Genomic DNA, 171,725 nt, shown 5'->3' with positions numbered 1-171,725 from the left:
AAACTGTCCTCAAAGTCCTGAGACATATCTGTCCTCCAAGTCCTGAGACATGACAGTGTGCCCCGGCACACTTCGCCACTCACATGTGCGGTCAGAGGTTCAGGTCGGGGAGGCCGAGGAGCGAACGGTACTCGAGACCCTCGGCCGCGATCACCTCGTCGGCACCGGTCGCGCGGTCGACGACGGTCGCGACACCGACGACGATCGCCCCGACGTCGCGCAACGCCTTCACCGCAGTGAGCGGAGAGTTGCCCGTGGTCGTGGTGTCCTCGACAACGAGGACACGCTTGCCGACGACGTCCGGCCCCTCGATCTGCCGCTGCATCCCGTGCGCCTTCGCGGCCTTGCGCACCACGAACGAATCGATCGGCCTGCCCGGGGCGTGCATCACGGCCATCGCCACCGGGTCGGCGCCCATCGTCAGTCCGCCGACGGCGTCGAAATCCCAGTCCGCCACCAGTTCACGCAGCAGCTTCCCGATCAGCGGGCCAGCCTCGTGATGCAGCGTGGCGCGGCGAAGGTCCACGTAGTAGTCGGCTTCCTTGCCCGAAGACAACGTCACCTTGCCGTGCACAACAGCCAGCTCACGCACCAACGCGGCCAGATCCTCGCGATCACTCATGCCCGAAACCCTACCCACCTCTATGTGCGGGCACGCCCCCGGCCGAACACGTTGGTCAGCCGCCGGACCAGACTCTTCGGGACGAGTCGACCGGCAGTGGTCAGCACCTTGTACTGGAGGCCGGGAATGCTCACGACCTTGCCGTCCTCGAGGTCGGCCAGCGACGCCGCGACCACCTGGTCGACGCTCAGCCACATCGGCTTCGGAATCGAACTCATCTCGATGCCCGCGCGCTCGTGGAATTCGGTGCGAATGAATCCCGGGCACAGTGCCTGGATCCGCACACCCGTGCCGCCCAGCCCGTTCGCCAGTCCCTCGGAGAACGAGATCACGTACGCCTTGCTCGCCGAATAGGTCGATCCGCGCCCGGACAGCAGGCCGGCGACGCTCGCCACGTTGATGACGGTGCCGTTCGCCGACGCGATCATGGTGGGCAACGCCGCACGGGTCAGCTGCATGACGGCGGTGACGTTCACGTCCAGCTGGGACTGCAACAGCTCCGGCGTCGCCGTCCAGAATTCGCCCGACGTGCCGAATCCGGCGTTGTTGACCAGCACCTCGACACCCTTCCCGAGGCGCTGCGCCACTTCCTCACGCCCGGACGCCGTGGCCAGATCGGCCGGCAGGATCTCGGACTCGGTGTCGAACAACGCCTTCATCTCGTCGGCGAGGGCCTGCAAGCGGGTTTCGTCACGCGCGACGAGCACGAGGTCGTAACCGAGAGACGCGAACTTCCTCGCGAAACCGGCACCGAGCCCCGACGTCGGGCCGGTGACGAGGGCAACGGGTCGGGCGGAACTGGGGGGCGTCGACATACCGGTGACGGTAGCAAGGCGCTGCGCGCCTGTGCGCGGTTAACGAGTCCCAGGACTCGTCAGGCACTCACGGGCGCGGAGCGCCGGGGCCCGGCGGGCGGGGAGCGCCGGGGGCCGGCGGGCGGGGAGCGCCGGGGGCCGGCGGACGGGAAGCGCCGGGGGCCGGCGGACGGGAAGCGCCGGGGGCCTGCTGGCGTGGAGCGCCGGGGGCCGGCGGGCGGGGAGATGTCGGACGCGCGGGACGCGCCTCGGCGGGGGCGTCTTCCCGCACTCGCGGCCTGCTCGGGTCGTGGTGGCCACGGTCGAGTCCCCGCGGTTCGGTGACCGGGGGCAGGACGTGCAGGATGCCGGACAGTCGGGCGACGGCCTCGATGGCCGAATCCCACTCGCGTCCACTGCTGCCGATGGGCAGCGAACCGAGGGTCCATTCGCCCTCGCTCCACAGCATGTTCACGTGCGGCGGCACCGACTCGGTGAACGCCACCATGCGCTGATCGCAGACCCTGCGGGCGATTTCGAGGTCGGTGGCGAACACGACTCGCGGTCCGATGGCACCGAGGAGTTCGAGATCCGAGTCCTTCGGCGGCGGGGTCGACTTGAGGCGCAGGTCGATGTCGACGTCCGAGCCCACCCGGCGGCGCACGGCGACGATGGTCGCGGTCTCCTCGAGGTCGAACAGGATGAACGACTCGCCCCGGCGTTCGCCCTTCACCACGTCGATGGCGCTGAGGTACTCCTGCTTGGCCAGCGCGGCGCGATGGAATTGGCCAGGCAGCTTCTCTTCGACGTTGTCGTACGTGTAGCCCTGGGCCTTGGCCCAGATCTGCCGCACCCGACCTGTCTGATCACGACGCGAGCGATCGAAATAGAGCAGCGCGCACGCGCCTGCGAGTGCGATCAACGCCAGTACGAACCACATTCCCGTCATCGGTGATCAGCCTAGCGAGTCGACGCCGTTACGAGGCGAAGCGGTACCCGGACACCCCGTGTCGGTTTTGCCCGGACCCATCGTCTCAGTTACCGCCGAGCTTCGGCAGCTCGGTGCTGATGATCGTCTCGGCCATCATCGTGCCGTTCTCGACCTTCGTACCCTGCACCATCACGGTGAACCCGGGCTTCAGATCGGCGACCGTGGTGCCGTCGAGTGCGATCACGTTGGTCTGCGCGTTGGTCTGAACCGTCAGCCGGGATCCGCCGAGGGCGTCGAGGGTGAGTGTGGAACCGTCGTTGGCACTGATCGTTCCGAACGCGGCGCCCGCAGCGCCGATGGCCTCGCCGATTCCGCCGGGGAGTTGATCGAGTGGCGACTCCGACGTGGTCGACGGCGGCGGTGTCGTCTTCGGCGGCGCGGTCGTGGCGGGCGGACGGGACGTGGTCGGGCCCGCCGCCGTGGTGCTCGAGGAATTGTTCGGCGCGGACGTGAAGAGGGCGACACCGAAACCGATGACGGCGATCAACAGCAGCGCGGCCGCCGTGGCGGCGATCCACGTGCCGATCCGCCGGGGCTTCTTCTCCTCGGGACTCTCGGTGACCGGCGCCTGGTACTGCGAGCCCGGGTACTGCCCCGGCGGGTACTGGGCGTTCGGGTACTGCCCCGTCGGATACCCGCCCTGGTACTGCTGGGCGTCGTACGGCGGATACGCCTGCGTGGCGTTCGGTGGCGGAGCCTGCGGGTCGTACCGCGGATCGTAGGTCGGGTAGGCCTGGGTGGGATTGGGCTGGTTCTGCCCGTACGCGGCGGTCGGATCGGACGTGTAGAACTGCTCGGTCGGCCTGCCTGCGGGGCCCAGGTGCTCGGTGCGCTGCTCAGCCGATCCGAGGTGCTCGGTCGGCTGGTCCTGCCGCGACCACGCCTGGGTGGGGTCCTCGTCACCGGCCCTCGACGCGGAATCGTCGGTGGTCCACGACTCCGTTCCGTCGTACGCGCGTTCCTGCGGGGTGCGCGGGTCGTCGGGGTTCGTCATGATCGGCCCCTCCCTCGGGTTCGTCCGGCCGGTGTCCTGCGGCTACGGACGGTCCAGGGTAACGGCGAAACTTAAGACGTCGCTGTGAAAACACAGGTGAGTGGCACGGCGTGCGGGAGCACACCGTGCCACTCACGTACGGATCAGCCGAGGACGAGCGCGTCCCCGGTCTCGGACACCTTCACGGGGACGGTGTCACCGTCCTTGACGTCACCGGCGAGCAGCAGCTTCGCGAGCTGGTCGCCGATCGCCTGCTGAATCAGCCGGCGCAGCGGCCGGGCCCCGTACATCGGGTCGTAGCCGCGGACCGCCAGCCAGAAGCGGGCCGAGTCGGACACGTCCAGCGTCAGCCGCCGCGCCGCGAGCCGGCGGGACAGCTGATCGAGCTGGATGTCGACGATGGATTCGAGCTGCTCTTCCGTGAGCGACTCGAAGATCACGACGTCGTCGAGCCGGTTGATGAACTCCGGCTTGAACGCGTGCCGCACCGCATCCATCACCTGCTCCCGCGATCCACCCGCACCGAGGTTGGACGTGAGGATCAGGATGGTGTTGCGGAAGTCGACGGTGCGTCCCTGACCGTCCGTCAGCCGGCCTTCGTCGAGGACGGCGAGCAGGATGTCGAACACGTCGGGGTGCGCCTTCTCCACCTCGTCGAACAGCACCACCGTGTACGGACGCCGTCGCACGGCCTCGGTGAGCTGGCCGCCCGCCTCGTACCCGACGTATCCGGGCGGGGCGCCGACGAGCCGGGCCACCGAATGCTTCTCGCTGTACTCGGACATGTCGATGCGGACCATGGCGCGCTCGTCGTCGAACAGGAAGTCGGCGAGGGACTTCGCGAGCTCCGTCTTGCCGACGCCGGTGGGCCCGAGGAACAGGAACGAACCGGTGGGCCGGTTGGGGTCGGCGACTCCGGCGCGGGCGCGGCGCACCGCATCCGACACGGCGACGACGGCCTCTTCCTGGCCGACGACCCGCTTGCCGAGTTCGGATTCCATCCGCAGCAGCTTGGCGGTCTCGCCCTCCATCATGCGGCCGGCCGGGATGCCGGTCCATGCCGCGACCACGTCTGCGACGTCGTCGGGACCCACTTCCTCCTTGAGCATGACGTCGCCGTCGGCGGCGGCACCGGACTCGCGGGCTGCCTGCTCGAGTTCCTTCTCGAGCTGCGGGATGCGGCCGTACCGCAGCTCCGCGGCCCGGCCGAGGTCGCCGTCGCGTTCGGCGCGTTCCTCCTCGCCGCGCAGCGTCTCGAGCTGCTCCTTGACCCCGCGCACGGAGTCGATGGCCTGCTTCTCGTTCTGCCAGCGGGTGGTCAGCTGGTTGAGCTTCTCCCGTTCGTCGGCGAGTTCCTGCCGCAGCTTCTCGAGCCGGTCCTTCGACGCCGCGTCGGATTCCTTCTGCAGCGCCATCTCCTCGATCTCGAGGCGGCGGACGATGCGTTCGACGGTGTCGATCTCCTCGGGTCGCGAGTCGATCTCCATCCGCAGCCGGGACGCGGCCTCGTCGACGAGGTCGATCGCCTTGTCCGGCAGGAACCGGGACGTGATGTAGCGGTCGCTGAGCGTGGCGGCGGCGACGAGCGCGGAGTCGGTGATGCGCACACCGTGGTGCACCTCGTACCGCTCCTTGAGCCCGCGCAGGATGCCGACGGTGTCCTCGACGGAGGGTTCACCCACCAGCACCTGCTGGAAGCGACGTTCGAGGGCGGCGTCCTTCTCGATGTACTTGCGGTATTCCTCGAGCGTGGTCGCGCCGACGAGCCGCAGCTCACCGCGGGCGAGCATCGGCTTGATCATGTTGCCCGCGTCCATCGCGGACTCACCGGTGGCACCCGCACCGACGATGGTGTGGAGCTCGTCGATGAACGTGATGACCTGACCGGCCGAGTTCTTGATGTCGTCGAGGACGGCCTTGAGCCGCTCCTCGAACTCGCCGCGGTACTTGGCGCCCGCGACCATCGATCCGAGGTCGAGGGAGATCACGGACTTGCCGCGCAGCGATTCGGGAACGTCGCCGGCGACGATGCGCTGGGCGAGTCCCTCGACGATGGCGGTCTTGCCGACACCGGGTTCGCCGATCAGCACCGGGTTGTTCTTGGTCCGGCGGCTGAGTACCTGCACGACGCGGCGGATCTCGTTGTCGCGGCCGATCACCGGGTCGAGCTTGCCGTTGCGGGCCAGGGCGGTGAGGTCGGTGGAGTACTTCTCGAGCGCCTGGTATGTCCCTTCCGGATCCGGGCTGGTGACGCGCGCACTGCCGCGGACGGTGGTGAACGCATCACGCAGCGCCTCGGGGGTGGCGCCGTGCCGCTTCAGCAGTCCGGCCACGTCCGACTCACCCGAGGCGAGACCGACCATCAGGTGTTCCGTCGACACGTACTCGTCGTCGAGTTCGGTGGCGAGGTGCTGTGCTGCGGTGAGTGCGGCGAGGGCCTCGCGGCCGAGCTGCGGTGTGGTTGTGGCGCCCGTCGTCTTGGGCAGCCGGTCGACGAGATCCTGCCCTTCACGATGGACCACGGTGGGATCGACGCCGACCGCCTTGAGCAGCGGGGCGGCGATGCCGTCGGTCTGGTCGAGCAGGGCCACGAGCAGATGCGCGGGCCTGATGTCGGGATTACCGGCCGACGACGCCGACTGGAGCGCAGCGGTCATCGCGGCCTGGGTCTTGGTGGTCGGATTGAACGAGTCCACTGTTCACCTCTTCTGGCGTTGTAGAGCGGTCCGCCGCCCGGGGCCGAGTGGCACGTGGCGACGCTGTCATCTTCTTAACGCGCGAAGGGTTGAGTCTGTTCCGCTCAACTTTAGAAATCTTCCGCTACCCCCATCATCTCGCCCCGCAACGCTTCGCGGGGCGGGATGTCAGGCCCCGATCGCGGTCGCCATAGTCGGCCAGGACGCGGACAGGTCGTCGCGCCAGTACCCCCACGAGTGCGTTCCGACCGGCCGGAGGTCGACCGTGGCCGGAATGTCCAGGGCGCGGAGTTTCTCGGCCAGCCGCATCGTGCAGTCGTTGGTGACGGCCTCGATGACACCACCCACCACGACCTGCGTCGCAAGGTTGCGACGGTCGCCGCCGACGGTCCGGGCGTCGAGGGTGTCGTACGGTCCCGGCAGCCCGCTGCCGTTGGAGATGTAGAGGGTGGTCCCCCGGAGCTTCTCGGCGTTGACGTACGGATCGTTCGCGGCCCACAGCGGATCGTTGGCCGCACCCCACATGTTCTCGGGGTTGCCGCCGAAGTCCGACACCGTGATCTCGACGAACCGGCGCGCCACCGGGTCGCTCGTCATCGCGCACCCGCTGTACGCCCCGACGCTCTGATACAGCCCCGGCTTGGAGATCGCGAGGTTGAGGACGCTGGTGGCCGACATGGACAGCCCGGCGATGGCGTTCTTCCCGGTCGTCTCGAGCGCCGAGTCGACGATGGGCGGTAGTTCCTTCGTCAGGAACGTCTGCCACTTGTTCCGCCCGAGCTCGGGATCGTCCTGCTTCCAGTCCGCGTAGTAACTGGACTGGCCACCGAACGGGATGACTACGTTGACGTCCTTGTCGGAGAAGAACTTCTCGACGTCCGCCTTCTGCTCCCAGCCGAACTGCTCGGAGTTCCCCTCGACGCCGCCGAGCATGTAGACGGTGGGACGCTTCTCCGACGCGGCCCGGATGACCCGGACGGTGATGTCCTTGTCCATGGCGGTCGAGTGGACGGTGAAGTTCATCTGCGATTCGCCCACTGGGGTGACCTCGACCAACCGCGAACCGTCGGGCGCCTCGTCGGCCGAGATCGACTCGATCGTCGTCCGTGGTTCCGCCGAGACGACGCTTCCGCCGCTGATCACCGTCAGCGTCACGGCCGCCACGACCGCGGCGGTCCGACGAATCCGAACCGAACTGGCCATCCCCGGACGAAACCGACCCCGATCCCGCGCACAGCCAACTCTCATGGGCCCCCCTCGGTAACGCCGCCTGTTTACTGGATGCATCGTGCCTTGCCGGTGGTCACAGCTCAATAGCGACCCACCGAAATACCGGGGGCGAACGCCCAGCCGGCCGTTGCCGTAACCCCGGGTCCGCGCGCGGGACGGCTAGAATGCGGGTGTTCGAATCAGCAGGCACGGAGGCAGGGGACGGCTTGACACGAGATTGCCTCGATCCGCTCGTGATTTCGCGTCTGCGCGCCAGCTTTTCGTCGATCGTGTCCACCGAACACGGACGCAACCGGCTCACCACCACGTTCTACGCCACCCTGTTCGCCGAACACCCCGAATTCCGCGCGCTCTTCCCCCCTGCACTGGATCAGCAGGGCCACCGCCTGTTCCAGGCGCTGCAGTTCGTCATCGACAACCTCGACGACGAGGGCCGGGTCCTCGGTTTCCTGAGCCAGCTCGGCCGTGACCACCGCAAGTACGGCGTCGAGGGCAGGCACTACTTCGCGTCGGGCAATGCGCTGCTGGTCGCCGTGCAGAGCTCCTTCACCCAGGCCATCTGGACGCCCTCGCTGACCGCGGCCTGGACGGAACTGCTCGACCTCCTCCTCCACACGATGGCCGACGCCGCGGACACCGACGACCTGCCCGCCGCATGGGGCGCCACCGTGGTCGATCACGAACGCCGCCTCGACGACCTCGCGATCGTCCGTCTCGAGACCGACTCCCCCATCCCCTACGGTGCGGGCCAGTACCTCAGCGTTCAGATCCCGCAACGGCCCCGGATGTGGCGATATCTGTCGGCGGCCATTCCCGCCAACCCGTACGGACAGCTCGAATTCCACGTGCGCCGCGTGTCGGGTGGGTGGGTGAGCCCCGCCATCGTGAACGAGACGCAGGTGGGCGACCGGTGGCTGCTCAGCTCCCCGCTCGGTGGGCTCGAGGTCGACCGCGACAGCGGGCAGGACGTCCTGATGATCGGTTCGGGGACGGGCATCGCGCCGCTGCGCGCGCAGGTGATGGAAATGGCGATGCGGTCGAACAATCCGCGGGTCCACATGTTCGTGGGTGGCAAGTACCCGTGCGATCTGTACGACATCGAGACCCTGTGGCACCTGTCGCTGAGCAATCCGTGGCTGACCGTGGTTCCCGTGTCCGAGGAGGACGAGGACCCGTGGTGGCACACGATTCCCGCCCCGGAGGCGCCGCCGGGGTTGCATCAACGCCTCCAGGGGCAACTCGGCCGCGTCGTCGCCCGGTTCGGCTCGTGGGCGGACCGGCAGATCCAGATCTCCGGTTCGCCGGCGATGATCAAGACCACCGTGTACGCGTTGCAGCGCGGCGGTACGCCGCCCGAACTGATCCGGCACGACCCCCTGATCTAGTTCCGCAGCCCGTCCCCGCCCATCCGCCATCCGGTTCGACCGTCGGGAGAGCATCACGCCATGCAAGCCACGCAGACCACCTGGACCAGCACCGTCGTCGAGCATCACCGTCTGCGGCACGACCTCGCCGTGATCCGCCTCGTCGGTGACTACGTCCCGTTCGTGCCGGGGCAGTACGTGGACGTGAGCGTTCCCCAGAACCCGCGGCTGCTGCGCAGACTCTCCCCCGCCCTGCCGCCGTCGTTGGACGGCAAGCTCGAATTCCACGTCCGGACGGTTCCCGGCGGCTGGGTCAGCGGCGACATCGTCACGGAGACCTCGCCCGGCGACCAGTGGCAGATCCTCGAACCGCGCGGCACGATGTCCGTCGACGAGGACGGGCCGGACGTCATCATGATCGCCGGCGGCACCGGCCTGGCCCCGTTCCGGTCGATCCTGCTGGACCTGTCGCGCAAGCCGAATCCGCCGCGGGTGTTCCTGTTCACGGGCGATCGGACGCCGCGCGATCTGTACGCGTCGGACATGCTCTACCTGCTGCTGCAGGATCTGCCGTGGCTCACCGTCATTCCGGTGGTGGAGAACGTCGTGAATCCGGACTGGACCGACGAATGGTACGAGCGCACCAGAGTGGACGTGGGGTTCACCGAGGACGATCTCATCGAGGGCTCACTGCCCGACGTCGTGACGTCCTACGGCGCGTTCACCGAGCACCAGGTGCTGGTGTGCGGTTCGGCGGCAATGGTGCGTGCCACCCTCGACCGTCTCCGCGACACCGGGACCCCCACGGAGAACATTCAGTTCGACCCGTACTGAGGCGTTCGGGTCAGTAGGACGGGTCGTGCCGGATGTTTTCCGGCGGAGTGCCCGCGGCGTGCAGGCGGAACTTGGTGGTGTTGATCATCGCCTCGGAGCCGACGAGCTGGATGTCGCGCTCGGCCCACGTCCCGAAGTCGGCGACGACCTGCCCCACTTTGCCGGTCAGCCGGCGGTGCATGCCGGGCAACGCGGCGCTGCTCGGCCCGGTGTACCACCAGGGGTCCTCATCCTCCTCGGTGACCGGGACGACGGTCAGCCACGGGTTCTGCTCCGCGAGCGCCCACAGGGTGCCCAGGTCGTAGAGGTCGCAGGGGTACCGGCCGGCGAAGAAGAGGTGGACGCGGCGGTCTTGGCCGCGTTGCGACATCTGCAGGATCTGCGCGCGCAGCGGGGCGATGCCCGTCCCCGATCCGATCATGAGAATGTCGCGACCGTTGTCGTAGCGGACTCCCAGGTCGCCGAGCGGGGATCCGATCACCCACCGCTCGCCCACGAGGGTCTGGCTGACGATGGCGGGGCTGACCCAGCCGCCCGACACCCGGCGGACGTGGAACTCGATGATGCCCTGGTCGTTGGCGGGGTTCGCCGGCGACAGGTACCGCCACATCCGGGGACGCGACGGCACCTGCACGCTCACGTACTGGCCGGCGGTGTAGGCCATCGGCTCGTCGAGTTGCAGGCGGACGATCGACACGTCCTTGCGGACCTGAAGGTGCTCGATCACGGTCGCACCCCACGCCGGCGGGCCGCTCTCGGCGTTGGCCGCATCCATCATGGTGGCGGCGACGACCGAGAGGACGTCGCGCCACGCCTGCTCGAGTTCGTCGGTCCACGGCTCGGTCGAGGGGAACTGTTCGACCGCGGCGATCAGGGAGTTGCCGACGGCGACGTAGTGCGCGTCCTCGATTCCGTACTTGCGGTGGTCCCGGCCGAGCTGGGCGAGGTAGGCGAGGATCTGCCCGGATTCCTCCTCGAGCCGTTCGATCACGTACTGGACGGCGGAGATCAACCGGTCGCGTTGCTCGTCCATGGCCGCGGGGAAGAAGTCCCGGGCGTCGGGATACCGCGCGAACAGCAGGGCATAGAAGGACCGGGACAGAGTCTGAGGCCCGTCCGGCACCGCCGCGATAGCCTTGAAACTCGACCGGACCAGCGATATTGCCTGTGAATCCACCGCGCATCCTCGTCACCGACTGAACGCGGCCCTGCCGCGAAGTACTTGGGCAGACTATAGGCGCGGACGCCACGCCGCAGACCAGGTCCCTTCTTTCCGGCCCTGGTCGTGCTATCCGACCGCTCGGTCTGCACTTTCCCAGTACCGGGAGCGCAGCGCCTTCTTGTCCAGTTTGCCGAGCGGGGTCAGCGGCAGTGCGTCGACGAAGTCGATCGACTTGGGGGCGTGCACCGATCCCTTCGCGGCGCGCACCCGTTCGACGAGTTCGGCGGCGTCGACCGTCTGCCCGGCCCGCAACACCACGCACGCCTTGACGGCCTCGCCCCACTTCTCGTCCGGAACGCCGACCACCGCGACCGAGCCGACGGCGGGATGCGCCGAGATGACGTCCTCGATCTCCCGGGGGAACACGTTGAAGCCGCCGGTGACGATCATGTCCTTCTTGCGGTCGACGATCGTCATGAATCCGTCTTTGTCCTTGCGCGCGACGTCGCCCGTGTGCAGCCAGCCCCCGCGGAACGCCTCGGCGGTCTCGGCGGGCTTCTTCCAGTACCCCTTCATGACCAGCGGGCCGCGGACGCAGATCTCGCCGAGCTCACCCTGCGGCACCTCGTTCAGGTCGTCGTCGAGCAGGGCGACGTTCAACCAGGGCACGGGACGCCCGCACGTCGCGAGCCGGCTGGGATCGTCCGCCAGGTGCTCTTCCTTCCGCAGCACCGCGATGGTCATTCCGCATTCGGTCTGGCCGTAGAACTGGAAGAAGATCTGGCCGAACTTCTCGATGCCCTCCTTCAACCGGGCCGGCGACATCGCCGAGGCGCCGTAGAACAGCGTCTGCAGGCTGGACACGTCCCGCTTCGGCAGGTCGGGGTGATCCATCAGCAGGTAGATCATGGTGGGGACGAGCATCGTGGCCGAGATCTTGTGCTTCTCGATCGTCTCGAGGACGGCACCGGGCTCGAACGCGGGCAGCACGATCAGCGCGCCACCACGCAGCAGGGTCGGGATGAAGAAGGCGGCGCCGGCGTGCGACAGCGGCGTGCAGATGAGGAATCGCGGTTCGTCGGGCCACTGCCATTCGGCCAACTGGATCTGATTGAGCGTCGCGCCGGACTGGTAGGAGCCGACGACGCCCTTCGGCTTGCCGGTGGTGCCGCCGGTGTAGACCATGCTGCTGTTGTCGTCGGCGGCCACGTCCGCCGCCCGCAGGCGTTGCGGGGTGAACGTCTCGGCGAGTGCGAGAATGTCGGTGCCGACTTCGGACGGCCCCAACGACAACACGTTCTCGATCGACGGCGACTGCGCCACCAGTTCGGCGGCGCGCTCCTCGAAGGCGGTGGGATCGAAGATCAACGTCTGGATCTCGGCGTCGCCGACGATGTACAGATGGTCGTCGAGCGAGCCCATCGGGTTCAGCGCGCTGGCGCGGCATCCGGAGATCATGGTGGCGCCCATGCTGATGAGCACTTCGGGCCTGTTCTTGGACAGCATGGCGGTGCTCGTGCCCTTACCGATTCCGAGTGAAGCCAGTGCCTGCGCAAAGCAACTGATCTGATCGCGCATCTCACCGCCGGTGAGGACGACGTCGCCGAGGTAGAGCGCCGGCTTGTCGGAGTTGCGTTCCAGTGCAGTGATGAGGAGGTCTGCAGCGAAGGCGGGTCGATGCAGATCTGCGAACTCGTCGGTCATCTGTAATCCTTCTACTCCCGCGACGCCGAGGCGCGTGGTCCGGCGGCCTGGATTTTCTGTGTCCTGGGTCACCGACACCCTAACCGGAAACCGGAAAAACTGAAACCTGTTCCATCTGGCGCGCGGTGCCGACGGCAACTCCGCGCCGGAACGCGTCCGATAACGTGAGGTCCATGAGTCCGCAGGACCGAATCGCAGAACGGATCTCGACCGCTGCCCAGAGCGCGCACGTATTCCTCGCAACGGCGGAATCGCTCACCGGCGGACAGATCTCGTCCATTCTCGGCGCGGCGCCCGCCTCCTCCGACTGGTATCGGGGCAGCGTGGTCGCGTATTCCAGCGAAGTGAAGCACCGGGTGCTGAAGGTGCCGGACGGTCCCGTCGTCAGTGAGGCCAGTGCCCGCGCGATGGCCGGAGCGGTCGCGGAACTGCTCGGAGCCGACATCGCCGTCGCGGTGACCGGTGCGGGCGGCCCCGACCCTCAGGACGGGCAACCGCCGGGGACCGTCTGGTTCGGACTCTTCACCCACGGCCGTATCGACACCGAGATGCACCGATTCGCCGGTGAACCGCAGGACGTCGTGACCGCAACGACCGACCGTGCCCTGGAACTGCTCGAGCAGGCGTTGGTCTCCGCGCCCGGTCGAGTTCCTCCCCCGCTCGCATAGATCTCCGAGAGTCGGGTAATCCCCCGAACGGGCACCTCTACACCCGAGGAGGATTTCCGTGCCGAAGACCACCGACAGCGGCAAGCCGAAGAAGAGCGAGCTCCCCGAGACGCTGAAGAAGTCGTCCGAGAAGGCGCAGCGCACGTTCGCCAAGGTGTACGACTCCGCAATGGATCAGTACGGGGACGAGGAACGGGCGCATCGCGTCGCGTACGACGCCCTCAAACACAGCTACGAGAAGGTCGGGGACCACTGGGAGGCCAAGGACGAGAAGGGCCCCTCGGACGAGCGCGCGAAGAGCGGCGGCCCGAACGCGTCCGGTGAGTCGGCCGAGGGCGTCGACGCCAACGCGAGCAAGGACCACCTCCTGCACATCGCTCAGCGGCTCGACATACACGGCCGGTCCACCATGACCAAGGACGAACTCGTCGACGCGATCGAGAAGGCGAACCGGAGAGCCCGATGAGAGCCGTGACGTGGCAGGGCAAGCGGAAGGTCAGCGTCGACACCGTCCCCGACCCCGTGATCGAACAGAAGACTGACGCGATCGTCGAGATCACCACCACCAACATCTGCGGCTCCGACCTCCACCTGTACGAAGTGCTCGGCGCGTTCATGAGCGAGGGCGACATCCTCGGCCACGAACCGATGGGCATCGTGCGCGAGGTGGGCTCCGAGGTGACCGAGGTGAAGGTCGGCGACCGGGTGGTGATCCCGTTCCAGATATCCTGCGGCAGTTGCCACATGTGCGATCGGAAGCTGTTCACCCAGTGCGAGATCACCCAGATCCGGGACGAGGGTATGGGTGCGGCGCTGTTCGGGTATTCGAAACTGTACGGGAGCGTTCCCGGCGGCCAGGCCGAGTATCTTCGGGTGCCGCACGTGAAGAACACGCACATCACGGTTCCCGAAGGTCCACCGGATTCGCGCTTCGTGTATCTGTCCGACGTGCTGCCGACGGCGTGGCAGGCCGTCGAGTACGCGGACATCCCCGACGGCGGTTCCGTCGTCGTTCTCGGGCTCGGACCGATAGGCGACATGGCGGCACGCATCGCTGCGCACAAGGGTTTTCGTGTCATCGGCGTGGATCTCGTGCCCGAGCGTCTCGCCCGCGCGCAGGCGCGGCACATCGAGACGGTCGACCTGACCGACACCGAGGGCGAACTCGGCGACGTGATCCGGGAGATGACCGGCGGCCGCGGCCCCGATTCCGTCATCGACGCCGTCGGCATGGAAGCGCACGGCTCCCCCGGCGCGAAACTTTTGCAGCAGGTCACGTCTCTCCTGCCCGACGCCATCGCGGGCCCGCTGATGTCGACGGCGGGAATCGACCGGCTGCACGCGCTGTACGCGGCCATCGACATCGTGCGCCGCGGCGGCACCCTCTCGCTCATCGGGGTGTACGGCGGAATGGCCGACCCGATACCGATGCTCACCCTGTTCGACAAACAGATTCAGCTGCGGATGGGCCAGGCCAACGTGAAGCGGTGGGTCCCGGACATCCTGCCGTTGCTCACCGACGCCGACCCCTTGGGCGTCGACACGTTCGCCACTCACGAACTGCCACTGGACCACGCCCCGCACGCGTACGAGATCTTCCAGAAGAAGGAAGACGGCGCTGTGAAGATTCTCCTGAAGCCGTAATGCCTTCTCTGTGGCTCGATCACGTCGCTGGGCACCGCGGTGCGGTCACCGGGCGGTCGTGGGACGAACGCGGACGGTACGACACCGTGGTGGTGGGCGCGGGGGTGACCGGACTGATCCTCGGGTTGCTGCTCGCCCGCGCGGGACAACACGTCGCCGTCGTGGAAGCGCGGACCATCGGCGCCGTCACGACGGGGAACACCACAGGCAAGGTCAGTGTGCTGCAGGGGACCCGGCTCGCCGAGATCGGCCGACGCCACGCGGTGCACATCCTGCGCTCGTACGTCGAGGGAAATCTGGAGGGCCAGCAGTGGCTGCTCCGGTACTGTCGCGATCGCGAGATTCCCGTGGGCACGGCATCGGATTTCACGTTCGCGCAGACCGAGTCCGGCACCGACGCGGTGCGCGCTCAGTACACGGCCGCCCGATCAGCGGGCCTGCCCGTCCGACTGGTGCCGGAACTCGACATCCCGGTGCCCCACGTCGACGCCGTCACAATCGACGACCAGGCGTTCCTGGACCCGATGCCCGTTCTCCACACGGTGGCCCGCGACGTGATCACGCACGGCGGCGACGTGTTCGAGCACCGTCGTGTGACGGCGGTCCGGACGCTGGTGCGATTCCACGTCCTGTCGACGCCGGACGGCGACATCGAAGCCCGACGCGTGGTTCTCGCGACGGGAACTCCGATCCTCGATCGCGGAGGATTCTTCGCCCGGCTGAAGGCGGAACGATCGTATGCGGCGGCGTTCCGGGTGCCGGGCGGTGCTCCCGGCGGCATGTACCTGACCGCCGATCAGCCCACCCGGTCGTTGCGCCCGGCCGACGACGGTCGTGTTCTGGTCGTCGGCGGCAACGGTCACGACGTGGGCCGAAGCACGTCGCCGCAGGCCGCGGTCGACGATCTGCTGGCCTGGACCGGCCGCCACTTTCCCGGGGCGACGCCGACCCACCGCTGGTCGGCACAGGACTACTCCTCGCTGAACGCGCTTCCCTATGTCGGCCCACTGGTTCCGGGCAGCGACGGCATTCTCGTCGCGACCGGCTACGGAAAGTGGGGACTCTCGAACGGCGTCGCCGCCGCTCTTGCGCTCGCCGGACGCATTCTCGGTGGCCACATGCGGTGGGCGGAGGCCTTCCAGAGCTATTCGCCGACGCAGCTTTTCGACCTTCCCGCGGTAGTGAAGGCGAACGGCGAGGTGGCGAGGGAGATGGCTGCGGGCTGGGGCGACGCACTCGTGGGGCGGCAACGCGGGAAGGGCCGGGCACGCATCGTGCGAGAGGGTCTGCTGCCCGTCGGCGAGTACACCTCGAACGGTCACACCGAGCGCGTCTGCACCGTCTGCCCGCACCTCGGTGGTGTGCTCCGCTGGAACGATGCGGAGGCGTCGTGGGACTGCCCGCTGCACGGGTCCCGATTCACTGCCGGCGGAACACTTCTCGAGGGCCCCGCAACCACCGATCTCCGACGACTCTGATTCCCACCCGATTGGCCGCGGGCCATCTGGGTACCCGTCGCTTGTTCTCACGAAAGGAAGGAAGTGCCCATGACATCGGCAGAGACACTTCGCGGCCGGAAGGTCGCGATCCTGGCCACCCACGGCGTCGAGGAAGTCGAACTCGTCGAACCCCGGAAGGCCGTGGAGGACGCCGGCGCGGAGGTCCGGCTGATCTCGTTGTCCCCCGGCAAGATCCAGGCCATGAACTCGGACGTGAACGCGGCAGGCACCTACGCCGTCGACGCCGTCGTCGGCGACGTGGCGGTCGCCGACTTCGACGCATTGATCCTGCCCGGCGGCACCACGAACCCCGACCACCTCCGGATGGACGCGTCCGCCGTCGCCTTCGTCCGTGACTTCGTCGCTTCGGGCAAACCGGTGGGCGTGATCTGCCACGGACCGTGGACGTTGGTCGAGGCCGACGTCGTCCGCGGCCGCACTCTCACGTCGTATCCCAGCGTGCGCACGGATATCCGCAACGCGGGCGGAACCGTGGTCGACGAGGAAGTGGTGGTCGACAACGGGTTGGTGTCGAGCCGCAACCCCGACGACCTGCCCGCGTTCTGCGCGAAGATCGTCGAGGAATTCGCCGAGGGCCGCCACCCGCAGTGACTAGTCCATCGGCGAGTGAGGGCGGGTCGGGTCCGTTGCGGGCGACGACCCGACCCGCGCCGTGAAGAATCCGAGCGCGACCATTCCGGCGCCGAGTGCGAAGTGCAGCCAATTGTCTGCCGTGTTGACCGGCACGAAGTTCGCCGCACTGGCCTGGTCGATCACCAGTCCGTAAATCCACAGCACGAGATAGACCACACCGCCGACGATCAGGTACAGGCGCGCAGTCTGCACTGTCCTGGCGAATGCGATGCCGGCGACGCCGAAAATCAGGTGAACGACGTTGTGCAGAACCGAAACCTGGAATATCCCCAGCAGTTTCGCGCCCGAATGGTGCCCGGCGCCGCCGAGCAGGTCGTAGTCGGTCGTGATGCCGGGAACGAAACCCAGGATCCCGACCATGAGGAATACCGCACCCACGACGAGCGCGGCGATCTGAACCGGCGACTTCGTCCGGGACGACTCGCGCGTACCCATTGCTCTGCCCTTCCTTCGCGATCGACTGGTCCCCGATTACCCGTCAGCGAACACGTCAACCGCCCAGCGCCGTCAGCGCGAGTCCGGCACCGTCACCACCACGCGGGTGCCCGATCCGGGTGAGGACGTGACGTCGAAGGTGCCGCCGAGGCTTTCGACCCGCACGATGTGCGACGCCAGCCCGATGTGCCCCTGCGCCACCCGTTCCGGGACGACGGCCGGATCGAAACCGGCGCCGTCGTCGGCGACCGTCAGCGTGGTCCGCCCGTCGGCGCGGGTGAGTGCGAATTCGATCGTCGTGGCGCGGGCATGTCTGGTCACGTTGGTGAGCAGTTCCCGCGCCACCCGGTAGAACAGCTCCTGGCAGTCGGGGTGACCGACGTCGTCGAGGCTCACCGACATCTCGAACCCCCGTCGGGCGTAGAGATCCGTGAGCTCGCGCAGCGCCGCGGTGAGGCCCAGCTGCGCGAGGACCTGCGGATGCAGTGTGGTGACCGTGGACCGCAGTTGCGCCGCCGTCTCGCGGAGGGCGGACTCGGCGGCGACGAGCATGTCGTCCGGGTTTCGCTCCAGGGCCTCCTCCACGTCCAGCCGGGCGGCCAGGACATTCTGCAGGGGCCCGTCGTGGAGGTCCTCGGCCAGTTGCCGTCGCTCGCGTTCCTCGGCGCCCATCGATTCGGCGATCAGCTGCCTGCGCACATCCATCAGCGAGATCACCGTCGCAGAGCGCCGGACCAGCACGTACGACAACGCCGTCGTCGCGGCCGCGAGCCACAACAGGAACCCGAAGTAGAGGTACACCTCGTCGGGGAAGCCGACTGCGTCGTCGCGCTTGGAGTAGACGATCCACACCACCTGGTACCCGACGGCGGTGCAGACGCCGACGATCGCCGTCAGACGCGGCCGGTACTGGAACGCCACCGAGATCGGCAACAGGAAGAACACCGGCAGCAGCACCGACGTCGCGCCGCCGGAGACGACGCACAACGCCACTACCGCGGTGACGTCCGCGGCCGTGGACACCCAGCCCGCCCACGGTCCGACGTCCCGCACCAGGACGAAGATCAGCCAGCCGAGAGCGATCGCCGCATACCCGATCAGCAGACCCGCGAAGACGTCGGGTTGCCAGTGCGTCACGCGGATCACCGGCCCGAGCAGCGCCATCAGACCGATCAGCGGTAACCGGAGTATGGCGGTCACCCGGACCGCCTCGGTGCTGTAACGACGAACTACGCGACTCTGGGACGGAAGCGGCACGTCACTCCAGCAAGCCGCGTCGCATCGCCTCGGCCACCGCGGCCGCGCGGTCGCTCACCCCGAGCTTCTCGTAGAGGCGCTGGACATGGGTCTTGACCGTCGACGGCGCCAGATACAGCTCACCGGCGATCGTGGGAATGCTCTGGCCGCGCGCAATGAGCGCCAGCACTTCCTTCTCCCGGCCGCTCAGCGCCGGCCCGACCGGTTCACTGCGACGACGCACCTCGCCGGCCAGTCCGACGGCGAGGGAGGCGGGAAGGACGTCGCGGCCCTGTGCACAGTCCAGGACGGCTTTCACGATCTCCGCCCGAGTCGATTCCTTGGGCAGAAACCCCGCTGCCCCCTCCTGCAGCGCGTGGTAGACGATCGCGGACTCGTCGTGCGCCGACAGCAGCAGCACCCGCGTGGCGAGTTCGGCTCGTCGGACGGCCGCCGCCACCTGGGAACCGTCCAGCTCCGGCATCCGATAGTCGAGCAGTGCGACGTCGGGGGCGAGTTCGCGGATCAGGGCGAGCGCCGCCGCACCGTCGTCCGCCTCGCCGACCACCTCGATGTCGCCACTCGCGAGGAGCGCACGGACGACACCGTCCCGAAAGATCGGGTGGTCGTCGCCCACCACCACACGCACGGCGCTCACGGCGCGGTCCGAGGCGAAGCGACTCCGGCGAAGTCCATTGCTCACTTTCTCACGAGAGCAGGCCCGCGCGGAGCACTTCGCGACCCCGCTGTCCCCCGATCGGTGGACAGCGGATTCATCCCGCCCTCCGTCCTGTCGGTGGACAGACGACGGCGCGCCTTCGCGACATAGTTGATGCACACCGGAAAACGGGGAGATCGGAAACCGAAACCCCCACGGCCCCAGACGTTCCCCCCGAAGCGTCAGACCCCCGAAGTTCCAGAACCCAGGAGAAGCCATCATGCGCACCACCGCCCGCCGCCGCGTCGCATTCTTCATCGCACTGCCCGCCACCGCAGTGGCCGTCACCGGATTCGCCATCGCCGCCGCCGGGGTTGCCACCGCGGGCACGATGCCGACGTCGGGACCCACGATCGCGATGACGATCAGCAACGACACCGATCTGCCGATGGTCCTCGCGGGCTCGTCGAACCCCTACGGGCAGTGGATTCAGGCGCCGTCGGACTACCTCGCCCCGCACAGCAGCCAGATCGTGAAGGCATTCTCCACCGACCCGAACGGCGTCGAGGTGGACGCCACGTACTCGCTCCCCGGCGGTGCCCAGGCTGTGTTCCGCGCCGACAACTACAGCAACACGACCGACGTGGACGGAACTCGCGTCGACGCCAACTACGGCCACGCCTACGGCATCAGCAGCTGGATCGACTCGGGCTACCCGAACATGAACGCCGGCTACCACCTGTACGGGCACCCCTGACAGACGATCCCGACCGTCCACCGAACACTCGACGAAAGCCGGAGAACATGATCATGCACGTCACCGAGACCCCCACCCCCACCGTCTCCCGCACGATGTGGACCACCGAGGAGATCAAGGCACGCCTCGAGGAGATGAACATTCCGCGATCACGCACCCGCCGCGGGCCCCGCTGGGGCAACCGCGACCGATAAGCCGGGGGTTGGGGCCCGATGTCGCACTGGTTCACTCCGACAGGACCAGTGCGACATCGGTTCGGTTCACCCGAGAGATCGCCGGGTCAGCGCTGGTGCCGCGGTTTCCACACGACGAGGGCGTTGCTCCGCGGGATCGGAACGAGGTCACGCCGGTACCCGGCATGAATCTTCGCGATCTCCTCGGCCAGCTCGCGAACCCGGTGCTGCAGAGCCTCCACCTGGTTGGTGAGTTCGATGATCCGCTTGATCCCGGCGAGGTTGACGCCCTCGTCCTGCGAGAGGCGTTGCACCTCGCGGAGCAACGCCACATCCCGCGGCGAGTACCGTCGCCCGCCACCGGACGTGCGGTGCGGGGTGACGAGACCGAGCCGGTCGTAGTTGCGCAACGTCTGCGCATGCATGCCGGCGAGTTCCGCGGCCACCGAGATCACGAAGATCTGGGCGTCCGGATCAACGGCGCTCTCGCGTGGATCCTGGGTCGTATCGCTCATCAAGCACCCGCCCACCCGGCCCTCGGATCGAATCCGCTGGCCTTCTCTGCTTCCAGATAGGTCTTCAATGCTTCGGTGGCCGGGTCGTCGAGCTTCTGCGGAACGGCGACCTTGACCGTGACCAGTAGGTCACCGGCGCCACCGGCACGCTTGGGGACGCCTCGGCCGCGCACCCGCAGAACCCGGCCGTCGGCGGTGCCCGCCGGAATCTTCACACCGACACGCCCCTCCAAGGTGGGGACGGAGACGGTGGTTCCGAGCACGAGCTCACCGTAACTGACGGGGACGACGAGGGTGAGGTCGTCGCCGTTGCGGCCGAACACCTTGTCGGGACGCACCCGGACCGTGACGAACAGGTCGCCGGACGGTGCGCCGCGCAGGCCCGCTTCACCCTGGCCTGCCAGCCGGATCTTCTGTCCGTCACTGACACCCGCGGGGACGCGGACGGTGATGGTGCGGGTCCGGTTGGTGACGCCGTTGCCGTGGCACACCTCGCACGGCGAGTCGATGATGGAGCCGGTGCCGCGGCAGTCGTCGCACGGCTCACTGAACCCGAACGCGCCCTGGTTGCGGCTGACGATTCCGGTCCCGTTGCAGCGCGGGCAGACTCGCGGGCTGGTTCCCGGCTTGGCACCGCTGCCGTGGCAGGTGGTGCACGGCGACGGACTGGTCAGCCGCAGCGGAACCGTGACGCCCAGCGTGGCTTCACGGAATTCGAGGGTCGTCTCCGTCTCGACGTCGCTGCCGCGACGGGGACGGTTGGTCGTGCGGGTCGCGCCGCCGCCACCGGCGCCGCGATTGAACAGGCCACCGAAGATGTCGCCGAGGCCGCCGTCACCGGCCGCCGCGCCGCCGCCACCGAACAGGTCGTTGATGTCGAATCCGCCCTGGCCGAAACCGCCGGCTCCGGGGTTGAATCCGCCGCCGCCCTGTCCGAAACCGCCGCTCGCGAACAGTCGCCGGGCCTCGTCGTATTCCTTGCGCTTGGCAGGGTCCGAGAGCACGGCGTGTGCTTCGCTGACGGACTTGAAACGCTCCTCGGCCTTCGTGTCGCCGGGGTTCGCGTCGGGATGAAGGTCGCGGGCGAGCTTGCGGTACGCCTTCTTGATCTCGTCCGCGGATGCGTGGGACGAGACGCCCAGCTCCTTGTAGAAGTCCTTTTCGATCCACTCCCGTTGGCTCACTGGGCGTCTCCTCCTCTCGCTCTTACTCTTGTTCCGACTCGGCGGGCTTCGCCGCCTCGTCGGAGGTGTTCGCGCCGGCATCGCCTGCGCGATCGATCACAGCTACCATCGCATGCCGCAGGACGCGATCACCGAATTTGTAGCCCTTTCGCATCACTGTGCCGAGAACGGGGTCGTGACCCTCGCCCTCGTGCTGCACTGCCTCGTGCAGCGCCGGATCGAATGCGTCGCCCTCGGCGCCGAACTCGCTCAGGCCGAGCGACGTGAGGGTGCCGGTGAGCTTGTCCGCCACACCCTTCAGCGGCCCCGAGTCGAGGTCGCCGTGGCTGCGTGCACGGTCGAGGTCGTCCAGCACCGCGATGAGCTCACCGACGACGGACGCCTTGGCGTTCGCGATGTCGGCCTGCTTGTCGCGCTGGACGCGGCGGCGGTAGTTGGCGTACTCCGCCTGCAGTCGCTGCAGGTCGGCGGTGCGCTCCGCCAACTCGTCCGTCTCCGGAGCTGCCGTCTCCGGCAGGGCCCCCTCGTCCACCGAGCCGGGCTGCGGTGCGGCAGCGGTGCCCGCGAGGGGCTCCACTACCGGCTCCGCGTCCCGTGTCCGACCGGTCTCGGGGTCGATCTTCCGCTTGTCCACGAAAGTGACCGGTTCCTGCTCGGTGTTGTCGGACGTCACTTCTTCTCCGAGTCGGACGGCTCGTCCACGACCTCGGCGTCGACGACGTCGTCGGCACCATTCGCGCCGGAGCCGTCGGTGTTGGCGGCTTCCTCAGCGGCGCTGGCCTCGTAGATCGCCTGGCCGAGGGCCTGCGACTCGGTGGCCAGCTTCTCGACCGCGGTCTTGACGGCCGCGATGTCGGTGCCTGCGAGAGCGTCGTTGGCTTCCTTGATGGCAGCCTCGACCTTCTCCTTGACGTCGGCGGGCACCTTGTCCTCGTTGTCCTTGATGAACTTCTCGGTCTGGTGCACCAGCGACTCGGCCTGGTTGCGCACCTCGGCCTCCTCGCGGCGGGCCTTGTCTTCCTCGGCGTGAGCCTCGGCGTCCTTGACCATCCGCTCGATCTCTTCCTTGGACAGACCGGAGCCGTCCTGGATCTTGATCGTGTTCTCCTTGCCCGTGCCCTTGTCCTTCGCGGTCACGTGCACGATGCCGTTGGCGTCGATGTCGAAGGTGACCTCGATCTGCGGCACGCCACGCGGGGCGGGCGGCAGGTCGGCCAGCTCGAACGAGCCGAGCAGCTTGTTGTGCGAGGCGATTTCGCGCTCACCCTGGAACACCTGGATCTGCACCGAGGGCTGGTTGTCGTCAGCCGTGGTGAAGGTCTCGGAACGCTTGGTCGGGATGGTGGTGTTGCGCTCGATGAGCTTGGTCATCACGCCACCCTTGGTCTCGATGCCGAGGGACAGCGGGGTGACGTCGAGGAGCAGCACGTCCTTGACCTCGCCCTTGAGGACGCCGGCCTGCAGGGCGGCGCCGACGGCGACGACCTCGTCCGGGTTGACGCCCTTGTTGGGCTCACGGCCACCGGTCAGCTCGCGCACCAGATCGGAGACGGCGGGCATACGGGTGGAACCACCGACGAGCACGACGTGGTCGATGTCCTTGACGGCGATACCGCTGTCCTTGATCACGGCCTGGAACGGCGCGCGGGTGCGGTCGAGGAGATCAGACGTGATCTTCTGGAACTCGCTGCGGGACAACTGCTCGTCGAGGAACAGCGGGTTCTTGTCCGCGTCGACGGTGATGTAGGGCAGGTTGATCGACGTGCTCTGCGAGGAGCTCAGTTCGATCTTGGCCTTCTCGGCAGCCTCGCGGAGACGCTGCAGGGCCATCTTGTCCTTGGTCAGATCGATGCCGTTCTGAGCCTTGAACTTGTCGACGAGCCACGTGACGATGCGCTCGTCCCAGTCGTCACCACCGAGGTGGTTGTCGCCGGACGTGGCGCGAACCTCGACGACGCCGTCGCCGATTTCGAGCAGCGAGACGTCGAAGGTGCCGCCACCGAGGTCGAAGACCAGGATGGTCTGTTCCTTGTCACCCTTGTCCAGGCCGTAGGCCAGTGCGGCCGCGGTGGGCTCGTTGACGATGCGCAGGACGTTGAGACCGGCGATCTGGCCGGCTTCCTTCGTGGCCTGACGCTGGGCGTCCTCGAAGTACGCGGGGACGGTGATCACGGCGTCCGTGATGTCCTCACCCAGGTACGCCTCGGCGTCGCGCTTCAGCTTCATGAGCGTGCGCGCGCTGATCTCCTGGGGCGTGTACTTCTTGCCGTCGATCTCCACGTTCCAGTCGGTGCCGATGTGGCGCTTGACGGAGCGGATGGTGCGGTCGACGTTGGTGACGGCCTGGTTCTTGGCGGGCTGGCCGACCAGCACCTCACCGTTCTTGGCGAAGGCGACGATCGACGGGGTGGTGCGTGAACCTTCGGCGTTGGCGACCACTACGGGCTCGCCGCCTTCCAGCACAGACACGACCGAGTTCGTTGTACCGAGGTCGATACCGACGGCACGAGCCATAGTGTTCCTCACTTTCGTTTTGCAGTCCTGTGGGCAGGTTTTTCATTACTGAACTGCGATGTTGGCGCTTAGTGAGCGCCCTCCGCTCAAGTTTGCACTCCGACACCGTCGGGAGTCAATTCGAACTTGAGTCTTGCACGCTCATGTTGTCGTAAGGCTCAACGGAGGGGTGCGGAGATTTGTTCCCGGATGCCCACATCTTTTTCGGCGCCGTGTTTCGAGGCCTTGCTTCGGGGCCGCCGACGCGGACCCGCGCGTCGGCACGCCACGGTACGGCAGGTCGATAGGATCGCAGCGTGACGACACCCGAACAGCCGCCACGTCGGCCCGAACCGCCGCGACCCGTACCGCCGCGTCCGGAGTTCGCGGTCACCCCGCTGCGCGCCACCCCCACCGATACCACCCCGAAGGCCGTCGCGGTGTCGCTGTCCGCCTGGGTGGGATCGTTCGTCGTTCTCGCCGGAATCGCCGGCGCCATCGCGCTCGACCTCGGCGCGGTCCGCGACGCCCTCGAGGCGTCGGTCGCCGCCGACAATCCCGGCGATTCCGCGACGGACATCACCGACACGGTGAACCTGACGCTGATCGGCAGCGGCGCCATCGCCGTCGTCCTGATCCTCCTCGGACTGCTGGGCATACAACTCCTGCGCGCCCGGAAACCGGCGGGCCAGATCACCCTCGCGGTCGTCGGCGTCCTCAGCGTCGCCGGCGGAGTGGGCCTGTGGACCCTGCTGTCCGACGCCGGTGACGCGACCGCCGGTGTGCTGCAGTGGGCGCCGCTCGCCTACAGCGCCCTCGTCGCGGTGGGAGTGCTCGCCCTGTTCGCTCCCGGTGTGTCTCCGTGGCTGCGCCGGAACCGCTGACCGGACTCACACCTGGCACGGATCGGTACTGCCGTGGAACTCCGGGTCGGGGTCGTATTCGCGGTTGGACGTACCCGAATACTCGGGATCGGGGTCGTACTCGTCGTTGGTCGTCCCCGTGAAGTCGGGGTCCGGGTCGTACTCGTCGTTGGTCGTGCCCTCGTAGGAGGAGTTGCAGGCCGGGTGGGCGGCAGCGGTCTGGGTCACGGACGCGGCGCCGAACACGAGAGCCACGGCTGCCAGTGCGGTCATCGTCGTGCGGATCATGATGATTCCTTTCATCGGTGGGCTGATCATCGGTGGGCTGGGCGGACCCAGACGAGAGAACCGAGCGGGGTCACCCGGGTGCGGGCTGGTGGGGCATCGCGGGTTCGCCCGCGCCGATCCGGCTCGACCCGGCGATATCGGTATGGCGCGTCACCGTGGGGGTACCCAAATCGGGGCCCGCAACACCCGGCGCGAGCGGCGGAATCGTCAGGGCTCGCCGGAATTCCATCTGCCCGCCGGTATCGCTCTCGGCGGCGGTCGAGGCGTACGCGAACGTGCCGACTCCCACCGTGACGGCGACGAGGACGGGCGACACCATGCCCCCGAGAACGCGGGGCCATACGCGTCGGTGCGAAGGCCGGGGCACCGGTCCCGGAGAGTCGAAGTTCATACCGAGAATCCTTCGCGGCGCGCGCTTTCCACACATCCAGGAAGGCACCCAACTTGGACCCCGAGAAAAACCCTGAGAAGGCCTTCCTAATGAGGACTGTTTCTGACCTCAATCGCTTCTATTGTTCTTCTCATGACCACTTCGCAGAAGTCCCCGGCCACCGGTGAGCGCGCCGACCTCCTCCAGATCCTGCAGGAGCAGCGAGCCACCCTGTTGATCACCGTCCGCGACATCGACGACGCACAGGCACGGCAACGTTCGACCGTCAGCGACCTGACGCTCGGCGGACTGATCAAGCACGTGTCCCACACGGAAAAGCACTGGGTCGAAACCATTCTCGAGCCGGACGAGAACGCGGAGTTCGACATGGAGTGGGCGATGGAGAAGTACTACATGCGCGACGACGAAACCCTCGAGGGACTGCTCACCGAGTACGCCGAAGTGGCCCGCGCAACGGAGGCCGCCGTGGCCGGCCTCGACGACCTGGACGTGCTCGTCCCACTGCCCACCGCACCCTGGGCACCCGAGCGGCAGTGGTGGACGATCCGCCGCACCCTGCTCCACATCATCCGGGAGACCGGCCACCATTCCGGTCACGCCGACATCATCCGGGAATCCCTCGACGGCGGAAACACCACCATGCAGATGGGCGCCGACGCGGGCATGGAGTTCTGACCCGCACGGCAGAACAGACGAAAACACCTCACCGGGTTCGGGTTCCGGTGAGGTGTTCTCTTCATGCGGCGTTCGAGTGTTGACTTACCTCCCGCGGTTCAACTTTTTCGCCGACTGGTGAAAACCATGGTGCCCCGCTGCGGGGGCACCGGCCACCTACCCCAGGGTGAATCCTGCCCACCTGGTGCCGCGGCTACGCCTCCGCGGTGACGGAGAGCACGACCACGTCGTCGGAGAAGGACGCGGGTGTCTGCAGTCCGGCGACCGCGAGGGCCCGGCCCGTCATCGAGACGCCGGGAACCTCGCTCCCCGCGGACAGCCCGTCGGCTCGACCACCCTGTGGGTGCACGTCGAACCACGCCGGGGGTTTCAGGCCCTCGTCCGGTGCACCGGCGAAGACGGGACGCACCCGATAGCGCCGGTCGGGGTCGAGCCCGGGCAGCGTGAACCTGCCGCGCGGTGACACCTCGGAGCGCCCCACGTACGCGAGGAAGAACAGCGCCTCCGCCCGGTCCTGCGCGACCGCGCCGTAGACGAGCAGGGTCGGGTCGATCTCGTCGGCGCGCACCATCGTTCCCGTGTGCAGGAGTTCCCGGTGTCGCTTGTACACGTCGATCCATACCGCGAGCTGAACGTTCTCGTCGTCGGTGGCGGTCGCGAGATCCCACTCGATTCCGAGGTGACCGTAGAGCGCCGTCCCCGCCCGGAAGGACAGGCGGTGGTACCGGCCGGTCGTGTGGGAGATGCCGGACGCGATGTGCGAGCCCAGCAGCTCGGGGGGAAGCAGCTGCATCGTCCACCGGTTCATCTGCTGGCGCTCGAGCGGATCGATGCAGTCCGAAACCCAGACGCGGTCGGTGCGCTCGAGGATTCCGAGGTCCACCCGCGCTCCGCCCGACGAGCAGGATTCGATCTCCAGTCCGGGGAAGCGGCGCTTCAGTTCGTCCATCAGCCGGTAGGTCGCGAGGGTCTGGTCATGGACGCCGGCGCGGCCGTGCGGTGCGGTGCCCGCGTCGATCAGGTCGCGGTTGTGGTCCCACTTGATGTAGGCGATGTCGTACTCGCCGAGGATCGCGGACATGCGCTCCAGGATGTGGTCGTACGCCTCGGGGATCCCCAGATTGAGCACCTGCTGGTTCCGGGACGGCACGGGCGTGCGCCCGCCGGTCGCCATGACCCACTCCGGATGCGCCCGCGCGAGGTCGGAATCGAGGTTGATCATCTCCGGTTCGAACCACAGGCCGAACTCCATGCCGAGGGAACGCACGTGATCGACGAGCGGATGCAGACCGTTCGGCCACACCGTCTCGTCGACGTGCCAGTCCCCCAGGCCCGCCAGATCGTTGCGCCGGTACCTGAACCAGCCGTCGTCGAGCACATAGCGTTCGACGCCGAGCTTCGCCGCGCGATCCGCCAGGTCCGTCAACCGGGCCAGGTCGTGGTCGAAATAGACCGCCTCCCACACGTTGATCGTCACCGGGCGCACGCGCCGCGGGTGCGTGGGCCGCGACCGGAGATAGTCGTGGAAGCGATGTGCCTGGGCGTCGAGGCCGTCGCCGTAGGCGCCGTAGACCCAGGGCGTTGCGTAACTCTCGCCGTCCGCGAGCCGTACCTCGCCCGGCAGGAGCAGTTCCCCGCCGCCGACCACCTGGAAACCGGTGAAGAGACGTTCGGCGTAGTGGCGGTGGTTGCCGCTGAACGCGACGTGGGTGCCCCACACTTCGCCGCGGCCGAACCCGAATCCGGGTACGCCGACGGAGAGCACCGTCGCGGCGTCCGGGCCGGTGCGTCCCTTCCGTCCTTCGCGTTCGTGGATGCCGACGGTGAGTTCACGGCGCTGCGGGGTCCGTTCCTTCCCCCACCGGCCCGCGAAGTCGAGGATCTCGCGGGCCTGCGGCGGGACCGGGAAGGCGAGCTGGAGGTCGTCGAGAACGTAGAAGGAGTCGCCCGCGTTCGTGACCTCGGCGCGCGCCCGGAGCAGGCCGCTCGGTAGCAGCTCGATGTCGAGGACCAGACCGAGATCGGCGACCGTGTCGTGCGCGGCGACCCGCACCGCGCCGGCACCGACCGCGACGAGTCCCGACCGGTGCTCGGCTGCGTCGACCGTGAGCGCGGTGGTCGTGAACAGCGGCGACCAGTCGGCGCCGTCCCGGTGCCCCGCGATCCCGGGCTTACCCACCCACCCGGTGTGGTGTTCGGGGAGTATCGACAGCCGCACCGGGAGGTCGACCACGTTGCCCGCCGGGGGCTCGATGTTCGCCTGCGCCAGGGCTTCGACGTCGGCGAGGGTGAGGTCGCCGAGCGCCGCGCCCCAGTGCACGATCGCCGGCAACCGGCCCCCGGTGAGATCGAGAACGACGGACACGCCGCCGGCGGTGAGGTGGACGTATGCGTGCGGTGGAGTCGCAGTCACTTGTTGGCTCCCATCGTCAGTCCGGAAACGAAATGCCGCTGCAGCGCGACGAATACGAGCACCGTAGGCAGTGCGACGAGCACCGATCCGGCGGCGAGCAGGTTGGTGTCGGTGAAGAAGCTGCCCTGCAGATTCTGCAGTGCGGTGGTGACCGGCAGCTTGTCGCCGCTGACCATCAGCGCCAGTGCCCAGAAGAAGTCGTTGTAAATCCAGGTGATCATGAGCGTCGCGAGCGCGGCCAGCGCCGGACGGCACAGCGGGAGCACCACCTGCCAGTACTGACGGAACAGCCCGGCGCCGTCCACCGTCGCCGCCTCGAGCAGTTCCGGCGGGACCGTCTTCATGTAGTTGCTGAGCACGAACACGCAGAACCCGGTCTGGAACGCGACGTGCACCAGGATCAGTCCCCAGTAGCTGTCGTAGAGCGAGCCCGACGAACTCATCCAGTACGGCAGCGGAATCGCGTTGTACAGACGGAACAACGGGGTCAGCAGTGTCTGCTGCGGCAGCAGATTGCCCGCGATGAACACCGCCAGCATGATCACGTTGAACTTCCACGGGAACCGGGCGAGCACGAACGCCGCCATTGACCCGATGAACAGGATCAGCAGCACCGCCGGGATGGTGATGAGCATCGAGTTGAGGAAGTAGTGCGGGATACCGCCGACTTCCCACGACTCGGTGTAATTGCTGAGCGTGAATCCGCCGACCGACAGATAGCCGTGGCTGAGGACGTAGTCGTAGTCGCGGAACGAGTTGTAGAGCGCCCACAGCAGCGGGAAGATCCACAGCAATGCCAGGGCGGTGAGAAGGAGGTAGATCGCGGCGTGCGCGGTACTCAGCCGGCGCCGGTTGGCCACCGCAGCCTTGTTGCGGGGCCAGGTCCGGTCGACGGGCGCACTGTGGTCGGCGAGGGGTGTCGTCATAGTCATCAGTCGTCGCTCCGCATCACGATCCAGAGATAGAGGGCAATGAATACCAGCGAGATCACGAGCATGATCGTCGCCAGGGCAGACCCGAATCCGACCCGGCCCGCTTCGCCCACGACGTTGGCGGTGACGAGGGCGGAGATGAGTTCGAGTCCGTTGCGGCCCTTGTTGATCACCCACACGAGGTCGAAGGCGCGCAGGGCCTCGATGACGGTGATGACGATGATCAGCAGGTTGGTGGGCTTCATCAGGGGGAACACGATCCGGAAGAACGTGCGGATCGGACCCGCACCGTCCATGAGGGCCGCTTCGCGCACCGACGGGTCGATGGCCTTGAGACCGGCCAAGTACAGCAACATGATGTAGCCGGTGTGCCGCCAGCTGGCGGCGACCATGACGGCCCAGATGTTGACGTCGGGGTTGCCTAGCCAGTCGACGTCCGTGCCGAGGATGGTGTTGAGCACGCCGCCGTCGGTGGCGTAGATCAGCTGCCACACGAACCCAACCAGTGCCATCGACAACACCACGGGGATGTAGAAGATGCTCTGGTACAGCCGGCTCCCCTTCAGACCCCGGTCGAGGAGGACCGCGAGGAAGATGCCGAGGATCGTCGGGAAGACGAACAGGAACGCCAGCCAGAGGACGTTGTTGTGGAGGGCCTGCTGGAACGGGGGGTACGCCTGGACGGCGTCGACGTAGTTCTGCGGGCCGATCCACTCGATGGTGGACGTGCCGCCGATGCCGTCCCAGCGTGCGAACGACAGGATCACCGTGAACACGGTGGGAATCCACACCATCCCGATCACGATCGCGGCGGGCAGCCCGAGCATGACGGCGATGGTCCACCGGTCACCCCGGCTGCGCCGGATCTTCGGTGCCCGAACCCTGGGTTCGGTTCCGGCCTGGGGAGGAACTGTGCTGGTCATGAATTCACCTGACCTGTCGGGACCGTGATGGTGGTCGTTGTCTTCTCGTGTGCTCTCATTGCCCGAACACCGCCGCCTTCTGACGCTCGATGCTGCGGACCAGGCCGTCGACGTCGTTCGGGTTGCCCAGGAACTGCTGCATCGCCGGGATCATGACGACGGACGCGAAGTCGGGGCGGGTGTCCCGGTCGAGGAACTGGGTGATGGACCCCGCACCCTGGACGAGGGCGGCCGACTTCTGCACGAGCGGAGAGAAACTCGACAGATCGGCGTCGCGGTGCGCGGGTATCGCCTGGGGGTCCTGCTTCGCATACGCGACTGCGGCGTCGGCGCTGGTGAGGAAGGAGAGGAACTGCTGCGCGCCACCGAGGTTCCGCGGGTCCTTGCGCATCATGAATCCGTCCATCGGCGCCTCGACCGCCGAAGCGCCGACGGCGGAGTCGAGTTCGGGGAACGCGAAGAAGTCCAGATCCTCGCGGTCGGGCCCTGCGGGGAAGCTCTGCGCGACGAACATGCCGGCCACCAGCATGCCGACTTCCTTGTTCAGGAGTGCCTGCTGCGCCTCGGACATCTTGCGGCCCAGCGGTTGCGACTGGTGGAACGGGAGGATCTCGCGCCAGGTGTCGAACACCGACCGGACGCGGTTGTCGGTCCAGCTCACCTCGCCCGCGAGCAGGGAGCGGTGGAAGTCGACGCCGTTGAGGCGCAGGTCGAGATAGTCGAACGTGCCGAACGGGGGCCAGCCGTCGCGGACGCCGAACCCGACCGGGGTGAGTCCGTCGGCCTGCATGCGCTTGGACAGGGCCACCCATTCGTCGAACGTCTTCGGCGGCGCGTAGCCCCGCTGCTGCCAGAGGCTGGGGCGGTAGAACACCGCCCACGGGTAGTAGAAGAACGGGATCAGATACTGCTGGCCGTCGGTTCCGGTGGACGCCTCACGGAAACTGTCACTGAAGCCGCTGCCGTGCGCTTGCCACACCGAGCTGACGTCGTCGACGAGACCCTTGTCGGCGAAGTACTTCATGCGGTACCCCGACATCCAGGTGAAGACGTCATCCGGGGTGCCCTGCAAGTAGTTGTTGACGTTCTCCTGGAACGAGGTGGAGTCGACGGAGTTGATCCGCACGGCGGCGCCGGTCTGCTGCTGGAACATCCCGACGACGTCCTGGACGCCGAGTTTGGCGTTCTTGTCCGACAGCCGCGATCCGAGGGTGATCACGTGGGGGTCGACACCGCTCGTGCACCCGGACAGCAGGCCCGCGGTCGACAGGGCGCCCGCGGCGCCGAGCGCGGCCTTGAGAAAGGTGCGCCGGGAGGGTTGCCACGGGTGCGGCAGCTCGTTTCGGTTCATGGTGCCCTTTTCGGTTGAGTACCGGGTGGGGGCGGAGTCGCTCACCACCTGATCGAAATCGAACAACTTCGATCACATTTCGGTGCTGTCGCCTCACGCCCTTACGTGATGCAGGTTACAAAATCACGCCGCACTGCGCGTTGTCAACCAGTCGCATGCGCGTTCACCTGCACAAGTGCAGAAATGTTCATTAGTGTTGACTTTTGAACAGCGATCCGACAGATTGTGAGCATGCACACAGCGAGCGATTCCGGCGGGCGGCACCTGCGGTGGCCGACCCGGGGCATTTCCTTCGGCGGTGACTACAACCCCGAGCAGTGGCCGGAAGAGATCTGGCAGCGCGACGTCGAACTCATGCGCGAGGCGTGTGTCGACTTCGCGACCGTCGGCGTCTTCTCCTGGGCGCGGCTCCAGCCCACCCCCGACACGTGGGACTTCGGCTGGCTCGATCGCGTCCTCGACCTCCTGCACGACGGCGGCGTCCGCGTCGACCTGGCCACCGCGACCGCGTCCCCACCGCCCTGGCTCACGGCCGCGCATCCCGAGGTCCGGCCCGTGGACGAGCGTGGCTACCGGTACGAGATCGGCAGCAGGCAGACATGGAGCCCGAGTTCCCCGATCTACCGCGACCACTCCCTCGTCCTCGTCGAGAAGATGGCGACCCGATACGGCGGCCACCCCGCACTCGCGCTCTGGCATGTGTCGAACGAACTCGGCTGCCACAACTCACGCTGCTACTCCCCCGACAGTGCGCGGGCGTTCCGGCGGTGGCTGCAGCGTCGCTACGGCGACCTGACCGAACTCAACCGGGCGTGGGGCACGACGTTCTGGAGCCAGCACTACAGCGACTGGAACGAAGTGGTGCCGCCCGCCGCGAGCACGACGTTCGGCAATCCCACGCATCTGCTGGACTGGCGCCGGTTCTGCTCGGACGCCCTCCTCGACCAGTACCTCGCCGAGCGGGAGGTGTTGCGGCGCATCACCCCCGACATCCCGGTCACCACCAACTTCATGGTGGGCATGGGCTCACCGCAGTCGCTCGCCGGCGACATGAACTACACGCAGTGGGCGCCCGAACAGGACCTGGTGTCCACCGACCACTACCTGGTGGGGCCCGCGACGGGCGACGGCGCCGCCCACCACCGGCTGTCGTTCTCGGCCGACCTGACCCGCGGCATCGCCGGCTCACGGCCGTGGTTGCTGATGGAACATTCGACGAGCGCCGTCAACTGGCAGCCGGTCAACCGGGCGAAGGCACCCGGGGAGATGCTGCGCAACTCCCTCGCCCACGTCGCCCGCGGAGCGGACGGCATCGCCTTCTTCCAGTTCCGCGCGTCCGACGCGGGTGCGGAGAAATTCCATTCGGCCCTGGTTCCGCACGCGGGCACCGACTCCGCGCGATGGCGGGAAGTCGTCCAGCTCGGCGCCGTGCTGCGCCGCCTCGAACCGGTGGCAGGCAGTCGCGTCGAGGCGCCGGTGGGTGTGCTGTTCGACTGGGAGTCGCAGTGGGCGTGCGAGCAGGACGGGCACCCGTCCCGGTTGATGCAGCCCATGGCGATCGCCGAACGCGCCCACCACGCCTTCTCCGGCGTCACGTGTGACGTGATCCCCGCGGACGCCGACCTGAGCCGGTACGCCGTGGTGGTCGTTCCGGCCGTGTACCTGTGCAGCGACGAGGACGCCGCGCGCATCGAGGCCGCGACCCGCGCCGGCGCCCAGGTGCTGGTCACCGCATTCTCCGGGATCGCGGACCGCGACGATCACATCCGGCTCGGCGGCTACCCCGGGGCGTTCCGCGACCTGCTGGGTGTCCGCACCGAGGAGTTCTTCCCGCTCGGCGCCGACGAGACCGTCGCCCTCGACGACGGCACCGCGGCCCGCATCTGGACCGAGTACCTGACGGTGTCCGAGGACGTGGACGTTCTCGCCCGCCACACCGAGGGGCATCTGCAGGGCGTGCCCGCCCTCACCCGCAGGCCGGTCGGCGACGGCGCGGCCTGGTACCTCGCCACCGTCCCCGACACGCAGGGCTGGGCGAGGATCGCCGAGACGATCTGCGCCGCAGCAGGTCTCGATCTCCACGCGGGACAGAACTCCGCCGTCGAGATCGTACGCAGGCGGGGCGAGAACGGGTCGTGGCTGTTCGTCCTCAACCACACGCCCGAGAAGGTGACCGTCGAGGTGTCCGGCACCGACCTCGTCACCGAACGAGTGGTCGACGGACCGCTCACGCTGGCACCCGGCAGCTGTGCTGTGATTCGCGAAGACAGCGCCGACACCGGCGCCCGGACCCGAAAGGCGGACGCATGATGCTCGCTCGTCAGCGCCAGCAGGTGATCCTCGACGAGGTCACCTCCCGCGGTGCGGTGAAGGTCGTCGACCTCGGCGCGACGCTCGGGGTCTCCGACATGACCATCCGGCGCGACATCAACGAACTCGTCGAGCAGGGTCTCGTCGAGCGGGTGCACGGCGGGGTCACGCTGCCGCGGTCGGCAAGTGTGCACGAACCGGGGTTCTCGGCGAAGTCCGAACTCGACCGGGAGGCCAAGCGGGCCATCGCCCGCGCCGCCGCCCGGCTGGTGCGGCCAGGCACGTCGGTGGGCATCTCCGGCGGCACCACCACGCACGCCCTCGCCCGCGAACTCCTCGACGTCCCCGACATCACCGTCGTCACCAATTCGCTGCCCGTCGCCGACGCCTTCCACGAGGGCGGCCGCGACGACCAGACCATCCTCCTCACCGGTGGTCAGCGCACCCCGTCGTTCGCGCTGGTCGGGCCGCTCACGGTCGCCGCCCTGCGCGGGATCCACGTGGACATGCTGTTCCTGGGTACGCACGGCATGGGGATCGACTCCGGACTCACCTGCCCCAATTTGATGGAAGCACAGACCAATCAGGCGCTCGTCGCGTCGTCGCGGCGGGTCGTGGTGCTCGCCGACCACACGAAGTGGGGGGTGACCGCGCTGGCGAACACGATCCCACTGTCCGACGTCGACATCCTCATCACCGACGCCGGGCTCGAGCGCACCGCCCAGGAAGCTCTCGCCGACCACGTCGGCGACCTCGTGGTGACACGGGAGAACCGGGAAGGACCCACCGATGACCGTGCGTGACGAACAGGATGCGCCGGAGACCGGGACGCGGCTCCGGATGCGCAAGACCCGGACGACCCTCGCGGACGGCCGCGAACTGATCTACTTCGACGACTCCGAGCCGTACGTGTCGGGCGGAGCCACCCGCGAGCTGGTGGATTCACGTCCGCTGCCGCCGGCGGTGTCGCAGTCGCAGATGCGGTTCGACGTGCTCACCGGGGAATGGGTGGTCATCGCTGCCCAGCGGATGGACCGCACGTTCCTGCCGCCGCCGGACGCGTCGCCGCTCGCCCCGAGCGTGCCGGGCAAGGCACCTACGGAGATTCCGGCCGACGACTACGACGTGGTGGTGTTCGAGAACCGTTTCCCGTCGCTGGCGACGGCCGCCGCCGAGCAGGACCTTCCGGACTGCGTCGACGGAGAAGCGTTGTGGCCGTTGGCACCGGGAGCGGGCAGGTGCGAGGTCGTGTGCTTCACCAGCAACCCCGATGCCGCCTTCGCCACCCTGAGCGTCGACCGGGTCCGCACCGTCGTCGACGTCTGGGCCGACCGCACCGCCGAACTGTCGGCGCTGCCGGGGGTCCGGCAGGTGTTCTGCTTCGAGAACCGGGGCAAGGAAATCGGCGTCACCCTGACCCATCCGCACGGGCAGATCTACGCCTACCCGTACCTGCCGCCCCGCACGGACGCACTGATCCGGCGCTCCCGCGAGCACTTCGAGAGCACCGGGCGGCTGCTGCTCGCCGACGTCCTCGACGCCGAAACACGATCCGGCAGGCGCGTGGTCCTGGCCGCCGAGCACTGGACCGCGTACGTTCCCGCCGCCTCGCGCTGGCCGCTGGAGGTGCATCTCGCACCGCACCGCGACGTCCGTGACCTCACCGAACTGTCCGAAGACGAGCGGGACGAACTCGCCCACGTCTATCTCGAACTGCTGCGGCGGGTCGACCGGTTCTTCGAGGGTGTCGACGCCGTGCCCTACATCGCCGCGTGGCACCAGGCGCCCGTCGGCGAGGACCGTCCGCTCGGACGCCTGCACCTGCAACTGTTCTCGATGATGCGGTCGCCGGGCCGGATGAAGTACCTGGCGGGATCCGAGTCCGGGATGGGGGCGTGGGTCAACGACACCACCCCCGAGCGCATCGCCGACCGGCTGCGGGAGGTGGCGTCGTGAATGGTGCGCAGTGGGTCACCCCCGTCGACGCCGCCTCGGTCGCCGGCCCCGCGGAGGCGCTGTTCCGCAGCACGTTCGGCGGCGCCGCGGACGGCGTCTGGACGGCACCCGGCCGAGTCAACCTCATCGGTGAGCACGTCGACTACGCCGGCGGACTGGTCCTGCCGTTCGCGCTCCCCTACGTGACGGTCGTCGCCGTCCGTGTGCGGGGCGACGGGATCCTGCACGCCGTGTCCACGCACACCGGCGAGTCCTGGCGCGGTCCGCTCGACGACGTCGCCCCGGGCCACCCGGCCGGCTGGGCCGCGTACGTCGCCGGGGTGGTGTGGGCGCTACACCGGTCCGGACACCTCACGGCGGGAACCGGTTTCGACGTCGCAGTGCATTCGACGGTCCCCGTCGGCTCCGGGCTGTCGAGTTCGGCAGCGCTCGAGTGCGCCTTCGCTCTCGCCGCCGCCGACCTCGCCGGACTGTCCACGGACGACGCCGGCCGCCGCCCGCTGATCACCGCGTCCATCCGCGCGGAGAACGAGATCGCCGGCGCGTCCACCGGCGGCATGGACCAGTCGGTCGCGATGCTCGCCCGCCCCGGCCACGCTCTGCTCCTCGACTGCCGGGACGGCGCCACCCGCCACGTTTCGCTCGACTTCGACTCCGCCGACGCCCGGCTGGTGGTCATCGACACCAACGCGCCGCACCGGCTGGTCGACGGCAAGTACGGCAACCGGCGCGCCGCCATCGAGAAGGCCTGCGTCGACCTCGGCGTCGCCACCCTGCGCGACGTCGCCGACCCCGACGCCGCCGTCGCGGGACTGAGTTCCCCGGCAGCGCAGCGGGTCCGGCACGTGCTCGGCGAGATCCGCCGCGTCCGGGAAGTCGCCGACCTGCTCGACCGCGGCCGGATCGCCGACATCGGCGACGCCCTGAACCGCTCGCACGCCTCGTTGCGCGACGACTACGAGGTCAGCTCCGTCGAGCTCGACTCCGCCGTCGACGCCGCCCTCGAGGCCGGCGCCTGGGGTGCGCGGATGACCGGCGGCGGCTTCGGCGGCTCCGCGATCGCCCTCGTACCCGCCGACCGGGTCGACGCCGTCGTCGAGAACGTCGCCCGACGCGCCGAGACCGCCGGCCTGCCGGTCCCCCAGTTCCTGCACGCCGAGCCGTCGGGCTCGGCACACCGACTCTGAGATCCCCTTCCACGACCAGGAGAACACCATGGCACGAGTCACGTACGACGCAGCCACCAAGATGTACCCCGGTTCCGATGTGCCGGCCGTCGATTCGCTGAACCTCGACATCGAGGACGGCGAATTCCTCGTCCTCGTCGGCCCGTCCGGGTGCGGCAAGTCGACGTCGCTGCGGATGCTGGCCGGTCTCGAGGACGTCGACTACGGTGCCATCCGCATCGGCGAACGCGACGTCACCGCCCTCGCACCGAAGGAACGGGACATCGCGATGGTGTTCCAGAACTACGCGCTGTACCCCCACATGACGGTGGCGAAGAACATGGGCTTCGCCCTCGAGATCGCCGGCATGGACAAGAGTGAGATCGGCCGCCGCGTCGAGGAGGCCGCGAAGATTCTCGATCTCGGCGACTACCTGAACCGCAAGCCGAAGGCCCTCTCCGGTGGGCAGCGTCAGCGTGTCGCGATGGGCCGGGCGATCGTCCGCGACCCGCAGGTGTTCCTCATGGACGAGCCGCTGTCGAACCTCGACGCGAAACTCCGGGTGCAGACCCGCACCCAGATCTCACTGCTGCAGCGCCGGCTGGGCACCACCACCGTGTACGTCACCCACGACCAGGTGGAGGCCATGACCATGGGCGACCGCGTGGCCGTCATGAAAGCGGGCATCCTGCAGCAGTGCGCGAGCCCGAAGACGCTGTACGAGAAGCCGGTCAACAGCTTCGTCGCCGGGTTCATCGGGTCACCGGCCATGAACCTGTTCGAGGTCGACGTCGTGAACGGCGACGCCCGGATCGGTTCACTGTCGACGCCGATCGAGCGGTCGGTGGTGGGCGCCCTGGACACCGGCCGGGTGGTCGTCGGTGTCCGCCCCGAGGCGTGGACCGTGTCCGACCGGGGCACCACGGTGAAGGTCGACGTGGTGGAGGAACTCGGCGCGGACGCCTACATCTACGGACGCATCGTCCGCGACGGCGAACTCGGCGGACACGACATCGTCGCGCGCGTCAGCGACTCCGCATCCCCGGCCAAGGGCGAGGTGATCCGGCTGGCACCGGACCCGGCCCGCCTGCACTACTTCTCCCCGACGACGGGGGCGCGACTCGGCGACTGAGCGAACCGACCCCCCACCGCCGAACCGAAGGAGCAACAAGTGAAACTTCTCGTCACCGGCGGCGCCGGTTACGTCGGCAGCGTCTGCGCCCAGCGGCTGCTCGAGTGCGGCCACACGGTCGTGGTCGTGGACGACCTGTCGACCGGCAACGCCGACGCGGTGCCGGCAGGAGCGGAGTTCGTCGAGGAGGACGTCGCGAGTGCGGCCGAGCGGGTTCTCGGCAGCGGGGACTTCGACGGCGTGTTGCATTTCGCCGCCCGCTCCCTCGTCGGGGAGTCGGTGGTGACGCCGGAGACGTACTGGAACGCCAACGTCGTCAAGACCCTGACCCTGCTGGAGGCCATGCGCTCGTCCGGTACCGGCCGGCTGGTGTTCTCCTCCACCGCAGCGACGTACGGATCACCGGACTCCGTGCCGATCACCGAGGACGCACCGACCCGGCCGACCAACCCGTACGGTGCCACCAAACTGGCGATCGACCACGCGATCACGTCGTACGCGGTCGCGCACGGTCTGGCCGCGTGCAGTCTGCGCTACTTCAACGTCGCCGGCGCGTACGCCGGGCTCGGCGAGAACCGTCTCGTGGAAACACACCTGATCCCGCTGGTGCTGCAGGTCGCCGCCGGGCACCGGGACGAGATCTCGGTGTTCGGCACCGACTGGCCCACCCCGGACGGCACTGCCGTCCGCGACTACATCCACATCCACGACCTGGCGGAGGCGCATATCCTCGCGCTCGAGTCGGCCCGGCCCGCAACGCACCGCGTCTACAACCTCGGCACCGGCACCGGGTTCAGTGTGCGGGAGGTGATCTCGTCCTGCGAACGCGTGACGGGCCGAACCATCGCCACCCGGGACGCCCCGCGGCGCGCCGGTGATCCGGCGGTCCTCGTCGCGTCCGGCGCACGTGTGCAGGCCGAACTGGGCTGGCGGCCGAGACACACGGACCTCGATGCGATCGTGGCCGATGCGTGGGCGTATCTGCAGTCGCTGGGCGCGCGGGAACGCTACCGTGGTGCAGTGCGGTCGTGACGAGGCGTGCGGCGCCCCGTGGACCGCGAGAAGGAGGCTGGTGTGGACGTCGCCGATTCCACGAGGCAGGGTCGGATCGTGGAGGTCCTCGTCGAGGCCTTCGCCGATCTGATGGAGGCGGACCCGAGTGCGTTTCGCACGAAGTTCCGGAAGATGGCCGCCGATCCGTTCGCCTTCTACCGGGGCAGCGCCTGCCTGTTCTACGACGATCTGCGTGACTTCGACGATCCGTGGGCCGACGAGCGCACCGGCCGAGTGTGGATCCACGGCGATCTGCACCTGGAGAACTTCGGCACGTACATGAACTCGGAAGGCACCCTCGTCTTCGACGTCAACGATTTCGACGAGGCGTACGTGGGGCACTTCAGCTGGGATCTTCGTCGCTTCGTCGCGAGCCTGGCCCTGATGGGCTGGCAGAAGGCCCTCCCCGAGAAGGACGTCCGCGAACTGGCCGAAACGTATCTGCGCAGCTACGTCGACCATGTCCTGCACTATGCGCGGCAGGAGACGGACGAGGACTTCGCGCTGGGCCTGGACAATTCTCGCGGCGCCATTCACGACCTCCTCCTTCGTGCGCGCCTCGCCACCCGGGTGAGCCTGCTCGAGTCCGTCACGGTGCTCGAGGACTACGATCGGCACTTCCGGCGCGGCCGCGGCGTCCGCGAAGTGGACGAGCAGGAACGCACCACCGTGAGCGAGGCGGTCGAGACGTACGTCGAGAGAATTCCGCGCAGCAAGCGGTCGGCACGGCCGGTGTTCTACCGGATCAAGGACGTGGTCGGGCGGAAGGGCTTCGGGATCGGCAGCGCCGGCCTTCCTGCGTACAACGTGCTCATCGAAGGGGCGACGCAGGCACTCGAGAACGACATCGTGCTGTCGCTCAAGCAGGGCAACGTCGCCGCCCCGAGCCGCATCGTCGACGAAACCGCCGTCCGCGGCTACTTCGAACACGAAGGTCACCGCACCGCGGTGAGTCAGCGGGCCCTGCAGGTACACACCGATCCGCTGCTCGGCTACACGGAGATCGGCGACACCGGTTTCGTGGTCGCCGAACTCTCCCCGTACGAACTGGACCTGGACTGGTCCGATCTCACCGAACCGGAGGACATCGCGCCGGTGCTCGAGGACCTCGGCCGGGCGACGGCGAAGGTGCATTGCGTCTCCGACGAGGACAGCGATCAGACCCTCGTCACGTTCCAGACCGAAAACGCCATCCAGAACGTCGTCGACGGCAGGCTGGACGAGTTCGTCGGCGAGATCGTCGACTTCGGCATCGCGTACGCCGAGGTGAGCCGCAGGGACCACCAGCTGTTCGTCAACGCGTTCCGGGAAGGGGAGATCGCGGGCGTCTCCGCCACCTAGCCGAACTACAGTCGGACGGTGTTCAGTTCCTCCAGAACACCTTCCGCGCTGCGGGCGGCGACGGTGCAGGCCCGCGCGGTGAACTGGTCGAGCAACGGGTGGCGTGCCCGTTCGCGCCACTTCCGCACCGCGGCAAGTGCCCGCATCCGCTGCAACTCCACGGAGTCGTCGCCGTCGGTGCCCAGTCGTTCGGCGATCTGGATCCCGAATCCGCCGATCAGGCGTTGCAACTCGGCCACGTCGTCGGCGGGCAACCCCACCTCGGTAGACCGCAGCCGCCCGAGCAGCCGCAGTTCCTGGAAACCGTGCACATCGGAGAGCAGCCGTTCGGCCGACATCAGGATCTCGCCCGCACCCGGCACCGGATGCGCCGTGAGCACCCGCTTGAGTGCCACGAGCGCCGAATGGGTCTTCAACTGGTCGGCCCGCTGCCCGAACTGGATGTCGATCACCTGACGCAATTCGTCGAGGCCGCTGCGTTCCACCAGTTCCGCCGCCAGCGTCGGCGAGTCCTTGGTGCCCAACCGGATCAGGGTGACGGCCATCCGGATCCCGAAGAGCCCGAAGCGGTCTGCCAGCTGAGCGCGCATCCGTGCGTCCACGGGAAGCGGACTGTCCTCACGCGCGAACCGATCGGCCGACAGCATCGCCAGGTTCAGATCGTCCACCGGGACCTCGGCCAGATGCTGGAACGCGGTGAACTCGGCCTGACGCATCGTGCGGGCACCGAGCGCCAGCAGACCCGCGACGGGGACCACGGCCTGGCACAGCCCGGTGCGCTCGAGTTCACCCGCGAACCGGGACGCCACTTCCTTCGCGGACATCATGGCGTCCAGGCGTCCCGCCCCCACCTCGTCGGCCCGCGACACGACACCGACCACACCGAGCGGTCCCGATTCGTCGCCGACGTGGTCGCCGATCTGGCCGAGGAACTGGACGTCGGTCGCGTTCAGCGTTCGCAGCAGGTAGACCACGGCGTCGGCGCCGGACGCCTCGTTGTCGGGGGTGAGCATCTCGAGGGTGCGGGCCGACACGTCCCGCGACAGCGAGGACGTGCCCGGGGTGTCGATGATCGTCGTGTGAGCCAGGGCGGACGACGGCCACTCCACGTCGAGACGGTCCACCTGGTCGGCGGTGAGGTGGCCGAGGTCGAACGTGAGATGTCCGTCCCGGCGCAGCACCGGGACGTTGGCGGAACGCTGGGCGCCACTACCGTTGTCCGGCTGGTACCAGGCCGTCACGGTGGGCGTCGACCCGCTGCGGTACCAGGTGACGACGCGGGTGCACTCGGTCGCGTCGGTGGGCGCGATGTCCTGTCCCACCAGGGAATTGAGCAGAGTGGACTTGCCTGCCTTCAGCGAACCGGCCAGAGCCACCCGCAGCGGTTGTTCCAGTCGCCGGGCACATTCGGTCAGCTGATCCCGGATCTCGGGTCTGCCCGCGTACAACTGCCGGGCGGACGCGATGAGTGCCCGGGCCTCGTGAAGTGGAGCGGCCGTCATGCCGTGACCGCTCCCGCGTCGCCTGCGACGAGTTGCGCGGCTTGCTGTTTCAATTCGGATGCGACGTGCAGATCCTTCTCGAGCTGCGCGATCCGGCGGGTCCGTTCGGTGGACTCGAGATTCGCCGCCTCCTGCGCGCCTCGCAGCGAGTCGTTGATCGACCGCAACGCCTGCTCGGCGATCGCGCTGAAATGATCGCGCAGCAACCGCTGGATCGACCGGAGCCGATCCTTCGACTCCTTGCCCACCTGGAAGCTGGCGTCGTCGGCGAACCGGCGGATAGCGGCCTTCGCCTCCGCCCGCCGCTTCAGGATCCGGCTCTCCTTGTCTTCCCGGTACGCCTTCGTGCCGAGGAGGACTCCGGCGCCGATCGAGATCGGATTGACCAGGGCCATCCCCATCATCGTGGTGATCAGACCGAACATGAGGACGCCGCCGTACGACCCGCGCATCCCGACGAGAACCTTCTGCGTGATGCCGATGCGTCCGGCCTCGAGGTCCGCGAGCGAGGCCACCGGTTCGAGGACACCGTCGACGTTCGCGACGTCCAGGTGCGGCAGTTCGACGGCACCCGTCTCGGCGAAGTGCTGCGCCACCACCTCGGCCAGCCACAGCGCACGGTCGTGGGCCCACACGAAGTTGTCGCCGATCGCGGTGGCGAATTCCTGCTCGAGCCACTGACCGAGCGCGTCCCAGTCCTTGCCGGGGTCGCCCTCGTCGACGGTCTCCTCGGCTTCCCGGGTGACGCGGCGCAACCGGTCCCGGAGGTCGTGATCGATGTCCGCGGCCAGGTCGGCGATACCGTCGCCCAGCGTCTGCTGCCACAGCGACGTCTTCTTGTGCAGCTCCTCGGCGGCGGCCTTCGCCTTCTGCAGTTCGGCGACCGCGGCCACGCCCTTCGCCGGATCACGCAGGGCGGCAAGCTCACTGCCGATCCCCAGGGTGAGATGCTCGGCCGCGGAGGACACGTCCAGCGACACGGCCCGCCGCGTGTTCGCCTCCGCCCGCGCCACCACCCGCTCGCGCAGGAACGCGTACAGGTCGACGAAACCGGATTCGGTGTTGAGTTCCTCGTCCTGCAGTCGCAGCGCGTGCGAACGCAGCACCGAGGAGATCGGGATCAGGGGAACGTCGAGACCGGCCCGCGCGAGGTGCCCGCGGTCGGCTTCGACGATCTCGCGCCAGTGCGGGTACAGGTCGGTCTTGCTGATCAGGCACGCCACCGACGGGCACAGGCTCGTGACCTGGCGGATGAAGCCGAGCTCCGGTTCGGTGAATTCCTGGCTGGCGTCGGACAGAACGAACACGGCGTCCGACGCCGGGATCAGCCCGAGGGTGCTCGCGGCGTGCGGGTTGCCGGCACCGCCCACGCCGGGCGTGTCGACCAGGACCAGACCGTCGGCGAGCAGCGGGCTCGGGACGTTGACCTCCACCCGCAGCACCTCCCGGCCCTCGGCGCGGGGCGAGGCCGGCGTGATGCCGTTCAGCTCGTCGAGCGGAAGAGGAACCCGGATCGGGTCGGCACCCGGATCGGCGAGGACCAGTTCCGCCGAAGCGGTCTCGGCGTTCTGGACGACGGTGGGGATCGCGGTGGTCTCGTCGTCGCCCACCGAGCACACGGTGAGGTTGAGGAGGGAGTTCACGAACTGGCTCTTGCCCTGCTTGAGCGGTCCGACCACCACGATCCGCATCCGCGGGTCCTGCACCCGGGTCCGGGCCGAGTCGAGGCGCTGCGCCAGATCGCCGCGACCGAACCTCTTCGCCACGTCCAGGGCCTGCTCGAGCAACGCCGTCATCGACTGGGACCCGGCTGGACTCTTCTCGGCGGCTGCACTGTCCATGAGCTTCGTTGACCCGCAATTCTTCCGACCTCTGTGCGGACACCACGTTCAGTGCACCGACACCCGACTGTGAAACAGCCCCGCACGCATAACGCGTCCGGGGCTGATTTCGTTACATCGTACGGCGGTTCCGGCCGCCCCGTCTGGGGGATGCCGGAACCGCCGTCTCATCACGGCTCGAGGTGATCGACCACGTCCGTGACGTCGTGCGTGGTGGCCACCGAGGTGTCGGTGTCACCGAACAGCGAGCCGTCGGTGTCGGCCTGCAGGCCCGAGTCGGCGCCGAACGCGTTGTCGGCGTCGATCGACGACCAGGTGTCGGCGCCGGTGTCGACGGCACCGCCCAGGGTGGACCCCAGTCCGCCTGCGATCGACCCGGTGGTGTCGGCCACGACCCCGCCGACCGCACCGAGGTCGGCCGAACCGTCCGTGGTCGCGTCCGTGTCGGCGGAACCGCCGGCCGACGCTCCACCGTCGACCGAACCGCCGGCGGACGCTCCGCCGTCGACGGCACCGCCCACTGCGGCTCCACCGTCGACCGCTCCGCCGACCGCACCGTCGAGAGCGCCTCCGACCGAGGTGCCGAGCGATCCGAGGCCACCCACGCCGCCGGACAATCCGGCGCCGAGACCGGTGACCGCGTCGGTGGTGGCATCGAGGCCACCGGTCAGACCGGCAGTGGCGTCGACCGCGCTGTCCAGGCCGCCTTCGATTCCACCGGCCACGTCACCGCCGACTCCGGCCGCGGCATCGACCGTGCCACCGAGGCTTCCGCCGACATTCGCGGCCGTGTCCAGGGCGCCACCGACCGTGCCACCCAGATTGGCCGCCGTGTCCAGGGCGCCACCGAGGTTCGCGTCCACGTTCGCACCGGCGTCGGCGACCGCGCCGACCGAGGCGCCTGCCTCGCCCACCGCGTCGACGGCACCGCCGACGCTGCCGGTCAGTGCGGAGCCGAGGCCCGCACCGGTTTCGAAGATTCCACCGAGACCACCGGTGAGACCGCTGGTCAGACCGGCGCCCAGGCCACCGGCCGTGTCCAGTCCGCCGACCAGGTTGGTTCCGAGGCTGCCGCCCAAGTCCGCTCCGGCGTCGGCAACCGCACCGACACCCGCGGCGACACCGGCACCGATGCCTGCCGCGGCGTCCGCGCCGCCTGCGACGCCGCCGCCGACCGCGCCGCCCACGTTGCCCGTGACGTCACTGCCCACGTCGAGCAGTCCACCGAGCGCGCCGTCGATGCCGCCCGTCAGGCCACCCGCGAGATCGGTGCCCGCGTCGAGCGCACCGTCCAGGGCGCCGCCCACGCCTGCTGCGGCGCCGAGTCCGAGGTCGGCGTCCAGAGCGGAGTCCAGATCGAGTCCGCCACCGGCCTCCAGAGCCGTCTCCAGTGCGGAACCGAGGGTCGCGCTGAGATCGCCGTCGGCTCCGAGGACGCCGCCGAGCGCGGTGCCCAGCGTGCTGCCGATGCTGCCCTCCGCGCCGAGAACGCTGTCGAGGTCGAGGGCGCCGCCGGTCTCCAGCGCACCGCCGAGCACGCCGCCGAGCGCCGCGCCGAGGTCGGCGCCCGCGCCGCCACCGACACCGAACGCACCGCCGAGCAGGCCGCCCAGGTCGGTCACGCCGCCGAGGTCGACTCCGCCGTCCGCGCCGAGCACCGCGTCGAGGGCCGCACCCAGACCGGCGGTGGCGTCACCGTCGACTCCGAGCACTCCGCCGAGCGCGCCGCTGATGGTGGTTCCCAGGTCGGCACCGGTGTCGAGGACACCGCCCAGCCCGAGGCCGCTCTCCAGAGCGCCACCCAGGACCGTGCCCAGGTTCGCGCCTGCCTCGCCGCCCAGCCCGAGGGCCCCGCTCAGCGCCGTCGTCAGCTCCGACGTCAGTTCCCCGCCGAGACCGAGGTCGGCGCCCAGCCCGAGGTCCAGTCCGCCGTCCAGCAGACCACCCAGGTCGATGTCCGTCACTCCGCCCGCGCCGAGCACGGCGTCGAGGGTGCTGCCCAGTTCGGCGGCCAGGCCACCGTCCAGACCGAGGGCGCCGCCGAGGACCGTGCCGAGTGCGGCGTCCAGTCCCAGTCCGCTGTCGAGTGCGCCGGACAGGGCGCCACCGAGGCCGCCGTCCAGATCGAGGGCGCCGCCGAGCAGGCCGCCCAGGGCTCCACCGAGATCGCCGCTGACGTCACCGCCCGCGCCGAGGACGCCGCCGAGGATGCCGCTCAGCGCGCCACCGAGGTCGCCGTCGGCACCGAGAACGGCGCCGAGGTCGAGTCCGCCACCGGCACCGAGAACGGCGTCCAGCGCGGTACCCAGACCGGCGGTGAGGTCGCCGCCGACTCCGAGTTCACCGCCGAGCAGTCCGCTCAGCGCACCGCCGAGGCTGCCGCCCGCGCCGAGGATCGCGTCGAGGTCCAGTCCGCCGCCCAGGTCCGCGATCGAACCGAGCGTCGCGCCGAGTGCGCCACCGAGGTCTGCGCTCAGGTCGCCGCCCGCACCGAGGACACCACCGAGAGCGCCACCGAGGACCGCGCCGAGGTCGGTGCCGAGAACTCCGCCGAGCGAGCCGGCGACGTCACCGAGCAGTTCACCGCCGAGCAGGCCTTCGAGGGTGGCGCCCAGTCCGCCGCCTGCGCCGATCGCCGCGTCGAGCGCACCGCCCAGCGCGCCGCCGAGACCGGCGTCGACACCGAGCACGCCGCCGAGGGTCGTTCCGAGCACAGCACCGAGGTCGAGGCCGCCACCGAGTCCGGCGAGGATGTCACCGTCCAGGCTGCCACCGAGGTCGACGACGCTTCCGAGGGCGGCACCGAGAGCCGCACCCAGCTCGGCGCCCAGGTCGCCGCCGATCGACAGTGCGGGGGCGAGGATCCCGGTGAGACCACCGGCCACGTCGACCACCGGCAGGGCCGTGATCGCCGCGGTGAGGGTGGTGGCGAGCTGCGCCGTCAGGTCGGCGCCCAACCCGAGGGCGCCTCCGAGGGCCCCGCTGATCGTTGCGCCGAGGTCGAGGGCACTACCGAGGTCGAGGCCACCGGTGAGGGAGAGTGCTGCGTCGAGGGCCGCACCCAGCGCGGCACCGAGCTCCGCACCGATCTCGCCGCCGATCTCCAGCGCGGCACCGAGTGCGGCACTCAGGCCGGCAGCCAGTTCCGCCGCGAAGTCGAAGTCGCCGCCCAGGCCGGCACCGAGACCGAGGCCTGCGCCGGCACCGATACCGACCGCACCGCCGAGGCCGCCGCCGAGACCGAGGCCGCCGCCCAGGCCGCCACCGACACCTGCGCCGACACCGCCCGCCACGTCACCGGCGACGTCGGCACCGGCGTTGACGATCGCGGCCAGGTCGGCCCCGCCGCCTGCGAACAGTCCCGACTCCGCGACCAGCGGAGCAACGGACACGATGTCCGCGTGGCTCACACCCTGCAGGCCGGCGGCGCACAGCGCCTCGGTCGGGTTGGCGCAGTAGGCAGCCGCAGCCTGCTCGTCGCGAAGAAGGCCGAGGATGAAGTCGAGGACGGCGTTGGTAGCCATGGCAGCTCTCCTGTAGTCGAGGTTCGGGGAGTTCGGGTGGCCACCACAACTGCTGTGACGGCGAGTGAAATACACGTTATGGATCGGCGGCCCCCTTCCCAACGGGGCGGCGCCCCCTACTCGGGGACCCCGGTATCGGGGATCTCCCATCGGGGGTCGGGGCCTCCCCGTTAGGGGATAGGGGGCCATTAGGGGATCGGCCCCGTAACTGCCGTCGACCAGCGGAGTCGGCGTAACGAAACGGCCGCTCCACGCGACAATTCGAGTGACCACGACGGCTTCGGCCGTCACATACGACGGCGGCACCGTCCGCCTGACGCAGGCGGCGTGACGCCCGCCCGGACCACAGGAGTGGAACATGGCTGCAGCGCTCGGCATCGGTGTCGGATCGGTCAATACGGTGGCCGCCGTCGACACGGACGGGGCGAGCGTGACGGATGCCGCCGACCTCACCGTCCTGTCCCGCGCCAGTGTTCTCCACCTCTCCCCCGATCGCGCTCCGGTCCTCGGCGACGACGCGAGCGACCCGGACGCGGTGACGGTGTCCGACTTCGCGAACCGCGTGGGCGACCCGGTCGGGATCCTCACCGACGACGGCTCGACCTACTCCGGTGAAGACCTGGTGGCCACCGCCGTGAGCTGCATCGTGCACGAGGCCGCGTCGGGCCGCCACGGCCTCCCGACCACCGTCGTCGCCCACCCGACCGTCTGGCCGCCGTACACCGTCGGTGTCCTCGCCGACGCGCTCGAGCAGGCCGGCGTCACGGACGCGACCCTGGTGTCGGAGGCGCAGGCGGTGATGACGTGGCTCGAACGGACCCGCGGCACTCTCGGCGACGCGTTGACCGTCATCTACGACCTCGGCGGCACCTCGCTCGACATCACCCTCTTCCGTTCGGACGCACACGGCACGGAGACCGGCGTCCTCGGCAAGCCGGTGCGGTCCGAGGACTTCGGTGGCGCCCACTTCGACCACGCCACCATGCAGTACGTCCTCGGCAACGTCGCCGAGGAGTTCGGCGACATCGACCCGTTCGCCCCCGACACGGTCGCCGCCCTCACCCGGTTGCGGACCCGCTGCACCGCGGCGAAGGAGGCGCTGTCCTCCGACACCGAAGCCACCATCGGCATCGAACTGCCCGGCATCTCCACCGACGTGCGGCTGGTGCGCTCGGAACTCGAAGACCTGATCCGCGCGTCCCTGCAGGAATCGGTGACGCTGGTGCGCGAGAGCATCCACGCCGCCGGCCTCGAATCCAGCGACGTCACCCAGGTGGTGCTCACCGGCGGAAGCGCCGCGATCCCGCTGGTCGCCGAACTCCTGTCGGCGGAACTGCGTGTTCCCGTCGTCGCAGCCGAACGTCCGGGCCACACCGCGGCCCTGGGCGCCGCCCTGCTCGCCGCCGACAACGACGCGGGACGCGCCGCCGCCCCGACCGTCGCGCGGATGCCGGTCGTCGTGCCCACCGCGGCACCTGCAGCGCCCGTCGCCGCCCCGACCGTCGAGCCGGACGCCGAGACCGTCGTCTTCGCCGCCCGCACCCCCGCACCGACCCTCGGCGAGCCCGCCGCCACCGGGATGTCGCGGAAGAAGAAGGCCGGGATCATCACCGCCTCCGCCGCGGCCATCGCCCTGCTCGCCGCGGGTGGGCTGTCGCTCGGCACGGCCCTCGACAGCGCACCGTCGTCGTCCAGCTCGGGTTCCACCACGTCGCAGTCGTCGGGCACGTCGGCGGGCGCGGCATCCACGTCCGGTGTTCCTGCCGAGGCCGCCGCGACGGGCGCCACCACTCCCGGCACCGAGGCGGCAGGCATCGCCGCCGCGACCGGTGTCCCCGGCACCGCGGCCGGCGTCGCCACCCCGATCGCCGCACCCGGCACCGTCCCACCCGGCACCGTCGCACCGGCCGCGGCCGCACCGGTCGCTGCAGCGCCGGGCACCGCACCGGCACCCGCGGCCGAGGTACCCGCACCCGCACCTGCCCCGGCTCCCGCGCCCGCACCTGCCCCCGCTCCGGCCCCGAGCGTTCCCCAGACCGACGGCGGCGCCGCGATCGCCAACACCATCGTCGGCGGTGCCGGCGCGGTGGGTGACACCGTCAACGGAGTGGGCGACACGGTCGGCGGCGTCGTCGGCGGAGTCACCGGCCTGGTGCCCGGCGTCCTCGGCAACGGCGGATAGGGCGCCGGTGTCCACGCTGCCCTCACCGCTTCCTCCCACGGAACTCGCGGAGCTCGACGGCCCGCAACTGTCCGCTCTCGCACTGGTTCTGCTCGGCAGCGACCTCGACGAGACCGTGGTCGCCCGAGTACTCGACGTCGAACCCGACCGTGCCCGCGCCGCTGTCGACGCGCTCCGCGCGGACGGCTGGGTCGACGAACGGGACGCGCTGGTTCTGGCGGACCACACGCATCTCACGACAACGCTCGGCGAAAACCGGCTGACCACGCTCGCTCGCCGCCTGCTCACCCATCACGTCGACGGCGGAACGCTCACGCTTCCCGTCGCCCGCGCGATCGCCGCGACCGGCACACCGAGCGACGATCTGAGCCAATTTCTCTGCGCCCAGGCCGAACTCGCCGAACCGGCCACCGCCGTCGCGTTGTATTCCGAAGCCTGCCGGGTCGGCAGGCTCGGCGACAGTGCCGTCGTCGCATACGCCGAGGCCAGCGCCCTGAACGGCGACCTCGACACCGCGGTTGGCCTGGCCGATTCGGTCCTCGAACGGTCCGGCACCGTCGGCGATGCGGAACTCGCTGCGGCGGTCAGGATTTCGGCCGCCGGCGCCGCGTTCTGCGGCATGATCGATCGCAGCGCCGAACTGTACGCCTGGCTCGGCGCCGACCGGGCGGGCGCCGACGCCTCCCTCGCGGCCGCCGTCCTGGTGGTGGCAGGGCGACTCGACGACGCCGAAGCCGTCCTCGCCACCAGCGCGGGCGCACCCCCCACCGCCGCCACCGCCGGAGCCGCACTCGTAGCGACCGGACTCGTCCAATCGGTGACCGCGTCCGCCAACGCCGCACTGAACTCACTGACGCGTGCGCTGTCGCTGCCCGGTCGCGCGTCCCGGCCACGGGTGCTTCCCGACTCCCCCGCCGCGATCACCGCCCTCGCCGCGCTCCACTGCGGCGAACTCGCCCACGCGGACGCCGTCCTCGCCCGGGCACGGGAAACCGAACGGCCCGGCAGTGTCACCGCGAACCGGCATCAGCTGCTCACCGCCTGGACATCCATGGTCCGCGGCGACCTCGCCGCGGCGCAGTCCCGGCTCGACGGCCTCGACGCCGCGTCGATGCGGCAACGCGATCTGCTGTTCCTCCACGGCCTGCGGGTCGGGCTGGCCCGGCGCACCGGCGACAACGCCGCACTGCTCCAGGCCTGGGCAGGCGCGCAGGGCGTCCTCGCCGAGTACTCGGTGGACCTGCTGAGCCTGCTGCCGCTCGGCGAACTGTGGCTGACATCGATCCGGGTCGGCGAACCCGCCCGGATCACTCACCTCGTCGAGGACGCGCAATCGTTGCTGCGGACGCTCGGCGAGCCGGCGATGTGGGGTTCGGCGCTGCACTGGTACGGCGTGCAGGCCTCGATCCTCGCCGAATGCCCCGCAGATCTGATGCCCCACGCCCGCGCACTCGGCGATGCTGCCAAGGTCAGCACGTACGCGTCCGGGCTCGCCACCGCCGGTCGCGCCTGGCTGCGTGTGCTGCAGGGCGACATCGACGCCGCATCCGTCGAGGACGCGGCCCGCACCCTCGACCGGATCGGCCTGCCGTGGGACGGTGCGCGCCTCGCGGGTGAAGCCGCGCTGCGCGCGTCCGACACGAGGGTCGCGACCACGCTCCTGCAGGTCGCGAGGGCCCTGCGGCAGCCGACGTCCGCGGGCAACGGCACCGACTCCGCGGTCGTGTCGAGTCCGAGCACACCGGGATCGCTCACCGACCGCGAGGCCGAGGTGGCCGAACTGCTCGTCCAGGGGCTGACGTACCGGGAGATCGGGTCGCGCCTCTACATCTCCGCCAAGACCATCGAGCACCACGTCGCGCGGATCCGGCGGCGGCTGGGCGCCGGGTCGCGGTCGGAGCTGCTGTCGATGCTGCGTGCGATGGGCCACGGGTATTCCGCCGACTCCTGACCCGTGAGTACTTATTAACCGCGGGTGGTTAATAAGTACTCACGGGCGCCGGAGGCACAGCAGCGCCCGGTGTAACCATTCGACTGCGGCAGGCGACACACTGTGCACATGGTGCGATGACGCACTCCCTCGAACTGTGCCAGTAAGGATCTTTCATGACCACCGGAGTCGGACTCACCGTCGGCGATGCGGTTTCCACAGCGGTGGTGACCGCTTCCGGAACCGACGTGAGGACGATCGAACACCCGTCTGTCCTGTTCACGGCCCCGGACGGCACGGTTCAGCTCGGCGACCCCGGCACGGAATCGACCGGCGCCGTCCGCGACTTCCTGGCCCGCGTCGGTGAGCCCGCGGGCATCGAGTACGCGGGCTCGCTGACCCGCGCCGAGGACCTCGTCGCGACGGCGATGTTCTGCCTCTTCAGGGAGGCCGCGGACGGACTGTCGGGGACGGTGAAGGTCACCGCGACCCATCCGTCGGACTGGGCGCCGGAGATCGTCACGAAACTGCGCGAATCCCTCGACTACATGGGCCTGGGCGAGGCGACACTCATCCCGGAGTCGGTGGCGCTCGCCGCCTCGCCGGAGTCCCCGGCCCACGGCGCGGCACTGCTGGCGGCCGGGCTGGCACTGACCGACGAGGACACGAGCGCCGACACCGAGTCGATTCCGGTCGTCGAGGCCCCGATGCACACCGCGTACTCCGCGGTGACGGCGGTGCCCGCAGCCGCAGCCGCGGCCGCTGCCGCATATCCGCCCGCCGAGACCGAGGCGTCCGCTCCCACGAGTACACCGACGCCACCCGCCAAGCGCACGAACCGTCGGCCGCTGATCATCGCCGGTGTCGCCGCGGCCGCACTGGTGGTGGCAGGTGGGGCGCTCGCGTTCGCGCTCACCGGCAACGGCAGCACCGCGGTCCCGACGATCCAGGACGCCCAGACCGCGTCGGTGACGACGTCCAGCGCACGACCCACGACGGCCGCTTCCGTTGTCTTGCCGACGGCGAGCACGCAGGAGGTGGCCGTGACGACGGAGGTTCAGGCCCCCGTCCCGGTCGCTCCGCCGCCTGCACCGGTGGAGACGACATCCGTGTTCGTGCCGCCGCCTCCGCCCTCGACGACGACGCCGGAGATCACGCTTCCCTCGACCACCACGGTCACGCAGACCACCACCACGACGACGACCGCCGCTACGACCACGACGACGACGCCGGAGACGACCACCACAACAACAACCACGACGACGACGCTGAAGGAACCCGCGGCCGCGACCACCACCACGACCACGCCCGCAAAGCCTGCTCTCAAAAGCCCAGGTGAGTGAGGCTCTGGTCACACCTCCCCGACCGTCTGACTCGTCCGTAGCTTAAGGTGGGGCGCTGATACCCACCCCAGAAGGAATCCTCAGTGAACGGATTCCGTGCAGAAGGGATTTCATGCGTAACGTGCTGGCGCACCGCGCCGCTGTTGTAGGCGCCTCGGCAATGCTTCTTCTCTTTCCGTTTTCCACTGCCGCCCAGGCCGACCCTGTTACGCAGCCCGACACCACTCAGCTGAGCGCCGACAAGTTGCCGGCCGAACTCGTCGAGGCCATCACCCGCGACCTGAAGATCAGCCCGCAGGAGTACCTCGACCGCGCCGCGAAGGCACAGGAGCTGGGCAGTTACGCCGAGGACTTCCGGGAGCAGCATCCCGACGACTTCGCCGGGGCCTGGATCGGCCTCGACGGCCAGCCCGTCGTCGCGGTCACCACGAACGAGGCCGCCGACGCCGCAGCCAAGGCCGGGTACGACACCCGCATTGCGCCGGTGTCCGCGAACGGCCTGGAGAAGACCCTCTCCGACGTGAACGGCTGGATCGCGGGACTGCCGAAGGACGTGGCTTCCCAGGTCAACTCCGCGTCGATCGACGTCCTCGAGAACCGCGTCGTCATCGACGTCGTCAACAGCCCCATCGGCCAGGCGCTGAACCTGCCGACGCTGCTCGCGAACGTCAAGGTCATGCTGAGCCCCGGCGGCGGCGGTCCGGTGGAGCGCGGTCCCCTCGCCGGTGACACCTACATCACCACTGCGGGTGAGCTGCCGAAGACGCCGATCTCGGAGATCTCCGTCTGCTCGCTGGGCTTCAACGCCGTGGACGACAGCGGCCAGGCCGTCAACATCAGCGCCGGACACTGCAACCCTGCCGAGGGTCAGCCGTCGCCGGTGTTCCTTCCCAATCACCAGAACGTCGACGACAGCCAGCAGATCGGCGCCTTCTCGAAGTCGTCGGTGGGCAACCCGGCCGACAAGCTGGACTACTCGGTGATCAAGCTCAACGAGGCCGGCGTCAAGGCCGGTCTGGACCGTCCCGCGGTTCGCGGCGCGAACGGCACCACGCTGGAGATCACCGGCACCGCCCGGCCCGTCGTCGGCGCCCCGATCTGCAAGTCGGGCCAGACGTCGTCGTTCACGTGTGGTGTGGTGGCAGCCGATCACGTCGAGACGCAACTGTTCGTCGCCGACGGTTCGAGCCGCGTGGTCAACGGTTTCGCCGGCACGGCCTGCACCCTCGCGGGTGACAGCGGCGGCGCCATCGTCACCGGAACCCTCGCGTTGGGCATCACCAGTGGTTCCAACGCCAGTGGCGCCCCCAACTGCACGGAGGCGAACCTGGTGCTGGCACCGGAGGGTGGCACCGCCAGCCTCGGCATCCCCGTCGCCGACATCGTGGACACGCTCGGATCCGGGATGCGCGTGCGCACCATCTCCGACTAGTTCTGCCCCGCTTCACCCTGTGCCCGGTGTCCGTTCGCTCGGACACCGGGCACAGGTGTGTTCCGGCCTCGTGTCCGCTTTGTCCTGCAGCGTCGTCCACCGAGAGTGTTACAGGTGGGAATAGACGGGGCGAACCCATATAGTCGACTCCGACTGTGTACGGCCTTACCTGTCGGGGGGTCGTATTCGTATGCGCCCGCGAGGCGACTGCGAACAAACAAAAATAGAAAGGCCCCCATGCGAAGCTCCATCGCACGTCGTGCCGCCGTGTTCGGCTCCGCCGCGCTGCTGCTCCTCGGCCCGGTCGCCGCCTCCGCTCAGGCCGATCCGGTCGAGCCCGGAGTGTCCGGCCAGGCCGGCAAGCTTCCCGCGGAACTGATCGACGCGATCCAGCGTGATCTGTCGCTGAGCCCGGACCAGTACCTGGAGCACTCCGAGCTGGGCCAGAAGCTGGCCGAGTTCGCGAAGACCGCCCGCACCCAGTTCCCGGACGCGTTCGCCGGAACCTGGCTCGACAACGCCGGCACCCCGATCGTCGGGCTCGCCGACGGCGCCGACAAGGACGCTGCGGTCGCCGCGGCCGAGAAGGCCGGCTTCCAGGTGAAGGATGTGGCACAGAGCGAGAGCAGCCTGCAGGCTCAGGTGAAGTCGCTCGACGGTTGGCTGGACACCCAGCCGCCCGCCGTCGCGGATCTCGTTCGCGGTGTGGCCATCGACATCGTGAACAACGATCTCGTGCTCCGCGCCGACAACGTGGGCGGGTTGCAGCTTCCGGACTTCCTGAAGGGCGCACGCGTCGTGCAGTCGCCCGCCACGGCGGCTCCGCTGCCGTCCACCGACCTCACCCCCATCGCCGAACCGCTCCCCGCCGACGCCCTGCTGGGCGGCGACGCGTACGGCTCGCTCGGCGGCGGAGTCGGGCTGCGCTGCTCGCTCGGTTTCAACGGCACCGACAGTTCGGGCGGCCCGGTGAACATCACGGCCGGACACTGCGACCCCAACCGGGACGCTGCCGGCACCTCGGAGGCGTCGGAGGCGTTCTCTCTGGTCCCGGGTGGCACCGGTCCGCGGATCGGCACGTTCGCCAAGACCAGCCTGGACATCCACGACTACTCGATCATCCGGGCCGACGACAGCGCCGCACGCCGGTTCGAGAACAACGGCGTCCGGGTTCCCGGCGCCGCGCCGGTCGCCATCACCGGAACCGCCGACCCGATTGTCGGCGCCCCGGTGTGCAAGTCGGGTCTGACCACCGGTTTCACGTGCGGTGTCGTCACGTCCGTGGCACAGACCGTCTCGGTCGGTGAGCGCACGCTGGCCGACAGCTTCTCGACGAGCATGTGCGCCCTGCAGGGCGACAGCGGCGGCACGATCGTGACCGGCACGCTGGCACTCGGAATCTCGAGCGCGTCCAACGTCGGGCAGTACCCGATCTGCCAGGTCGCGGACGTCGTCACGTTCGTCCTCGGCGAGAGCCCCGAGTTGTTCGCCACGCCGATCAACGAGGTGCTGGCCGAGAACCCGGGTCTGCGCGTGCGCACCTCGTAACGCACTCCGCCTGCGACAGCGGCCCGCTTCCCTCTCGGGAGGCGGGCCGTTGTCGTCGGTCGTGCACTCGGGCCGCGTAGGGCCGGACCGCTCGCGCGTCGCGCAGGGTGGTGCAAGGAACAGTTGTTTTCCGCAGTGATCGAGGACAGCGCGACGCGGGTGGCCGACAGCCAGACGGACATGATCGATCGCCACCTCGGTGACGTGAACGACCTCGAGTCGGACCTCGTCGCACTCGGCCGTGAGTGGGTCACGATCCCCACCCGGGATTTCGCGGACCATTTCGCTATGGTTCGGCAGATCAACGCGGAGGCTGCCCACTTCCCGCAGGCCGCGCTCGACGCCTGGCAGGAGGCCGGACCGCGCCGTCGGCGATCGTCACTGACGGGGTCGCGGCCTTCCTCGACGGCTACCGAGCGCGCGGGAAGTGATCAGGTGGTGGGCTCGGGCGCGGGTGGAACGAACGGCGTGTTGATGGTGACGAGGTACTGGATTCCGAGGATCACCAGTGCGGCGCCGCCCACGAAGATGGTTCCCGCCAGCCCGCCGGCGGCGAATCCCGCCAGCAGCCCGCCGAGGCACCCGACCGGCGTGCCGATCACGGTCACGGCGAACAGGCCGCACCCGACCGCGAGACCCACGGCACCGAAGATCACACCGAAGATCAGACCGCCGATCAGCGTCGCGTAACCGAGGTAGCTGTTGAAGTCGGCGAGAGCCGAATCGTCGCGCTCTTCCTGAGTGTCGAAACCGTCCTGCGCAACCGATTTCAGGGCCGACGCGACGTCGGCGGGAACGTGTGGGGTGAGCGTCACCGTCCGCCCGTCGAGGTCGGCGTCGATCGGATAGACGGCGTCGCCGACGCGAATCGTGAGCGGCAGCGCAGCCACCACCTTGCCGCCGTCGTCCACCACCTCGATCGCTTCCCGGGTGTCGGTGATCCGGAAGGCGCCCGCGTCGATCGACGTGACGACGGACTCCCCCTCGGCGTGCGCCTCGTAGCCGATGTCGGACGAATCCTGCTGCGCCAGTGGAGCTGTGTGTGCGGTCCCCGCGGAGATTCCGAGTGCCGCGACGACGAGGAACACTGCTCCGGTGACGGCCCGCAGGTTCCGTGCGAACCGGCCGCTCATGCCGTGGGTTCCGGTGCGACGAACGGGCTGTTGATGGTGTTGAAGTACTGGATTCCCAGAACCACCAGGGCGCCACCACCGACGACGATGGTGCCGGCAAGCGCGACGACGGGCGCGACGATCAGCGCACCTCCGATGCACCCGGCCACCGGGCCGGCGAGGCCGAGAAATGGAATCACCAACGCGGCCGTGCCGGGGATGACACCGATCGCGCAACCGATCGCCCCGCCGATGATGGCGGCGACGATCGCGGTGATCGCGCTCGTGATCCCGAGCTGCTGCTGAAAGTCGTCGAGTGCGCGGTCGTCGCGTTCCTGCTTGTCCTGCGGCGCGGCGACGTCGTCGAGGGTCAGCCGCTCCGACACGGGGACGGGCGTCGCTGCCGACGGATCCATGTTCGGGGCGAGTCTCAGGACGCGAGCGGTCTCGTCGACCGTAACGGCGAAGGGATGCTGCAGGTCGTCGACCCGGAAGAACGTGGGAATGGACGCGACGACGCGGCCGCCGTCGTCGACCACGTCGACGGTGTCGTTCGCGGCGTTGATCGAGAAGGCGCCGGCGTCGAGGGTGGCCACAGCGGCGTCACCGTCGCGGGCGGTCTGGTAGTTGATGTTCGGGATGCCCTGTTCCGTACCCGGCTGGGGTGCGGCGGCCGGATCAGCGTATGACGTGGCCGCCCCGACACCCATCGCCGCGACGACGAGCAGGGAGGTGGCAGTAAACCGTCGGAGGTTCATCGAGATCCGTTTCGAGAGCAGCGCTGTGACGGACGAAGGTTAGCCTAAGCATGGGCTCACCAGGCAGGTCACCTCCGCCGGTGTGACGAGGTTCACTTACGCGAGGCCGCACAAGGACGAACCGCCCGCCTCCGAAGGGAGGCGGGCGGTTCGAGGTACTGCGGGGTGCGGCTACTTCACCCACTTCGCCATGCAGGTAGGCCCTGCTCACATCTCTCGTGAAGACGTCAGAGCAGCTTCGGTCCGACCGTCACGATTGTGATCACGTAGCCAAAGATGTCGGCCAAGATGCCAAACAGTTCCGCCATGGATTCTCACACCTCTCCTGGGCGCCTGCGCCCTGACAACTGGCTACTTCGCCTTCTTGTCGTTCTTCGCCCAGATCGTGGTGCCCTCGGGCGCCGCAAGCGTCTGGGCCAGCTGGATACCCGCAATGACGAGCGTCGGCCCACCGACTACGACGGTTCCGGCGATTGCGCCGACTGCCGCGAACACCGGGACGGTCGCCAGCGCCACAGGCCCCGCAATCAGGCCGACCAATCCGATCGCGCCTCCCACGACAGTGCCGGCCAGCCCACCGACCGCAGAGGCCAGTGCAAGTTGCTGACCGAAATTGGCCTGCGCACGGGTGTTTTCTTCGACCGAAGCAACATCGTGCAGCGGGAGATCAGCGTCTGCGATCGGCGTCGCCTGTGCGCGATCGATGACCGGCGTCAACGTGAGCGTCTTACCGTCATCGCTGACCTTCTCTTCGAAAGGGAACTGCAGACCGTCGAACCGGTACGCGAGGGGCAGCGAGACGACGGCATTTCCAGCACCGTCTTCGAGCGCAACAGATTGCCCATCCGACGACACGACGAATGCACCTGCATCGATCTTCGTGACGACGGCACGATCCTCAACGTGAGTCTCGTAGCCGATCTGCCCCTGAGGCTCGGCCGGATCAGCGATCGCAAGCCCAGATCCTGTGGCGAAGACACTCGCCACCAAAGCCGATGTCGTGACGACTCGACGCAACTTCATTCGGTTCCCCTTATAAGTCCAACCCCATCCGTTGCTAAACAGTAACTTGCTGATGTGATAGATCCCAATTGAGACTCGACTCGAGAAAAGTGCCGAAATAATAGTCGGCGAGGGGTTATGAAATTTCGCCCCGGGACGGGACTCCGACCGAATTTGAAGAATGGCACCAGTCGCTGGTGTAGTTATTCCTACAGAAAGCGGGGAACCGGTCGGTTTCTTTGAGCGGCCCCACACACGACTCGGCCCCGCCGTGCAGGACACGACGGGGCCGGGCGCTGATGCGAGGGGCCCTACTCGTCCCTGTCCGCGTACATCGACGTCCCCGGAGCGGCGTTGTACGTCTCCCACAACTGATATGCGCTGACGCCGAGAGTCGGGCCGCCGGCGACGATGGTTCCAATAACCCCGCCGATACCGGCTCCGGTCACCAGTCCGGCGACACAGCCAGCGGGAAGTGTTGCGATACAGCCGATTCCGGCTCCAGCAATGGTTCCGACCAGGCTTCCGACCGTGACGGCGATGCCGACCTGCGCACCGAACTGGGCGAACGCCCTGTCGTTCTCCTCACGGGACGCGACGTCGTTGAACGGAAGCGTCCCGGGTGCCGTGGACGTCACGGCCGGCGCCGGCGCCGGAACCGGTCCCGCATGTGACACTCCGGCAGCAAGCCCCATGGCGGCGACCGCCATCCCTGCCGTGACTGCAGCTTGTCTCACGATCATTGATGCCTCATTTCAGGAGCGTCCCGACGAAGTTCTGGTGTGATCGAAGTGCACTGCTCGGCCCCCCGTGTGACCGCTGGCCAGGGCCGGAAAACACGCTCAGAGTAACAGCGGAATCACGGCCGAAATGTTCATTGACGAAAAATTCATCACACCCGCAAGTTACCGATCAGTAGCGATTCGAATGGGTGTAATTCGCGCGAATTGCACGGCCTGAATTACCTCACCCGGGACGGATTTCGGCAGCGTCGACGTGAGCACCCGAAATAGTTGCCCATCGTTATCCGGTCGCAATGCAAACGCGTCGAATTCGTGACGAAAACGACCGTCGGAGCCCTCTCGCGAAGCAGGCGGGTACCGCTTCCGGCGGCAGCCGGCCGAAGTTAGGGCGACCTTGGGTGAACGCCGCGATTCCGACCCTTTAACGTGGCGAACAGAAAGTCCGATTGTGGCATGCACCACATGCCCCATCGGCGCCCGAGCTGCAGAGATCCCGCTGAGCGCCGGTAAGTTACCCGCAGGTACACTGAATAAGTTACTAGCGGGTAACTTAGCAAGCGTTAGGATCACGAGCAGTCCCGAGGTGGCCGCCCTGCCGCCCTGAAACGAAAGGCCGCGACATGAATGCCCTGACGATCACGTTGGGCACCATCGGCGTGCTGCTGAGCCTCGTATGTTGGTTCTCCTTCATCACTGGCGCATTGAAGATGGTCAACGTCGTCCGGATCGGCCAGTCGGCCCCGGACCGATGGCGTCCCTTTTTCCCGCGCTTCAAGCAGATGTGTGTGGAGTTCATCGCGCACACCCGCATGAGCAAGTTCCGCACCGTCGGCTGGGCTCACTGGCTGGTCATGGTCGGGTTCATGCTCGGAGCCATCGTGTGGTTCGAGGCGTACGGGCAGACGTTCGACCCGGCGTTCCACTGGCCACTGGTCGGTAACACCGCCGTCTACCACTTCATCGACGAGATCCTGGGCCTCGGCACGGTCATCGGTATCACCACGCTGATCGTGATCCGCCAGCTCAATCACCCCCGCGTGCCCGCCCGGCTGTCCCGGTTCAGTGGCTCCGATTTCAAGGCCGCGTATTTCGTCGAGGCCGTCGTCCTCATCGAGGGCCTGGGCATGATCTTCGTGAAGGCCGGCAAGATCGCCACCTACGGCCACGCCAACCCGTGGACCGACTTCTTCACGATGAACCTCGCGAAGCTGCTGCCCGCGAGCCCGAACATGGTCGCGTTCTTCGCCTTCGTCAAGCTGATGTCGGGCATGATCTGGCTCTACGTCGTCGGACGCAACATCACCTGGGGTGTCGCCTGGCACCGCTTCGCGGCGTTCGCGAACATCTACTTCAAGCGTGAGGACGACGGCGACGTCGCCCTCGGTGCGGCCAAGCCGATGATGTCGGGCGGCAAGCCCATCAACATGGAGGACGCCGACCCCGACACCGACACGTTCGGCGCCGGCAACATCGAGGACTTCTCCTGGAAGGGCTGGCTGGACTTCACCACCTGCACCGAGTGCGGGCGCTGCCAGTCGCAGTGTCCCGCCTGGAACACCGGCAAGCCGCTGTCCCCGAAGCTGCTGATCACCTCGCTGCGTGACCACGGTTACGCGAAGGCCCCGTACCTGCTGGCCGGTGGCCGCAAGGACATGGGCGGCGACGAGATCGGCCTGGTGGACGGCGACGGCGCCGTGGACGAGACCAAACTGGCCGCAATCCCCGAGGCTGCGCGCCGGGAGGCCGAGCGCAAGCTGGTCGGCGAGACCGTCGACGGCGAGCTGGCCCCGGTCATCGACGCCGAGACGCTGTGGAGCTGCACCAACTGCGGCGCGTGTGTCGAGCAGTGCCCCGTCGACATCGAGCACGTCGACCACATCATCGACATGCGCCGCTACCAGGTGCTGATCGAGTCGGAGTTCCCGTCCGAGCTGGCCGGCCTGTTCAAGAACCTCGAGAACAAGGGCAACCCCTGGGGTCAGAACTCCAAGGACCGTCTCAACTGGATCAGTGAGATGGACTTCGAGATCCCGGTGTTCGGCCAGGATGCCGACAGCTTCGAGGACTACGAGTACCTGTTCTGGGTCGGCTGCGCCGGCGCCTACGAGGACCGCGCCAAGAAGACCACCAAGGCCGTCGCCGAACTGCTCGCCACCGCCGGCGTGAAGTTCATGGTCCTCGGCGCCGACGAGACGTGCACCGGCGACTCCGCTCGTCGCGCAGGTAACGAATTCCTGTTCCAGCAGCTCGCCATGCAGAACATCGAGTTGCTGAACTCGGTCTTCGACGGCGTCGAGCAGCGCAAGCGCAAGATCGTCGTCACCTGCGCGCACTGCTTCAACGCCCTCGGCAACGAGTACCCGGAGGTCGGCGGCGACTACGAGGTGGTTCACCACACTCAGCTGCTCAACCGCCTGGTCCGCCAGAAGAAGCTGATCCCGGTCGCATCCGTCGGGGAGGACGTCACCTACCACGACCCCTGCTTCCTCGGCCGCCACAACAAGGTCTACGACGCTCCCCGCGAGCTGATGGAGGCCTCCGGCGCCAAGTTGAAGGAAATGCCCCGTCACGGCGAACGGTCCATGTGCTGTGGTGCCGGTGGTGCCCGCATGTGGATGGAAGAGAACATCGGCAAGCGCATCAACATCGACCGGGTCGACGAGGCGCTCAGCACGGATCCGAAGAAGATCGCGACCGGCTGCCCGTTCTGCCGCGTCATGCTCACCGACGGTGTCACCGCTCGCCAGGAGTCCGGCCAGGGCGAGGGCGTCGAGGTCGTCGACGTCGCCCAGCTGATGCTCTCGTCCATCACGCGTCTCGAGCCCGAGAAGCTGAGCGAGAACATCAAGGTCATTCCCCGCGAGAAGCCGGCCGAACCGGCCGGATCGCCGGCAGCAGCCGAGGCCACGGCCGAGGTAATCGAGAAGGAGCGCGTCGAAGAGGTCGAGGAGGCCGCTGCAACGCCGGCCGCCACGGAAGCTCCAACGGGCAAGGGCCTGGCGATGAAGGGCCTGGCCAAGGCACCCGGGGCGAAGGCTCCCGGCGCCAAGGCACCCGGCAAGGGACTCGGCATGGCAGGCGGGGCGAAGGCTCCCGGCAAGGGACTCGGCATGGCAGGCGGAGCGAAGGCTCCCGGCGCCAAGAAGGCAGCTCCCGCACCAGCCGACGGTACGGAGGCGCCCGCAGCGGAGGCACCCAAGCCCAAGGGTCTGGGACTCGCCGGCGGTGCGAAGGCACCGGGCGGCAAGGGTCTGCAGATGAAGGGTGCCGCCAAGGCTCCCGGCGCGAAGGCCGCCGCTCCGGCTGCCGACGAACCGGCGGCAGAGGCTCCCGCAGCGGAAACCCCTGCTCAGGATGCCTCCGCGGCGAAGCCGAAGGGACTCGGACTCGCGTCCGGCGCCAAGGCACCGGGCGGCAAGGGTCTGCAGATGAAGGGCAAGGCGAAGGCTCCCGGCGCGAAGGCCGCTCCCGCGGACGCTCCCGCCGAGCCGGCAGTCGCCGAACCCCAGGCTGCCGAACCGCAGGTCGCCGACACCTCCTCGGCTTCGGAGGCCCCCGCAGCCGAGGCGCCGAAGGCTCCCCCGGCGGCGAAGGCCGGTGGACTCGGTTTCAAGAGCGGCGCCAAGGCTCCCGGAGCCCGAAAGGCCGCGGCCCCCAAGGCCGCAGCTCCGAAGGCCGAAGCACCAAAGGCGGAGGCTCCCGCAGCTGAAGCGCCGAAGGTCGAGGCAACCGAGACCGCGGCTCCGAAGGTCGAGGAGTCGAACGGCGATGGATCCAACGGCAAGGCACCGGAAACGGTGAAGGCTCCGCCGCCGGCCAAGCCCGGCGGACTCGGTTTCAAGGCAGGCGCGAAGGCACCCGGCCGGAAGAGCTAGCCGACAGCAGTGACAGCAGCGCCCCCACCGTGATCGGTGGGGGCGCTGCTGTTTTCCGTGACGGCCCGCGTTGCGAACCGAGTACCCTCCGACATGATGACTTCGGGCGCCGATCTCACTTTTCGCCGCGCCGCCACGTACACGGTGGCGGTGATGGGCGGTGCACTCGTCGTTGCGCTCCTCTCGGTCGCGTGGATGTCGATCGGGTCCGGCGATTGCGTCGAGTCGATGATGACGTGTGCCGGCGGGGAGAAGTACGTCCTCGTCTTCGGCCCACCCGCGTTGCTGCTCCTGGGCGGGGTCGGAGCCTTCGTGCAGACCTACCGGGTGTGGCGGGCCGGTGGCCGGTGGCCGATCTGGCAGGGTGCGGGCTGGATGTTGTTCGTGTTCATGCTCATCTACGCCTCACTGTCGGCTGGCGCACTGACCGAGGTCTGACCTACCGCGGTCCGGCGCCGCCGCGTCCCGGCGTTCCGCCGCCCATCGGCTGGGCAGGTGCCGGGTTCTGCACCGTGTCGTCCTGCCCGGTTTCGCCGGCCGACGAGGCCTGTTCGACGGACGAGGTTGTGGTGGTTGTCGCCGAGGGTGTGTCGTCCTGGCCGATCAGTTGGGCCGCCACCATCCATCCCCGGATACCCGACCTCGGTGTCTTTCTCACCGGCACACTGGTCGGCGCGACAACGAGGGTCGGCGCCTCGGCTGATGCGGACGGGGGCATCACGCGCGCCGACGCCGCCCCCGAGCAGATCTCGCGTGTCGCGCTGACGGCCCTTCGGTTCTGGCGGTCCCAGGCGGGACGCCCGGCCATCGACACCGCGACGGTTCAGGCGTGCGCGTGCGCGGCGCGTTCCTGCGAGGCTCTGCTCGCGCGGTGACCGGCCGGTTCACCCGTCATGTTGATTGCTCTCTCAGTGCCTCGTTCAAGATCGGGCCGGCGACGGCGAGAGCGTCGGGTGACGTCATCTGCCAATGCGTGACTGCCACGGCATGGTTGTGCACCACCCCCGTGACCGCGTTCTCCCATCCGCGGGCCGCCCTCGCGCCGGTGGCATCGTCGGCCGCCGCGGTGAAGAACACGATGTCTCCGTCGAAGCATGCAGGCCGGTACTCCGACATCAACCTCGAGTTTCGGTCCGCCGCCGACACGAGCCGCCCCACGACCTTCTCGGTGTGCTCGACGGAGTGCCCGGACATTTCGGCCAGCGCGACCGCGACACCACCGAGGCTCGGGTCGGAGATGCGCTCGACTGCTGTCTCTTCGATACCGAACCCACCCAGCAACTCACGCACCGAGACATCCGTGGGCGACCCTTCCTCGACCGCCGTCACGCCGGCGAAGCTGTCCATCATTGCCAACAATTCCACACCCTCGCCGGCTGCCTGAATCCGGACCGCCATCGCATGCGCGATGACACCGCCGAGTGACCAGCCGAGCAATCGGTACGGACCGGATGGTCGGATCTGGCGAATCTCACGGACGTACCGGTCCGCAAGTTCATCGAGAGACTCCGGAAGATAGCTGTCCTCGAGAATCGACGGACTCTGGATCCCGTAGATCGGCAGATCAGGTTCGATGTACTGACGTAGACCCGAATAGCACCACGACAGTCCGACGATGGGATGGATACAAAACAGCGGCGGTCCCCCTTCACCGTCCGCTCGGATCCGAAGCAGCGGCCCGAACCCTTCCTCCACCGGACCCTTGGCTCCGTTCTCGATCCGAGCGGCCAATGCTTCGACGGCGGGATCCGTGAACAGCCACTGCAACGGAACTGCCGCACTCAGGTCTTGCTTCAATCGGGCGACGATCCTGGGCGCGACCAGGGAATTGCCGCCCAACGCGAAGAAGTCGTCATCCAGCCCCACCTGTTCGACACCGAGAATGTCGGTGAAGGCCGAGGTCACGATTCGCTCGACGCGCGTCGTCGGCCCCCGGAACTCCCGCTTCGTGAACGCCGGGGCAGGCAATGCGTTCCTATCCAGCTTGCCGCTCGCGGTCAGAGGCAATTCGTCGAGCACCATCAGCACATCCGGCACCATGTACTGGGGCAGCGACCTGCCGGCCGTGACACGGACCGATTCCACGTCGATCAACCGACCCCCTGCGGGGACCACGTACCCGACCAGCTGCTGACCGAACTCGCCGTCGTGCACGATCACAACGGCCTGCACGATCGTCTGCTGCGCCACCAGCGCGGTCTCGATCTCGCCGAGCTCGATACGCAGCCCGCGCACCTTCACCTGAGAGTCCAGCCGACCCACATACATCAGCTGTCCGCGTGGGTTCCACTTGACCACGTCCCCCGTGCGATAGAGACGCGTCCCTGCTGCCCCGAACGGATCGGCCACGAATCGCTCCGCCGTCAGCCCCTGGCGGCGATGATAGCCGCGAGACAGCTGCACTCCTGCCAGATACAGCTCTCCTTCGACCCCGATGGGCACCGGGTGGAGACGTCGATCCAAGACCAGTGCGGTGGTGTTCCACACAGGTTCACCAATCGGGACCGATTCCCGCTCGAGTCCGTCGCATCGGTGGGACGTCGCAGTGACCGCATATTCCGTGGGACCGTACTTGTTGTCGAGACGAGCCTTCGACCGCGACGCACATCGCGCAGACAACTCCACCGGCAATTCTTCCCCACCGGCAAAAACACACCGCAACGAATCCGGTAGACACGCCTCCGGATCGGCCAGGAGCGCCGCCAGCATCGACGGTACGAACGCGGCCACGGTAACACCGGAGTCTTGCATCAGTGACAGCAGATAGTCCGGATCCCGATGACCGTCTGGACGCGCGACGATCATCCGGGCACCGACGGCCAGCGGAACCAGTAATTCCCACATCGACACGTCGAACGTCACCGGCGTCTTCTGCACCACGACATCGGAGTCGCCGAGCTCGTATTCGGCTGCCAACCAGGCCATTTGGTTGACAATCGCGCGATGGCTGACCGAAACCCCTTTGGGCCGCCCGGTCGATCCAGATGTAAAGATCACGTACGCCAGATTTTCCGGCCGTGCGGGCGTCACGACTTCGGACTCCCCAACCGGCTCGGACGAATACACCGACAAATCGAGGGCGTCAACGTTCAGCACTCGATTCCGGGACGTGTCGAATCCGTCTCGGGAGGTGGACAGGACGCAGACGGGTCCTGTGGTTTCCAGGATGTAGTCGTTGCGTGCCGGGGGTTGATCAGGGTCCAACGGCACGAATGCAGCACCCGTTCGGAGCACCGCGTAGATTCCTGTCACCAACTCCAGCGACCGGCGCATCCCCAATGCCACCAACGACTCCGGTCCTACACCCTCGTCGATCAATCTTCGAGCCAATCGGTTCACCCGAGCAGAGAACTCGGCATACGACAGCGACTCGTTGTCGTACACGATTGCCACCGCGTCCGGTGTTCGGGCCACCTGCGCATCGAATCCGTCGAGCAGCAGTCCATCCGGGACGTCGTGTCCCGTGATGTTCCACTCGCGCAGCATCTGACGCCGCTCGTTCTCTTCGACGATCGAGATGTCGCCCACCGGCATCATCGGATCATCCACCACCGCTTCGAGAATTCGCACGAACCTGCGCGCGATCTCGCGCACCGTCGCGCCGTCGAACACATCCGTCGCGTAGGACAGCCTTCCCACGAATCCACCCCCTCCATCTGCCGACTCACCCACAGTCATCGACAGGTCGAACTGCACCGCTTGCCGATCGACCTCCACCGGCGAGACCGTCAATCCCGGAAGCTGCACCGCCGGCCGACTGAAGTTCTGAAACGCCAACATCACCTGGAACAACGGAGAGAACGACTGAGACCGAATCGGATTCAGCTTTTCCACCAATCGTTCGAACGGAACGTCCGCCCGCGAGAACGCCTCGAGATCCGCATCGCGCATCCGCCCCAGTAGCTCCGCGAACGATTCGTCCGGCTCGTACTGCGCCCGCAACACCAACGTATTGACGAACATGCCCACCAGATCGTCCAACGCCGCATCACCACGGCCCGCGATCGGCGACCCGATCGCGATATCGGTCGCCCCACTCAGCCTCGCCAAGAGCACCGCTAACGCCGCATGCACCACCATGAACGGCGTCGCACCCGCCTCTCGCGCCAGCGACACGAGACGCGCCACCGTTGCCGCCGGCACGGTGAAATCCACGCTGGAACCGAGGCCCGACCGCACCGCCGGGCGTGGCCGGTCGGTAGGTAACGCCAGCGCATCCGGCAGCCCCGACAACGCACCCAACCAGTACGCGATCTGCTGCGACATCAACGATCCCGGATCGTCCTCCGAACCCAGCACCTCCCGCTGCCACAACGCGTAATCCGCATACTGCACCGGCAACGGCGTCCAGGACGGCTCGTGCCCTGCGTGCCGGGCGGCATATGCCACCAACACGTCTCGGCCCATCGGCCCGGTCGAGAAACCGTCCGCGCAGATATGGTGCACCACCACCGCCAAGACGTGCTCGGACTTCGACATCCGGTACAGCGCCCCGCGCACCGGCACCGATTCCGTGACCTCGAAGCCCGCCGTGAGCAATGCAGCCACCCGCATCCGCAGCTCGTCCTCGTCCGCGACCGGAATCGGCGTCAGGTCCATCGACACTCTCGACGCATGCACGATGCGCTGTGCCGGCCCCTGGTCCGAGTCCGGGAACACCGTCCGCAAGGCCTCGTGCCGAGCGAACACGTCGAGCACCGAAGCCTGTATCGCTGCCACATCCAGTTCACCGGACAGGCGGACCACAAGCGGAATGTTGTATGCCGCCGACTCCGGGTCGAACTGGTTGAGGAACCACATCCGCTGCTGCGCCAACGACAACGGAATCCGCGCCGGCCGCACCCGACGGGTCAACGCCGGCCGCCCACCTTCACCGGCATGCTGCTCGGCCCGCACCGCCAGCGCCGCCACCGTCGACGCCTCGAAGATCACCCGAACCGGCACACGCGTGTCCAACGCCGCACCCAACCGGGACACCACCTGCGCCGCAACCAACGAATTACCGCCCAACGCAAAGAAATCGTCGTCCAGACCGACCCGCTCGAGCCCCAGCACCTCCGCGAAAATACCCGCCACGACCTCCTCGACCAGCGTAGTCGGCGCCCGAAACTCCCGAACGACGAACGACGGCGCAGGCAACGCCCGTCGGTCGAGCTTCCCACTGGGATTCAACGGCAACGCGTCGAGCACGACCAGCACGTCAGGCACCATGTAGTTCGGCAGCGATGTGCTCACCACCTCGCGTGTCGCCTCGACGTCGACGGTCCGCCCGCGGGACGGCAGCACATACCCGACCAATTGCTGACCGAATTCACCGTCGCGCACGACCACCACGGCCTGGTCCACCGACTCGTCTGCCGTCAGCGCGGTCTCGATCTCCCCGAGTTCGATCCGCAGGCCACGTAGCTTCACCTGGAAATCGGTGCGACCCAGGTATTCGAGGTCACCACTCGAATTCCACCGCACCAGATCACCCGTGCGGTACAGCCGCTCACCGGAGTCGGCGAAGGGATGGGCGACGAAACGTTCTGCCGTCAGCGCCCCGCGGGCGTGATAGCCGCGGGCGAGCTGGATTCCGGCGAGATACAACTCCCCCGGCACGCCGACGGGCACGCGGTGTAACCGGCGGTCCAGCACGAACGTGCGGGTGTTCCTTATCGGTCTCCCGATCGGTATCGGACCGGACACGCCCCGCAGGCAGCGATGCACGGTCGAGGTCACCGTGGCTTCCGTGGGACCGTAGGTATTGTCCAGCACTGCGTCGGTGCGCGCAGCGAACCGAGCGGCCAGGTCCGAGGGCAGCGCTTCTCCGCCGACCGAGACGTACCGCAGCGACCGCGGCAGTGCGAGCGACGATTCCGCGAGGAACAACGCGAGCATCGACGGCACGAATTCCAAGATCGTGACGTGCCACCGGTCCGACATCCGCATCAGGTACTCGGGGTCACGATGTCCCCCGGGCGCGGCAATCACCAATCGGGCACCGACCTGTAGTGGATAGAACAACTCCCACACCGACGCGTCGAAGGTGATGGGCGTCTTGTGCAACACCGTGTCGCGATCGCCGAGCGCGTAGCGGCTACGCATCCACGCAATCTGGTTCACCACCGAGCGGTGGCTGACAGCGACGCCTTTCGGTCGCCCTGCGGACCCGGACGTGAAGATCGCATAGGCGAGATTCTCGGGCCGCAGTGGCGCCAGCCTGGACGCGTCGGTCACCGTCTCCGAGTCGAAGACCGACAGGTCCAGGATGTCGACCTCGTCGGCGTCCACCGACGCCGGCAGGTCACCACGGTCCGTGGACGTGGTCAGCACCACGGCGGGTTTCGCGGTCGCAATCACGTACTCGGTGCGGTCTGCAGGATGCTCCGGATCCAGCGGCAGGTACCCGGCACCGGCTTTGAGCACAGCGTAAATGCTCACCATCATCGCGAGGGAGCGACTCATGCCCAGCCCCACCAGCGACTCCGGTCCTACCTCTCGTGAGATCAAGTATCGGGCCAGCCGATTCGCGCGAGAATCGAACTCGGCGTAGGTCAACGACTGTTCCTCGAACACCACCGCCACCGCATCCGGCGTCCGGCGTACCTGCTCGTCGAACAGCTGCACCAGGGTCCCGCCCTCGACAACCACAGCTGTGGCATTCCACCGATCCATCGCCGCACGCTCGTCGACGCTTCGCAACTCGAGCTCGCCGACCGGTATGGTCACATCGCGTGTGACCGTCTCGAGGATGGTGACGAGTTGGGTCGCGAATCGGGCGACCGTCGATTCCTGGAACAGGTCGAGCGCATAGACGATTGATCCCTCGATTCCGGTCCGATGCCCCTCCGAATCCGAGGTGTCGGTGAAGTGGAATTCGAGATCGAGTTTCGCACCGACGATGTCCGTTTCCAGCGGGGCGATCTCCAGGCCCGGCAGAGTCACCCTGGACCGGACGAAATTGTGAACCACCAGCAGTACCTGGAACAGCGCTGAATGGGCCGTGGAACGCGTGGGATTGAGGACTTCCACCAGGCGTTCCAGCGGAACGTCGGGGTTGCCGAATGCGGCGAGGTCGACTTCCCGGACGTCGGCCAGAATGTCGGCGAACGACAGTGCGGGGTCGACGCGGCTGCGCAGCACCAGTGTGTTGCCGAACATGCCGATGAGGTCGTCGAGTGCCGGGTCGCCGCGTCCGGCGATCTGTGTGCCGATGGGGATGTCCTCAGTTCCGCTCAGGTGGGCCATCAGCACCGCCAGCGACGCGTGGACGACCATGAAGAAGGTCGAGTTATATTCTCGCGCCAGCTGATCGATACGCTCGGCCAGATTCGAACTCAGAGTGAAGCCGACCTTTGCGCCGCGCGGTGATTGCACTGGCGGACGCGGATGATCCGTCGGCAGCTCCACCATCTCCGGCAGATCTGCCAGAACCTCGGTCCAGTACCGCAGTTGTTCCGAGATCAGTGACGTCGGATCGTCCTGCGCGCCGAGAATCTCCCGCTGCCACAGGGTGTAGTCCGCATACTGCACCTCGAGCGGCGACCAGCCTGGCTCCCGTCCCTCACGCCGCGCGGCATACGCCACCACGATGTCGCGCGACATCGGCGCTGCTGAGCCGCCGTCACTGGAAATGTGATGAACTACCATCGCCAGCACGAACTCGTGATCGTCGAGCTGGAACAGCCTCACGCGCAACGGAACTTCCCGGGCCACGTCGAACCCGCGCCCCACGAAGTCGAATACGCGGGCATGTGCCTCCTCCGGAGCGACCCGCTCCGGCGCCACACTCAGCGGGAGCGCAGATGTGGGGACGATTACCTGAGACGGCCCGTGGCCCGAGTCCGGGAACATGGTGCGCAGGGCTTCGTGCCGGTCGATCACGTCGAGCAATGCTGTCTGCAGCAATTCGATGTCCAGATCGCCGGAAAGCCGAATCGCCAGAGGAATGTTGAAGGCCGCCGACTCCGGGTCGAACTGGTTGAAGAACCACATCCGCTGCTGCGCCAACGACAACGGAATCCGCGCCGGCCGCACCCGACGGGTCAACGCCGGCCGCCCACCTTCACCGGCATGCTGCTCGGCCCGCACCGACAGCGCCGCCACCGTCGACGCCTCGAAGATCACCCGAACCGGCACACGCGTGTCCAACGCCGCACCCAACCGGGACACCACCTGCGTCGCAACCAACGAATTACCGCCCAACGCAAAGAAATCGTCGTCCAGACCGACCCGCTCGAGCCCCAGCACCTCCGCGAAAATACCCGCCACGACCTCCTCGACCGGCGTAGTCGGCGCCCGAAACTCCCGAACGACGAACGACGGCGCGGGCAACGCCCGTCGGTCGAGCTTCCCACTGGGATTCAACGGCAACGCGTCGACGACCATCACCTGCGACGGCACCATATAGGTCGGCAGAGTCTCGCCCACCCTGATGCGCAGCGCCGCCGGGTCCAGGGCAGCCATGGTATCGGGAACTACGTATCCCACCAGTTGTTCACCGGTGTGGGGATCGTGGCGCAAGACCACGACGGTCTGCGCGACTCCTTCGCACCTGCTGAGCGCTGTCTCGATCTCACCGAGTTCGATCCGCAGACCCCGCAATTGCACCTGTGAGTCGATTCGCCCGACGAAGTCCAGTCGTCCGTCTTTCGTCCACCGCACCAGATCGCCCGTGCGGTACATCAGTTCGCCGGAACCCCTGAAGGGATTAGCCACGAATCGACCTGCCGTGAGTGCACCGCGGGCATGGTAGCCGCGGGCGAGCCCACTGCCCGACAGATACAGCTCGCCGATCACGCCGACCGGAGAGGGATGCAGCCTTGCATCGAGGACAACAGCTCCGGCGCCCTCGATCGGGGTGCCGATCGTGATTCGTTCCTCCGGCACGAGCGGCTCGGTCATGGAGATGATGATGGTGGTCTCTGTGGGACCGTAACTGTTGAAGAAGCGACAGGCGGGTGCGAACTTCGCGACCAACTCCGGCGGGCAGACGTCTCCTCCGACGACCACGGCTTGGAGGTCGTCGAGCCCGTCCGGGTCGACGATCCCCAGCGCCGCCGGCGCTGTGATGATGTGGGTGACCCGCTCGACGCGCAGCAACTCCGCGAGCTCGCCGCCACCGATGATCTCGGGTGGAGCGACAACCAAGGTGGCGCCGGCACTGAACCCCGCGATCATCTCGAATACCGACGCATCGAAGCTCGACGACGAGAACCTCAACACCCGCGAGTTGCCGGTCAAGTTCAGTTCGAGGCGGGCGTCCGCACAGAACGACGCCAGCCCGGCATGGGTTACAACGACACCCTTCGGGACCCCGGTCGAACCCGACGTGTAGATCATGTAGGCCGCATTGGACAACGCGACCGGCGCACCGCGCTCGCCGTCTGTGATCTGTGCCGCCGAAACCTCGTCCCACCGATCCTGCACGTCACCCGCGGTGGGTACCAGCCAGGCAACCTTTCCCGGCAGCGACGTGGTCTCGGCGCTGGTAAGACCGATCACGGCCCCTGAATCGGCCACCATGTACTCGATCCGCTCGACCGGCAGTTTCGGATCGATCGGCACGAACCCGCCGCCCGCCTTCGCGACCGCCCACACCGCAACCACTGATTCGATGGACCGAGCGAAGGCCAACGCGACAAATGTTTCAGGACCGACACCACGAGAGATCAGCACTCGGGCCAGTCGGTTCGATCGGGAGTCGAGGTCCGAATACGACATCTCCACACCACCGCAGGTCAACGCAACACCCACGGGGTTCGACGCGACGCCGGCCGCCAGAATCTCCGGCAACGTCCGTGCCTGCACAGGCAGTGGCTCAGGGGCCGCAGCCGCGAGCACCCGTTGCCGCTCGGCCGGACCCAGCAAGTCGACGTCGCCCACCGCGACGGACGGATTCTCGATGACCGCGTCGAGCACCCGCACGAATCCCTCGGCGATCCCGCACACCGTCGGACCATCGAAGATGTCCGCCGCATACGACAGCCTCCCCGCATACCCACCCCCGGCCGCCTCACTCAGAGCCATCGAGAGGTCGAACTGCGCAGCCTCCCACTCCACTTCCACCGGTGACACCGTCAAACCCGGAAGCTCCACCCTCGACGGCGCGAAATTCTGGAACGCCAACAGCACCTGAAACAGCGGCGAGAAAGACTGCGACCGCACTGGATTCAATTTGTCCACCAACCGCTCGAACGGCACATCAGCCCTGCCGAACGCCTCGAGGTCCGAATCGCGCACCCGCCCCACCAGACCCGTGAACGACTGACTCGGCTCACAATCGGCCCGCAATACCAATGTGTTGACGAACATGCCCACCAGATCGTCCAACGCCGCATCACCACGACCCGCCACCGGCGACCCGATCGCGATATCCGATGTCCCACTCAACTTCGCCAACAGCACCGCCAACGCCGCATGCACAACCATGAACGGGGTCGCACCCTGCTCACGGGCCAGCGCCGCGAGACGCACCACCGTCGCCACCGGCACCGCGAAATCGACACTCGCACCCACCCCCGACCGTACGGCCGGACGTGGCCGGTCGAGCGGCAGAGCCAGCACGTCCGGCACACCCGCGAGCGCATCCGCCCAGTACTCGAGTTCCTGCGACATCAGCGACGTGGGATCGTCCTCCGAGCCGAGAAAGCCTCGTTGCCACAGGGTGTAATCCGCATACTGCACCGGCAGCGGGGTCCACGACGGCGCGTCGCCGGCTGTGCGCGTGGAGTAGGCGTGCACCAGATCGCGGGCGAGTACCTGAATCGACCAGCCGTCGATGCTGATGTGGTGCACCACCATCACCAACACGTGTTCGTCAGTAGCCTCGCACCGCACCAATGTCAGAGCGATCGGGATTTGCGTGGTGACGTCGAATCCGCGTGCCATTGCCTCCCGGATCCGTGTATCCAGAGCAGCGGCCGGGACGACGTCGGGCGCAACGTCGATCAGATCGCCGGTCGCGGCGTGATCGACCGGCAGCACCACCTGAGACGGGCCGTCAGGGGATTCGGGAAACATCGTCCGCAGCGATTCGTGCCGTTCCAGGATGTCCGCGGCGGCCCGGCGGAGTGCGTCGACGTCGAGGGGACCGGACAGCCGCAGTGCCGCCGCCACGTTGTAGGCACTCGACGTGGGGTCGAACCGATTGAGGAACCACACTCGGGTCTGAGCCAGGGACAGGGGGAGCCTGTCGGGCCTCGGGCCGGACACGAGCGCGGGGCGCGGTCCTGCACCGGCGTGTATCCGGTCGACGACGGTGGCCAGAACCCCGACGGTGGGCGACTCGAACAGCGACCGCACGGTCAACCCGGTGCCGAGCTCATTGTTGATCCGGGCAACAACACGGGTCGCGATGAGGGAGTTACCCCCGAGGTCGAAGAAATTGTCCGACATCCCGATCCGCGAGGCGCCGAGTACGTCCGCGAGAATCTCCGCGAGGGCGTACTCGGTCGGGGTGCCGGGCGGGACGAACTGCGCCGAACTCGCGAACTCGGGAACCGGCAGTGCCTTGCGGTCGAGTTTGCCGTTCGCAGTCAACGGCAGTTCCGCGAGCACGACCAGCGCCGACGGCACCATGTACCGGGGAAGCACCGTTGCGGCAGCGTCGAGAAGCGCCCGCACGTCCGGGGACCTCCCGGGCGCAGGCACCACGTAACCGGCGAGGTAGTCGCCGGTGGACCCGTCGTTGCGGGCCAGTGCCACCGCCTGTGCAACATCTGCGTGCCGGTGCAGCGCCGCCTCGATCTCACCGAGTTCGATGCGCTGGCCGCGAAGCTTGACCTGGAAGTCCGTGCGGCCCAGGTATTCGAGCTGCCCGGTCGGCAGCCACCGAACAAGGTCGCCGGTGCGGTACAGCCGACTGCCGTCTTGCACGGTTCCCGCGGCCGCGAAGGGGTTCGCGACGAACCTGTCCGCCGTCAGATCGGACCGGGCCTGGTATCCGCGCGCGAGCTGGACACCGCCGAGATACAACTCCCCCGCTACTCCGACGGGGACGGGACGCAGGCGTCCGTCGAGCACATACGTATGGGTGTTCCAGACCGGTGCTCCGATCGGCACGGTGGTCTCGTCCGGCCCGGTCTCGTAGTAGGTCACGTCCACCGCTGCCTCGGTGGGACCGTACAGGTTGTGCAGCTCCGCCCCGCTCACCCGGTGCAGATTCGCCGCCGTCACAGTCGGCAATGCCTCACCACTGGTGAACACCCGGCGCAGCGACTTGCACCCATCGACATGCGCTCCGGCCAGGAATACGGCGAGCATCGACGGCACGAAATGCACCGTGGTCACAGATTCTGCGCGGATGACCCGCTCGAGATAGGCGGGGTCCCGGTGCCCGTCGGGCTCGGCGATCACCAGTCGCGCGCCGGTCTGCAACGGCCAGAACAACTCCCACACCGACACGTCGAATGTCACGGGGGTCTTCTGGAGAACCGTGTCGTCGTCGCTCAGTGGGTACCGATGCTGCATCCACAGCAGCCGGTTGACGATGCCCTCGTGCGGCACCGACACCCCCTTGGGTGTGCCCGTGGAGCCTGAGGTGAAGATGACATACGCAGGGTTTCGGGTATGCAACGGCCCCAACCGGTCCCGATCCCGGATGGGGTCATCGGACAGCGCCGATACATCGAGGGTGTCGAGGTCGAGGGCCGGCACCTCGGCGGGCAGCGCGACGCGATCCGCGGTGGTGGTGAGAACGACGACTAAACCGGCGGTAGCCACGACGTACGCGATCCGCTCGGCCGGCTGGTCCGGGTCTATCGGGACGTAGGCGCCGCCGGCCTTGATCACGGCGTAGATTCCCACCAGCATATCCACCGAGCGTCGCACCGCTACACCCACGTGCGATTCGGGGCCCACACCGCCGCTGATCAGGAACCGTGCCAGCTTATTCGCGCGGGCGTCGAACTCTGTGTACGTCAGCACCGTCCCCTCGAACACGACGGCGGGGGCGTCGGGCGTGTGGGCCACCTGCGCGTCGAACAGCTCGGCGAGGGTGAGGCGCGGTACCTGGTGTTCCGTTGCATTCCAGGTGTCGACCACCTGCTCCCGTTCCTTCGGAACGAAAAGGTCGACGTCGCCGACCGGTGTGTCCGCGTCGCGCGCAATGGTCTCGAGAATCCCGATCACGCGCGCCGCGAGTGTCGTGACGGTATCGCGATCGAAAATTCCGTGCTGATAACGCAGGCTCAGCCGCAGTCGAGGTTCGAGGATGGACAGCAGGGTGATCGGGTAGTGCGTGGCGTCACGCGCATCGAGAGCGGTCACTCGCATTCCCGCGATGTCGGTGTGCTCGTCGAATCCGGACTTGTCGACGGGGTACGACTCGAACACCGACAACGTGTCGAACAGGTTGCCCAGACCTATGCGTGCCTGGATGTCACCCAGTCCGAGGTAATGGTGATCGAGCAGGGAAACTTGCTCACCCTGGAGGCGGGCGAGCAGCTGCGCGCACGTCTCGTCCGGGTCCATCCACACCCGCACGGGCACCGTGTTGATGAAAAGCCCCAGCATGCTCTCGACACCGGACAGCTGCGGCGGCCGACCCGACACGGTGGCACCGAACACCACATCACGACGGGAGAGCAACCGGGACAGCAGTATTCCCCACGCCGCCTGGACGACGGTGTTCATGGTGACTCCATGGCGCGTCACCACCGTGTCGAGCGCACCGATCAGGGCCGCGGGCAGCGCGATGTCGACCTCACCCGGCACGCCATGCTGTTCCGAGGACGCGTGCGGCGCCAGCAGTGTCGGCTCGTCGAGCCCCGCCAGCGCACGTTCCCAGGCGCGTAAGGACGCGTCCCGGTCGAGTGTCGCCACCCATTCCAGGTACGTGCTGTACGGCCGCGGCTCCGGCAGGGCGGGAGCGTCGTCCGCGACATAGCGAACCAGCAACTCGCGCACCAGCAGTGGCATCGACCACCCGTCGAGGATGATGTGATGGTTGGTCAGTGCCAGCACGTGACGCTCGGGTGCGGTGCGAATCAACAGCAGGCGCAAAAGCGGAGGACGGGCGAGGTCGAATCGGGCGACACGGTCGTCGTCGAGGAGACGCTCGAGTTCCACTCCCGCCGCCGACCCGCACCCGGTCAGATCCACCTCACGCCACGGCACGTCCACCCTGTCGACAACCAACTGCGCCGGGATACCGTGATCGTCGTACTCGAATGCGGCACGCAGAGTCGCGTGGTGTGCGAGCACGCCTGCTGCGGCACGGCGCAACCTCGCGGAGTCGACCGCGCCCTCGAGGTCGATGCGCAGTTGCGCGGTGTAGATGTCCAGCGAATCGGCGGCCAGCGTCGAGTGGAACAGCAGACCGGACTGCAACGGGGACAGCGACCAGATCTCTCGTAGCCCCGGGTACGAGTGTTCCCAACGCTCGATCCGACTCTGGCTCACCGTGACCAGCTGGCAATCGGACGGTGTCAGACCACCCGCGACAGGCTGAACTGTGTGCGCGGCAAGACCATCGAGGGCGCTTCGCCACAGATCCGCGAGGGCCGCGACGTCGGAGTCGCGGATCACCCCGGTCGGATACGCGAACGATGCCGTCAACCGCGGCCCCTCGGGGCCGTCGACCACCATCGCGTTGATGTCGATCACCGCAGCCACGGCCATGCCGGATCCGCTCGCTGTGATCAGGTCCGGTGCCTCGAGGTCCGGCAGCCAGCCGAGATCCTGCAAGTCGCCGAGGTGTTGCACGCCCATGCGGCCCAGGTAGTTGAAACTGATCTGCGGCTCAGGAAGGCCCCCGAGAATCGACCTCGCGCTCTCGTCGAGATGCCGAAGCAATCCGAATCCGACGCCACGGGCAGGCACCGCGACGAGCTGTTCCTTGACGGTCTTGATCACGACACCGGCAGCATGTCCACCCTCGAAGGCCCCGCCGAGATCAACGGCCGGCAGCCCGAGCCGGACCGGGAAAGCGCTGGTGAACCAACCGACGGTACGTGCAAGATCCGCGCCGGCCACCGCCTCCTCCTCGCGCCCATGACCTTCCAACGTCAGTAACACCGAACGCTCGTCGATCCCGTGCGAGTGTCGCCACTGCACGACCGCCATCGCCAGCGCCGACAGGAGTCCGTCGTTGACGCCGCAGCCGAACACATCGGGAAGTCGAGCGAGCACCGCATCGGTCACTGCGGGACTCACGTCGATATGTACCCGCTCGGTCGTGCGCATCGTGTCGATCGCGGGCGCGATCGGTCGTGTGCCGATCTGTGGGTCGGGACCGCTGAGAACCTCTCGCCAATAGGGTAATTCGTCTGCGTGCGCTCCTCGATCTGCCGCGTCCTGCAGTCCATACGCCCAGCGGCGGAACGACGTGCCCACCGGGGCCGGCGTCGGCGTCTGCCCCGCGCCCAGCTGCAGCCACGCCGTCGCGAGGTCCGGCAACAGCACGCGCCACGACACACCGTCCACCACCAGGTGATGCGCGATAACCAGCAGTCGGCCTGGTGCGCCCGCAGATTCGGAGACACACCACACCAGCTGGAGCATGATCCCGTTTTCCGGGTCCAGGCGGGCCGCAGCCGCCGCACACTCGGCGCTCACCACGTCGGTGAACGCGCGGCTGCCGGGTGCCGCCGCCGTGACGATCCTCGAAATCCGATCGCCGGCCGGCACGCTACCGGCAGCCATCGTTTCGAACGCCCAGGTACCGTCACCGTCAGGGACGAACTTCGAACGCAGGGCATCATGATGATCGAGCACCGCCGCGAGCGTCGCACTCAACCGATCCGTATCGACATCAGGCGGCAGGGTCAGCAGCAGCGCCTGGAAGAAGTCGGCGAAGGGGCCCCGCTCGAGCATCGAGTACATGATCGGCGTCGGTGGGATACGCCCGACGCCGCCGCCCTCGAGCTCCTCGAGGACGACCGCCGATTCTGCCTCCACCGGCACCGCCACCGCGGCGATTCCGGCGATCGTCTTGTGCTCGAACACGGCCCGCGCACTGAAGCTGAGACCGAACTCCCTGGCTCGGGCGGCGATCTGCATCGCGACGATGCTGTCGCCGCCGAGCGCGAAGAGACTGTCGTCCACACTGACCCGGTCGAGGCCGAGTGCCTCGGCGACGAGACCCGAGAGCTGCTCCTCCGCCGGTGTCGACGCGGCGCGGAACTCGTGTTCAGTTGATCCGAAGTGTGGTTGCGGCAGTGCACTGCGGTCGAGTTTGCCGGCCGCCGTCACCGGCACGTGTTCGAGCCGCATTACCGCCGACGGGATCATGTGGGACGGCACGATTTCGGCGACGCCCTCGACAATCGCGACCGGATCGAATTCACGACCGGTGTCGAGGCGCACGTACGAGACCAGCGCCGTCGTGCCGCCCGCCGTCCGATGAACCACCGTCGCCGCGAAGTTGACGCCGGCCTGGGCGAGCAGTGCCGAGTCGATCTCGCCGAGTTCGATGCGGAAGCCACGGATCTTGACCTGGGTGTCGGACCGGCCGATGAACTCGAGCGTGTAGTGCCCCGCCCCGGTTCCCTGAGACGACCGCACCCAGCGCACCTCGTCACCGGTGCGGTAGAGCCGCGACCCCGGCTCACCGAAGGGGTTGGCCACGAATCGGTTCGCCGTCAGCCCGTGCCGATGGTGATAGCCGCGTGCGATTCCGGGGCCTGCGAGGTAGAGCTCACCCACCACCCCGGCGGGCACGGCGCGGAGCTTGCGGTCGAGCACCACGACGCTCGTACCCTGGATCGGGCGGCCGATGGCAATCGGTTCGCCCGGCGTCAGCGGCTCACCTGCGGTGATAATGATGGTCGTCTCGGTCGGCCCGTAACTGTTGGTGAAGCGGCACACCTGCCCGAACCGCTCCACGAGGTCGGGGGTGCACACGTCACCGCCGACCACCACCGCCTCGAGATGTTCGAGCCCACGCGGGTCGACTGTGTTCATCACCGTGGGAGCCGTGATGATGTGGGTCACCTGCTGTTCGCTCAGCAGGTCGACGAGGTCGCTTCCACCGTGCACCTCGGGCGGGGCGACGACCATCGTGGCACCGGCGCTGAAGGCCTGGATCATCTCGAACACCGAGGCATCGAAGCTGGCCGACGAGAACCGCAGCATCCGCGATTCGTGGTGAATGCCGAGTTCCGGGCGGGCGGCGGCCGCGAAGTTCGACAGACCGCTGTGGGTGACGACGACCCCTTTCGGAAGCCCGGTCGATCCCGATGTGTAGATCATGTACGCGGGGTGACGGATTGACAGCGGGGCGCGGCGATCCACGTCGCCGATCGCGGCGCTCCGCTGTCGTTCACAGCGTGCGCGCACCTCGTCGTCGTCGAGGACCAGCCAGTGAATCCCGTCGGGCAGTGTTGCACGCAGTTCGTGCAGTGTGAGCCCCACCAGTGCCCCCGAATCGGACAGCATGTGCGCGACTCGCTCGGGTGGGAGCTTCGGATCGACAGGCACGAAGGCGGCCCCGGTCTTCGCGACCGCCCAGAACGCGACGAGTGACTCCGCCGACCTGGGAAGACTCAGCACGACGAAGGTTTCCGGTCCGGCCCCCGATTCGATCAGTAGTCGCGCCAGTTGATTGGATCGCTCGTCGAGCTCGTGGTAGGTGACCTCCCGTCCCGACGCCCGAATCGCGACTGCGTCCGGTGCGGCGGCAACGCCGTCGGCCAGCAAGTCGGGGAGGAGCCGCTCCGGCTCTGCCTGCGGACCGCGACATGGCACAAGATCCGCACGTTCGTCGGCGTGCAGCACATCGAGAGCGGCGATGCGGTCGGTTGCGGCTGACGCGGCGAAGGCGGCAAAGAATTCGAGGAACCGGGCATGGTGACCGCGCAGCTCCTGTTCGGTGTACAGATTCGGGTTGGCCTCGAAGTCGACCTGCGCAACGTCGCCTGCGACACCGGGATAGATGTTCACTGCGAGGTCCTCCACCGGACCGGTGGTCAGCACGTGGAGCCTGCCGATCGACGGACCGAGCCGAATCTCGGCGTGGAACATCATGATGTTGATCGACGGACCGAAAAAGCCGCGACGACCACCCAGGACGCCCGCGTCCCGTCGTATGTCCTCGTGCCGGTATCTCTGGTGACGTAGCGCTCCGGTCAGCGCCAGTTGTGTACGTCTCATCAAGTCGACGGAGGTCGTTTCGTCCCCGACCGAGAGTCGGATCGGAAGGACATTGGAGATCATGCCGCCCGAGCGGCGCAACCGGGAGGTGGTGCGTGCCGAGACCGGCAAGCTCAACACCACGTCGTCCTGGCCGGTCAGGTGGGAAAAGAATGCAGAGACGGCAGCGACCGCGGCTGTCGCGAACGTCGCCCCGGGTTCCCGGTCGGTCAGACTCTGCAGTGCGGCTGTCGTAGCGGCGGACAGCGGTGCGCTGCTCACCAGCGACTGCGCGCCGATCTCGGCCGCTCGCCCGGCGAGGCTGATCGTCGGTGGAAGATTGTGGCTGCGTTCGGCCCAGTACTTGCGGTCCGTCTCGAACCGGCTCGACGTGCGGTAGCGGGCCTCTTCCTCGACGACCTCCCGCAATCCACTGGCGGTGAACTCGGCGGGCGCGCGACCCTCGACCGCCGCGGTGTACAGCTCCGCGGCACGGTTCATGAACGTCATGGCGCCGAAGCCGTCGAGGGCGATGTGGTGAATTCGCGAGTACCAGAAGTAGCAGTCGTCGGCGACGCGCAACATTGCCGAACGGATCAGCCGATCATGGAGGAGATCAATCGGGTTGCTGCATTCGGCGCGCATCCACGCGAGAGCCGCAGCCCGCGGATCAGGGTCGGAACGGAAGTCGAGATGTGTCATCTCGAAGCCAAGCGACTCGTCGACCGTCTGGAGCGGCTCACCGTCCCACTCGACAATTCGGAGCAGCCCCGTACCGAGTTCCCGGAGTGCGGCGGGTCCGATCCGTGCGAGCAGGCCGATGTCGAGATCAGCGATACCGACCTCTACGTACTGAGCAATGACGATCGGAACGTCGCCCAGCAGGTGCTGGGCGAACCACATTCCACGCTGAGCGGCGGAGAGTGGGAACAGCTCGGACGGCCATACAACATTCGCCATCACCGTGTCCGAAAGGACCGAAGTCGTATCGAAATCGTCCAGCGATGACACCCTCGGCCCTCGGCAATCCATATATCGACACTGAAGCGCGCGAAGGGGAACACCCATTTCACTCAGCTGCGGTTATCGACTCCTCTTTCCGACGCTACTCGCGGCCCAGCCGCCGACGCGAGACCTCGCTCCGTTGATACCGCGCGGTCTCTAAATCTCGGCGATCAGAGAAGAGCACAACAAATGGTTTGTTTTGTGCATCACACCGTTTGGATTCCGGGTGGACGGTCAGCCGTTGGGCGGTCGCCAGAGTTCGAGTCGCGGAATGTCCGGTGGCTCGAATCCCAGTACCTGTCCGTAGAAGGACAGTTCGGCGTTACGCGAGCTGATCAGGGTGGCCAGCTTCCGGAATCCGTGCGACTCCCCCTCGTACTCGAGGTAGGCGTGCGGGATGCCCTTCTCCACGAGCGCATCCCGGAACCGTTCCGCCTGCGACGGCGGCACGATCGGATCGTCGAGCCCCTGCAGGAGCAGAACCGGGCAGTTCAGTCCGGCAACGTTGTTCAGCGGTGCACGCTCGGCGTAGAGGTCGGCCGCCTCGGGCAGCGGGCCGATCAGGCCGTCGATGTACCGGGACTCGAAATCGTGTGTCTCCTTCACGAACCCGTCGAGTTCGGCCACCCCGAAGTAGGACGCACCGCACGCGAACACGTCCGACGTGGTCAGCGCCGCGAGCACGGTCCACCCGCCGGCGGATCCGCCCTCGATCGCGAGCCGGCCGGGGTCCGCCATGCCCGCCTCGGCGAGGCCGGTCACCGCCGTGACCACGTCCTCGACGTCGACGACCCCCCACTGTCCCCGCAACCGGTTGCGGTACTCGCGCCCGTATCCCGTGGACCCGCCGTAGTTCACGTCGACGACGCCGATGCCGCGGCTGGTGAAGAACGCGAACACCGGATTCAGCGACGGCGCGACCCGCGACGTCGGTCCGCCGTGCACGAACGCCACATACGGCGGCAACTCCCCGTCCTCGCCCCGGTACCGCGGGTGACGCGGCGGGTAGGCGATCACGTGGACTTCACGTTCGTCGCCCTGGAACGTCAGCTGCCGGGCCTCGGGCAGATATGCCGCCTCGGGAAGTTCGGTGACCGACAGCCGGACGGTGCGGAGTGCACCGGTGTCGAGGTCGAGTTCGCGCAGGCCCGACGGGGTCTGGGCGCCGCCGGTCAGCAGCAGGATCCGGTTGCCGTTGCGGTCCCCGAGGCCGACGCTGGTGAGGCCGTCCAGCGGGATGTCCACGAGCGAACCCGTCGCGGGATCGAGGACGGCGAGGGTGTCGGTGCCGAACGTCCGCACGGTCAGGAGCGTGCCGTCGTCGCGGCGGGTGTGCCACCGGCCGCCGAGCATCCACAGCGCGCCGCCGAAGTCGGCGTCCATCGGGCACAACGCGACCGGGTCGGGATCGTCGATGCCGACCCGGTAGAGATTCCACCAACCGCTGCGGTCGCTGATCGTATACAGGTCGGTGGGCCCGACCCATTCCGGTTGCAGCACCGATTCCTCGGGACCGCCGAGAAGTGTCCGTACCTTCCCGGTCACGCGGCCGCCCTCGACCGCCACGACCCTGAGCTCGGTGCCGTCCCACGGCATCTGCGGGTGATCCCACGCGATCCAGGCGAGGTGCCTGCGATCCGGGGACAGCCGCGGATTGGCCAGGAAGTCCGAGCCGGCGACGACGGACCGCACCCGGTGCGGATCGTTCGCCGCCGACCCGTCCAGCGGAATCACGCAGATGTCGCGGGAGACGCGGCCGTCCGTGTCGTGACTCTCGCGGACTGCCCACACCTCGCCGTCGACCACCGACAGGTCGCCGTACCGCAGCGAGCAGGGCTGCGGCGGCTCCGGCGTCAGCGGCACCGGGGTCCCGCCTTCGAGCAGGTACAGACGCTGATCGCTGAACTCGGCGAACACCAGGCGGCCGGCGTCGGTGACGGTCCAGGCGCCGCCGCCGTACTCGTGAACCCTGGTGCGGGCGTTCCACGGTGCCGGCAGGACATCTTCCGGTTCGTCGTCCAGACCGAGGCGCCGCACCGCGACCCGCCCACCTTCGCTGGGCCGCAGTTCCGACCACCACACGTCGTCACCCACGTACCGGCCGCCCTCGACGGGGTGGCCGCTGGAGGCGAGATCCGCCGCCGCGATCGGAGAGGGCCAGGAACCGTACGGCGCAGAGGTCATCCGCCGAGGATATTCCGCCGTCCCCTACTCCGCGGGCAGCCACGCGCCGTGAAGGCCCGCCGGAACCCGGATCGGCAGCCGCACCTTCCCGATCGGCCCCGCCCCGGGGTCGTCGGCGGGCAGCACGAAGAACCAGGACGACATGTCGCGTCGGTCGGTCCCGATCATTCCCCAGTACTCGTGCTCGGCGCCGGGCATGAAGATCGGCTCACCCACCGACACGCTCCCCGGATCCCAGTGCGCCTCGGTGCCGCAGGCCGTGTCGAAGAACCACAGCGAATCCTGCCGTCCCTGGCTGCGGTCGAGTTTGCCGACGGTCGCCACAGTGCGGTGCCCTCGGGTCAGCTCGCGGTCGTCCACCCGCGGGAACTCGACGTCGCGGTCGCACACCACCTCTCGCGTCACCCGTCCGCTGTCGGGGTCGACGACGGCGCGAACCAAGGAGCCGAGCGACGGCGACGGGGCCTTCGCGAACCCACCGGGATACGTCCACTCCACGTAGTCGACGCTCACCCTGCCGTCCGGCAGATCGAAGGCGTTCGCGAAATGCCACACCCAATAGGCGTCGTGCGTCGTCCACCGGACCGGCCCGCCGTCGCGGGGCACCAGCGCGATCCTCGTGCCGTCCTCGGGCCGCCAGTCCAGCACGGACCCGCCGGTCAGCACGGCGGCGATGTCGAAGACCAGCGGGCACAGCATCAGAACGATGTAGCGCTCGGTGAGTGCCATGTCATGGATCATCAGCGGCGTCTCCGCGCCCTCGACCGTCGTCGGTGTCCGCGCGACCGAGCCGTCGGGGTTGACCACCGACCACGTCAGGTACGGGGCCTCCAGCATGTAGTTGAACAGCACCATCTGTCCGGTGACCGGGTCGATCTTGGGGTGCGCGGTGCTCCCCACACTCATGGCGCCGTCACAGTTCTCCCGCCCCAGCGTGCTCAGGTCGGCGGGGTCGAGGCGGAACGGCAGCGTGGTCTCGGCCATCGCGAGCAGCCGTCCGCCGTGCCGGACGATGTTGATGTCGGGCAACTCGCGTGACGTGCCCGTCAGTTCGGGCCCCACTTCCTCCTCCGACGGCGTGTAGAGGTCGGTGACCCCGGGCCAGATGACGTGCCCGGCCTTCTCCTCCGCCTGCACCATCGGGGTTCGGACGAAGCGGTTGGTGTACCGGGCCGTGCCGTCGGCCAGTTCGATTCGGTGGACCATGCCGTCGCCGTCGAGCGGGTAGACGTACGTGCCGATCGGGTCGAACCGCGGGTTGGGACCGTTGCGCAGATAGGCGCCGTGAAGATCGGCGGGCAGCTCGCCGATCACCTCGAGACCCCGGACGTCCACCTCCTCCCGTTGCGGCGCGAACACCCCGACGAGATGGCTGTGGTGGGCGATGTCGACGGGTCCGGGGCGACGGGATACCGGTGCTGACATGTGCGTCATTCCCTCCGGGCGCGGTGAATGCGAGACGGATCCGACCCCCTCTCGAGGGTACGACGGGCACCTGCGCGGGCGGGGTGTTTCGACGACGCGACGGCGGTCTGATACCCACCAGTAGAAATCGGGTTGCCCGGGAGTGGGAGAATGACGCTCGTGAGCAACCCAGACCACGGCCATCACCGCATGCCGCACCGCAAGCTGGAGCAGTCCACCAAGCTTCAGAACGTGCTCTACGAGATTCGTGGACCGGTACATGCCCACGCCGCCCGGCTGGAGGCGGAGGGCCACCGGATCCTCAAGCTCAACATCGGCAACCCCGCGCCGTTCGGTTTCGACGCGCCGGACGTGATCATGCGCGACATGATCGCCGCGCTCCCGTACGCGCAGGGGTACTCCGAGTCCAAGGGCATCCTGTCGGCACGGCGCGCGATCGTCACCCGCTACGAGCTGGTCGCCGGATTCCCCGAACTCGACGTCGACGACATCTACCTGGGTAACGGTGTGTCCGAGCTCATCACGATGACGATGCAGGCGCTCCTCGACAACGGCGACGAGGTGCTGATCCCGGCACCGGACTACCCGCTGTGGACGGCCATGACGAGCCTGGCCGGCGGCACCCCCGTGCACTACCTGTGCGACGAGGGCAACGACTGGAACCCCGACATCGCGGACATCGAGTCGAAGATCACCGACAAGACCAAGGCGTTGCTGGTCATCAACCCGAACAATCCGACGGGTGCGGTGTACTCGATGGAGGTGCTGCAGCAGCTCGTCGACCTGGCGCGCAAGCATCAGCTGCTGCTTCTCGCGGACGAAATCTACGACAAGATCCTCTACGACGACGCCAAGCACATCTCACTCGCCACGCTGGCCCCGGACCTGCTGTGCCTGACGTTCAACGGCCTGTCGAAGGCGTACCGCGTCGCCGGCTACCGGTCCGGTTGGGTGGCCATCACGGGCCCGAAGGAACACGCCGCGGGTTTCCTCGAGGGACTCGACCTGCTCGCGTCGACGCGTCTGTGCCCGAACGTGCCCGGTCAGCACGCCATCCAGGTGGCGCTCGGTGGGCACCAGAGCATCGAAGACCTGATTCTGCCGGGTGGGCGACTGCTCGAGCAGCGCGATGTGGCCTGGGAACGCCTCAACATGATTCCCGGTGTCTCCTGCGTGAAGCCGAAGGGCGCGCTGTACGCATTCCCGCGCCTCGACCCGAACGTGTACGAGATCTACGACGACGAGAAACTGGTCCAGGACCTTCTGCTGCAGGAGAAGATCCTGATGGTGCAGGGCACCGGCTTCAACTGGCCGGACCACGACCATCTCCGCATCGTGACGTTGCCGTGGGCGCGTGATCTCGCTGTCGCCATCGAGCGGTTCGGAAATTTCCTCACCAGCTACAAGCAGTAGGATCGAGACACAGCAAGCGACACGCGCGTCGCTTGCGTGTCTCCTGGGGGAAAAGCATGGTCACCAGCACCCGCGCGCGTTTCGGACAATTCGTCCACCGGCGACGGCGTTTGCTGAACCTCACACAGGACGAGGTCACGGCCGCGGGTGGCCCGTCCGACGCAGCTCAGACGCGTGCCGAGAACGGGACCGGCCCGGATCCGAGCATCGAGACCCTCCGCAAACTGGACGTCGCGCTCCGCTGGGCTCCGGGCAGCGCGGCTCGCACCCTCGACGGCGGTCATCCGACCCCGCTCGAGGCGCTCGACGGGGAGGACCGGTCGCCGACCGCGCGCCCGCTGACGCTCGGGCCGTCGGAGATTCCGCTGGATCTGGACACGATCATCGAGATCCTGGGGCCGCATACCCAGATCACCAAGCTGAGCGCGGCGCATCCCGACGTTCCGGGGCTGGTCGAGGCAGCGGGGGAACTGAGCCGGGTTGTCTCGAAGATCACCGGCGCGTACGTGACGCGGTTGCTGGAAGTCAACGGAGGACCCGCCGGGCCGCGCCAGCCGCTGGTCGAATTCGCATTCGGCCACCTGCTGGAGGAACCGTCCACGGTCACCGACCCGCGTGAACTGGAGGAAGCACGGTATCGCCGCTTCCTCTACGGCCGGGGAGACGGCCTCGACGCCGCCACCCGGGAACGCTTCTGGCGGCGATGGGAGGACGCGGTGAAACTCGTGGCTACCGAGGATCCCGAACGCAGCGGAGACGCGGAGGTGAACGCATGAACGGCGTGCCACTGTCGGTGCGGGTCAACCGCCTCTTCTCGCTGGCCCACGACCTCGACGGTCCCGAACCGGGCGAAGACACCGTCGCCGCAGGTGTGTCGCGGATACTCGGCCGGCCCGTCGAGCCGTCCGAGATCGAGTCCCTGCGCAGCAACGATCATCACGCGCCCGAGCCCGACGTCCTGCGGGCGGTCGCGCAGCACTTCCACGCCCCCGAGCAGTACCTCGCCGCCGACGGCTACCACGACTACGACACGCTGGTCCGTTTCAAGATCGCGGTCCGCGAGGCCGGCGTCCGGCACCTGTCGATGCGATCGCTCGATGCGTCCGCGGAGCCGACGACCGCGGAGATGGAATCGCTGATTCCCCTTCTGGAGAATCTGCGGCGGAGTCGCGGACCGCTGCCGGTCGCGACGCCGGACCGCCGTCAGACCTGAGCGGGGACGCGCGCCGACGGGTCGGCGGGGCCGCCGAACTGAGGGAGGCGACGCGCCCACAGTTCGGCCGCCACGTGCTCGGCGTCCCGCCAGTGATCGGCCAGCCGGGCCAACTCCCACGGTTCGCCGCCGACGTCGGTCGTGAACAGGTGGGCCGTCCCGCCCGTGCCGTGCGCCCGGTGACCGGCCCTGCGGGCCAGGCACGCGAGGTGCAGCCGCGTCGCCGTGACCACGGGTGGTGCGGCGCCGGTATGCCCGCCGAGTTCGAACACCACGTGCCGGTCGAGGATCATGATCGCGTCGCGAATCTCGACGCTCATGCGGTCCAGGCGGCTACGGGCCGACAGTGCCCGGCGATCCGCCGGTCGCAGTTCCAGGACCACTTCGGGCGCAGCGGCGGTCAGGGTCCGCCACATCGGTTGCAGACGCCGGGCCACCTGCCGCGACCGCCGCCGGTGACCGAGCACCCGCGCCACCGGTCCGACCGAGATGAGCGCGCCCGCCGACACGACGAGCAGGCGGATGAACGCCCCCGAGTCGCTGTGCGATTCGGTCAGGGCGTTGTCTTCGCTGACCGCGTTGACCACGCCGGTCGTCACGACGACCCCCATGTCGAACACCTCGAACAACGACAGGGCGATGACCGCGAGAAACACCCGGCGCTCGCGTCCGGGTGTCGCGGTGCGCACGGCCTTCAGCGAGATCCAGAGGTTGAGCAGGGCGACGGACAGGATCGGAACCGCGTAGGTGATGCAGTACGCCGCGAAGGGCCAGCCACCCTCGTCGGCGATGGCGACGCCGCGCGATCGCGCCGGTGTGCTCAGGCCGACGAGGATCGCTCCCGCGACGGCACACATCGACAGCGAGACGACGTGGATGCGGGGAAGGCGCGCCGGGCCGAGCGCCCACGCGGAGAACAGGCTGATCAGCGACGCCGCGGTCAGGATGATGCAGACGTTGCTGAGGGTGTTCGCGAACCCGTACCCGAACCAGCGGTCGAGCCAGGTCTGTGCCAGTGATCGCTGCAGGACCAGGGAGAGGGACGCGAAGACGAGGGCGGCGTTCATCCGGCGTTCGGCGACCGTCGACCGGACGAGAACCAGGCGCAGGAGAGTCGTTCCCCAGACGACGGCGAGGAGCGGCCAGCTCACATAGGTGGGCGGTTCGTACACGGCGTCAGAACGTTCCGAGCATCCGCGACACCCGTGCGTCACCGACGGTGTCGTCGCTCGTCCCTGCTCGACGACCCGCCATGATCAGGGTGGCGAGAAGCTCCGCCTCGTATTCCTGGTCGTTCGAATAGTTGGACCGGCCGAGCATGTGGACCACGCGCGCGGTGTCGACCGTCGGCGCTGCCGCCGACAACACCGTCGAGTCGACGGAGGTGTCCCCGATCGTGTCGCGGTCGTGGCCGAGCTCCATGTGCGCCAGTTCGTGGCAGATGATGTGGGTGGCGTGCACGTCCGATGTCCCCGCTGCGTACAGGATCAGGTCGTCCTCGGCCCGTGCGAGCCAGAGTCCTGAATGACCGCCCTGGACCAGGGCGTGCGAGACGGGGACCAGGTGAATCGGGCGCCCACGACGGGCTGCGACGCCGGCGACGAGCTGATCCCTGTTCCAGGGCACGGGAATACCCATCTCCGCCACGGTCCGGCGAAGATGGTTGCTGGATCGCGACTGCCGCGAGATTCGCACTGGAACACCTCCGAACGGCCATAATCCTAGGCCGTCGGGGCACGAGGTCACGACATGTGGGCGATTTCACCTGCCCGGTTGACGAATACCCCTACCGTGTCGGTAGATTGGCAACCGGCACCTCGAGTGCCTCGAGCACCTGTCGCCCCTCCCCCCCCTGTGGGCGCCAGGTTGGTGGCGGGGTCAACCCCCCTGTACCCCGCCACCCAGCTCGGCAAATCTCTCCACGCAGCGGCTCTGCGTCCGCGGAACACACCCCTCGTTCGGAGTTCCGGACCACCCTGCGTGGAGTTCGGCGTTCGCTGCAGATTAGCTGCTGCGTGCCATGCTTCGATATCTAATCACACCGGCGACATATAAGCGACACGAGAGCAATACGAGCCGGACAGCGTGGCAACACTGGCATCGCACGCCACTTCCGTCACAGCGTCTCCGGTCACCGTCCGACTACCCTGTCGTGCGTGCCGAGACAATCCCCCCAGCAGCCGACGCGATGCGGCCGATGAGCGAATTCCACGGACACGGACATGGCCACGGCCACAGCGACGGACCGGCCCCGATGGGGCCCGTGGCCGCCAAGGTGGTCGTCGGACTCCTCGTCGCCATCGGCGTCGCGGTGCTCATCGGCGTCATCGCGTTGTGGCCCGGCAAGCCGGGCGTCGACGTCGAACAACCCTTCCAGAGCGCCCAGGGCGGTGCGGTCGTCACGGAGTCGGGCACGGTCACGATGCAGAACATCGGCGACTGCGGAAGTCCGTCGGCCGGACGCGTCTTCACCGGCACCCCGCTGCCGCCGCCCGCGGGCGCGTACGAATGCCAGCGCAGCATCGTCGACATCGAGTCCGGTCCCAACACAGGCACCCAGACGCTCCTCGAAATCATTCCCGGCCCCGGGCAGCCCGACCTCCGGGTGGGCGAGAAAATCCGGCTGTCCCGTCAGACGGATGTGAACGGCACCACGGAGTATTCGTTCGAGGACTATGCCCGCGGCCTGCCCGTGACCCTCATTGCCCTCGCGTTCGCCGTCGTCGTGATCGCGGTCGCGCGGTGGCGCGGATTCCGGGCACTCGTCGGCATCGTCGTCTCGTTCGGCGTGCTCGTCCTGTTCACGCTCCCGGCCCTGCTGGACGGACAACCCGCGATCCCGGTGGCCCTCGTCTCCGGCGCCGTGATCCTGTATGCCGTGCTGTATCTCGCGCACGGTGTCTCCCTGCGAACGAGTTCGGCGTTGCTGGGCACTCTCGCGTCGATGCTGGTGGCGGCGATCCTCTCCTACGCCACCATCGAGATGACTCGTCTCACTGGGCTTTCCGAGGAGCAGAACACCAACGTCCAGACGTACATACAGCACGTCAGCATCACCGGACTCCTGCTGGCCGGCTTCATCATCGGCTCGCTGGGTGTGCTCAACGACGTCACCATCACGCAGGCGGCGTCGGCGTTCGAACTGGCGTCGCTGGACCGCGACGCGTCCCGGCGGCAGATCTTCGGTTCGGCGATGCGCGTCGGTCGCGATCACATCGCCAGCACCGTCTACACCCTCGTCCTCGCGTACGCCGGCGGGGCGTTGCCGTTGCTGTTGCTGTTCAGTGTGGCGGGGCGGTCGATCCAGGACGTGCTGCTCAGTGATGCCGTGGCCATCGAGATCGTGCGTTCGGCGGTCGGTGGCATCGCCCTGGCACTGTCGGTTCCGCTGACCACCGCGATCGCGGTGATGTTGGCACGTCCGATCGGCGCGGGTCCCTCCGACAGGGTGCCCGCGATCAAGCCGTCACGCGGTGGCCGCCACTCCAAGTAGCGCGGCGTCCGCTAGCTGAAGACGCCGAACTCCCGGAGGACGATGAAGATGATGGCGATGATCATCAGCGCGTAGACGGTCAGCATCGTCACTTTGGCCGCATGCTCGCTGGTGGGCGGGAACATCTTCAGGATCGGCTTGGAGTAGGCGACGAGCCGGCGCGTGTCTGCCGGCGAGGCCGCCGAGGACCTGGGAACGTTGGGAGTGCTGTGGAACTCCGCCGGATTTGCAGTCACTGCACACATCCTCTCTACGCCGGAACCATTCCCATCGTAGGCCCGGAGAACGGCGGCGACTACGTTCCGGGGAACCTGGGAAGTTCGGGCAGTTGGAGCGGCGGCAACTGGATCTGCGGCAGACCGGGGAACAACGGCACAGGCGGTGGGGGCGGCGGCGCGGGCGCCGGCTCGGGAATCCGGATCTGCGACGCCGTCTGGATCGGCGCTTCGACGGCCTCGGACGCCGGAGGGGGCGGGAGCGTCGTCGGCGACGGCGTGGCCACCTCGGTCATGACCGGCGACTCGGGGGTGAGTTGCGTGGTCACCGGCTGAGACGAGCCCTCGGTGCGGGCCAGCAGGTTCTTGCCGTACCCGAGCCCGAGACCGATCACCGCGACCACGGCGAGAGCGCTGCCCGCCAGCGCGGCCCCCCGGATCTGGGGCTTGGCCACCTGCTGACTCGGCGGCGGCGCCGCGGCGCTCAGCCAAGACGGAGTACTCGACGGCGCACCGGTTCGTGCGACGGTCGCGCTCGGCGCCTGGTAGGTGGATACGACTGCGTCCGGTGCGGACTGCGGCGTGTATGGCGGCGGGAGGACCCTGGCGACCTCGGCGGGTGGCTGCACCACCTGCTGGGCGAGCAGCGCAGCACCCTGTGCCGCAACGAGTTCGGGGTGATCGGGAACCACGACCGGCAACCCGAGCCACGACTGCAGCACCGACCGGACGAGCGGAATGCGGGCACCGCCGCCGATGAGCACCACGGCGTCGGCGGTTCGTCCCGACCTCGTGACGACGTCGCGGGCGAGGCGTGCCGAGGATTCGACGGTGACACCGATCAGCGCGTCGAAGACGTCGCGGGACAGCAACAGCAGCCCGCCGTCACCGGGCACCGCGACGGCGCCGCCGGTGGACAGCCGCTCCTTCGCCTCACGACAGCGGAGGTCGAGCGCGAGGCCGGCGGCCGCGTCGCCGGGCTCCTCGATCCGCTTGTTCTCCAACTGGTTGTCGCGGATCAGCCGGTCGAAGACGTCTCCGCTCACCGTGTCGGTGCGGACCGTCTCCACCACCTCCCCCGTCGCCCGGTCGACGACGCTCACGGTGAGCCCGGAGCTACCCAGGTCGTAGAACACGAGCGTCGCATTGTCGCCGAGGGCGCCGGAGACGTCGAGGAACTTCAGTGCCGCCGAGGCTTCGGTGACGAGTTGGTAGTTGGCGAGTTGCTGCCGGGCCATCGCCGCCTGGACGGCGCCTGCCTGCGCTTCGTCGCGGTAGGCGACCCCGGTGGCGCGGACCTGCCCGGCGTCGGGTGCCCCGGCGAGGACGACGCCGATCGATTCGGCGGCGAGTTCCTCCGGCAGGTCCCGCCCTGCGGCGACGACCTGGGCCCGGAAATCGGGGACGTGCCGGCTCCCGGCGTCGTCACGGTTCACGGAGTCGGGTCGTGCCAAGCGCACCGCGCTCGCACCGACCGACACACCTAGAACCGAACTCATGGGCCGCCTAACTCGACTGTGCACGGGTTCGATCCGGAATCCCCCCACTCCATGGCCCGCAGTCTAGCGAAGCGGTCCGACGGAGCAACCGAGCAACCGTTCGGCGAGAGGCAACTCAGAAGTTGCTCGCGATGATCACTCCCGCGATGCCCGTGCCCAGCGGCACGAACGTGCACGGCGGCACGATCGCGTGTGCAGGATCAAGCGTGTTGAGAACCAATTGCTGCGAGAACGGGTCGTAGGGCAGGTTGAAATGTCCGGTCTGATCGAGCGGGCACAGGTCCTGGACGAGGATGTTGGTGGCACCGGGATCGTGCAGCGCAACGTTGGTGTACGGCTGGATCACCTCGTCGTACCGCGTCCCGATCGTGGTGTATTCGACGCCGGGGACGGTGTCGCCGCCGGCGTTGAGCGCGGTGAGGAACGGCGATCCCTGCACCTGCTCGGCGAGGGCCTCCGAACCGATCCCCACTATCAACTCGTTGCCACCGGGCAGCGTCTGCAGAGCCGTCGCGATCCCGAAGAACGTTCCACCGTAGGACGGTGACGCGAGACCGACCCAGCGGTTCACCTTCGAGGACCCGCCGAGCCTGTTGATGTAGTACCGGGCCACCGTCGCGCCCTGCGAGTGCCCGACCAGGTCGACCTTTTCCGCTCCGGTTACGGCCAGGACATCGTCGACGAACACCTCGAGTTCGGCCGCTCCCTCGGTCATCGTCTGCATCCCGAAGTGTTCGGTGCCCGGTTTCCGTCCGTAGTTCAGGGCGAACACGCAGTAGCCGGCGGACTTCAATTTCGGACTCAACCCGGCCCAGTTCGAATAGGCACTGCCGTCGCTCCCGTGTACGAGGATCACCGGGTGCGGGTGCGCGGGACCGGGGCGGCACGAGAAATCGTTGGTTCCCGGCGGCGCCGAATGCGGATGGTGCTTCGCGTACGAGATGGCCGCGCCGGCGTCGGATTGCGCCGGCCCCGGCAGGGTCGGTACTTCCGCCGCCTGAGCCGGGGCGACCCCGAGCGCACAGATACTGACAACGGCAGCGAGGAATGCGAGTCGGGATCCGTGACGTGCCTTCGACATCGCCAGCCCTCCGTTGCGATTGAGGCTGACGCTACCGCCCACGATGTTCCCGGGCGCGGAGATCGTCAACCCGTTATCGCAGGTCGCCGCAAGGTCACAAACCGTTATCCGAGCGCGCTATCCCCTCCCGAGACCTCGATAGACCCACCCTGCGGTGCGCCAGTCCGCGGCGTCGAGACAGTTGCGGCCGTCGACCATCACCCGGGCCCGGACCACATCGTTCAGATCCTCCGGTTTCAGGGCCGCGAACTCCGCCCACTCGGTGAGCAGCAGCACCGCGTCGGCGTTGTCACATGCCTCGACCGCCGACGTCGCATAGTTCAGCGTCGGGAACAGTCTGCGCGAGTTGTCCAGGGCTTTCGGGTCGTAGACGCTGACCACCGCCCCGTGCAACTGCATCATCCCCGCCACGTTGAGTGCCGGCGAGTCGCGGACGTCGTCGGATTCGGGTTTGAAGGCCGCGCCGAGCACGGCGACGTTGGCGCCGAGCAGCGAACCTCCGCACACCTGCGCCGCCAACTCCACCATCCGGGTGCGGCGCCGCATGTTGATGCTGTCGACCTCCCGGAGGAAGTGCAGGGCCTGGTTCGCGCCCAGCTCACCCGCCCGCGCCATGAACGCGCGGATGTCCTTGGGCAGGCAGCCGCCGCCGAAGCCGAGTCCGGCGTTGAGGAATCGCCGGCCGATCCGCGCGTCGTATCCCAGGGCGTCGGCAAGCTGGGTGACATCGGCGCCGGTGGCCTCGCACACCTCGGAGATGGCGTTGATGAACGAGATCTTGGTGGCGAGGAACGCGTTGGCCGAGACCTTCACCAGTTCCGCGGTGGCGAGGTCGGTGACCAGGAACGGAATGTCCTCACCGAGCAGGCGGGCATACAGTTCGCGCAACTCGGTCTCCGCGCGTCCGGGGCGTTGCCGGTCCACACCCAGCACCATCCGGTCGGGGTGCAGGGTGTCCTCGACGGCGAAGCCCTCCCGCAGGAATTCCGGATTCCACGCCACCTCCACGGCGTCACCCGCCGGTGCAAGCGCCCGGGCCCGCGCACCCAGCTCCGCCGCCGTCCCGACGGGAACGGTCGACTTGCCGACGATGACGGCGGGACGATCGAGCAGCGGGGCGAGGGTGTCGATCACCGAGTGCACGTGCCGCAGGTCCGCGGCGTACTCCCCCTTCTTCTGCGGGGTACCGACACCGAGAAAGTGGAGGTCGGCGAACTCGGCGGCCTCGCTGTACGACGTGGTGAAGTGCAGTCGGCCGGCGTCGATGTTCCGGCGCAGAACCTCCCCCAGCCCGGGCTCGTAGAACGGGACCTCCCCGGACGAGAGTTTCGCCACTTTTCCGGGATCGATGTCGACGCCCAGGACCTCATGGCCCAGTTCCGCCATGCAGGCGGCGTGGGTGGCTCCCAGGTATCCGGTTCCAAACACGGTGCAGCGCATGCACCCTTGATAACCAGCGCAGGTGAGCGCGATATTTACCCGACTGATGTTCGAAGCCAACAGTGCGTGTACGAACGGTGCGAGGCGAGACCCTATGCTTCGCCCATGCATGTTCTCTTCGTCTGCACCGGAAACGTCTGTCGCTCCCCAACGGCTGAGCGCCTCGCAGTGGCATACGCCGAGGAGCTCGGGATCACCGATCTGACTGCCGAAAGCGCAGGTACCCGCGCCGCGGTCGGACGCCCGATGGAACCGACGGCCGCGCAAGTCCTCGAGGGTCTCGGCGGTAATCCGAGCGATTTCACCGCGCGGATGCTCACCGCCGATCTGGCGGCGGACGCGGATCTGGTGTTGACGATGACCGAGCGTCAGCGCGAGAAGGTGCTGGCGCTGGCCCCGGAGCAGCTGAAGAAGACGTTCACGCTCCGAGAGGCGGCTCGGCTCGCGGAGGCGGCGGATGCGAAGTCGGTGGCTGACCTGGCTGCGGCACGTCCCAAACACAAGGCCGACGAGACCCCGGAGGACGTTCCGGACCCGATGGGGCAGGACGAGGACACCTTCCTCACCATCGGGTCCGAGATCGCCGATCTACTGGGTGTGGTCGCGCGGAGCGTCCGTCTCTGACCAGGATTCCTGGTCGTCGCGGTAGCGGCGGGTGCGTCGCGGTGTGGGAGGCACCGGTGCGCCCGCCTGCTGCTCGTTGCCGTAGTGGTCGGGACCGCCGTACCACTGCTGACCCTGGTCGCCCTGGTAGGCCGGGGCGCCCTGATAGGCGGGCACTTCCTGCGGATCTCCCCCGTTCGGACCGTACTGCTGCGACGGGTACTCGTCGCGAACGTACGAGGCCGGCTGCGGCTGCTGAGGTGCCTGATGCTGAGGGGGCTGCTGCTGCACGGCAGGCTGCACGACGGCGGCCTGCTGCATCTGCGGCAGAGACTTGTCGGTCTCGTAGTAGTACTTGTACTCGTAGACGCCCCGTCCGCGGCTCGGCGTCATCGTGATGATCGTTCCGAGGATGGTTGCCCCCACACTGTGCAGGTTGCCTACGGCCCGCGACAGCTGATCCCGTTTGGTTTCGGCGTGCCGCGCGATGACCAGCGCGCCGTCCGACATCGCGGTCAGCACGGTCGCGTCAGTGACGGGCAGCAGCGGTGACGCGTCGACGATCACGTAGTCGAAACGCCCCCGCAGGTCGGCCAGCACCTGGCGGGCGGTCTCCGTTCCGAGGAGCTCACTCGGGTTCGGCGGGATCGGTCCGGACGCCAGGACCGTGAGACCCGAGTACTGCGTCGGCTGGAGCACGGCGTCGAGGTCGGCCTTGCCTGCCAGGACGCTGCTGAGGCCGACGGAACCGACGACACCGAGGTACTTCGACACCCGCGGCTTACGGAGGTCGCCCTCGACCAGGCACACGTTCTGGCCGCCCTCCGCCAGCACGAGTGCGATGTTGATGGCGGTGGTCGTCTTACCCTCGGTGGGCAGCGAACTGGTGACGACGATGACGCGCGGCGGGTTGTCGACCTCGAGGAACTGGAGGTTGGTGCGCAGTTCGCGGTAGGACTCGGCGCTCGAGGAGTTGCCTTCGGCGAAGTTGATGGCCTGCTGCGTCTGCCGCTCCTTGTCGAACGGGATGGTGCCGATCAGTGCGGATCCGGCCAGCTCCTCGACGGTGCGCCGGTCCTTGACCGTGTTGTCGAGGCGATCACGTAGGACTGCCAGCGCGAGGCCGAGCAGCAAGCCCACCGCTGCACCCAGCGCCAGGTTCCGTTCGGTCTTCGGGGAGACCGCCACCGACGGCGTCTGAGCCTGCTGCTCGACTACGACGCGCGCCGCCGGGGCGCCGCCACGCTCGGGCGTCTCCAATTCTCGTGCCATGACGACGAACTCGTCGGACAGGGCGTTGGCGATGTCGCGGGCGCGTTCCGGCGACGGATCCTGCACCTTGACGTCGATCAGCACCGTGTCCGGTGCCGAGCTGGCCTTCACTTGCGATGCGAGTGCGGGCGCCGTCATGTCGAGGCCGAGCTTGTCGATGGTTCGCTGCGCGAGATTCTCACCGGTGAGCAGCTTGGTGTAAGACGTCACTCGCTGCTGCGAGAACAGGTTGCCTTGGTATATCTCGTTGACTGATGCCCCGGACGAGGTGGAGACGAACATGCGGGTCGACGCCTCGTACATCGGCGTGGTGAGCAGTGATGCTCCCAGCGCGCCGAGAATAGCGACCACGGTGGTCACGGCGATGATTTTCCATCGTGCTTGCAGTATCCGCAGGTAGTCCTGAATTTCCATTATCGAGTCTCCCATCGACTTCACGCTCGGGGCTTGCGTGATCGTGCTGTCATTAACTTCGTTTCGACCCGACTGAACCTCTGCATCGTAGTGATGGCCGTGGTCAGGGGCGGCAGGTGCTTCACGGTCCGGAGTGGCCTCCCGATCCCCGTAGTCTGCGGCCGATCACTGACACCGGTACACGCCCGACCATGTCTGCGTGCACAGCATCGATGCGGTGTTCGGTGACGTCACCGCCGAAGTGTGTCCGCCAGTCCGGAACGAGTTCCGGATGATGATCGAGATCATATGCGGCCGTGAAGAACATGGCGTCGCCGTCGAAGCGCCGGGGCTGATGTGTCGACGCGATCTGTTCGAGACGGATGAGGAGCTCGCCCAGCGACTGCACCCGATCGGCCGCCACTGCGGCTCCGAGCTCGGCCGGAAGGTCCAGATCGGGCCGGTTGTCGCCGAGGTTCACGAGCGCCGCGCGATGTTCCGGCAGCAGGGTGTCGAGCATCGCGAGGGTGGCCACCTCGTGGCCAGCTTCGTGTAGTTGCACGGCCATTTCCTGTGCCACGGTGCCGCCCAGCGACCAGCCGAGCAGGTGGTACGGTCCGGCCGGTTGCACCGTGCGGATGGCGTCGATGTGGCGAGCGGCCAGCTCGGCGACGGACGAGGGCAAGTCCGCGTCACCGGTTGCCTGCACTCCGTACAACACACGTCCGGGGAGATGTTCTGCGAGGCCCGTGTAGCACCACGCGATTCCCGCCGCCGGGTGGATGCAGAACAGTGGCGGACCATCGCCCTCTCCTCCGAGGCGCACCACAGCGTCGAACGGATCGTCGGACGAAGACTTACCAGATTCGATGCGCTTGGCGAGTCGCGCGGCGGTGGGATCGGTGAAGAGCCATTGCAGCGGCACGTCCCGGCCCAGCCTCGTGCGCAGTTCATCAGCCGCCGTCACCGCGCCCATCGAGGTGCCGCCCAGCGCGAAGAAATCTTGATCCGCACCGATGAAATCCATTCCGATGACGTTGGCCATTACCTCGGCGACCACCGTCTCCAGATATCCGGATGGCGGTGTCATTCCTGGCATGTCCGAATCGAATTCCGGCTCGGGAAGCGCGGATCGGTCGACTTTGCCCGACGGCAGAACCGGCAGGCTGTCGAGCACGACGACGGCGGACGGCACCAGATGTCGGGGCAGGACAGCGCGGGCGAATTCGCGCACACTGTGGGGGGTGTCCGTGGAGTCCGGCTCCATCACCACGTAGGAGACGAGGACGAACGGTCCACCGGGAGCCACGACCGGCGTGGTGATCACGAACCGGACGTCGGAGTGCCGCGCCAAGGCGACGTCCACCTCGGCAGGTTCGACGCGGATGCCGTGCAGCTGCACCTGAGCGTCGTTACGTCCCAGATAGTCCAGGGCACCGTGTGCATTGCGGCGCACGAGGTCTCCGGTGCGGTACATCCGGTCGCCGGGTTTCCCGTACGGATTGGGGACGAACTGCGTTGCAGTGAGACCACCCCGCCCGAGGTAGCCACGGGCGACGCTGCTTCCGGACAGGTAGAGCTCACCGGTCACGCCGTCGGGCACCGGGTGCAGCCTCGGGTCGAGCACGAGGGCGGCGGCAGCGTCGATCACGTCCCCGATGTCGACTCCGTCATCGACGTCGGCCGGCGTGAGCGGTCCTGCGACCGACGCCAGGATTGTGAATTCCGTGGGACCGTAGGCATTGAAGAGCCGATGATGCGGCGCCCAGGTCGCCGCCAACGCGGACGGCAGGCGTTCGCCGACCGACACCACGGTCCGGGGCCCTTCGCCACCCAGGCTGTCGGCATCGAGAGTGGCCAGCACGGTGGGCGTCGCGACGAGATGGGTGATGCGCTCCCGGCGCACCACCTCGGCCAGCTGATCGCCGGCATAAGTGAAGTCGGGGGCGATCACCAGGCTGCCGCCGGATGACAGCGCGTACAGCATTTCGAACAGTGAGGCATCGAAGGTCGGGGAGGCCAGCTGGAGAACCCGCACGTCGCCGTCGATGTCGAGCACTGGCGCCTGTGCGGCAACCACATTCACCAGGCCGCGATGCGGCACCACGACGCCCTTCGGTGTTCCGGTGGTGCCGGATGTGTAGATCACGTACGCGGCCCCCTCCACCTGTGAGTACTTCTTAACCACGGGTGGTTGATAAGTACTCACGGGTGGGAGCCAAGGGATTGTGGCTGGGAGCTCGGCGATGCGCTCGGGCACGGTCAGCCCGACCACGGCACCGGAGTCGGCGAGCATCCATTCCAGACGCTCGGTGGGATGCGTCGGATCCAGCGACAGCCAGACCGCACCCGCTTTCGCCACAGCCCACACGGCGGCCACCCAGTGCCGGCCACGACCGGTGGCGACCGCGACCACATCCTCGGGTTCGACGCCACGGTCCGAGAGCGCCCGGGCCCACCGTTCCGCCACGTCGTCCAGTTCTTCGTATGTCCACTGCACGGCGCCGTCTTCTACGGCGACGGCGTGCGGGGTGGCCCGGACCTGTGTCTCGAAGATCTCGGCGAGAGTCTTCGGCTGATAGTTCCGTGCAGGGCCACTGACGAGGGTCGCACGTTCGCCCGCCTCGAGGATGTCGATGTCGCCGACCACCTCGGACGGATCGATCAGGACTGCGTCGAGGATTCGATCGAAGCGCTGCGCCAGCGCCCGGGCGGTGGAGTCGTCGAACAGGTCCGTGGCGTACAACAGCCGCAGTGTCAGCTCCCCCACCGACTCCGTGAAATCCCACACCAGATCGAATTCGGCGGTGGCAGTGGCGGATCCGATCAACTCGGTCTCGGTCTCGGTTTCGGGCAGACCGCCCGGCCGCGGCGCCGCGTGTTGGTACGCGAGCATCACCTGGAACAGCGGGTTGTACGAGGTTGAGCGGCGGGGTGCCACGCGCGCGACCACGTCGTCGAACGGCACGTCGGCGTGGGCGAACGCGTCGAGGTCAACCGAACGCACCTGTTCGAGGAGCGCGGCAAAGGTTGCGGCAGAGTTCACTTCGGTGCGCAGGGCGACGGTGCCGACGAACATCCCCACCAGCGCGTCGAGCGCCGGGTCGGGTCGACCGGAAACAGCGGTCCCGATCACGACGTCCGGGTGCCCACCTTCGCGCGACAGCAGAACGGCGAGCGCCGCGTGCAGCACCATGAACACCGTGACGCCCTGACTGCGGGCGACGTCGGACAACCGTTGACGCACTTCGGGGTCCAGGGTCCACTCGACAGTGGCGCCCGTGTGGCTCGGTTCGGCGGGCCGCGGACGGTCGGTGGGCAACGCGATCGGGGCGTCGACGCCGTCGAGCGTCCGGGTCCAGTAGCCGAGCTGGGCATGGGCGACACTGGCAGGGTCCGCGGGGTCGCCGAGCACGTCGCGCAGCCACACACTGTAATCCGCGTAATCGACGGGAAGCGACGCCCACTGTGGTTCGCGTCCTCCGCGGCGAGCGGCGTAGGCGGCCTCGAGGTCGGTGGCCAACCGGTCCATGGATCCGCCGTCCAGCGCGATGTGATGCACGACGGCGGCAAGCACGTGGTCACCGTCGGCTTCGGACCACAGTCGCACGCGCAGCGGGGTATCCGACTCCAGGCGGAAGGGTCGCCGCACGAATTCCGCGACCTCGGCGGACACGTCGGCGCCGTGGACGGGATGCAGGTCGATGTCCACGGGGACGATCACCTGGCGTGGTCCGCTGTCGTCCATGGGAAAGACGGTGCGCAGCACGGCATGCCGCTGCACCACGTCCGCGAGTGCGTGCCGCAGTGCGCCCAGGTCGATGTCGTCTCCGAGACGATGCACGAACACGACATGGTGCATGGAGGCGCTCGGATCGACGCGGTGAAGCAGCCACATCCGTTGTTGCGCCGGCGACAGCGGAATCCGGGCGTCCGGGTCCCGTCGCACCAGTGGAATGCGGGTCGCGACCGTGTGCCGCTGGTCGAGCCACACCGCCATTCCGGCGGCGGTGGGATGCTCGAACAGCGCTCTGACGGGTACGTCCACGCGGAACGCCGCCGACAGCCGTCCTGTCACCGCGGTGGCGGAGAGGGAGTCGCCGCCGATGTCGAAGAAGTTGCTGTGGGCACCGACGCTCACCTCGCCGAGCACTGCCGCGAACACCGCGGCAACCAGTTCCCCGGTCACGGTCCGCAGTCGCTCCGGCGAGTTGGTGTCGTTGTCGATGTCGTTCGCTTCCAGCGCCTGCACGTCGAGTTTGCCGTTGGGGGTGAGCGGCAGGCTGTCGCGGATCATGATCCGCTGCGGCACCAGGTGTGCCGGGAGATGCCGGATCAATTGCGCGCGGAGCGACTCGGCGTCCACAGCCGACCCCGTGACGAAGGCGACCAGCCGTCCGTGGTGCAGCAGCACCACTGCCTGGGTGACACCGGGCTGCACCAGCAGTGCGGCTTCCACCTCGGCGGGCTCGATGCGCATGCCGCGCACCTTCACCTGACGGTCGGCGCGTCCGACGTAGGACAGTGTGCCGTCGACGCGACGGTGCACCACGTCGCCGGTGCGGTAACGGCGGATTCCGGATTGTCCGGCAACGAAGTTCGCGGCCGTCAGCGCTGGGTCCGCGACGTAGCCGAGGGCCAGTCCCAGTCCCTCCAAGTACAGTTCGCCGACGCCCCCGAGCGGTACCGGACGCAACCGGTCGTCCAGGACCGTCGCTGTCGTGCCTGGGACGGGTACGCCGATGGTGACGCCGGCGCCCACCTCGGCCAGGGTGGCCACCACCGTGGACTCGGTGGGCCCGTAGGCGTTCAGCATCAGCCGCCCCTCGCTCCACGCTGCGGCCTGCTCCGGGCTCAAAGGCTCGCCGCCCACGGCGACGACCTGGAGGGCGTCCAGCTCCCGCGGTTCGAGGGTCGCCAAGACGGAGGGTGTGGAGAGGTAATGCGTCACGCCCTGAGCGGTGAGAAGGTGCTGCAGCTCGGCGCCGCCGTAGACCTCAGGGGGTGCGACCACGAGGCAGGCACCCGACCGGAAGGCCAGCAGCATCTCGAGCAGCGCTGCGTCGAAGGTGGGGTTGTAGCCGTGCAGTACCCGCGCCTCGGGATGTACTCGGTACCGGCGGACGGCCTCGTCGGCGAGGGAACCCAGTCCGCGGTGCGTGACGGCCACGCCCTTCGGGGTGCCGGTCGATCCGGACGTGTAGATGATGTACGCCACCGAGGGTTGCGCCGACTCCTGCGCCTGCGCCACCATCGCCTCCCGGCGTTCGGCCGGGTGGGCCGGGTCGAGCGGCAGGAAGGTGGCCCCAGTCCGGGTTACGGCCCAGAGTTCGATCACGAAGTCGATCGAGCGCGGCATGCAGATTTCCACGACCGTTCCCGGTCCGCTACCCGCGGCGCGAAGCTGACCGGCCCGCAATTCCGACGCCGCGGCCAGTTCGCGGTAGGTGAGTGTCCGGGTGCCGTCGGTGAGAGCCGGACGGTCGGGGTGCGCGGCAGCGGTGGACAGGAGGATGTCGGTGAGGGTGAGGGTGCGGGTGTCGTCCGCGGGCCCACCGGTGAGCGGCGGTGCCGGAGCCAGAGGGATCTCTCCCACCAGCACCTGCGGATCGAGTGTGACAGCGTCCAGCACCTGCCCCAGCAGTGACGCCAGCGAGGCTGCGGTACCGCGATCGAACAGGTCGGCGGCGTAGGCGACGGCCCCGTCCATACCGCCGGGCTCCTCGTCGTCCCAGTGCTCGCGAACCGTCACGTGGAGGTCGAATTTTGCTGTACGAGTATCGACTTCCTGAACTTCCACGCGAAGGCCGGCCACGTCGACGGCAGGTAGGTCGAGGTTCTCCACTGCAAGCGCAACCTGTGGTGTGCGTCCCCCGAGTAGGTCGGCGATCGATTCGAAGGGCACGTCGGCGTGATCGAACGCATCCACGTCGAAGTCGCGCACCTGGGCCAGTAGTCCTGCGAACGGCATGTCCGGCTGGACCTGCGCTCGCAGCGCGAGGGTGTTGACGAACATTCCGACCAGCGGGTCGAGGATGCGATCCCCGCGGCCGGCGACCGCGGTGGCAACGGTGACGTCGCGCTGGGCACCGAGCCGCGACAGCAGCACCGACAGCGCCGCGTGCAGCACCATGAACGGCGTGGCGCGGTGGTCGTGAGCCAACCGGTGCACCGCTCGCTGGACCGCGGCGGGGATCCGGAAGGTCACCACCTCGGCGGCGCCGTCCGGTGCATCGATGGTCGGTCGCCTATCCGGGATGAGTGCGGCACCCGACTCGGCACCGTCGAGCGCGCGCCGCCAGTGCTCGATACCGCGCGCCGAGTACTCGCTGCGGAGCAGTTCCTGCTCCCACAGCGCGTAATCGGCGAAGTGGATGGACAGCGGCGCCCAGCCGGGTGCGTGGCCGGCGCGACGAGCGTCGTAGGCGGCAAGCATGTCGGTCACCAGAGGGGTGAGCGACCAGCCGTCGGCGGCGATGTGGTGGAGCACCACGGCCAACACGTGCGAGTCGGGACCGATCTGCAGCAGCCGGACCCGCAGTGGCATTTCGCAGGTGAGGTCGAACCCCTCGGACGCGAATGCGGCCACCACGGATTCCACCGACTCCGGGTGCGTGTCCTGGGGCGTGAGGTCCAGCTCGCCGGCCGGGAGGATCTGCTGGTGGGGTAGTTCCCCCGCCGCGGCGGGGTACTGGGTGCGCAGTACTTCGTGCCGGGCAACGACGTCCGTGAGTGCCGCCGACAACGCGAGCACGTCGAGTGGCCCGTCCAGGCGGAGTGTCGCGGGCTGGTTGTAGGCCGCGGACGACGGGTCGCGGCGGTTGAGCACCCACATCCGGTACTGACTGCGCGACAATGGAATTCGATCCGGACGAGGTTGTGAGACGAGTGCGGGGCGCAGGTCCGGTTCGGGGACGGCACCATCGAGGACGGTGGCAAGTTCCGCGATCGTGGGGTGCGTAAAGAGGCTGCGCAACGGGACCGGGTGGCCCATCACCTCGGAAAGCCGGGCTGTCAGCTGTGTGGCCAGCAGCGAGTTGCCGCCCGCATCGAAGAAGTGCGCCCCGCGACCGGCCTCGGGCAGTTCGAGGACCTCGGCGAAGACCGCGGCCACGGCACGTTCGGTATCCGTGGCGGGCGGTTCGTGTTCGCCCGCAGCGAGTTCGGGCGTGGGCAGGGAACGCAGATCGAGCTTGCCGTTGATCGTCTGCGGCGGCGAATCGAGCACCACGACGGCCGTCGGTACCAGGTACGACGGCAGCAGTTCGGCCAGGCGACGCCGTAGTCCGTCCGCGTCGAAGCCTGTGTGCCGCGGCAACACGTACGAGACGAGTGAGTCGGAGCCGGTGGGTGTGGGGCGGACGATCGTGGCCGCGAAGTCGACGTCGGCGACGCGGGCGATGGCGGCGTCGATCTCACCCGGTTCGACGCGGACTCCTCGGATCTTGACTTGGCTGTCGTTGCGGCCCAGGTACTCCAGTTCGTCACCGCCTCGCCAGCGCACCAGGTCGCCCGTGCGGTACAAGCGTGTGCCGTCCGGGCCGGCGACGAAGCGTTCCGCCGTCAGCCCGGGTTGTCCGGCGTAGCCGCGGGCCAGCGCACCGCCCGACAGGTACAGCTCGCCGGGCACGCCCACCGGCACGGGGCGTAGCCGCTCGTCGAGCACGAGGGCGGCGACGCCCGGGATGGGTGTGCCGATGGTCACCGGCGCTCCGGACGACAGCGGACGAGTCGCGATGGTGTACATCGTCGACTCGGCGGGGCCGTAGCCGTTGATCAGCCGGCGTCCAGGGGCCCAACGGTCGACCAGTTCGGCTCCGAGCCGCTCGCCGCCCACCATCAGTACTTCCAGGTCGGGCAGTGCGAAGTCGCCGACGGTCGCGAGAACGGTGGGGGTGACACAGGCGTGGGTGATCCGTTCGCGGCGAAGCAGCTCACCCAGTGCGGGGCCGGCGAACTCGGTGTCGGAGGCAATCACGAGTGTGGCCCCGGATGCCCCTGCGATCAGTACCTCGAGCAGGGTCATGTCGAACCCGGCGGCGGCGCGGTGCAGCACGCGCGATCCCGGTGCGGCGCCGAAGCGCGACGCGACGTCCGCGTCCAGCGCGCCTAGGCCGGAGTCTGTCACCACCACGGCTTTGGGTGTGCCGGTGGTGCCGGACGTGAACACCACATACGCCGTGCCGGTCGCCCGCGGCAGGCTGTCGGCGATACCCCTCATCACGGCCACCCGCGCTGCGGGCAGAGCCGGGTCTATCAGGACGGGCGCTGCGCCTGCTTTCGCGATCGCCCACAACCTCGCCACCGACTCGGTCGAACGAGGCGCCGACCAGACGACGGCCTCACCCGGCCGCACACCCGATTCGAGCAGTTCGCGCGCGACTACGTCGGAGCGGGCGTCGAGTTCCCGGTACGTCAGTTGCGTGCCGGAGTCGCGGACCGCCACGGCATTCGGCGCCACCTGGGCGCCGCGAGTGATCATGCCCCGCAACGTCAGCGCACCCGGTGTGCGGGGTCCGGTTGCGGGGACCAGGACGGAACGCTCGCGCGCGCTCAGCAGGTCCACATCGCCCACGGAGCTGTCGGGGTCGGCCGTGACAGCCTCGAGAAACCGCACCAGCTGCGCTGCGAACTCGACGACGGTGGCGTGGTCGTAGAGTTCCGCGTTGTAGCCGAAGTGGAGTGCCATCGGCTCACCGGGGCCGGACTCGGCGACGGTGAGCTGCAGATCGAAGTTCGCGTGCTCGACGTCGGGGATCACCGGGGTCACGGTCAGCCCGGGCAGGCTGAGGTGTCCGGGGCGGTGTCGCTGCATCGACAGTGCCACCTGGAACAGCGGGTGCTGCGATGCCGATCGCGGCGGGTTGAGCAACTCCACCAGCGTCTCGAACGGCATGTCGGCGTGGGTGTAGGCCGCGATGTCACGTTCGTGTACCTGGGCGAGCAGTTCGGCGAAGCTGGCGGTCGGGTCGACGGTTGCCCGCAACACCAGGGTGCTGGCGAACATGCCGACTACGTCGTCGAGTTTCGGGTCGGTGCGGCCGGCTACGGCGGTGCCGATGGGCACATCCGGGCTGCCGCTGTACCGAGACAGCAGCGCCGCGAGTGCGGCGTGCAACACCATGAACGTCGTAGCCCGGTAGGTGCGCGCCAGCGCGGTCAGTGATTCGTGCAGCGCGGCGTCCACCACCACCGAGTGGGCGGCGCCCTCCCCCGACGGGATGGCGGGGCGGGCACGGTCGGGCGGGAGCGTCACCTGTTCGGGCAGCCCCGCCAGGGCAGTCGACCAGTAGTTCGACAGTGCGTTCTCGAGGTTCGCGCTGTCCTCGGCCAGCATCCGACGCTGCCAGATGCTGTAGTCGCTGTATTGCACGGGCAGCGAGGACCATTGGGGTCCGACGCCACTCAGCCGGGCCTGATACGCCTCCAGGGTGTCCCTGATCAGCGGGGTCAGCGACCATGCGTCGGCGGCGATGTGGTGGACCACCAGGGTGAGCACGTGGGTGGTTGCGGCGGTCCGGTAGAGGCGCGCCCGCAGCGGCGGTTCTGCGGCCACGTCGAAACCGTCACCGGTGAGTGCCCGGACGTGGGCGTCGACGGCGTCGTCGGGAATGGCGATCGCAGTGAGGTCCAGCGGGATCTCGTGGGCGTCGAGCACCACCTGCCGCACACCGTCGGCGGTCCGTGGGTACACGGTGCGCAGGGTGCGGTGACGTTGCACGACGTCGCGTGCCGCCGCGGCCAGCGCCTCCACGTCGAGGTCGCCGTTGAGTCGGACGATGAGCGGAATATTGTATCCTGCTGCGCCCGTGTCGAACTGGTTGAGAATCCACATCCGTTCCTGCGCCGGAGAGAGCGGAAGCTGCTCACCGAGGGCGGCTGGCACCAGAGGCGGTCGGCGGCGGCCGTCCCCGGCCCGCTCCTCCACCCGCGTCGCCAGTTCGGCGACGGTGGGTACCTCGAAGAGGTCGCGGACCGTCACGTCCGTGTCGAAGACGGCGCTGAGCCGGGCGGCCACCCGGGTGGCGATCAACGAGTTGCCGCCCAGGTCGAAGAAGCTCTGCCGGGCGCCGACCTCGATGCCGCCGAGAAGCTCGGCGAATACACCTGCGACCACTTCCTCGATCGGCCCGTGGGGTGCATGGGAGTCCGCAGCGAGGACGGTCGGTTCGGGCAGCGCGTGCCGGTCCAATTTCCCGTTGGGGGTCAGCGGGAAGGTCGGGACGGGCACCACCGCGCCCGGTACGAGGTACTCGGGTAACACCGACCGCAGGTAGCCGAGGAGTGTGCGCGGGTCCGTTGCGCTCACCACGTAGGCCACCAGCTGGTCGCCGACGGCGCTGCCCCGCAGCATCACTGCGGCGTGCTCGACGTCGGGACGCCGCAGAAGTGTCGCCTCGATCTCTCCGGGCTCGATGCGGTAGCCGCGCACCGCCACCTGGGTGTCGGCGCGGCCCAGGTGGTCGAGTTCACCGTTCGAGCGGTATCGGGCGAGATCTCCCGTCCGGTACATGCGGGTGCCGGGGGTGAAGGGGTCGGCGACGAACCGTTCCGCGGTGAGCGCGGGGCGTCCCATGTAGCCGCGCGCGACCTGTGCGCCGGAGACGTACAGTTCGCCGACCGTCCCCGGGGGCACGGGATGCAGCGACGCATCCAGAACGTAGGTCCGCAGTCCCGGCAGCGCCCTGCCCACCGACCGGCGCTCATCTCCCGACTTCAGGTCGTGTCGTGTGACGTGCACGGTGGTCTCGGTGATGCCGAACATGTTGACCGCGCGCACGTTCGGGTGGTGGCCGAGCCATGATGCCACGAGCGTGTGGTCGAGTGCCTCACCGCCGAAGATCAGCAGCCGGAGCGAGGAGCTGTCGAGGTGCTCGACGAGTTGCCCGAAGGCGGACGGCGTCTGGTTGAGGACGGTGACGCCTTCGCGTACCAGCAGATCGGCGAATTCGTGGGGTGAGCGGGCGAGGTAGTGGTCGACCAGTACGAGTCGTCCGCCGGTGGTGAGGGCGCCCCACATCTCCCAGACCGAGAAGTCGAAGGTGTGTGAGTGGAACATCGTCCACACGTCGCCCGGGCCGAAGCCGAAGTCCTCGCGTGTGTTCGCGAGCAGCGACAGTACGTTGGCGTGGGTGACCGTCACGCCCTTCGGCTGCCCGGTGGAGCCCGACGTGTAGATCACGTACGCCGCTCCCCCAGGTGAGCGGCGAGGCGCACGCGTGGACACCGTGCCACTCACCTGCGGCATCTCGGAGATCACAACCGCCGGCGCAGCGTCGTCGAGCAGGTAGCGGATACGTTCGGCGGGGTAGTCGACGTCGATGGGCAGGTATGCGGCACCGGCGCGGATCACCGCGAGCATCGCCACCACCAGATCGACCGAGCGAGGCAGCACGAGGGCAACCAGGTCTTCGGCTCCCACGCCGGTTGCCCGTAGGCCCTCGGCCATCTCCGCTGAGCGGTGATCCAGGTCGCCGTAGGTCACCGTGGTGTCACCGAACGTGATCGCCGCCGCGTCGGGATTCTCGGCGGCGCGGTGCTCGAACAGTTCTGCCAACGATGACGCTTCCCATAGCGCGCCGTCGACACCCGAAACACTCGCGTTGCGTTCGGACTCGCTGAGGACGTCGATCGACCCCACGGGCACCTGCACATCGGTAGCTATCGCCCGCAGCACCCGCAGCAGACGCTCCGCCCACCCCTCGACCGTCTCGGAATCGAACAGCTCTGCCGGATAGACGAATACGCCGTCGAGACCGACCGGTTCACCATCTTCGCCGCGCTGTTCTCTTATCGATACCTCGAGGTCGAACCGGCTGGTGCCGGTGCCCAGGTCACGGCCGCGCACATCCAGCCCCGACATCGTCGCAGCCGGAAGAGACCCGAAGTTGTCGTACGCCAGCATCACCTGGAACAACGGGTGATGCCCGACCGAGCGGGTAGGCGCGACCGCATCCACGACCAGGTCGAACGGCACCTCGGAATGGGCGAACGCGGCGAGGTCGGTTTCGCGAACGGCGGCGAGTAGGGCGTCGAACCCAGCACGTGGGTCGATCCGGCTGCGCAGGGCCACGGTGCCGACGAACATGCCGACCACGTCGTCGAGCGCCGGGTCGATGCGCCCCGACGTGGGTGTGCCGATGGCGAGGTCGTCGGCACCGGTCAGCTTGGACAGCAGGACGGCGAGTGCGGCGTGCAGCACCATGAAGGGCGTCGCGTTCTGCTGCCGAGCCACTGTTTCCAGGCGTCGGTGCAACTCGGCGGGAACCGAGAACGGGAGGTGCCGGGCGGTCAGCCGATCGGTGCCGGGTCGTGGCCGGTCGGTGGGCAGCGGCAGCAGGGTGGGCAGTCCGGCGAGTGCGGATGTCCAGTAGTCGAGTTCGCGTCGCATACGACTGTCAGGGTCGGCGGCGTCGCCGAGGAGGCTGCGCTGCCACCGGGCGTAGTCGGTGTAGGCGACGGGAAGCGGTGCCCAGTCGGGAACACGGCCGGATGTCCTCGCGTGATAGGCGATAGCCACGTCCCGGATCAGCGGCCCGAAGGACAGGCCGTCGACGGCGATGTGGTGCAGCACCACTGCGAGGGTGTGGCGGTACGGCGCGACCTCGAACAGAGCGGCGCGCAGCGGTGGCTCGGTGGTGAGATCGAATCCGCGGACGGCGAAGGCGGTCTCGTGCCCGGTGGGCGTGAGGTCGACGGCGGCGGGCACGACCTTCTGGACGGGTCCGGTCTCGGTGTCGGGGAAGACGGTGCGCAGCACGGTGTGCCGGGAGACCACGTCGTGCAGGGCGGCAGTCAATGCAGTGACGTCCAGGTCACCGTCGAGGTCGACGGCGAACGGCACGTTGTAGGCGGGAGACTGGGGGTCGACCCGGTTGAGCAACCACAGCCGTTGCTGCGCGTAGGCGAGCGGCGCCGGCTGGTCGGCCTGCTCGGCGACGAGCGGTGGACGCTGGTCACCGCCCTCCTCGATCAGGGCGGCGAGCGCGGCAACGGTGGGGCGGTCGAACAGGTCACGCACACCGATACGCAGTCCGGACACCGCTGACAGGTGCGAGACAACCCGGGTCGCGGACAGCGAATTTCCGCCCAGGGCAAAGAAGTCAGCTTCGGCGCCGATGTCGGGGATCCCGAGGACAGCTGCCACTGCGTCCGCCACCGTCTGCTCGACGGGGGTCCGCGGGGGCCGGGTCGCCGCCGGAAGTTCGGGTGCGGGCAGGGCGTCACGGTTCACCTTGCCGTTCACCGTGAGCGGCACGGCGTCCAGCACGGTCACAGTCGCGGGCACCATGTAGTGCGGCAGCCGCTCCGCCACGTACGCCCGCAATGCTGCGGGGTCGAGCTCGACGGTGCCGTGGACGTACGCGGCGAGGACGTTGTCGTGCAGCACGGTGACGGCGGTGTCGACTCCGGGCGCCGACCACAGCACCGCGTCGATCTCGCCGAGTTCCACGCGGAATCCACGGATCTTGAGTTGGCTGTCGGCGCGACCGACGAACTCGAGGGTGTGGTCTGCGGTCCAGCGCACCAGGTCGCCGGACCGATACATACGACCGTATCCGTACGGGTTCGCAACGAATCGTTCCGCCGTCAGGGCGGGTGCACCGAGGTAGCCGCGGGCCAGCGCCGGACCCGACAGGTACAGCTCACCGATGACACCCACCGGCACCGGCCGAAGCCGGGCGTCGAGCACCACCGCGGACGCACCGCGGATCGGACGGCCGATGGTGATCGGGTCGCCGGACTGCAACTCGCTGCTTCCGGTAGCCCACACGGTGTGTTCGGTGGGTCCGTACAGATCCACGACGATCCGGCGTCCGGAGGCCCAGCGTTCCAGCACTTCCGGCGGGCACGCCTCCCCCACCACGGCCAGGAACTCGAGCGAGTCCAGGCCTTCCGCGTCCATCAGCGCAGGCACCGAGGGGGTGGTGGTCCAGTGGGTGACGCGTTCGCCGCGGAGCAGGTCCCTCAACTCGTCGCCGCCCACCACGCCCGGTGGGGCGATCACCAGGGTGGCGCCACCGATAGCGGCCACCAGAATTTCGTGGAAGGCGCCGTCGAAGCTGGGGGCCGCGAAGTGCAGGACGCGGGAGTCGGGCCCCACTCGGTAGCGGGCACGGACCTCGGCGGCGTGGTTCGCGAAGCCGCGGTGAGTTACCACGACGCCCTTGGGTTCGCCTGTCGACCCGGACGTGAAGACCACGTACGCGGGGTGATCCGCCGAGAGCGGCCGGACGCGCTCGCCGTCGCCGATCGGTGCCGAATCCCCCTGACTCTCGCGCGCATCGATCCACACGATGCCGTCGGGAACGAGCTCGGCGTCGTGTGCGATCGCGACGCGCACTCCAGCGGCGGTGAGGATGCGGGCGGTGCGTTCGGCGGGATGGTCCAGGTCGATCGGCAGCGACGCGGCACCGCTACGGGCAACGGCCCACACCGCGGTCACCGAGTCGATCGAGCGCGGCAGCATCAGCGCCACCGCGTCCTCGGGTCCGATGCCCAGTCCGATCAGCTTGCGCGCCAGCCGGTTCGCTCGCTCGTCCAGCTCACGATAGGTCAGCTCGTCCTCGCCGCACCGCACCGCAACGTGTGTGGAGTTGCCACGGAGAAGCTCAGGAAGGGTGATCGGCGAGAGTGCCACCTCCCCGCGCGCGGGGACCAGGTCAGCATCCTCGGACGGCTCGAGCACGTCGAGATCGCCGACCGCCGCCGACGGGTCCGCTACTGCCGACTGAAGCAACCGCTGCAGCAGTCGCGACCACCGGACGATGGTGACACGGTCGAACAGTTCGGTCGGATAGGCGATCACGCCGTCGAGTCCGGCTGCGGCGCCGTGCTCGGCGTGCCGTTCCCGAATCTCGATCTCCAGGTCGTAGCGGCTGACGCTACTCGGGGTGTCGCGACTGCGTACGGTGACGTCGTCGAATCGAATCTCGGCTTCCGTGAAGTTCTGGTAGGCGAGCATCACTTGGAACAGCGGGTGATGCGCGGCGGAGCGAGTCGGCGCGACGGCGTCGACCACTCGGTCGAACGGTTGCTCGCTGTGCGCGAATGCCGCCAGATCCGCGACGCGGGTGGAGGAGACGAGGTCGGCGAACGGGATGCTCGGATCCACCCGGGTGCGCAGAACGACGGTGCCGACGAACATGCCCACCAGATCGTCCAGGACGGGATCGCCGCGACCGGACACCGGCGTGCCGACGGCGATGTCGTCGGTACCGGTGAGGACGGCCAGGGTGGCGGCCAAGGCGCTGTGCACCACCATGAACGGGGTGGCGCTGCATAGTCTGGCCAGTTCCTCCACGGCACTGTGGGTACTCGCGTCCACCGTGAACGGGACGCGATCCGGGGTGGTTGCCGTCGCCGGCCGCGGCCGATCGGTGGGTAGCTGCAGCCGTTCCGGCAGTCCGTCGAGGGTCGCCTTCCAGAACGCGAGGTCTCGGTCGGCGCCGTCCTCCACGATTCGGCGGTGCCAGCGGGCGTAGTCGCCGTACCGGACCGGTAGGGCGTCCCAACCGGGGGCGTCGCCCTCCCGGCGCGCGCGGTACGCGGCCATCAGGTCGCGGGTGAGCGGAGCGACCGACAGTCCGTCGAAGACGATGTGATGGGCGGCGACGACCACGGTGTAGCCGTGGCTTCCGCGGTCGAAGAGCCGGACGCGAACCGGCGTATCCCGGGTGAGGTCGAACCCGGCGGTTGTCAGTGCGGTGATCGCCTCGTCGAGTTCGTGTTTGTCGACCGCGACCGGGGTGAGATCGAGTGCGACCTCGGATACCAGTTGCACCGCTCCGGTCTCGGTCTCCTGGAACACCGTGCGCAGCGGCTCGTGGCGGTCCACCACGTCCCGCACGGCCGCGGCCAGCGCGTCCACGTCGACGGCGCCGCTCAGGTCCACCGCGAACGGGACGACGTAGTCGGCGGAGCCGGGGGTCATCCGGTCGAGCAGCCACAACCGGTCCTGCGCCGGTGCGAGAGGCGCTTCGCGCCCGTGCGCCTTTGTGGTAGTCAGAGCAGCCGAAAAGGCGCACGGGCTGCGGAGCAGCCTGGATGTCAACGCCGCCACGGTGGGAGCCTCGAAGACGTCGCGCACACTCACCTGCCGGTCGAGCGCATGCCCGACCCGCGACGCCAGGGTGGTGGCGGTCAGGGAACTGGCGCCGACCGCGAAGAAATCCGTCTCGGCATCGATGAACGGCAGGCCGAGCACGTCCGCGATCACCCGGGCCACCACCTCTTCGGTGGCGCCGCGCGGCTTCCGTGACCGCACCACGGACGCCCCGGGCTCGGGCAGCGCGGCCCGATCCACCTTGCCATTAGCGGTCAGCGGCATCGCGTCCAGGACCGTCACCGAACCGGGCACCATGTAGTGGGGCAGCTTGTCGGCCGTGAATGCTTGCACTGCAGCCGGTTCCACCGATCCGGTCACGTACGACGCCAGGGTGGTGCCGTGCACCAGCGTCACCGCGCTCTCGACGCCGGGTGCCGTCCGCAGTGCGGCGTCCACCTCGCCCAGTTCCACGCGGAACCCACGGACCTTCACCTGGTTGTCAGCGCGCCCCACGATGACGAGTTCGTGCGAGGGCGTCCATCGGGCCAGGTCGCCGGAACGGTACATCCGCGCGCCGTTGCCGGACGGGTAGGCGATGAACCGCTCGGCCGTCAGCCCTGGTCTGCTGTGATAGCCCCGGCCGAGGCTCTCCCCCGCCAGGTACACCTCGCCGGTCACACCGACCGGAACCGGACGCAGCCGCGAATCCAGCACCAGCACTTCGGTTCCCTCGATGGGGCCGCCGATGGTCAGCGGACCGCCCGGTGTGAGGGGGTCGCTCATGAAGTTGACGATGGTGGTTTCGGTCGGCCCGTACCCGTTGACGACGATGCGTCCGGGCGCCCATCGCTGAGCGAGTTCCCACGGCAATTCTTCGCCGGCCAGGTCGATCACCCGTAGGTCCGGCACCGACGACGGCTCCAGTGACGCCAGCACACTCGGTGTCACCATCACGTGGGTGACCCGTTCGCGGCGCAGCACACCGGCCAGTTCGTCGCCGGCGAGCACCCCGGGCGGCACGATCACCAGGGTGGCGCCGGCGGTGAACGCTAGCAGCATCTCGTTGATGGAGAGGTCGAACGACGGCGACGCGACGTGCGCCACGCGCGCTTCCGAATCGAGCAGTCCCAGCGTCGCGTTCGCGTCGGCGAGCGGTGTCAGCCCGCGGTGAGTAACCACCACGCCCTTGGGCATTCCGGTCGAGCCGGACGTGTAGAGCACGTATGCCGGATGGTCGACCCGCAGCGGACGAACGCGGTCACCGTCGGTCACCGCGGCCGCGTCACCAGGGCCGTCGGCGACGTCGATCCACACGACGCCCTCGGGCACGTGCGACACGTCGGCGGCCAGCGCCACCATGGCACCGGAGTCGTGGAGCATGTATGCGATCCGCTCCGGCGGATATCCCGGGTCCACGGGGAGGAATGCGGCGCCGCTGCGCGTGACGGCCCATACGGCGACGATCGACTCGATGGACCGCGGCAGCATCAGGGCAACCAGATCCTCGGGTCCGATCCCTCGCGCGATCAGCCGCCGCGCCAACCTGTTGGCCCGGGCATCCAACTCGCGGTAGGTGACCTCGACGCCACCGCACCGCACCGCCACCCCGTCGTGCCTGCCGCCGAGGAGTTCGGGCAGAGTCGCCGACGGTACGGCGACCGGCCCGACGCGCGGTACCAGTGCGGCACACTCGTCCGGATCGAGCAGGTCCAGATTCCCGACAGTCACCGACGGATCCGATGTTGCGGCGAGGAGTACTCGCTGGAGCAACGCCATCCACCGGTCGATCGTCTCGGTATCGAAGAGTTCGCCCGGGAAATTCACGTCCGCGTGCAGTCCGTCGGGAGTGCCGTCGTCCGAGCGTCGCTCGCGTACGGTCAGGTCCAGGTCGAATGGTCGAGCGTGGGTCTGGACGTCCCGTACCCGGGCCGCCAGACCCGGCAGTGCCATTTCGGCTGCACCGAAGTTCTCGTACGCCAACATCACCTGGAACAGCGGGTGTTCGAGCTGGCCGGATTCCGTGCCCTGCTGTCGCACGACCTGTTCGAAGGGCACGTCGGCGTGTTCGAATGCCCCGAGGTCTGCTGCTCGCACCGTCTCGAGGAGATCCGCGAAGCTCGCGGCGGGGTCGATCGGGGTGCGCAGCGCCAGGGTGCCGACGAACATGCCGACCAGATCGTCGAGTGCCGGATCCGCGCGACCACCGATGGAAGTGCCGACGACGATGTCGTCGGTACCGGTGAGGGCACGCAGCAGGACGGCGACCGCTGCGTGCAGCACTATGAACGGGGTCACGTCGTGCTCGCGTGCCAACCGGACCAGCGCACGGTGCTGTTCGGCGCCCACAGCGAACGTTGTGTGTCCCAGCGTCAGCGCGCCGGCGGGCCGCGGTCGGTCCAGCGGCAACGGCAACACAGCCGGAAGCTCGTCCAATGCCTCTGCCCAATAGCCCAGTTGGCGGGCGGCGAGGCTGTCGGGGTCTTCCGCGTCTCCGAGTACTTCTCGCTGCCAGAGCACGTAGCTCGAGTACTCCACGGGCAGCGGTGCCCAGTCGGGAACGCGGCCGGCGGTGCGCGCGGAGTAGGCGACGGCAAGGTCGCGCAGTAGCGGCCGCAGGGACAGTCCGTCGACGGCGATGTGGTGCAGCAGGATGGCAACTGTGTGTCGGTCGCGGGCACGCTGCGACAGGGTCACCCGAATCGGAACTTCACGAGTGAGGTCGATTCCTGAGCCGGCAACGCCCTCCAGAACGCAGTCCGCCTCCTCGAGCGCCACTTGATCGTCCAGCGAGGGGAACACCGTGCGCAGCATCCGATGCCGGTGTTGCACATCCCGGACAGCGGCCCCCAGGGCCTTCACGTCCAGAGTGCCGTCGAGGTCCACCTCGAATTCCATGGCGTACGGATCGGTGGCGGGGTCGCGCTGGTTGACCAGCCACAGTCCCTGCTGCTGCGCCGACAGCGGCACCGGTCCCGACGTCTCGCGTCGGCCGAGCGCCGGGCGATCGGCGGCCCCCGTCACGTGGGCGGCCAGTTCGGCCACGGTGGGGTGGTCGAAGATGTCGCGCACGGAGACCCGGCGTCCCAGCACCGATCCCACTCGGGCGGCGAGACGTGTCGCTCCCAGCGAGTTTCCGCCGAGGTCGAAGAAGCTCTCGTCGAGACCGATGTCCGGGGTCCCGATTTCGGTCGCGAAGGCGGCGGCCACCAGTTCCTGCGTCGCGGTGCGTGCTTCCCGGCTCGATGCTGTCCGGATCACGGGTTCGGGCAACGCCGCCCGGTCGACTTTCCCGCCACGCGTCAACGGGAGGTGCTCGAGTACGGTCACGGATGCGGGAATCAGGTGCCGGGGCACGTGCTGCGTCGCGAAGGCCGTCACCGCGTCGGCATCCACGTCGGTTCCGTGGACGTAGGAGTGCAGGGTGCCGCCGCGCGCGATCGTGACCGCCGTGTCGACTCCGGGTGCCGCCCCCAGGACCGCATCGATCTCGCCGAGTTCTACGCGGTAGCCGCGGATCTTCACCTGATCGTCTGCGCGTCCGGCGAATTCGAGGTGGTGCGAGGCGGTCCAGCGGACGAGGTCCCCGGTGCGGTACATGCGACCGCCCGCATGCGGATTGGCGACGAAGCGTTCCGCCGTCCACCCGGGTCTGCCGACGTATCCGCGGGCGAGGCCCGGTCCGGCCAGGTACAGCTCCCCCACGACGCCGACGGGGACCGGACGCAGCGCCGCGTCGAGCACCAGCACCGACATGCCGTCGATGGGACTGCCGATGGTTACCGGGTCATCCGCGGCCAGTGGTCCGGTGCCGGTGGCCCAGATGGTGGCCTCGGTGGGCCCGTACAGGTTGAGCAAGGTGTGGCCGGGCGCCCACCGCGACACCAGTTCCGGCGGGCACACGTCCCCGGCCACGGCGACGACACGCAGGCGGTCGAGACCGTCGGGCTTGGTGAGAGCGAGGACGGCCGGGGTGGTGGTCCAGTGGGTGATGCGCTCACGCTGCAGGAGTTCGGTCAGTTCGTCGCCGCCGTAGACGTCGGTGGGCGCGAGGACCAGAGTCGCGCCGCACGCCGACAGCACTTCGTGGACGGAGGCGTCGACGCTCGGCGACGCGAACGCCAGTACCCGCGAGCCGCTGTCCACGGCGTAGGACTTCCGGAGAGCCGCAGCGTGACTCGACAGTCCGCGATGGGTGACGACGACACCCTTGGGAGTTCCGGTCGACCCGGAGGTGTAGATGACGTACGCGGGATCGTCCACCCACAGCGGGCGCACCCGGTCGGCGTCGGCGACCGGGGACGGGTTGTCGCCGAGGTGCTGCATGTCGCTGTCGGTGAGTACAGCGCGCGCCCCGGAATCGGCGAGTATGTGCGCCACACGCGATTCGGGGTAGGTGGGATCGATGGGCACGAACGCCGCACCGGTGCGGGTGACCGCCCACAGCGCAGTCACCCACTCGACGGACCGCGGCAGTTGCACGGCCACCACGTCGCCGGGTCCGAGGCCGCGCTCGATCAGTTGGTGTGCCAGCCGGTTGGCCCGATCGTCGAGTTCCGCGGGGGTGAGCTCGACGGAATCGCTCACGACTGCGATGCCGGTGCCGTCCAGCAGCGCGGGCAGGGTGACGGCCGGTGCGGCGGCGGGTCCGTGTTGCGGGATCAGTGCGGCCCGGTCGGCGGGGTCGAGCAGGTCCACCGTCCGCACTGGGCTGTCGGGGCGCGCCACCATGGCTCGCAGCACCCGTTCGAGCAGTCGCGTCCAGCGGCGCACGGTGGTGTCGTCGAACAGTGCGCGGGAGTACGTGACGGCACCGAGCAACCCGGCCGCAGAACCATCCGGCGAATGCCTTTCGGCCAATGCCAGTTCCAGATCGAAACGTGCGACCGGAGCGGGGACCGCGTACGGGCGCACCGTGAGATCGCCCAGGGTCAGTTCGGGTTCGGTGGCGGCGTTCTCGAATGCCAGCGCGACCTGGAACAGCGAATGATGCGGCGCCGACACCCCACCCGTCACGGCGTCGACCACGCGGTCGAACGGCGTCTCGGAATGCGCGAAGGCGTCCAGATCGGTGCGGCGAACGTCCGACAGCACGTCGGCAAAGGTCTGATGCGCGGATACCCGGGTGCGGAGCACGACATTGCTCACGAACATCCCGACCAGCGCGTCGAGCGAGGGATGGGTGCGCCCCGACACCGCGGTCCCGATGGCGATGTCGTCGGTGCCCGCCAGCGCGCTCAATGTGACAGCCAGCGCGGCGTGCACCACCATGAAGGGCGTCGAATCATGCGTCCGCGCGAGCTCTTCCACCGACCGGTGCAGGTCGGCATCGAACGCCAGCGGTACCGTCCCCGCCGGGTGCAACCCTGCCGCGAGGCGGGGGCGGTCGGTGGGCAGCGGCAGCAACTCGGGCGCACCATCGAGTTGGGTGGTCCAGTAGTCGATGTCGCCGGGGGCGGCGGCCTCCACGATGTCGCGATGCCATCGGGCGTAGTCGGTGTACTGCACGTCGAGCTCGGACCAGCCCGGCGCGGTGCCGGAGCGACGTGCCTCGTAGGCGGTGATCACGTCACGGGTGAGCGGCGCGAACGACAAACCGTCCATCGCGATGTGATGCGCGATCACGACGAGGGCGTGGCGGGTGGGGGCGAGCCGGTAGAGACGGATGCGCACCGACGTCTCGGCGCTTACGTCGAAGCCGCGGCCCGCCAGTTCGGCCACGGCGGCGTCGAGTGCCTCGGGCTCGAGCCCGACTGGTCTCAGATCCGCGACGGCGGGGGTGACCACCTGTACGGGACCGTTGTCGGTGTCGGGGTAGACGCTGCGCAGCAGGACGTGCCGGTCGAGGACGTCGTGCACCGCCGCAGCCAGACTCGACGCATCCAGCTCACCGTCGAGTTCGACGACGAACGGCACGTTGTAGGCGGGCGATTCAGGCGCGGCCTGCGCCAGGAGCCACAATCGCTGCTGCGCCGGCGCGAGTGGTGCTGCGCCCCCGTCCGAGTCGGCACGGCGCAGGGGCGGTGTGGCCACCCGCGAACGCGAAGCGCCGACTCTGGTGGCCAGAAGCGCAACGGTGGGTGCCTCGAAGATGTCGCGCACCCCTACCGCGTGTCCCCGGGCCGAGAGCCGCGCAGCGACCTGCGTGGCGGACAGCGAATTTCCGCCCATCGCGAAGAAGTCGGCGTCGGCTCCGACGGAGTGCAGTCCGAGAACGTCGGAGATCACCGCGGCCACGAGTTCTTCGACCTCGCCGTGCGGCGCACGGGACGGTGACACGACCGGTTCGGGGAGGCCCGCGCGGTCGATCTTGCCGCTGGGGGTGAGCGGCATCTGCTCGAGCACGGTCACCGAGGCCGGCACCATGTAGTGCGGCAGCCGGGCGGCGGCGAAATCGAGCACTGCGGATGGGTCGGTCGCGCCGCTGACGTACGACACCACTGTGCCCGGGGACATTCCGGCACCGTGCACCACGGTGACGGCATGGTCGACGCCGGGCGCGGCGGTGAGCACGGCGTCGATCTCGCCGAGTTCCACCCGGAAGCCGCGGATCTTCACCTGGGTGTCGGTGCGGCCGACGAACTCGAGCAGGTGGTCGGGGGTCCACCGCACCCGGTCACCGGTGCGGTACATCCGCGACCCGGCGCCGTGCGGGTAGGCGACGAATCGCTCGGCTGTCAGCCGGGTGCGCCGGTGATATCCCCGCGCGACGCTCTCCCCCGCCAGATACAACTCCCCGACCACGCCGACCGGGACCGGACGGAGTCGGGTATCGAGCACGAGTGCGTCGGTGCCCGGCACGGGACGGCCGATCGTGACCGGCTCACCCGGTACCAGCGGTGGGCTGAACAGGGTGGTGACGGTGGCCTCGGTGGGCCCGTAGCCGTTGACCATGACGCGGCCGGGGGCCCACGCCTCGACCAGTGCGCCTGCCAGCGCCTCGCCGCCGACGTCGAGGACTCGGAGGTCGGGTAGCTCCGACGGCACCAGGGTGGCTACGACCGCGGGGGTGAGTACGGCGTGCGTCACGCGCTCCGTGCGCAACAGCTCCGTCAGAATCTCGCCCCCGAAGACGTCGGGCGGCACGATCACCAGCGTGGCTCCGACGGTGAACGCGAGCAGCAGCTCGTCCAGGGAGATGTCGAACGACGGGGAGGCGAAGTGCGCGACGCGGGCGGAGCCGTCGACGTCGTAGAGTCCGTCGCGCGCGGAGGCCAGGCCAGCCAGGCCCCGGTGCGTCACCGTCACACCCTTGGGCGTTCCGGTGGAGCCGGACGTGTAGAGCACGTACGCGGGGTGGTCGATGCGCAGCGGGCGGACACGATCGGCGTCGCCAACGGGTGACGAGCCGCCGGGCCGGTCGGCCACCTCAACCCAGTCGACTCCCGCGGGCACCACCGAGGCGTCTGCGGCCAATGCCACCGTGGCCTCGGAGTCGGCGAGCATGAACGCGATCCGCTCAGCCGGATAGCCGGGGTCGACGGGCAGGAATGCCGCGCCCGCACGCGCGACGGCCCACAGTGCCACCACCGATTCGGGTGAGCGCGGCAGCATCACGGCCACCACGTCTTCGGGGCCGATACCGCGCTCGATCAGCCGATGGGCGAGCCGGTTCGACCACGCGTCCAGCTGTCCGTAGGAAAGGTCGGCACCCGCATGCCGCAGTGCGATTGCGTCGGGGTCACGCAGACCGGCGTCGAGCAATTCGGGCAGAGTCGCCGGCGGGACGGCGGGCGGGCCGGCGCAGGGCACCAATTCCGATTGCTCGGCCTCATCGAGAATCGGCAGTGCCCCGACCGGGGTGTCGTCCTCCGCGCGGACGAACGTCTCGAGGAAGTTCAGGAAGCGGCGGTAGTGAGCGTGCAACTCGGTTTCTTCGTAGAGGGTGGGGTTGGCCTCGAAGTCGACGCGCGTACCCCGGCCAGTTACCGATGGGTAAAGATTGAGTGCAAGGTCGTCCACCGGACCGCTGGTGAGTGGATGGAAGACGCCGACGACGTCTCCAAGCACGATCTCCTGGTGGTAGATCATCAGGTTCACGGTGGGGCCGAAGCCGCCGCGCCGCGCACCGCCGTCGGGAAGGTCGCGTCGCATGTCTTCGTAGCGATAGCGCTGGTGCCGCAGTGCCCCGGTGAGCTCGAGCTGCACCCGCCGAACAAGCTCCGCACCGCTCCCCTCGGCGTCCACCTGCACGCGCAGCGGGACGATGTTCGACACCATGCCCGCCGAACGACGTGTGGCCGCGGTGGTGCGGGCAGACACAGGCAGGCTCAGCACGATGTCGGTGGTGCCGGTCATCCGTGCGAGGTAGGCGGCGAACGCGGCGACGACGACGGGGACGTCGGACGAATTCCAGCGTCGGGCAACGTCGCCGATGCTATGGGAAATGCCGTCGGCGATGGTGCCGCCGAGGAGAAGTGAGGGTGCGACGGGTGGCGCTTCCCGGTCGGTGAGCCGGGCGGGGTCGGGCAGGCCGGCGATGCGCTCGGCCCAATAGTCTCCGTCAGTCTCGAACCGGCTCGTGGATCGGTAGGCGTCTTCGGCGTCGTACAGCTCGCGCAGGCTCAGCGCCTTGGACGGCGGCGGCCCGGTGCCGTTCACGAGGTGGCTGTAGATCTCGGCCACACGGTTGGTGAGCACCATGCCGCCGTGGCCGTCGATGACGATGTGGTGGACGCGGGAAAACCAGAAGTAATGGTCGTCGCCGACGTGCAGCAGGGTGGCCATGATCAGCCGGTCTTTCAGCACGCCGAGCGGGCGGCTGTATTCCGCGGTCATCCAGCGGTGGGCCTCGGCGATTGCATTGCCGACGCCGCGTAGGTCGCGGTAGGAGATCGCATCGTCGATCTCGACATCCACCACCTGCACAACCTCGTCACCGTTGTCGATGAGGCTGACGCAGGGTGACTGGAGCTCGCGGCATGCACGGTCGGTGGCGGCCACCAAGGACCCCACGTCGACGTGCCCCTGAATCTCCACATACTGGGCGACGTTGAGGGGAACGCTAGGGTCGAGTTGCTGGGCGAACCAGATTCCCTGTTGTGCTCTCGACAGGAGGAACTCACTCACAGTGATTGTCCCCCGTCCATGTTTCCCGATCCGAGCAGAAATCGGGCCTGCACGCCGCTTCGTTACTGTGAATTGGCCCACCCTCGATCTGGATGGGCCTGAACCTTGCTGACTCCCCGGTTCGCGAAATTCGCTACTCAGACAATAATGAGCAAGCGCGTTGCTCACCACGCGGGGGTCAAACCTGCGACGCACGTCACAGTATCCTCTACGCAACCACGATGACAGGAGCCACGATCCGTGAACGATCATTCCCGCGGTGACGCCGAGAACCCCGGCGCTTCGGGCACTTCCGCGGGCGAGCCCTCGGTTCGTCGCATCCGCAAGCGAACGAATGTCCACAGCAAGTCCTATAAACGCAAGCGTGGCCTGATCACGGGCGGTTTTGCGGCCTTGCTGATAGTGGTAGCACTGGGTCTGTGGCTCGGCTATTCGGCCAGGGAAGCACGCGCAAATCTGTACGAGGCGCGCAACCATGCACAGCTCGCGAAAGATGCGTTACTGGACGGTAATACCGAAAACGCGGAGCGGTCGTCAGCCGACGCCGACAAGTACGCGAACAAGGCGTACGACTACACGCACAACGTCCCGTGGAGCGTCGCTTCCGCCATTCCGTGGCTGGGCAGCCCGCTCGGGACTTCACAGCAGATTTCCGAAGTCGTGCGCGGCCTGACGTCGGAGGTACTCGCACCGGCCGTGGCAGCCGGAACCTCTCTGGCGCCAAACCAACTCATCGCCTCGGGCGGCAAGGTGAATTTGCAGCCCCTGCAGGACGCTGCACCAGTGCTGGATCAGACTGCCGTCGCTGCCCAACGGTGGAACGATCAGGCACAGGCTATCGACGAACCGACATACCTGGCGTCGGTTTCCGATGCGCGTACGCAACTACAGGACCAGCTTTCGGAGCTGTCGAAGCTGTTGGGAAATACCGCAATTGCTGCGAAGCTGGCACCCACGATGTTGGGCGCAGACGGTCCGCGCAACTACTTCATGGCCTTCCAAACCAATGCGGAAGCGCGGGGTACAGGCGGACTACTGGGCGGCTACGGTGTCATTCGCGCGAATGACGGTGTCGCACGCGTAGACACCTTGGGTCGCAACTCCGATCTACCGATGAACAGTCAGCCGATCGATCTGGGTCCGGAGTTCGCGGCGCAGTATGGCCGAAGCCGGCCAACCACCGACTTCCGTAACAGTAACTTGAGTTCACACTTTCCTTATGCGGCGCAGATCTGGAAGTCACTGTGGGCGCAGGAATCCGGCGAGCAGGTCGACGGAGTAATTGCCACCGACCCGATCGCCCTCAGCTATGTGTTGGACGCGATCGGTCCGGTCAAGATGCCGGACGGCGAAGTCATCAATGCCGACAACGTTGTGGAGCTGACCGAGTCGACTGCCTATGTCCGCTTCGCCGACGATAACGCCGCCCGCAAGCAGTATCTGCAGACCGTGGCGGCCCGGGTGATCGACAAGATGACCGGAGAGATCAAGTCGCCACAGAAACTGCTCGACGCGCTGGGCCGCGCAGCTGGCGAACGCCGAATTGCGGTGTGGAGCTCACACCCCGAGGAGCAGGAAGTCCTGGCCGGCACACCGCTCGGACACGTCGTGCCTGATGACGCAGCACCGTTTGCGGGTGTGCTGATCAACAACCAGGCCGGAAATAAGCTCGACTATTACCTGACTCGCGAGATCGACTACACGGCGGAGAGCTGCACGGAGGACACTCGGCGTTCCACGGTGACCGTCAAACTGACGAATAACATTCCGGGCGGCGATTTCCCCGAATACGTGTCGGGGACGCACATCAACACACTGGGCGTGCCGAAGGGAACCAACGTGTCGGCGGTATCCCTCGTTGCCACGCAGGGCGCTCAACTGCGGAATGTGACCATCGACGGCAAGCCGACGATGTTCCTCACCGGCCGGGAACTGGGCCATCCGATGTTCGATGTGTTGGTTCCGGTGCCACGAGGACGGACGACGGAGGTCAAGTACCAGTTGACCGAGCCCTCCACGCCCGGCGAGGCGCGGGTGCCGTTGCAGCCGTTGGTAGATGATCCGACTGTGACGGTGAACGTGCCGAACTGCGGCGCCTGATTCGGAATGCTCTCCGGCTCCTCTCGCACCGCCGCCACCGCCATGGCCGTGGCGGCGGGTGGTGCCGGGGATGCCGCACTTCGGTACCAGCTGTGGCGGTGGTGGCCAGACGATATCGCGGAGTTCCCACTCACCACGTTCGCCATAAACGTGATGGGCTGATTCATGTTCGGGGTGTGCGCCGGGCCGCCTTCGGACGCCGAGCGTCGTTCGGCAACGATTGTGCGCGCCCTAGTGATGTTCGGATTGTTGAGCGGCTTAACGAGCTTCAGTATCTTTGCCGTGCAGGGTGCGAACCTTTTGTCTCCCCGGCAGGGTGCGTTGTACCTGGTGGTAACACCACTCGTGGCCGTCAGTGCAGCGTGGGTGGGCAGGGCGTCAGCATCCGCGCTGGCGAGGAATACCGCTCGTGCTGGGAGGCATGCGCGGTGAACGTGTCGACGTCAATCAACTATTTATGGTGTGCCGCGGCGGGAGCGCTGCTGCACTATTTGGCGGTGATTGTGGTGGGTCCACGGCTGGGTGTGCGACGCACAGTGGTTGCGTTGACGATGTGCGCGTACGCATTGTTGGGAATCGTGGTGGCGTCGGGTCGCGACGAGGATGGCTACGCGCTGATCGGCATCGGGTTCCTTGGAGCTGTGGCCCCGTTTACCGCCCTGGCCTCGCAGGCTCTCGGACAGGACACCTCGCACCGTCGTACGGTATCGCTTGCGGCTGGACGGTATTAGCTGGCGTGTCGATGGCGATTGTGGGCTACATCTTGGCCGACGTGGGGAGCATTGCGTTCGAGAAGATTCCGACGCGCTTGCAGTAGCTGCAAAACAGAGGGCCCGTCAGCACCGACCCTGCAAAAGAGCTTTGGCGAACCCCACCGTCTGGTAGAGATACGTATATTCCCATTCTGCCAGGCTGAAATTGTAATCACGAGGAACGGGCCGCATGACGATGTCGCCATCGAAGCACTGAGAGAAGATGTAACGCGCTCGCGGTAAGTGGTACCGCCAGCTGACTACCAGTATGCTGTTCCAGCCGTGTTGCTCCGCGAGCTCCCGGGTGAAAAGCGCCTCACCGCGCGTGGTTCCTGGCACTGGGGGTATACAGGTGACGGTGAAGCGTGGATCCTTGGTCGCACAAAACTTGGCCATCCTCGTGTCGCGTCTCGAATACGGATTAGAAAGCACAACGTTTCTCGAAACCCCTTGCCGTGCCAGCTCGATACCGTATTGCTCGCGACCATCGTGCCCGCCGCCAAGTACGACAATCGCGTCTACGGGCTTCACTTTGTCCACCCGCGACTTGGTGTAGACGAAGAATCCCGCGCCCCCCATAATCGCGATGAGCACGACGAGAGCACTTATCGCACTGACTACCAACTTCGCTGCACGCCGCATCTCACCAACCTAAACGCTTGTCTCGGCCCGGGCGAATTCAATCGGTCGCGTCCGACCAACTAGTAACAACGGTCACTGCGCGTCCCGCCACTTTCGAGAAGCTTGAGGAGGTAGGAACCGTACCCGGACTTCACCAGCTTCGCTGCCCGATCCCGCAACTCGTCATCGGAGATGAATCCCTGCCGGCGACTCCCTCAGCAGCTACGATTTCGAGACACTGCCGTTGCTCGATGGTGCGGACGTAGTTGGGTGTCTTGAGCAGCGAATAGAACGTGCCCGTGTCAAGCCAAATGGTCCCTCTGGACAGAACCTCAACGTTAGTGGGACGCCCGCTCCTTGACCGAGGCGAGAACACCCCGCACGACGCACGCCGCCGCGGCGTCCTCAGCGATCACCAACCCACCAGCCGGATACCGACCGATTCCCGCAACACGCTGATCACCCGTACTCCTCGCAGCCCGAGCAACACCGTCCCAGCGTTCTGTGTGGCCCGTCGTGGCGCGACGCTATTTCGACTACCTAATCATTTGAGTGAACGAGAGCAGGACCTTGTGTATCAATCCTCAGAACCTCCGGAACTGTACGCCTGACACTCGCTGGAACGACGTCACTGGACTCCAAATGTCCAAACGAGATTCCTACAGCAATTCGCTCAAAATCAGATATCCCCAGACCTTGGCTCAACATCCGTTCCTCAGCAACGGTATTGCCAAACTGAAGAAGGCACGCACCGACACCCTTCCAATGAAGCGCATACACGAGGGTCATGGCAAACAACCCAGCATTGAAATAGCCCTGGTTTCGTTCGCCATAGAACTCAAGACTGCGCGAGTCATACGTGACAACCCCAATCCTGCAGCTGTCGAAATCCACGCCACCCGTGCCATGCAGAGTGTCGTACAGCAGGCGCTTACGGCCAGGGTCATCGATCACATGAAGTCGCATCATTTGCCGATTGCACGCCGAGGGCGATAGCAACGCGAGCGAGACGGCCATGTCCACCACATCGTCACTGACGGGCTCCGCGGAGTAGCGTCTGGTCGAATGACGAGTAGCGACGAACTCCGCAAACGGGAGACCGACCCACTCTTGAGGATCTCGCCCGGAAATAGACCGGATACCCGCCGCAAAACCTTCGCCGCCGTAGCCGTCGCCGCGAGCATCTCTAAGGAACCACTCGACCAACTCGTACGAAGTCTCATCTCGATCATCCCGATCAGCGTGAAAACCCAACCAAGCGTGAAGCACCGACACGCCCATCCCGTAGGCGGTAGAGTCTCGGGTTTCCGCGCTGGACACTTCCAACATGCGGACAAGCGAAGTCGCCTTGCTCGCACCAAACGAGCGAGGCGACCGATGCGCCATCCCCTTCTCTAGCGAATGCACTCGCAGCATGATTCGATACTGTTCATGGCTAGACGCGGAGCCACCATCCAAGAGGTGGCTAGACATGAACCTAGCGTCCAAAAAGTACTCACGATGTATCTTTACTCGCTTCACAACCCGGCGAAGTGGGTCCACCGCTTTCAGTTTCTCTTTAACGCCCATGGCTCAATACTCTCCTTGCAGCTCGGAACAGATTTGGATCACAAACAAACAGGTAGGAAGCCAGAGCTATCCCAACCGCGGACTTAGCGACAAGCAACCACCAGAATCCAAGCCCCCACCACGCAGCATGATCGCCGATCATGACCAACACCACGACGGTTACCCCGCCGGCTTGCAGTCGCATAACACTTCCCCAGGGTATCGGAGGACGATCAACGCGCGCAGACAGCCTCACCGCCATTGCACTCATGACTAACCGCTGCATTAGCTGCGCAAGAGCTACTCCCGTGAGCCCCAGGGAGAATGCGCCCGCAACAGCGAGAGGAATTGAGAAAACACTCGCGGTGCCTGATATAACCATTACTAAGTTCGTTCCCCTCTCGTTGTACAGAAGGGCTGATAACGATGGATAATATACCGACTTCACCATCATGCTTAACGCAAGTATAGGAACAATATTTGCCGCCTCATGAAAGCTTTCCGGTGTCATTACGACTAACAACTCGGAAGCAAAAAGGGCCACAGCCGATGACACCACGACAGACGCCCCGACGAACGCCGCAATGACATCCCGGACATTGTCTTGCCAACCGACCGTCTGTTGCTCTACTTGCGTGAAATACCAGGGAAGAAAAGCTCGATGCAACGCGGTCTGCACCGCATCGATAAAATTCACCGCGTACATCGCAATGTTAAAAAGTCCGGCGGCAGCGACACTCACGAGGTTGGAGATGATGACGCGACTTGCAAGCGAGGTTGCTTGCAGCGTAAGGGTGTGTGGAAGCATTGGAAGTGAATACGAAAGAATACGACGAACGTCGTCCGCGCAGAATCTGATCCACAACATTCCAAGTCTGCTCGCACGCAACGTCCCGAGCAAAGCAAAGAAGGCGTTCACTGCAACAAGAGAAACCGCCACACCAAGTAAGCCGAGATCGAGCGGACCCAACAGAGCAACGGTGAGCAGGGCGTTTGAGAGAAATAAGGCCAGCGAGAACGTTCCGTAGGCGCGGGCCATGGATCGCGCCTGCAACAACGAAAGGTAGATTGCTGTCAGTGGCTGGAAGAGGATCGACACCAGCGCAATGAGCACGACCGGATAGAAATCGAAATCCGGAAACGCGATTGGCGAATACAGCGGCCCAGTGGCAGCCAGCAGTGCAGTCACACCCATAGATGCTGCGACCACGACAAAATATGCCGCGGTATAGTATCTGCCCTGACTGTCCCCTAGTTTCCAGTCCCTGGTATCAGTCACATCGTCCGATATTTCCGGGTGACAGTACCGCGCAACTGCGAACTCTAACCCCAGAGTCGCTACCGCTCCACCAAGCAGCAGTAAGGTGATTATGAGATTGAAGTACCCGTACTCCTCAGGTGTCAAAAGGCGTGTGTAGACAGGCAGAAGAATGAGTGACGACAGCTTCTGAAGAATAGAGGCAGCCACGTATATTACGGAATGCCTTGTAACTGCACTGGAATCAACGGACACCGGCGAGTCCCTCGCTAATTGCGTCGTGCACGCGTGCCAGTACTGCAAGACCGTGTTCGCGCTCGCGCTGAATTGCTCCGTCCGCCACCCAAACAGGCGGTTCTGTCAGCATATTATCCACCAGGTCATGCACGGCAGAATTGCCTGCAACCCGTCCGTTGGAAGACAGATTGACATAGCGGCCATTCAGGCCCAGCTTCATCAACATGTTGCAAATCTTGCTCTCATACTTCGAATACACCGGCTCACTGTCAAAGCTAACGAAGGGCGCCCTGCTCAAGACGCTCATGCAAGTCCCATGAAAGAAATCAGTGACCACACAATCGTATGCCCCGAATGCCCGAACGAAGGAGGCAGGATCCAAGGACAAGAATCGGGTCCCCGGGTAGCGTATGAACACAGAGTCAATATCCGCGGAATTATGGAAACGGGATACCAGACCTTCGCCCACGGCCCGGTCTCGAACCATCATCAAAATGCGCTTGCGCCCTGAATCAGCGGACGGTTGATGCAACCCAACAAACTCGGGCAAGCCGTGGATTATCGTGGGGTCCACAATTTGCTCGATCGAGCTAGCCCCTTCGAGGAGGCTCTCCACAAAAGCGAACGTGTTCGAGTCCCGAACCGAAATAAATCGATACGACTGTAGCGAACGCCGAAGTATATCCAAGCTCTCGCTCGATAACTTCGAAATATCGAGCCGGTTGGCGGATGTCGCAAAACTAACGCGAATCCGCCCAAGGGTCTCGGGCGCATAATAGATACTCTTATCTCCGACAAAAGCGAGATTCCAAATCTCATCCGATCCGGTAACAAAGCCGTCGAACCGGGAGTTCAGATATTCCAGCGCAGACCGCCTGTTGCTGATATTCACCCAATTCTTGCCATCTGAAGTATCTGTGTACGGAGCAATAAATTTCCGCATATCCGCAAAGTTGCGGTATCGAGTTAGTCCTGTGCTGGCGTTTCGCGGATTCGCAAGGGAAATAAGGCGGCGACGCCTGACGGACTGAACATCCGTGGGGACAAGAGAGAAGTGCTTCCGTCGGGGGTCTCGATTCAATAGTTGGTAGGTCGCGTATGCCTGCAGGACCGTCCCGTAGTTCTCCGACTGAGTTAGGGTAAGGATCCCCACCTTCGATGCGCCGCTGTTCACTTGGTTTCCCTCTGCGTGCTTTGGATGCGAACTTCCTGCTCGGGCAATGCGATGCACCTTCCGCTAAATTCGTCTCGTGACGATTGAAACCGCTCCAACAACGCAATCGCTATGAAGAGCACGATCCAAAAGCTCATGTGAGTTATCAAGCGGGATGTGATCAAAACAAAGAAGGCATACATCATGAGTATGAAAGCCGGGCGGCTAGTGCGAGAAGCGTACGTGAGAGCGGCTACGTAAACTACGACTCCTATGAGCCCAACCTCCATGTACACACGCAACGTGTCATTGTGTAGCAGACCGTTCCATGTGGTCCCCCCGACTCGAAATGCTGTATCACTCAAGCAGATATTGAGAGAACCGAATGCATGCGACGACTCCGCGCAGTTCGTGGCCAGTTGATAGATGGACAAGCGCCCGCTCGTGAATTCGTCGAGATCGACACCGAAGGTGTTCTCAAAGAACTCGGAAGAAGTCTGTGAATACGCAGCCATTACGGCGAACGGACTTACTGCGCCGACAACGAATAGCGCCAAAACCGACGTACTTTTGGGTGGAGGTGAGTATCGAATTTGCCGACGAAATATGATCAGCAATGGCGATAGAAGGAAAGAGGCACGCTTGAGGGCCAACATGGTGAAGGCCAACGCCAGTCCGGCACGGATCGCCTTCTGCCGAACGACGAAGTACAAGCCAACTACCAGGAGGTCGTGGGCAAACGACGATTCGAAGGGAGATTGCGAGTCAACCCAACTGATTGACTGTATTGCTTCAATAGAGAATTTGTCCGAGATTAGAAAAAAGAATACGTAACGCGCCAGTAGGACCGTCATGTAGACGTCGGCGAGACGTAGTGTAACTGTATTCGCGATGCACAGTGCGGACAATACTGGTATCACAATATAGATGATCGCCCCGAAGCTGGTGTAACTGAAGTCGCCGGCGGCATTGATTTCCTGCACGATCGAGATGAAGACCAATACTGCCGCTGCGCCAAACAATGCACACGCTGATTTACCGAATGCCAATGGAGCCCTAGGTTGGGCTACTAGAACAAGCCAAGCAACGCGTGCGGCCGCAAATATGATGAATGCCGCCATGGATGTGTAGTACAAGGTTCCGGGCAGCAGGTCCGACATGTACAGGGAATACGAAAACGCAAATCCCGTAAACAGGAATAGTTGGATAATGTCGATTGGTAGGATTCGATTGGCGTCCTCGCGCGAGGGGGCATCGGCTCCGCTCACCGTGTCTGGCATGACGCATCATCCTCGCCGAGCAACGCCCGAAGGTAACGCCACGAGTCGTCCGCATGAGAGCGGAGTAAGTTTGTGACTGCTACAGCGTCATAGTCCGGATTCTCGACCGGCGCTTGATCGGGGGCCGAAGCTAGATGATCCAGACCGACCGATGTAAGAAGGTCCGTATTACGTGTGGAGTTCTCCTGCGGCAGAAGTGCGTAGAGCGGCTTCCCAAATACCAGCGAGAACGCCGTGCCGTGGAATGAATCGGTAACAACGATGTCAGCGTCACGAAACAGACTCACAAATCGCCGTGGCTCGACTAGATAGTCTGACGCCCGGTGAGCCAGGTACATTTTCGCATCCGGCGTAATGCGGCGAATCGGCAGTTTGTGGCGGTCTGAGATGACTTTCAGTCTGCGATTGAAATCCGGTGTGTTGTGAAGCTGATAGACCAGGATGTACCTGCCCGCCGTAGCTGGTTGTGCGTCTGCGAAGCTGTTCCAGAACGCGTTGTCATGGAGTAGCACAGGATCGACGTCGACACGTGACGGGATTCCGATCGAAGCCAGAGCAGTCTGGGCCGAGGACTCTCGCACCGAGACTTCCCTGAATTCTCGCAACCAGGAATGGACTCTTCCCTTGTCTTCCAGGGAGGGCGATCCTGATCCGAAGCTGGCGGCATAGCTGAACTTATTCTCGTTCCGCTGGTTTGCGAGGAAGTACACCGGGTCTAGGTCTCCGTGGATGGAGTTCCAGATCTGATCGCTCCCCGTTAGCGCGATGTCCAGCCCATCGATGATCTCCGCGACGCCCAGATCATCTGCACACATTCGGGTGAGAGGGAGGTGCCGATGCTGGAACTTTCGAAATCTAGTACTCATGTTCGCCATGTTTGGCGTCTGTATAGCGAGATACGCGGCCCGTTTGGTCACCGAGGTTCGCATTCTCGACTCTCGAAGACGGGATGTCGCCAGCCTGAATGGCCGATCGGTAAGAGGGAAGTAATCTATAATGCTTGCTCTCGCACCCGCCGAGGTCAGGGCGTTTACAAGCGCGTGGCCCTGCAGCAGCGACCCATAGTTCGGATAGACGTGGCGAGTTAGGATCCCGACTGTCTTCACTGCCCCTCCTTAGACTTGCACTTGCTACCATTATCTATTGCTTGAATTTCTTTTGAAGAAAATCGGCAGGCCTTGCCTGATGTCGACGGCCTCACGGGCGGGTTCGCCCAATTGCATCGCGATAGGCGGAGTTCAACTGTTCAGTAACAACGGGCGCAGAAAATTTGCGTCGAGTCCAGTCGACAAGCGCATCTGGGTTGAAATTCGTCGCCGTTGCGATGTCGAGCATTGCGTCAGCAATGGAGGCGATGATGTCACGTTCAGGTAGCCCAGAGGTATCGATCAGGCGGATGCCTGGAGCACCGTCGAATTCGCTCCACTCACCGACCTTTGTGTAAACCGTCGGCGTGCCTTGCGCGTGAGACTCGATTAGAACCATCGGGAGGACTTCGGCGCGACTGGGGAGCACTACAGCTGTGGCCGTCGACATTTCGCCGAGAAGTTCATCGCGGCTCAGGTTTCCTAAATATTCGACGTTGCGTTGTGATGTCACCTTGTATCCGTTGGCTACCGGGCCGGCGACGCGCAACTTCGCATCCGGATACTGATCGAGAATCGTATCCCACGCTTTCGCGAGGCGATCATGGCCCTTCCGATGCCCTACCTCGCCTGCGAATAGAAACACAGGTCCCGAGTCGTGTTGCTGGGCTTGGATTCCGGCCGAGCGGAAAGTCATTTCATCCACAGGATTTGCCACTACACGTACCGACGTTTTGGGCGAAATGCCTGCGACGATTTGCGCCTGTTTCTCACCAAGGCACAGGATAATGGTGGCTGCACCGAAGACCCACCGTGTGAGTTGTGGATACCTCTCGACATGCTGAGCCAGATTCGCGCCATGAAGAGTCGCTACCGCTGGTCGGCGCAGCGCTCGAGCGACTAGTAGTAGCCCCCCCTCACGGAGGAAGCTGCCGTACTCACTGAGGTGAACATGGGCAATACTCCAGTGCCGGGTCGTGGCACACATTATCACCGCTGTCCGCCACGCTCGTGGAAACGACGCTAGGTACCCTTCTGGCGTCCAAGATGGGTAGGTGCGTTGTTGAAATTCCTTAGGATTGAATTTCAGAGTTTCCTCTATGACCGAAGCGATCCCGCCAGAACTGCCCGGTGCAGGACCAATTTGGAGTACAGCTGGCAGTAGAGGCTTGGAGACGCGCTTGCGGGTCGAGCGTCGCTTTCTCAGTTGGCCAAAACGTCCCATGTCAGTCCCTCTAGGTATCATTTCGAACTTGATGCGCGACACACTCGACAATCCGAGATGCGGCACGCATGGTGGGACGGCCGTCGAGAACTACGGGCACAGTCGTTGTGTGCAACCTGAAACGTGTTACGCGCTCGAGATTCCCGCTCGCGGCGCTGGAAGTTGCGACGATTTGTGGCTTTGCCATGATCATCGGCTCGGTGTTGTACGAACTTGTGATGTAGTTCATGCGGCGCGCCGGCTGTTCTCTGCGAGAGTAGGTACCAAAGCGCGCGCATCCCGCACGTATCTGGGAAAGAGCCGGCGGGGCTCGGTCATGATTCGGTGAATCCACTCCAGTTTGGCGCGCTGCATCCACTTTGGCGACCGGCGGTATCTTCCGGAGCTAAAATTAATCGCCATCCCAAGGCACAAGATGTGGCCCGAACCATTCTGTGTAAGCAACTCATGTGCGAAGAGCTCCTGCTTTGGAGCCCCCAAGCCGAGTACTACGATTCCACCTTCGCCCTTCTTTGCGACTCGAGTAACCAGATCTCGTCGCCGATCCACGTTCTCGACCTCGGGCTTCGGCGCGGGCTCAACCATGACGTCCCACTGGTTTCGTTGCGCCCGCTCTGCGAGGGAGGACAGCACGTCGGGATCCGCACCCCCCACAAGTACCAGCCGCCTCCCCCCACCGTGGACTTCGAGTATGCGCTCCAGAAGGTCAGATCCGGTGACCCGACCGACTTTGGATTTTGACACGCGAGACAGCATCCAAGCGACCGGCCACCCGTCGGGAATGATGAGCTTCGCCGCCTTGTAGACCTCGAGCAGTGACGTGTCCTGCCGAAGCAGATGGATGTGGTGAAGATTCGGCGTAATGACCACGTGCCATGAGTCTGGGGCGTTCCCGACAATCTCATTGGTGATCTCGTCGAGTGTGCGCACGTCGAAAGGCACTTGGGCACCTCGAATGCGCAGGCGGACTGATTCGGGTGCATACTGCAGCATCCTCGTCCTTTCGGGGATTCTATTCAGGGCAGAATAGCGCATATCCAAACTTTTAAAATCTGGGCGCGCTTCGTTCTCGTTGTTTAGGCTGGTATGAATTTTCGATTCAGGAAATGCGCGCGCCATAGCGAGCACGACCTTTTCCGGACGGACACGTTGCGTAAAATAGCCATGGCGAATCGCAACTTTGGTACTCACATTCAAACTTCCTCAAGTGCGGGAATATACCGGCGACGTGTGCTCATGATCGATTGCTCGGGACGCCGATATCCTGTCGCGCACGGGCTGTTTCCATGAGTGAGGATGCACCGATCAGTCTCAAACCAAGGCAACACTCGCGATTCCCGCGACTTTCGATCGGTGACAGAGGCCCAATTTTGAGAAGCCCTGAGGCTTGCGGGTACGAGTATCGTCACACTAGTACGCTCCGTCACCGGCAATCACCGTCCTGATCGTTTTCCCGATGATCAGCACGTCGCCCATCATCGACCAGTTTTCTACATACGAGAGATCAAGCCGCACAGTCTCGTCCCAGGACAGATCCGAGCGTCCGCTTACCTGCCATAGGCCTGTAATCCCAGGCTTGACCAACAGCCGGCGCCGAACGGTCCCGTCGTAGGCCTCCACCTCCCGGCGCAGCGGCGGCCGCGGGCCAACCACACTCATCTCTCGGCGCAAGACATTCACAAACTGTGGCAACTCATCGAGGCTGTACTTGCGGAGGAACTTCCCCACCTTGGTAACTCGAGGATCGTCGCGCATTTTGAACAGCACGCCGGCGCCCTCGTTCGATTTCATCAACGACGCCACCTGCTTGTCCGCGTCGACGATCATGCTGCGGAACTTGAGCATCGGGAACGGCCTCCCGTCCAAGCCCATTCGCTCCGATTTGTAGAACACTGGGCCCGTGCTCGTCAGCTTGATCGCAAGAGCAGCCGTCATCATCACAGGGCTGATGAGAATGAGCGCAAGGGCCGCGAACACGTAGTCGAAGGAGAGTTTCGAGAACTTCTGAGCGCCGTGGTACTGCGGCTTCTCCACGTGGATCAGGGGCAGACCCGCGACCGGCCGCATCGAAAGGCGCGGACCGGACACGTCCATCATGCCTGGCGCGACCACCAGATCCACATGGTGTGGCTCGAGGTCCCACGCAAGGGAACGCATACCCTCGTGCCCGAGGTGCTCTGTAGCAGTCACTGCAACGGTGTCAGCGTGGCAAAAACCCAACGCACGAACCACGTCACCCTCGTCACCAAACACGGGGATATCGCGCTCTCCGACAACGATCGTGTCGTTGTGTGCGCCAGTGTGCCCTGGTATGCACATGCCCACCACCTTGTAACCGTCGGCCGTGCCGCGCTCGAACGATTCGGCCAAACTCCGCACCGAGCGCTCGCCACCTACCACGAGTACCGACGTCTGGAACTCGCCGCGGGAACGTTTCCGGGCGATCACCCGACGCCACGCCCAACGGCTGAAAATTAGACCGGCCAGCCCGACCGGAAAGGCAATCGCGAGATAGAGGCGAGCGAGGTCGAGGCGGAGCAGAAGCGACACGATCGCGATGAGGCCAAACAGTCTGACGGTGGAGACGAAGATTCGCCGGTATTCGTCCGGTCCGCTCCCGATCACCCGGACCGTGCGGGTCCGGAAGATGACGAGCGTGGCGAGCCATGACACCGCGAGTAGCGCAGACACCAGCGCATAGCTGAGTGTTTGAGGGAAGGCCGAGGTGTGCAGGACGCCGCTGTCGCCGAACCGAACCCACTGCGCGAGGGCTACAGCGGCAATCACGACCACAGTATCCGAGACCCACAACCGCCGGATGTACGAGGCCTGCCAGGCACGCCTGCCGCTGAGTCGGCCGTCGAGCCCTGATGCGGGCGTGCTGCCCCCATCCGGGGTTGCCGAGTCGAGCGAAACACCGAACGACGTCACCATCTGAGCCTTCCAACTAGGACCAAAGAGTCGGCGAGCGTCACTGTCTCGCGACCTGCGTGGCGGTAGAGGAAGTCCGCCCCCCGGAGTTTTGCTGCCAGCTAATAATCGCACCAGTGGCCGCCTCGTTACACTCGAGACGGCCCGGAGTGATGCGACTCACATCGTCGATTTTTCTTCAGAGAGAGGGACTTTCGACCCTGGTCAACCAGAGGATCTGTGTTTAGAGTGACGCGCTCGGAGATCAGGCCACAGGCAGAACTCAGCCCCAACTGCTGGCACGGTTTCCGATCTTCGAGTATTTTGCGCACTCCGTACTGGACAGTAACAACGCGGTAACGTTGCTCTGACCATGGGCAGGTGCGCCGAAACGCCAAGACGAACGAACGGAACATCGCGCTAGCCCTTGACCCTCTGCTCCAGCCACGTGCGCAGGTCCACCCCATATTCCGGACGACTGAGCGCCAGGTCAACCGACGCGCGAAGGAACCCACCGGGATTGCCGAGGTCGTGCCGAGGACCCCGATGAACCACGACGTGTACGGGATGCCCCTCCGCGATCAGCAGTGCGATCGCATCCGTCAGTTGCATCTCGCCGCCCGCTCCCGGCCGAATTCGTCGGAGCGCATCGAAGATCGCCCGGTCCAAGAGGTAACGGCCCGCAGCCGCGAGAGTCGACGGTGCGTCCTGGAGGCTCGGCTTCTCCACCATGCCTTTCACCCGCAGTACGTTCGGATTCACGGCATCGGGGACCGTCTCGACGTCGAAGACTCCATATGCGCTCACCTCATCCTTGGGGACGTCGATGGCACACAGCACCGTTCCGCCACGCTTGGCTCGCACGCGCGACATGACATCGAGCACGCCGTTCGGCAGAACCAAGTCATCCGGCAGCAGAACCGCGATCGCATCGTCGTCGTCGCCCAACACCGGTTCAGCGCAACCGACCGCATGGCCGAGCCCCAGCGGTTGATGCTGGACTACCGACTCCACAGCGAGGAGGCCCGGTGCCCTGCGCACCTTATCCAGCAGACTGTGTTTACCCCTGGCCGCAAGGTTGTTTTCCAACACCAGGTCTTCGACGAAGTGCGCCACCACACCTTCCTTGCCAGGCGCTGTCACGATGATCAGCCGCTCCGCTCCCGATGCGGCTGCCTCGCCGGCCACCAACTCGATCCCGGGCGTATCCACCACAGGAAGTAGCTCTTTGGGGACCGTCTTGGTCGCCGGCAGAAATCGCGTACCCATTCCCGCGGCAGGCACCACAGCCGTCCGAAAAGCAGTCGAATCCAATTCCCCCATGGTTATGCCTTTCTCGAAGAACTTGACTGTGCTGCGGTGTCACGACTTGCGCGTGTGAACCGACCGTCACACTGGTCAGTCGTCCAGGTCTACCGAATACACGTGAGCGCAGATCTCTTGGCGGTGAGGAGAGTCCGCATCATCCGGAGCCGATAGTGGCGACGAAGACCGGGCGTGCTGTTGTGCAGGCACGATGGTCACCGCCGGGTTCGATGCCGGCAACCACGCCGACTGCCCCGCACTCAGTTCGAGCGAGGCGCCCGGAGACGAGAGTACGGTCGATCCCGCCGTGCAGAGAAGGATCCGTGGGTCCCCGGCGGCAAGATTCACTGTGGATGCCGAGGCACCACTCCGGCTTGTGTCTAGTTGCAGCCGGGTGAGCTCGAATTCTCTCTCCGGCATCTCGTACACACGTGTGTTGTCCCGGCCATCACAGCCCGCACGCACCACCGGCATGGACCCCGGCCGAAAATCAAGGACTTTCAGCAGCTCGGGCACATCAACGTGCTTGGGTGTCAAACCGCCACGAAGCACATTGTCCGAGCTGGCCATGATCTCGACGGCCACGCCTCGCAGGTATGCGTGCAGATTTCCTGCCGCGAGAAACATGCCCTCCCCCCGCTCGAGCGTGATCCGATTGAGCAGCAGCGAGATCAGCACACCGGGGTCATTCGGATACCTGCTCCCCAGCTCGAGCGCGGTCTGCGCCTCAGCCGCGAACTCACCCACCGCTCCGTTGGGCTCTCCCGACATATAACGCCGGCAGGCCTCGACCACAGCACCGATCAGCGTCGCCGAGTGTTCGTCACCCGTGATCCACTGCGTGAACAGGGCGCGCACGCCAGAGGAGTCGGCCTGAGCTGCCAATTGCTCCGCACACCGGTCCAACTCCGCAACACCCAGCGCTCGCAGCAACGCGACGGTTCGCCGCACGTCGCGGAAACCCGCGAGCGCCTCGAATCTCGTCAGCGCAACCACAAGTTCCGGTTTGTGGTTGTCGTCCTTGTAGTTGCGGGCAGGCGAGTCCAGCGGGACACCGTTTGCGTCTTCCCGTTCGAATCCTTCACATGCCTGCATGGAGTTCGGGTGCGCTTGCAACGACAACGGTTCCTCCGCGGCGAGCACCTTGAGTAGAAACGGAAGGCGACCTCGGAACCGCTCCGCGTTGGCCGCCCCCAGTTGCCCGAGCGGATCGGCCGAAATCACGTCGAGGAGTGAGACGCCGGAGACCGCGTCGTCCACGCGAGCCGGGTCTGCTGGATGTGCACCCAGCCAGAGTTCGGCTTCGGGCCGATCGGACGGCGAGGGTCGTCCCGTGAGCTCCGCCAGCACAGTGTGGGAGCCCCAGCGGTACGACCGGATTGCTCCGTGGAGGCGATTCATCGATCAGACACCCGTCGAGAATCTAGCTGTGACGCGCTGGAACGTTGATGTGCACTGAAACGCACAGTGTTCGACGGCAAGGTCCGTCGCCAGTTTCTCGATGTCCTAGTACGCACCGTCACCGACCGCCACAGCACGAACCGTTTTGCCGATGATGAGGACATCTCCCATCATCGACCAGTTCTCCACATACGAGAGATCGAGCCGCACGGTCTCTTCCCACGACAGGTCCGATCTCCCACTCACCTGCCACAGGCCGGTGATGCCGGGCTTCACCAGCAGCCGGCGACGGACGGTGCCGTCGTAGGCCTCGACCTCCCGGCGCAGAGGCGGGCGCGGGCCTACCACGCTCATCTCCCTGCGCAGAACGTTGAGGAACTGCGGAAGCTCGTCGAGGCTGTACTTGCGCAGAACGCCGCCCACGCGTGTGACCCGCGGATCCTCACGGATCTTGAAGAGGACGCCGGCACCCTCGTTCGCCGTCATCAGCGCCGCGACCTGTTTATCAGCGTCCACCACCATGCTGCGGAACTTGAGCATGGGGAATGGACGCCCATCCAGGCCCATCCGCTCCGATTTGTAGAACACCGGGCCCTTGCTGGTCAGCTTGATCGTGAGCGCGGCCAGAATCATCACCGGGCTCGTCAAGACGAGCGCCGATGCCGCGAAGATCATGTCGAACGCGAGCTTCGAAAACTTCTGCGCGCCGTGATATTGCGGCTTCTCCACATGAATCAGCGGCAATCCCGCCACCGGCCGCATCGACAGACGCGGACCGGACACATCCATCATTCCCGGTGAAACCACCAGTTCGACGTCGTGCGGCTCTAGGTCCCAGGCGAGCGCGCGCATCCCTTCGTGCCCGAGATGCTCGGTAGCCGTGACGGCCACGGTGTCGGCGTGACAGAACTCGAGCGAATCGATCACATCGAGCTCGCTACCGAGCACGGGAATGTCGCGGCCGGCGACGGTGATCTTGTCGCCATGGTCGCCGGAGTGTCCCGGAATGCAGACGCCCACCACGCGATACCCGTCGGCCGTACGTCGGGCGAAGGATTCCGCGAGATTACGGACGGCACGTTCGTTGCCCACGACCAGGACCGACGTCTGAAACTCTCCGCGCGACCGCTTACGAGCAATCACCTGACGCCACGCCCAGCGGCTCGCCATCAGAGCCACCAGACCGACGGGAAACGCGATGGCGAGGTAGAGCCGAGCCAGATCGAGGCGGAACAACAGCGCCAGCATCGCGATGAAGCCGAACAGCCGCACGTTGGACACGAAGATCCGTCGATACTCGTCGGGCCCACTCCCGATCACCCGCGCCGTGCGAGTCCGGAAGATCGTCAGGGTGGTCAGCCACGCCACGATCAGCAGAGCGGAGACGAGCGTGTAGCTCAGGTCGTGTCCCATACCGCTCGCGGTCAGGATGCCGCTGTCACCGAACCGCACCCACTGCGCGAGCGCGACCGCGGCGATCACGATCAGCGTGTCCGAGATCAGCAGCCGTCGGATGTACGCGGCCTGCCACTCGCGGCGACTGTGCGACCCACCCTCTTCCTCCGCGAACGCCGCTGCGTTCTCCGGAGCCCGAGACGAGTCGGGTGAAACATCGAATGCCGTCACCATTCGCCTTCCGAGCTCGAGCCATCCTGACTGGCGAGCTCGTGTGTTCTCACGACATGGCGAAGACGACGATCGCCCAATGTTTGCTGCCGCGTCGATATTCGCACGCGGACCCCCAAGTTGAGACATCAAGTGATCAGTTTCACAGTACCCGTTCAACAGGGCGGTACAGCCCTTCTATCGCAGGTCAGCAGGTGTGTATATCGAACGAATGACATTGCCACGCGGACCATCTGATACCGGAGGTCACACGAAATGCTGGCGATCGCGCCAGCGAGCAGGTACGGTGCCGGCCGCAATTTGCTCGCGGTCCGGGTCCCGATAACTACCTGCCCGCATTCTGAACGATCGGCCCGGAAATCTCAGAATTTTCGCAGCTACGAATGTCGAGGACGGCAGCCTGGCTGACCCTTCGAGTGCGGCATACTGGTGTCGTGTGGTGGTGGACAATCGGGATCGTCATTGCGTGGGTGGTGTTGTCGATACCACTCGCAATACTGATCGGGAGAGCAGCCCGGCAAAAAGATCGGCGCGAAAAGTTGCCCCGCCGGCGCAAGAGCCGGACTGGCGGGCCGCCCGACCAGACCGCCGCATAACCCCCGTCACACAAACAAGCGCCAGCTACCCCGTCCGGTCGTTGCGTGAGCGGGTCTTTATCGTGGCGTGAAGGCGAATGTGACGCAATCTCTCATCACAAGGTTCCGCCAGCGGTTGCGGCGGGGTCATTCCCAACATGATCTTGGTCTCGCTACTTGCTGCGGGCGATCTCCCTTCCTTGCTCCAAACGTTGGAGGGAATTTCGTCGGGCGGTAGGAACCCCGCTAGCTCGTTGCCCCAAAACGGGTGGTTGCGTCCAGCAGAGTGGTGTACGAACCGGATCCCAACCTGACCGGCGTGTCGTAGCCCTATGAAGGCGGCCATCGCGTGACTCTTCGAGAGACCGACCAAAGTCACTCGATGAAGGACCACGCGATGGCCACTGCCCACGATATCGACCTGCACCAGTTCCTGAGCGATCAGCTCGCCGACGCCAGCCCCGATCTGCTACGGAGCCTGCTGTCCACGTTCATCGACGCGCTCATGGGCGCCGAGGCCGACACCCTGTGCGGCACCGGCTTCGGCGAACGCTCCGAGGACCGCACCAACAGCCGAAACTGCTACCGACACCGCGACTTCGATCCCCGCGGCGGCACTCTCGACATCGCGATCCCGAAGCTGCGTCAAGGTTCGTATTTCCCAGACTGGTTACTGCACCGCCGCAAGCGCGCCGAACGTGCCCTGACCTCGGTGGTGGCCACCTGCTACCTGCTCGGCGTCTCCACCCGCCGGATGGAGAAACTCGTCGATTCCCTCGGAATCACCTCACTGTCGAAATCCCAGGTCAGCGTCATGGCCAAGGACCTCGACGGCCAGGTCGAGGCGTTCAGCAGCCGACCTTTGGATGCCGGACCGTACACGTTTGTCGCCGCCGACACCCTCGTGTTGAAGGTCCGGGAGAACGGGCGGGTGGTGAACGTGCACGCCCTGGTCGCGGTCGGAGTGAACGCCGAGGATTACCGGGAAATCCTGGGAATCGAGGTGACCTCCGCCGAGGACGGGGCCGGTTGGCTGGCGTTCTTCCGGTCGCTGGTCGCCCGCGGCCTGTCCGGAGTGCGGTTGGTGACCTCCGACGCCCACGCCGGCCTCGTGTCGGCGATCGGCGCCTCCCTGCCCGGGGCCGCTTGGCAAAGGTGCCGGACGCATTATTCGACCAATCTCATGTCCCAGACGCCGAAGAATTCGTGGCCCTGGGTGCGTGCGCTCCTGCACTCCGTCTACGACCAGCCAGACTCCGATTCTGTTCATGCTCAATACGATCGGGTGATCGATGCGCTGTCGGAGAAGCTATTCCCGATCAGCTCTACGACATGGCCGCGCTACTCCCGGACGCAATTGCGGAGGGCCACCTCATCAGCGTCACACGGCTTGAAGTGCGGTTGAGCGCACCCCTCGGCAACCCTAGGACACGACGCAGCCAACCAGGAACTCCACAATCGGCGTGGCCTACTTTTGAGGCAGGAATGCCCGCCGTCCCGGTGCGGAACGCGAGGCATAGTGAGCAATTCTGGGCGGGTCGTGCGATGTCATTCAGGCGGTCTACTACGCGCCAGTAACCTGATCCTCGCCATAGGATGTCTCGAACTTGTCCGGCACCTCTCAGCCCATACGCGCACCCCTTCGGGGACTGCGGACCCAGCCGCAGGAACGAGCTCACTATGAACCTAATCCGCGAAGCAGCACCTTGGATTGCAGCTATGGCCATCATCGGCTTTGGCGTTCTCGTCGGGATCTATGCAAGTAGCGGCTAACTATGCAGGGACGAGCGGTCCTCTTGCTGAGCAACACTGGGCGGGGTCATTCGGGTGCTCGACTTGCGCAGACCGGGCGGTACGGAAGAATGCAGCCGGTTCAGCACATTCACTTAACAGGGCGGACGCAGAGCTGTGGCGACAACACTCAAACGCTACGAACACATCGACGCGGTGCGGGCAATTGCTGTGATGCTCGTGGTCATAGCGCATGCTGGACTCGGGCACCTGATTCCAGGCGGTAGCGGTGTCACAATCTTCTTCGCCATCTCTGGGTTCATCATCACCACCGTCCTATTGAAGGAGTGGAAGAAGACTGGCCGGTTCGACATCGGCGGGTTCTACATCCGCCGCGCAGTGAAGCTCGTCCCGCCGCTCGTCGTCGCACTGATCATCCCCACCCTGATCTACGCAACCCTCGGTGGAGTGATCAACTGGAACGCGTTCGGCGGGCAGATCCTCTTCTACTTCAACTGGGTCAAGCTCGACCATCCGCAGGTCCTCCCCGGTTCTCCGGTCGTGTGGAGCCTGTCGATCGAGGAACAGTTCTACATCGTGTTCGCAGCCCTGTGGCTGTGGCTCGTGAGAAGTTCCCGGACTATCCCGTGGCTCGCAGGATTGTCAGTAGTGGTCATCATCACAAGTACGGCCCTCCGGTTCGTTCTCGCCGACCCGGGAAACGAGCAGGCCGCCGATCGCATTTACTACGGGTCCGACACCCGAGCCGACAGCCTCGCATGGGGCATCCTGGCGGCGATCGCTCTGTACAAGTGGCAGAAGTCCGGGTCGCCCCGCGGATGGTTTCAGCGCATCAGCGGTAGTCAGTGGGCGCTCAATGTTGCTGTCCTGGTGTTTCTCGTCAGCCTGGTGATCCGTGACGACTGGTTCCGGCAGACACTCCGATACCCGCTGCAGAGCACCTCCACCTGCGTCGTCATTCTCTACGGATTCACAGCGACCCCCGGCGTTGTTCACAGGGTGTTCGCGGCCTTCTGCCGAGTCCGCCTCGTTCAGCTCATCGGACTTGCCAGTTACAGCATCTACCTCGTCCACCTCAGCATCATCATGACCATCGACGACCTCACCAAGAAGCTGCCGTTGCTCGCGCACGCGGCGATCGGAACAGCGCTCGCCGTCGCAACCGGGTACGCGATGTACCGATGGATCGAGATGCCCGCCCGCAAGCGGTACGAGGAGATCCGCGACCGCCGATCCGAACGGCAGCAACGACAAGCGAGCGCGACCACACCCGTCACGCCAGTCACATAACGCATCCTCGGGGCAGCGCGACATAGCGGACGTGGCCTACCTTTGCACGGACTGCCGGCACCCCAACGAGGGGATCGCACCGTCGACGTTCACCAACCAAATCCGGTCGCTGGTCGATGCGCGTCGTCGCGGCCCGCGGTGCAGCAGCTACCGGACAAACGGGGATGGACGACTCGATCATGTGCGGATGCGAACCCGATCCACGCGGACAACGTCGTCGCCAGCATCTCCGAGGCGAAGCTCGCCCACGTCGACGACTAGAGCACCCGTGTGTCCCTGGTAACGGGATGTCATTCGATCGATCGACTTGCGCTAACCATGCGGTACGGAAGTATGTCGCCATGTGACCGTAACATCGAAGATCGATGCGCCCGCTCCGAGCGGCAGGGGCAAAGACCTCTCCATCCAATCGCTGCGAGGACTGGCCGTCATTTTGATGGTCGCCGGCCACGTCATCGGCAACAAAGCCTCACGCGGAATGACTGTCGCCGACGATTCGGTGTGGCGGTACTCTTACCTGCTGCTCGAGGACATGCGGATGCCGCTGTTCACAGTGATCTCGGGACTCGTCTACGCACTGCGCCCAGTCCAACCGGGTGCACTGCAGGGGTTTTTGAAGGCGAAGGGGCGGCGGCTGCTGTTTCCGTTGGTGACAGTCGGCCTGCTGCTCTTCGCGATGCAGATCGTCATCCCCGGCACGAACTCAACGCCTCCGTTGACCGATATATGGCGCATCGCCGTCTACGGCCACGACCACCTCTGGTTCCTGCTGTCGGTGTTCATCATCTTCGCCGTGGTCGCCTTGCTCGATACGCACGGGGTGACGTCGACCCGACGCGGATGGGCGATCACCCTGGCCATCTCCGCGGTGCTGTTCGTTCTCTTGCGGTTCCCGAGCCTGTGGAATCTGTTCAGCATCAACGGTGCGCTTCGCCTGCTGCCGTTTTTCCTAATCGGATATGGGATGCAGCGGTACAAGCTGATGGACCTGCGCGGGTGGCGCGCCCTCGGCGTCGTGCTGGTCCTCGCCGTTCTGTACGTGCCGCGCACCGCGGTGGTTCTCGATTCGCTGCACCCAGCTCCACAGCTCGCCCGTCTGCTGAGTTTCGCCATCGGTTTCGCCGGCGTCGTCTTGCTCTACTCGGCGCGGCATCTGATCCACTTCCGCGCCCTGGCCTCGCTCGGTGGCTTCTCGTTCGCGATCTACCTGCTGCACGTGTTCGGTTCATCCTCGGCCCGGATGGCGTTGGGCAAGATCGGCATCGAGCAGGAGATCGCGGTGTTCGCGGTCTGCATGGTCGCCGCTCTCGGACTGCCCGTCGTGTTCGTGAAGCTCTTCGGCGGGTGGAACCCGATCCGCGTCGGCCTCCTGGGCGAGAAGCGGATACCGAAGAAGGGCCGGGAGTCCGAGAGCGGGAAGCCGTCAGGTCTCGACGCGAGGCTTGCGGAAGAGCCGCGGCACTGACCGGCACGTTGAAGCTCTTCCATTCGATCGTCGTGTCGGACGGAAGTAATTACCGCACTGCGTGCCCGGCATTCGCTGTGTCGGTGTCTCACTTGAGGCGACTTTGAGTGCGAAGCGATTCAGGCGAGCTACGACCGTGATCCGATGTAGGACTAGATCACCCGCGTGATCCCGTACCGGTTGCACATCACATCGATCACCGCGTTGATCTCGTCGGTCGAGAAGGCGCGGGTGAACACCTGCTGTCGGGCGATCTCGCCGGTCAGCCGCAGCGACGCGCCACTGTTCGATCCCAGCGTGAAGCCCTCGAGCTTGCCCGACACCGAGACCGTATTCGTTAGCGCGGCCGTCGCCAACGACGTGTGCATTTCGATCGCCGTACCACGGTTGACACAGACCGTGACCCACCAGGCTCCCGCCGTGAACGCCTGCGTAGCCGTCGACACCACGGTCGAGCTCGCTGAGTTGTAGAACAAGATCGACGCCGTGTTCACGTTCAGGCTGCGATAGTTGGCGGTCGAGTCCGTGCGCCCCAGAGCGAAGATTCGCGCCGACACTCCGGTGGTCACCTTCGCCACCGACACGAACGTCGCGTCCTGGCCCTGTGCGAGCAACTCCGGATTGGCCGCCGTCTTCAGAGAATTCGACCCATTGAACAGCAGCGCGGCGTGCCCGTTCGCCGCGGAATGCTTCAAGGTCGGCTTGGCGAATCCGCCAGTGATCGTGTCGAGGGTTACCGTGTTGGATCCCTTCGACGCCAGTGAGGTGATGGTAGCTACCCTTTGCGTTGATATTCGCCAGTATCGCGGTGATCGACCCATAGAAGGTCGGCGGCTCGGTTCCGAAGTCCATGCCGATGTTTAGACCGACCAGCCTCTCCCCCAACACGATTGGGCCGCCTGAATCGCCCTCCCACATCAACGCCCAGTTTTGTCAATGAATTCCGTCTTCCTTGGCGATGATCCCGCGATTCTTGCCGGTGGTTGCTCCTTGGTTGCACCCGACGTCCGACGCGAGGCATCACCGACAGTGGAAACGATGACGTCGGACGTGTCGCTGTACTTGCTCGGCACAGCAACGAGGCACTGCCCGATACCGGAGGCCATCGAAACCAGAACTGGGGCCCACAGCATATCTGTGAGCCCCAGCTTCAGATCGGTGCCGGACTTACACTCCGGCGGACCCACCCTCCGAACTGAAGGTCAGGAACGAAGCAAAGAAGTTGATCAATTCCGAGATGCTGGCGAAATCTACAGACATATTTCACTCCTGCCGAGGCGATGGTGTTGGAATCTCGATCCGTACCCCTGCCGGGCACTCGTTCTTTCTACACGAGTTAAAAGACTTTGCAACAGCAGGGGACCGAGGGCACGAACTCGCTCTCGCGATCCGTACCCTCTTTGCGATGCGGGCATGACGGCTGATCGCATTCGAATTGCTATTTCAGATATTCACATCAATCCCGAAGTAGATCAGCGCATTACACTACTGACCGAAAGACTATCCGGAACCCGGAAAAGCGACCGCAAACCTGATCAACCGTAGCTCGTAGCATCAAAATCTCCCATTCCCGCCCTGTTCGACGGCGATGAACCTGTTCCTCAACCACTTCCGACCTGGCAACGGCGCGCCCTCGACACACCTCCCAGCACATCGTGCGAGTGACAACGACTGGCCTGCAGTGGGTTCGAGATCCTGCTTTCGCGGCAGAGTGGAAGGCAGTCAGCGGTGAGAATCTCGCCGCCGTAGCGGTAAACCGAACCCGCGGATACGCTCAGCGCACACTGGTCGCGACCCCAACCCAGCGCCAGTGCAGAGACCCGCTGATGCTCGCCCGCTGGTTCCGACAGGGTTTCGACCTCCACTCGCTGATCTAACACCGCCGGACCACATCGTTGTGACGCCGACGCTCCCCATGTTCCCGATGAGCATCAGCTCAGGCACGCGCTCCGGAGGAGCACCATGCACTCTATTCCCGACCGACTCTACGACCTTGCCGCCCTCCTGAAGCACGCCTATGGGAAGGACGACTTCGTCAGCGTCATGCAACTCGAAGCGCAGCTGAACACACTGCTCACCAACCTGAGCGCGACACCTGGTGCGGAATAGCCGTATCCAGTACCAACCAGAAAATGGCTCAGCTCCTTGTCATTCGGATGGTATACGCACACGCACCGAACTGGCTGGTAGCCGATCTTCCTGTTGATGATCAGCTCGCGCCGGCGGACCCATCCGACAGTCGACGCGGAAACCCCGCCCTCCCCGACGTCGATCGGGGTGTTTCGTCATACCTCCAGAAAGCGTGCTCATGGACAGCGGCGTTTAAGATACACCTTCTGGCATGTTCATCCAGTTCGTCTCGGGAGTGCTGCACGCCCTCAACTGGGGCAGCGTCAACTAGAAGTTGCGAAGCGCCCCCGCCCCGGAAGGCGTGGGGCGTCGTCGTGCCCCTTGGTAGATCCACTGGTAGCGCCTCCTGAAGGACCAAATCCCTCACCTCGAAGGTGAGGTGGGCCCCCGTGGCTACTGCACGAGAGTGAACCCGGCGCCGTAGCTACCTTTTGCATTGATATCCGCCAGAATCGGCGTGATTTTCCCGTAGAACGTCGTCGGCTGGGTGCCGAAGTCCATGCCGATGTTGAGGCCGACGAGCGTCTCCCCCACCACGATCGGACCGCCCGAATCGCCTTGCCACATCACCGCCCAGTTCTGGATGTGAATACCATCTACCTTGCCGATGATCCCGCAATTCTTGCCGGTGGTTGCCCCGTGGTTGCACCCCATGTTCGACAGCGAGGCATCGCCGACAGTCGAGACGACGACGTCGGTGGTGTCGCTGTACTTGCCCGGCACGACAACATCCGGGTTCAGCCGGATTACCGCATAATCGAGCGCCGTGAACGTGCCGTCCGTGTTGCGCGAGTACACGTCGGTCTCCCACCCGATCGGCCCTTTGGCAGCGTCACCCACCTTATAGACAGCCGTACCCGCGCCCTGGTGGCAGTGGCCGACAGTCAGCGCAACCAAGCGGCCCGCGTTGTCGGTGCCGACCGCGCCGATCGAGCAGTACCCCTCGACGTCCGGGAACGGGGTGTAGGCGGTACCAGGCCCGACATGGATGGTCGGTCCCGCCTGCGCCACCGGGGTGACACCGAGCGTCACCGCGAGCGCGGCCAGAACCGCGACCAAAGTCATCTTCATCCTTGTCTCCTGTTTCTCCTACTTGGGAGCATTCTCCTGTTCTTCTTACTGGAACGCCCACTCATGGGGGGGTGCGTGGCGACGAAAGCCTCGCATCCCGAGAGGCGCGAGGGACAAGCTGAGCAACTCTGGATGGAAGCGGTTCATGCCCTTGTCATTCGGAGGATATACACGGCTCACTTTGACTGGCCAGTGATCGAGTTGTCCATTTATCATCAGCTCGCGTCGGTGGACCCATCCGACTGCCGGCGCAGAAACCCCGCCTTCTCCCCGACGTTGAGCAGAGTTTCGTCATATCTACCGGGAGAGTGCTCATGGACAGCGGCGTTTGGGATACGCCTTTTGGCATGTTCGCCCAGTTCGTCTCGGGGCTGTTGCACGCCCCCAATTTCGGCAACGTGAGCTAGAAACGACGAGACGAAATAGCCCACCCTCCCGAAGTCGTAGGGCGTCGCCTACCCCGGTTCAGGGCCGTTACTGCGGACGTCGACGTGCTGCTCCAGTTCGATGGCCAGGACGCCCGGGACTGCCTCGAGGGCTGCCAGTCGGCTCGCGGGGACGGAACCGGAAATGATTCCGATCGTGCGGTGCACCGCGTCGACCCGCATGCCCTCCTCGGCCAGCGCGACGCCGACCACGTCGATGTCCTCGACGTGGTCGGCGTCCACCGTGACACTGATTCCGACGATGCCCGGCACGATACGTCGAGTGCCTTCTATCCGGATGCCTGGATCAGCCCGGCACCGACATCGAGTGACGGCAACGCGAGCCGCCGGGAATGCTGGGTGAGCAGTGACCACAGCTCGCGGCCGGTGTGCCCGGTCTTCTCGCACCACAGGGCAGCGATGCCCGCGACGTGCGGAGTGGCCATACTCGTTCCATTCTTCGAGCCGTAGCGCACAGGCATCGGCACCGACGAGAACACCCGCACTCCAGGTCCTGCCACGTCGATCTGACCACCGGCGACGGGGTTGCTCGCGGCAGAGAAGTTGGCCAGCCCGAGATCGGGGTCGACTGCAGCGACGGCCATGATCGACGGACTGTTGGCGGGTACGCCCACCAGTCCCGGGCGTCCTGCGGCTCTGTTCGCGTTGTTGCCGGCCGCGGCAACGATCAGCACTCCGGCCGCCAGCGCACGCTGCCCCACCGTCTCGTAGGCGACCGACACCGACGCGACGTCGGCACCGAGCGACATCGAGACGATCTGACAACCGTTGGCGATGGCCCAGTCGATTCCTGCGAGGATCCCACCGTCCACGCCACGCCCCTGATCCGACAGAACCTTCCCGACGAAGATGTCGGCCTCGTGAGCCACTCCGTATCGGCGGGTGCCGGCCGCTGCCGCCGGACCGCAGGCCGTTCCGATGCAATGCGTGCCGTGTCCGTGCCCGTCCCGGGGTTCTGCGCCCGGAATGAACGACTGGGCCGTGACGGTGCGACCGTGGAAATCCGGGTGGGTGAGGTCGAATCCCGTATCGAGGACGGCGATCCTGACACCGCGCCCACTGCACGCCGACGTCGTGGTGCGCGTCGCCTGCAGTCCCCACGTGAACTCCGGCGTATCCAGGAAGCGCTCGGTGTCTACTGCCGCGACTGCACCGTTCTCAGGCGGTGCAATCTCTACGACGGTGTCTTCACTGTCCAGCGCATGGTGGACCAACTCGGGTTCGACCGAGAGGACCGCGACGTCGGGCGAGGCGGCTGCGGTGTGGAGTGCGGCCAACTGGTCGGGGTCCGCGGTCACCACTGCAATTCCGAGTTCGTCGAACAGAACTGCGTCGGACGCTTCCGCCAGTTCGAGATCCATTGCTGAAGAATCGAACTCGCTACTTCTCGTTACGATCGAGACCCCGGTGAGGGACCGTAGGAGTGCTGTGGGACCCGCTCGCCTCCCGTCGTCCGTGAACACCACGACCTGACGGCCCGTCGTCTCCGCCCGCGAATCGGCGACGGGCCCGTCGCCGTCACGGTCGGAATCTTGTGGAAATATCACTGTTTCGTCCTTTACTCTGGATCGCGGCGCGCTCGCCGTCGCGTCAATGTGTCTAATTACCTTCAGTTTTCGATCGCCGGTGGCGCTCGTGGGACTCCCCCACCCTCCGGTGTGGGCTCCCGAATTCCGCGAGTGGCGCACTACCCGAATTTGTGTCGGGCCGGGCTGTCGGGGTGAGTAGTTAGGTTCATACGACCGCAGAGATCACGTGGTACCAGTCGACGATGACGGACCTCACTCCGATCGATGCGATCATCGTCCGGATCGGACCGTCCAGGCACAGCTGGCTGTCCACGTGCCGAGTATCGCAACCGCAGATGCTCGGTGCGGTCCGCAACCCGATCAGGATCTCCGGAGAGGACTCTGTTCGGCTGCCCTCGACGAGTAGCGCTTCCTCGTCGACGCCGCGGACCGCGATGTCATGTCCGTCGGCGACGTCGCCGACGATCAGTGCGATGTAGTCGACGTCGTCGACGCGGGTGGCGATCAGTCGCGCCGTGCCGGTTCCCACCGGCACGACTTCGTCCAACACCAGAACGGCGGACTCGGATTCACGAAGTTCGACTCGTCTCGCTGTCCAACTGAAGAAGGGCTCCGGCCGCGCGGTCATGACATACTCCTGTAGTTCGACGCAATAACTTTCCGCGGTACCCATTCAGCGTGGCCGGGATGTCGGCTAATCTCGCGAGTAGCGTCCTACCCGATCGTGCGGACACGCCTTCGGTCGATCTCGAAACCGAACTCGTGCCCGTGTCGCACCACTCAATCCATCGACATCTGAGGAGTACTGCAGCCTAAAGCGGCTCCAAGGTTGTATTGCACTGCTTTGCTGGATAACTCGCGCCCAATACTCGTCACGGTGCTGTCCCCCGTGCCGCGAGAAACTTAGAATCAATGCATGGGTCCGGCGTGGCCTCTGATTCAGCGGCAAGTCGAGTTCGACGCGATCACCGCGTCGCTCACGACTCGGTCCGGGGGATGCGGTGTCGTCCTCACGGGCGATCCCGGAGTCGGCAAGACCACCCTCGCGCGGTTCGCCACCGAGTCGTTGCCACGTGAGGTGAAATGGGTGGCGGGCACCGAATCGGCTCGGAGCATCCCGCTGGGTGTGTTCGCGCATCTGGTCGGCGCGTCCACCTCCCGGGATCCGGTCGCCTTTCTGTCGGCGGCGCGGCAGGCGCTCCTCGACGACGGCCACAGTCGTGATGTGGTGATCGGTGTCGACGACGCGCACCTCCTCGATCAGCTCTCGGCGACATTCCTTCATCAGCTTGCCCTCGACAGGGCCGTGCACATCGTCGCCACCGTCCGCAACGGCGAGACCGTACCCGACGCGATCACGTCGTTGTGGAAGGACGGTCACCTCCTGCGGCTCGAACTGGCGCCGTTCAGCCGGGAACAAAGCATCGAGTTGATCGAGTCCGTGTTGGACGGCCCCCTCGAGGGGCTGAGCGCGGACATGATTTGGGAGGCGTCGGGCGGGAACGCGCTGTTCGTCCGGCACCTGGTGGAGGGCGCTCTCGAAGCGGGGACGCTGCGCCGTTCCGGTGGGGTCTGGCAGTTGCGGGGACGCGCAGCCATCACGTCCGAACTCGCCTCCCTGCTGGAGCACCGGATCGATCAGATTCCCCACGACGTGTTGCAGGCGTTGCAGCTCCTTACTTTCTGCGAGCCGCTCGATCTGGACATCCTCGGTCAGCTGGCCGGTGACGACGCGGTGGAGGAGGCCGAGCGACGCGGCCTCGTCAGAATCGTCGAGGATGGACACCGCCTCGACGTCCGTTACACGCATCCACTGTTCGGTGAGGTGATTCGACGACGGGTGGGGCGCGCAGCAGGGCGGCGACTACGCGGACGGCTCGTGGAGGCCCTGAGCAGCCGGGCCGTGGTCGGATCTTCGAATCGGATTCGCCTGGCAGAGCTGGCTCTCGACAGCGATCGGTCGGTCGAACCCGATCTGTTGGTGAACGCCGCGGAGGATGCGATCGGTTTGGCGAATGTCCCTCTGGGGGAACAGCTCGCGCGCGCGGCACTCGACCAGACCGGCAGCTTCGAGGCGGCCGACCTCCTGGCCCGGGCACTGCTGTGGCAGGGCCACGCCACCGAGGCCGAATCGCTGCTGCTGCCCTTTTCACCCGACAGCCTGGACCAGGTGCAACTGGTGCGCTGGGGTACATCGCGGATCGCAAACCTGTTCTGGGCGAGCGGCGAGTCGGAGAAGGCCGACGAGGTCCTCGCGGTACTTCGCGAGAAGGTCACGCATCCCAGTCTCGTCCCGATCATCGAGGGCATCGGCTCGGTGTGCGCGGTGTTCGAGAATCGGCCCGAGGAAGCAGCAGTAGCCGCGAAGGCGATTCTGGCCGCCGACCGAGTGCTGCCGTGGGCGATCGAGTGGGCGTTCTTCGGTGGCGGGTTGTCCCTGGCACTCATGGGGCGCGGCGGCCAAGTGCCGGAACTGGCGGCACGCAGCGCTGCGGTGGCCGATCAGATCGACGGGTTGCTGCGGTTCCCGGCCGCGCACGGTGAGATCCTCGCGTTGACCCTCACCGGACAGTTCGCTGCGGCTCAGCGCCGGGCCGATGAGTACCTCTCGTTGGCGTCGAGCGGCCGCTACGTTGCATGGGGGCTCGCGAACATCCTGGTGGGAACCGTGGAACTTGCCCGCGGTCGGTTCACCGACGCCGCGGGTCGACTCGAACAGGCGATCGCCGCCCTCAACGTCGGCGATACCGCCGATGCGATCTCGTGGAGTTTCCCCGCCTACATCGTGCTCGGTCAGGCGTACTCGGAGCTCGGTCGCATTCACGAGGCGGACGGCATCATCACCGCAGCGCAGGCCCGGAACGGCCGGCACGTGGCCGTGTTCGGGCCCCAACTCATGATGTCGCAGGCGTGGCTCGCCGCAGCGCGAGGTGAAACCTCGCGGGCCGTCGATCTATCGCGGTCGGCGGCAGAGTGCGCTTGTAAATCAGGACAGTTCGGCATCGAGGCGGTCGCGCTTCACCTTGCCACCCGGTTCGGCGACACGACCACCGCCACTCGTGTCGCCGAATTGGCCGACATCTGCGACGGCCAACTCGTGGACATCGTTGCCCGGCATGCGGCGGCAGTCGCGGCAGGAAACGGATGCGGTGTGGCCTCGGCAGCAACCGAGTTCGAGATCATCGGCGCCTTGCCGGATGCCGCTGACGCTTACGCTCGGGCGGCGATCGCGTTCACGAATGCCGGCGATAAGCGGCGTTCGATCGAGTGCGCTGCCGCGGCCGAAGCCCTGTCGGCCCGATGCGATCACATGTCCTCTCCCGCACTGGTGGAGGCGGCCCATCCACTCCCCTTGACGAGTCGTGAGCGTGAGGTGGGGTCGATGGTTGCGGCCGGATTGTCGAACCGCCAGATCGCCGATCGGTTGTTCGTGTCTGTGCGGACAGTGGAGGGTCATATCTACCGTGCGTGCATCAAGCTCGACGTCGCCGATCGCAACGGTCTTGCGCAGGCGATGGGCACGACGGTTCGGTGACACCCGCCGGTCTCCGGGCACGACGACATGCCGGCTCGGCAACAGGAATCATCCTGTTGCAGAGTCGGCGTGGTGCGCTGTGCCGCGCGGTCAGGATGCTCGGGGCCGGGCCCGGTTGTGCGCCGGCAGCGGCTTCCGTTCCCAGTCGACCTGCCGCGGTGGAATGAACGTGGGGTGCCGATCGGCTCCCATCTCTATCTCCCAGTCACTGTGATGCAGCAATCGGTGGTGGAATCCACAGAGCAGGACAAGGTTGCCCATGTCGGACGGCCCGCCTGCGGACCAGTGGACGATGTGGTGACCTTCGCACCACGATGGCGGCGCACCACACCCGGGGAATGCACATCCTCGATCTCTCGCCACCAACGCTTTTCGCTGTCTCTTCGTGACTGTTCGGGTGGAGATGCCGAGGTCGAGTGGCGCCCTGTTCTCGTCGAGCACGATCGGCGTATAAATCGAATCGCAGCTGAGGAGCCGGGCTGCCCTGAGACTCAACGGCCCCATCCACTCCGTCCACGCCACTCCATCGACAGCGAAAAGCGAGTCGTCGGACGAAGCGGCATCCTGCTGTGCTCGTGCACTGCAGTCGGTGTGGTCGGCGAGATCTTTGGCGTTGACGTGGAGTGAGACGTGTGGTCGTTCGCCGCCTTCTTCGCCGGCAATCCCGGAGTCGAGGTAGCGGCGCAGGAGTTCGGTGAACCCGTCCGCCCGTCGCTGCCCGGGCGTGCGGGGGTCTTTGGTGCCATCCTGCGCGGGCCTCGGCTTGGACAGTCCGGACAGCGCCGAGAGCAGCATCTCGCCGGTGACGGCATCCAGGTCGCCTTTAACGGCGACGCGTCCGTTAAGAGTCTTGGAGGCGTGGAACTCGTTGAGTTCGGTATCTTCACTGGGCGGCGGGTCGTCGGATTCGAAGGCGCGTTCCAGCCTGGCGATCACGGCGCGCACCGCATCCGTGTTGGCCATGGGACCGGTTGCGGCGAACAGCAACGCATTTCGGCAGTCATCCAACGCTTCGAGCGGCATGCCTTTGGGTGGCCGCTCGCAGAACTTCATGATCAGCGCAGCGTGCTCCGCCGAAATGTTGGTGTCGAAGAACTCGTCCGCAATTTCCGGCTGGAGACGCAAACCTCGGCCCAACAGCACGATTCGCCCCGCCGCGCCCACCTCGAGCAACGTCTTGGAGGCCAGCCACATCTTGGCGTTCGGAAATCCCAGCACATCGACCTTGCAGCGATGATCGACGGCACCGACGAGCTTGACACGCAAAGCTTCGAGCCGCTGAATCTCCTCCGAGACGAGAACAACCGATTCGAGCAACTCCGCCTCGGCCAGACGCCACGCATCACCGACCGCGGTCGCCAGAATCTCGTCCGACAACGCCGCCTGGATATCTCCCCCGAGCCCCATCCTTGAATTTTAGTTCGAACAGATGTTCGAGTCAATGGTTTCGCGACAAAATGACATACGAGCACCCGGACGGGTGGCACGCTTGACGGTGTGACGACCCAGGACCCGGCGACCGAACCCCACCGCAGTCGCTTGCGCCGTCTGCGTGCTGCGTGGCGGAGGAAGCTCGATCCGAGTGAGCAGTCGGCGGTGGTGTCGTGGGGCGCGTTCACGCTGACGTTCGCGGGGGTGCGGGCGTTGACTCATTGGATCCGGCGCGGGCACGGACCGGCCGGCGGTGGGTTGAGTCTCCACGGCCGCCATTTTCACCATTACAACCTCGGCATCGCCGCGCTAGCCGGGGTAGGGGCCGTGGCGGTGCGCGGCTCCGAGAAGCAGCGTCGCCATCCGACGGTGCCGATCTCGTACGGCGTCGGCACCGCGCTCATCGTCGACGAGTTGGCGTTGCTGCTGGATCTGGAAGACGTCTACTGGGCGAAGGAGGGGCGGACCAGCGTCGACGCCGCGGTGATCATCATCGGGCTCGGTGGACTGATGACTGCGGGATTCGAGTTCTGGCCCGCGGCCCAACGCGCACTCACGGAGCCGACGTAGGCGGCAGCGCACCGGACAGCCGGGCCGTCCCCCACGGCTCGACGTCGTAGACCGGGATGCAGTCCAGGCCGCGGGCGCGCACGCGCTGCACGACCGCCGCGTCCGCCGACGCGCAGGTCCCGTCGGCGACGGCCTCGGTGACGATCGCGTACAGCACGTCCCCCTGGAGTTCGCGTACGGGTTTCAGTCCCTGTTCCACCGTCCAGTGCCGCACGGCGGCCCAGTGCGTCACTTCGGTGACGGTGGATGGGTTGCCGATGAACAGCACACTCCGCGTGATGTTCCGTCCGCCCGCGACGGTCGATGACTGCACCTGAATTTCCGCCTCGGTGCACCACTCGTACGCCACCTCTGCCAGCGTGGTGCTCGCTATCGTCGACATCTACCTCGTCCTGTTCCTGCGTCCGACTCGCATGAAGATCATCCTGTCGCGTATCGGGTGCCGCGACTGTCCCCCGATCGGACCCGGAATCGGGTGGTTCGGCTGTCCCCCGATCGGGCCACAGTGCCTGGGGTGCGGGCTGAATCGAGACGTCGTATCATCACAACCCTGATCGGCCCTCTCGACGGAACCGATTGAGCGACAGTGACATACCGGACAATCCGGGCATCCCATTCGGTGGGTGCCGCGGTCGTCCGATCGCCCACCACAACGAAGACGCGACAACCGAACACTTTGCTTTCCGATTACTTACTTTTCAAAACTATGAAAACCCGAGAGGTGAAATCCCTTGGTCTCCCACACGAAGGAACCTTCCGCGCCAGTCGGTGACGACACCCGGACACTCGACGAACTCGGCCCGCACTACAAGTGGATTGCGTTGTCGAACACCACCCTCGGCATGCTGGTGGCGACGATCAACTCGTCGATCGTGCTGATCGCGCTCCCCGACATCTTCAAAGGCATCCACCTCAACCCACTCGAACCCGGCAACACGAGCTACCTGTTGTGGATGATGATGGGCTTCCTCGTCGTCACCGCAGTCCTGGTCGTCAGTTTCGGACGTCTCGGCGACATGTTCGGCCGCGCCCGGATGTACAACATGGGCTTCGCGGTGTTCACGATCGCCTCGATCTTCCTGGCAGTGACGTGGTTCGACGGGTCCGAGGCGGCACTGTGGCTCATCGGATGGCGCGTCGTCCAGGGGGTCGGCGGAGCGTTCCTGATGGCCAACTCGTCGGCGATCCTCACCGACGCCTTCCCCGCCGATCAGCGTGGGTTGGCGCTCGGAATAAACGGGGTCGCCGCGATCGCCGGATCCTTCCTCGGCCTGCTCATCGGCGGCATCCTCGCGCCGATCCACTGGAATCTGATCTTCCTCGTCTCGGTTCCCTTCGGCGTGGTCGGCACGATCTGGGCCTACCTGAAACTCCGCGACACCGGCGTCCGTCGGCACGCCGACATCGACTGGTGGGGCAACATCACGTTCGCGGTCGGATTGATCGCCGTGCTGGTCGGCATCACCTACGGCATCCAGCCGTACGGGTCTTCGTCGATGGGCTGGGGCAGCCCGTTGGTGCTCTGGTGCCTCGTCGGCGGCCTCGCCGTCCTCGCGGTCTTCTGCGTCATCGAGACCAGGGTCGCGAATCCTCTCTTCAATCTGCATCTGTTCCAGATCAAGTCGTTCACCTGGGGCAACATCGCCAATCTGGTGGCATCACTCGGGCGCGGCGGTCTGCAGTTCATTCTGATCATCTGGCTCCAGGGCATCTGGCTGCCGCAGCACGGCTACGACTACAGCCGCACCCCGCTGTGGGCGGGCATCTACATGCTGCCGATGACCATCGGGTTCCTGCTGTCGGCGCCGGTGTCCGGGGTCATCTCCGACCGGTTCGGCACCAAATGGTTCACCAGCACCGGCATGTTCGTCACCGCCGGCACGTTCGGTCTGCTGATCGCGCTGCCGGTCGATTTCGACTACTGGGCCTTCGCGGTGACGCTATTGATCAACGGCATCGGAATGGGGATGTTCTCCGCACCGAACCGGGCCGAGGTGATGAACAGCCTTCCCGCCGACGCACGCGGCGTCGGCGCGGGCATGATGACGACGTTCCAGAACGCGGCGATGGTGCTGTCGATCGGATTCTTCTTCAGCCTGATGATCGCCGGACTCAGCTCCAACCTTCCGGCCGCGATGAGCGACGGACTGATGGCGAACGGGGTGCCCGCGGCGCAGGCCACCCAGATCGCGAATCTCCCCGCAGTCGCCGTGCTGTTCGCGGCGTTCCTCGGCGTCAACCCGATTCAGGAACTGCTCGGGCCGAATCTGTCGTCACTGACCGAGCAGCAGCAGGCACACCTGACCGGCCTGGACTTCTTTCCGCAGCTGATTTCCGGCCCGTTCGCCGACGGTCTGGCCATGGCGTTCGCCTTCGCGATCGTCGCGTGCGTGATCGGCGGAATCGCCTCGCTGCTCACCGGACCGCAGAAGAACGCGACGGCGGACGCGCCGCACGAGTCGGTCGGCGTGGAACTCGCCGGAATCGCCGGTGAAGCCGGCATCGGCCCGAGCGAACTTGTGTCGGTGACCACGGACGATCCGACGAACCGAACGTCGCACTAGCCGGGCATCGGCCGCTGCGCAGAACGGTTGGGTCGTCGCTTCACCTGCGGATGAGATCGTCGCGAATCCGATGCGGACTTCATGCGGTCTGTTGGACATAGGAGGCCGTAGGTGTTGCCGTTAAGAACCGCTATCACCTGACGGCCGGGGAAGCACCAGGGCCCGGCGCCTACTTACTCGAGCCGGCTCCTGAGTAACACGGAGGCCGAGATCCCGATATGTGATATGAATCACATCCCGTCTCGCGACCAAGGAACTCACATGTCCGATCAACCACCGCCGCCCAACCCCGAACACGAGCCTGGACGGCCGACGTCGTATCCTCCCGGCCAATACCCTCCTGGGTACCCACCTCACGGGTATTACCAGCAACCGCCGCAGAAGAAGCGTCGAATTTGGCCCTGGATTCTGATCGGCGTAGTCGTACTATTCTTCGGCGGCTGCATCGCGATTATCGCGGGCATGAGCGGAGGGGACGACGCCACCGTCACCTCCGGCGGCGACGGGGGCAGCCAGCCGGCCGAGAACGGGTTGACCTTTCCCGGTAAGCAGGGCGGCGACACTGCAGCGAACGCAGGAGATTCGGTAACCCTCGACGACGTCACCACCACAACAACACCGCTGTTCGACACAACCGCCTTCTCGACGCCGTTCCTTTGCACCACAATCACAATCAATAATGGCGGTAGCACCCCCGCGAGCTTCAACACCTTCGACTGGAAGCTACAAGATCCGGCGGGAGCGATTCGCAATTCGTCTTTCACCGGGACTGAAAACCAGCTGAACTCCGGCGAGGTAGCACCGGGCGGATCTGCCAGTGGCGACGTCTGTTTCGATAATCCGCAGGGCTCTCCTCCTGGCCAGTACGTCGTGCTCAACGATCCTTCGTTCGTCTTCTCTTCGGATCGAATTGGGTGGATCAACCAGCGGTAGGCGCGAGTCACCGCCGAAATCGTGAACCCGCGAACGGATCAGACGATGACCAAGTTGGCGGACCGCGGGGCGCCCGCTCTGCCGGTCGTCGACCTGCTGACAGCGCCGGACTCGGCGCGGGCGCGTCCGAATCGAGGAAGGCGCGGGCACCGACCCCGTTACGCTGAAATTTATGCCGACGGACCGCAGGCTCAAGTTCATGAACGCCGCCCACCGCGCCCTGCTGCGCGTTACCGGCGGGCGGGTGGGGCGGAGTTTCGGCAAGATGCCGGCGGTGGAGTTGACCACCGTCGGCCGCAAGACCGGGAAGGTGCACAGCGTCATGCTGACCGTCCCGGTGCGGGAAGGCGACACGCTCGTCGTGGTGGCCTCACGCGGCGGGGACGACCGCCACCCCGCGTGGTTCCTGAACCTGCAGGCCAACCCGGTGGTCCAACTGTCGCTCCAGGGAAACCCCGCGCAGTCCATGCGCGCCCACGTGGCAACCGCCGAGGAGCGGGCCCGTCTGTGGCCGAAGGTGACCACCGCCTACAAGGGATACGCCGGCTACCAGAAGAAGACGGACCGCGAGATCCCCCTGGTTCTGCTCGACCCCACGACCTGACGCCGGTCACCGCCGGCAGAACACGGTTCGGTTGCAGTCCGGCGCTGTGAGCCGGTTCCCCCCTTAACCTCGACCTCACCCTTATAGATTTGCGGGTTCCGGGCGGGCGAGGTTGGGAGTGACGTGGACACTGACGATGCTGCGCTGCGCAAGTCCGGCACCCGACACCGTCCGCGGCGCGGCTGGATCGTGGCGACTCTGACGCTTCTCGTCTTCATGGGTGCGCCTGCCCCGTCGGCGACGGCCGAAGCGATCGTGCAACCGGTGGCCGCCGACCCGAGCGTCGTCCGCGCATCCGACGGCATGTTCTACATGTACACGACCGCCGACGACTGGGGCGACGGCCAGGGCATGCACAACATGTCGATCTTCAAGTCCGCCGACCTCATGGACTGGATGTACCTCGGCGACGTCTTCCCCGACCGGCCCGCGTGGCATCCGGACGGCAAACTCGCGTGGGCGCCCAACGTGCTCGAGTCCGACGGTCAGTTCAGCCTGTACTACTCCCTCTACGACGAGTCGAATCCCTGTATCGGTCTCGCCACCGCCGATCGGCCCACCGGACCGTGGACCGATCTCGGCCGCCCCGTGTTCTGCGCCCACGACGTCGGCGTCGGCGGCACCATCGATCCGTTCGTGTGGGACGACGGCACGACGAAGACGATGTTCGTCGGCAACTTCCAGGGCGTCCACGCCATCCCGCTCAGCCCGGACGGCATCGCGGCGGCCGGCGAACCCGTACGGGTTGCGGACGAGCGCTTCGAAGGCCCGTTCGTCGAATTCCACGACGGCTACTACTACCTGTTCCTCTCGGCCGGCAACTGCTGCAACGGCGCCGACACCGCCTACCGCGTCCTCGTCGGCCGGTCGGAGTCGTTGACGGGGCCGTACCTCGACCGGAAGGGCCAGGACCTGAACGAGGGTGGCGGCGCCCTCATCCTCGCCGGCAGCGAACCGTGGGCAGGGCCGGGCCACAACACGGTGGTCTCCGACGACGCGGGCTCGGATTGGATCGTGTACCACGCCATTCCGCGCGACAACCGGGATCTGCCGAGCGGAGCCCGCCGGCGCGAAGGGATGATCGACCGGATCGTGTGGGCGAACGGCTGGCCCGAGGTGGGCGACGGTTCGCCCGCGTCGACCGGGCCGGCGAACCCCGACACGGACCTGCCGGTGCGGGTCACGCTGCGCGCGGATTCCGACACCACACTGCCCGCGGGCGGCGGGACCGTCGACACGACCATGCTCGTCGAGGCACCCGAGGACCGTCCCTATGCAGGGCAGGTGTGGGTCAGCGCGGTCTCCCCGGACGGCCAGACCAGCGATCCGTTCTTCGGGCCGATCGACGTCGACCTACAGCCCGGCGAGGTGCTCGAGGAGGCCATCGCCTACACGGTGCCGGGAGATGCGGTCGCGGGGACCTACTACGCCTACGCGTTCGCGGGCACCTTCCCCGACGAGACCGTCGAGTTCGGCACCGTCCACGCCGTGAAGTCCGGCGACGAGGCCAGGATCAGCCCGGTCCGCTCGGTGTCGCTGCACCTCGGCACGGTCGCGCGCTGACGAGGCAGGCCAGTAAGGAACAACCGATTCGGTGTCCAATTCTTACTTCGACAACTGATTCCGCAATGTTTCTCGCCTATTGCTATTGAAATAGTGGACAGCGTAGGTCAGGATGGGTGCCACGGTGACGTGCCTCACACGTCACCTTTCGGTCATTCCACCAACAAAGGTGCTCCATGCTGCAGACAGTGTTCGAGAAGAATCAACCGAACGCGAAGGTCGTCGACCATGCGCTCCGGCGCACCCGGTTGGCACCGTTCTGGATCGAGGACGTCGCCGACACCCCCACCTACCCGGCCGCCTCGGCCGACGCCGCGTACGACCTGGTGGTCGTCGGCGGCGGATACACCGGGCTCTGGAGTGCTCTGCTCGCGAAACAGCGCCACCCCGACCTGTCCGTCGCGCTCGTGGAGGGCGAGACCATCGGATGGGCGGCATCCGGCCGTAACGGCGGGTTCGTCGAAGCCAGCCTGACCCACGGCAGCGAGAACGGACGTCGACGCTGGCCAGGGGAGATCGGCGCTCTGGAGGCGCTCGGGCTCGAGAACCTCGACGCCATCGAGAAGACCGTCCACACCCTGGGGTTGGACTGCGATTTCGAACGGAACGGCGCGATCTCGGTCGCGATCGCCGATTACCAGGCGAAGGACGTGTTCGACACGCCGCCGAGCGCTACCACCACGGTGCTGGACGGTCCTGCGATGCGGGCGCAGGTGAACTCGCCGACGTATCTGGCCGGCGTGTGGGACAAGCAGTCCACGGCGCTCGTGCATCCGGCCAAGCTCGCCACCGAACTCGGCCGGGCCTGTGCGGAGCACGGTGTCGAGATGTTCGAGCACACCATGGTCCTCGATCTCGTCCGCTCCCGATCGTCGTCCCGGGTCGGCGTTCGGACGGCGTCCGCGACCCTGTCGGCCGGCCGAGTGATCCTGGCAACCAATGCCTTTCCGTCCCTACTGAAGCGGTACCGGCTGCACACGGTGCCGGTGTACGACTACGTGCTCATGACCGAACCGCTGTCCGCCGCACAACTCGCGGAGGTGGGATGGTCTGCCCGGCAGGGCGTCGCCGACATGTCCAACCAGTTCCACTACTACCGGCTCACCCGCGACAACCGAATCCTCTGGGGCGGATACGACGCGATCTACCATTTCGGGCGGGGAATGCACCACGACCTCGAAGACCGCCCCGAGTCCCACACGAGGCTCGCGAGCCACTTCTTCACGACGTTCCCGCAGCTCGAGGGCCTGGAGTTCACCCACAAGTGGGGCGGCGTCATCGACACGTCGACGCGCTTCTGCTCGTTCTTCGGTTCCGCGGCGAAGGGGCGGATCGCGTACGCGGCAGGCTTCACCGGTCTCGGTGTCGGCGCCTCCCGCTTCGCGGCGAACGTCATGCTCGACAAGGTGTCCGGTGAGACGACGGCATTGACGGAGTTGGACTTGGTGAAGTCCATGCCCCTCCCCTTCCCGCCCGAACCGTTGGCGGCGGCCGGCATCAACGCCACCCGGTGGTCCCTCGATCGCGCCGATCACACGGAAGGCCGGCGGAACCTGTTCCTCAAGGCTCTCGACGCGGTGGGATTGGGATTCGACTCGTGATCGACCCCGCGACCGGGGTCGTCGCCTGGGAATCCGGACCGCACATCGAGGCTCGAACCGCCGATCTCGACTACCACCGCCTCCCGGACGAGCAGGTGATCGGCGACAGCGTGCCGATGGTCGGCGAACGAGTGCTCGGCGACTTCGCCGGTGTCACCGTCGGCGTGTGGGAGATCGAGCCCAGCGTCTCGTCCGACGTCGAGATCGACGAGGTGTTCGTGGTACTCAGCGGCGACGCGACAGTGCAGTTCGACGACGACACCCCCGATCTCGAGCTCGGTCCCGGAAGTGTCGTCCACGTGCGGTCCGGGCAGAAAACCCGGTGGATCGTGCGTGACACGCTGCGGAAGATCTTCATCGCCGCGCCGGAAGCGTAACCGCGAAAACCACTACACCCCTTCATCACACCCGCACGGGCACCTCTGCCCGCAGCCGCACACCTCGAGGGAGACTTGATGAGCATTGCCGAACCGCCACCCTTGAAGACCCAGCCCTCGAAGACCCACGATCCGCTCGGCACCGCGAAGGGCCTCAACAGCGGCGCACTGGGTTTGATCGGCAACACGGTGATCGGGCTGTCCTCGGTCGCTCCCGCTTACAGCCTCGCCGCGACACTGGGATACGTCGTCCTGGCCGTCGGCGACAAGGCACCGTCGATGTTCCTCGTCGCGTTCATCCCGATGTTGCTCACGGCGTTCGCCTACCGCGAGCTCAATCGGGACACCCCGGACTGCGGCACCTCGTTCACCTGGGGCACCAAGGCGTTCGGCCCGTGGATCGGCTGGATGGCTGGGTGGGGACTCGCCGTGTCCGCGATCATCGTCCTCGCCAACACCGCGGAGATCGCGGCGATCTACCTGTTCGAGGTTCTCGGGTTGCACGCGGCAGCCGAGTCGCTCGCCGCGAAGGTGCTGCTGGGCTGCTTCTTCATCGCGGCCATGACCTACGTCAGCTTTCGCGGCATCCTCATCAGCGAACGCCTGCAGAACGTCCTGATCGCGGTGCAGTTCACCGTCCTCATCGGGGTCAGCGTCCTCGCACTGTCGAAGGTGTTCGGCGGCACCGCCGGCCCGCAGGCAGTCACCCCGCGACTGGACTGGATCATTCCGACCGGTGTCTCGATGTCCAGTGCCGCACAGGCCATCATCCTGTGCATCTTCATCTACTGGGGGTGGGACGCCTGCCTGGCGGTCGGTGAGGAAACGAAGGATTCCGAGCGGACTCCCGGTCGCGCCGCAGTCTTGACCACGGTCATTCTCGTCGCCACGTACGTCCTGGTCGGATACGCGGTCCAGTCGTTCGCCGGGTTCGGGGACACCGGGATCGGACTGAACAATCCCGAGAACGTCGACGACGTGCTGACCACGCTGGGCGGACCGGTCGCCGGGCCGGTGGCCGCCTCGTTGCTGCTGCTGACGGTCTCGATCTCCGCGCTCTCCTCGACCCAGACCACCATCCTGCCGACGGCCCGCGGAACGTTGTCGATGGCGGTCTACGAGGCACTGCCGCGCCGGTTCTCCACCGTGCACCCCCGGTACATGACCCCCGGCTTCGGAACCCTGGTCATGGGAGCTGCGGCACTCCTGTTCTACCTGGTCCTGTCGTTCGCCAGCGCCAACGCCCTGCAGGATTCGGTGGCGTCGCTCGGACTCGCGGTCGCCTTCTACTACGGCATCACCGCCTACGCGTGCGTCTGGTACTTCCGTCGGACACTCCTCGACTCGGCACGTAATCTGTTCATGCGCGGCATCTTTCCGCTTCTCGGTGCACTCTGCATGACGTGGGCCTTCGTCCAGAGCGCAGTCGACATGCTGCGTCCCGACTACGGATTCACCGCGTTCGGCCCGTTCGGGGGCGTGTTCGTTCTCGGCGTCGGAATGCTGGTGGTCGGAATCCCCCTGATGTTGCTGTGTTTCGCGACGGGCTCCCGGAACTTCTTCCGCGGACGCACCCTCACCGCCGACACCGAAGTGAAGGTGCCCGAATCGTGAGTACCCACGTCACCAGGAAGAGGCGATAGTTCCGAAATGTCCGAGCCGATTGTCTTCGACACGACGAGCAAGGGAGGATTCGACCATGTCTGAGCAGCCTGCCTCTCTCGATCCCGTGTCCAAGCAGATCATCGAGCAACTTCAGGAGGATGGACGACGGTCGTACTCGGCCATCGGCAAGGTCGTCGGATTGTCGGAAGCGGCTGTACGCCAACGCGTGCAGAAGCTGATCGACACCGGCGTCACGCAGATCGTCGCGGTCACCGACCCGGTGCAAGTGGGATTCTCACGTCAGGCCATGGTCGGGATCCGCTGCTCGGGGGACGTCACCGAGATCGCCGCCCGCCTCGCGGACGTCGACGCCATCGACTACGTCGTGTTGACGGCAGGCGCCTACGACATCCTGGCCGAGATCGTGTGCGAGAACGACGACCACCTCCTGACCGTGCTCAACAAAGAAATTCGCACTATTCCCGGTGTGCTCGGCACCGAGACGATGGTGTACCTGAAACTTGTCAAACAGCAATATGATTGGGGAACCCGATGACCACGGTTACCAACTCTTCGCCCACCACGGCGCACCTCGAGGCGGCCGCCCGCCGCCATCTGTGGGGGCATTTCTCCCGGCACGGCGAGAGCATCACCCCGCCGATCATCACCCGCGGTGAGGGCGCCCGGATCTGGGACACCGCCGGCAAGAGCTACCTCGACGGGCTGTCCGGGTTGTTCGTCGTCCAGGCCGGGCACGGCCGCACCGAGCTCGCCGAGGCCGCCGCCAAACAGGCCGAACAACTCGCGTTCTTCCCGCTCTGGTCCTACGCCACCGAACCGGCGATCGAACTCGCCGAACGCCTCGCCGGCTACGCCCCCGGCGATCTGAACCGGGTCTTCTTCACCACCGGCGGCGGCGAGGCCGTCGAAAGCGCCTGGAAACTGGCCAAACAGTACTTCAAGAAGGTCGGCAAACCCGGCAAACACAAGGTCATCTCCCGCTCCATCGCCTACCACGGCACCCCGCAGGGCGCCCTCGCCATCACCGGCATCCCCGCCCTGAAGGCCCCGTTCGAACCGCTCACCCCCGGCGCGTTCCGGGTCCCGAACACCAACATCTACCGGGCCCCCGAACCCCTCGGCTCGGACCCGAAGGCATTCGGGATCTGGGCCGCCGACCGGATCGCCGAGGCCATCGAATTCGAGGGCCCGGACACCGTCGCCGCCGTCTTCCTCGAACCGGTGCAGAACGCCGGCGGCTGCTTCCCGCCCCCGCCCGGCTACTTCGAGCGGGTCCGGCAGATCTGCGACGACTACGACGTGCTGCTGGTCTCGGACGAGGTGATCTGCGCGTTCGGCCGGATCGGGTCGATGTTCGCCTGCGACGACTTCGGATACGTGCCCGACATCATCACCTGCGCCAAGGGGATGACCTCCGGGTACTCACCGATCGGGGCGATGATCGCCTCGGACCGGCTGTTCGAACCCTTCGCCGACGGCACGTCGATGTTCGCGCACGGCTACACCTTCGGCGGGCACCCCGTCTCGGCGGCGGTCGCGTTGGCGAACCTGGACATCTTCGAACGCGAGGGCCTCAACGCCCACGTCGCCGAGCAGGCACCGGCGTTCCGGGCCACCCTCGACAAGCTCACCGACCTACCGATGGTCGGGGACGTGCGCGGGGAAGGCTTCTTCTACGGCATCGAACTGGTCAAGGACAAGACCACCAAGGAGTCGTTCACCGACGACGAGGCCGAACGGATCCTGCACGGGTTCCTCTCCACCGCCCTGTTCGACGCCGGCCTGTACTGCCGGGCCGACGACCGCGGCGACCCGGTCATCCAACTCGCCCCACCCCTGATCTGCGGACAGGCCGAATTCGACGAAATCGAACACATCCTCCGCAGCGTCCTCACCGAAGCCTGGACCCTGCTGTGAACCACCAGGACCTTCCCGGGATGTACGTCGGCGGCCGCTACCGAGAGGGCCGGGCGGCCGAGCGGTACGAGGTGCTCGACCCGGCCACGGGCGAGGTGATCTCCTCCCGCACCGAAGCGTCGGTGGACGACGTCGACGACGCGGTCGCCACCGCGAAGACCGCCTACGCGGACTGGTCGACGACGAGGCCGGGCGAGCGTTCCGCCGTCCTGACTCGATGGGCCGCCGAGCTCACGGAGATGTCCGACGAGATCGCACGCACCGAAACCCGGCAGACGGGCAAACCGATCAAACTGTCGACCGAGTTCGACGTTCCCGGGTCGATCGACAACGTGTCGTTCTTCGCCGGCGCGGCCCGCAACCTGGAGGGCAAGGCGTCGGGCGAGTACTCCCCCGACCACACGTCCACCATCCGCCGTGAACCCGTCGGGGTGATCGGTTCGATCGCGCCGTGGAACTATCCGCTGCAGATGGCGGCGTGGAAGGTCCTGCCCGCGGTCGCCGCAGGCAACACCATCGTGCTCAAACCGGCGGAGATCACTCCCCTCACGTCGCTGCTGTTCGCGGAGGCCGCGTCCCGAGCCGGAATGCCGGACGGCGTCGTCAACGTGATCACCGGCCGCGGCGTGACGACCGGGTCGTCGCTGGTGTCGCACCGGGACGTGAGCATGGTGAGTTTCACCGGCTCGACACCCGTGGGACGGCAGATCGCGGGCGCCGCGGCGGGTAAACGACTCCACCTGGAACTGGGTGGGAAGGCCCCCTTCGTGGTGTTCGACGACGCGGATCTCGAGGCCGCGATCAACGGAGCCGTCGCCGGTGCCCTCATCAACTCGGGCCAGGACTGCACCGCGGCCACCCGCGCCTACGTGCAGCGGCCGCTGTACGACGACTTCGTCGCCGGAGTGGCATCGCTCATGGACACCGTCCGGCTCGGTGATCCGTCCGATCCCGGTACCGACATGGGTCCGTTGGTGTCGCGGCGACAACAGCAGCACGTCGCCGGGTTCATCGAACGCGCCCGCGACACCGGGGCGAAGATCGTCCGCGGCGGATCCGTCCCCGGGGGTGACCTCGCATCCGGCTTCTACTACGAGCCGACGCTCGTCGTGGGTGCCGACCAGTCCAGTGAGATCGTGCAGCGGGAGATCTTCGGCCCGGTTCTCGTCGTCCTGCCGTTCGAAAACGATCCGGACGGAATCGCACTCGCCAACGACACCGACTTCGGGCTGGCGGCGTCCGCGTGGACACGGGACCTGTACCGGGCCCAGACCGCCTCCCGCGACATCGCCGCGGGCTGTGTCTGGATCAACGACCACATCCCGATCATCAGCGAGATGCCCCACGGCGGGTACAAGGCGTCCGGTTACGGCAAGGACATGTCGACGTATTCGCTCGACGAGTACACCAACGTCAAGCACGTCATGTCCGACATCACCGGAACCGCCAGGAAGGACTGGCACCGGACGGTGTTCGGCGACCGACGATGAGCCCGGTCGCCGGGACGGCAGCACGGGTGCCGTCCCGGCGACAGCGGCGGTTCTGCCAAGTCGCGCCCCGCGCGCGACTACGCTGACGAACAGGCGCGTTCGCTTCAGCTGAAAGGCAGAGACGATGCATGTGACCCCGTTCGCCTGGATTGTGACGATCATCGTGATCGTCGCGCTGCTCGCGTTCGACTACTTCTTCCACGTCCGCCACGCGCACATCCCGACGCTGAAGGAAGCGGCGATCTGGTCGTCGATCTACGTCGGCCTCGCGCTGCTCTTCGGCGTCGCGGTCCTGATCTTCGGCGGCGTCGACATGGGTTCGGAGTATTTCGCCGGCTACGTCACGGAGAAGGCGCTGTCCGTCGACAACCTCTTCGTCTTCCTCATCATCATGTCCAGCTTCCGGGTGCCGCGCGAAGACCAGCAGAAGGTCCTGCTGTTCGGCATCGTGTTCTCGA

General features: G+C 66.6%; 107 protein-coding genes and 2 pseudogenes (1 of these 109 cut by a window edge). 50 read left to right on the top strand and 59 right to left on the bottom strand.

What is annotated here, in order from left to right; all coding sequences use genetic code 11:
• Positions 1–91: 91 nt before the first annotated feature.
• The 6 genes from pyrE to QM841_RS21555 all read right to left on the bottom strand — a co-directional run bounded on the left by pyrE (position 92) and on the right by QM841_RS21555 (position 7,300).
• Positions 92–622: an orotate phosphoribosyltransferase gene (gene pyrE, locus QM841_RS21580; RefSeq protein WP_005238397.1), complete on the bottom strand. Its 531-nt coding sequence runs from the start codon at positions 620–622 to the stop codon at positions 92–94.
• Positions 623–642: 20 nt separating this feature from the next.
• The gene (locus QM841_RS21575; RefSeq protein WP_283333516.1) at positions 643–1,437 is read right to left on the bottom strand and encodes an SDR family NAD(P)-dependent oxidoreductase; all 795 of its coding nucleotides are present in this window, start codon (positions 1,435–1,437) and stop codon (positions 643–645) included.
• Positions 1,438–1,504: 67 nt separating this feature from the next.
• The gene (locus QM841_RS21570) at positions 1,505–2,356 is read right to left on the bottom strand and encodes a TtfA family protein (RefSeq protein ID WP_502943282.1); all 852 of its coding nucleotides are present in this window, start codon (positions 2,354–2,356) and stop codon (positions 1,505–1,507) included.
• A 94-nt stretch (positions 2,357–2,450) separates the two neighbouring features.
• Positions 2,451–3,401 carry a DUF5666 domain-containing protein gene (locus tag QM841_RS21565; protein WP_283333514.1) on the bottom strand — a complete coding sequence of 317 codons (951 nt, stop codon included), beginning with the start codon at positions 3,399–3,401 and terminating at the stop codon, positions 2,451–2,453.
• Between the two features lie 143 nt (positions 3,402–3,544).
• Entirely contained in the window at positions 3,545–6,097 is a 2,553-nt protein-coding gene (clpB, locus tag QM841_RS21560; protein WP_009478774.1) for an ATP-dependent chaperone ClpB, read from the bottom strand.
• Between the two features lie 168 nt (positions 6,098–6,265).
• Entirely contained in the window at positions 6,266–7,300 is a 1,035-nt protein-coding gene (locus QM841_RS21555) for an alpha/beta hydrolase (RefSeq protein WP_280784164.1), read from the bottom strand.
• Positions 7,301–7,491: 191 nt separating this feature from the next.
• On the opposite strand from QM841_RS21555, the gene QM841_RS21550 reads away from it, so the two are divergent.
• Together QM841_RS21550 and QM841_RS21545 are read left to right on the top strand one after the other, a co-directional pair.
• Positions 7,492–8,712, top strand: coding sequence for a globin domain-containing protein (locus QM841_RS21550; RefSeq protein ID WP_050998683.1), 1,221 nt, complete (start codon positions 7,492–7,494; stop codon positions 8,710–8,712).
• A gap of 60 nt (positions 8,713–8,772) precedes the next feature.
• Entirely contained in the window at positions 8,773–9,525 is a 753-nt protein-coding gene (locus QM841_RS21545) for an FAD-binding oxidoreductase (RefSeq protein WP_280784166.1), read from the top strand.
• A 10-nt stretch (positions 9,526–9,535) separates the two neighbouring features.
• Here QM841_RS21545 and QM841_RS21540 read toward each other — a convergent pair whose 3' ends face one another.
• Together QM841_RS21540 and QM841_RS21535 are read right to left on the bottom strand one after the other, a co-directional pair.
• Positions 9,536–10,702 (bottom strand): FAD-binding oxidoreductase, encoded by a 1,167-nt coding sequence (locus QM841_RS21540; RefSeq protein WP_280784167.1) that lies wholly within the window; start codon positions 10,700–10,702, stop codon positions 9,536–9,538.
• Between the two features lie 111 nt (positions 10,703–10,813).
• Positions 10,814–12,391, bottom strand: coding sequence for an AMP-binding protein (locus tag QM841_RS21535; RefSeq protein WP_283333513.1), 1,578 nt, complete (start codon positions 12,389–12,391; stop codon positions 10,814–10,816).
• Positions 12,392–12,564: 173 nt separating this feature from the next.
• Here QM841_RS21535 and QM841_RS21530 point away from each other — a divergent pair, with 173 nt between their 5' ends.
• From QM841_RS21530 to QM841_RS21510, 5 genes are all read left to right on the top strand, one after another.
• On the top strand, positions 12,565–13,059 hold the full coding sequence (locus QM841_RS21530; protein ID WP_280784169.1) for a CinA family protein: 495 nt from the start codon (positions 12,565–12,567) through the stop codon (positions 13,057–13,059).
• Positions 13,060–13,117: 58 nt separating this feature from the next.
• Positions 13,118–13,525, top strand: a complete 408-nt coding sequence (locus QM841_RS21525; protein ID WP_283333512.1) for a ChaB family protein — start codon at positions 13,118–13,120, stop codon at positions 13,523–13,525.
• The gene (locus tag QM841_RS21520; protein ID WP_283333511.1) at positions 13,522–14,703 is read left to right on the top strand and encodes a zinc-dependent alcohol dehydrogenase; all 1,182 of its coding nucleotides are present in this window, start codon (positions 13,522–13,524) and stop codon (positions 14,701–14,703) included. The genes QM841_RS21525 and QM841_RS21520 overlap by 4 nt, the downstream gene beginning before the upstream one ends.
• A complete protein-coding gene (locus QM841_RS21515; protein ID WP_283333510.1) occupies positions 14,703–16,181 on the top strand; it encodes an FAD-dependent oxidoreductase in 1,479 nt (492 codons plus the stop codon). Before QM841_RS21520 ends, QM841_RS21515 begins: the two co-directional genes overlap by 1 nt.
• 69 nt (positions 16,182–16,250) lie before the next feature.
• Positions 16,251–16,814: a type 1 glutamine amidotransferase domain-containing protein gene (locus tag QM841_RS21510; RefSeq protein ID WP_283333509.1), complete on the top strand. Its 564-nt coding sequence runs from the start codon at positions 16,251–16,253 to the stop codon at positions 16,812–16,814.
• Here QM841_RS21510 and QM841_RS21505 read toward each other — a convergent pair whose 3' ends face one another.
• The 3 genes from QM841_RS21505 to QM841_RS21495 all read right to left on the bottom strand — a co-directional run bounded on the left by QM841_RS21505 (position 16,815) and on the right by QM841_RS21495 (position 19,176).
• Positions 16,815–17,291 (bottom strand): DUF4383 domain-containing protein, encoded by a 477-nt coding sequence (locus QM841_RS21505; protein WP_283333508.1) that lies wholly within the window; start codon positions 17,289–17,291, stop codon positions 16,815–16,817.
• Between the two features lie 72 nt (positions 17,292–17,363).
• Positions 17,364–18,548, bottom strand: a complete 1,185-nt coding sequence (locus QM841_RS21500; RefSeq protein ID WP_283333507.1) for a sensor histidine kinase — start codon at positions 18,546–18,548, stop codon at positions 17,364–17,366.
• Between the two features lies 1 nt (position 18,549).
• Positions 18,550–19,176, bottom strand: coding sequence for a response regulator (locus tag QM841_RS21495; protein ID WP_025432069.1), 627 nt, complete (start codon positions 19,174–19,176; stop codon positions 18,550–18,552).
• A gap of 289 nt (positions 19,177–19,465) precedes the next feature.
• Here QM841_RS21495 and QM841_RS21490 point away from each other — a divergent pair, with 289 nt between their 5' ends.
• Both QM841_RS21490 and QM841_RS21485 read left to right on the top strand, forming a co-directional pair.
• Positions 19,466–19,942, top strand: coding sequence for a hypothetical protein (locus tag QM841_RS21490; protein WP_280780859.1), 477 nt, complete (start codon positions 19,466–19,468; stop codon positions 19,940–19,942).
• Between the two features lie 47 nt (positions 19,943–19,989).
• Positions 19,990–20,136: a hypothetical protein gene (locus QM841_RS21485; protein WP_009478761.1), complete on the top strand. Its 147-nt coding sequence runs from the start codon at positions 19,990–19,992 to the stop codon at positions 20,134–20,136.
• An 86-nt stretch (positions 20,137–20,222) separates the two neighbouring features.
• On the opposite strand, the gene QM841_RS21480 is transcribed toward QM841_RS21485, so the two are convergent.
• The 4 genes from QM841_RS21480 to dnaK are packed head-to-tail and all read right to left on the bottom strand — an operon-like array spanning position 20,223 to position 24,328.
• Positions 20,223–20,630 (bottom strand): heat shock protein transcriptional repressor HspR, encoded by a 408-nt coding sequence (locus QM841_RS21480; protein WP_011597686.1) that lies wholly within the window; start codon positions 20,628–20,630, stop codon positions 20,223–20,225.
• Positions 20,630–21,814, bottom strand: a complete 1,185-nt coding sequence (dnaJ, locus tag QM841_RS21475) for a molecular chaperone DnaJ (protein WP_005238348.1) — start codon at positions 21,812–21,814, stop codon at positions 20,630–20,632. Before dnaJ ends, QM841_RS21480 begins: the two co-directional genes overlap by 1 nt.
• A 22-nt stretch (positions 21,815–21,836) precedes the next feature.
• Positions 21,837–22,487 (bottom strand): nucleotide exchange factor GrpE, encoded by a 651-nt coding sequence (gene grpE, locus QM841_RS21470; RefSeq protein ID WP_009478759.1) that lies wholly within the window; start codon positions 22,485–22,487, stop codon positions 21,837–21,839.
• Positions 22,484–24,328, bottom strand: coding sequence for a molecular chaperone DnaK (dnaK, locus tag QM841_RS21465; protein WP_009478758.1), 1,845 nt, complete (start codon positions 24,326–24,328; stop codon positions 22,484–22,486). The genes grpE and dnaK overlap by 4 nt, the downstream gene beginning before the upstream one ends.
• Before the next feature lie 296 nt (positions 24,329–24,624).
• Between dnaK and QM841_RS21460 the strand changes: the two genes are divergently transcribed.
• Positions 24,625–25,191, top strand: coding sequence for a hypothetical protein (locus QM841_RS21460; protein WP_283333506.1), 567 nt, complete (start codon positions 24,625–24,627; stop codon positions 25,189–25,191).
• Between the two features lie 6 nt (positions 25,192–25,197).
• Here the strand turns inward: QM841_RS21460 and QM841_RS21455 are convergent, their stop codons facing one another.
• Positions 25,198–25,458, bottom strand: a complete 261-nt coding sequence (locus QM841_RS21455) for a hypothetical protein (RefSeq protein WP_005238337.1) — start codon at positions 25,456–25,458, stop codon at positions 25,198–25,200.
• 70 nt (positions 25,459–25,528) lie between these two features.
• Positions 25,529–25,849, bottom strand: a complete 321-nt coding sequence (locus tag QM841_RS21450) for a hypothetical protein (RefSeq protein ID WP_283333505.1) — start codon at positions 25,847–25,849, stop codon at positions 25,529–25,531.
• A 132-nt stretch (positions 25,850–25,981) separates the two neighbouring features.
• Between QM841_RS21450 and QM841_RS21445 the strand changes: the two genes are divergently transcribed.
• Positions 25,982–26,524 carry a DinB family protein gene (locus QM841_RS21445; protein WP_283333504.1) on the top strand — a complete coding sequence of 181 codons (543 nt, stop codon included), beginning with the start codon at positions 25,982–25,984 and terminating at the stop codon, positions 26,522–26,524.
• A 193-nt stretch (positions 26,525–26,717) separates the two neighbouring features.
• Here the strand turns inward: QM841_RS21445 and QM841_RS21440 are convergent, their stop codons facing one another.
• From QM841_RS21440 to QM841_RS21425, 4 genes are read right to left on the bottom strand one after another with little or no spacing between them, the layout of a single operon-like run.
• A complete protein-coding gene (locus QM841_RS21440) occupies positions 26,718–28,937 on the bottom strand; it encodes an alpha-galactosidase (protein WP_283333503.1) in 2,220 nt (739 codons plus the stop codon).
• Positions 28,934–29,869 carry a carbohydrate ABC transporter permease gene (locus QM841_RS21435; protein ID WP_283333502.1) on the bottom strand — a complete coding sequence of 312 codons (936 nt, stop codon included), beginning with the start codon at positions 29,867–29,869 and terminating at the stop codon, positions 28,934–28,936. Before QM841_RS21435 ends, QM841_RS21440 begins: the two co-directional genes overlap by 4 nt.
• Positions 29,869–30,792: a carbohydrate ABC transporter permease gene (locus tag QM841_RS21430; protein ID WP_283333501.1), complete on the bottom strand. Its 924-nt coding sequence runs from the start codon at positions 30,790–30,792 to the stop codon at positions 29,869–29,871. Before QM841_RS21430 ends, QM841_RS21435 begins: the two co-directional genes overlap by 1 nt.
• Before the next feature lie 55 nt (positions 30,793–30,847).
• Entirely contained in the window at positions 30,848–32,143 is a 1,296-nt protein-coding gene (locus QM841_RS21425) for an ABC transporter substrate-binding protein (protein WP_283333500.1), read from the bottom strand.
• A gap of 231 nt (positions 32,144–32,374) precedes the next feature.
• Between QM841_RS21425 and QM841_RS21420 the strand changes: the two genes are divergently transcribed.
• From QM841_RS21420 to QM841_RS21390, 7 genes are read left to right on the top strand one after another with little or no spacing between them, the layout of a single operon-like run.
• Positions 32,375–34,453: a beta-galactosidase gene (locus QM841_RS21420; RefSeq protein ID WP_283333499.1), complete on the top strand. Its 2,079-nt coding sequence runs from the start codon at positions 32,375–32,377 to the stop codon at positions 34,451–34,453.
• On the top strand, positions 34,450–35,256 hold the full coding sequence (locus QM841_RS21415; protein ID WP_283333498.1) for a DeoR/GlpR family DNA-binding transcription regulator: 807 nt from the start codon (positions 34,450–34,452) through the stop codon (positions 35,254–35,256). The genes QM841_RS21420 and QM841_RS21415 overlap by 4 nt, the downstream gene beginning before the upstream one ends.
• Positions 35,243–36,409 (top strand): galactose-1-phosphate uridylyltransferase, encoded by a 1,167-nt coding sequence (galT, locus tag QM841_RS21410; protein ID WP_283333497.1) that lies wholly within the window; start codon positions 35,243–35,245, stop codon positions 36,407–36,409. Before QM841_RS21415 ends, galT begins: the two co-directional genes overlap by 14 nt.
• A complete protein-coding gene (galK, locus tag QM841_RS21405; RefSeq protein WP_283333496.1) occupies positions 36,406–37,596 on the top strand; it encodes a galactokinase in 1,191 nt (396 codons plus the stop codon). The genes galT and galK overlap by 4 nt, the downstream gene beginning before the upstream one ends.
• A gap of 28 nt (positions 37,597–37,624) precedes the next feature.
• On the top strand, positions 37,625–38,707 hold the full coding sequence (locus QM841_RS21400; protein ID WP_280780847.1) for an ABC transporter ATP-binding protein: 1,083 nt from the start codon (positions 37,625–37,627) through the stop codon (positions 38,705–38,707).
• Between the two features lie 39 nt (positions 38,708–38,746).
• The gene (gene galE / locus QM841_RS21395) at positions 38,747–39,739 is read left to right on the top strand and encodes a UDP-glucose 4-epimerase GalE (protein WP_283333495.1); all 993 of its coding nucleotides are present in this window, start codon (positions 38,747–38,749) and stop codon (positions 39,737–39,739) included.
• 42 nt (positions 39,740–39,781) lie between these two features.
• Positions 39,782–41,101, top strand: a complete 1,320-nt coding sequence (locus QM841_RS21390) for a DUF2252 domain-containing protein (RefSeq protein ID WP_283333494.1) — start codon at positions 39,782–39,784, stop codon at positions 41,099–41,101.
• Between the two features lie 5 nt (positions 41,102–41,106).
• Here QM841_RS21390 and QM841_RS21385 read toward each other — a convergent pair whose 3' ends face one another.
• The 3 genes from QM841_RS21385 to QM841_RS21375 all read right to left on the bottom strand — a co-directional run bounded on the left by QM841_RS21385 (position 41,107) and on the right by QM841_RS21375 (position 47,968).
• Positions 41,107–42,603 carry a dynamin family protein gene (locus tag QM841_RS21385; RefSeq protein WP_105420711.1) on the bottom strand — a complete coding sequence of 499 codons (1,497 nt, stop codon included), beginning with the start codon at positions 42,601–42,603 and terminating at the stop codon, positions 41,107–41,109.
• On the bottom strand, positions 42,600–44,444 hold the full coding sequence (locus QM841_RS21380; RefSeq protein ID WP_283333493.1) for a dynamin family protein: 1,845 nt from the start codon (positions 44,442–44,444) through the stop codon (positions 42,600–42,602). Before QM841_RS21380 ends, QM841_RS21385 begins: the two co-directional genes overlap by 4 nt.
• A gap of 170 nt (positions 44,445–44,614) precedes the next feature.
• Positions 44,615–47,968 carry an IniB N-terminal domain-containing protein gene (locus QM841_RS21375; protein ID WP_283333492.1) on the bottom strand — a complete coding sequence of 1,118 codons (3,354 nt, stop codon included), beginning with the start codon at positions 47,966–47,968 and terminating at the stop codon, positions 44,615–44,617.
• Between the two features lie 358 nt (positions 47,969–48,326).
• Here QM841_RS21375 and QM841_RS21370 point away from each other — a divergent pair, with 358 nt between their 5' ends.
• From QM841_RS21370 to QM841_RS21350, 5 genes are all read left to right on the top strand, one after another.
• On the top strand, positions 48,327–50,150 hold the full coding sequence (locus QM841_RS21370) for an Hsp70 family protein (protein WP_283333491.1): 1,824 nt from the start codon (positions 48,327–48,329) through the stop codon (positions 50,148–50,150).
• A gap of 7 nt (positions 50,151–50,157) precedes the next feature.
• Positions 50,158–52,101 (top strand): LuxR C-terminal-related transcriptional regulator, encoded by a 1,944-nt coding sequence (locus tag QM841_RS21365; protein ID WP_283333490.1) that lies wholly within the window; start codon positions 50,158–50,160, stop codon positions 52,099–52,101.
• Between the two features lie 155 nt (positions 52,102–52,256).
• On the top strand, positions 52,257–53,423 hold the full coding sequence (locus QM841_RS21360) for a hypothetical protein (RefSeq protein WP_283333489.1): 1,167 nt from the start codon (positions 52,257–52,259) through the stop codon (positions 53,421–53,423).
• Positions 53,424–53,535: 112 nt separating this feature from the next.
• On the top strand, positions 53,536–54,855 hold the full coding sequence (locus QM841_RS21355) for a S1 family peptidase (protein ID WP_283333488.1): 1,320 nt from the start codon (positions 53,536–53,538) through the stop codon (positions 54,853–54,855).
• A 237-nt stretch (positions 54,856–55,092) separates the two neighbouring features.
• A complete protein-coding gene (locus QM841_RS21350) occupies positions 55,093–56,403 on the top strand; it encodes a S1 family peptidase (RefSeq protein ID WP_283333487.1) in 1,311 nt (436 codons plus the stop codon).
• Positions 56,404–56,834: 431 nt separating this feature from the next.
• On the opposite strand, the gene QM841_RS21345 is transcribed toward QM841_RS21350, so the two are convergent.
• The 4 genes from QM841_RS21345 to QM841_RS21330 all read right to left on the bottom strand — a co-directional run bounded on the left by QM841_RS21345 (position 56,835) and on the right by QM841_RS21330 (position 60,018).
• The gene (locus QM841_RS21345; protein ID WP_283333486.1) at positions 56,835–57,536 is read right to left on the bottom strand and encodes a DUF8020 domain-containing protein; all 702 of its coding nucleotides are present in this window, start codon (positions 57,534–57,536) and stop codon (positions 56,835–56,837) included.
• Entirely contained in the window at positions 57,533–58,273 is a 741-nt protein-coding gene (locus QM841_RS21340) for a DUF8020 domain-containing protein (protein WP_283333485.1), read from the bottom strand. Before QM841_RS21340 ends, QM841_RS21345 begins: the two co-directional genes overlap by 4 nt.
• 351 nt (positions 58,274–58,624) lie before the next feature.
• Positions 58,625–59,296 carry a DUF8020 domain-containing protein gene (locus QM841_RS21335; RefSeq protein ID WP_283333484.1) on the bottom strand — a complete coding sequence of 224 codons (672 nt, stop codon included), beginning with the start codon at positions 59,294–59,296 and terminating at the stop codon, positions 58,625–58,627.
• 290 nt (positions 59,297–59,586) lie between these two features.
• Positions 59,587–60,018 carry a hypothetical protein gene (locus QM841_RS21330; RefSeq protein WP_283333483.1) on the bottom strand — a complete coding sequence of 144 codons (432 nt, stop codon included), beginning with the start codon at positions 60,016–60,018 and terminating at the stop codon, positions 59,587–59,589.
• A 620-nt stretch (positions 60,019–60,638) separates the two neighbouring features.
• Between QM841_RS21330 and QM841_RS21325 the strand changes: the two genes are divergently transcribed.
• The 3 genes from QM841_RS21325 to QM841_RS21315 all read left to right on the top strand — a co-directional run bounded on the left by QM841_RS21325 (position 60,639) and on the right by QM841_RS21315 (position 64,768).
• Entirely contained in the window at positions 60,639–63,893 is a 3,255-nt protein-coding gene (locus QM841_RS21325) for a (Fe-S)-binding protein (RefSeq protein ID WP_283333482.1), read from the top strand.
• Positions 63,894–63,929: 36 nt separating this feature from the next.
• Complete coding sequence (locus QM841_RS21320) at positions 63,930–64,331, top strand: hypothetical protein (protein WP_283333481.1); 402 nt, start codon at positions 63,930–63,932, stop codon at positions 64,329–64,331.
• Positions 64,332–64,462: 131 nt separating this feature from the next.
• Positions 64,463–64,768, top strand: a complete 306-nt coding sequence (locus QM841_RS21315) for a hypothetical protein (protein WP_283333480.1) — start codon at positions 64,463–64,465, stop codon at positions 64,766–64,768.
• A 16-nt stretch (positions 64,769–64,784) separates the two neighbouring features.
• Here the strand turns inward: QM841_RS21315 and QM841_RS21310 are convergent, their stop codons facing one another.
• From QM841_RS21310 to QM841_RS21300, 3 genes are all read right to left on the bottom strand, one after another.
• The gene (locus QM841_RS21310; RefSeq protein WP_502943281.1) at positions 64,785–82,979 is read right to left on the bottom strand and encodes a non-ribosomal peptide synthase/polyketide synthase; all 18,195 of its coding nucleotides are present in this window, start codon (positions 82,977–82,979) and stop codon (positions 64,785–64,787) included.
• 207 nt (positions 82,980–83,186) lie between these two features.
• Positions 83,187–85,136: a S9 family peptidase gene (locus QM841_RS21305; protein ID WP_283333478.1), complete on the bottom strand. Its 1,950-nt coding sequence runs from the start codon at positions 85,134–85,136 to the stop codon at positions 83,187–83,189.
• Between the two features lie 24 nt (positions 85,137–85,160).
• Positions 85,161–86,561 carry a carotenoid oxygenase family protein gene (locus QM841_RS21300; RefSeq protein ID WP_283333477.1) on the bottom strand — a complete coding sequence of 467 codons (1,401 nt, stop codon included), beginning with the start codon at positions 86,559–86,561 and terminating at the stop codon, positions 85,161–85,163.
• Positions 86,562–86,711: 150 nt separating this feature from the next.
• Here QM841_RS21300 and QM841_RS21295 point away from each other — a divergent pair, with 150 nt between their 5' ends.
• From QM841_RS21295 to QM841_RS21285, 3 genes are read left to right on the top strand one after another with little or no spacing between them, the layout of a single operon-like run.
• The gene (locus QM841_RS21295) at positions 86,712–87,974 is read left to right on the top strand and encodes a pyridoxal phosphate-dependent aminotransferase (protein WP_005238257.1); all 1,263 of its coding nucleotides are present in this window, start codon (positions 86,712–86,714) and stop codon (positions 87,972–87,974) included.
• Positions 87,975–88,030: 56 nt separating this feature from the next.
• The gene (locus QM841_RS21290) at positions 88,031–88,750 is read left to right on the top strand and encodes a helix-turn-helix domain-containing protein (protein ID WP_280780826.1); all 720 of its coding nucleotides are present in this window, start codon (positions 88,031–88,033) and stop codon (positions 88,748–88,750) included.
• Positions 88,747–89,187, top strand: coding sequence for a hypothetical protein (locus QM841_RS21285; protein ID WP_268791254.1), 441 nt, complete (start codon positions 88,747–88,749; stop codon positions 89,185–89,187). The genes QM841_RS21290 and QM841_RS21285 overlap by 4 nt, the downstream gene beginning before the upstream one ends.
• On the opposite strand, the gene QM841_RS21280 is transcribed toward QM841_RS21285, so the two are convergent.
• Positions 89,178–90,359, bottom strand: a complete 1,182-nt coding sequence (locus QM841_RS21280; protein WP_283333476.1) for an MAB_1171c family putative transporter — start codon at positions 90,357–90,359, stop codon at positions 89,178–89,180. The two genes, QM841_RS21285 and QM841_RS21280, sit on opposite strands and share 10 nt — an antisense overlap.
• Before the next feature lie 4 nt (positions 90,360–90,363).
• The gene (locus tag QM841_RS21275) at positions 90,364–90,825 is read right to left on the bottom strand and encodes a hypothetical protein (RefSeq protein WP_268791256.1); all 462 of its coding nucleotides are present in this window, start codon (positions 90,823–90,825) and stop codon (positions 90,364–90,366) included.
• 559 nt (positions 90,826–91,384) lie between these two features.
• Here QM841_RS21275 and QM841_RS21270 point away from each other — a divergent pair.
• The gene (locus tag QM841_RS21270) at positions 91,385–92,680 is read left to right on the top strand and encodes a YibE/F family protein (protein WP_283333475.1); all 1,296 of its coding nucleotides are present in this window, start codon (positions 91,385–91,387) and stop codon (positions 92,678–92,680) included.
• A gap of 11 nt (positions 92,681–92,691) precedes the next feature.
• Here QM841_RS21270 and QM841_RS21265 read toward each other — a convergent pair whose 3' ends face one another.
• The 4 genes from QM841_RS21265 to QM841_RS21250 form a co-directional block, all read right to left on the bottom strand.
• The gene (locus QM841_RS21265; protein WP_283333474.1) at positions 92,692–92,925 is read right to left on the bottom strand and encodes a hypothetical protein; all 234 of its coding nucleotides are present in this window, start codon (positions 92,923–92,925) and stop codon (positions 92,692–92,694) included.
• A gap of 50 nt (positions 92,926–92,975) precedes the next feature.
• Complete coding sequence (locus tag QM841_RS21260) at positions 92,976–94,394, bottom strand: DUF7159 family protein (RefSeq protein ID WP_283333473.1); 1,419 nt, start codon at positions 94,392–94,394, stop codon at positions 92,976–92,978.
• A 115-nt stretch (positions 94,395–94,509) separates the two neighbouring features.
• Complete coding sequence (locus QM841_RS21255) at positions 94,510–95,475, bottom strand: esterase/lipase family protein (RefSeq protein ID WP_283333472.1); 966 nt, start codon at positions 95,473–95,475, stop codon at positions 94,510–94,512.
• Positions 95,476–95,592: 117 nt separating this feature from the next.
• Complete coding sequence (locus QM841_RS21250; RefSeq protein WP_283333471.1) at positions 95,593–96,915, bottom strand: UDP-glucose dehydrogenase family protein; 1,323 nt, start codon at positions 96,913–96,915, stop codon at positions 95,593–95,595.
• A gap of 105 nt (positions 96,916–97,020) precedes the next feature.
• Between QM841_RS21250 and QM841_RS21245 the strand changes: the two genes are divergently transcribed.
• The gene (locus QM841_RS21245) at positions 97,021–97,539 is read left to right on the top strand and encodes an arsenate reductase/protein-tyrosine-phosphatase family protein (protein ID WP_283333470.1); all 519 of its coding nucleotides are present in this window, start codon (positions 97,021–97,023) and stop codon (positions 97,537–97,539) included.
• Here the strand turns inward: QM841_RS21245 and QM841_RS21240 are convergent.
• Both QM841_RS21240 and QM841_RS21235 read right to left on the bottom strand, forming a co-directional pair.
• Positions 97,504–99,204 carry a tyrosine-protein kinase domain-containing protein gene (locus QM841_RS21240; RefSeq protein WP_283333521.1) on the bottom strand — a complete coding sequence of 567 codons (1,701 nt, stop codon included), beginning with the start codon at positions 99,202–99,204 and terminating at the stop codon, positions 97,504–97,506. The two genes, QM841_RS21245 and QM841_RS21240, sit on opposite strands and share 36 nt — an antisense overlap.
• A gap of 121 nt (positions 99,205–99,325) precedes the next feature.
• A complete protein-coding gene (locus QM841_RS21235) occupies positions 99,326–124,297 on the bottom strand; it encodes a non-ribosomal peptide synthase/polyketide synthase (protein WP_283333469.1) in 24,972 nt (8,323 codons plus the stop codon).
• Positions 124,298–124,537: 240 nt separating this feature from the next.
• On the opposite strand from QM841_RS21235, the gene QM841_RS21230 reads away from it, so the two are divergent.
• Together QM841_RS21230 and QM841_RS21225 are read left to right on the top strand one after the other, a co-directional pair.
• Entirely contained in the window at positions 124,538–126,397 is a 1,860-nt protein-coding gene (locus QM841_RS21230; protein ID WP_283333468.1) for a DUF4012 domain-containing protein, read from the top strand.
• A gap of 428 nt (positions 126,398–126,825) precedes the next feature.
• Positions 126,826–127,128: a hypothetical protein gene (locus QM841_RS21225; RefSeq protein WP_283333467.1), complete on the top strand. Its 303-nt coding sequence runs from the start codon at positions 126,826–126,828 to the stop codon at positions 127,126–127,128.
• A 105-nt stretch (positions 127,129–127,233) separates the two neighbouring features.
• Here the strand turns inward: QM841_RS21225 and QM841_RS21220 are convergent, their stop codons facing one another.
• From QM841_RS21220 to QM841_RS21160, 13 genes and pseudogenes are all read right to left on the bottom strand, one after another.
• Positions 127,234–127,791 (bottom strand): YdcF family protein, encoded by a 558-nt coding sequence (locus tag QM841_RS21220; protein WP_283333466.1) that lies wholly within the window; start codon positions 127,789–127,791, stop codon positions 127,234–127,236.
• 59 nt (positions 127,792–127,850) lie between these two features.
• Positions 127,851–128,107: pseudogene (locus QM841_RS21215) on the bottom strand (glucose-1-phosphate thymidylyltransferase); the annotation flags it as partial.
• Positions 128,108–128,310: 203 nt separating this feature from the next.
• Positions 128,311–129,339 (bottom strand): nitroreductase family protein, encoded by a 1,029-nt coding sequence (locus tag QM841_RS21210; RefSeq protein WP_283333465.1) that lies wholly within the window; start codon positions 129,337–129,339, stop codon positions 128,311–128,313.
• Positions 129,329–130,831: a lipopolysaccharide biosynthesis protein gene (locus QM841_RS21205; RefSeq protein ID WP_283333464.1), complete on the bottom strand. Its 1,503-nt coding sequence runs from the start codon at positions 130,829–130,831 to the stop codon at positions 129,329–129,331. Before QM841_RS21205 ends, QM841_RS21210 begins: the two co-directional genes overlap by 11 nt.
• Entirely contained in the window at positions 130,821–131,966 is a 1,146-nt protein-coding gene (locus QM841_RS21200) for a polysaccharide pyruvyl transferase family protein (RefSeq protein ID WP_283333520.1), read from the bottom strand. Before QM841_RS21200 ends, QM841_RS21205 begins: the two co-directional genes overlap by 11 nt.
• A gap of 17 nt (positions 131,967–131,983) precedes the next feature.
• Entirely contained in the window at positions 131,984–133,246 is a 1,263-nt protein-coding gene (locus QM841_RS21195; protein ID WP_283333463.1) for a hypothetical protein, read from the bottom strand.
• Complete coding sequence (locus QM841_RS21190; protein WP_283333462.1) at positions 133,231–134,352, bottom strand: polysaccharide pyruvyl transferase family protein; 1,122 nt, start codon at positions 134,350–134,352, stop codon at positions 133,231–133,233. Before QM841_RS21190 ends, QM841_RS21195 begins: the two co-directional genes overlap by 16 nt.
• A gap of 91 nt (positions 134,353–134,443) precedes the next feature.
• Entirely contained in the window at positions 134,444–135,049 is a 606-nt protein-coding gene (locus QM841_RS21185; protein WP_283333461.1) for a glycosyltransferase family 4 protein, read from the bottom strand.
• 732 nt (positions 135,050–135,781) lie between these two features.
• Positions 135,782–136,747, bottom strand: a complete 966-nt coding sequence (locus QM841_RS21180; RefSeq protein WP_283333460.1) for a WecB/TagA/CpsF family glycosyltransferase — start codon at positions 136,745–136,747, stop codon at positions 135,782–135,784.
• Between the two features lie 219 nt (positions 136,748–136,966).
• Positions 136,967–138,490 (bottom strand): sugar transferase, encoded by a 1,524-nt coding sequence (locus tag QM841_RS21175; protein WP_283333459.1) that lies wholly within the window; start codon positions 138,488–138,490, stop codon positions 136,967–136,969.
• A 396-nt stretch (positions 138,491–138,886) separates the two neighbouring features.
• Positions 138,887–139,789, bottom strand: coding sequence for a UTP--glucose-1-phosphate uridylyltransferase (locus QM841_RS21170; protein ID WP_283333458.1), 903 nt, complete (start codon positions 139,787–139,789; stop codon positions 138,887–138,889).
• A 75-nt stretch (positions 139,790–139,864) separates the two neighbouring features.
• On the bottom strand, positions 139,865–141,172 hold the full coding sequence (manA, locus tag QM841_RS21165; protein ID WP_283333457.1) for a mannose-6-phosphate isomerase, class I: 1,308 nt from the start codon (positions 141,170–141,172) through the stop codon (positions 139,865–139,867).
• A gap of 105 nt (positions 141,173–141,277) precedes the next feature.
• The gene (locus QM841_RS21160; RefSeq protein ID WP_283333456.1) at positions 141,278–142,801 is read right to left on the bottom strand and encodes a sugar transferase; all 1,524 of its coding nucleotides are present in this window, start codon (positions 142,799–142,801) and stop codon (positions 141,278–141,280) included.
• A 969-nt stretch (positions 142,802–143,770) separates the two neighbouring features.
• On the opposite strand from QM841_RS21160, the pseudogene QM841_RS21155 reads away from it, so the two are divergent.
• The 3 genes and pseudogenes from QM841_RS21155 to QM841_RS21145 all read left to right on the top strand — a co-directional run.
• A pseudogene (locus QM841_RS21155) lies at positions 143,771–144,685 on the top strand (IS256 family transposase); the annotation flags it as partial.
• 596 nt (positions 144,686–145,281) lie between these two features.
• Positions 145,282–146,415, top strand: coding sequence for an acyltransferase family protein (locus tag QM841_RS21150; RefSeq protein ID WP_283333455.1), 1,134 nt, complete (start codon positions 145,282–145,284; stop codon positions 146,413–146,415).
• Between the two features lie 343 nt (positions 146,416–146,758).
• Positions 146,759–147,880 carry an acyltransferase family protein gene (locus QM841_RS21145; protein WP_283333454.1) on the top strand — a complete coding sequence of 374 codons (1,122 nt, stop codon included), beginning with the start codon at positions 146,759–146,761 and terminating at the stop codon, positions 147,878–147,880.
• A 152-nt stretch (positions 147,881–148,032) separates the two neighbouring features.
• On the opposite strand, the gene QM841_RS21140 is transcribed toward QM841_RS21145, so the two are convergent.
• A complete protein-coding gene (locus QM841_RS21140; RefSeq protein ID WP_283333453.1) occupies positions 148,033–148,575 on the bottom strand; it encodes a hypothetical protein in 543 nt (180 codons plus the stop codon).
• 1,267 nt (positions 148,576–149,842) lie between these two features.
• On the opposite strand from QM841_RS21140, the gene QM841_RS21135 reads away from it, so the two are divergent.
• On the top strand, positions 149,843–149,989 hold the full coding sequence (locus QM841_RS21135; RefSeq protein ID WP_283333452.1) for a hypothetical protein: 147 nt from the start codon (positions 149,843–149,845) through the stop codon (positions 149,987–149,989).
• Between the two features lie 414 nt (positions 149,990–150,403).
• Here the strand turns inward: QM841_RS21135 and QM841_RS21130 are convergent, their stop codons facing one another.
• The 4 genes from QM841_RS21130 to QM841_RS21115 form a co-directional block, all read right to left on the bottom strand.
• Complete coding sequence (locus QM841_RS21130) at positions 150,404–151,081, bottom strand: chymotrypsin family serine protease (protein ID WP_283333451.1); 678 nt, start codon at positions 151,079–151,081, stop codon at positions 150,404–150,406.
• A gap of 455 nt (positions 151,082–151,536) precedes the next feature.
• The gene (locus QM841_RS21125; RefSeq protein ID WP_283333450.1) at positions 151,537–151,779 is read right to left on the bottom strand and encodes a hypothetical protein; all 243 of its coding nucleotides are present in this window, start codon (positions 151,777–151,779) and stop codon (positions 151,537–151,539) included.
• 17 nt (positions 151,780–151,796) lie between these two features.
• Positions 151,797–153,074: a S8 family serine peptidase gene (locus tag QM841_RS21120; protein ID WP_283333449.1), complete on the bottom strand. Its 1,278-nt coding sequence runs from the start codon at positions 153,072–153,074 to the stop codon at positions 151,797–151,799.
• Between the two features lie 187 nt (positions 153,075–153,261).
• Positions 153,262–153,684 (bottom strand): hypothetical protein, encoded by a 423-nt coding sequence (locus QM841_RS21115; RefSeq protein ID WP_283333448.1) that lies wholly within the window; start codon positions 153,682–153,684, stop codon positions 153,262–153,264.
• Between the two features lie 288 nt (positions 153,685–153,972).
• Between QM841_RS21115 and QM841_RS21110 the strand changes: the two genes are divergently transcribed.
• Entirely contained in the window at positions 153,973–156,591 is a 2,619-nt protein-coding gene (locus QM841_RS21110; protein WP_283333447.1) for a helix-turn-helix transcriptional regulator, read from the top strand.
• Positions 156,592–156,681: 90 nt separating this feature from the next.
• Here QM841_RS21110 and QM841_RS21105 read toward each other — a convergent pair whose 3' ends face one another.
• Complete coding sequence (locus tag QM841_RS21105) at positions 156,682–157,998, bottom strand: HNH endonuclease signature motif containing protein (RefSeq protein WP_283333446.1); 1,317 nt, start codon at positions 157,996–157,998, stop codon at positions 156,682–156,684.
• Positions 157,999–158,088: 90 nt separating this feature from the next.
• On the opposite strand from QM841_RS21105, the gene QM841_RS21100 reads away from it, so the two are divergent.
• Positions 158,089–158,592, top strand: a complete 504-nt coding sequence (locus QM841_RS21100; protein WP_283333445.1) for a hypothetical protein — start codon at positions 158,089–158,091, stop codon at positions 158,590–158,592.
• On the opposite strand, the gene QM841_RS21095 is transcribed toward QM841_RS21100, so the two are convergent.
• Positions 158,576–158,974 (bottom strand): hypothetical protein, encoded by a 399-nt coding sequence (locus QM841_RS21095; RefSeq protein WP_283333444.1) that lies wholly within the window; start codon positions 158,972–158,974, stop codon positions 158,576–158,578. The genes QM841_RS21100 and QM841_RS21095 overlap by 17 nt on opposite strands.
• A gap of 349 nt (positions 158,975–159,323) precedes the next feature.
• Here QM841_RS21095 and QM841_RS21090 point away from each other — a divergent pair, with 349 nt between their 5' ends.
• From QM841_RS21090 to QM841_RS21040, 11 genes are all read left to right on the top strand, one after another.
• Entirely contained in the window at positions 159,324–161,156 is a 1,833-nt protein-coding gene (locus tag QM841_RS21090) for an MFS transporter (RefSeq protein WP_283333443.1), read from the top strand.
• 462 nt (positions 161,157–161,618) lie between these two features.
• Positions 161,619–162,089, top strand: coding sequence for a DUF4352 domain-containing protein (locus tag QM841_RS21085; protein ID WP_283333442.1), 471 nt, complete (start codon positions 161,619–161,621; stop codon positions 162,087–162,089).
• A 172-nt stretch (positions 162,090–162,261) separates the two neighbouring features.
• A complete protein-coding gene (locus QM841_RS21080; RefSeq protein ID WP_283333441.1) occupies positions 162,262–162,693 on the top strand; it encodes a nitroreductase/quinone reductase family protein in 432 nt (143 codons plus the stop codon).
• A 123-nt stretch (positions 162,694–162,816) separates the two neighbouring features.
• A complete protein-coding gene (locus QM841_RS21075) occupies positions 162,817–164,256 on the top strand; it encodes a family 43 glycosylhydrolase (protein ID WP_283333440.1) in 1,440 nt (479 codons plus the stop codon).
• A 176-nt stretch (positions 164,257–164,432) separates the two neighbouring features.
• The gene (locus QM841_RS21070) at positions 164,433–165,857 is read left to right on the top strand and encodes an NAD(P)/FAD-dependent oxidoreductase (protein WP_283333439.1); all 1,425 of its coding nucleotides are present in this window, start codon (positions 164,433–164,435) and stop codon (positions 165,855–165,857) included.
• Complete coding sequence (locus QM841_RS21065; protein ID WP_283333438.1) at positions 165,854–166,234, top strand: cupin domain-containing protein; 381 nt, start codon at positions 165,854–165,856, stop codon at positions 166,232–166,234. Before QM841_RS21070 ends, QM841_RS21065 begins: the two co-directional genes overlap by 4 nt.
• A gap of 78 nt (positions 166,235–166,312) precedes the next feature.
• Entirely contained in the window at positions 166,313–167,848 is a 1,536-nt protein-coding gene (locus QM841_RS21060; RefSeq protein WP_283333437.1) for an APC family permease, read from the top strand.
• Positions 167,849–167,933: 85 nt separating this feature from the next.
• A complete protein-coding gene (locus tag QM841_RS21055) occupies positions 167,934–168,395 on the top strand; it encodes an Lrp/AsnC family transcriptional regulator (protein ID WP_009478710.1) in 462 nt (153 codons plus the stop codon).
• Positions 168,392–169,777, top strand: a complete 1,386-nt coding sequence (locus tag QM841_RS21050; RefSeq protein ID WP_283333436.1) for an aspartate aminotransferase family protein — start codon at positions 168,392–168,394, stop codon at positions 169,775–169,777. The genes QM841_RS21055 and QM841_RS21050 overlap by 4 nt, the downstream gene beginning before the upstream one ends.
• On the top strand, positions 169,774–171,267 hold the full coding sequence (locus QM841_RS21045; RefSeq protein ID WP_283333435.1) for a gamma-aminobutyraldehyde dehydrogenase: 1,494 nt from the start codon (positions 169,774–169,776) through the stop codon (positions 171,265–171,267). The genes QM841_RS21050 and QM841_RS21045 overlap by 4 nt, the downstream gene beginning before the upstream one ends.
• A gap of 124 nt (positions 171,268–171,391) precedes the next feature.
• Positions 171,392–171,725 carry the 5' end (the start) of a TerC family protein gene (locus tag QM841_RS21040; protein ID WP_280780791.1) on the top strand. The gene runs 857 nt beyond the window's last position, so 334 of the gene's 1,191 nt are visible here — the first part of the coding sequence; its start codon is at positions 171,392–171,394; its stop codon lies beyond the right edge, outside the window.

It is taken from the genome of Rhodococcus sp. IEGM 1307, assembly GCF_030056915.1.
Classification (GTDB): Bacteria; Actinomycetota; Actinomycetes; order Mycobacteriales; family Mycobacteriaceae; genus Rhodococcus_F; species Rhodococcus_F opacus_D.
This window is presented reverse-complemented; position numbering and strand designations above follow the sequence as displayed.

Coding starts and splice junctions, on each gene's coding strand:
- pyrE (WP_005238397.1), bottom strand. CDS start 622: ATGAGTGATCGCGAGGATCTGGCCGCGTTGGTGCGTGAGCTGGCTGTT.
- QM841_RS21575 (WP_283333516.1), bottom strand. CDS start 1,437: ATGTCGACGCCCCCCAGTTCCGCCCGACCCGTTGCCCTCGTCACCGGC.
- QM841_RS21570 (WP_502943282.1), bottom strand. CDS start 2,356: ATGTGGTTCGTACTGGCGTTGATCGCACTCGCAGGCGCGTGCGCGCTG.
- QM841_RS21565 (WP_283333514.1), bottom strand. CDS start 3,401: ATGACGAACCCCGACGACCCGCGCACCCCGCAGGAACGCGCGTACGAC.
- QM841_RS21555 (WP_280784164.1), bottom strand. CDS start 7,300: ATGGCCAGTTCGGTTCGGATTCGTCGGACCGCCGCGGTCGTGGCGGCC.
- QM841_RS21550 (WP_050998683.1), top strand. CDS start 7,492: ATGCGGGTGTTCGAATCAGCAGGCACGGAGGCAGGGGACGGCTTGACA.
- QM841_RS21545 (WP_280784166.1), top strand. CDS start 8,773: ATGCAAGCCACGCAGACCACCTGGACCAGCACCGTCGTCGAGCATCAC.
- QM841_RS21535 (WP_283333513.1), bottom strand. CDS start 12,391: ATGACCGACGAGTTCGCAGATCTGCATCGACCCGCCTTCGCTGCAGAC.
- QM841_RS21530 (WP_280784169.1), top strand. CDS start 12,565: ATGAGTCCGCAGGACCGAATCGCAGAACGGATCTCGACCGCTGCCCAG.
- QM841_RS21520 (WP_283333511.1), top strand. CDS start 13,522: ATGAGAGCCGTGACGTGGCAGGGCAAGCGGAAGGTCAGCGTCGACACC.
- QM841_RS21515 (WP_283333510.1), top strand. CDS start 14,703: ATGCCTTCTCTGTGGCTCGATCACGTCGCTGGGCACCGCGGTGCGGTC.
- QM841_RS21510 (WP_283333509.1), top strand. CDS start 16,251: ATGACATCGGCAGAGACACTTCGCGGCCGGAAGGTCGCGATCCTGGCC.
- QM841_RS21505 (WP_283333508.1), bottom strand. CDS start 17,291: ATGGGTACGCGCGAGTCGTCCCGGACGAAGTCGCCGGTTCAGATCGCC.
- QM841_RS21490 (WP_280780859.1), top strand. CDS start 19,466: ATGCGCACCACCGCCCGCCGCCGCGTCGCATTCTTCATCGCACTGCCC.
- QM841_RS21485 (WP_009478761.1), top strand. CDS start 19,990: ATGATCATGCACGTCACCGAGACCCCCACCCCCACCGTCTCCCGCACG.
- QM841_RS21480 (WP_011597686.1), bottom strand. CDS start 20,630: ATGAGCGATACGACCCAGGATCCACGCGAGAGCGCCGTTGATCCGGAC.
- dnaK (WP_009478758.1), bottom strand. CDS start 24,328: ATGGCTCGTGCCGTCGGTATCGACCTCGGTACAACGAACTCGGTCGTG.
- QM841_RS21455 (WP_005238337.1), bottom strand. CDS start 25,458: ATGATCCGCACGACGATGACCGCACTGGCAGCCGTGGCTCTCGTGTTC.
- QM841_RS21450 (WP_283333505.1), bottom strand. CDS start 25,849: ATGAACTTCGACTCTCCGGGACCGGTGCCCCGGCCTTCGCACCGACGC.
- QM841_RS21445 (WP_283333504.1), top strand. CDS start 25,982: ATGACCACTTCGCAGAAGTCCCCGGCCACCGGTGAGCGCGCCGACCTC.
- QM841_RS21435 (WP_283333502.1), bottom strand. CDS start 29,869: ATGACTATGACGACACCCCTCGCCGACCACAGTGCGCCCGTCGACCGG.
- QM841_RS21430 (WP_283333501.1), bottom strand. CDS start 30,792: ATGACCAGCACAGTTCCTCCCCAGGCCGGAACCGAACCCAGGGTTCGG.
- QM841_RS21425 (WP_283333500.1), bottom strand. CDS start 32,143: ATGAACCGAAACGAGCTGCCGCACCCGTGGCAACCCTCCCGGCGCACC.
- QM841_RS21420 (WP_283333499.1), top strand. CDS start 32,375: ATGCACACAGCGAGCGATTCCGGCGGGCGGCACCTGCGGTGGCCGACC.
- QM841_RS21415 (WP_283333498.1), top strand. CDS start 34,450: ATGATGCTCGCTCGTCAGCGCCAGCAGGTGATCCTCGACGAGGTCACC.
- galT (WP_283333497.1), top strand. CDS start 35,243: ATGACCGTGCGTGACGAACAGGATGCGCCGGAGACCGGGACGCGGCTC.
- QM841_RS21400 (WP_280780847.1), top strand. CDS start 37,625: ATGGCACGAGTCACGTACGACGCAGCCACCAAGATGTACCCCGGTTCC.
- QM841_RS21385 (WP_105420711.1), bottom strand. CDS start 42,603: ATGACGGCCGCTCCACTTCACGAGGCCCGGGCACTCATCGCGTCCGCC.
- QM841_RS21380 (WP_283333493.1), bottom strand. CDS start 44,444: ATGGACAGTGCAGCCGCCGAGAAGAGTCCAGCCGGGTCCCAGTCGATG.
- QM841_RS21375 (WP_283333492.1), bottom strand. CDS start 47,968: ATGGCTACCAACGCCGTCCTCGACTTCATCCTCGGCCTTCTTCGCGAC.
- QM841_RS21370 (WP_283333491.1), top strand. CDS start 48,327: ATGGCTGCAGCGCTCGGCATCGGTGTCGGATCGGTCAATACGGTGGCC.
- QM841_RS21360 (WP_283333489.1), top strand. CDS start 52,257: ATGACCACCGGAGTCGGACTCACCGTCGGCGATGCGGTTTCCACAGCG.
- QM841_RS21355 (WP_283333488.1), top strand. CDS start 53,536: ATGCGTAACGTGCTGGCGCACCGCGCCGCTGTTGTAGGCGCCTCGGCA.
- QM841_RS21350 (WP_283333487.1), top strand. CDS start 55,093: ATGCGAAGCTCCATCGCACGTCGTGCCGCCGTGTTCGGCTCCGCCGCG.
- QM841_RS21345 (WP_283333486.1), bottom strand. CDS start 57,536: ATGAGCGGCCGGTTCGCACGGAACCTGCGGGCCGTCACCGGAGCAGTG.
- QM841_RS21340 (WP_283333485.1), bottom strand. CDS start 58,273: ATGAACCTCCGACGGTTTACTGCCACCTCCCTGCTCGTCGTCGCGGCG.
- QM841_RS21335 (WP_283333484.1), bottom strand. CDS start 59,296: ATGAAGTTGCGTCGAGTCGTCACGACATCGGCTTTGGTGGCGAGTGTC.
- QM841_RS21330 (WP_283333483.1), bottom strand. CDS start 60,018: ATGATCGTGAGACAAGCTGCAGTCACGGCAGGGATGGCGGTCGCCGCC.
- QM841_RS21325 (WP_283333482.1), top strand. CDS start 60,639: ATGAATGCCCTGACGATCACGTTGGGCACCATCGGCGTGCTGCTGAGC.
- QM841_RS21310 (WP_502943281.1), bottom strand. CDS start 82,979: ATGGATTGCCGAGGGCCGAGGGTGTCATCGCTGGACGATTTCGATACG.
- QM841_RS21305 (WP_283333478.1), bottom strand. CDS start 85,136: ATGACCTCTGCGCCGTACGGTTCCTGGCCCTCTCCGATCGCGGCGGCG.
- QM841_RS21300 (WP_283333477.1), bottom strand. CDS start 86,561: ATGTCAGCACCGGTATCCCGTCGCCCCGGACCCGTCGACATCGCCCAC.
- QM841_RS21295 (WP_005238257.1), top strand. CDS start 86,712: ATGACGCTCGTGAGCAACCCAGACCACGGCCATCACCGCATGCCGCAC.
- QM841_RS21290 (WP_280780826.1), top strand. CDS start 88,031: ATGGTCACCAGCACCCGCGCGCGTTTCGGACAATTCGTCCACCGGCGA.
- QM841_RS21285 (WP_268791254.1), top strand. CDS start 88,747: ATGAACGGCGTGCCACTGTCGGTGCGGGTCAACCGCCTCTTCTCGCTG.
- QM841_RS21275 (WP_268791256.1), bottom strand. CDS start 90,825: ATGGGTATTCCCGTGCCCTGGAACAGGGATCAGCTCGTCGCCGGCGTC.
- QM841_RS21270 (WP_283333475.1), top strand. CDS start 91,385: ATGAGCGAATTCCACGGACACGGACATGGCCACGGCCACAGCGACGGA.
- QM841_RS21265 (WP_283333474.1), bottom strand. CDS start 92,925: ATGTGTGCAGTGACTGCAAATCCGGCGGAGTTCCACAGCACTCCCAAC.
- QM841_RS21260 (WP_283333473.1), bottom strand. CDS start 94,394: ATGAGTTCGGTTCTAGGTGTGTCGGTCGGTGCGAGCGCGGTGCGCTTG.
- QM841_RS21255 (WP_283333472.1), bottom strand. CDS start 95,475: ATGTCGAAGGCACGTCACGGATCCCGACTCGCATTCCTCGCTGCCGTT.
- QM841_RS21250 (WP_283333471.1), bottom strand. CDS start 96,915: ATGCGCTGCACCGTGTTTGGAACCGGATACCTGGGAGCCACCCACGCC.
- QM841_RS21245 (WP_283333470.1), top strand. CDS start 97,021: ATGCATGTTCTCTTCGTCTGCACCGGAAACGTCTGTCGCTCCCCAACG.
- QM841_RS21240 (WP_283333521.1), bottom strand. CDS start 99,204: ATGGAAATTCAGGACTACCTGCGGATACTGCAAGCACGATGGAAAATC.
- QM841_RS21220 (WP_283333466.1), bottom strand. CDS start 127,791: ATGCGGCGTGCAGCGAAGTTGGTAGTCAGTGCGATAAGTGCTCTCGTC.
- QM841_RS21210 (WP_283333465.1), bottom strand. CDS start 129,339: ATGGGCGTTAAAGAGAAACTGAAAGCGGTGGACCCACTTCGCCGGGTT.
- QM841_RS21195 (WP_283333463.1), bottom strand. CDS start 133,246: ATGCCAGACACGGTGAGCGGAGCCGATGCCCCCTCGCGCGAGGACGCC.
- QM841_RS21175 (WP_283333459.1), bottom strand. CDS start 138,490: ATGGTGACGTCGTTCGGTGTTTCGCTCGACTCGGCAACCCCGGATGGG.
- QM841_RS21170 (WP_283333458.1), bottom strand. CDS start 139,789: ATGGGGGAATTGGATTCGACTGCTTTTCGGACGGCTGTGGTGCCTGCC.
- manA (WP_283333457.1), bottom strand. CDS start 141,172: ATGAATCGCCTCCACGGAGCAATCCGGTCGTACCGCTGGGGCTCCCAC.
- QM841_RS21160 (WP_283333456.1), bottom strand. CDS start 142,801: ATGGTGACGGCATTCGATGTTTCACCCGACTCGTCTCGGGCTCCGGAG.
- QM841_RS21135 (WP_283333452.1), top strand. CDS start 149,843: ATGCACTCTATTCCCGACCGACTCTACGACCTTGCCGCCCTCCTGAAG.
- QM841_RS21130 (WP_283333451.1), bottom strand. CDS start 151,081: ATGAAGATGACTTTGGTCGCGGTTCTGGCCGCGCTCGCGGTGACGCTC.
- QM841_RS21115 (WP_283333448.1), bottom strand. CDS start 153,684: ATGACCGCGCGGCCGGAGCCCTTCTTCAGTTGGACAGCGAGACGAGTC.
- QM841_RS21110 (WP_283333447.1), top strand. CDS start 153,973: ATGGGTCCGGCGTGGCCTCTGATTCAGCGGCAAGTCGAGTTCGACGCG.
- QM841_RS21105 (WP_283333446.1), bottom strand. CDS start 157,998: ATGGGGCTCGGGGGAGATATCCAGGCGGCGTTGTCGGACGAGATTCTG.
- QM841_RS21095 (WP_283333444.1), bottom strand. CDS start 158,974: ATGTCGACGATAGCGAGCACCACGCTGGCAGAGGTGGCGTACGAGTGG.
- QM841_RS21085 (WP_283333442.1), top strand. CDS start 161,619: ATGAGCGGAGGGGACGACGCCACCGTCACCTCCGGCGGCGACGGGGGC.
- QM841_RS21080 (WP_283333441.1), top strand. CDS start 162,262: ATGCCGACGGACCGCAGGCTCAAGTTCATGAACGCCGCCCACCGCGCC.
- QM841_RS21070 (WP_283333439.1), top strand. CDS start 164,433: ATGCTGCAGACAGTGTTCGAGAAGAATCAACCGAACGCGAAGGTCGTC.
- QM841_RS21060 (WP_283333437.1), top strand. CDS start 166,313: ATGAGCATTGCCGAACCGCCACCCTTGAAGACCCAGCCCTCGAAGACC.
- QM841_RS21055 (WP_009478710.1), top strand. CDS start 167,934: ATGTCTGAGCAGCCTGCCTCTCTCGATCCCGTGTCCAAGCAGATCATC.
- QM841_RS21050 (WP_283333436.1), top strand. CDS start 168,392: ATGACCACGGTTACCAACTCTTCGCCCACCACGGCGCACCTCGAGGCG.